Here is a 226,462-nt window from a genome sequence, read left to right as displayed (position 1 = left end):
GGTATCGCTCGCACTCTTCTTGACGCGGCCGATGGAGATCTTCTGCGTACTCGTCGGGAGCTTCGCGCCGTTGTGGACCCGGCCGCCTGCCGCCGTGACGTCCAGGTCCACGGCGGCGCTCCAGTTGGAGCCGTCGTGCCAGTTCACCTTGATCCGTGCATCCGCCCAGGCGGAGGCGAAGCTGATCCACATATCGCCTGACCAGCCGGCCTGGTTGGCTGCCGGGACGGCCAGGACGATGCCGTACTTGTAGTGGATGAGCCCGCCGCTCTCGGTGAACGCGAAGCCGGGGGGAACCTCGCCGGTCTGGAAGTTCGCCATCAGCGCTCCTTGTCTCTCGCTGCTGCGGTGCCGAGGTAAGACACCGTGCCGCAGGCCACGGCGCGGCTCACGCTAGGGGCGCTGTCGCACCTCTTCGCCACCTTCCGGGACAAACCATCAATACGGGGACAGCGGCAGCTCGGCCGGTCTGTCCGCTCCGCTCCAGCACCCCCGGGGCGCCCCCTGCTGTGGCCCGAGGGTTTCGATGACACAGGACAGCCGGCACGCTCACCGAACGTGACGAGCCGAGCTGTCACGCACCCCGGCCGCGCTGCCACACCCGCCGGCCGCGCTGCCACGCCCGCCGGCCGGAGTGTGACAGCAGCCGCGAGAATGCCCGCCGATGTCCGTTTCTTGACGCAGGATCAGTGACCTGCGGCAGCGGACCTTGAGCGATCGACACCGAAGTGCGACCGGAGTCGAAGCGCCTGGCGATGGAGCCGGGCGGTCACCGCGGCGCGGTCAAGTGTCCAGCGCGATGCCTGGTGAGCGTCTGGCGTCGGACACGCCGGGCCCACCGACGTCTTCCGGTCCTGTCGCCTCTGTCGCCTGCACAGGCCGGGGTCTCATGTCCATCCCCCAGAGGCGGGACTGCGTTTTCGGTCGCCCGGCTCGCCGCCAAGCTCCTCGCCGCCCGCCGCACCTCACGCGAGCCGGGATGAAACGTTGATTTACGGACTCTTTTTCTTATTAGTACAGGTATGGACCCGTTTGGCTTACTCATCCGCTGCCGAGGATGCGGGCAGATACGCAACGAAAGAAGGCGGTTTCAGCATGGCGGATTGGGTGAAGATCGCGGGCAGTCTCACCGCGATCTCGGCGGGGTCCAGGACGACGGTGTGGGGGGTGAACGCGGCCGACGCCATCTACCGGTACACCAACCACGACGCCAACCCCTGGATCAACATCCCCGGAGGACTCGGCGACATCGGCGCGGCGGCGGACGGCACCGTGTGGGGCGTCAACAGCGGCAACCACGTCTTCCGGTACACCGGGGACCAGGACAGTGCGAACCCGTGGAAGAACGTCAACGGCAGCCTGAGACGGATCGCGGTGGGCTCCCGGACCAACGTGTGGGGCGTCGACCCGGCCGGCGCCATCTACCGGTACACCAACAACGACGCCGGCGGCGGCAACCCCTGGGTCAGGATCCCCGGCGCCGCCACGGACATCGCCGCGGGTGCCGACGGCACCGTGTGGCACGTCAACAGCGGCGGCGAGATCTACCGGTACGTCGGCGACCAGCCGAGCTGACCCCTGCCCGCACCACCCGCGCGCAGTCTGCGGCCGGGTGACCCCGCCCCCCTGCCGGACCTGCCCAGCAGCCACCGGACGCGAGCGTCGGTGTCCTCTTCACTCCGGACTGCGTGGCGCCGATCCGGTCCGGTCCGGTCCGGCGCCACGTGACGAGGTCACCAGATGAATACTTCGTTCAAGTGGGCACTGGCACCGAACGTCAGGGTATGGTCCTGCCACTTTTCCAGGGTGAGGGCGTTCGCGTAGCCCGACCCTTCTATGGTGTAGAAGAAGGTGACCTTATTGTTGCCCGAATGGAATTGCGAGACATTGACAATACTCACCGCCATCCCGCCAGCATTGGCGAAACACGTGGGCAAACCGCGTGATTCCACTCGTGCGTACTCGTCGATCACCGCAGGGAAATGACAATCGACGCGGCTGACGGCAGCGGCGGGAGTCGCCGGAATCGCAACCGCCAGTCCCGCAGTGGCTGCCGCCACGACAGCACTCCTCTTGAGCAATCCCTGGGACCTGAACAGGCTATTTTTCTTCACGCCGGGCATGCTACTTGACTCCTCCGGGGGATCCAAATATTCCCCATTCGAGATCGGGGATTTTGCCCGAATTCTCGAGAATTGATCCGGCGGCGGCCCGGCGAGTCATCGAATCGCACCGGATTCGACAGCAGGGCGGTCGCACGCTCCGGTGACGTGCGGTTGGACGGGAAGTGACCCCTTGGGGTGCGGCGTTCCACAACTGGGCCGCTCAAACGGAGGGAGCACTGCGCAGCGGGTGAGTCTGGTCGGAGAACCGACCCCCGGCCGCCTTCGGCCTTCTTCGGCCTTCTTCGGCCTTCTTCGGCCTTCTTCGGTTCGAGACCGGTTCCCACCCGGCCTCCGAAGCGTTCACGGGAAGAGGTACCTTTCGGCACGAATTCGCCGCCTTGCGCCCATGTCCTGCTCGCTGACGTACGGCTGGAGCTCCGGTTCCGATTTCACCGAGTCCGGCGGAATCCGACCGCTGGATACCCAATTGAACGACGTGGGGGGCTGCTCGCCGCACGCGGGTGAGTCCGTCGGCCGACGATGAATTCTCCGAACTGCGTCATCCCGCCACGCTGTGATCCGGAGCCCCGTCACCCCGTCGAAGGCGTCCGTCCAGTCGGCGCCTTATTGGACCGCGGTGCGGATCGCCTCGGCCCCGCATCGGCCGCCGGATGCCGGGCGGCATAAGCGCCGCTTCAGGGCGGCATTCTTCACTGCGTCCCGGCGACCCCACGGCGCCCGCGCTGTCGGAGATTTCGCCGGTGGGAATTTCGCCGGTGGGAATTTCCCCGTCGGTTTCGGCAGCCTCCTGGCGACGTCACCACGTTGTCGTCGCCCGTGGTGGCCGCCATGCCGAGCCTGCCGTCCGGCGTGAGGTTCGCGGCGATGCCCGCACGCCGGCGCTCGCACAAACCCGTGCCCGAGAGCAACCCGGCGGGGACGCTCCTGCGGCGGTCCGTGGTGCGCGTGCCGAGCTCCCCGTGCGCCGAGTGTCCGCGGGGGACTCCTCGGATCGCCCTCCGCGTGACGTCCAGGTCACCCTTCTGTCAGCGAGCCGTCCGGGAAACCCGGTACGGCTCAGGGCCGGACCACGGCGACGGAGCGTCTGCACGAGCAGGCCGACAGCCCCGGCACCGATGCGGCCGCCTGCCCGGAGGCTCCGCCCATCGCGCCGCGTCCACGCGGACACCCGCGGTTCGTTCTCCCGCGAGCCGCCACCGTGCCGAGGCGGCCGGTCCTCGGCCTCCCGGATTCACCGCGCTTACGAAGCCGGATGCGGGGCAACCGGACCCTGGGAAGGTCACCGCACGGGCTTCGGACCTTGTGTCCGGAGCCCGTGCCCCGCCCCGTTCCGTGGGTCCCCGGGGCGCCAAGAGCGCGCGGGACCCACGCCTCAGAATTTGATGCTGCCGATCATCCCCGCGATGTTCGTCGTCAGGTCGTTGATCGTCGGGGCGATCGTCGAGGAGGCGAGGTAGAAACCGAGGAGCACGCAGACCACCGCGTGTCCGCCCTTCAGGCCTGACTTCCTGATCAGCAGAACGACGATGATCGCCAGCAGCACCACCGCCGAAATCGAGAGTGCCACGGCGGTTCACCTCCAAAGATCCCAGGGACGCGGGGGGTCGGACTATGGGGGCAGATAGATCCGTACAACAGCCAGCGGGTTCATACCCACTATGCGCTTGTGATCATAACTATCCGGACGCGCGCATCGTCCCGCGCACGGCCGCACAAGGGGGCGCATGGCCAATATGGTCGGGGCATGACGACCGAGCCACTTTCCTTCCCCCGTCGGCACGCGCGCACCCAACGCTTCACCCTCGGCGCGCCCCGCGCGTTCACGGTCGCGCCGGACGGTTCGCGGGTCGTGTTCCTGCGGTCCGCGTCCGGGACCGACCGGGTGCAGCAACTGTGGGTTCTCGACCCGGAGGAGAGCACCGAGCGCCTCGCGGCGGACCCCGCGGCCCTGCTCTCCGGGGCCGGCGAGGAGCTGCCACCGGAGGAGCGCGCACGACGGGAACGCAGCCGCGAAGGGGGCGCGGGCATCGTCGGATACGCCACCGACGCCGCCGTCGAGTGGGCGTCTTTCGCCTTGTCGGGGCGGCTTTTCACGGCCGAGCTGCGGGCCGGTACGGCGCGGGAGCTGCCCGCCGCGGGGCCGGTGATCGACCCCCGCCCCTCCCCCGACGGCAGGCATGTCGCCTATGTCGCCCGGGGTGCGCTGCGGGTCGTGGGCTCGGAGGGCGAGGACGACCGGGCGCTGATCGAACCGGAGTCGGAGGGCGTTTCGTACGGTCTCGCGGAGTTCGTCGCGGCCGAGGAAATGTCCCGTTCTCGCGGGTTCTGGTGGGCGCCGGAGTCGGACCGGTTGCTGGTCGCGCGGGTGGACGACACCCCCGTGCAGCGGTGGTGGATCGCCGATCCGGCACACCCGGGCCGGGCGCCGCAGCCCGTGGCGTACCCGGCGGCGGGGACGGACAACGCGGACGTACGCCTGTTCGTCCTGGGCCTGGACGGGGCGCGCACGGAGGTGGTGTGGGACCGCGCCGCCTACCCCTATCTGGCGCGAGTGCACTGGTCAGCGGCGGGAGTCCCGCTGATCTTGGTGCAGGCCCGCGACCAGCGCAGTCAGCTCATTCTGGCGGTGGATCCGAACGCCGGAGCGACCCGGATGGTGCACGCCGACGAAGATCCAATTTGGCTGGATCTTTTCCCCGGCGTGCCGTGCTGGAGCCCCTCCGGACAGCTCGTGCGGATCGCCGACGAGGGCGGCGCGCGGGTCCTCGCGGTCGGCGAACGGCCGCTGACCGGACCGCAGTTGCATGTGCGGGCGGTACTTGACGTCACCGCCGACGACGTTCTTGTCACCGCGTCGGCCGGGGCGCGCGCGGCCGAGCCGGAGATCGGCGAGGTGCACGTCTACCGGGTGAACGAGCTCGGGGTGGAGCGCGTTTCGCAAGGGCCCGGCGTGCACTCGGCGGTGCGCGCCGGGGGCGTGACCGTGCTGGTCAGCGCGGTACTGGACCGGCCGGGCGCCCGTGCGCAGGTGCTTCGCGACGGCAAGCCGGCGGCGACCGTGGCCTCGTACGCGGAAAGTCCGAATTTCTCCCCGCGCGTGAGCCTCGTAGAGGGGGGCGCACGGAAAATCCCATGCGCCGTGCTTATGCCTACGGACTACCCCAGTGAGACCGACGGTCCCCGTTTGCCCGTCCTCGTGGACCCCTACGGCGGCCCGCACGGCCAACGGGTGCTCGCCGCGCACAACCCGCACCTCACCTCGCAGTGGTTCGCGGACCAGGGCTTCGCGGTGGTCGTCGCCGACGGGCGGGGCACTCCGGGCCGCTCCCCCGCGTGGGAGAAGGCCGTACGGGACGACCTCGCGGAGGTGGTCCTCCAGGACCAGGTCGACGCGCTGCACGCGCTCGCCGAGCAGTTCCCGCTCGACCTGGACCGGGTCGCGATCCGGGGCTGGTCCTTCGGCGGCTATCTGGCCGCGCTCGGCGCGCTGCGCCGCCCCGACGTCTTCCACGCGGCGGTGGTCGGGGCCCCGGTCACCGATCTGCGGCTGTACGACACCCACTACCAGGAGCGGTACCTGGGCCTGCCCGGCGAGCAGCCGGAGGTCTACCGGCGCAACTCGCTGATCGACGACGCGGGGCTGGTGGACGCGGCGGAGGGCCCGCACCGGCCGATGATGATCATTCACGGGCTCGCGGACGACAACGTGGTCGTCGCGCACTCGCTGCGGCTGTCGTCGGCCCTGCTGGCCGCCGGACGGCCGCACGAGGTGCTGCCGCTGTCGGGCGTCACACACATGACCCCGCAGGAGACCGTCGCGGAGAATCTGCTGCGGCTGCAACTGGACTTCCTGCGGCGTTCGTTGCGGCTGACCTGACGAGCCGCGCACGACGACGGGCCGGACGGTGTGCGGCCGGGCCACGACGGGCCGGAGCACCTCGGCGCTCCGGCCCGTCCACGGCACCCGCACGGCCGTACGCCGTCCAGCGTGACGGAGACGTGTGGCAGGACCGGGTCGGCGGTGTTGCGGAGGTGTGAACCGGGCTCGCGCGCCCAGGCGCGCTACCCGCGCAGTACCTTCGTCGCGATCTCCAGGAAGTCCAGCAGGCGTTCGTCCCGGCTGTCCTCCGGGGCCGCCAGGCATGTCTCGTAGGGCTCGGCGTCCGTGACCGGCACGGGGACGAGGTCGGGGCGGTGGTAGGCGCGCGCCACGCTCAGCGGGCCGAGTCCGATGCCGTAGCCGGCGGCGATGAGTTCGAACTTCTCCTCGAGGGAGGCCGCGCGGCGCTGCTGGGCATTGAGCAACTTCTCGCCCTCCAGGTCCACCGAGGTCAGCGAGGGGCGGGTGGCCAGGGGGTGGGCCGCGGGCAGGATGGCGGCCCTGGACTCCAGGCCGACGGGGATCGTGCGCAGCCCCGTGTCGTCGAAGGGCCGGCGCAGGAAGCCGACGTGCGCGCGGCCGTCCCGCAGTGGGGTGTGCTGGTCGTACCAGCGCAGCGGGACGAGATCGATCTCGACGCCGGGATGGACCGCCGTGAAGGCACGCACCGCCTCCGAGACGTGCAGCCCGGGGGCGAAGGCGACGGCGAGGCGCGCGACGCCCCGGTCGGCCTCGTGCACCCGGCGGACCGCGCCGTCGACGGTCGCGAGGACCCGGCGCGCCTCCTCGTGGAGCCGCTCCCCGGCCGCCGTCAGCTCCACGCTGCGGGTGGTGCGGGTGAGCAGGGCACAGCCCAGCTCACGCTCGAAGGCCCGGATCTGCCGGCTGAGGACGGGCTGTGCGATGTACAGCTGCTCGGCCGCGCGGCCGAAGTGCCGGTGCTCGGCGACCGCGACGAAATAGCGCAACTTACGCAGATCGAGGTCCATACCTCAAGGGTATCAATGACGCCCGCAGCGAGCGGCGGCAAACCGGTCCGAGCCGGCTTCCAGGTCCGGCGGAGCTGTTCGGAGTCGGTGACCGGACAACCGAAAAGGCCGATGCGTCCCGCCGCCGAGTCCGCCGTCCGGGCCTCTCGTCCCCTGCTGTCGGGCATGCACGATTGTGGTCAGGAGGTGCGGTGCTGCTGCCACGTGCCGCTTTCGTGGTCCCAGTCGCCGGTGACGGTGCCGTCCAGGAGCGGGTCGAGGAACTCCTTGGCCGCTCGGGCGGCTTCGGGGAAGGTACGGCAGCCCCGCAGGCCGAGTACCAGGGCAGCGGCGCCGGGATATTTGTCGTGCCAGTCGGGGCCCGGGGCTTCGAAGGACCGGGGCATGGTGACGTCGGTGCCGCGCCGGCGGCGCTGGTCTGCTTCGTGGTGGATGGCCCGGTGGGCGGCGGGACCGTCGATCCTCTCCTGTTGGCTGATCAGGAGGAGGTCGGCCAGGTCGCGGTAGCGGCTCGAAACCTCCGCGCCGTGACGCTCGTAGAGGGCGCAGACCTTGTCGGCGATGTGGTCGACGAGCGGGTAGAGCCGTACGGTGGGCCAGTCGACGGGCCAGGGAAGGTCGACGGCGGAGGCCAGGGGGCTGGTTTCCGGGGTGCCCGTGAGCGTGCGCCGGACGGCGATGTCCACCTTGACGCCGTCGACGCGGGTGGGACCGAGGAAGACCTGGAAGTACTGGGAGCCACCGCGGTCGGGATCGGCGGAGAGGGTGTACTTGCCGGGGGCGAAACGCAGGAAGTCGCCCAGATCGTGGGCCGCGGCCCGCAGGACGCGGGCGCGTGCTTCCTCGGGGGTCAGACCCGGCTGCGCGGTCTGCAGGTCTATGTCGCCGCTGAGGCGGGCGGCGCCGCGGTAGCGGACCAGGAGAGCCTGGCCGCCCTTGATGAGCCAGCCGTCGGGGTCCAGGGTGAAGACCCGGGCGGCGAGCCGGTTGAAGTAGAAGATCCGCATCAGGTCGGAGACGTTCATGCCCGTCTCCTTGGACATCTTCTTCGCGGAGAGGTTAAGAGCGGTTCTGAACGCCCTCGGAGTCGCGTACGTCTTGCCCATGGATCGCCCCCTGGCGTGCCGGCTCGAATCTGCGGACTGTCACGCCCGAGTTGATCACCCTCGGGCTCCGGTTCGGTGGGTCAGCCGGTCTCCTCCGCCGCCGGCCGGCTGTCGTCCCGACCGCTGCCCGTGCCGCTGTTGCGCGGGGCCGGAGGCGGAACGGGCTGCTGCTGGAACTTCGCGACGGCTTCCATGGCCTTGCGGGTGCTCGGCGACAAGGCGTCGGCGTTGGTGTGGCGGAGGACTTGCAGGACGGCCTGATTCGGTTGCGTGAACTTCGCCAACGCCGCCCTCATCGCAGGGTCGGAATCCAGCACCCTCCGCATCGCCGCGGCCGCCGCAGCATTGTGCCCCAGGTTCCCCAGGGCTCGGCCGATGTCGTTCATGCCGCCACTGCGCGCGAGATACGACGCGACGGCTGGATGACCGGCGAAGAGACGGACCGCGGCATCGAAGCCCTCTTGGCCGGCCCGGTCGACTTCCTGGCGGCGCAGGCTCTCGCCGGCCTGGGCGACGAGGTGGTCGATCAGATCGCGTCCGGTGGCGGTGGCTTTGAGTCCGTACTTGCGGGCGTAGGGCCACACGCGCTCGGCAAGGTCGTCCACCGTGATCAGCCCACGGCGTTCGGCCTCGGCGATGACCCCGCCGATGTGTCCGCCGTCGGCCTTGGCCTGCAGCAGGTCGATGACAGTGCGGGCGGCGGTGGTGACAGGCAGGCCGTCGGCCACCGTGATGTCGGCGGGCTCCAGCGACGCGGTGCGCAGACGGACGAACGGCTCGTTCGTCGTCCGCCTGCGGGGCACAGTGATCTCCACGTCGGGGGCGGGGATGTCTCCCAGCTCATGAAGCCGGCAGGCGGAGGCGTGGGAGACGACACCGGAGTCGGGGTGACCGAGAGGGCGGTTCCAGGCGAACTCTCGCGGCTGCAGGCGCAACCATGCGGCCTTGATGTCCACGTGCTGGGGCATGGCGCCGGTGGCGAGGAAGTAGACCCCCCGGCTGACGTTCTCCAGCAACCCGGCCTCGGTCAGGCGCAGCAGCTGCACGGCGTTCAGGCCGAGCTCCTTGGCCTGCGCGGTGGTGACCAGGCCCCACTGGTCGGCCGCGGCCCCGGAGAGCACGACAAGCTGGTCAGCGCGATCCATGCAGATATGGTTACACATTTCCACAGAGATAGTTACGACTACATGTAACCATCTCTGCGTTAATCGATCGGAGATGTAATTTACCCTGCATCTCCGAGGGAAAGAAATTGATACCCATCGGACATCAATCAGGGCTGAAGAGTATTGGACGCGCGCGTCGGGACGCGCGAAGACTTGACCGCATGATCCTCATCACCACGCCCACAGGCACCATCGGCAGCCAGGTGCTGCGCAATCTGCTCGACGAGGCCCCCGCGCGGGGCGAGGAGCTGCGGGTGGTCGTGCGCGACCCCGCGAAGCTCTCGGACGAGGTCCGCGACCGGGTCGACGTCGTCGTCGGCTCGCACGGTGACGCGGCGGTCGTCGACCGCGCGCTCGACGGCGTCGACGCCGTCTTCTGGGTCGTGCCGCCGAACCCGCTCGCGGCCGACCTGGAGGAGGCGTACTCCGGCTTCACGCAGGCCGCCGCGAAGGCGTTCACCGCGCACGGGGTCCAGCGGGTGGTCGCCGTCTCCTCGGTCGGGCGGGGCACACCGGTCGCCGACCGCGCCGGACTCGTCACCGCCTCGCTGGCCATGGACGACCTGATCGCCGGCTCGGGGGTCGCCTACCGGGCGCTCGCCTGCGCCACGTTCATCGACAACCTGCTGCGGCAGGCGGGCCCGATCCGCGACCGGGGCGTCTTCACCGACACGGTCCCCGCCGACCGCCCCGAACCGCCGGTCGCCACGGCCGACATCGCGGCGGCGGCCGTACGGCTGCTGCTCGACCGGTCGTGGACGGGCACGGGCGAGGTGCCGGTGCTCGGCCCCGAGGACCTTTCGGCGGCCGACCGCGCGCGGATCGTCTCCGGGGTGCTCGGCCGGTCCGTGGAGTACCAGCAGGTGTCCCTGGACGACTACGCGGCGGTCTTCGCCTCCCGCGGGGTGCCCGAGGCGTTCACCGCGGGGATGGTGGACATGATGCGGGCGCGGAACGAGGGGCTCGACGAGGCTGTCTCCCGCGCGGACGCGAACACCGTCGTCGGGACCACGACGTTCCGCACCTGGTGCGAGGAGGTCCTGCGGCCGGCGGTCCTGGGCGGCTGAGCCCGACGGCCCGGGGGCCGGTCGTGCGCCGGGGGCGGGCCCGCGGCGCGGCAGGCAGGGGCCGGTCGTTCGGCAGGGACAGGCCCGTCGTGCGACATGCGCGGGCCGGTCGCGGCCGGTCGGCGGTCGGTCATCGGCACTGACACGGACACGGACACGGGGCACGGGCACGGACACCGGCGCGGACGCGGACGAGCGGTGGAACGCGGGGCCCGCGTTCCACCGCCGGTCACGTCGGTCAGCCCGTCCCGCCGACCCAGAGCAGGTACTGGCCACCGCTCAGCGGGTCACAGCGCCAGGAGAGCCAACGGCCCTGGGGAACGCCGGCGTAGCCCGCGTCCATACAGGCCTGGTACGACGGGTAGACGCCGGCGGCCGTGTCCGGGAAGTCGCCGGCGAAGGCCGTACCGGCGCCGAGGCCTATGCCGGCCACGGCGGTGGCGGTGAGTGCCGCCGACACGAAGAGCTTCTTGAGCAAGGGAACGCTCCTGAACGCACGTCACGCCAGCACCGAACCGGCGTGACTGGGGAGTTGGTTGCCCGGCCGATACTAGTCAGGCGCGAGGCTCCGCGAGCAGTGCGGGAGATCTTGGGCCGGATGTCTCGCACACTTGGCCCGGATCCCGGGGGTGACGTGCAGCGGAGGTGAACGGCAGTCGACCGCGGGCCACTTGACGGTCGAACACCGCGTTGCCGAACCGGCGCCCTACGGCACGCCCACCGTGCGCTCCCCCGCGAAGTGACAGGCCGAGGGGTGGGGGGACGGGATGTCGCCGTGGATCTCCAGGCGGGGGGACTCCCGGGCGCAGCGGTCCTCCGCCTTGAAGCACCGGGTGCGGAAGCGGCAGCCCGTGGGGATGTTCGCCGGGGAGGGGACGTCGCCCGTGAGGATGATGCGGTCGCGGCGGGCGCGGGCCGTCGGGTCGGGCACCGGGACCGCGGAGAGCAGGGCCTGGGTGTAGGGGTGCGTGGGGTGCTCGTAGATCTGCTCGTCGGTGCCGGTCTCCACGATGCGGCCCAGGTACATCACCCCGACCCGGTCCGAGATGTGCCGTACCACCGACAGGTCGTGCGCGATGAAGACGTAGGCCAGACCGAACTCCCGTTGCAGGCGGGCCAGGAGGTTGATCACCTGGGCCTGCACCGAGACGTCCAGCGCGGAGACGGGTTCGTCGGCGACGACGATCTCCGGGCGCAGCGCGAGTGCCCGCGCGATCCCGATGCGCTGGCGCTGGCCGCCGGAGAACTGGTGCGGGTAGCGGTTGATGTGTTCGGGGTTGAGGCCGACGACGTCCAGCAACTCCCTCACCTTGCGGCGCCGTTCGCCCTTCGGGGCCGCCTCCGGATGGATCTCGAACGGCTCTCCGACGATGTCGCCCACCGTCATGCGCGGGTTGAGCGAGGTGTACGGGTCCTGGAACACCATTTGGACGTTGCGGCGCACCGCCTTCAGCGCGCGGCCGGACAGGCCGGTGACGTCCTCGCCGCGGTACCGGATGCGGCCGGCGGTGGGGCGCTCCAGGTGGACGAGGAGCCGGGCGAGCGTGGACTTGCCGCAGCCGGACTCGCCGACGATGCCCAGGGTCTCGCCCGCGCGGAGGGTGAGGTCGACGCCGTCGACGGCCCGTGCCGCGCCGGCCGCCCGGCGCCGCAGGACGCCCCGGGTGAGCGGGTAGTGCTTGGCCAGTCCGGTCACCTCGAGGATCGGTTCACGGTCACGGTCACGATCGCGGGAGGCTTCAGGCTGTGGCGTCATGCAGGCACTCCCTCCAGAAGTGGCAGGCGCTGCCCCGGTCCTCGCCCGCCGCGTACAGCGGCGGCACGTCGGTGAGGCACTCGTCCCGGGCCCGCGGGCAGCGCGGGTGGAACGCGCAGCCCGGCGGGATGTCGGTGAGGCTCGGCGGCAGGCCCCGGATGGCGTCGAGCGCGGACCCCTTGCGGTCCAGGCGGGGGATGGAGTCGAGCAGGCCCCTGGTGTACGGGTGGGCGGGGGCCTTGTAGAGGTCGTGGACCGGCGCCTCCTCGACGATCCGGCCCGCGTACATCACGGCGATCCGGTCGGCCACGTCGGCGACGACGCCGAGGTCGTGGGTGATGAGGACGAGCCCCATCGCGTACTCCCGCCGCAGCTCGGCGAGCAGGTCCATGACCTGCGCCTGCACGGTGACGTCGAGCGCGGTGGTCGGTTCGTCCGCGATGATCAGCGCGGGTTCCAGCGCGAGCGCCATCGCGATCATGACGCGTTGGCGCATGCCGCCGGAGAACTGGTGCGGATAGTCCCGTACGCGCTGGGCGGCGGCCGGGATGCGCACCCTGTCCATGAGTTCGACGGCCCGCGCACGGGCGTCCCGCCGGGACATGCCGCGGTGGACGGTGAACATCTCGGCGAGCTGGTCGCCCACGGTGAGGACGGGGTTGAGGGCGGAGAGCGCGTCCTGGAAGATCATCGCCATCTCGGCCCCGCGCAGCCGGCGGCGCCGCTCCTCGGGGAGGGTCAGCAGATCGCGGCCCCGGAAGCGGACCTCGCCGCCGGTGATGCGGCCGGGCGGGGTGTCGAGGATGCCCATGACCGCCTGCGCGGTGACGGACTTGCCGGAGCCGGACTCGCCGAGCACGGCGAGCGTCTCCCCCGCCGCCACGCGCAGATCGACACCGTTGACGGCGCGGGCGACGCCGTCGCGGGTGCGGAACTCGACGTGCAGATCGCGCACGTCGAGCAACGGGGCGGCCTCGTCCGCCGTCCCTGGCGCGGACGTCGGGCCACGTCGCACCGTCGGATCCGTCGGATCACGTCGCGCCGTCGGTTCACGTCGCACGGGCGGTTCACGTCGCACGGGCGGCTCACCTCAGCTTCGGGTCGAGGGCGTCGCGCACCGCGTCGCCGAGCATGATGAACGCCAGCACGGTGAGCGCCAGCGCTCCGGCGGGCCACAGCAGCATGTGCGGGGCCTGGCGGATGTACGGGGAGGCGGCCGAGATGTCGATGCCCCAGCTCACCGTGGGCGGACGCAGCCCGACGCCGACGTAGGACAGGGTCGCCTCCAGCGCGATGTACGTGCCGAGCGCGATGGTGGCCACGACGATCACGGGGGCGACGGCGTTGGGCGCGATGTGCCGCAGCAGCAGCCGGGGGTGGGAGGCGCCGAGCGCGCGGGCGGCCTGGATGTAGTCCTGCCGCCCCACCGCGAGGACGGAACCCCGGGCGATGCGGGAGATCTGCGGCCAGCCGAGCAGCACGATGAAGCCGACGACGGGCCAGATGGTGTCGCTGGTGACGACGGAGAGCAGGACGAGTCCGCCGAGGACGACGGGGATCGCGAAGAAGACGTCGGTGAGGCGGGACAGGACCGCGTCCCCCGCCCCGCCGAAGTACCCGGCGAGCCCGCCGAGCACCGAGCCGAGCAGCGCGACCCCGGCCGTGGCGAGCACCCCGACGCCGATGGAGACGCGGGTGCCGTACACGGTGCGGGTGTAGACGTCGCAGCCCTGGCCGTCGAAGCCGAAGGGGTGGCCCGGGCGGGAGCCTTCCTGGGCGTGGGCGAGGTCGCAGGAGAGGGGGTCGCCGGAGGCGATGAGCGAGGGGCGCACGGAGACGACGAGGAGGAAGAGGATGACGAGCGCGGAGAGCAGGAAGACGGGGTTGCGCCGCAGGTCGTGCCAGGCGTCGGACCACAGGGAACGGGGCTTCGCCGCTCCGTGCCGGCCGTCCTCGGCCGGCGCCTCGGGACCGGTGCCGGGGGCCGGCGGGCGCCGCAGCGTCGTCGCCTCGCCCGCCGCGAGGTCCATCGTGCCGCCGGTGCCGGTGGGGGCGACGGCGCCGTCCGCCGGGGCCGGCTCGAAGGCCTCGTACGGCTGCTCGTACGGCTCGTAAGGTCGCTCAGGCATAGCGGATCCTCGGGTCGAGTACGGCGTACAGCAGGTCCACGAGCAGGTTGGCGGCGAGGAAGACCAGCACCAGGACCGTCACGAAGCCGACGACGGTCTGCGTGTTCTGGCGCAGGATGCCCTGGTAGAGCTGGAAGCCGACGCCGTGGATGTTGAAGATCCGCTCGGTGACGATCGCCCCGCCCATCAGCGCCCCGATGTCGGAGCCGATGAAGGTGACCACGGGGATCAGTGAGGTCCGCAGCAGGTGCCGGACGATCACCCGGCGGCGCGGCAGCCCCTTGGCGACGGCGGTGCGGACGTGGTCGGCCCGCAGGTTCTCCGCGATCGAGGTGCGGGTGAGGCGGGTGACGTAGGCGAGGGAGACGGAGGCGAGGACGAGACCGGGCACGATCAGCTCGTCGTAGCTCGCCGCCAGGGAGACGGACGGGGTGATCCAGTGCCACCGGACTCCGAACAGCAGTTGCAGCAGCAGTCCGGTGACGAAGGTGGGCACGGAGATCACGACCAGGCTGAGCATGAGCACCCCGGTGTCGACGGGCCGGCCGCGCCGCAGTCCGGTGAGGACGCCCAGGGTGACGCCGAGGACGACCTCGAAGACGATCGCCACGAGCGTGAGCCGCGCGGTGACCGGGAAGGACGCCGCCATCAGCGCGGTGACCTCCTGTCCGTTGAACGCGGTGCCGAAGTCGCCGGTGAAGACGTTGCCCATGTAGGTCAGGTACTGCTGCCACACGGGGCGGTCGAGGCCGAACTCCGCCTTGAGCCGGGCGGCGGTGGCGGCGTCGCACGCCTTGTCGCCGCAGAGTCCGGCGACGGGGTCCCCCATGACGTTGACCATGAGGAAGATCAGCAGGGTGGCGCCGGCGAAGACGGGGATCATCTGCAGCAGGCGCCGCATCACGTACTGGCCCATGTCCGCTCACGCCACCTTGATCCGGTCGTACACCGGCACGCTGAAGGGATTGAGCTCCACGCCGGAGAGTCGTTTCGAGTAGCCCGCGCTCCCGTTCTGGTACCAGAGCGGGATGGCCGCCATCTGGTCCCGGACGACCTCCTCGGCCCGCTGGAACAGCTTCACCGAGGCGGCCCGGTCGGTGGCGGCGTTGGCCCGGTCGACGAGGCCGTCGAACTCCTGGCTGGACCACCTGCCGTCGTTGGAGGAGGCGTCGGTGTAGTAGAGCGGCTGGAGGAAGTTCTGGATGAGCGGGTAGTCCATCTGCCAGCCCGCCCGGAACGGCCCGGCGATCTTCTTCTGGCTGATCTGGTTCCGGTAGTCGGCGAAGGTGCCGACCGGGTCGGCGACGCAGGCCCGGTCGTCGTCCAGCGCGTTGTTGATGGAGTGGCAGACGGCGTCGACCCACGCCTTGTGGGAGCCGGTGTCCGCGTTGTACGTCAGTCTCAGCCTCCCGCCGGGCAGTCCGCCGCCCTCCTCGACCAGCGCCTTCGCCCGCTTCGGGTCGTAGCGGCAGGCGTCGCCGCACAGCCCCGCGCGGTAGCCGCCCGCCGCGCCGAGCACGGGGGAGGTCCAGTCGGTGGCGGGGGTGCGGGTGCCGCGGAAGATGGTGCGGGAGATCTGGTCGCGGTCGATCGCCATGGACAGGCCGGTGCGGACCTTCTCCATGCCGGGCTTGTCCCACTTGCCGTCGTAGAAGGGGAAGGCGAGGGTCTGCAGGATGCCGGCCGGGACGTTGATGTACCGGCCCTCCAGATCGCTGCGGACGTTCGTCAGCTGCCCGGCGGGGATGTCGTCGGCGAGATCGAGGTTGCCGGACATCAGGTCGGTGTAGGCGGTGTTGCTGTCGGTGTACACCTTGAGGTCGACGCCGCGGTTGCGGGCCTTGTCGGGGCCGGGGTAGGCGTCCCAGGTGCGCAGGGACATCTGCGCACCCCTGACGTACGACGTCACGCGGTACGGGCCGTTGCCGACGGGCTTCTTCAGCCAGGCGGCGTGGTCGGTGAAGAACGCGCGGGGCAGCGGGGCGAAGGCGGCGTAGCCGAGGGTGTCGGGGAAGCCGGAGAAGCTCTGGTCGAGGCGGACGGTGAAGGTACGCGGGCCGGTCACCCGCAGCCCGGAGAGGGTGTCGGCGGTCTGCTCACCGGACTCGGGGTGGACCTGGTCGTAGCCGTCGATGTAACCGAAGAAGTACGCGCACTTCTGGTTGTTGCGCAGGCTCGCGCCGTAGTTCCAGGCGTCCACGAAGGAGCGGGCGGTGACCTTCTCGCCGTTGCTGAAGGTCCAGCCGTCCTTGACGGTGACGGCGTAGGTGCGGGAGTCCTCCGTCTCGATCCGCTCCGCGAGCATGTCCTTCGCGGCGCCGGTCCTCGGGTCGTACCGCTTCAGCCCCCGGAAGACCATGTCGAGGACCTTGCCGCCCTGCACCTCGTTGGTGTTCGCCGGCTCCAGCGGGTTCTGCGGGTCGCCCCAGGAGGAGCTGAGCACCCCGGGGCCGCCGTCGGCCGCGGCGCCGGAACCGCAGCCGGTCGCGGTGAGCGCGAGAAGGGAGGCAACGGCGAGCGCGGCGGTCCGGCGGGGGGGTGCGGCTCCTCGCATGGTGCCTCCTCGGGTACGCGCCGTGCGCCGACGCCGGTGTGCGGCGCTTCCTCCGCCACCTTTTCCCCATATCGGAAAAAGCGCACATTCAGCCCACCTGAGCGAGCGACATGTCCCCCGTCCGGCCCTCTGCGCGGCCGGGCGGGTGGCACGGGAACGGCCGCGGCAAGACACCTCGCGCACCACCCGTCACGGCTTCACCAGGGACACTTCACCGGTCTGCACCAATGACCGCGGCGATAACGTCAACTCCCCGTTTCCGCAGGCCACATGGGGCATCCACGCACCGTTGACGGGCGCCGAGCGGCGCTGATAGACACACACATCGCCCCAGCCGCCGCCACCCTCCCGACGGAGCCCGATCACCGTTCCCACCAGCCGTCCCTGTGCGAGTGATGACATGAGGTCACAACCATGAGCGCGAGAGTCCGACTCGGCCGACGGCACCCGGAACCACCGGGCAGACAGGATGGGCGCACCGGACGGGACCGTCGCAGCGCCCGGTCGTCGGTGCTGCGGCTCGCCGCCCTCACCGGCGCGAGCGCCCTGGCCCTCTCCGCCACGCTCGCCACCCCCCTGAACCCGACGCCCCAGCAGGCCGAGGCGAAGGAGGGCAAGAAGGTCCTCACGGTCGCGGTGGCGCAGAGCGTCGACTCGCTGAGCCCGTTCCTGGCGATCCGCCTGTCCAGCACCGGCGTCAACCGGCTGATGTACGAATACCTGACCGACTACGACCCGGGGGACAACCACGCGATCCCGGGCCTCGCCACCAAGTGGAAGCCGTCCGCCGACAAGCTGACCTGGACGTACACCATCCGCTCCGGGGCCACGTGGTCGGACGGGCGACGCGTCACCGCGAAGGACGCGGCCTGGACGTTCAACAAGATGATGACCGACGAGGCGGCGGCCACCGCGAACGGCAGCTTCGTCGCCAACTTCCGCGAGGTGACGGCGCCGAGCCCCACCGAACTCGTCATCGAGCTGAAGAAGCCGCAGGCCACGATGGCCGCGCTGGACGTGCCGATCGTGCCGGAGCACGTCTGGTCCAAGGTGAAGGACCTCGGCAAGTTCAACAACGACAAGAAGTTCCCGGTCGTGGGCGACGGCCCCTACGTCCTGACCGACTACAAGCCCGACAGCTATGTGCGCATGGAGGCCAACAAGACCTTCTGGCGCGGCGCCCCCCGGTTCGACGAGCTGGTCTTCAAGTACTACAAGGACGGTGACGCGGCCGTCGCGGCGCTGCGCAAGGGCGAGGTGTCGTTCGTCAGCGGGCTGACCCCCGCGCAGTCCGCCTCCCTCGGGCACCAGTCGGACATCAAGGTCAACGACGCGCCGGGGCGCCGCTTCTACGCCCTCGCCGTCAACCCGGGCGCACGGACCAGGAACGGCACCCCCATGGGTGACGGGGACCCCTCACTGCGCGACCCCCGGGTGCGGGAGGCGCTGTTCCGGGCGGTCGACCGCAAGGCGCTCATCGACAAGGTGTTCCAGGGCCACGCGGTCGAGGGAGCGGGGTACATACCGCCGCGCTTCTCCACGTACTTCTGGAAGCCGTCGGCGGACCAGGCGCGCGGGTACGACCCGGCGCGGGCGGCCCGGCTCCTCGACGAGGCCGGCTACAAGAAGAACGGAGCGGGCAAGCGGCTCGGCAAGGACGGCAAACCGCTCGACTACCGGCTCCTGTGCCACGCCACCGACCCGAACGACAAGGCGGCCGGGCAGTACCTCAAGGAGTGGTGGGGCAAGCTCGGCATCGGCGTGACGCTCGACTGCCTCGACAACGTGTCCGACCCGTGGCTGGCCGGCACGTACGACCTCGCCTTCGACGGCTGGTCCGTCAACCCCGACCCGGACTACGTCCTGTCCATCCACACCTGCGCCGCCCTGCCCGCCACCCCCAAGGAGACGGCCTCGACCGACAACTTCATCTGCGACAAGCAGTACGACGAGCTCTACGCCCGCCAGCTCGCCGAGTACGACCCCGCGCGCCGGGCCGGCCTCGTCAAGCGGATGGAGTCGCGGCTGTACGACCTCGGGTACATGAACGTCATGGCGTACCCGAACGCCGTGGAGGCCTACCGGACCGACCAGATCGCGAAGATCCGGACGATGCCGGCGAAGGCGGGCAACATCTACGGCCAGGACGGCTACTGGAGCTGGTGGTCGGCGAAGCCGGCGGCGTCCGACGGTTCGTCGGACGGATCCGGTTCGACGGGGGTCGTCATCGGCGTCGTCGCCGGAGTCGTGGTCCTGGCAGCCCTCGGCACGGTCCTCGCCCTACGCCGCAGGGCCACGGCGGGGGACCGTGAGTAACCCGATGACCGTGGCCACGAGGGGTTGTGCGGCACGCGCGGGTGCGTCGTGGTCGCCCGCGGGGGGTCCGGGGGCGGGAAGGGCAAGGGCGGCGGGGGCGAGGAAAGCCGGAGCGGCACACGCACAGGCCCCCCGCCCCACAACCCCCGGGAGACGACCGTGAGCACCGGCACGGACCCCGTACCGCTCCGCGAGACGCTCCCCGCCCCCGCGGCGAAGGACACGACGAAGGAGACGCGGGCGCACACCACCACCGCCTACCTCCGCTACGTCGCCGGCAAGCTCGCCGGCGCCGCCGTCTCCCTCCTCGCCGTCCTCGTCACCGGTTTCTTCCTCTTCCGCCTCATCCCCGGCGACCCGGTACGGACGATGACCGGCGGCCGCCCGGTGTCGGCACGGCAACTGGCCGCCTACCGCCGCGAGTTCGGCCTCGACCTTCCCCTCTGGCACCAGTTCACGGACTACTGCGGCAAGGCACTCACCGGCGACCTCGGCACCTCCTACCAGTTCCGCACCCCGGTGCTCGACAAGATCACCGAGGCACTGCCGAACACCCTCCTCCTCACCGGCACCGCGTTCGTCCTCTACACCGCCCTCGGCATCACCCTCGGCACCCGCTCGGCCTGGCGCCACGGCCGCCTCGGCGACCGGCTGAACACCGGCCTGGCGCTCACCCTGTACTCGGTGCCGTCGTTCTGGCTGGGGCTGCTGCTCATCATCGTGTTCTCCGTCGGCGCGGGCCCCGTCCCGGGGCTGTTCCCGACCGGCGGCATGGAGTCGGCCGGCACGTCGGGCTTCGCCCACGTCACGGACGTCGCCCATCACCTTGTCCTGCCGGTCCTCACCCTGGTCGCCGTCGAGTACGGGCAGACCCTGCTGGTCACCCGCTCGGCGCTGCTCGACGAGATGGGCAGCGACTATCTGACCACCGCGCGCGCCAAGGGGCTGCGGGACGACCAGGTGCGGCGCCGGCACGCGGTGCCGAACGCCCTGCTGCCGACCGTGACCCTGGTCTTCGTCAACCTCGGGCGGACGGTCGCGGGGGTCATCCTCGTCGAGACGGTGTTCTCCTGGCCGGGGCTCGGCGGCCTCTTCTACCAGGCACTCAGCGTGCCCGACCTGCCGCTGGTCCAGGGCCTGTTCCTCTTCTTCGCCTCGGCGGTGATCGTCATGAACACGCTGGCCGACCTGGTGTATCCGCTCCTCGATCCCCGGGTGGGCCGATGAGAGCCGAAGCCACTCCCCCGGCCGCCGGACGCGGGTCCGAGCCCGAGCCGGCCGCCGAGCCCGGCACCGGTCCCGCCACCGAACCCCCGGGTCCCGCCACCGAACCCCCGGGTCCCGCCACCGAACCCCCGGGTCCCGCCACCGAACCCCTGGGTCCCGGCACCGATGCCGCCCCCGTCCCCGGCCCCCGCGCGCTCGCCCGGCAGCGCCGGCGCCGGGCCGCCGCTCGGTTCTGGCGCGCCTACCGCGCCCACCGCTCCGGACTCGTGGGCCTCGCCGTGCTCGTGCTGTTCGCGCTGGTCGCCCTCACCGCGCCGCTGACGGTCGGCTCCGGCGTGTCGAGCGTGACCGACGCCCCGGGCCGCCCCCTCCAGGGACCCAGCGGCGCCTTCCCGCTGGGCGCCGACCGGTACGGGCGCAACCTGCTCGGCCTGGTCGTGTGGGGGTCGCGTGTCTCGCTGCTCGTGGGGCTGCTCGCCGCCGTGCTGTCGGTGGCGATCGGCGCCCTGGTGGGGATCACCGCCGGACACTTCCGCGGAGCCTGGGCGACCGTACTGATGCGCGTCACCGACTGGTTCCTGGTGATGCCCACCCTGGTGCTGGCCATCGCGCTCGCCACCGTCCTGTCCCGCTCGCTCGGCACGGTGGTGCTCGCCATCGGCGTCACGTCGTGGCCGACGACGGCACGGCTGGTCCGCGCCCAGACCCTGGCGGTGGAGTCGCGGCCGTACATCGAGCGTGCCAGGGCGCTCGGCGGCGGGCACTGGCACGTCATGTCCCGGCACGTGCTGCCCAACGTGATGCCCCTGGTGCTCGCCCAGACCACCCTGATGGTGTCCACCTCCATCCTCTCCGAGGCGACGCTGGCCTTCCTCGGGCTCGGCGACCCCTCGGTGGTGTCCTGGGGCGGGCTCCTCCAGGACGCGCGCGAGGCGGGCGCGGTCAGTTCCGGCGACTGGTGGTACCTGGTGCCGCCGGGCGTCGCCGTCGCCGTGGTGGCGCTGGCCTTCACCCTGTGCGGGCGCGCGGTGGAGTCCGTCCTCAACCCCAGGCTGGGAGTGACGAGTTGACGCTGCTGGACGTGCGGGATCTGCGGGTGACGTATCCGGGCGGGGCCGCCGCGGTGCGGGGCGTCGACCTGGCTCTGGAGGCCGGGCAGAAGCTCGGTGTCGCCGGTGAGTCGGGCTCCGGGAAGTCCACGCTGGCGCTCGCCCTGCTGCGGCTGCTCCCTGCCGGGACCCGCGTCACCGGGGAGGTCCTGCTGGACGGCGAGGACGTGCTGACGATGCGGTGGGGGCGGGTGCGGGCGGTGCGCTGGGCCGGTGCCTCGATCGTCTTCCAGGGGGCGATGCACTCCCTCAATCCCGTGCACCGCATCGGCGACCAGATCGCCGAACCGATCCTGCTGCACCGCAAGGAGAGCGGGGCCGCGGCCCGCCGCCGGACCGGCGAGCTGCTCGAACACGTGGGGCTGCCGGCCGCGCGGGCGGCGGCCTACCCGCACGAACTGTCCGGCGGGCAGCGGCAACGCGTGATGATCGCCATGGCGCTGGCCTGCGATCCGCGGCTGATCGTCGCGGACGAGCCGACCACCGCGCTGGACGTGATGATCCAGGCGCAGGTGCTGCGGCTGATCGAACGGCTGGTCGCCGAGCAGGACGTGGGTCTGATCATGATCAGCCACGATCTGTCGGTGCTCGCCGACACCTGCGACCGGCTGGCGGTGATGTACGCGGGCCGGGTGGTCGAGGAGGGGCCCGCACGGACCGTCCACGAGCATGCCCGGCACCCGTACGGCCAGGCGCTGTCGGCGGCCTTCCCGCGCATCGGCGACCCTGCCTCCCGGTACGCCCCGCGCGGCCTGCCCGGTGACCCGCCCGACCCTGCCGCGCTGCCCGGCGGGTGCGCGTTCCACCCGCGCTGCCCGGTGGCGCTGGCGGGGTGCGCCGAGGAGGACCCGGCGCACCGGGAGGCGGCGCCCGGGCACCGGGCCGCGTGCGTCCATGTACGGCCGGCGGAGGCGCCGGGACCGGCGGCACCGGCCGCCGGGGACACGAGGAGCGGCACATGACGACCACGGCCCCCACCTCACCCGCCGCCCCCGCCGCCCCGCCCCTGCTCGCCGCGCGGGACCTGCGCGTGGCCTTCCCCGGCCGGCGCGGCGCCGATCCGGCCCGCGCGGTCGACGGCGTCCAACTGGACATCGGGGCCGGGGAGATCGTCGCTCTCGTCGGCGAGTCCGGCTGCGGCAAGACGACGCTGGCGCGCGCGCTGCTCGGACTGGTCCGGCCGACGTCCGGGCAGGTCACGTTCGCCGGGACACCGCTCACGTACTCCTCACGGGCGCTGAAGGCGTACCGCAGGCGGGTCCAGCTCGTGCTCCAGGACCCCGCCGGCTCCCTCAACCCGCGGCACACGGTGTACGACGCGGTCGCCGAGGGGCTGCGCATCCACGGGTACGCCGGGGACGAGCGGGCTGCGGTCACCGGGGCGCTGTCCCGGGCGGGGCTGCGGCCGCCCGAGCGGTTCCTGCTGCGGCATCCGCACGAGCTGTCCGGGGGGCAGCGGCAGCGGGTGGTGATCGCCGGCGCGCTGGTCCTCGAGCCCGAACTGCTCGTCGCCGACGAGCCGGTGGCCTCGCTGGACGCGTCGGTGCGCGGGGAGATCCTCGCGCTGCTGCTGCGGCTGCGCTCCGAACTGGGGCTGTCCGCGCTGGTGGTGACGCACGATCTGGGGCTGGCGTGGAACATCGCGGACCGGGTGGCGGTGATGTATCTGGGGCGGATCGTGGAGACGGGGGAGGTGGAGCAGGTGCTGTCCGCGCCTCGGCATCCGTACACGCGGGCGTTGCTGTCGGTGCTGCCGGATGCACCGGGCGAGCCCGTGGTTCTTTCCGGGGAGCCCCCGGACCCCTCGCAGATCCCGGGCGGGTGCCGGTTCCACGCACGGTGTCCGGTGTTGGCGAGTGGGGAGGCGGGGCGGGTGGGGGTGGAGGACGCGTGCCGGACGCGGGATCCGGGGGTGTTGGGGGGTGGCCGCGAGGCGGAGGCGGCGTGTCATTGGGCGCGGGCGCGCGCGGAGGTGTGACACGGGGTGCGCCCCACGCGCCCGGCGCCGGGCGCCCGGGAGCTCGGGGGCTCGGGTCGTGGGGCGCGTGCGGCGGCGTCGTGGCCGGTCGCGCGGTTCCCCGCGCCCCTTGGGTGGGCGCGGGGAACCGGGAGTTGCACGCGAGACGTCAGGCCGCGCCCACTACGTCCTTTTCCTCGGCGAAGTGGCAGGCGGACTCGTGGTTGGCCGGGGTGGCCGTGCCCTTGAAGCGTTCGGGGACGGCCAGCAGGGGTTCCTGCTCGGCGCACTTGTCCTGGGCCTTCCAGCAGCGGGTGCGGAAGCGGCAGCCCGAGGGCGGGTTGGCCGGGGAGGGCACGTCGCCGGAGAGGATGATGCGCTCGCGGTGGTCCCTGGCGTCGGGGTCCGGTACCGGGACCGCGGACAGCAGCGCCTGGGTGTAGGGGTGCGTCGGGTGCTCGTAGATCTGCTCGTCCGTGCCGATCTCGGCCATCCGGCCGAGGTACATCACGCCCACCCGGTCCGAGATGTGCCGGACGATCGACAGGTCGTGCGCGATGAAGATGTAGGACAGGTTGAACTCGTCCTGCAGCGCCTCCATCAGGTTGATGACCTGCGCCTGGACGGACACGTCGAGCGCGGAGACCGGCTCGTCGCAGATGATGATCTCCGGGTTGAGCGCGAGGCCGCGGGCGATGCCGATGCGCTGGCGCTGGCCGCCGGAGAACTGGTGCGGGTAGCGGTTGATGTACTCCGGGTTGAGGCCGACGACGTCGAGGAGCTCGCGCACCCGGCGGCGCCGGTCGCCCTTGGGCGCCGACTCCGGGTGGATGTCGAAGGGCTCGCCGATGATGTCGCCCACCGTCATACGGGGGTTGAGCGAGGTGTACGGGTCCTGGAACACCATCTGGATGTTGCGGCGCACGGCGGTCAGCGCGCGCCCCGACAGCTTGGTGATGTCCTGGCCCTTGTAGAAGACCTCGCCGGCCGTCGCCCGCTCCAGGTTCATCAGGAGCTTGGCGACCGTGGACTTGCCGCAGCCGGACTCGCCCACGATGCCCAGCGTCTCGCCCTGGTAGAGGTCGAAGGAGATGCCGTCGACGGCCTTGACCGCGCCGACCTGCCGCTTGAACAGGACGCCCTGGGTCAGCGGGAAGTGCTTCTTCAGGTCCCGCACCTGAAGGATCGGCTCTCCGCGTCCGACGGGCGCTTCGACGGCCGCGACCGCCTCCGCCTCGGTGTGCGCCTCCGCGTGCTCGACCTCGGAGACGTTCGGGGTGGCCTCCGCCCGCGCGTCGTTCTTGCTGAGCTCAGCCATGGATCGTCTCCTTCCAGAAGTGGCACGCCGAGGCGCGGCCCGGGAGCCCGGTGCCGTCCTGCTCGGTGACCGGGAACAGGCGCGGGACCTCGGTGGTGCAGATGTCCTGTGCCTTGGGGCAGCGCGGGTTGAAGGCGCAGCCGGTCGGGACGTGCAGCAGGTTGGGCGGCAGTCCCTTGATCGCGTAGAGCTCCTGGCCCTTCTGGTCCAGGCGCGGGATGGAGTCCAGCAGACCGCGGGTGTACGGGTGCGCCGGGCGCTTGTACAGCTCGTGCACGGGCGCCTGCTCCACGATCCGGCCCGCGTACATCACCGCGATCTTGTCCGCGACGTCGGCGACGACGCCGAGGTCGTGGGTGATCAGGATGAGGCCCATGTGGAACTCGCGCTGGAGCTCCGCGAGCAGGTCCATGACCTGGGCCTGGACCGTCACGTCGAGGGCCGTGGTCGGCTCGTCGGCGATGATCAGTTCGGGCTCCAGGGCGAGCGCCATGGCGATCATGATGCGCTGGCGCATGCCGCCGGAGAACTGGTGCGGGTAGTCGTTGACCCGGGCCGCGGCGGCCGGGATCTTCACCCGGTCCATCAGCTCGATCGCCTTGGCCTTGGCGTCCTTCTTGGACATGCCCTGGTGGACGCGGAACATCTCGCCGAGCTGGTAGCCGACGGTCAGTACCGGGTTGAGCGAGGACAGCGCGTCCTGGAAGATCATCGCGATCCGGCTGCCGCGGATCTTGCGGCGCTCCTCGGCGGACATGGTCAGCATGTCCTGCCCGCGGAAGCGGATCTCGCCCTGGGGAATCTTCCCGGGCGGCATGTCCAGGATGCCCATGATGGCCTGCGCGGTCACGGACTTGCCGGAACCGGACTCACCCAGCACGGCCAGGGTCTCGCCCGCGGCCACGCTGTAGTTCACCCCGTTGACGGCCTTGACGACGCCCTCACGGGTGTGGAACTCGACGTGCAGGTCGCGCACGTCGAGCAACGGCCCGCCGTCCGCCCCGGCGTCGCGGGGCGACGGCACGGGCGTGGTTTCCTCGATGGTGGTCACGTACGCCTCCCTCAGCGTGTCTTCGGGTCGAGGGCGTTGCGTACGGCCTCACCGAGCATGATGAACGCCAGCACCGTGATGCTGAGCATGATCGACGGGTAGAGCATGATGAACTGCGCCACCCGGATCGAGTTGCCGCCGTCGGAGATGTCGTTGCCCCACGAGACACCGTTCAGGCCGAGGCCCAGGAACGACAGCGTGGCCTCGGCGCCGATGTAGATGCCGAGCGAGATCGTGGCGACGACGATGACCGGCGCCACCGCGTTGGGCAGCACATGGCGGAAGAGGATGCGTCTGGTCCCCGCGCCGAGCGCCTTCGCGGCCTGCACGTAGTCCGTCGACTTGACGGTGATGACGGAACCGCGCATGACGCGGGCCGTCTGTGTCCAGCCGAGGAAGGCCAGGGCGCCGATGACGACCGGGATGGAGCGCTCCGTGAAGGAGTTCAGCGCCACCATCGCGCCGAGCAGGAACGGGATGCCCATGAACATGTCCGTCACGCGGGACAGCACGGCGTCGATCCAGCCGCCGAAGTACCCGGCGAGCATGCCGACCAGTCCGCCGAAGAGGACCACCACCACGGTGGTGCCGGCGCCGACGAGCAGCGAGGCACGGGTGCCGTAGATGGCGCGGGCGTACACGCTGCGGCCCTGGGCGTCGTAGCCGAGCCAGTCGGCCTTGAACACGTGGCCGTAGTCCGGGTGTTGGAGGTAGTGGTTGGCCAGGTCCTTGTCGTTCGGGTCGGCGCCCGTGAACAGGCCGGGCCAGGCCGCCATCACCAGCAGCAGCAGGATGAGCACCGCGGAGAGGACGAAGACCCAGTTGGTCCGCAGATCCTGCCAGGCGTCTCCCCACAGACTGCGGGTCTTCTCCGGCTTGGGTTCGGGCAGTCGGGCGCCGGCGGCGGCCCCCGCCGCGGCCTTGGTGGCCTGGTCGGCGGATGTGGTGAGCTCAGGCATAACGGATCCTCGGGTCCAGAACCGCGTAGAGGAGGTCGACGATCAGGCTGCAGAAGAGGTACACGAGGACCAGGATGGTGACCAGCCCGACCAGCGTGGTGCCCTCACGGCGGATGATCGCCTGGTAGATCGTGCCTCCGACGCCGTGGATGTTGAAGATGCCCTCGGTCACGATCGCGCCGCCCATCAGGGCGCCGAGGTCGGTGCCGAGGAAGGTGACGACCGGGATGAGCGAGTTGCGCATCAGGTGCACCCCGACCACCCGGCGGCGCGGCAGCCCCTTGGCGACGGCCGTGCGCATGTAGTCGGCCCGCATGTTCTCCGCCACCGAGGTGCGGGTCAGCCGGGCGACATAGGCGAGCGAGACGCTCGCCAGCACGATGGCGGGCATCAGGAGTTGGCTGTAGTCGGTGGCATCACTCACCGAGGGATCCAGCAGGTTCAGCTTGAAGGCGAACACCGTCTGGAAGATGTAGCCGAGCACGAAGATCGGGATCGAGATCAGCAGCAGGGTCACGACGAGGATGACGGTGTCGACCGCCTTGCCCGCGCGCAGGCCGGAGACGACACCCAGCGCGATGCCCAGGACCGCCTCGAAGGCGAAGGCCATGCCGGCCAGCCGCAGCGTCACCGGGAAGGCCTCGCCGAGGATGTCGGTGACCGGGCGGCCACTGGCGACCTGCGTCCCGAAGTCGAGATGCAGGATCATGCCCTTCATGTAGTCGTAGTACTGGACCAGGACGGGCTTGTCGAGGCCGTACTCGTGCCGCAGCGATCTGAGCACCGCAGGGCTCGCGCCCTTGTCACCGAAGAGCCCGCGCACGGGGTCGCCGGGGAGGGCGTAGACCATCAGGAAGATCAGCAGGGTCGTCCCGATGAACACCGGGATCATCTGGAGCAGTCGCCTCGCGACGTAGCGCCCCATGGTTCCTCCATGTCAGTTACAGCGGCAGGCCCCTTTCGCCCCATACGGACGGCTTCCCCTACGGATTCCGTTCGTACGCGGCGAAAAGGGCCCCCCGGCCTTCCGGCCGACGCCGTGCCGCACCCCGCGCGGGTGCGGCACGGCTCACACTGTCGTCGTCAGCGGTTACTTCTTGACCTGCACGCCGGTCAGGATCGGGTCGCCGTCCTGCGCGTACTTCACGCCGGAGACCTTCTCCGAGAAGCCCGCGTTGACCTTGTAGTACCAGAGCGGGATGCTCGGCATGTAGTTGACCAGCTCCTTCTCGGTCTGCTGGTACAGCTTCTCCGACTCGTCCAGCGTCTTGGCGGCGTCCGCGTCGGCGATCAGCTGGTCGACCTTCTTGTTGGAGAAGCCGCCCTGGTTGCCGTCGGACTTGGAGCCGAACAGGTCACGGATGAAGTTCGAGATGAAGGGGTAGTCGAGCACCCAGCCGGAGCGGTACAGCGACTTGACCTGCTTGTTGTCACGGGCGTTCAGGTCCGACTGGAAGTCGGGCTTGGAGTCGCCGTCGCACTTCACGCCGGTGGCCTTGGTGATGGAGCCGCAGACGGCCTCCACCCACTCCTTGTGACCGCCGTCCGCGTTGAACTGGATGGAGATCTTGTTGCCCGGGACGCCGCCGCCGTCCTTGATGAGCTGCTTCGCCTTGGCGGGGTCGAACTTGGTGACGTCGCCGGCGGCGTTCGGCTGGTAGCCGAGGACGCCCTTGGCGACCCAGCCGGTGGCGGGCTCACGCGTGCCCTGGAGGACGGTCTTGGTGATGGTGTCGCGGTCGATCGCCATCGACAGGCCCTGCAGGACCTTGGGGTCGATGTCCTTCCACTGCTTGGTGTAGAAGGCGACGCCCAGCGTCTGGATCGCCGAGTACGACTGGTCCACGGCGCGGTCGCCGAGGTCCTGCTTGTACACGGGCAGGTCACGCGGGGCGACCTGGCGCATCACGTCGAGGTTGCCGGACTTGAGGTCCTGGTAGGCCGTCTCGAGCTTGGAGTAGTTCTTGAAGGTCACCCCGCCGTTCTTCGCGGCGTTCGGGCCCTTGTAGTCGGCGTACTTGGTGACTTCGATCTGCTTGTTGTGCTGCCAGCTGACGAACTTGTACGGGCCGTTGCCGACCGGGTGCTGGCCCGCGGCCTTCGGGTCCTTGTAGAAGGACTCCGGCAGCGGGTCGAAGACCTCGTAGCCGAGCTTGTACACGAAGTACGGGATCGGCTTGCTCAGCTTGATGGTGAAGGTGTTGTCGTCGACGACCTTCAGACCGGACATCTCGGTCGCCGAGGGCTTCCCCTTCTCGGGGGCGACCTTGTCGTAGCCCTCGATGTCGGAGAACCAGAAGCTGTTGGTCTGCTTGTTGTCCGGGTTGGCGGCCCAGTTCCACGCCTTGACGTAGGACGTGGCGGTCACCGGGGTGCCGTCGTGGAACTTCCAGCCGGGCTTCAGCTTGACCGTGAAGGTCTTGTTGTCGCTGGTGTCGATCGACTGCGCGTTGACATTGACGATCTTGCCGCTGCTGTCGTAGTCGACGAGCCCGGAGAAGAGCGACTTGATAACGATGCTGCCGTTGGACTCCATGGTGTTCGCGGGCTGCAGGGGGTTCTGCGGCTCCCCCACCTCGACCGAGAACTTGCCGTTCGGGTCGGCCGCGGCCTTGCTGTCGCCGTCGTCGTCGTTGCCACCGCCACAGGCAGTGGCACCCAGTGCCACTACCGCGGCTATCGCGACCCACTTGGCGCTCTTGGCACCGCGCATGGGTTCCTCCTCATGAGTCCAATGGTTCACCGCATGGTGGGGCACAGGCCATGGCACCGTCACCGGTGCCTGCAATGGTCAGGTGCCCCCACCGCTCGCGAGTCGCCGCCGGCCTACCGACGAGTGACCCTTCGCTCCGAGCGTCTACGCGCCTAACTATCTGCCATCGGCCGGAACCGAACCACACCTCAAAGGTCTCGGTTCGATCACACCTACTACCCAGTTCTTCCGAAATTCGGACAAAGGGTTTGGTGAAAGATCACCCCGAAACAGACTTGTTACACATCTATCGGCGCAGAGTGTCCGTATTCCGGACAGCCGGAAGGAAATCAGGGGCGAAAATAGGTTGCGGCGCCCTTACCCACTGTGCTGGGCCGCCACTCACGGAAACCCTCGCCGCGTTCAGGCCACGGCCTCGCCGCGACACGCGCCGGACGGACCCGCCGGGCAGACACCGGAAAGGCTACGGGCGAACGGGGCGCCCCGGTCCGCCCCGGGCACCTCACAGAGGGTTTTCCCTATGTTCCCCTCGTCTCACACCAGGGTGGACCGACCGCGCCCCCGGGCACCGGCTCGGCCGTCCCGCGGCCGCCCCCGGCGTCCCGGGCCGCGGAAACGGAACGCCGGGCACTCCGTGTCGCGGAGTGCCCGGCGTCGCCGGTGAGGGGCGGATATCAGCCGTGCTTGGCCCGGCTCGCCGCCCGCGCGCGGTTGCGCTGGTCCAGCACGACCTTGCGGATGCGGACCGACTCCGGGGTGACCTCGACGCACTCGTCGTCGCGGCAGAACTCCAGGGACTGCTCGAGCGACAGCTTGCGCGGCGGCACGATCGCCTCGAACGAGTCGGCCGAGGACGACCGCATGTTGGTGAGCTTCTTCTCCTTGGTGATGTTGACGTCCATGTCGTCGGAGCGCGAGTTCTCCCCGACGATCATGCCCTCGTACACCTCGGTGCCCGGGTCCACGAACAGCACGCCGCGCTCCTGGAGGTTCGTCATCGCGAACGCCGTGACGGCACCGGCGCGGTCGGCGACCAGCGAGCCGTTGTTGCGCGTGGTGAGCGTGCCGAACCAGGGCTCGTGGCCCTCGTGGATGGAGTGGCCGATGCCCGTGCCGCGGGTCTGCGTCAGGAACTCGGTGCGGAAGCCGATCAGACCACGGGAGGGCACCACGAACTCCATGCGCACCCAGCCGGAGCCGTGGTTGGACATGTTGTCCATGCGGCCCTTGCGGACGCCCATGAGCTGGGTGACCGCGCCCATGTGCTCCTCGGGCACGTCGATCGTCATGCGCTCGACCGGCTCGTGCACCTTGCCGTCGATCTCCTTGGTGACGACCTGGGGCTTGCCGACGGTCAGCTCGTAGCCCTCGCGGCGCATCTGCTCGACCAGGATGGCCAGCGCCAGCTCGCCGCGGCCCTGCACCTCCCAGGTGTCCGGCCGCTCGGTGTCCAGCACCCGGAGCGAGACGTTGCCGACGAGCTCGCGGTCGAGACGGTCCTTGACCTGGCGGGCGGTGACCTTGCGGTCCTTGACGGCGGCCTTCGCCTCGGCGCCCTTGCCGGTGCCGCCGCGGCCGACCAGCGGCGAGGTGTTGGTACCGATGGTCATGGAGATGGCCGGCTCGTCGACCGTGATCAGCGGCAGCGCGATCGGATTCTCGGGGTCGGCCAGGGTCTCGCCGATCATGATGTCCGGGATGCCGGCGACGGCGCAGATGTCACCCGGGCCGGCCTTCTCGGCGGGCTTGCGGGTGAGCGCCTCGGTCATCATCAGCTCGCTGATGCGGACGTTGGACACGGTGCCGTCGCGCTTGATCCAGGCGACCGTCTGCCCCTTGCGCAGCTCGCCCTGCTCGACGCGGAGCAGCGCGATACGGCCGAGGAAGTTGTCGGCGTCCAGGTTGGTGACGTGGGCCTGCAGCGGCAGGCTCTCGTCGTACGTGGGGGCCGGGACGTGCGAGAGCAGCGTGGTGAAGAACGGCTCCAGGCTGTCGCTGTCCTGCGGGACCGTGCCGTCCTCGGGCTTGGTGAGGGAGGCGACGCCGTCGCGGGCGCAGGCGTAGACGATCGGGAACTCGATCTGCTCCTCGTCGGCGTCCAGGTCGAGGAAGAGGTCGTACGCCTCGTTCACGACCTCGTCGATGCGCGAGTCGGGGCGGTCCGTCTTGTTGATGCAGAGGATGACGGGCAGCCGGGCCTGGAGGGCCTTGCGCAGCACGAACCGGGTCTGCGGCAGGGGGCCCTCGGAGGCGTCGACGAGAAGGACGACCGCGTCCACCATCGACAGACCGCGCTCGACCTCGCCACCGAAGTCGGCGTGGCCGGGGGTGTCGATGATGTTGATGGTGATGGGATCCCCGCCGGCCTTCGGGTGATACTTCACCGCGGTGTTCTTGGCGAGGATCGTGATGCCCTTCTCACGCTCCAGGTCGTTCGAGTCCATCATGCGGTCGTCGAGCGACTCGGCGGCGTGCGCGGCGAAGGCGCCCGCCTGCTTCAGCATGGCGTCGACGAGGGTGGTCTTGCCGTGGTCGACGTGGGCGACGATGGCAACGTTGCGGATGTCGTGACGCGTAGCAGTCACAGCCATGGTGAGGCGCTTCTCCCGGGATTGAGGACGGCCAGCGCGTTCCTTCGATGTCGCGCGGGCCATGCCGGGCATTGCACGCCTCGGCCGTACACCATGGTACGTGCCGCAGCGGGCCCGGGCTGTCCGGGCCCGGGGTGCCCGGTGCCCTCCGGGCGGGGGGGGGCTCCGTGGCGGGGTGTCCTTCGGGCGGGGCGCGTGAGAGTTCGGGGGCCCGGATCGTGGACGTCTGCGGGCCGCCGTGGCCCGCCGCGCAGTTCCCCCGCGCCGCTGGAAGCAGGGGCGCCCCCTGTTGCCGAGGGGCGCGAACGGCCGTGCCCCGAAAGGAGCGGCTTCGCCGCTCTTCAGGGGAGCGGGGAACCGCGCGAACGGCCCCCCACCGACCCGCGCTCCCGAACGCACCTCGTCCCCGCCCGGGTTCCGGGATCGGAGGGGCGGAACCCCTTGAAGGGAGGGGACGGGCAGGGGCGGCGGGGGCGAAGACCCCCCGCTACGCGCACCCCCGGGGCGCGATCACCCGCCCGATCAGCGTCTCCCACGCATCCCCCAGGAACGCCCTCACCTCCACGTCCTCCTCCGACTCGGACTCCGGCTGCGACAGATACAACAGCAACGGCGCCTCCAACGCCGCCGTCAACTGAATCGCCACTCCGTTCAGATTCGGCATCGACGGCACCGCCTTCCGCAACAGCACCCCGACATGCAACTGAGTCATCGACGGATCCCCCATCAGCACGGGCCGGCTGCGCTCGAACGAGGCCCGCGCGATGGCGTGATGGTCCATGAGGAAGTCGATACGCGCCCGCCCGTACGCGACAAGCCGCTCGACGGGCCCGGCCCCCGGCCCGAGCGGCGGCGGACCGCTCAACGCGGCCTCCTGAAAGGCCCGCTCGTCCGCGTCGAGCAACGCGCGGAAGATCCCCGCCCGCGTCCCGAAGCGGCGGAACACGGTGCCCTTGCCCAGGCAGGCCCGCTCGGCGAGGCCGTCCATCGTGACCTTGTCCACGCCCTGCTCCGCGATCATCCGGCGCACGGTGTTCAGCAGGTGCTCACGATTGCGCACCGCGTCGGCGCGCTCGGCCCGCGGTTTGCCGAAGTGCACTACAGAGCCTTCCACGGCGTCCAACTTACGGCAGGAATAGAAAACGGGGTGAAGTCCGCTTATGCTGCGTGAGGCGGAACGGAACCGGACCACGGTCCGGCTTTCTTCCTCCGTCATGCCCGCCACCGGCGGCCACCGCCCGTGGGCTCACCTTCCCGAGAGGACGTATCCCCATGAACCTGTTCCGGCTGGACGCCAGCATCATGCCCGGCAACTCCGCCAGCGCGGAGATCGCCGACCTCGCCGAGGCCGAGTGGCTCGCCGCCCACCCCGGCGCCCAGGTGACCCGCCGCCACCTCGGCACCGAACCCCTGCCCGCCGACGCCTGGGTGCTCGCCACCACCGCCGGCTTCACCCCCGAGGCGGACCGCACCCCGGCCCAGCAGGAGGCGCTCGCCCTCGGCGCGGCCCTGGCCGAGGAGGTGCAGGGCGCGGACGCCGCGATCGTGGCCGTGCCGTTGTACAACTGGGGCGTCTCCCAGCACTTCAAGTCCTGGGTGGACCTCGTCATCGCCGCCGCCGGTCCCACCACTCCCCTGCTGAAGGGCACCCCCACCGTGCTGGCCACCACCCTGGGCGGCGGCTACGCCCCCGGCACCCCGCGCGAGGGCTGGGACCACTCCACCCCGTACCTGGAGCGGATCCTCGGTGACCTGTGGGAGGGCGAGCTGACCGTCGTCAGGCGGGAGCTGACCCTCGCCGCCACCACCCCCGGCATGGAGGGCCTGCGCGACCTCGCGGAGCAGCAGCACAAGGAGGCGCTCGCCACCGCCCGCGAGGCCGGCCGGGCACTCGCCGGGAACTGACCGCTACCGAAGCCGTCCCCTTCCCCGTCTTCCCCGTCTTCCCTGTCTTCCCCGTCCCCCCTGTCAGGACGACGTGGGGGACGGAGCAGGGGTCTTCGCCGCGTACCCCATGTCCTCGTACACCGGGGTCCGGAACCCGAAGGCTCCCACGTTGACCAGGCGGGGGCGCGCGGCGGTGAGCTGGGGGCGCTGGTAGAGGGGGATGGAGGCCGCACCGGCCCAGATGCGGGAGTCCGCCTTGCGCATGAGCTCCCGCCTCTTCCCGTCGTCCAGCGTCACCAGCGCCTCGTCGAAGAGCTGGTCGATCTGGTCCGTCCCCACCCGCGTGTAGTTCTGCTCGACCTTCAGCTCCCCGTCCGCCCCCGGTACCGGCTTCGCGTAGACCGGCCGCGCGTCGGTCGCCGGAAAGGCCGTCGCGGGCCACGAGTACAGCGCGAGGTCGTACTCGCCGGACGCGATGTGGTCCTCGAAGTAGCTGCCGTCCGACACCTTGGTGATCGTCGTGCGGATGCCGATCTTCCGCAGCATCCGCGCGATGCGGTCGCCCACCGCCCGGAGCGAGGCCGACCCCGGCCCTGCCGGCAGGACGAACCGCAGCGACAGCGCCTTGCCGTCCTTCGCCCTCACCGTGTCCGCCGCGCGGGCCGGGGCAGCGGTGCCCTTCGGGGCGTACGCGCCCGGGGCCCCGCCGTGCCGTGCCGTGCCGGGTTCGCCCAGATACTGCTTGCCGTCCGCGGACCGGGCCGCGCGCTCGTCGGAGCGCCGGGAGTTCTCGCCGTCCCCGGAGCCCTCCGCCTCGCCGGGCTTGTCGTCCTCGCCGACGACGTACGTGCCGTCGTCGCCCTCACCGGACTTCTCGCCCTTGGCCCCGGCCGTGTCCACCCCGTCGGCCTCCTCCTTCTCCTTCTTCTTGGCCTTCGCGCTCTCCTCCTTGTTCTCCTTCTCGACCGGGCCGCCCAGTACCCAGCCCGCGTCGGCGAGCAGGGCCCGGGCCCCCTTGGTGTCCTGACCGCCGATCGCGCCGCTGTTGTCCTCGTACGCCGGCTGCCCGGCCAGAGCGAGATGGCTGCCGACGGGCACGGCGGGCAGCCCCAGCGGCTTCAGCACCAGCTCCGCCAGCTCCGTACGGTCCAGGGCGCGGGCCACGGCCCGGCGGACCCGTTCGTCGGCGAGGGGGCCGTCGGAACCGTTGAGGGCGAGCTGGGTGTACGTGGGTTCGAGCGAGCTGCGGACGACGTAGCGGCGCAGCGCCTTCCGCCGTGCGGCGCCCTCGTCGGTGGCCTTGTCCCCCTTCTCCCCGTCCTTGTCGTCCTTCTGCTTGTCCTTCTTTTCCTTCTGCTCCGCCTTCGCCCCTGCTGCCGCCGCCCGTGAGGGTGCCGTGTTCCTCGTGCCGTGGGCGGCGGCGATCTTCGCGGCGTCGTCGGGGTCCACCTCCGCGAGGTCGACCTTGTCCTCGGCGAGGGCGTCGAGGCGCTCGTCGCGCGGGACCGCGCGCAGCACGATCCTGTCGAGCTTGGCCGGGGCACCCCACCAGCGCGTATTGCGGACGAGGGTGACCTCGTCGTCCTCGCGGTCGACCTTCTTCAGCGTGAACGGTCCCGCCGTCACCTTCAGCCTGCTGCGGGCGCTGTCGTTGAAGCTGTCCGGCGTGCCCATGACCTCTTTCGGGTACAGCGGCGTGAACAGCGACTTCCAGTCGGCATAGGGGCGGGCGAAGGTGACCTTCACCTCGAGGTCGTCGTGCCCGCGCTCGATCTTCGCGATCCGGTCGTAGCCGGCGTTGCGGGCGGTCCAGTAGGCGTTGTCCTTGCCGGACAGGGCACGCCACTGGGCGGCGAAGTCGGCGGCGCCGATCTCTCGGCCGTCGCTCCAGACGGCCTGCTGGTCGAGCCGGTACAGAACCACCTGCCTCGGCTCGGTGTCGACCACCTTCGCCGACTCCAGGTAGGCGGGGTTCGGCTGCGGACGGCCCCGCGCGTCGAGCCGGAACAGTGACGGCAGGACGGCGCCGGCGACCCGGCTCGTGGCGGCGTCGGCGTCGGCCTGGAAGGCGTTGAGGGTGGCCGGCACGGCGTCGACCGCCCAGCGCAGGGTGCCGCCGTCGGCGACGAGGGCGCGGCCGGCGGGGGCGATGTCCTGGCCGGCGAGCGGCCGGTTCGCCTTCTCGTCGGAGCTGCAGGCGGAGAGCGCGGACACCGTGAGGGCGCCCGCGAGGAGGAACGCGGCCGCGCGCCGTGGCACGCCAGGGCCGCCGTCGTGGGACATCACTGCCACCTCCGGTGGTCCGTCGAAGTCATCACTTTCATCACTCTTGTCGTTCTTGTCGGTTCCTCCGATCAGATGGCCGGGGCCGCGCCCGCGGAAGCGACACGGCGACCACCCCGTCGAACCCCACCCGTTCGGCCCACCCCGCTCCCCGCCCCGTACGCGCGCCCCACCTCCGCACGCCCCCCTCCTCCGCCCCGCGCGCCATGCACCCCCGCACGCGCCGTCAATCCGTGCACACGGGTTCCCAGGGCGCACTGTGACGCGCGACACTCGCAGGCGCGTGTACGTACCGCCTCCAGGCCCAGCCCCCTCACGGCCCGCGGAAATGAGGTCACGCCCATGTCCGTACAGGACGAATTAACGACCGTTCAGCGCTGTGTCGACGACCTGGTCAGGTCGCTGCGACGGCTGGAACAGCAGCTCGGTGGCTCCGGCGGCCTCGAGATGCGCCGGGTCCGGGCCGACGCCGAGCATCTGCGCGAGAGCGTCGCCCTGCTGCGCGAGTCCGCCCCCGGACCCGAACGGCCGCGCCGTACACCGCTGTTGTCGATCCCCGACACCCCGTACGACACCACCCTGTGGACGGACTCCGACGACGAGGGGCTCAGGTGACCACCGGCACCGAGGAACCCCCCGCCACCGAACCCCGTCCCAGCGGCGGCGGCGTACGCGGCGGTACGCGTGCCGCGATCGGCGCCCGCCATCTGCGCACCGACCGCTGGTGGCTGGCGCCCGCCGGCACCGCCGCCGGACTGCTGGCCTTCATCGTCTACTCGACCTGGCGGGCCTTCGCCGACACGGACTACTACGCCGCCCCGTACGTCTCGCCGTTCTACTCGCCGTGCCTGGCCGAGCGGTGCCGCCCAATGCACGCGGGGCCCAACTGGGAGTTGTTCGGGAGCTGGTGGGCCCTCTCCCCCGCGATCATCATCCTGATCTTCCCGCTGGGCTTCCGGCTGACCTGCTACTACTACCGCAAGGCCTACTACCGCGGCTTCTGGGCCTCCCCGCCCGCCTGCGCCGTCGCCGAGCCGCACGCCGCGTACACCGGTGAGACCCGCTTCCCGCTGATCCTGCAGAACCTCCACCGGTACTTCTTCTACGCGGCGCTCCTCGTCGCGGGCATCCTCACCTACGACACGGTCCTCGCCTTCCGCGACGAGCACTACGCGTGGGGCCACATGGGGCTCGGCACCCTCGTCCATCTGGCCAACATCGCGCTGATCTGGGCGTACACCCTGTCCTGCCACTCCTGCCGGCACATCGTCGGCGGCAAGCTGCGGCACTTCTCGAAGCATCCGGTGCGCTACCGGGCGTGGCGGCTGGTCGGACGGCTCAACGCCCGGCACATGCAGCTCGCCTGGGCGTCCCTGGTGAGCGTGGCGCTCGCGGACTTCTACGTGTACCTCGTGGCGTCGGGCGTGTTCGACGACCCACGCTTCTTCTGAGACTTCCGGGCTCACTTCCAGGCCCCTTCCGGGCCCGTTTCCGAGCTCCCGGCGACTGAACAGGACCTTTTATGACGGTGGTGGAGCGGCAGCAGTGGGACGTCGTGGTCGTCGGTGCCGGGGGCGCCGGGCTGCGCGCCGCGATCGAGGCGCGCGAGCGGGGCGCGCGGACGGCGGTGATCTGCAAGTCCCTGTTCGGCAAGGCGCACACGGTGATGGCCGAGGGCGGCATCGCCGCCGCGATGGGCAACGTCAACTCCGGCGACAACTGGCAGGTGCACTTCCGCGACACCATGCGCGGCGGCAAGTTCCTCAACCAGTGGCGGATGGCCGAGCTGCACGCCCGCGAGGCCCCGGACCGGGTGTGGGAACTGGAGACCTGGGGCGCGCTGTTCGACCGCACGCGGGACGGCCGGATCTCGCAGCGCAACTTCGGCGGGCACGAGTACCCACGCCTGGCGCACGTCGGCGACCGCACGGGCCTGGAACTGATCCGCACGCTCCAGCAGAAGGTGGTCTCGCTCCAGCAGGAGGACAAGAAGGAGACCGGCGGCTACGAGACCCGGCTGAAGGTCTTCCAGGAGTGCACGGTCACCCGCGTCCTCAAGGACGAGCAGGGCAGGGTGGCCGGCGTCTTCGCCTACGAACGCGAGTCGGGCCGCTTCTTCGTGCTCGAGGCCCCGGCCGTCGTCCTCGCCACGGGCGGCATCGGCAAATCCTTCAAGGTGACGTCCAACTCGTGGGAGTACACGGGCGACGGGCACGCGCTGGCGCTGCTGGCCGGGGCGCCGCTGGTCAACATGGAGTTCGTGCAGTTCCACCCGACGGGCATGGTCTGGCCGCCGTCGGTCAAGGGCATCCTCGTCACCGAGTCGGTGCGCGGTGACGGCGGGGTGCTGCGCAACTCCGAGGGCAAGCGGTTCATGTTCGACTACGTGCCCGACGTCTTCAAGGAGAAGTACGCCGAGTCGGAGGCGGAGGGCGACCGCTGGTACGACGACCCGGACCACAACCGGCGGCCCCCCGAACTCCTCCCGCGCGACGAGGTGGCGCGGGCCATCAACGCCGAGGTGAAGGCGGGGCGCGGCTCCCCGCACGGCGGGGTCTTCCTCGACGTGTCGACGCGGATGCCGGCCGAGGTGATCCGGCGGCGGCTGCCGTCGATGTACCACCAGTTCAAGGAGCTGGCGGACGTGGACATCACGGCCGAGCCGATGGAGGTCGGGCCCACCTGCCACTACGTGATGGGCGGCGTCGCGGTCGACTCCGACACGGCGGCGGCGCGCGGGGTGCCGGGGCTGTTCGCGGCCGGTGAGGTGGCCGGCGGCATGCACGGCTCCAACCGGCTCGGCGGCAACTCACTGTCCGACCTGCTGGTCTTCGGGCGTCGGGCCGGATGGCACGCCGCCGAGCACGCGGCCGCGCTCGCCGGCGCGCGCCCCGTGGCGGACGACGCCCAGCTCGACGCGGCCGCGGCGGAGGCGCTGCGGCCGTTCTCGGCGGAGGGGCCGGCCCCCGGAAGCGGGGAGGGCCCGATCCCCGGGAGCGGGGAGGGCCCGATCCCCGGGAGCGGGGAGGGCCCGATCCCCGGGAGCGGGGAGGCGACCGGGCAGGCCGCGGCCGGCCGGCCGCCGGAGAACCCGTACGGCGTCCACCAGGAGTTGCAGCAGACCATGAACGACCTGGTGGGGATCATCCGACGCGAGCCCGAGATGGAGCGCGCCCTGGAGAAGCTGGCCGAGCTGCGGGTACGGGCCCGGCGGGCCGGTGTCGAGGGGCACCGGCAGTTCAACCCGGGCTGGCACCTCGCCCTGGACCTGCGGAACATGCTGCTGGTCAGCGAGTGCGTGGCACGCGCGGCCCTGGAGCGCACCGAGTCGCGCGGCGGCCACACCCGCGAGGACCACCCGTCGATGGACAACGCCTGGCGCCCGGTCAACCTGCTGTGCCGGCCCGCCGACCCCACCGACGGGCTCGCGGCCACCGACCCGGTGCGCGGCCAGATCGAGCTCGTACGGGAGACCACCCCACCCATCCGTCCGGACCTGCTTGCCCTGTTCGAGAAGGAAGAGCTGGTCAAGTACCTGGCCGAGGAGGAGCTGTACGAATGAGCGGCTACGAGGCCCGGTTCCGGGTGTGGCGGGGCGACGTGCGCGGAGGCGGTCTCGCCGACTTCACGGTGGAGGTGAACGACGGCGAGGTGGTCCTCGACATCATCCACCGCATCCAGGCCACCCAGGCGCCCGACCTGGCGGTGCGGTGGAACTGCAAGGCGGGCAAGTGCGGTTCGTGCTCGGCGGAGATCAACGGGCGGCCCCGGCTGATGTGCATGACCCGCATGTCGGTCTTCGACCGCGCCGAGACGATCACCGTGACGCCGCTGCGCGCCTTCCCCGTGGTACGGGACCTGGTGACGGACGTCGGCTTCAACTACGCCAAGGCGCGGGAGGTCCCGGCGTTCGTGCCGCCTGCGGGGCCGGCTCCGGGCGAGTACCGGATGATGCAGGAGGACGTGGACCGCCCGCAGGAGTTCCGCAAGTGCATCGAGTGCTTCCTGTGCCAGGACACGTGCCACGTCGTCCGCGACCACGAGGAGAACAAGCCCGCGTTCGCCGGCCCGCGTTTCCTGATGCGGGTCGCGGAGCTGGACATGCACCCGCTGGACGCCGCCGAGGAGACCGGCCTGGACCGCAAGCGCACCGCGCAGGACGAGCACGGCCTGGGCTACTGCAACATCACCAAGTGCTGCACGGAGGTGTGCCCGGAGGGCATCCACATCACGGACAACGCGCTCATCCCGCTGAAGGAGCGGGCGGCGGACCGCAAGTACGACCCACTGGTGTGGCTGGGGTCGAAGATCCGCCGCCGGACGTCAGGAACCTGAGGCCCGGTGACGGGCTCCCGCCACCCAGTCCTTCTCGTACGCCGTCCAGTCCGCCTCCGTCGCCGCGAAATCGACGTACAGGGCGACGCCGAAGTGCGCGCGGTCGGCGTCGGTGCGCGACAGCCCGAGGCGGACGCCCCGGACGGCGGCCGGGACGGTCTCGGCGTGCGCCCAGTGGCCGAACCGGTTCTCGTGGTAGAAGGGCAGGCCCATCAGCAGGTCGGTGCCGGGCGGGGTGACCTCCAGGGCGAGCGAGGTCTGCTGGGCGACGTAACCGCCGTACGTGCTCTCCAACGGCTGCATGGTGTCGTACGACATCACGGCGATCTGGTCGACCCGGCGTGCGACCTGCCCGAAGTAGCCTTGCGACCACCACTTGGGGTGCCCGGCGACCGTGCCCCAGAAGGAGTGGAAGCCGGGGAGCGGGTCGATCTGGTGGGCGGCGACGGAGAGCAGGGCGTCGTGGGCGGCGGTGACGCGGTGCAGCCGGTCGAGGAGGTGCAGGTAGTCCTGGTCGCCGGAGTGCAGGGGTTCCAGGTCGAAGTGGGCGCCCTGGAAGCCGGCGTCGAGGACCTGGCGGGCGGACGTGACGACATGGTCGCGGGTGGCGGCGTCGGTCAGCCGCATCCCGGTCGGCCCCTCGGTGGCGAGCACGTCGCCGAGCCAGGCCTGCACCCGGACCTGCGGCAGCTCGCGGTGCACCGTCCTGACCAGCCAACCGGCGCGCGGGTACAGCGACTCGGGCAGGGTGCCGTCATGCCGCAACGGCCCGGTGTGGACGTACAGATCGCGGACGCCGGTGTCCTTGAGGCGGTCGGCGAGCGCGGCGACGTCGGCGTCGGTCCTCCGCCCGTCCACCCAGGCGTGGCCGAGCCAGAGGGCGTCGCGGTCTCGGGTGTACGTCCCGTCGGCGGTGTCACCCGCGTAGTTGACGCGGAGTGTGACCTGCGTGGCGAGGAGCGGGAGGAGGAGCAGGAGCGCGAGGGCGAGAAGCGTGCGCCGGGTCCAGCGGACCCAGGGTCTGCGGCGGGGTCTCTTGCCGGGGCCGTCGATGTCCGGGGTGCCGGGCACGCCGGCGACCTCCGGGCGCCGCTCCGCACTCTCCGCCTGCTCCGCCTGTCCCGCACTTGCCGCCTGCTCCGCACTTGCCGCCTGCTCCGACTGCTCCGCCTGGCCCACGCGAACCGCCCCTTCCTACCGTCCCGACCAGGGGATTTTCGTGGCCGGCGTTGCGAGGGAGGACGACGGGCGGCGGTGTTCCGGTTGCGCCGGCCGGAGGCGGCCACCGTCGGCCGCATGGTCCCGGACGCCAAGTCCCGCGCTCATCAAGAGATTTGTGGCACATCGGTGACAACCCTGAGGCACCATCCGCACGTCTTAGTAGAATGATCTGAACTTGACGCGAGTTTGTCCGGCGGGTGGACCACGGACACACGGGGGTGAAAACGCGTGATCAAGCCCGAGCAGATTCCGCAGTACACGGGTGACCTGGCCGCACTGGAGCTGGCCGAACAAGGGTTGAAGACGGATGCGGGCAGTATCCGGACGACCGGTAGTGATGTGCATGCGCAGTTCCAGGGGCTGTCGGCGTACTACAAGGCTCCGGAGGCGGAGCAGTTGTTCGCGTCGACGAAGCCGGTGAAGGACCGTGCGGACGATTTCGCGACGGATCTGGAGACGGTGTCCTCGGCCCTGTCGTCCTACGCCACGGAGATCCGCCCGCTGGTGACCAAGCTGGCGGAGCTGAAGACGAAGGCGACGACGTTCGTCAACTCGGTCAAGGACGACGACGACTGGGAGTACGACGGGGACAAGGTCGAGGAGCACAACGGGATCCGGGACGACATCACGGCGACGGTCGCGGCGTTCTGGGCGGCGGAGCGCACCTGCCACAACAAGATCACGGCGGTCTTCGGCGGCACGCAGATGGTCGCGGGGGACGGCTCCGACCGCAAGGACCAGTACGGGTACAACGCGGAGGACCTGAAGAACGCGAAGCTGCCGTGGGGCGACCCGGTGGAGGAGAAGCACCACTGGTACGAGGTGGGCCACTGGGTGAAGTCGTTCGTGTGGGACGGCCTGATCGTGGACGGTGTGTGGGGCACGATCAAGGGCCTGGGCACGCTGGTCGGCTTCGGCGGCTGGGACGCGATGGGCCAGGCGTGGAAGGGCCTCGCGCAGCTCGCCACCGGCCTGGTCATCGCCTCGATCCCCGGTGTGGGCACCGCGTTCTGGTTGCTGCCCGACGACAAACTGCCCTCCTGGATCCGCGATTCGCGTACGGCGATGAAGGAGACGGGCAAGGCGCTGGTCGCGTGGGACGAGTGGGGCAAGAACCCCGCGCGTGCGGCCGGCGCGGTCACGTTCAACGTGCTGACCACCGTCTTCACGGGCGGCGCGGGCACGGCCGCCTCGGGCGCGGGCAAGGCCGGCGCGGTCGCCAAGGCCCTGTCCGTGGCCGGCAAGGCGGGCAAGATCATCGACCCGATGACGTACGTCATGAAGGGCGCGGGCGCGGGCCTGTCCAAGATCGGCGACATCAGCAAGGCGCTCAAGGGCGTCGGCAACATCGAGATCCCCAAGCTCCCGGACAACGCCTTCACCCTGCCCGAGGGCGCGACGAAACTCCCCGACGGCAGCTTCCACCTGCCCGAGGGCACGGTGGTCCCCGAGGGCACGGTCAAACTCCCCGACGGCAGCTACCAGCTCCCCGAGCACACGGTCGCCCTGCCCGAGGGCACGACCAAGCTGCCGACGGAGGCGGGCGCCCCGGCGCAGTACCTGGACCCGCACGGCAACGTGCTGGACGGCCAGGGCAACGTCGTCCACGCGGCGGACGACGCCCCGACCGACATCGTCGACAAGCCCGGCCCGGGCGAGAACGGCCCGGCGTCCGGCGCGGGCACCCCGCACACCCCGACCCCGGTCAAGCAACCCGCCCTCGTCGGCGCCGGCGCCCACACCGCGGAACACGCCGGGGAGCACATCAAGCTGGGCAGCGGCCTGGACGACAACCTCGGCGACGTCGGCCGCGTCGGCGACGACGCCACGCACACACCCGTGATCCACGCCGGCGGCGACCACCCGGTCGTCCACGCCGGTGGCGACCTCCCGGGCACCAAGGTCGGCGACCACCTGCCGGGCGGCAAGGTCGGCGACCATCTCCCCACCAACGAGCTGGACAACCCCGTCCACACCGGCCACGGCGACACCACCACCCCGGGCACCCACCACCCGGACACCCCGGGCCACGCCGACGACGTCACGACCCCGCACCACGACGGCCCGGGCGACACGACCACGCCCCACCACGGGGGCGAACCGCCGGTGGGCGGGCACGGGTTGGACGACGCGGGGAACGCGGCGGACGACGCGGCAGCCGGGTCCGGAGGCAACGGTCCCCACGTCCCGGACGCGGAGACACCTGCCCGGCCGGAGTTCATGCGCGACGGGGACAACCCCTACGGTCCCGAGGGCTCGCTCACGCCGGAGCAGATCCACGAGATCCAGGTCTACCGCGCCAACCACGAGCCCGGGTACTTCGAGCAGTTCTACAAGTCCAACGGCAACCGGAAGAACCTCGACTTCATCGACGAGAGCGGGAAGACGCCGCCCCAGTTGACGAGGCAATCGCCGAGCGACCCGTGGACAACGGTGGACAAGGCGCCGGAACCTCTGAAGCCGAACTACCTCGACGACTGGGTGAAGCAGGGCCCGGACACCGCGAGTCCGGAGGCCCTGTCCCACCTCAACGAGGCCGCCGAGACGCGCCACTACGCCATCCATCACGACAAGGCGATGGAGCACTGGAAGCACGAGGCCAACAAGGCGCACGAGGACCAGCCGACGTGGGAGACGGACGCCGATCGGGTCGAGGCGCAGGGAGCCTACCGGGAGTCGCACGTCCACATGCGGGACTCCTCCGAGGCATACGGCGAGGCCGTGGCGGAGCACCATGTCATTCCGGAGAGGTATCCCGGTGCCACCAGGGAGCCGCTGGACGGCCCCGCCAACGGCAACGACCAGTTCGACCAGGTCTACAAGCGCACGGACGGCGGCTATGTCGTCGTCGAAGCGAAGAGCAGTGTCGACACGGAGCTCGGCGCGCGTAACCTGCCGAGTGGAAAGCGGGTGTCGCAGGGAACGCGGGAATACTTCCTCGACATCATCGAGCAGATGGAAAAGCGAGGTAAGAAGAATCCCGCCGAAGCGGATCTCGCACAGAACCTGAGAGACGCCCTGGATGAGGGCAAGTTGGACTACATAGTCGTCAAGGGAGAACGTAACGCCGGCGAGTACGCTGGCTATCGGACGAGGCAGTTCGACATCACTGACAGGAGCGCTCCGTGACCACCACCATCCAACGCCACAGTTCACCAGGGCCCGACGATGAGGGTTACGCGGAGCGGCTGGGCCGGAACATGGCAAGGAACACGGCGAAGCTGGAGCGCTCACCCGCCTCGATCGACTCCATGCTCGGCACGGCCGTCCTGCACATGCAGGCCAGGTCCGCCGTCGATCCCCGCGGGGCCAGGATCGAGACGTGGGAAGCGGTCGTCACCGCGATGCAGGTCTATTCCGCACTGTTCGCGGTGACGGGTGCGGCAGAGGGGACCGTCCAATGCCGTATCGACCACGAGGTGCGCACGATTCCCGCCATCGGCCCGCGTCCCTACGCGGATGCGGGGAATTGGCTTACCGCCTTCTGGCTCGCAGTCGTCTGCCGCGATCAGAAAAGGCTGACGCAATTGTGCCAGATCCCGCTCGATCGACTGCGGTCCGAAGAAGGCGCTTATGACGAGTACGTCTACCACTGGGTCGCCGCATTGCAGGCGTACTGGCTGCAGGGCCCTGCCCTGGTGGAAGAACTGACGGCCACGATGCAGGGGTCGCATCCAGAGGTCGCGACGGGCGCCCCGCGTGATCTGCTGCAGAACATCCTGTATCCGCCGATCAACCTCTTCTACCGCTTCCTGCGCCAGGACGGCCCCGGCTTCAATCAGGCACTCGTCGAGGCCCTGGAGCTGCACAAGGCGTACTGGACCGCCGACGAGGACCGGACGGACGACCCTTCGGGCATGCTGGCCCTCGCTCCTCTCGCCGTCGCCTGCCTCGCCCACGACGGCGGCATCCCCATCGAGGTCGAGTCGGACTACCTGCCCAAGCACCTGTTGGAGCGCGGCTGGCTCGGCGAGTTCGAGATCTGAGCCGCCCCTCCTCACGGAAGGACCGCACCGTCGACCGCATCGCACGCCATGAGATCCGCCCCGGCGAGGACGCGACGGACCTCATGGCGCCCGTCATCAGAAGCGCCGAGGACGTCCTCACCCACATCGAGACTTCGGAGGACGACCGCTACGACGCTCTGCCGACCGCTCTCGCCGTCGCGAAGTGGCGCTCCGCGACGGATCCCAGGGCCGCCGAGTTCCCGAGCTGGGAGGCGTGGGTCACGGCGACGCAGGTCGGCAGCGCGCTGTTCGCCGCGGGGACGGCGGACGAAGGTCCCGTCTCGTGCCGGATCGGCAGCAGCGGCGAGGTCAAGCAGCTCCCCGTGACCGGCCCGCAGGACTATCTCCACGCCGGGAACTGGCTGACTTCCTTCTACCTGGCGGTGATCTGCCGGGAGAACGACCGGGTCAACCGGCTCGCACAGGTACCGGTCGCCTTCCTGCGTGCGTCCGGCGCCGAGTTCGACGAGTACATCTATCCCTGGGTGGAGACACTCCAGCATCTGTGGTTCGGTCGGCAGGCGGTCTGGGACACCCTCGTCACCGCCGTCGACGGCACGGACCCGCAGCGCGCCCCGATCGCCGGCCCCGAACTCATGCTGAAGATCCTCTACCCGGCCCTCGACCTCTTCCAGCGCTATCTGCGCCGCGAGCCCGAGCAGTTCAACGCGTCCCTCGTCGAGGCGCTCACCTGGCACAAGGAGTACTGGACGGCGAACGAGGCCCGCTCCCGAAGTGCTGAAGGCCTCGTCGCCCTGGGACCGCTCGCCATCGCGTGCATGGCGTACGACGCCGACATGCCGATCGACGTCGAGTCGGAGTACCTGCCGAAGGCGCTTCTGAAGCGGTCTTGGGTGGGCGAGTACGACACGTGAGGCGGCCCCCTCGGTGCCACGTCGGTGGCAGCGTGCCGACCGTGTACCCCCTCGAGATGTCGCCGCTCCCGGACGGGCCAACGAGCAAGGAAGGTGCCCGTGGCCACCACCGTCGAACGCCACGGTTCCCGTGCCTCGATGACGAGGGGTACGGACAAGAGTGTGGCGGGTGACGTACGGCGTCTCCCGACGTCCGAGCGTCTACGCGGCACCCAACTCGCACCACACGACCTTCCCCCGATTGCCCTCCGCCGACAGCGGCTGCCAGCCCCACAGGTCGGCGCAGGCCATGACCAGCGCCAGCCCGCGCCCGTCCTCCTCCAGTTCAGCCACCCGCTCCAGCGGCACGGGCGGCTCGGGCGGCGCCGGGTCGGCGTCCCACGCGCCGATCCGCAGCACCCCCTCCGAGAAGCGCAGTCGCAGCGCGGCAGGCCCCTTCGTGTGCCGTACGGCGTTGGAGATCAGCTCGGTGGCGAGGAGTTCGGCCACGTCGACGAGACGGATGAGGCCGTGCATCGTGAGGATCAGGCGGAGGGTACGGCGGCTGACGGTCACGGCACGGGGGTCGTTGGGCACGTACAGGCAGTACTCCCAGGGCTCGGGGTCCGTGCGAGGGTCGGTTTCGGGCATGCGTCGGCTCCTGTCTGCGTGGTGAAGCGGTGGAGGGGGTGTGGTCGTCGGACGGCGGTGGCCTGCCGCAGCCGTCATGGCAGGACGGTGCGGTGCGCTTCCTACGTCCCGGAATACCGTGGGTGTCCGTCGCGTCACCGACGGTAAATCTAAATGTATAGATGCGGCAAGCCACTCCCGTAACCTGTCCCCCGAAGGAGTCGCGCCTGTCGGCGCGTTGAGCCCAGGAGCGGACGAAGACATTGAGGCGCGAACCAACGGCACGCCAGTTGCGCCTGGCGACTGAGCTGCGCAGACTCCGCGAAGCCGCAGGACTGACCGCGCGGGAGGCGGCGGCACTGCTCGGGGTGAGCCCCGCCCAGATCACCCACATCGAGTCGGGACTCGCGGGTGTGAGCGAGAAGCGGCTCCGCCGCCTCGCCTCCCACTACGCCTGCACGGACGAGGAGTTCATCAGCGCCCTGGCCACGATGGCCACCGACCGGACTCACGGCTGGTGGGAGGAGTACCGCGGACTGCTACCCACGCCGTTCCTGGACCTGTCGGAGCTGGAACACCACAGCACGTTCCTGCGCGAGGTGTCCGTCGTCTTCGTTCCGGGGCTACTGCAGACCGAGGTTTACGCCCGTGCCCTCTTCTCGTCCCGGGTACCGGAACTGACCGCCGAGGAGATGGAGATGCGCGTACGGCACCGGATGGCTCGGCAGAGGTCCACCATCCCGTACACGGCTCTGATTCACGAGGCGGCACTGCGCATCAGGGTCAGCGACCGTGCGGCCTGGCGTGCCCAACTGCGCCATCTCCTGGAGCTGTCCCAGACGGAGCACATCACCCTGGGTGTCATTCCCTTCGACCTGGACGGCTTCTCCAGAGCCTCAACCACCATGACGTACGCCGGAGGCCCCGTGCCCAAGCTCGACACAGTGGTACGGGACGCGCCCCACGGCTCCGTGTTCATCGATTCGGAAGCTCAGTTGAGCGCCTACCAAACACGCTTCCGTAAGGTGGAGGCCGTATCGCTGGACCCCGTTCGCTCGAACGACTTCATCCACAAGCTGACCAAGGAGCTGTGAGGCATCCATGTCCACTCCCGGCAACTGGCGGAAGTCCTCCTACTCCGGCGAGGGAGACGGCAACGCCTGCCTCGAGATTTCGGGCTCCCCCGCCCGCACAGCCGTCCGTGACTCCAAGGCCCCGGCTCGCGCCATCCTCACGTTCCCCACTGCCGCCTTCACCGCCTTCGTCGACGCACTCAAGGGCACCGGTCAGGGTCTCGCTCGGGTGTCGGGCGAGGGCTGAGCGGTTGTGGGAGCAATCGGGGGACGCCGAGGCGTCGTTGTCGCGCTGTGGTGCGGGCTCGCCGCGCTGTTGCTCGGGGCGTGCGGGACGCAGCGGGCGGGGGGTTCGGTGGCGTCGCCGTCGGCGGAGCCGATTCCGTGGACGACGATGCAGCCCTCCGGCGTCACCGGGGTCCGTCTCGGTACCGATGGGCGCACGCTGCTCGTGGACACGCGGGTGCCCAGCGGTGCGGACGCGTGCGTGCGGGGGCTGAAGGCCGTGCTCACCGATCCGATGACGGATCTCGCACGGGTGCAGCTCACGTTCGTCTCCCCGTCCGGGGACCGGGCCTCCGGGTGCACGAAGGAGCGTGAGGCGACGGCGAAGGTCAAGCTGCCCGAGCCACTGGGCGACCGGGACGTCGTCGTCGACAACTACACCCGCTTCACTCTCGACGGCGCCCGTCCGCCCGCCCTGCGGCTGTGCGGCGAGCTGGGCTGCACGCCGCCGGCGACCGGCTGTACCGCCGCCTCCTACGAGCAGGCGCTGCGGGCGGTCGACGCGCCCGAGCACACGTACCGGGACTCCGAGCAGTGCGACGGCAAGTGGCTGGTGCTGGACTTCTCCTGGCGCACGGGACCGGCCTGTGCCGGTTCGACGGAGCCGGGCTGCTCCTCCCGGCTGGGCGACCGCTGGTTCTACCGCGCGAAGAAGTCGGGCTGGGATCCCTTCTTCCGGACCGCGTCCGGAGGCTGCCGGGCCGTGCGGCGCGCGGAGCCGGATTTCCCGGCCCGGCTGTGCGCGTCGCTCGCTCCCCTGCCCTCCCGGTGAGCGCAGGGGTCAGCCGGCCGGCGCTTCGGACCGCGCCGGGCGCAGGACGACGTCGTAGGTGAGGGAGCGGTAGGGGCGGTCGAGGCCGTGGGCGCGGTAGTCGTCGGGGGCGTCGTGGACGACCGTCGTCCTGACGGTGGAGGCGGGGACGGGACCTTCGAGGGTGCCCTCGGCGAGCGGGTCGCCGTCGAAGTAGATCTGCGTGGTCAGCGGCAGGCAGCCCTCGGCGGTGACGATCGCGTGGATGTGCACGGGGCGCACGCCGGGCAGTCGCAGGGCCTCCGCCAGTTCGGTCAGCGGGCTGTCCGGCGCGAAGCCGAAGGTCTCGACACCGGGCATCACGGTGCGGAACTCGTAGTGTCCGCCCGCGTCGGTGACCACCCTGGCCCGGAGGTTGTGGGCGGGGATGCCGGAAGAATCGTTGGGGATGTTCAGTGGAAGGAAGTCGCGGGTGTCGACCCCCGAATAGAGGTTGTCCGCGTCGATCTGCCAGACGTCGAGGACCGCGCCGGACAGCGGGGCGCCGGTGGTGGTGCGGACGGTGCCGGAGACGAGGAGGGGTTCGCCCGGTTCGTCGGGGCGCATGGGAAGCACGGCGGGGCTGGGCAGTTCGGGGGAGCCGGGGAGGTGGGCGGGGCCCTCCATCTCCCAGGGGCTCGCGCCGTCCGTCTCCGGGTGGGCGTAGCCGGCGCCCTCGGTGGCCTGGAGGGCGCTCTTGAGGAACAGGACGCTGGTGAAGGGCAGTTCACCGGCGTCGGCGACGCGCCGCAGCCAGTCGACGGCGGCGAACAGTTCCTCGGGGGTGACCCGGTGCCGCAGGATGACGTCGTCGACGGCGCGGCGCAGGTCGGCGAGGACGACCTGTAAGCGGCTCTCGGGGGGCTTGTTCATGTGCGGGCACTCCTTCGCTTCGGACTTCGGCGGATACGGCGGTCCCGGAGCGGCACGCGCTTCGGCGGGCCGTCAGCGGCGGATGCCGGCGACGAGTTCCTCCCAGTTGCGGAAGGCGATGCGCTCCCGGTCGGCGTCGCTCACCGGCGCGGTGTCGAGGAAGCGCCGGGCGGAGCCGTCGCGCTCCCGGTTGAACGGGTAGTCGGTGGCGTACATGATCCGTTCGGCGCCCACCGTCTCCAGGCTCCAGCGCAGGTACCGGTGGCTGGAGATGCCGCCGGGTGTGATGAAGACGTTGGTGCGGAAGTACTCGGCGACCGGCCGCTGGAGATGCGCGACCTGGTCCAGGACGGCGATGCGGTCGAGGTAGAACAGGACGACCTCGCCCCAGTGTCCGAGGATGACCTGGAGGTCGGGGAAGCGGTCGAACAGCCCGGAGACGATCATCCGCAGGAGCGTCAGTCCGGCGTCGTAGTGCCAGCCCACCGCCCCGGTCGCCAGCAGGCTGTCCACGGGCTCGGTGAACCCGCTGTAGTAGGCCTGTTCGACGGCGGGGAGCGGGGCCCGGGGGTGGAGGTAGAGGGGGGCGCGCAGCTCCGCGGCCGCCTCGTACACGTCCCAGAACTCGGTCGCGTCGACGCCCCGGTCGCCCGAGCGGGCGTTGACCATGGCGCCGTCGAAGCCGAGTCCGGTCACCGCGCGGCGCAGTTCGGCGGCGGCGGCCGCGGGGGCGGGGGTGGCGAGCGTCGCGAAGGCCGCGAAGCGCCCGGGGTGGCGGGCCACGGCGGCCGCGAGGGCGTCGTTGGTGGGGCCCTGCAGGGCGACGGCCTCGGCGGCGGGCAGGTTCTGCAGACCCGGCGTCGTCATGGACAGGACGGCGGTGTCGATGCCGGCGTCGTCCATGGCGGCCAGCCGGCCGTCGTCGAGGTCGAGCAGCGCCGGCGTGATGCCGCCGGACACGGCCCATTTCATCATCGGTTCCGCGAGCCGCGGATCCTGCCGCCGCCATGCCTCGATCACGGCGGCGGTGGCCATGTGCTCTTCCAGTGCGTAGACCCTCATCGACGGGGTTTCCTCGGCTGTGGGGGGCGTGACGGGGCAGGCCCCGCGGGAGTGGGCCGCCGGCGGCCGGGCGGGTACGCGCGGGCTCCGGCGGTCCACCGGGGTGGTGGGCGGGGCCGCGTCAGTTCCGGACGGTCTTCAGGGCGCCGGCCCAGGACTCCAGCTGCTCGAACATGACCTCGGCCACGCCGTCGTGGTGCGCGGCCGGGGTGAACACGGAGTAGTTCTCGAAGTCGGTGAGCAGCGAGAACGACAGCTGCTGGCGCACGTGGGCGAGCTGCACCTCGCTCGCGATGCCCCGCAGGTGCTCGATCGCCCGCGCCCCGCCGAGCCCGCCGTAGGCGACGAAGGCGGCGGCCTTGTTGTTCCACTCGCCGTACAGGTAGTCGATCGCGTTCTTCAGCACGCCCGTGATGGAGTGGTTGTACTCGGGGGTGATGAAGACGTACCCGTCGAAGCGGTCGATCAGGGCCGCCCAGGCCTTGGTGTGCTCGCCCGCGTAGGCGCCCCGGGCCGCGGGGATCGCCTCGTCGAGGTGGGGCAGCGGGTGGTCGGCCAGGTCGATCAGTTCGTACTCGGCGCCCTTGCGCTCCTTCGCCTTGGCCATCACCCAGTCCGCGACGGCCTTGCCGTTACGGCCGGGGCGGGTGCTGCCCAGGATGACGCCGATCTTCAAGTCACTGCTCATGGGTGCTTCCTCCGGCATTGCCTCATCGAATCACTTGAATTTTCATGTGTGACCCTAGCCCCTTCTCGCGTGAATATTCAAGTGCTTCTGGCGGGTGCTTGACCCTAGACTGTGCGCATGCCTGCTGCAGGGGAGGACGAAAAAGCCGAAACCCGGTGGCTCACCACCGACCAGCTCGCGGCGTGGCGTGCGTTCATGCACATGGCCCAGCAGCTCCCCACCGCTCTCGAGTGCCGGCTCCAGCGGGACTCACGGCTCAGTTTCCTCGAGTACTACGTCCTGGCGATCCTGTCCGAGCAGCCCGCGCACCGGATGCGCATGAGCGCGCTCGCATCCCAGGCCAACGCGGAGCTCTCCCGGCTGTCGCACCTGGTCAGCCGGCTCGAGAAGCGCGGCATTCTGCGCCGCGCGCCCGATCCGGACGACGGGCGCTACACGCATGTCGTCCTCACCGACGCCGGTCACGAGCACCTGGTCGCGGCGGCACCAGGGCATGTGGCCTGGGTGCGCGAGCTGTTCGTCGAGGCGCTGGACCCGGAGGAACTGCGGGTGTTGCGCCGGTGCGCCGAGAAGGTCGTCGCCCGGATCGGGGACGCCCCGGAGCCGGGCGGGAAGGCCGCCGGCGGGAGGACCGTCGCGGACCGGTGCTGACCCCGGTCGGGGCAGTCGGCCAGGACGGCTCGGCGCGGCCGCCGGTCGGGGCAGGCGAGCGGGGGACCGCTCGGAACAGCGGTTCAGGGCAGGTGGCCGTAGACGGCCCGGACGTACGCGGTGCCGCGTCGGAGCCGAGGACGCCGGGGGCCGACATCCGGTTCAACAGGCTCGACGGCACCTAGAACAGGCTCAGCAGTGCCTCCGCCGGGTCGGTGAGGGTCGCGTCACCGCCGGGGAGCGGGAGTTCGAACCAGACGGTCTTGCCGCGGGGGGTGCGGCGGGAGCCCCAGGCCGCGCTGAGCAGGCCGACCAGTTGCAGGCCACGGCCGCCCTCGTCCGTGTCGCGGGCGCGGCGACGGCGCGGCTGGACCAGGCCCGCGTCCCAGACCTCGCAGACCATCGTGCGGTCGAGCAGCAGGCGCAGGCGGATCTCGCCCTCGCCGTAGCGCAGCGCGTTGGTGACCAACTCGCTGACGAGCAGTTCGGCGGTGTCCACCAGCGGTTCCAGGCCCCAGGACTGGAGCTGGGCACGGGCGTACTCGCGGGCGCGGCCGACGCTGCGCGGTTCGCGCGGCAGCGTCCAGTCGCCGACGGAGTCCGCCGGCAGACCTTGCACACGCGCCATCAGCAGCGCGATGTCGTCCTCGCCGTGGTGGGTGTCCAGGGTGCTGAGGACGTGGTCGCAGACGTCCTCCAGCGGCTGCGAGGGGTCGGTGAGGGCGCCGACGAACGCCTGCAGGCCCTCGTCCAGGGGATGGTCGCGGGATTCGACGAGGCCGTCCGTGTAGAGGGCGAGGAGGGAGCCCTCGGGCAGTTCGACCTCCACCTCCTCGAACGGCTCGCCGCCCACGCCGAGCGGCATGCCCGGCGGCACGTCGAGCATCAGCGCGCTCTCACCGGGCTCCACGAGGACGGGCGGGAGGTGGCCGGCGTTGGCGAAGGTGCAGCGCCGGGTCACCGAGTCGTAGACGGCGTACACGCACGTCGCCAGGTACACCTCGGACAGGTCGGCGTCGCGCGGCTTGCGGGCGGCGGTGCGGGTGGCCTGCGTGACACCGCCGGGCGCGCCGAGGCCGCGGGCGATCTCGTCCAGCTGGCTGAGCACCTCGGCCGGTTCGATGTCGAGCTGGGCCAGCGTGCGGACCGCGGTACGGAGTTCGCCCATCGCGACGGCGGCGCGCAGTCCGCGACCCATGACGTCACCGACGACCAACGCGGTGCGGTGGCCCGGAAGTTCGATGACGTCGAACCAGTCGCCGCCCACCTCGGTGGCCGCGTTGCCCGGCAGGTAGCGGCAGGCGATGTCCAGGCCGGAGGCCTCCGGGTCGCCCGGGGGCAGCAGCGAGCGCTGGAGGATCAGGGCGCGTTCGTGCTCGCGGCGGTAGAGGCGGGCGTTGTCGATACAGACGGCGGCGCGCGCGGCGAGTTCGACGGCGAGCGCGCTGTCGCGTTCGCCGAACGGCTCGCTGCCCTTCGTACGGGAGAACTGGGCGAGCCCCACGACGGTGTCGTGCGCGACCATCGGCACGGCGAGCGTGGACTGTATCGGGCTGCCCTCCTGCGGGGCCACGCTCTTGGGGCGGCCGGTGCGCAGGGCGTCGGCGCAGGGCGAGTTGAACGGGTAGTGGTGGACGCCGCCGACGGCGACGGGGGCCGGACCGCCGGTGAACGGGGCGCCGGCGACCGCGCTGGCGGAGGCGACGCGGCGCAGTTCGGCACTGCCGTCGGCGAGGCCGGGCGGGGTCTCGTCGCCGGCGAGCAGCCCCTGGTAGAGGTCGACGACGGCGAGGTCGCAGAAGCCGGGGACCACCACGTCGAGCAGTTCGCGCGCGGTGGTCTCCAGGTCCAGGGAGTTGCCGATGCGGGCGCCCGCCTCGTTCAGCAGGGCGAGGTTGCGGCGGGCGGCGGCGGCCTCGCGGGCGGCGGCGCGGCGGGCGGTGATGTCGAGGGCCAGCCAGGCGACGCCGATGGGACGGCCGCTGCCGCTGTGCACGCGGTAGAGGTTGACGGACCAGTGCCGGCGCTGGTCGGAGCCGGGGACGTAGCCGGTGATGTGCATGTCCGTGATGGACTCGCCGGTGTCCAGCACGCGGCGCAGCGTCGCCCGGACCCGGTCGGCCTCCGGGCCGAGCAGGTAGTCGTGGACCGTACGGCCGCGGTGGTCCTCGGTGGTGCCGCCGAACGTGGAGGCGAACCGCTTGTTGGCGCGGCGGATCCGCAGGTCGGGGTCGATCAGCAGGAAACCGAAGGGGGATTGGCCGAAAATCGACTGCGAGGCGGCGAGGTCGGTCTCGATGCTGCGCAGGGTGTGGACGTCCACGACGATGCAGACGGCGGCCCGGCGGCCGTTCTCCGTCGTGGTGGGCATCACATAGACCTCGGCCAGGCCGTCGGCGACGTCTTCGGTGCGCTCCGGACCGCCCTGGCGGCCGGTGCCTTCGGTGGCGCGGGTGGTGCCGTCGGGGTGCTCGGCGCGTTCGGTGGCTGCTGCGCTTGCGGTGTTTCCGGTGCGCCCGGTGCTCCTGGCGCGGAAGGGGATGAGCCCCGTCCACTCCCGCCCGTCGAGGATTTCGGCCATCTTGCGACGGCCGCGCTCGCGCAGATCGGGGTCGACGAAGGCCTCGATGGGGTCCATGCCGATGGCCCGCTCGGCGGGGATTCCGAAGATCTGCTCGGCACGCAGACTCCACTGCTCCACGAGCCCGTCGGGGCCGACGGAGAAGGACGCGACCTTGATGTAGTCGTAGAGGGACCCGGGCGGATTGCTCTGCCAGTGCCCGGGATCGGTGGGAGCCACGGCGAGCGCGCGCCGGTCCAGGGGGGCGTCGGTGCGGCGGTCGTCGCGGGGGACCCCGGTACGGCGGTCGCCCCGGGAGGCCCCGGCGCGGGGGTGGTCGTCGCGGGAGGCCCCGGCGCGGGGGTGGTCGTCGCGGGAGGCCCCGGCACGGCGGTCGTCGCGGGAGGCCCCGGCACGGCGGTCGTCGCGAGGGGCGTCGGAGTCACCGCCGGGGCGCGGCGCACCGGCGTCGCGCGCGTGACGCTCGTCACGGTCGTCGCGCTCGTTCCAGGCGCCCCGGGCGTCACGCTCGCTCCGGGCGTCCCCGGAGTTCCCGTGACCGCTCGTCGCCTCGCGCGTCGTGCGGGCGTCCTCGGCGGGAGCCGCGGCGGCGCGCCGGGACGCGTCGGCCGCGACCCGCGCCCACGCCCGCGCGTCGTCCGACGGGCCCTCGGGGCCCGTGGCCCTCGCTGGTATCTCGCTCACGCGAACCGTCCCCTCCAGCTCACCGCGTCCGGCACCGGTCACCGGGGGCGGCTGCCCGCAGTATCCAGCACTACGGCGCCGCACAACACGGTGTTCACGATCACAGCACGGTCCCGATGGTTTTTGGACCGGCCGCGACATACTCCCAGTCTTCTAACCAGGTGGCGCCCCGTCGAACCCCGTAGTTCCTGTGCGCCGACGGACATGAACCGGCCGTGACCCGTGCGCCCCGGAGCCGCCCCCCGGGTGGAACGCGTCCCGGCCGGGGGCGTCGGCCGGGCGCACACCGCGATACGAGCCGGCCTGCGCGCCGGTCCTTCGGCCGGGATGTGCGTCGGCACGGCGGCCGGGACGCACGCCGATATCCCTTCAGGGAATCGCGAGTTCGAACCAGACGGTCTTGCCCGAGACCCCCGGGCGGGTGCCCCAGCGCCGGGCGGAGGAGGCGACCAGTCGGAGGCCGCGGCCGCTCTCCTCGTCGAGTCCCGCAGTGCGCTCCCGGGGCAGGTCGGGCAGCGGGTCCGAGACCTCGACCAGGAGCCCGGGGGCCGTCCCGGAGGACCGTACGAGCCGTACGCCGATGGGTCCGCTGGCGTGCCGCAGGGAATTGGTGACCAGTTCGCTCACGAGGAGCGCGGCGACGTCGACGAGATCGTCGAGACCCCAGGCGCGCAACTGCCCCCGCACGACGGCACGGGCATCGCGGACCGAGCCGGGGTCCGCGGGGAACGTCCACTCGGCGCAGTCGCCTCCGGTCTCGAGCACGCCGATCACTTCCCAGGCCAGGAGCCCACCCATGTCCGGTTTCGTGGGGTTACTGGGCACATACCCGATATCAGGGAGGCCGTACCGCGCACGCGGGCGCACTGTGGCACGAACGGCGTACCCGGCGCCGGCCTCTGACGCCCCCCGATTCCCACGCGCCTCCGGTGACACGTACGCCCGGCCACGCCACGCGCGCGCCCACCGGTGCGCCGGGCGAGGGCCCCCGCCCGTCCGCTCATTCCCCCCGGACGGGCGCCTTGTTGACGTCGTCCCGCGCGGGGCGGGCGGCATGCACGGCCGGGACGTCCTGGTCGAGCCAGTGGACGTCCCAGATCTCGTCGGGACCGAGCCAGCGCAGCCGGTCGTGATCCTCCAGCGGTTCGGGGGTGCCGGACACGAGACGGGCGGTCCACACGCGCAGGACGTAACCGGGCTTCAGCGGCCACTCCCCCGGCACGCGCGACACCGGTTCGGCGTCGACGCCGAGTTCCTCGCGGAGTTCACGGACGAGGGCGCGCTCGGGCGACTCACCCGGTTCGACCTTGCCGCCGGGGAGTTCCCAGCGACCGGCGAGATCGGGGGGTGCGCTGCGGCGGGCGGCGAGGAGGCGACCGGCGTCGTCCACGAGGGCGGCCGCGACCACGAGGATGGGTGGGGTCATGGGCCGGAGCCTACGGTCGGCGCACGTGAGCGCACCACGACCGGCCGGGACCACCCGGGGTCGACGCGGTCAGGACGTGTTGGCGGCGTCCTCGTCCAGGCATTCGACCCAGTAGAGCTGCTCGTGACCGGGGCTGCCGAGGCTGTCGGCGATCTTCTGGGCCTCGGCCCGGGTCGCATAGCGGCCGACGCCGTAGCGATTGCCGTTGTCGTCCCGGCGCACGACGAGCCAGGGGAGCGTCACCGTGCTCTCGTTCATCCCGCCCCCTCCCGACGAAACCGCACTCCGCATATGCCCGAGCGTACGCCCAACCTTTACTCAGCGAATACGGTTTCTCACGACGAGGCAGGCCGGGACCCGTGCCAATTGGCCATGACGAAGCCATGGCGGAGGGGACGAGGGAGGCTGAATGCGCCGTTGAGTGCGCCCCCAGCAGCACGAAGCGAGCGGGAGCGCTCCGTGCGAGAACGTCCGGTTTCTTGTGCCCGTACGGGCGCGCCGCCCCGGCGCGCCCGTACGTCGTGGCCCGTCCGTCGTGGCCCGTCCGTCGTGGCCCGTCCGTCGTGGCCCGCACGGCGCACCCGTCCGGTGCCCGTGCGCGGCACCGCCACCGCGGGGGGCGGCTGCGGACTGCGGGCCGCAGGCTCCGGGCCGCAGGCCGACGGCCGCGGGTTGGCGGGCTGCGGGCTGCGGGCTGCGGGCTGCGGGCCAACAGCCGCGGGCTTCGACCCAACGGCCGCGGGTTGCGGGCCGACGGCCGCGGGCGCACATGGTGGCGCGGCGCGTCAGGGACTCGCGGGTGCCGTGCCGGGGCCGGCTACCGCACCGGCAGGTGGTACGACGCCCGGTAGCGGTCCGCGGGGATGATCAAATCGGCCGTCTCCACCGGCCGGCCCGACGCGTAGAACGTGCGCTGGATGACCAGCACCACATGCCCCGGCACTCCCCCCAGCGCCTGCAGTTCCTCGGCCTGCCCCGGGCGTGCCCCCACTTCCTCCGTGACGTTGTCCACGACGACGTCGATCGCGGCCATCCGCTCCACGACCCCCATCCCACCGAGCGGCCCCTCCTCCGGCAGCATCACCGGCGTACGCCCGGTCAGTTCGAGCGGCTCCCAGGACGTGGAGAGCATCATCGCCTCGCCCGCCTCCCGGAACACGTACGCCGTACGCATCACCCGGTCCCCCGTCCGCAGGCCGAGCCGCTCGGCGATCGCCGCGCCCGCCTCCGCCTGCTCGCTGCGCGACTCCCAGGTGCCGTGCGCCGCCGCGTCGGCCTGTTCCTGGCGGAAGGGCGTGGCCCCGTCCCCCGGGCGGTAGCCGGAGCGCGCGACGCGGCGCGGGACCGGCCGCTCCCGTACGTAGGTGCCGGACCCGGAGCGGCCCTCGACCAGCCCCTCGGCCATGAGCACCTTGCGCGCCTCCAGCGCGACCGTGTCCGAGACCCGGTACTCCTCGCGGATGCGGGCCTGGGAGGGGAGGCGGGTGTGCGGTGGCAGCGAGCCGTCGACGATCTTCTTGCGGAGATCACCCGCAACGCGCAGATACGCGGGCTGCTCACCGAATGTCACTGGCCACTCCCCTCAGGTTGTACAGACAGCGACAGAGTGGCAACCGCGAGTTGCGCCGCGCAAGTAAAGGCCAAAGAATCACTCGATGTGATGACTTATCCCTTACGGGGCCTTTACCCAGGTACTCCCTCCCCGTTATAAGCAGCGCCGACACCGCTCGAACTGTTACTACGGCGCCGCATGACCAGGCCGTTCATCCGGGGGTCCGGCCGGCTCGAATCAACTCGGGCACATGGTCGAATTTTCGACATCCACTCGGATCCACCGTGCCACCTGCCGCCCCGGCCGAGCAGTGACGATCGCGTTCACCATGGCCACCGGCACCGAGTACGACCTGGTGCGGTTCAACCGTGAGCGCGCCTGGCTGCCGCTGCGCGGCCCACCCCGGAGGCCTTCGCGTACGGGGTGCCGGTGGCCAGTACGACGATCGGCGCGGAGGGCCTCGACGTCGTCGCAGGGAGGCACCTCGCCCTCGCCGACGGCGCGGAGGAGCCGGCGCGGGCCTGCGCGGAACTGCTCACCGACCGGTCCCGCCGCACGGCGCTCGCGACCACCGGCGGCCGGCTGCACGCCGAGCGCCATCTGCCCGAGCGCCATCTGCCCGAGCACGCGGCGGCCCGGGTCCGGGAGGCGGCGCGACGGGCGGTCGCGAGGTAGACACCGCGACCGCCGCCCCCCGCGGCGCGGCGGGGGCGTCTCCCGGGGAACGTACGCCCCACGACATCACTCTTCGTGGGTAAGTAGCATGTTCGAACTCACAGCGCGCACAAATGACCGACTTATGCACAGGTATCTGTGCACTCCTGCCAACAGGCGCTCCAAATCCCCACTTTCCCCCGTTCCCGGACAAACAGGTCAACCACGTGAACCGCATATCAATACGAATAGGTCGGCGAAGAAGCGACGCCCCGTCGTCGGCCGACCGGCACAGGCTACGAGTGATCCTGTGGACCGTGGCGGGAGCGGGGACCCTGGGCTTTCTCGTCGCGCTGGAATGCGCCGCGCGCCACTACGGCTTCCGGGGGCCGCTCACGAACCAGAGCCGCGAGCTGATCTTCGCGCCGCGGTCGGGACCGCTGCTGTACGCCGGTCTCGCGCTGACGATGGTGGTGCTCACCTGGCGCCAACGGCTTATCGCGGTGAGCTGTGCGGTCGGCATCGACGTCGTCTTCTTCCTGGTGCGGTTGATGACCGGCGGCGACCTGCAGTTCGGCAACGGAGCGCTGTGGGTGATGCTGGGCTGCGCGGCCGTCGGTCTCGTCCGCCGCACCGGCCGGGAGCGCGCGCTGCTGCTGAAGGGGACCGGACTCGGTCTGCTGCTGGTGAACGGACACCTCACGGGCGACACCTGGCTGCTCATCACCTCCAAGACCCGTCCGACGGTCCTCGACCCGTACGTGGCGACCGCCGACCACGCGCTGGGCAACCCCTCCTGGGTGGTCGGCCGCGTCGTCGACGCCAGCGGACCGGTGGGCGAGCTGCTGCTGCACCTCGTCTACGGCCAACTCCCGCTGGCCGCCGCGCTCATGGCGCTGTACCAGTTGCGGAACGTGGCGGTCGAGCGTCGGTTTCCGCGCCACCACCTGGTGCCCACCTTCCTGGTCATCGGCCTGCTCGGACCGGCCGTGTACATGCTCTTTCCGGTCGTCGGCCCGGTCTTCGCCTACGGGACCGACGGCGGGGCGTGGGCGACGGCCCACCTGTGGCCGCACACCGCGCCGCCCCTCGGCACGCCGCATCCCATCCCGTTCGACGGGATCACCCCGCGCAACTGCATGCCCAGCCTGCACACCGCGTGGGCGACCACGCTCTTCGTGCACACCCGCGAGGGCTCCCGGCTCATGCGGTCCGTCGGCGCCTTCTGGCTGGTCGCCACCCTCACGGCGACCCTGGGCTTCGGCTACCACTACGGCGCGGACCTCGTCGCCGGTGTCGTCTTCGCGCTCACCATCGAGGCGGGGATGCGCGCGCTCGGCCGCGGCTGGGACCGCTCCGCCACCCTGCTCGTCACCCACGGCGCGGTGGTCTTCGCGGCGCTCCTGACGGCGTACCGCTACCTCCCGACTCAGCTCGCGGGGCACCCGTGGCTGGGCGGCCCCCTGCTGCTCCTCGCCATGGCCTCGGTCGTGCACCACTACGTGCGGACGGCCAAGGGGTGGAAGGCGACCCCGCCCACCGCGCGGACGCGGATCGCGGCCCGCGAAGCCCCCGGGGACGCGGAGCCGCGCCTGCCGGGCCCACGTTCCGGCGAACCCCAGACCGAGCCCGCGTGAGCGGCACCGGGAGGGGCGCCCGTGGTGGTCCCCCTCCCGGAATCCGCGCCCACACTCGCACCCGCGCCCGCGCTCACCCCGGTGTCGCGGGACTCGCGTCGGCGAAGCCCAGGCGGGCCTGCTCCTCCTCGACGATCCGCCGGGTCGGCTCCGTGTCGGACACGTCGACCGCGTCCGGCGTGGCCTCGGCCATGGCACTGCGGCGGGCGTGGGCGTCGAACAGCAGGGTCTTGCGCTCCAGCATCCGCACCAGGCGCTCGTCCACTCCCCCGGTGGTCAGCAGCCGGTGCACACCCGGCAGCACGGCGGGACCGGGCGTCGCGGCGAAGTCGTCGTCGACCACCTGCCGCGCCCGCTGACGAGCCGGATCGGAGACCGGCCCCTTGCGGCTCTCGCAGTCCGCCACGTACTCGTCCAGGACCTGCCCACACAGCTCACGCTCGACCGCCTCGGCGATGAACGCGGAGAACTCCCGCTTGCCCACCCGCGCCCGAATCGCCTCCACGGTCCCCTCGGGCAGCGACAAGCTCACCCGCGTCGCCGGCCCCTCCCCGATGCCGTACGTCGCCTCAGCCCTACTCCAAGTGTCGAACGAGTAGGAAAACGCCACGCCCGCAGCACCTTCGCACTCCGCCGGCGCCCCGCCCGCACACATTCCGGCACGGGAAAGGACGAAGGGCCCGACTCCGAGGAGCCGGACCCTCTTCGACCCGCGCGTGGGCCGGATCATCGACGTGTTGATGCGTTGATGCGTCAGCCGCTACACGTTGAACCTGAACTCCACCACGTCGCCGTCCTGCATGACGTAGTCCTTGCCCTCCATGCGGGCCTTGCCCTTCGCGCGGGCCTCGGTGACCGAGCCGGTTTCGACCAGGTCCTCGAAGGAGATGACCTCGGCCTTGATGAAGCCCTTCTGGAAGTCGGTGTGGATGACACCGGCGGCCTCGGGGGCGGTGGCGCCCTTCTTGATGGTCCAGGCGCGGGACTCCTTGGGGCCCGCCGTCAGGTACGTCTGCAGGCCGAGGGTGCGGAAGCCGACGTGGGCGAGGGTGGCGAGGCCGGGCTCCTCCTGGCCGACGGACTGGAGGAGTTCGAGCGCCTCGTCCTCGTCCAGCTCTGCGAGGTCCGCCTCCAGCTTGGCGTTGAGGAAGATCGCCTCGGCGGGGGCGACCAGGGCACGCTGCTCGTTCTTGAAGTCGTCGTCCGTCAGCTCGTCCTCGTCGACGTTGAAGACGTAGAGGAACGGCTTGGTGGTGAGCAGGTGCAGGTCGTGCAGGAGTTCGTTGCGCTCGGTGCCCTGGACGATGCCGTGGGCGAAGAGCGTGTCGCCCTTCTCCAGGATCTCCTTGGCCTCCTCGACCGCCTTCACCTTGGGGCCGACGTCCTTCTTGATCCGCGACTCCTTCTGCAGGCGCGGCAGGACCTTCTCGACGGTCTGCAGGTCGGCGAGGATCAGCTCGGTGTTGATCGTCTCGATGTCGTCCTTGGGCGAGACCTTGCCGTCGACGTGCACGACGTTCTCGTCCTTGAAGGCGCGGATGACCTGGCAGATGGCGTCGGACTCACGGATGTTCGCGAGGAACTTGTTGCCCAGTCCCTCGCCCTCGCTCGCGCCGCGCACGATTCCGGCGATGTCGACGAAGTCCACGGTCGCCGGAAGCATGCGCTGGGACGAGAAGATCTCGGCCAACTTCTTCAGGCGGGGGTCGGGGACGCCGACCACGCCGACGTTGGGCTCGATCGTGGCGAACGGGTAGTTGGCCGCGAGCACGTCGTTCTTGGTCAGGGCGTTGAAAAGGGTCGACTTGCCGACATTGGGCAGACCGACGATTCCGATCGTGAGCGACACGTTGCGACTTCCCGTACGTGAGGAGGGGGTGGTGGGGCGATGGGGCGGTGGCCCGCTCCCGGCCGCAGGCCCGGGCCCGCCGGGCGGGGCCGGGCGGGGGTGCGGTGCGGGCCGATCCACCAGTCTACGGCGTGCGGCCGGCCGCCTTCGGCGACGTCCGGAACACAGCATTCCCCACGCCGAGGACACGGCGACGGCGTGTCTGTGGGGTGATTCGGCACATTGTCAGACCTAAGTTGGTCCGGTGGAGCAACACAGGACGCCGCCTGCCCGGTACGGACCGCGCCGCGGTGCGCCGCTGCCCCCGCAGGGCGGACGGCGCCCCGCGTCCGCCCCAGGCATGCGTGGGGCGGGCGCACGGCCGGTGGCCGCGCGGCGGCCCGGCCCCGGCGCGGGGGCCCCGGCCCGGCCGCAGGTCCGGCGGCTGCCCAACCCCCGGCTCACCGGGCTCGGCGGCGGGCTGTTCGCGGGGGCGGCGATGCTGGTGCTGGGATTCCTGGACCGGGTGCTGTTCGACGGGTCCCTGACCGCGTACGGGGTGCTGTTCCTGCCGGTGTGCGTGCTCACGGCGCTCTGGATCCGGCCGGGCGACCTGCTGACGGCACCCGTCGTGGCGCCGATCGCGTTCACGGTCGGCCTGCTCCCGGCCGTTCCCGGGGACGGCGGGCTCGGCGGCAGGTTCATGGCCCTCGTCACCGCCCTCGCCACCCGGGCGGGCTGGCTGTACGGGGGGACGGCGGTGGCCGCGGTACTGGTGGGAGTACGGGCCGCCGCCCGCCGGCGGGCGGGCACGGCAGCCCGGGCCGGCGGGACGGCGAAGCCGGGCGCTGCCGGGGGTGCGGGCGCGGGAGGGTCCGGCGGCGCCCGGGGATCCGGTGCGCCCCGGAGACCGGGGCGGCCGACCGCACGCTGACCGGGGGCCGGCCCGCCCCGGGGACGTGCCCGGAGCGCCGTGCTCTCAGGCGCGCTGTGCCGCGCGCATCGCCGCGCCCACGATCCCGGCGTTGTTCTGCAGTTCCGCCGGGACGATCGGTGCCCTGATGCCCTCGATGTGCGGCAGGAACTTGTGGGCCTTGCGGCTCACCCCGCCGCCGATGACGAACAGTCCGGGCGAGAACAGCATCTCCACGTGCGCCAGGTACTTCTGGACGCGGCGCGCCCAGCGCTCCCAGGAGAGGTCCTCGTCCTCCTTCGCCTTGCTGGAGGCCCGTGTCTCCGCGTCGTGGCCGTTCAGTTCCAGGTGCCCGAGCTCCGTGTTCGGCACCAGCGCACCGTCGGTGAAGACCGCGCTCCCGATCCCCGTACCGAACGTCAGCAGCACGACCGTCCCCTGCCGCCCGCGCCCCGCGCCGAACTCCATCTCGGCGACGCCCGCCGCGTCCGCGTCGTTCAGGACCGTCACCGGCAGGCCGCCCAGCCGCTCGCTCAGCAGCGCACGCGCGTCGGTGTCGACCCAGGCCTTGTCCACGTTCGCCGCCGTGCGCACCATGCTGCCGCCGGTCACGACGCCGGGGAAGGTGACGCCCACCGGGCCGGTCCAGCCGAAATGGTCGACGACCTGCTTCACCCCGTCCGCCACCGTGTCCGGCGTGGCCGGGTGGGGGGTGAGTACCTTGTGGCGCTCCTGCGCGAGGTCGCCCTTGTCCAGGTCCACGGGGGCGCCCTTGATTCCGGAGCCGCCGATGTCCACACCGAAGATCTGCATGGGCTTACGGTACGTGGCGCCCCGTCAGCCCGTCGTCCCCCCGCGCTCCGCGACCAGCGCCGCGGCCTCCTCGCGCAGGTCCCGGCGCAGCTCCTTGGGCAGCGAGAAGGCGATGGACTCCTCGGCCGCCTTGACGATCTCGACGTCCTCGAAGCCGTGCCCCGTGAGCCGTTCGAGCACCTGCTCGACGAGCACCTCCGGCACCGACGCCCCCGATGTCACGCCGACCGTCGAGACGCCGTCCAGCCAGGCCTCGTCGATCTCGTCGGCGAAGTCGACCAGGTACGCGGCGCGCGCGCCGGCGAGCTTGGCGACCTCGACCAGCCGCTTGGAGTTCGAGGAGTTCCGCGAGCCGACCACGATGACCAGGTCCGCCTCGGCGCCCATCTGCTTCACCGCGAGCTGGCGGTTCTGCGTGGCGTAGCAGATGTCGTCGCTCGGCGGTGAGAGGAGCTGGGGGAACTTGCCCTTGAGGGCGTCGACGGTCTCCATGGTCTCGTCCACGGAGAGGGTGGTCTGGGAGAGCCAGACGACCTTCGAGGGGTCGCGCACCTCGACATTCGCGACGTCGTCCGGGCCGTCGACGAGCTGGATGTGCTCGGGCGCCTCGCCGGACGTGCCGATGACCTCCTCGTGGCCCTCGTGCCCGATCAGGAGGATGTCGTAGTCGTCCTTGGCGAACCGGACGGCCTCCTTGTGCACCTTGGTCACCAGGGGGCAGGTCGCGTCGATGGTGGCGAGGCGACCGCGCTCGGCCTCCTCGTGGACGACCGGGGCGACGCCGTGCGCGGAGAACATCACGATGTTGCCCGGCGGCACCTCCTCCGTCCGCTCGACGAAGATCGCACCCTTCTTCTCCAGGGTCTGCACGACGTACTTGTTGTGCACGATCTCGTGGCGGACGTAGACGGGGGCCCCGTACTGCTCCAGGGCCTTCTCCACGGCGATCACCGCGCGGTCGACGCCCGCGCAGTAGCCACGGGGGGCGGCGAGCAGGACACGGCGGCGGGCAGGCGAAGCGCTCATGTTCCCCATCGTAGGGCGTCACGGCGGACGTCACGCCGGGCGTCGCGACCGCCGTCGCCGGGGACGTCACACCGGGCATCGCCCCCGGGGCTCCCGAGCGACGTCGGCGGCGTTGTCGTACCCGCCCGTTACGCTCGGCGCATGGCTGTCAACACGTCCGCCGACGCCCCCCTGCCCGTGGGACAGGTGTCGCGGCTCATCGGGGGGTGGATCGACCGGCTCGGCGCGGTCTGGGTGGAGGGTCAGATCACCCAGCTCTCGCGCCGGCCGGGCGCCGGAGTCGTGTTCCTGACCCTGCGCGACCCGTCGCACGACATCTCGGTCGGCGTCACCTGCTACCGACAGGTGTTCGACGCCGTGGCCGACGTGGTGAGCGAGGGCGCCCGTGTCGTCGTGCACGCGAAACCGGAGTGGTACGCGCCGCGCGGGCAGCTCTCGCTGCGGGCCGCCGAGATACGGCCGGTCGGAGTGGGCGAACTGCTGGCGCGGCTCGAGCAGCTCAAGAAGTCCCTCGCCGCCGAGGGGCTGTTCGCGGCCGACCGCAAGAAGCCGCTGCCCTTCCTGCCCCGGCTCGTCGGGCTGGTGTGCGGCAGGGCGTCGGCCGCCGAGCGGGACGTCCTGGAGAACGCCCGGCACCGCTGGCCCGCCGTCCGCTTCGAGGTGCGGAACGTGCCGGTGCAGGGGGTGCACGCGGTGCCCCAGGTCGTCCAGGCCGTCAAGGAGCTCGACGCGCACGAGGAGGTGGACGTGATCGTCGTGGCGCGCGGCGGCGGCAGCGTGGAGGACCTGCTGCCGTTCTCCGACGAACAACTCGTGCGGACGGTCGCGGACTGCCGTACGCCGGTGGTCTCGGCCATCGGGCACGAACCGGACACCCCGCTCCTGGACTACGTGGCCGATCTGCGCGCGTCCACCCCGACCGACGCCGCGAAGAAGGTCGTACCGGACGTCGGTGAGGAGCTGGAGAAAGTGCGCGGGCTGCGCGACCGGGCGCGGCGGTGCGCACACGCGTTCGTCGAGCGGGAGGAGCGGGGGCTCGCGCACGCGCTGGCGCGCCCCTGCATGGAGGACCCGCACCGGATGGTGGACGAGCGGGCGGACCACGTCGCCGCGCTGACCGACCGCTCCCGGCGCACTCTCGGGCATCTGCTGGACCGCGCGGACTCGGAGCTGTCGCACACCCATGCGCGCGTGGTCGCGCTGTCCCCGGCGGCGACGTTGCGGCGTGGGTACGCGGTGCTGCAGAAGGCCGACGGGCACGTGGTGCGCTCACCGGCGGAGGTCGGCGCGGAGGAGCCGCTGCGGGCGCGGGTGGCGGAGGGCGACTTCGCGGTACGGGTCGTGCGGGCCGCACCGGCCGGGGATCCGGCCGACGAGCAGCGGGACGAGCGGGACACACAGCAGGAAGTGGGCGCATGACCAGCACGGACACCGGCATGAACACGGACACGGACACCGGCGATGGCGCCGGCGAGGCCGGGAACGGCACGAAGAAGGGCGAGGCGCTCGGCTACGAGCAGGCGCGGGACGAGCTGATCGAGGTCGTCCGGCGACTGGAGGCGGGGGGTACGACCCTGGAGCAGTCCCTGGCGCTGTGGGAGCGCGGGGAGGAACTGGCGAAGGTGTGCCGCAGATGGCTGGAGGGCGCCCGCGCCCGCCTGGACGCGGCCCTCGCCGAGGAGGAGGGGGAGACCGAGGGGGAGGAATAGCCCCCTGGCTCCCCCCTCCCCCTCGGCCGCCGGCTCAGGCCAGGCCGGGGCCCCGCACCGGGATGCTCGTGAACGTGGGCGGCTCGGCGGGGGCCTGGAAGAAGTCGTTGCCCTTGTCGTCCACCACGATGAACGCCGGGAAGTCCTCGACCTCGATCCGCCAGACCGCCTCCATGCCGAGCTCCTCGTACTCGACGACCTCGACCTTCTTGATGCAGTCCTGGGCGAGCCGGGCGGCGGGGCCGCCGATGGAGCCGAGGTAGAAGCCGCCGTGCGCGTCGCACGCGTCGGTGACCTGCTTGCTGCGGTTGCCCTTGGCGAGCATCACCTTCGAGCCGCCCGCCGCCTGGAACTGCTCCACGTAGGAGTCCATGCGGCCGGCCGTGGTCGGGCCGAAGGAACCGGAGGCGTAGCCCTCGGGGGTCTTGGCCGGGCCGGCGTAGTAGACCGGGTGGTCCTTGAGGTACTGCGGCATCTCCTCGCCCGCGTCCAGCCGCTCCTTGATCTTGGCGTGGGCGATGTCGCGGGCCACGACCAGCGGGCCGGACAGCGAGAGCCGGGTCTTGACCGGGTATTTGGTCAGCTCGGCGAGGATCGCGTCCATCGGCTGGTTGAGGTCGATCTTCACGACGTCACCGGCCTCCTCCAGGTGCACGTCGGTGGTGTCCGGCAGGAAGCGCGCCGGGTCGGTCTCCAGCTGCTCCAGGAAGACGCCCTCGGCGGTGATCTTCGCGACGGCCTGGCGGTCGGCGGAGCAGGAGACGGCGATGGCGACGGGGCAGGAGGCGCCGTGCCGGGGCAGGCGGACCACGCGGACGTCGTGGCAGAAGTACTTGCCGCCGAACTGCGCGCCGATGCCGATCTTCTGCGTCAGCTCGAAGACCTTCTCCTCCAGCTCCTTGTCGCGGAAGCCGTGGCCGAGCGGGGAGCCCTCGGCCGGGATCTCGTCGAGGTAGTGCGCGGAGGCGTACTTGGCGGTCTTCAGAGCGTACTCGGCGCTCGTGCCGCCGACGACGATCGCCAGGTGGTACGGCGGGCAGGCGGCCGTGCCGAGCGAACGGATCTTCTCCTCCAGGAACTTCATCATGGAGCCCTCGTTGAGGACCGCCTTGGTCTCCTGGTAGAGGAAGGACTTGTTGGCGCTGCCGCCGCCCTTGGCCATGAAGAGGAACTTGTAGGCGCCGCCGTCGGTCGCGTACAGCTCGATCTGGGCGGGGAGGTTGGAGCCGGTGTTCTTCTCCTCCCACATGGTGAGCGGAGCCATCTGCGAGTAGCGCAGGTTGAGGTTGTGGTAGGCGTCGTAGATGCCCCGGGACAGGGCCTCCTCGTCGCCGCCCTCGGTGAGCACGTGCTGGCCTCGCTTGCCCATGACGATCGCGGTGCCGGTGTCCTGGCACATGGGGAGCACGCCCGCGGCGGCGATGTTGGCGTTCTTCAGCAGGTCCAGGGCGACGAACTTGTCGTTGGCGGACGCCTCGGGGTCGTCGATGATCCGGCGGAGCTGGGCGAGGTGGGCCGGGCGCAGGTAGTGCTGGATGTCGTGGATGGCCGTCTCCGCGAGCTTGCGCAGGGCCTCGGGCTCGACCTTGAGGAAGGTTCGCCCGTCGGCGTCGAAGGTGGAGACACCCTCGGAGGTCACCAGCCGGTAGGGGGTGGTGTCCTCTCCCATGGGGAGCAGATCGGTGTACGCGAACTCAGGCATTCTCGCCCATTCCTCACTCGACATGACGCGTCGCGGGCTTTCTCGGCGACGGCGGCCAGCCTCTCGTCGGCAGCGTCCACCAGCGTAGGACCTGCCGGTGGGAGCGTGAGGGTGAGGTAGGGCTCACTTCCGGGCGGACGGTCTCCGCGGACGGTCTCCGCGGACGGTCTCCGCGGACGGTTTTCCACAGACTTCGACAAGGGGTAGTCGCGATCTATCGCGTTTCGGTACTCTGCTGCCGTGGACCTGAAGAAGAGCCCCGCCCCGACCGACGCCCGGCCCGACTCCCCCGCCGGCGACCGGCCCCTGCCGCCGACCGAGCTGCGCTGCTCGGACGCCGACCGGGACCGCATCGCCGACATGCTCCGCGACGCCCTGTCCGAGGGGCGGCTCACCGCGGACGAGCACGCCGAGCGCGTCGAGGGGGTGCTCCGCGCCAAGACGGTCGGCGAACTCGACGCCTTCGTACGGGACCTGCCCGCCGCGCACGGCTCCCGCCCGTCCGGCTCGCAGGCCGCCCCGCCGCCGAACCGCCCCTCCGCCGCGATACCGGCGGAGGCCGACGAGAACGTGGTCGCGGTGTTCAGCACCGCGGTGCGCAGGGGCCGTTGGCGGGCCGGGCGGCGCATCCACGCGTACGCGATCTTCGGCAGCGTCGAGATCGACCTGAGCGAGGCGCTGTTCGAGTACCAGCAGATCGTGGTGAAGGCGATATCCGTCTTCGGCGACGTGCAGGTGCGCGTCCCGGAGAACGTGTCGATGCGCGGTACGGGCGGCGGTGTACTGGGCAACTTCGAGGTCAGCCCGCTGGACTCGGGCGACCCCCGGGCGCCGATGGTCTTCGTGGACGGCTGGGCGGTGCTGGGCAACGTCGAGGCGACGCCCCGGAAGGGACGGCTGGTCGCGGACATCCTGGAGCGGGTGTCGGAGCGGGTCTCACGGAGCATGGACCGCAAGTCGGCAGGCGAGTGGGAACGCAAGGTGAACCACAAACTGGAGCAGGTCGACCGGAAGATGCGGCGGCGCATGGGGCTGTGAACCGGAAGGCGGCCGGGAAGCGCCACGGAAGGCTGCCCGGGAGTCGGTACGCCACGCTTAGGGCCCCGCACAGCGGGTAAGGCTTGCTGCATCGTCTCTCGCTCGCGAAGCCGTCGTCAGGAGTAGACCGTGCCGCAATCGCCGCATTCGTCTCTGCAGGTCGCCGCAGTTCCGTCCCAGCGCGGGCCCGGGCGGGACCGGGACCAGGACGCCCCGTGGCACACGGAGGCCGTGTGCCGGCGCGACGAGGCGGGACTGTTCTTCGCACCGTCCAAGGAGCCGACCGCGGCACGACTGTCGCGCGAGGAGGCGGCGAAGCGGGTCTGCGCGCGATGCCCGGTGATGGTGGAGTGTCGGGAGCACGCGCTGATGCAGCCGGAGCCGTACGGGGTGTGGGGCGGGCTGACCGCCGCGGAACGGCGCGTGGTGCTGGCGCGACGGCGGCGCCGGGACGTGGAGCTGAAGAAGGCGGCGGGCGCGCCGATAGCGGCGGCGGGATAGGTCCGGTCGACCGGACCGACGGGACACCCCCGCGCGGCCGCCCGCGCAGGGGAGCAGTGAAAGCGCGCCCCGCCTCCGCCCCTACATCCCGCGGTCGAAGTCGACCGTGGAGTACGCCCGGAGCTTGCTGAGGCGGTGGACCGAGTCGATCCGCCGCACCGTCCCGGACTTCGACCGCATCACGATGGAGTCCGTCGTCGCCGTCTCCGAGCGGTAGCGCACCCCGCGCAGGAGTTCGCCGTCGGTGATTCCCGTGGCGACGAAGAAGACGTTCTCGCCGGAGACCAGGTCGTCGGTGGTCAGGACCCGGTCCAGGTCGTGCCCGGCGTCCAGGGCCCGCTGCCGTTCGGCGTCGTCCTTGGGCCAGAGCTTGCCCTGGATGGTGCCGCCCAGGCACTTCACCGCGCACGCGGAGATGATGCCCTCTGGGGTGCCGCCCACGCCCAGCAGCAGGTCGATGCCGGTGCCCTCGCGCAGCGCGAGGATGGAGCCGGCCACGTCGCCGTCGGAGATCAGCTTGATGCGGGCGCCGGTGGCCCGCACCTCCCGGATCAGGTCCGTGTGGCGCGGCCGGTCCAGGATGACGACGGTGACGTCTTCGGGGGTGGAGTTCTTCGCCTTGGCGACGCGGCGGATGTTGACGTGCACGGGCGCGTCGATGTCGACGTAGTCGGCGGCCTCGGGGCCGGTGACCAGTTTGTCCATGTAGAAGACGGCGGACGGGTCGAACATCGTGCCGCGGTCGGCGGCGGCGAGCACCGCGATGGCGTTGGGCATGCCCCCGGCGGTGAGCGTGGTGCCGTCGATGGGGTCGACGGCGATGTCGCACTCGGGGCCGGTCCCGTCGCCGACGTGCTCCCCGTTGAAGAGCATCGGGGCCTCGTCCTTCTCGCCTTCACCGATGACGACGACGCCGTTCATCGAGACGGTCGAGACGAGGGTGCGCATCGCGCGCACGGCCGCCCCGTCGGCTCCGTTCTTCTCGCCGCGGCCGACCCAGCGGCCCGCGGCCATGGCGGCGGCCTCGGTGACCCGGACCAGTTCCAGGGCGAGGTTGCGGTCGGGGGCCTCGGAGGGGACCTCGAGCTCGGACGGCAGATGGTGGTGGTTCTCGGTCATCGGAGCGCACCTTTCTGATACGGCGACGGCCGGATGAGGGTATGAGCCCGACTGTATCCCCGAGTGGGCAGAATGAGCAGGGGGCCCCACGGATGAGCGGTCCCGGGTACCTGCGACGATAGGGGCGTGGCTGGTACGAACGGCAAGCAGAAGACGGTCCGGGACATGATCCTCTCCCTGGCCCTCATCGGGCTGATGGCAGGAGTCATCTACCTCTTCCTCCCGCACGACGACTCGGCCCCCGACGTCAAGCGGGTGAGCTACGACGTGGAGCTCGTCACAGCCCGGCGCGCGGCCGCCTATCCCGTCGCCGCGCCCGACGGGCTGCCCGACAGCTGGAAGGCCACCTCGGTCCGTTTCGACGGCGCCTCCTTCGACCACTGGCATCTGGGTTTCCAGGATCCGAAGGGTCAATACGTGGCGATCGAGCAGTCGACCCAGAAGGCGGCCACGTTCATCGACGAGGCGAGCCAGGGCTCCGGGCCCACGAAGACCACCCAGGAGATCGGCGGCCGCACCTGGCGGCACTACACCGGCGGCCGCTACGACGCGCTCGTGTCCAAGGACAAGGGTTCGACGACGCTGGTGACGGGCACCGCCTCGTTCACCCGGCTGGCCGAGATGGCGAAGTCGCTGAAGTCGTCGTAGCCGCCGCGCCCGGGAAGACGGAAAGCGCACGGCGGACGGCGCGGCGCGGGAATACCGCCGCGTCCCTCGCACGCTCACGCTCCCGGAGGTACGACGACGATGACGACGACGCACATCACTGACGACGACACCCAGGACTACCGCATCGAGCACGACTCCATGGGGGAGGTCCGCGTGCCCGCCCGGGCGAAGTGGCGGGCGCAGACCCAGCGGGCCGTGGAGAACTTCCCCGTCTCCGGGCAGCGCATCGAGCGCGCCCACATCGAGGCGCTGGCCCGCATCAAGGGCGCCGCGGCCAAGGTGAACGCGGACCTCGGGGTGATCGACAGGCCCGTCGCGGAGGCGATCGCGGACGCGGCCGCCGAGGTCGCCGAGGGGCGCTGGGACGACCACTTCCCGGTCGACGTGTTCCAGACCGGTTCCGGCACCTCGTCGAACATGAACACCAACGAGGTCATCGCCACCCTCGCCACCGAGCGGCTGGGCCGGGACGTCCACCCCAACGACCACGTGAACGCCTCGCAGTCGTCCAACGACGTCTTCCCCTCCTCCCTGCACATCGCGGCCACCGCCGCCGTGACCCGGGACCTGATCCCCGCCCTCGAACACCTGGCCGCCTCGCTGGAACGCAAGGCGGAGGAGTTCGCGGACGTGGTGAAGTCCGGGCGTACGCATCTGATGGACGCCACGCCGGTCACGCTCGGCCAGGAGTTCGGCGGCTACGCGGCGCAGGTGCGGTACGGGGTGGAGCGGCTGACCGCCTCGCTCCCCCGGCTCGCCGAGCTGCCGCTGGGCGGCACGGCGGTCGGCACCGGCATCAACACCCCGCCCGGCTTCTCGGCCGCCGTGATCGCCGAGGTCGCCCGGGCCACCGGTCTGCCGCTGACCGAGGCGCGCAACCACTTCGAGGCACAGGGCGCGCGGGACGGCGTCGTGGAGACCAGCGGGCAGCTGCGGACCGTCGCGGTGGGCCTGACGAAGATCGCCAACGATCTGCGGTGGATGTCCTCCGGGCCGCGCACCGGGCTGGCCGAGATCAGCCTGCCGGATCTGCAGCCGGGCTCGTCGATCATGCCGGGGAAGGTGAACCCCGTCATCCCCGAGGCCGTGCTGATGGTGGCGGCGCAGGTGACGGGCAACGACGCGACGGTGGCGGCGGCCGGCGCCGCCGGCAACTTCGAGCTGAACGTGATGCTGCCGGTCATCGCGAAGAACGTGCTGGAGTCGGTGCGGCTGCTGGCGAACGTGTCCCGGCTGCTGGCGGACCGCACGGTGGACGGGATCGTCGCGCACCGCGAACGGGCGCGGGAGTACGCGGAGTCGTCCCCGTCGGTGGTGACGCCGCTGAACAAGTACCTCGGGTACGAGGAGGCGGCGAAGGTGGCGAAGAAGTCCCTGGCCGAGCGGAGGACGATCCGGGAGGTCGTGGAGCAGGGCGGCTATGTGGAGCGGGGGCTGCTGACCGCGGAGCAACTGGACGAGGCACTCGACGTCCTCCGCATGACCCGCCCCTGAGGCTGCGCGCGGCGCCCGCCCCCTGAAAGCGTGCACCCGCCTCGCGAGCGCCCGCCACCCGACTCGCGAGCGCGCTCGTCGCCCGTCCTTTCGGCGCGCTGCGCGGTGCCCCGTCCCCCCCTCTCCCACCCCCGCCCCTACTATTTCCGCATGGCGAAGGACATGGGAGCCGTGAGGCCGAAGGAACGGGGCGCCCGGGCGCCCCACTGGGAACCCGGCACCCCCATCCTGTGGCGGTACCGCGAGAACGCCGGCCCGCGCATTCACATCGCCCGCCCCGTCACCGTCGTCCGGGACGACGAGGAACTGCTCGCCGTCTGGCTGGCGCCCGGCACCGAATGCGTCAGGCCGGCCCTCGCCGACGGCAGCCCCGTCCACCGGGAGCCCCTGGCCACCCGGTACACCACGCCCCGCACCACGCACCGCGACCGCTGGTTCGGCACCGGCGTCCTCAAGCTGGCCCGCCCGGGCGAGCCCTGGTCGGTGTGGCTGTTCTGGGAGCCGGGCTGGCGGTTCAAGAACTGGTACGTCAACCTGGAGGAGCCGCTGACCCGCTGGTCCGGCGGTGTGGACTCCGAGGACCACTTCCTGGACCTCTGCGTCTACCCGGACCCGCACCTGGGGCTGGCGCGACGAGGACGAGTTCGAACAGGCCCGACGCGACGGCCTGCTCGACGCGGCGGGCGCCGCCCGGGTGCGGGAGGCCGGCCGGGCGGCGCTGGAGGTGGTGCGGGCGTGGGGCACACCGTTCGCGGACGGGTGGGAGAACTGGCGCCCGGACCCCGACCACCCCGTGCCGGCACTGCCGGACGACTGGGACGGCACGCCCGCCCCGGCGGCCCGGTGAGGGCGGCTCTCGCGGGCGCGGCGCGTGTGGGCGCCTGCACCGGCCCGCACACCTGCCCGCACCTCGTGCCCGGCATCGTATGTCCGTACACACGGTCGCATGAGACCCTTGTGGCGCCCCCTGGGGCCAACCGTAGGATCGTCCTCCGCAAGGGCGCGCCACGGCAACACCCGCGGCGGGCGCCGGGCCTGACACAACGTCACCGAGGGGCGGCAGACCGTGAGCGAGGGGTACGAGGAACGGACCGGCCGCGGCGCCGCCAGGCCGCGCGGCGGTGTGGCGAGAACGGCCCCTGAGCACGCGGGAGCCCTGTTCCGCGACCCGGTGTCGCGGGTATCCGGAATGGCGCGGCACGAACTGCACGCGCGGCGCCCAGCCCCCGACGGACGGATTCGACACGCGTGACGGAGCAGCCCACATCCCATGAACGGCCCCAGCCGGGTGCCGTCCCCGCGCCCCAGCCGGGCGTCGGCCCCGCGGACCCCCGAGGGGCGCTTCCTCGTGTCCCCGCGTCCCCCGCCTCCCCGGCCGTTTCCGCCGTGCCGGGTCCGCTCGTGGAGGGCGATCCCCTCGCCGCGGCGCCCGAGGTGCCCGCGGCTCCGGTGCCGCAGGCCTCGGCCGGTGGGCAGAGCGGCCGGTCCACTCCGTCCGGCACGCCGCTGCCGGTGGGCGACGGCGACGGGGCCGAGCACTCCCAGCCGGCCGCCGAGGAGCCCGGCCCGCACCGCCCGCGCCCCGCGCCGGACTCCATGCCGGTGCAGCCGGCCGGCGGCGCGCAGGAGTGGACCCCCGCCCCGTCCGCCGGCCTGGAGCGCCGCACCGGGCGGTCCGCGCCGCCGCACGGCCCGATGCCGATGCGCCGGGACGGTGACCGGCTGCGCTTCGTCGGCGCCGCGACCCGCCGGATCGCCCGCGGCATCGACCTCGACGAGATCGTCATGGGACTGTGCCGGGCCACCGTGCCGACGTTCTCCGACGCGATCCTCGTCTATCTGCGCGACCCCCTGCCGGTCGGCGACGAGCGGCCCACCGGCCCGCTGCTGCTGCGGCTGCGCCGTACCGACCGCATCCCGCAGCAGCGGGACGTGGAGGACGGCATCCTGCCGGTGCCCGCGCCGGAGAGCGCGGGGCTGACCGCGCGCACCAACGACCTGTGCGAGGTGCGGCCGGGCGGTGCGCTGGCCGAGGTGCTGCGCGGGGTGCGCCCGGTGTTCGCCGACGCCCCCGGCGCCGCGGACGCGCTGCCCGAACTCCTCGGCGAGGACCTCCCCGTCCCGCCCGGGCAGCACGCGATCCTCGCCCCACTGCGCGGCCGCCGCCGGGTGATCGGCGCGGCACTGTTCCTGCGCCGGCCCGAGCGCCCCGCGTTCGAGGCGGACGACCTGCTGGTCGCCGCGCAGCTCGCCACGCACAGCGCGCTCGGCATCGACAAGGCCGTCCTCTACGGCCGCGAGGCCTACATCGCGGACGAGCTGCAGCGCACGATGCTCCCCGAGCACCTGCCGCGCTGCACCGGCGTCCGGCTGGCCTCGCGCTACCTGCCGGCGGCGGAGACCGCGCGGGTCGGCGGCGACTGGTACGACGCGATCCCGCTGCCCGGCAGCCGGGTCGCCCTCGTCGTCGGCGACGTCATGGGCCACTCCATGACCTCCGCCGCGATCATGGGCCAGCTCCGCACCACCGCGCAGACCCTCGCCGGACTCGACCTGCCGCCGCAGGAGGTGCTGCACCACCTCGACGAGCAGGCCCAGCGGCTCGGCACCGACCGCATGGCGACCTGCCTGTACGCGGTCTACGACCCGGTCGCGCACCGCATCACCGTCGCCAACGCCGGCCATCCGCCGCCGGTGCTGCTGCACCTGGGCGGCCGGGCGGAGGTCCTGCGGGTGCCCGCGGGTGCCCCGATCGGCGTGGGCGGCGTGGACTTCGAGGCCGTCGAGCTGGACGCGCCCGCCGGCGCCACCCTGCTGCTCTACACCGACGGGCTGGTGGAGTCGCGGCTGCGGGACGTGTGGACCGGCATCGAGCAGCTCCGCGAGAAGCTCGCCTCCACCGCGCAGCTCACCGGCGTCGACCACCCGCCGCCGCTGGAGGCGCTGTGCGACGAGGTGCTCGACATGCTCGGCCCGGGCGACCGGGACGACGACATCGCGCTGCTCGCCGCCCGCTTCGACGGGATCGCGCCGAGCGACGTCGCGTACTGGTTCCTGGAGCCCGAGGACTCCGCCCCGGGCCGCGCCCGCCGGCTGGCCCGGCGCGCCCTGTCCCGGTGGGGCCTCGAGGAAATGACCGACTCGGTGGAGCTGCTGGTCAGCGAGGTCGTCACCAACGCCGTGCGGTACGCGTCGCGGCCGATCACCCTGCGCCTGCTGCGCACGGACGTGCTGCGGTGCGAGGTGGGCGACGACGTGCCGCAGCTCCCCCGACTGCGGCAGGCGCGCGCCACGGACGAGGGCGGCCGCGGGCTGTACCTCGTCAACCGGCTGGCGCGGAGGTGGGGAGCGACGCGGCTCAGCACGGGGAAGGTCGTCTGGTTCGAACTGAACCGGGGGTGACCGCGAACCGGGGCTGACCGGACGGGGCGGCGGCCGCGGGGCGGCGCCGCCGCCCTGGACTGTCAACACGCGTTGGCCTAAGTTGGTCGGCATGACCGGCACCACGGAGAACCAGCAGGCCGCACGGCGTTCCGACGCCACCCGGGCCACGATCCTCGCCGCGGCCCGCGAGCGGTTCGCCGCGGACGGCTACGAGAAGGCGACCATCCGGGCCATCGCGCGCGACGCGCGGATCGACCCGTCGATGGTGATGCGCTACTACGGCAACAAGGCCGGCCTGTTCGCGGCGGCCGTCGCGATCGACCCCGGGCTGCCCGGTCTGACCCTCGACTCGCGCGAGGACATGGGCCGCACGCTGGTACGCCACTTCCTCACCCTGTGGGAGGAGAACGGGGAGTTCACCGCGCTGATGCGGGTCGGCGCCACCGACGCGGCCGCCGCCGAGCGCATGCAGGTCGTGCTGCGCGACCAGTTGATCCCGCTGGCCCGCCGGGTGGGCCCGGAGCCGGAACAGGCGGCCACCCGGGCGGCCCTGTGCGCCTCGACCGTGCTGGGGCTCGCGCTGACGCGCTATGTGCTGCGGTTCCCGGCGAGCGTGGCGCTCGGCCGCGAGGAGATCGTGGACTGGCTCGGACCCACGATCCAGCGGTACCTCACCGCGCCCACCCCCTGAGGCACGCGCCACCGCCACCCGCGGGGTCCGCCCGCCGGTTTCCCACACCCCCGACGGAGGTGCGGGGAACCGGCGGGCGCCGGCTCGGCCGCCGTCGTTCACTCCCCGAACAGATCGCCCTCGTCCTCCTCGCCGCCGTCCTCGCCCGACGCCGTGTTGCTGGGGCTGGCGGGGGGCGAGCTCGTGACGGGCGGCTTGGAGGTCTCCTCGTCGCCCTTGGCCGGGGAGCTCGTGGTCGCGTCCGGGGACTTCGACTCCGGCGGCTTGCTCGACGCCGTCTTCGACGGGGTGTGGGACGGCGTGTCGCTCATCGTCGGCGAGTTGGACTTCTGGACCGCCGCGCCCTCCTTGGTGTCCAGGTCGAACTTGGTGACCTTGCCGATCGCGTCGAACATGTATGTGGCCCAGATCTGCGCCGGGTAGCCGCCGCCGTTGACGCGCGGCAGGCCGCCCGCCCCGTACATCGCCACCTGGCTGTGGTTCTTGGCGCTCTCGCCGAACAGTCCGACCGAGGTGACCAGGCCGGGCGTGTAGCCGGTGAACCAGGCCGACTTGTTGTTGTCGGAGGTACCCGTCTTGCCGGCCACCTGCTGGCCGTCGCGCTTGGGGTTGTCGCGCACGGAGGTGCGGGCCGTGCCGTCGTCGACCACGCCGGTCAGCACCGAGGTGACCGTGTCGGCCGCCACCTTGCTGACGACCTGGCCGCCGATCGGGTCCGGCAGGTCGACCACCTGGTCCTTGTGATCGACGGACTTGAGGATCGAGGGGGTGACCTTCTTGCCGTGGTTGTCGAGGGTCGCGTAGACGCCTGCCATCTCCAGCGGGCTCGCGCCCATCGAGCCCAGGGTCTGCGCGGGCACCGCCTTCAGCCCCTCGGTGTCCATGCCCAGGTCGCCCGCCGTCTTCAGCACGTTGTCCATGCCGACGTCGACACCCATCTGCGCGAAGACCGAGTTGACGGACTGGTTCATCGCCGTCTGCACGGTGATGTCGCCGTAGTCGTGGTCGTCCTCGTTCTCCGGGGCGAAGCCGATGTCGCTGCCCACGACCGGACGTTTGCTGGTGCCGTCGTAGATCGTGTTGGAGTTGATGTCCTTGCCGTCCTGGGTCTTCGCGCCCTGGTCCAGGGCGGCGGCCAGGATGACCGGCTTGAAGGTGGAGGCGGGCTGGTAGTCCGTGCGCGTCGCGTTGTCGGTGAAGTGCTTGACGTAGTCGATGCCGCCGTACAGGGCGAGGACCTTGCCGGTCTTCGGGTCGACGGATACCGCGCCGGCCTGCACGTCGGCGTCGACCTTGCGCTTCTTCCTGTCCAGCTTGCTGGTGAGCTGGGACTTGACCGACTTCTCCAGCTCGGCCTGCTTCTTCTTGTCGATGTTCAGGGTGATGGTCCAGCCCTGGTTCTCGACCTTCGCCGCCGCCTCGGACTGGGTGAGGTTCTGCTCCTTCATGATCTGCTTCTCGAGCTGCGCGTTGGCGAGGTTCACCAGGTAGCCGGTCTGCCCCTCCATGCCGGGGGCGGCCTTGGGGTCCTTGGGCGTCGGGAACGTCAGGCCGGCGCGCTCGGACTTGTCCAGCCAGCCCTGCTCGACCATGTTGTCCAGGACGTAGTTCCAGCGGGCCTTGACCAGCTTCTTCCCGGTGTCCGTCGCGACCGCCCAGTCGTACTGGCTCGGCGCCTGGAGCAGTGCGGCGAGATAGGCGCCCTGCTGGACGTTCAGGTCCTTGGCGTCGACGTTGTAGTACGCCTGCGCGGCGGCCTGGATGCCGTACGCGCCGCGGCCGTAGTAACTGGTGTTGATATAGCCGGCGAGGATGTAGTCCTTGGACTTCTCCCGGTCCAGCTTCAGGGAGATGACCAGTTCCTTGAACTTGCGGGTGACCGTCTGCTGCTGCGTCAGGTAGTAGTTCTTGACGTACTGCTGGGTGATGGTCGAACCACCCTGCGCGCCCTTGCCGGAGACGGTGTTGAGCAGACCGCGGGCGGTGCCCTTGAGATCGACGCCGGAGTCGTTGTAGAAGGTCTTGTTCTCGGCGGCGACGAACGTCTTCTGGACCTGCTTCGGGACCTCGGAGAGGTCCACCTCCTCGCGGTTGATCTCTCCCTTGCGGGTGAGTATCGAGCCGTCGCTGTACTTGTAGATGTTGCTCTGGAGCTTGGCGGCGGCGTTCCCCTCGGGGATCTGGATCATCATGTACATCACGACGAAGGCGCCGATGCCGAGCAGGCACACCCCGAGGAACGTGCCGAGCACCTTCTTCCAGGTGAACAGGCGGCGTATGCGGCCCTTCCCGGCGTTCTTGGCGGCCCCGCCGCGCTTGCCCCGGCCCTTGGCGGCGCGGCGGGCCGCCGCACGGCCCGCTCCCGCCGTCGAGTCGGCGCCGGCGTCCGCCGTGGACGGCGACACGGCCTCACGGACCTGCTCCGAGCGGTTGGGGGGAGCCGCGCGGCGGCCGCCGCGCTGCCGCGCTCGTCTCTCTTCCGCTCGTCCCATGAGTAGATCCGCTCCGCTTCGCTCTCGTCGGTCACGCAGGTCGTCGCACAAGTCAGCTTTGAAAGCTAACACCGCACGATGTGACGCCAGGGCGGCAAAAGCCGCCCTACCGTGCCTAAACGGACGTGACAATCAGCACCCGTCCGAAGAAATCGACGGCGCGCACGGCCGAAGGGTTGCCCAGACGGCTAAAGTGTTATCACTTAGATAGCACCGAGGAGGGCGGCATCGCCCTCCTCGCACTTCGAACAACGGGGGCCCACTCATGTCCGCACACGAACCGTCAGGGTCCGGACCGACCACACCCGGACCGACCTCTCCCGCGACCGGCGCCGTCGGCGCGCCCGACGTCCCCGAGATGCCCGCACCCGCCGTGCGCGAGTCCCCCGCCCACAGCATCGGCGGCGGCCTCGCGCTGCTGCTCGGCCTGGTGGGGCTGCTGATCGCCGTCGGCCTGCTCGCGACCGCCGCCGCCCTCACCTCGGCCGGGGCCAAGGCGGTACTCATCGTCCTCGGCCTCCTGATCGGCCTCTCGGCGGTCGTCGCCATGCGCGGGCTCAACATGGTCGCGCCGGGCGAGGCGCGGGTGGTCCAGCTGTTCGGCCGGTACCGGGGAACCATCCGGGACGACGGCCTGCGCTGGGTCAACCCCCTCACCACGCGGCGCAGGATCTCCACCCGGGTGCGCAACCACGAGACGGCCGTCCTGAAGGTCAACGACGCCTACGGCAACCCGATCGAACTGGCCGCGGTCGTGGTCTGGAAGGTCCGCGACACCGCCCAGGCCTCCTTCGAGGTGGACAACTACGTGGACTTCGTCGCCACGCAGACCGAGGCGGCCGTCCGCCACATCGCCATCGAGTACCCCTACGACGCCCACGACGAGGGCGGCCTCTCGCTGCGCGGCAACGCCGAGGAGATCACCGAGAAGCTCGCCGTCGAGCTGCACGCGCGCGTGGCGGCGGCCGGGGTGCGGATCGTCGAGTCCCGCTTCACCCACCTCGCGTACGCTCCCGAGATCGCCTCCGCGATGCTGCAACGGCAGCAGGCGGGCGCGGTCGTGGCGGCCCGGCGGCAGATCGTGGACGGGGCGGTCGGCATGGTCGAGGCGGCGCTCGCCCGGATCGCCGAACAGGGCATCGTCGAGCTGGACGAGGAGCGGAAGGCGGCGATGGTGTCGAACCTGATGGTGGTGCTGTGCGGTGACCGGGCGCCGCAGCCGGTGCTGAACACGGGGTCGCTGTACCAGTGACCGAGTCCTCGAAGGACGCCGAGCGTCCTGCGGAACATCCCGCGGAGCGCCCGCGGGGGGCGCCGCGGGAGTCGCGGCGGCAGGAACCGGCCGCCGCGACGCCGGCGTCCGGCTCCACGCCCGCGTCTGCGCCCGCGTCTGCGCCCGCGTCCGCGTCCCCCAAGCCGCGCAAGCAGGTGCTGCTGCGGCTCGACCCGCTCGTCTACGAGGCGCTCGCGCGGTGGGCGGGGGACGAACTGCGCTCCACCAACGCGCAGATCGAGTTCCTGCTGCGCAGGGCGCTGGGTGAGGCGGGGCGGCTGCCGCGGGGGGCGGCCCCCATCCGCCGCCGGGGGCGCCCCACGAGCAGGGGCTCCGGGGAACCCGAGGGGGCCGGGGAACCCGGCGGTTCCGAGAAGTAGACCGGCGCGGAAACCGGCCCCGCCGGTGGACGCCCGGCCTCGGAGGCGCCGTCACGAGACTGTGACAATCCCGCCCCACCTGCGCCCTCGCACCCCCCGCCACGCACTCCGCACTCCGCGTATACACCGTAGGTATACGTCGTGTGTACAGTGCTCCGCATGTCCATCGGTCACACGCTGCTCGGACTCCTGGAGTCCGGCCCCCGCCACGGTTACGACCTCAAGCGGGCCTTTGACGAGAAGTTCGGTCACGACCGGCCGCTGCACTACGGCCAGGTCTACTCGACGATGTCCCGACTGCTGAAGAACGGGCTCGTCGAAATCGACGGCATCGAGGCGGGCGGCGGTCCCGACCGCAAGCGGTACGCCATCACCGAGGCGGGCGTCACCGACGTACAGCAGTGGCTCGCCACCCCGGAGAAGCCCGAGCCGTACCTGCAGTCGGTGCTGTACACCAAGGTCGTCCTGGCGCTGCTCACGCACCGCGACGCCGCCGACATCCTGGACACCCAGCGCTCCGAGCACCTGCGGATGATGCGCATCCTCACCGACCGCAAGCGCCACGGCGACCTGGCCGACCAGCTCATCTGCGACCACGCCCTCTTCCATCTCGAGGCCGATCTGCGGTGGCTGGAACTGACCGCCGCGCGCCTCGACAAACTCGCCCAGGCGGTGACCCGATGACCCCTCCCCCCGGCTCCCTGCTCGCGGCCGAGGAGCTGCGCAAGGCGTACGGCCCCACGATGGCCCTCGACGGCGCGCACTTCTCGATCCATCCCGGCGAGGTCGTCGCCGTCATGGGCCCCTCCGGCTCCGGCAAGTCGACGCTGCTGCACTGCCTGGCCGGCATCGTGCCGCCCGACTCCGGTTCGATCACCTACAACGGGCGCGAGCTCGCCACGATGAGCGACGCCCAGCGCAGCGCGCTGCGCCGCTCGGAGTTCGGTTTCGTCTTCCAGTTCGGCCAGTTGGTGCCGGAGCTGACCTGCGTGGAGAACGTCGCGCTGCCACTGCGGCTGAACGGCACCTCCCGCAAGGAGGCCGAGCGGGCCGCGCTCGGCTGGATGGAGCGGCTGGAGGTCGACGACCTGCGCAAGAAGCGCCCCGGCGAGGTCTCCGGCGGTCAGGGCCAACGGGTCGCGGTGGCCCGTTCGCTGGTCACCGGACCGCGCGTGCTGTTCGCCGACGAGCCGACCGGCGCCCTGGACTCGCTCAACGGCGAGCGGGTGATGGAGCTGCTCACCGAGGCGGCCCGGTCCACCAACGCCGCCGTGGTGCTGGTGACCCACGAGGCACGGGTGGCCGCCTACTCCGACCGCGAGATCGTCGTACGGGACGGCAAGTCACGGGACATGGAGCGCGTCGTATGAGCGCCCGCACCTGGGTCCGTGACCTCTCGCTGGGCGCCCGGTTCGCCGTCACCGGCGGCCGCGAGGGCTGGACGCGGACCCTGCTCACGGCGGTCGGTGTGGGGCTCGGAGTGGGGCTGCTGCTGCTCACCACCGCGCTGCCCAGCGTCATCGGCCGACGGCACGACCGCGACGACGCCCGGCGGGACTTCTCGTTCGCGGCGGCGAAGGCCATTCCCCGCGCCGACGACACCGTGGTCGCGGCGCACGTCGACACCTCGTTCCACCACGACGACGTCCGCGGCCGGCTGTTGCAGCCCGAGGGCCCCGAGGCGCCGGTGCCGCCGGGCGTGCGGGCGCTGCCGGGGGCGGGCGAGATGGTGGTCTCCCCCGCGCTGAAGAAGCTGCTGGACTCCGACGACGGCGCGCTGCTGCGCGAGCGGCTGCCCTACCGCACGGTCGGCACGATCGGCGAGTCCGGACTCATGGGCCCGGGCGAACTCGCCTACTACGCCTACTCCGGCAAGCTCGCGCCGCGCGTCGGCAAGGACGCGAGCGTGGGCCGCGTCGACCACTTCGGCTCCGCCGGGGACCCGCAGAACGACGACGGCATGCCCCCGGTCCTGATCCTGCTGATCCTTGTCATCTTCGTGGTGCTGCTGATGCCGGTCGCCGTGTTCATCGCGGCGGCGGTGCGGTTCGGCGGCGAGCGCCGCGACCGGCGGCTCGCGGCGCTGCGCCTGGTCGGCTCCGACGGCGGCATGACGCGCCGCATCGCGGCCGGCGAGGCGCTGGCCGGGGCCGCGTTCGGGCTGCTGTTCGGCGCCGGGTTCTTCCTGCTCGGCCGGGAACTCGTGGGCTCGGTCGATCTGTTCGGCATCAGCGTGTACCCGAGCTACCTGACGCCCTCGCCGCTGCTCGCCGTGCTGGTCGCCCTCGCGGTCCCGGCGGCCGCGGTCCTGGTCACGCTGTTCGCACTGCGCGGCGTCGTCATCGAACCGCTCGGCGTGGTGCGCACGGCGAAGCCGGCCCGGCGCCGGCTGTGGTGGCGGCTTCTGCTGCCGGTGGCCGGTCTGGCGATGCTCTACCCGATGATCGGCAAGGGCAACGACGACGGGAACTTCAACCAGTACCTGGTCATCGGCGGCGTCCTGCTGCTGCTGATCGGCGTGACCGCGCTGCTGCCGTGGGTCGTGGAGTCCGTCGTCGGACGGCTCGACTCGGGCGGCGTGTCCTGGCAACTCGCCGTGCGGCGACTTCAGTTGAGCAGCGGCACGGCGGCCCGCATGGTCAACGGGATCGCGGTCGCGGTGGCCGGGGCGATCGCCCTGCAGATGCTGTTCGCGGGCGTCGAGGACGACTTCACCAAGAGCACCGGCCGGGACCCGCTGCGCGCGCAGATGGAGATCGACGTCAACAGCACGAGCAGGGTCGACACCGTCGGCGGCAAGGTGGAAACGGAGTTCAAGCACACCAAGGGCGTGGCCTCGGCCGTGGCGCTGTCCGCCGTCAGCTACGGCGAGCGGCGCAAGGACCCCGAGCTCTCCGCCGACCTCACCGTCGGCACCTGCGCCTCCCTGCGCGAGATCGCGGTGCTCCCCTCCTGCCACGACGGCGACGTCTTCGCCCTCCCGGAACCCGCCGACGACTCCGGCCAGGGCCCCGTGTACAGCCCCGAGGACGGCTCCGCGGACAACTCCGTGGAGGAGCTGCTGAAGCCCGGCCGCAAGGTGTTCCTCAACCCCTCCTTCAGCGATTCGGAGCGGGGCGCCGAGGTGGCCTGGACGGTGCCGGAGGGAACGCGGACGGTGGAGCGGCGCCCCGACGCGCTGCAGAACAGCATCTACGGCCTGCTGGTGACCCCCTCGGCCGCGCCTGCGAAGGCCCGGCCGGTGATGTACGGGCGGGTGTACGTCCGCCTCGACCACTCGGTGCCGGACGCCGAGGAGCACGTACGGAACACGGCGGCGCGGGTGGACCCGTTCGCCGACGCGTGGACCTGGTCCTCACAGGAGACGTCCGAACAGTACGCGGCTGTCCGCACCGGCCTGTTCATCGGCGCGACCTGTGTCCTGGCGCTGATCGGGGCGAGCCTGCTGGTGTCACAGCTCGAACAGCTCCGGGAGCGCAAGCGGCTGCTGTCGGCGCTGGTCGCCTTCGGCACCCGGCGCCGGACACTGAGCCTGTCGGTGCTGTGGCAGTCGGCGATCCCCATCGCGCTGGGCCTGGTGCTCGCCTCGGTGGTCGGGCTGACCCTGGGCGCGGTGCTGCAGAAGATGTCCCAGGTACCGGTGCGGGTGTACTGGGGGAGCGTGCTGTCCATGACGGGGGTCGGGGCGGGCGTCGTCCTCGCGGTGACGGTCCTGAGCCTGCCGGCGCTGCTGAGGCTGATGCGCCCGGAGGGCCTGCGGACGGAATAGCGGCACGGCAGAGCAACGGAGCAACGGAACAGGGCACGTTCAGTCGACGACCCGTACCGGCAGTGGCCGCAGCGCTTCCCTGAGCGCTGCGGCCAGTTCCGTGTACTCGGCCGATCGCGCCGTCCCCGCCCGCATCGCCAGCGCCACCCGCCGCGTCGGCGCCGGATCGGCGAAGTACCCGGTGAGCAGGCTCCCGTTGCGGCTCGTCTCGACCGTGAGCGCGGTGCGCGGCAGCAGCGTCACGCCCAGTCCCCCGGCGACGAGCTGGACGAGCGTCGCCAGCCCCGCGGCCGTCGTCGTGACCGGGGCGTCCGCGCGGCCCGCCTCCCGGCAGATGTCGAGCGCCTGGTCGCGCAGGCAGTGCCCCTCGTCCAGGAGCAGCAGGTTGAGCTCGCGCAGCGCCGCGCGGGGGATGCCCGCGCGGCCGCCCAGGGGGTGGTCCAGCGGGGTGACCAGCACGAAGTCCTCGTCGTAGAGCGGGAGTTCGGTGACGCCGTGGACGCCGAGGGGCACCGCGAGCAGCAGCAGGTCGAGGCGGCCGGTGGCCAGGCCGTCGAGCAGGCCGGCGGTCTGCTCCTCGTGCACCTGGAGGTCGAGAGCGGGATGGCGCTCGTGCACCAGACCGAGCACCGTGGGCAGCAGATAGGGGGCGACGGTCGGGATCACGCCCAGCCGGAGCACTCCGGTGAACGGCGCCCGCACCGCCTCGGCCTCCTCCAGGAGCGCACCGACCTCTGCCAGTACCGCCTTGGCCCGTACGGCGAGACGTTCACCGGCGGGTGAGAGCAGCACCTTGCGCGTCGTACGCTCGACCAGCGTCAGGCCGAGGATCTCCTCCAGCGCGGAGACGGCACCGGAGAGCGCCGGCTGGCTCGTGCCGATCGCGGCGGCGGCGTCCCGGAAGTGCAGGTGTTCGGCCACGGCGGCGAACGCGCGGAGTTGGGACAGGCTCGGCTGCCGACGCCCGCGGGGCCCGGTTCCTCCGGTCACGCCCGCGATTCCCGCCTTGGCCACGCATCTCACCCTTGGTCACTGATAGAGAACACCGATCAACGCGACCGAGTGTAGCTATTTCCCGAATCAATGCACTGTGTGCCACGATCGCCGACGTCCCATCCAAGAGCGGCGCCTTACGAGCGGGGCGTCCCTCGCGTACAAGGAGAGTCTGTGCTCACTGTCGGTGACAAGTTCCCCGAGTTCGAACTGACTGCCTGCGTCTCCCTGGAGAAGGGCAAGGAGTTCGACACGATCAACCACAAGACCTACGAGGGCAAGTGGAAGATCGTCTTCGCTTGGCCCAAGGACTTCACCTTCGTGTGCCCGACCGAGATCGCCGCGTTCGGCAAGCTGAACGACGAGTTCGCCGACCGTGACGCGCAGATCCTCGGCTTCTCCGGCGACTCCGAGTTCGTCCACCACGCCTGGCGCAAGGACCACCCGGACCTGACCGACCTGCCCTTCCCGATGATGGCCGACTCCAGGCACGAGCTGATGCGCGCGCTCGGCATCGAGGGCGAGGACGGCTTCGCGCAGCGCGCGGTGTTCGTCGTGGACCAGAACAACGAGATCCAGTTCACGATGGTGACCGCCGGGTCCGTCGGCCGTAACCCCAAGGAGGTCCTGCGAGTCCTCGACGCGCTGCAGACCGACGAGCTGTGCCCGTGCAACTGGAAGCAGGGCGACGAGACGCTCGACCCGGTCGCGCTGCTGGCGGGTGAGTGACCCGATGTCCCTGGACGCGCTCAAGTCCGCACTGCCGGACTACGCCAAGGACCTGAAGCTGAACCTCGGTTCGGTGATCGGCAACTCCGACCTGCCGGCGCAGGCCCTCTGGGGCACGGTGCTGGTGACCGCGATCGCCTCACGGTCCCCGATCGTGCTGCGGGAACTGGAGCCGGAGGCGAAGGCCAACCTGTCGCCGGAGGCGTACACCGCGGCGAAGTCCGCGGCGGCCGTCATGGCGATGAACAACGTGTTCTACCGCACGCGGCACCTGCTGTCCGACCACGAGTACGGCACGCTGCGGGCCGGACTGCGGATGAACGTCATCGGCAACCCCGGGGTCGACAAGGTCGACTTCGAGCTGTGGTCGTTCGCGGTGTCGGCGATCAACGGGTGCGGGATGTGCCTCGACTCGCACGAGCAGGTGCTCCGCAGGGCGGGCGTCGAGCGTGAGGTGATCCAGGAGGCGTTCAAGATCGCGGCGGTCGTGGAGGCGGTCGGCGTGACGCTGGACGCGGAGGCGGTACTGGCGGGGTGACGTGCGCGGCTCACGCCGCGCGTGCACTCGGGCCCCGTCCACCTCGCGGTGGGCGGGGCCCGGGCGTTTTTCGCCCCCGCCGCCCCTGCCCTTCCCCTCCCGTCCCTGACTACTGCTCGGCCGGGCGCTCCGCCGGGTCGCCCTCGGGCGCGTCGTCCCCCACGTACGCCCGCAGGTAACCCACCACCGTATTGGTCACCGCGACCAGCGGAACCGCGACCACCGCTCCCCCGATCCCGGCCACCATCCCCCCCGCCGCCACCGACAGCACCACGGCCAGCGGATGCACCCGCACCGCCCGCCCCAGAATGAACGGCTGCAGGATGTGCCCCTCGATCTGCTGCACCGCCAGCACGACCGCCAGCGTCATCACCGCCGCGAACACCCCCTGCGTCACCAGCGCCACGACCACCGCCAGCGCCCCCGACACGACCGCGCCCACCAGCGGGATGAACGCGAACAGGAAGATGAACACGGCCAGCGGCACCGCCATCGGCACGTCGAGGAAGTAGATCCCGAGCCCGATGAAGATGGCGTCGATCAGCGCCACGACCACCGTGCCGCGCACGTACGCCGTCAGCGTGCGCCACGCCTGCGGCCCCGCCCCGGCGACCCCCGGCCGCGCCGCCGCCGGGACCAGCTTGAGCGTCCACTCCCAGATGCGCCGGCCGTCGTAGAGCAGGAACAGCGTGGAGAAGATGGTCAGCAGGATGCCCGTCAGGCCCTCCACGATGACCGTGACACCCTCCAGGCCGGCCGAGGTGATCTGGTCGGTGTTGGCCCCGATCGCCTCTCGCAGGTTCTTGGCGATGGCGTTGATCTGTTTGTCCGTCACATGGAACGGGCTGTTCAGCAGCCACCGGCGCAGATCGTCGATGCCGTCCTGGACCTGGTCGGAGAGGTTGTCGATGTTCTCCATCACCTGCCAGGTGACGAACCATCCGATGAGCCCCATGACGACGAAGCCGAGGACCGCGGTGAGCGCCGTCGCCAGTCCGCGCGGTACGCCGTGGCGGCGCAGACGGGCCACTGTCGGCTGCAGTATCGCCGTGATGAGCAGTGCGGCGACGAACGCCAGCACCACGAGCCGTACGGCGCTGATGACCGTCATCAGCACCCACACCGTGCCGGCGAGCACGAGCAGCCGCCAGCCGGCCTCCGCCGCGACCCGCACGCCCCAGGGCACGGCCTGGGCGGGGTCGGGCCGCCGCGGTCGTACGACGACGGGGGCGAGCCCGGCGGAGGCGGTGGCCCCCGCGGGTGCGCGGACGGTGTCGCGGCCCGGGCCCCCGGCCACCGCCGTGCCGGGCGGGGGTTCCCCGGCCTCGGCCTCCGCGTCCCACTGGGTGTCCGCCGGCCCGGCGCCGACGGGGCCCGACGGGTCGGCGCCCCCGGCCGGTCCGGCCGGACCGGTGGTCCCGGCGGCACCGGTGGGCTTGACGAACTTGGCAGGCTTGGCGGACTTGGCGGACTTGGACGTATCGGCGGGCGGGGCCGACTCCGCGGCTCCGCCCGTACCCGCTCCGCCGGCTGGATCGATTCCCCCGGCCGTACCGGCGGTCTCGGCCGAACCGGCCGCACCCGCGGCCGTACCGTCGGTACCGCCGGGCCGTCGGGGCGGTCGTTCCGGCGCCCCCGGTGCGTTCCGCCCGCCCTCGACCTCCGCGCGACGCGCGTCGAGCCGCTCACCCAGCTCGGTCAGTCGGGCACCGGCCCGGCCGAGCCATTCCGGCACACGTGACATGGTCCGTCCTCTTCCCCCGCTTTTCCCCACCACTCCCCCCTGGAGCTGCCGGATCAGACGCTACAGGGCAACAGCCCCTCCCCGTAGGACGGAGAGGGGCTGTGCGAGGTTGAGCGGGGGCACCGGCGGACCGGCGGGGACCACGGATCAGTAGTTCCCGTTCGCCTGCCAGTACGACCAGGCGTCGCACGGGCTGCCGTAACGCTGGTTCATGTAGTTCAGGCCCCACTTGATCTGGGTGGCCGGGTTGGTCCGCCAGTCGGCACCGGCCGAGGCCATCTTGCCGGCGGGCAGGGCCTGGACGAGGCCGTACGCACCCGAGGAGGGGTTGGTCGCCTGGTAGTTCCAGGTCGACTCGTGGTTCACGATGTTGCTGAAGCACTGGAACTGGCCGCTCGGCACGATCTGCCGGGCGATCGCCTGGACCTGAGCGACGGTGTAGGAGCTCTGGACGGTGAAGGTCGAGGCGTCGCGCGTGGCGCTGCGGCTGGCGGCGTCGTCCTTCTTCTCCTTCGCCCGCTCCTTGGCATCGTCCGCCGCCTTCTGGGCCGCCGCCTTCTTGGCGACGGCGCTCTGGGCGGCGGCCTTGCGCGCGGCTGCCTCGGCGTCCTTGCGGGCGCTGGTGTCCGCGGCGATGGCCTGTGCGTCGGCCTGCTGCGCGAGGGACGCGGTCTGGACCTGGGCCTGCGTGCCCACGGGGATGTCCGACAGGAGCGTCGCGTCGGCGACGGGCGCCTCGGCGTCGTTGTTCTGGGCAACACTGCCCGAGGCAACGCCTACAACGCTACCGACGGCGGTGACCGCGGTGGCAGAGGCCACTGCGAATCCCCGGACCGAGATCCGGCTCACACGGTTTCCTTCCAGCATCGCCCGCTGAGGTGACCCTGGCGGACGCGATCGTGCCCCTTGACGCTGGCCTCCCACCTACGGGGTCACGGGAGGCACGGGCCCGGTGGACAACTCCCGTGACGGGAGTGCCGCGTGTTGCTCGGGCGGCATACGACGGCTCTATGGAGTTGGTGCTGTTCTCGATGCGCCGAACCGCTGGGGGTACGGCTGTGTCGTATGCGGGGCCTGACAGAACCGAGACTCTGCCGTAACCCGATGCCGGGAATCAATTCAGTGCCGCGTGTGAAAGCTCACACCCCGCCGACCCCGGAATATTCACGGGAAACCCCACACAGCGGGGCGCCGCCCGGCTAGGCTCCTTCGCCTTGTTGCCGGACGGCGCCAACTGCCGCGCGAATGCGATGAGTTGAGGCGGTCTGCAGCCGTCTGGGACGGACTGCGGTGTGCCGCGGTGAGCGGCTAGATGTGTCCCTCTTCCAACATTTCGGTCACCAGTGCGGCGATCTGGGAGCGTTCGGACCGGTTCAGCGTCACGTGGGCGAAGAGCGGGTGCCCCTTCAGCCTCTCCACGACCGCCACCACGCCGTCGTAACGGCCCACCCGCAGATTGTCCCGCTGCGCGACGTCGTGGGTGAGGACCACCCGCGAGTTGGCGCCGATCCGGGAGAGGACCGTCAGCAGGACGTTCCGCTCCAGGGACTGGGCCTCGTCGACGATCACGAACGCGTCGTGCAGGGACCGGCCGCGGATGTGCGTCAGCGGCAGCACCTCCAGCATGCCGCGGGCGGTGACCTCCTCGATGACCTCGCGGGACGTCACAGCCGACAGGGTGTCGAAGACCGCCTGCGCCCAGGGGCTCATCTTCTCGGCCTCGCTGCCCGGCAGATAGCCGAGCTCCTGCCCGCCCACCGCGTACAGCGGCCGGAAGACCATCACCTTCTGGTGCTGACGGCGCTCCAGCACCGCCTCCAGACCAGCGCACAGCGCCAGCGCCGACTTGCCGGTGCCGGCCCGGCCGCCCATCGACACGATCCCGACGTCCGGGTCGAGCAACAGGTCGAGCGCGACGCGCTGCTCGGCGCTGCGGCCCTTGATGCCGAACGCCTCCCGGTCGCCGCGCACCAGCCGGACGGTGCCCTCGGCGGTGACCCGGCCGAGCGCCCTGCCCCGTTCCGACTGGATCGTCAGCCCCGTGTGCACGGGCAGGTCGGCCGCCTCCGGCACGTACACGTGTCCTTCCTCGAAGAGGATGTCCACCTGTTCGCCCGGCAGTGTCAGTTCCGACATCCCGGTCCACCCGGAGGCGTCCGTGATGGCCAGCTCCGCCCGGTACTCCTCGGCGAGCAGGCCCACCGAGGACGCCTTGATGCGCAGCGGGAGGTCCTTCGACACGACGGTGACGTCGAACCCCTCGGCCTGCAGGTTGCGGGCGACCGCGAGGATGCGGGAGTCGTTGTCCCCCAGGCGGTAGCCGCTGGGCAGGACGCTGGGGTCCGAGTGGTTGAGCTCGACCCGCATCGTGCCGCCCAGCTCGCCGATCGGGATGGGGGCGTCGAGGCGTCCGTACCGCACCCGGAAGTCGTCCAGCAGCCGCAGGGCCTGCCGGGCGAAGTAGCCGAGCTCGGGATGGTGCCGCTTGGCCTCCAGTTCCGTGACCACCACGATGGGGAGCACGACCTCGTGTTCCTCGAAGCGGGTCAGGGCGTTCGGGTCGGCCAGCAGGACGCTGGTGTCGAGAACGTAGGTGCGCCGGTCGGACTTGCGGCGCTGTGTGCTGGTCACCACGGAAGGACGTACCCCCTCGGAAGAGGTCGGGGAGCGACGGAGAGGAGCTGGACCGGTCGACGGCCGCGATGCACGCATCGCGGAAGCCGGCGACCGGCCCTCCGCGTCTGCGCCCGTGCTGAGACCGCACGGTCGGGCTGGTGCAAAGGGCCTCCCGGGCGGACGGCCCCGTGCCGCCCGCTGAGATACGACACCCGTGGTTCGGGTGTCGACCTGTCTGGCTTATGCCCTGTTCGACCGAAGGCCATGCAACGGGTTGCCGGGGCGGCCAGGTGAACTCCTGGTGACCCGGGGCCCACGGCACCGTGATGCGCGGTCAGCGCGCCCGCGCGCGGGGGGGCTCGGAGGGCTTGCGTGGGGGCTTGCGTGGGGGCTTGCGTGCCCGCGATTTCCCGCGCCCCTGGTAAGCAGGGGGCGGCCCCCGCTTGTCAGGGGCGCGGGGAACTGCGCGAGCAACCATCCACGACCCGTACCCGCCGGACGGCCCGGACCCCGGACCCCCCGAGCCGCATGGCGTGGGGGTCGAGGGGCGGAGCCCCTCGGAAGGACGGGAACGGCAGGCGACGGGGGCGGCGTCAGCCGCCGAAGCGCCGGTGGCGGGCCGCGTAGTCGCGCAGGGCGCGCAGGAAGTCGACCTTGCGGAAGGCCGGCCAGAACACGTCGCAGAAGTAGTACTCCGAGTGGGCCGTCTGCCAGAGCATGAAGCCGGACAGCCGCTGCTCGCCGCTGGTGCGGATGACGAGGTCGGGGTCGGGCTGGTCACTGGTGTAGAGGTGCCGGCCGATCATGTCGATGTCGACGGACTCGGCGAGCTGCTCCATCGTGATGCCCTTGTCCTGGGCGTCGTGGAGCATGGACCGGACGGCGTCGGCGATCTCCTGGCGGCCGCCGTAACCGATGGCGACGTTGACCACTATCCCCTTGACCTGCGCGGTGGCCTCCTCGGCCTCCTTCAGCACGGTCTGCATCCCCGACGGCAGCAGGTCGAGCGCGCCGACGTGGTGCACGCGCCAGCGGCCGTCGGCGGCGAGGGAGCGGGCGACGTCCTCGATGATCCCGAAGAGCGGGACCAGCTCCTCCTGCGGGCGGTCGAAGTTGTCCGTGGAGAACAGCCAGAGCGTGACGACCTCGACGTCCGTCTCGCTGCACCAGCCGAGGAACTCCTCGATCTTGTCGGCGCCCGCCCGGTGGCCCTGCGCGGTGGTGGATCCGGCCGCCTTCGCCCAGCGCCGGTTGCCGTCCATGATCACGCCGATGTGCTTGGGCACCTGGTCGTGGTCGAGGTGGCCCTCCACCCTGCGTGCGTAGACCCTGACCAGCAGGCGGCGCAGGTTGTCGCGCAGGTTCACGAGATTGTCAGCCCCTCCGTGTGGATCGGGATCCGTGCGGCCGTGGCGGCCCTCTCCGTGCGGCCGTCGCGGCGGCCGTGCCGTCCGAATGGCGATCCCCGGGGGCGAAGCCTACCGCTGCGGACGGGGTGCGCCCGGCCCAGGGGAGGGCCGGGGGCGGGGCGGACCGGGGGTGGTTGGGGGCAGTTGGGAGTCAATGTGGTGGATGAGGATGCCGGGACGCCACGCCCGCCCGTTCACCCGCGCGGAGTACGCCGGAACACGCCGATGACTCGACACCCACCCTCCGACATGCGTACGTAAAACCTCTGAATGTGTCTACCGAGAGCTCGGCGCACCTTCGAATCCAGCGGGAGTCGGCCGATCCGCCTGCTTGACCGAGTGTCCCGACGGTCAGCTCGTCGCGGTCGGGCGACTGCGGAGAGTAGTTGTTTCGTGCTTGTGCACGCAGCACCCCTCACGAAGGGTTATGGTGGAACTCCCCCCCTCGGGCCGGTCCGTTTCCCCCCCACGGACCGGCCCGTTCTCTTTTTCCGGGATCCGGGAGCCGGGCCGCCGGTGGCTGTGCCGCCCGCGGCCCGCGTTACGTTGCGGGGATGCGCGAGTGGATGCGTGAGGGGACGGGTTCGGCGTCGTTCGTGGTGCGTGGCGGTGGTGCGGTGGATTCCGTGCGGGTGCCGCTCGAGATCGCGACGTCGCGGCGGGAGCGGCAGCGGGGGCTGCTCGGACGGGACGGGGTCGAGGGGGCGCTGCTGCTCAGTCCGGCCGGCGCGGTGCACACGGTGGGGATGCGGTTCGCCGTGGACGTGGCGTACCTGGACCGGAGGATGCGGGTACGCGCGGTGCGGACCATGCGGCCGGGGCGGGTGGGGTTGCCGCGGCCGTGGGTGCGGCATGTGCTGGAGGCGGAGGCCGGGGCGCTGGGGCGGTGGGGGGTGCGGCCGGGGGTGACGATCGTGGTGATGCGAAGGGCGTGAGCGGGGCCCGGGGCCGGGTCGCCGGGCGGAGTCCCGCGCAGCCCCCTCCGCTGCGCGGAACCACCCGCGCACAATGGTCACTTTGCTTGCGCGAATCACCTTGGTCCGAACCTACGGGACGGGGCGTGCGGGGGCGAGGGCGGGGCGGTAACGATGTGGACAACGGTGCGGCGGGGTGCGGGCCGGCCGGGGCGCCTCGGGTTGTCGTAGGGGGCGGGGCCGGGCCGGTGCATCCGCCCGTTGCCGGTGGGCATGGCCGTATCCCCCAGAGGGTGGGGTTTCGCGGATCGGGCGTACGCAACGGGCTTGTGATGCACCGGCCCGGCCCCTTCCGTACGTTTGCGGCTTCCCCGCCGTGTCACGTCTCTTTCCGTCAGAGGTTCGGCTTGCGCGCCTCGATGAGGAAGCGGGTGCTGTGCGCCACGAAGGAACCCTGGGCGGTGATGCGGTCGTGCAGGGTGCGGAGGCGGGGCAGGTGGGCGGCCGTGGTGAAGCCGGGGACGATCCAGACGACCTTGCGGAGGAAGTGGACGACGGCGGCGATGTCGTGGAACTCCACGCGCAGGCGCGCGGTACGGAGGTCGACGACGTCGAGTCCGGCCGCGTGGGCGGCGGTGCGGGCCTGGTCGGGATCGCGAGCGCGGCGAGCCTCGTCGGGCAGGGGGCCGAGGAAGTGTCCGGCCAGTTCGAAGACGCTTTCCGGGCCGACCTGCTGGGAGTAGTACGTGCCGCCGGGGCGCAGTACCCGGGCGATCTCCTCCCAGTGCGTGCGCACCGGATGCCTGCTGGTGACGAGGTCGAAGGTGCCGTCCGCGAAGGGCAGCGGCGCGTCCTGGGGCGAGGCGACCACCGCGACGCCCCGGGGGCCGAGGAGGGCGGTGGCCTTGGAGACGTTGGGCGGCCACCCCTCGGTGGCGACGGTGAGGGGCGGCAGCACGGGGGCGGAGTGGAGGACTTCGCCGCCTCCGGTCTGGATGTCGAGGGCGGCTGTCGCTCGGGCCAGGCGGCGGGCCAGGCCCCGCGCGTACCCCCAGGAGGGCCGCGCCTCGGTGGCCCGTCCCTCGAACCAGGAGAAGTCCCAGCCGTCGACGGGCACGGCGTCGCCCTCGGCGATCAGCTCATCGAAGGTCGGGGCGTCCATGGGCGCCGATGCTGTCAGAGGGCCCGTCGGCGGGCGAGTGGTTTTCCCCCTTGCTCGGTCACGAGGTCGCGCCGCTCCCGTCCGGCGTCGTCCCGCTCCTCGGGAACGACACCTCCACGCGGCGGTTCTTGCGGCGGCCCTGTTCGGACGTGTTGTCGGCGATCGGGTAGTCCTCGCTGTAGCCGCGGACCTCGAAGGTGACGTCGCCGTCGAGGTGGGAGGCCAGTTCGTCGTGCACGGCCTCCGCGCGGCGTTTGGAGAGGACCAGACCGTGCGCGTACGAGCCGAGATTGTCGGTGAAGCCGAAGACGCGGACGGCCTGTGCGTTCTGCTTCTTGATCTCGGTGGCGATCGCGTCGATCCGGGAGCGGGCCTCGGGGTTCAGCTTGCCGCTGTCCTTGGGGAACAGCACCTCGGCCTGGAGCGCGAAGGTGACGTTCTCGTTGGTGTCCTCACGGCGCTCCTCGCCGCCGAGGTCCTCCACGACCGACTTGATGTCCAGCACCTTCGCGGCAGCGAGCGTGGCCCCGTCGGCGAGCTTCAGACCCGGGCTGTTCGGGTCGACGGTGGGGGGCGGTGAGGTGTTCACGGTTCCGGGCGGCCGGCTCGGATCACCGCCGTCCGCGAAGACGGGGGACGGTGCGGAGAGGGCCAGCACGGTGAGGAGGGCGACGGTGGTGGTGGTCAGGGCGGGGGCGGTGGCCACGGGTCACCCCTCGGAGATCTCGATGGAGGCGGGCGGCATGGCGCCCACCTGGAAGTCGACCTTGGTGGTGTCTTCGGGTGGGGCGGGGAACTGGGCGAACCAGTCGGTCGACTTTCCGGCGTCGACGCCGCCTCCCTCGAACTTGGTGCAGAGGCAGCGCCCCCGGGTGTCGCGCAGAACGAGATACTTCTTCTTCCCCCTGCTGTCCACGAGTGAGGCGCCGGACATGGAGGCGCCGTTCGCTCCCAGCTCGCGTTCGTCGCTGCGCCAGTTGGACGCCACCCAGAACTCACCACCATTGTTGATCACCTGGCCGTCGACGGTGACGAAGCCGCCGTCGTCGCGGACGACCGAAGTGATGGTCAGCGTCACGTCACCGCTCTTGACCTCCGCGAGCGGGGCGTCGTCGCTGTCCGACGACTGCGACGAGTCCTTGGCCCCGGAGCCGCCGCCGTCCTTCGTCGCCGACGCCGAGGAGGCCGATCCGTCTCTGTCCGACTTCCCGCCGCCTCCCCCGCCGCAGCCGGCCACCGTGAGGAGCAGCCCAGCCGTGACCGCCACCGCGCTCAGCGCCCTGCGGCCCTTCCTGGTGTGCCGGTATGTCATCGGTACGGGTTCCTTTCACTCGGCCAGATGCACGGAGAACAACACGGACGCGTCGGGGAGGTCGTCCGGTTCGAAATCGGTTGGATCGATGTTCACCGTCTGGCCGTCACAGTCCAGTTCCACGGGTTTCTCGGGATCGGCGTCGAGGTCGACGTCGCACCGTGGCTGGATGACCGCCACGGCGTGAGCGCGGGCGTGCCGGCCCTCGGTACCCGGGATGATCGAGTCGCCCACCGTGTAGTTCGTCTGTACGGCCACCTCGAAACCGGGATAGCCGTCACGCACGACCAGTTGGGCTCCGCCCTGGACGGTCGAGTCGTTCTGGGCGGCCAGTTCCCGCGCGGCGGCGCCGGCGCCCGTGTCGTTCGGGAGATCGCCGTCCAGCCAGTCCAGCCAGTTCTCGTCCATGCCGATGTCGGTGCCCAGCCGGTCCATCAGTTCGTCGCGGGCGTCCTGCGCGGCTGCCAGCGCGGCGGCGTCCGCCGCGGACTGGGCTCCGTTACGGGCGGACGCAGCCTGGGCGAAGACGAAGAAGGCGAGCGCGGCGAACAACAGGATCGCCGTGAGCCAGATGTAGAGCGGAAGGATCTGCCCCCGGTCCGCACGGAGCCGGGGTGTCAGCCACCGCCGCCGGTGACCTGGGTGACAGCGTTCCGGATGGCGCCGGAGATCAGGCCGTCCAGCCCCAACTGGTCGATCATCACGAAGATCCCCGCAATGATGATCATCAGGCCCGCGTACTCCACGAACCCCGCCCCCGCGTCCCGCCCCGTTCCGCGCATGCGGGAGGCGACGGTCTTCCTCCACCTGGTGAAGCGGCTCATCTCGTCTGCCCTCCCGTACCGTCACACAGCCGACGTCGACACCGTAGGTGAGAGGACGTCTGCTTTGCGTGGGCCCGGGGGCCCAACTTCCGTCCTGGCACGGGGTCATGCCGGCCGCCCCTGGTGGGCGGTGCCGAGCCAGTGGGCGATCGCCTCGCTGCGGGAGGCGCTGTGGAGCTTCGCGAAGATGCGGTTGATGTGGTTCTTGACCGTCTTCTCGCTGATGAAGCAGGTGGCGGCGATCTGGCGGTTGTTCATGCCGGACGCGATGAGATCCATGACCTCCACCTCCCGTGAGCTCAGCCCGAAGTCCCGGTGGTCGGGCGGGCGGCGGCCGAAAGCGGTCGCGCGGGCGAAGCGTGCCTTCGACGACTGTGCCATGCGCGGTTGCATGTGCGAAGGGAATTCGTAGGGTTCGGGGGGAGGCAGGGGCGAAGAATGGACAGGGGCTGGCGGGGGCATTTCCGTCGCCGCCGTCGCCCGTACCGCGTCGATCAGTTCGGCGGTCGTGAAGCTGCCGTGGACCAGGTAGCCCGTGGCGCCGCGTCGGGCGGCCTCCGTCATGACCTCGGGTTCCGTGCTGTACGTGACCATGAGGACCGGGGCCAGGCGGGCCAGGCGCGGCAGGGCGGTGAGGCCGTCGGTGCCCGGCATGCGGGCGTCGAGGAGGATCACGTCGGGGCGGTGGCGGGCCGCCAGCACGAGGGCGCGGCCACCGTCGGGGGCCTCGGCGACGACCCGGATGCCGGGGTGGGCGCCGAGCAGTGCGGTCAGGCCCGCGCGGACGACCGGGTTGTCGTCGGCCACCAGTACCCGGAGGGATGGTGCCTGGTCAGGCATGTACGGCCGCCTTCCGGGGGGCGAGGGACGCGGGGGCGCGGACCTCGATCGCCGTGCCGCCCCCTGGTGTACGGGCGATGTCGAGGCCGCCGCCCAGCGCTCGGGCGCGTTCCGCCATGCCCAGGAGGCCGAAGTGGCCGGATCGCGTCAGGTCGGCGAGGGGCGGGACCGGGTGCGGGACGCCGGTGCCGTCGTCCTCGACGCGCAGGAGGAGCGCGTCGGGCGGCGTCGTTTCGAGGGTCAGCCGTACGTGGGTGGCGCGGGCGTGGCGGCGGATGTTCTCCAGGGCCTCGGACGTGATGGCCAGGAGGTGGTGGACCGTGTCCGGGGGGAGATGCGGGTGTGCGGTGACGTCCGTGGTCACGTCCAGCGTGGTCGGGATCGAGGTGCGGGCCGTGAAGTCCGTGGCGTAGGACCTCAGTTCCCTGGCCAGGTCCGTCGGGGCCGGGGAGTCGTCCGTCCGGGCGCGCAGGTGGGTCAGGACGTGGCGGGACTCCGTGGCGGCGCGGCGGGCGGCGGCCGCCACCGTGGTGGCCTGGTGCTTCAGGGTGCCGGGGTCGGCGTGGTCCGCGGAGGCGGCCAGGGCCTCGGCCGTGAGAGCGAGGCCGTGCAGGGTCTTGGCCACCGAGTCGTGCATCTCACGGGCCAGCCGGGCGCGTTCGGAGGCGACGGCCTCCGCGACGGCGAGGCGGGCGTTGACCTCCGCCAGGGCCTGGCCCGCCGCGCCGAAGCGGAACACCAGGTTGCGCAGGGTCACGCCGATGATCCCGGCGGCGACGCAGAAACCGGCGAGGAGCACGGTGTTGGCGCCGGCGCCGGGATGGTGGGACCAGGCGCGGAACACCGTGACGAGGACGACGAGTTGCAGGCCCGTGAAGACGCCGGTGCCGCGCCAGCCGTAGAGGAGGCCGGAGAGCAGGGGGGTGCAGACGGTGGCGTAGGCCAGGGGGGAGGCCGGGGAGGCGGTGAACAGGAGGGTCGCCACGAAGAGGAGGTCCAGGGCCATGAGGCTCGGGTGGGCCAGGACGCGGGGGCCGAAGCGGTGCCAGTCGCGGAGCATCGCGTACGAGGCGGTGCTGCCGAGGACCCCGGCGGCGAGGGCCGCGTAGCGGGGGGTGCCGGTGGTGGTGTTCGCCAGGGCGAAGGGGGTACCGACGAGCAGGGCGGCCAGGCGTACGGCGAAGGTCTGGCGGCACAGGGTCTGCAGGGCGCCGAGCTGGAGGCGGAGGGTGGGCGGGGCGGGGGCGTCGTCCGCCAGATAGCCCCAGGTGTGCGGCGTGGTCGTCCCGTCGTTCCGGGTGTGCGGCGTGGTCATCTCAGCGCCCCAGGATCGAGCCGAAGTTCGTGCCGGAGCCGAGGAACATGCCGGTGGCGATGAGGATCATCGTGGCCGGGAGCATGAAGACCAGGGTGACCATGGTGGCCTTGGGGATGGTCTTGGCCGCCCGGCGGCGGGCGTTCTGCGCGTCGGTGCGGCGCATGTCCGTGGCGAGCTGGATGAGCGTCTCGGCGATCGGGGAGCCGAGTTCCTCGCCCTGCTGGAGCGCCGAGACGAACTGGGCGACCTGTTCGGAGGTGTTGCGGCGGCGGAGCTCGTCGAAGGCCTGGCGGCGGCTGACGCCCATGTCCATCTGGCGCAGGGTGATGCGCAGTTCGTCGGCCCACGGGCCCGCGTACTTCTCGGCGACACGGTCCAGGGCCTGGCGGAAGCCGAGGCCGGCGGAGACGACGACGGCGAGCACGTCGAGGAAGTCGGGCAGGGTGCGGTCGATGACGTCCTTGCGGTCGCGGATCGCCTGCCAGATGAGGGCGTCGGCGGCGAGCAGGCCGAAGGCGAGGGTGGCCAGGGCGATCAGCGGGTGGCCGGTGGTGAGGAAGACCAGTGCCATGAACGCGCCGAAGAAGCCGTAGACGGCGCGGCGGGCGGCGTAGCGGTCGAGGGTGAGGCCGCCGGGGTTGCCCGCCATGTCGATGCGGCGGCGTTTGGCGTCGGTGCGCCGGGGGCCCATCAGGCGCAGGACGAGGGGGACGAACCGTATGCCGAGGCGGTCGACGGCCGAGCCGGCGGTGGAGACGCGGGTGGCGCCGATCTCCAGGGCGAGGGCGAGGTCGGTGGGGAGCTTGGCCTCGGCGCGGATCATGCGGATGCCGAGCAGGACACCGGCGACGGACGCGGCCGTGAGGAGCGCGAGGAGCAGGGGCAGCATGGCCTGTTCGGTCCCTTCCCTCAGACTTCGATCCGGCCGAGGCGGCGGATGACGAAGAAGCCGACGGTGTAGAGGGCGAGGGAGATCAGCACCAGGGCCTGGCCGATCGGGGAGCCGGTGACCCGGGCGAGGGCGCCGTCGTCGGAGGAGTTCACCAGGACGAGGGAACCGAGACCCAGCATGGGGACGGTGAAGGCGGTGGCGTTGACCTCGGAGAGCATGGTGCGCACCTCGCGGCGGGTCTCCTTGCGGTCCTCCAGGGTCTGGGTGAGGTTGCGCAGCGAGCTGACGACGGAGCCGCCCGCCTTGTTGGACAGGACGAGGGTGGTGACGAGGACGATCAGCTCGCGCGAGGGCAGCCGTTCGGCGAGTTCGTCCAGGGCGTCGTCGACCGAGCGGCCCAGGCTCAACTGGTCGGCGACCCTGGCCAGTTCCTCGCCCGCCGGGGCCTCCAGCTCCTCGGCGGCCATGGCGAGCGCGGTACGCAGGGCGAGTCCGGCGGCGGTGGCGTTGGCGAGGAGGCGGGCGACGTCGGGGAGCTGGTTGATGAACGCCTCGATGCGTTTCTGGCGCTGCCAGTTGAGGAAGACGACCGCGCTCCACACGCCGATCAGGGCGGCGATGGGGCCGAAGAAGGGCGCCAGGGCGGCGGCCGCGATCAGCCAGAGGGCGACGACGACGAAGGTCACGTAGGTGAGGAACTCGCCGGCCGTGAGGTCCAGGCCGGTGGTGGTCAGCCGCAGGTGGACGGCGCGGCCGAGGCGGGTGCGGCGTACCCGTCGGTCGACGCCGGTGAAGTGGCGCACCCGGCCGGAGGCGGCCCGCGGCGGGCCCGTGCCGGGGCCGGCGAGCCGGTCCTCCAGGGCCCGGCGCCGGTCGCGCCCGGAGGCGTAGGCGTGGACGCCGGCGACGGCGAGCGTGCCGCCGAGGACGGTGGCGCCGAGGGCGAGGAGCGCCTGGTTGTTCATGGCCGGCACCTCCGGGACGGGGACGAGGGCGGGGACGGGCGCGGGGGCGCGGCGGTGGTCATCCGAGGGCCTGCCTGATGTTGCGTACGTCGAGCGCGTCCGCGACCCCGTACGCCGGGGGCAGCGGCTCGCCCGCGACGTACAGCTTCTCGGCGGCCGACCGGGGCAGCGGCAGGTGTTCGTAGCGGCCGCGGACGACGCGGTCCCCGGTGAGGGGGGCGGCGGCGAAGCGGGAGACCGTGGCGATGCGGAACTGTTCGCGGCCGTGGCTGACGACGAGGGCGATCTCGACGATCTTGCGGGAGCCGTCGGCGTGCCGGGCGAGCTGGACGACGACGTCCACCGCGGAGTTGATCTGGTCCTTGAGCGCCTCGAAGGGGATCATCACCTCGGACATGGAGCCGAGGGTCTGGAGCCGCATCAGCGCGTCCTCGGCGGAGTTGGCGTGGACGGTGGCGAGCGAACCGTCGTGGCCGGTGGACATCGCCTGGAGCATGTCGAGGGTCTCGCCGCCGCGGACCTCGCCGACGATGATGCGGTCGGGGCGCATGCGCAGCGAGTTGCGGACGAGGTCGCGGATGGTGATGCGGCCCTTGCCCTCGACGTTGGGCGGCCGGGACTCCAGGCGGATCACGTGCTCCTGCTGGAGCTGGAGTTCGGCGGAGTCCTCGATGGTGATGATGCGCTCGCGGTCGGGGATCAGCTCGGAGAGGGCGTTGAGCAGGGTCGTCTTCCCGGTGCCCGTGCCGCCGCTGACGATGATGTTGAAGCGGGCGCGGACGAACGCGGCGAGCAGCATCAGCATCTGCTCGTCGAGCGAGCCGAGGCCGATCAGTTCGGGAAGCGTGTACGCGCGGGGGAAGCGGCGGATGGTGAGGGTGGGGCCGGTCAGGGAGAGCGGCGGGATGACGACGTTGACGCGCTCGCCGGTGGGCAGGCGGGCGTCGACCATGGGTGTGGACTCGTCGACGCGGCGGTTGACGGTGGAGACGATGCGTTCGATCGTCTGCATGAGCTGCTCGGCGGAGGCGAAGCGGAGCGGGAGCTGTTCGACGCGGCCGGCCCGTTCGACGAAGATCGAGTCGGGGCCGTTGACCATGATCTCGGTGATGGACGCGTCGGCGAGCAGCGGTTCGAGGACGCCGAGGCCGAGTGCCTCGTCGACGACGCGGCGGATGAGCTGGGAGCGTTCGGCGGAGGAGAGGACCGGGCCCTCACGGCTGATGAGGTGGCCGAGTACGCGTTCGAGGCGGGTGCGGCGTTCGGCGGCGGCGAGCCCGGACATCTCCGCGAGGTCGATCTCCTCGAGGAGCTTGGCGCGGTAGACGGCGACGAGGTGGCCGTCCTCGCGGGCGGTCCTGCCGTCGTCGGGGGCGGCGATGCGGGAGCGGAGGCTCATGGGGGTCAGCTCCTCTCTGATGACGGTGACGAGGCGGTGGCGGTGAGGGCGGGCGGGCTCAGTCGTCGGTGGGCATGGTGGCGGTGCGGGTGAGGTCGAAGTCGTCGAAGAGCGGGATGACGGCGGGCACGTGGACGGTGACCGAGGCGGTGGTCGTGTCGGCGCCGCGCTGTACGGAGGGGGCGGGGTCGAGCCAGCCGCTGACGGCGGCGATGCCCGCTCCGGTGCCGTCGCCGCCCTGCTGGGAGGCGACGCGGGCGGCGGCGCGGGCTGCCGTGCCCGCCTGGTTGACGCCGTAGCCGATGAGGCCGAGCTGGATGGCGGCCAGGCCGATGACGAGGAGGACGGGGAGGTAGCCGGCGAACTCGATCATGGAGACGCCGGCGTCGCTCCTGTTCCGGAGGTGTCCACGGCGGTTCGCATTCCGGCCGTTCGCACCTCGTTCGGGACGTGCCCGTGCGGGGCGTACGGGCAGCGTGCGTGTCGTCATCCGTCGCTCCCCTCCGGCCCTTCCAGCGCCGCTCCCGCCGTGCCGTCGACGCTCCAGCCGAGGTCGACGCCGGGGAAGAACAGCGGTACGTCGGCGTGGACGGTCGCGCGCATCAGGGGGCCGGCGGGGCTGCACTCGATGTCGGCGCCCTGCCAGGAGTCCGGCAGGTGCTCCGCGCCCGCCGACTGGCAGGCACCGGTGTAGTCGCCGCGCACCGCGTAGGCGGCCGTCGCCGCGCGGGCCGCCTCGTCGGCGGCGTTGCCGGCCAGGGAGTACGTGTAGCCGTAGAGCACGCACTCCCACAGGATCGCCATGACGACCAGGACGATCGGGAACATGCCGGCGAATTCGAGGGTGACCGCGCCCCGGTCGGAGGAGGCGCGGCGGCGCAGCGAGAGGGCGCCCCGGTCGGAGGTGGTCCGGCGTCGCCGCCCGCCGCCGCCCTCGGCCACGGCGACCAGGCCGAGTTCACCCGCCCAGCGCCCACAGGGCCTGTTTGACGGTGGAGCGGGTGTCGAGGTCCTGGAGGCGGCCGGCGTCCACGACGGACTGCAGTTCCTTGAAGGCGGCGGGCACGGTGGCGCGCGCGACCCGCGTGCCGGTGACGCGTTCCACGATGCCGGGCTGGATCTCCGTGCCGCGCGAGTGCCGGTTGACGACGGTGAGGGTCTCCTCGGCCTTGCGGATCTGCAGCCGGTCCCACATCCGCACCATGCGCTTGGCGGCACGGACGGCGACCACGTCCGGGGTGACGAGCAGCAGGGCCTGGTCGGCGAGTTCGACGGCGGCGGCGGTGGCGGCGGTCATCTGGGAGCCGCAGTCGACGATCACCACGTCGTGCCGGGAGCGCAGCGCGCCGAGCACCTGGCGGGCGACCCGGTCGGTGACCTCCTCGCCGCGCTCCCCCTCGGCGGGCGCGAGCAGCAGCGACACCCCGCTGTCGTGGGCGTAGACGGCGTCCTGCAGGACCCGGGGGTTGATGTCGGTGATGGCGGCGAGATCGGCGACGGAGCGGCGGAACTGCACGTCGAGGTAGGAGGCGACGTCCCCGGACTGCAGGTCGAGGTCGGCCAGCGCCACCGTACGGCCCGAGGCGCGGGCGGCGAGGGCGAGCTGGACGGCGGTGACGGTGGCGCCGACGCCGCCCTTGGCCCCGGTGACGGTGATGAGCGTGCCGCCGGAACCGGCGTACAGCTCGGGGGTGTTGCTGCCGAGGTGGCGGCGCATCCCGGCGGACCAGCTCGCGGCGGCCTGGACGCGTTCGGCCAGCGCGTCGTAGCCGAGCGGCAGGCCGATGATGCCCCGGGCGCCGGAGTCCATCGCGGCGGTGAGGACGGCGGCGCCGGCGTCGGAGGTGATGAGGACGACGCCGACGGCCGGGAAGCGCAGCACCAGGTCGCGGATGAGTTCGAGGGCGGGGACGGGGCCGATCCGCTCGTGGACGAGGACGACCTCGGGCAGTTCGTCGAGCGACTCGGCGGCAAGCCGGGCGAGGGTGTCGAGGAGGGCGGTGGAGTCGGGGACGGGCGGGGCGGGTTCGGCGTCGGCGAGCTGGCTGAGCAGGGTGGTCAGACCGCGCGCCGCGTCGGCGTCGCCCACGGCCGGGAGGATGCGGATGGTCATGCGCGGCCTCCTACTTGTCCTCGTCGAGGGTGTACGTGCGGTCGCCCGGCGGGACCTGCTGCCGGGAACCGCCCGCGACCAGGGCGAGCCGTACGTGCTCCGCGAACGACTCGGCGTAGGCGAGGCGTTGGGCGTCGGCGGTGTCGAGCGCGAAGGTGATGGGGACGGCCTGGGTGGCGCTGCGCCGGCGTTCGTCGCTGCTCTGGTCGGGGTCCAGCGCGGTGATCTTCCCGACGTCCAGGACGCGGGCGTTCTCGACGATGACCTTGGACTGGTCCCTGCCCTTGTCGTTCTCGGCCTTGAAGGTGGCGTAGATGTTGACCCGGGAGCCGGGGTCGATCTTGCCCGCGACGCCGGTGGCCGCGTCGATCATGATGGCGATCTCCTGCTGCCCCGGTCCGAGGGCGGGCCGGGCGACGATCATGTCGCTCTGCAACAGCGAGCCCTTCTCCAGCCGGGTGACGGCGATCTTGCCGCGGATCCGGGCGAGGTCGATGACGGCGGTCTTCGGCAGCCAGCGCTCCGGCATCGAGACGCGCTGGAACTGGCCGGCGGTGAGTTCTTTGTAGGGAGCGATGTCGTCCTTGAGCCGGTACGCGGTCACCTCGGGGCCGACCTTGGAGTTCACGTCGCGGATCACCGACAGCACCCCGGCGAAGGCGCCGAGGGCGCACAGGGCCGAGAGGACCAGCAGGATGACGCCGCGGCGCTGGCGGGAGTTCATGACTCGGGCAACCTCGATCGGGGCGGGGACGACGGTTCCGTGCGGGGTGGTGCGGGAGCCTTACGGGTGCGTTCGGGGCGGGGGCCTTTCGAGGCGGGTGCCCTTCCGGGCGGGGCGACGGTGGCGGGGCGGGGCCGGCGGTGACTAGGTCATGCCCGGTGGCAGGGCCCGTACGGCGCCGGCGTGGGCCCGGGCCGGGGCGAGTCGGGGCGGTGGTGGCTGCGGTGGCGCCGGTGGCTGCGGGGGCGGCGCGGTGAGGGGCGCCGCGCAGAACCCGCAGCGGTCGCCGATGAGTTCGAGTCCGCACCAGCGGCACAGCTCACGGCGTACGGAGGAGACGAGTTGGTAGAGCACGGAGACGTCGTGCAGTCCGGCGGCGAACTCGACGAGCCGGGTCGTGCCCCACCAGGTGCCGGACGGTTCGGGCAGCGGCACCGTCGCCACGCCCTGCACGCGCCACGTGGGGGCGAGCGTGGCGGTGACCCAGTCGGAGGGCGGCTGTCCGGCGGCGACGAGCATCCGGGTGCCGAACTCCGGGCCGGGTAACTCCTCCTGGCCGGTGCGGACGAGCCGGGGGCGCGGGGTGGCCAGGACGGCGAACTGGGCGCCGGGCACCCAGGACTTGGCGTGCGCGGTGAGCGTGACGGGCAGCCGGTCGAGCCGGGCGACGGAGCCGAGCAGGGCGCCGGCGTAGATGTAGTGGGCGAGCAGCCGGGCGGCGCAGGCGAGCACGCCGGGGCTGAAGTCGCACACCGAGAGCTGCCGCAACTGCTGGGCGAGCAGGGCGAGTCCGAGCGGCGGAAGGTCGACGGGGAGCAGCGCGACCCGGTCGGTCTCCAGCACGGAGCGCGCGGTGCGCAGCCGCTGGACGGCCGGGTCCGGGGCGCCGGCGCCGGAGTCGGCGGGGTACAGGGCGATGACGTAGCCGTGCTGCTCGACGAGCGTGTGCAGGGCCACGACGGACTGTTCGAGAGTGGGACCCGGCTGGACGACCGCGGGCGGGGTCCCCCGGTCGAGCGGCGGAAGCGCCAGACCGGGACTGGTGACGGCTATCGCGGTCGGCACGCTGTACACCACCCCGTTGTTCGCGGCGGACGGTCGCCCCCGCCTCGGATCACCCCTGTGACGTCCCTCTCGCACGTCCTCTTGCATCAGCACCATATCCACGGCGTGCGCCGCTCAACACACAAACTTGAAGATCATCTCACCGAAGGTCGGTACGTGATCAACACAGCGTGAGACGGGGCGCGGTGGCCGGGTGCCAACTGAGCGTGCGCGGGCGGCTGTTGAGCTCTCGGGAGGCCACTCCCCCACAGGCGAGGGGTTGTCAGGCTCTTGACAGCCCGATTGGTCTGGACCATGTTGAACACACAACGGTGGCCACCGTCTTCACCCCCCGATCTCCCTGATCTACCCGATCTTCGGGATCTTCGGGATCTCCGATCTCCCCGATCTTCGGAATCTCCCCGATCGACCCGACTCCCCACACCGGAGGCCCCAGTGCACCGCCTCTCAGCCCCACTCGGGACCAGACCCCGCACACGCCACGTCCGGCGCCTCGCCGGAACCGTCGCCGCCGCGCTCGCCCTCGCCCTGGCGGGCGCGGGCCAGGCCTCGGCGGCGGACGTCAACAACACGAAGAACGCCGGCTTCGAGGCGGGCCTGGGCAACTGGACCTGTTCGGCCGGCAGCGGGACGACGGTGTCCTCCCCCGTGCACGGCGGCGCCTCCGCGCTGAAGGCGACCCCGGCCGGCCAGGACAACGCCCAGTGCACCCAGACGGCCGCCGTGAAACCCAACTCCACCTACACGCTGAGCGCGTGGGTGCAGGGTGGCTACGCCTACCTCGGGGCGACCGGCACCGGCACGACCGACGTGTCCACCTGGACCCCGGACACCTCGTCCTGGAAGCAGCTCAGCACCCGCTTCACCACGGGCTCCGCCACCACCTCCGTGACGGTGTACCTGCACGGCTGGTACGGGCAGGCGGCGTACTACGCGGACGACGTGTCGGTGTTCGGCCCCGACGGGGGCGGCGGCACGGACACCCCTACGGTCCCCTCGGCCCCCGCCGGCCTGAAGGTCTCGGGCACGACGGCCTCCTCCGTCTCCCTCGCCTGGAACCCGGTGTCCGACGCGACCGGCTACAACGTCTACCGCGGCGGCACGAAGGTGCTCTCGGCGTCGGGCACCTCGGCGACGGTGACGGGTCTCGCGGCCACCACCTCGTACAACTTCCAGGTGACGGCGACCAACGCGGCGGGCGAGTCGGCGAAGTCCGCGACGGTGTCGGCGACGACGTCCGCGTCGGACGGCGGTGACCACGGCGGTGCCCTGCCAGGCCACGCCGTGACCGGCTACTGGCAGAACTTCAACAACGGCGCACAGGTGCAGAGACTGTCCGACGTGCCCTCGCAGTACGACATCGTCGCCGTCGCCTTCGCCGACGCGACGACCACTCCGGGCGCCGTCTCCTTCACCCTGGACTCGGCCGGCCTGAACGGCTACACCGTCGACCAGTTCAAGGCGGACATCGCGGCGAAGCACGCGGCCGGCAAGAAGGTCGTGATCTCGGTCGGCGGCCAGAACGGCACGGTCTCGGTGAGCGACCCGACGTCGGCGGCGAACTTCGCCAACTCCGTGTACTCCCTCATGCGGACGTATGGCTTCGACGGCGTCGACATCGACCTGGAGAACGGCATCAACGCCACGTACATGACGCAGGCACTGCGGTCGCTGTCGCAGCAGGCGGGGTCGTCGCTGATCATCACGATGGCACCGCAGACGATCGACATGCAGTCCACGTCGGCCGGTTACTTCCAGACCGCGCTGAACATCAAGGACATCCTGACGGTCGTCAACACCCAGTTCTACAACAGCGGCACGATGCTGGGCTGCGACGGCAAGGTGTACGCGCAGGGCTCGGTGGACTTCCTGACCGCGCTGGCCTGCATCCAGCTGGAGAACGGCCTCTCGCCCAACCAGGTCGGCCTCGGCGTCCCCGCGTCCACCCGCGCCGCGGGCAGTGGCTATGTGTCCCCCTCGGTGGTGGACAACGCCCTGGACTGCCTGGCGAAGGGCACGAACTGCGGCTCGTTCAAGCCGTCGAAGACGTACCCGGCCCTGCGGGGCGCGATGACGTGGTCCACGAACTGGGACGCGACGGCGGGCAACGGCTGGATCAACACGGTGGGCCCGCACGTGCACGGGCTGCCGTAGGGCGACGGTGCCAGGTGGGTGGGGGCGCGCGCCTCCACCCACCTGGCTCCGAGAGTTCACGTGTAGTGGTAGCGGGCCTGGAGGACGATCACCTCGTTCTCCAGGGGCAGGTACACCAACCGGTGCTCGTCGGTGATCCGGCGCGACCAGGCGCCGGTCAGCGCATGCTTGAGCGGCTCGGGTTTGCCGATGCCCTCGTACGGGTCACGCACCACGTCGTCGATGAGCCGGTTCAGCCGCTTGAGGACCTTGCGGTCTGCGGTCTGCCAGTGAACGTAGTCGTCCCACCCTTGCGCCGTGAAGGCCAGCTTCACGAGGACTCCGTGCTCTCGTCGTCCTCGTCGTTCCTGATGAGCTCGCGGTGCTCGTACTCGCCGTCCAGAGCGCTCTGGTACGAACGCAGCAGGCGCCGGGCGTTGGCGGGCGAACGCAAGAGGTGCGCGGTCTCCTCCAGCGCCTCGTACTCCGCCGCCGAGACGAGGTAGGCGCTGCCGTTCTTGGACACGATCTCTATGGCGGTTCGGTCGCTGTTGACCTCGTCGATCAGCGGGAACAGGCGACGGCGGGCTTCGCTGGCGGTGATGGACACGAGACGACACCTTTCACCAATGGTACGGGAAACGGTACCACTCTCCCGTTCGTCGCGCCTCCGGAGCGAGGCTCGCCCGGTCCGCCCGGCCTTCCTGCCCGAGCAGCCGGAGGCGGAGGCGGCGGGCCCCTGCCCCGGCCCCTGGGCGCGGTCAGCCGATCGGCTCGACCGTGTCGGACCGGACCTGCCGGGTGAGCTCGGCGTAGGACGCGAGGTCTATGTCGGAGGCGCTCCGCGTCGTGGACTTCTCGTCCGTGACGCCGATGGCGGCACCCGTGTTGCCGTCGCCCCACGCGCACACCGGGTAGACGATGCGGGCCCCCAGCTTCTCCTGCTTGAGCACCTCGCAGCCGATGGTGGGCTCACCGTCCTTCGGGAAGTCCTTCGGCTCCCTGAGCAGAGTGACGCCGTCGGCCTGCGTGGCACCGTGCAGCATGTGGACGCGCATCTGGTGGGTGTTCTTGAACCGCCCGTACATGCCGCTGAGCAGCAGCACGCCCGTGCTGTTGTCGCCGCCGATGTTGTACTGGCCGACGACGGCCCGCAGGTCCTTGGCGTCCCAGGCCCCGTCGGCCTCGTCCTCGATCTGCCGGCCCTGGGTGTCGGAGAGGTCCTGGGCGAGCGCGAACCGGCCGTCGGCCAGGGTCCTGGGCAGGGTGAGCCGGTACTCGGCTTCCGGGAACCCGCCCACGGCCGCCTTCCCGATGAGCACGAGTACGACCACGAGCGCCACGACGGCGCCGACGGCCCCGCCGACGATCCCGAGCACGAGCCCGACCCGCCGTTTCCTCGGCGGCGGCGGCCCGGCCCAGCCGTACGGCGACGGCGGATACGGGCCGTAGGGCCCCGGCGGCCCGTAGGGCGCCTGCTGCGGCACCGACTGCGGAGGATACGGACCGTACGGCCCGGGCGGCGGCCCCTGCTGCGGAGGGTACGGCCCCGGCGGCGGCCCGGGCTGCCCGCCGTACGGCCCCTGCGGGGGCGGCGGTTCGGACGCGTAGGGGTTGGGCGGCGGCGGAGGCGTGGACACGTCGGAAGGCTACTTCACGTACATGACACCCTCACCTTCGGTGCCGACGTCGCCCACGCCTCCGGCACGAGCCGACGCCCATCCACCGCCTTCACCGCTGACGGACCCTCCCTATGATCCACGCATGTGGGCCAAATGGGTGGGGGCCGCCGTGGCGGCGGGGATGGTGTGCTGGTTCGGGTGGGGGCTGGCGGGGGCCGTGGGCATGGGATGCGAGGCGACGCCCAAGGGGGGATGCGGCGTGCCGGACGGCGGCGGGAAGTACTTCGCCGCCGTCATGATCGCGCCCGTGCCGCTCGCGGTCCTGTTCAAGACCGGGTTGTACCGCGGGGACTGGCGGCCGGCCCTGGGCTACCCGGCCGGAGCGGTCGCGGGCGCGGCGGTCGCGTTGCGCGAGAGCACGTCCGTCGGCCACTGGATCGTGGCCCTCGTCCTGCTCTCGGTCGGCGCACTGGTCGTGTGGGCCGTGCGGTTCAGCACGGAAGGGGCGCGCGAAGCACGGCGGTTGGAGCGGGCGCGCCGGCTGCGCGAGGAGCGGCGGGAGCGGGCCCGGGTGCGCCGGACCGAGCGACGGCGTGAGCGGCGCGGACGGCGGCGGAACCTCGGTGCGTGACGCGGAGGCCGCGAGCCGGACCGACCGGCCCCCCGGTCACTTCCCGGCGGCGGCCGCGCGGCGTTGACGCTTGCCCAGGGGGGCCTGGGAGAGGTCCTCGGCGGTGGAGCGGAGGTTCTTGTGGCCGTAGCCGTGCTCGGTGAGCCATGCCGTCGCCGCGGTCTCGGCGCGTTCCGTCGCCTCCAGGATGTCCTCCTCGGCCTCCCCCTCGTCCAGGAAACGGAAGGTGAAGGCGGGCCGGGCGGTGATGTCGTAGCTGAGGTGTCCCTCACGGGTGAAGGACGCGCGCAGTACGTCGTGCTCGGCGGCGTGGGACAGCAGTTCGGCGCGCTGGGTGTCGTCGAGGCCGTCGAAGACGCCGCGGACGGTGACGCGGAAGGTGCGGGTACTCATCGGGGCAGCGTAGGCGGGGGCGGGGGCGGGGCTCCAGCGGATTTCGGAGCCCGGGTCAACGGCCGTCCGGCGCGGGCTCGGCGGCGTACTCGTCGAGGCGGCGCCCCAACGACCGTACGAGAGCGCGCAGTTCCGCGGGCCGTTCGATGACGAACGGGCGGTCCAGGGCGGCCAGTACGGCGGGGATCCAGTCCAGCCGCTCCGCCCGGAACCGTACGTCGGTCCAGTCCGGGCCGTCGTCGGACGGGAGTGGGGAGAGCGTGGCGACGGTCGCCGGGAGGTGGCGGCGGAGGTGCCGCTCGTCGGCCCGCACGCGCACGCGCACCTCGTGGGCCCACGGCGTCCCGGCCAGGCCGTCCCGGACCGCGGCCACCGGGTCGAAGTCCGCCGGGGTCTCGAAGGAGCCGGGGAGCGCGGTCACGCCGTCGACGCGGTCCAGCCGGAAGGTGCGCACCTCCGCCTCCCCGGCGGCCGGGTCCGCGCCGGTCAGGTACCAGCGGCCGCCGTGCGCGACCAGGCCGTACGGCCACACGGTGCGGTCGCTGCGGCGGCCCCTGCGGTCGGTGTAGGCGAGCGCCACGGGGTGCCGGTCGCGCGCGGCCTCGGCGAGGGCGAGGAGCAGTCCGGCCTCGCGGGCCTCGGCGGTGCGGGGCTCCGCGGTGAACCCGGCGGTCTCCAGCAGCGCCTCCAGCCGCCGGCCCAGTGCCTTCGGCAGAACCCGGCGCAGTTTGGCCGCCGCGCTCTCGCTCGCCGCGCCCGACGCGGTGACCGGCCCGGTCCGCTGGGCCACCAGCAGCCCGAGGAGTACGGCGAGGGCCTCCTCGTCCGTGAGCATCAGCGGCGGCATCCGGTGACCCGGCGCGAGCCGGTAGCCGCCGTACCGCCCGCGCACCGACTCGACCGGCACGCCCAGCTCCAGCAGATGTCCGGCGTACCGGCGGACGGTGCGCTCGTCCACGCCGAGGCGGTCGGCGAGGTCGGCGAGGGTGCGGGTGCCGCCGCTCTGGAGGATCTCCAGGAGGGCGAGGACGCGGGTGGTGGAGGTCGCGGTGGTCACGTGAGAAGTCTGCCGCCGATACCGGGCGGAGGCTGTCCGGTATCCGTCCTAGCGTGGCACACGTCCCCCACCGGCACACCCTTACATACGACTGGACACCGCATGAACCTCGTCTCCCTCCGCGTGATCAGCGACGACGTCACCCGCCTCGTCACCTTCTACGAGCAGGTCACCGGCGTCTCCGCCACCTGGTGGACCCCCGACTTCGCCGAGCTGGCCACCCCGTCGGGCACGCTGGCCCTCGCGAGCGACCGCACCCTGGCGCTCTTCGGCGGCGGCGCGGACCTCGCGGCCCCGGCCGCCAACCGCTCGGTGATCATCGAGTTCCGCGTCGCCGACGTCGACGCGGAGCACGAGCGCCTCGCGTCCCTCGGCCACGAGTTCGTCCAGCCCCCGACGACGATGCCCTGGGGCAACCGCTCCGTCCTCCTCCGCGACCCGGACGGCAGTCTGGTCAACCTCTTCACCCCGGTCACGGCCGAGGCGGTGGCGAGGCAGGAGCACCAGAAGGCCTGAACGGGCGGCCCGGCCCCCGCTGGCGGAGCGCGGCGTCAGGTACGCAGATGGGACGCGCCGTTGAGGTCGACGATGGTTCCCGAGGCCCAGGCCGCGGCCGGGGACGCGAGGAAGTACACCGTGGCGGCGATCTCCTCAGGTGTCCCGACTCGCCCGAACGGGCTCTCCGCGCGCAGCCGTTCGCCCTCCGGCCCGGACAGCTTCGCCGCCTGCCGCTCGGTGGCGACGAACCCGGGCGCGACGGAGGTGACGGTGATGCCGTGCGGCGCCAGCGCCACGGCCAGCGACTGGCCGAGGGCGTGCAGCGCCGCCTTGGTCGCCCCGTAGGCGGGGAAGTCCGGCTCGCCGCGGAAGGCGCCCCGGGAGCCGACGTTCACGATCGCGCCGTCCGCGCCGCGGTCGACCAGATGACGGGCCACGGCCCAGCACAGGTCGGCCGCGCCCAGCAGGTTGACGTCCACCATCCGCCGCCAGACCTGCTGCCAGTGCGCCAGCGGGGTCTCCGCGACCGGATGCCGGGTCTCGGCACTGGGCGCCACGGCCGCGTTGTTCACCAGTACGTCCACCGTGCCGAGCGCGGCCACCGCCTCGGCCGCCAGCCGCTCGGCCGCGCCGGCCTCGCCCAGGTCGGCCTGGAGCAGCGCGTGCCCGGTGCCGGGCAGCTCCCGCAGCGTCCGTTCGGCGTCGGCGCGGCGGCCGGCGTACTGCACCGCGACCCGGTCGCCACCGGCCGCGAAGGCCCTCGCGACCGCACGGCCGATGCCCCGCGAGCCACCGGTGACCAGCACGCCCCTCATCGGCCGGACCCGGCGGGCCGGCGGGCGGCGTGCGGCCACCCGGCGAACGGACGGTGAGACATCGGGATCCCCTCCAGCGGGCTCGGTGACCCGACCAGCGTGACCGACGGGGCACGGCGGCGCCACACGCGCGCTCGTCCCGTGCGCTCACCGCCCCGGCAACGTCGCCCACATACGCGTGCCGCCGCCCGGTTCACGGGACCCCTCGAATCCGCAGGCTCCCCCGCAGGTGCGGCAGAGGCGGGTCAGGAGGCGGAGGGCGGCCCGGCGGCGGGTCTCGCAGGCGGCGGCCAGCCGGGGGTGGGCGTGGTGCGGGTGGTTGTCGTACACCGTCAGGCGGAGGGTGTCGGCGCGGTAGCGGAGCGAGAGGTGGAAGTCGGCGGACTGCGTGAACCGGGCGGCGGTCGCGGTCAGTTCGCTGACCGCGAGGACGGCGGGGTCCAGCATCCCGCCCAGCCCGTGCGCGGTCAGCAGCGCGCGCGTCACCTGCCGCGCCAGTGCGGGGCTCGTCAGGGCGGCGGGAAGGGTGAGGCCGTACGCCAGCGTCTCCGGCCGGGGGGCGGCCGCATCGACCGGATGCGGCAACCCCACCGGGCAGCGGGGGAGGGAGGGGGTGGGGATCGTTTCGGACATGGGGCAGCTCCTTCGGTCACGAGTGACGCCGGTCGCCGTGGGTGGCTCGGCGCCTACGCAACGTAAGGGTGAAGATGGTTACATTGCCACTGGGTTGCAGAAATTAACCCGTCCGTGGTCGCGTTGCCGTTCCACGCGGCAGACTGCTGACGATCAGTACGGGAGGAGCGCCATGCCACCGAGGACGGCACCCACGGAACGCCAGAAGAGGCTCGGCAACGAGCTGCGCAAAATGCGGACGGCTGCGGGTATAACGGCGGACCAGGCCGCCGGGCTGCTCGGGGTGGACCGGGCGAAGATCTCCAACATCGAGACGGGCATCCGGACGATCAGCCCCGCACGTCTGCGTACGCTCGCCTGCAATTGCGACTGTTCGGACCAGGCCTACGTGGACGCGCTCGCGGCCATGGCCCGTCCTGCCGGACGTGGCTGGTGGGAGCGTTACCGGGGTGCCCTCTCGCCGGGACTGCTGGACATCGCGGAGCTGGAGTCGTACGCCGTCCGGATGCGCAACGCGCACACCGCCCACGTCCCCGGGCTGTTGCAGACCAGCGATCACGCGCTGGAACTCTTCCGGGCGGTACTCCCGCCTCTGCCGGAGCACGAGGTCGCTCTGCGGCTCGCCTACCGGATCGAACGGCAGCAGGTGCTGGAGGGCGAGAACGCACCTGAATACGTGGCCCTCGTCCACGAGGCGGCGCTGCGCATGCAGTTCGGTGGCCGCAAGGTGGCCCGGGCCCAACTGGAGCATCTGCTTAAGGTGTCCGAGCAGCCGCCCGTACGGTTGCTGGTCGTTCCGTTCGCCGCGGGTACGTTCCCCGGCGCCGGGCAGACCGTCAACTACCTGGAGGCTTCGGTGCCGCGGCTGGACACGGTGCAGGTCGACAGCTCGCACGGGCCGGCCTTCCTCGGCGAGGAGGCGCAACTGGCCAAGTACCGCGGGCACCTGGACTGGATGGAGCGCATCGCCCTCCCGCCCCGGGAGTCGCGCGACTTCGTCCGTGACATCGCCAACGACCTGTGAGGAGAGAACCGGTGGACGAGATCACCTGGGAAGAGCCGTTCTGCGGGGAAGGAGCCAGCTGTTTCCGCCTCGGTACCGACCGGGACGGAAACGCCTACATCGCCATAGCCGGTGAGGAGGCACACCCCCTCACCGACAGCCGCGACGCACTGCGCACGATGATCCTGGACATCAAGGCCGGCAAGGCAGACCACCTGCTCTGAGCGGAAGCCCATGGACCACTGGAAGGTCGACTGGCTACACGACTGCCCGTCGGACCCGGTCACGCTCTACAGCGAGATCGGGCCGGACGGGTACGAGGTCCGCAAGGTCGAACGCTACGCGGACGGCCGCAGCGTGCGGGCCGATGCGCTGCACGAGTCGGACGAGATCGGCCTCGGCCAAGTGCCTGTCGGCTCGCTCGCCGACGTCAACGCACAGCCCGAGTTCCGTGGCGTGGCGATCAGCCGCGAGGAGTTCGAGAAGCAGTGGCGCACCGCTCGCTGGCCCCTCGGCCCTAACGGTCCAGCGTGCGCAGGACGCAGAACTCGTTGTCCTCGGGGTCCGTCATGACGACCCAGCTCGCGCCCTCGGTCTGGTGCTCGGAGCGCTTCGCGCCGAGGGCGAGCAGGCGGGTGACCTCGTCCTCCGTCGTGCCCTCGACGGGGCTGACGTCGAGATGGAGGCGGTTCTTCACCGTCTTGTCCTCGGGTACCGGGATGAAGATCAGGGTCGGCGGCATCTGCCGGGACCGGAACTCCTCGGCCGTCGGCTCCCAACAGCCGATCTCGACCGTGCCGCCGTCCCGGTCGATCACCTTCCAGCCCAGCACCTCGCACCAGAAGGCCGCGAGCCGCTCGGGGTCGTGGCAGTCGACGACCAGTTCGATGAGCCTGCTGGGCATGGGTCCCCCGGATGGTGTGGACGGACGGACTGACGGAAGCGACGGTGATGGTACGTCAGTGCGGTGGGTGGGGCACGGGGTTTTCGCGTGACGGAGCGCCGTACGGTCAGGTGGCCCTGGCCGTACGGCGCTCCGCCGGTGTGCGTGCCGCGACGCGGTTACGCGTCCTCGTCCTTCGCCCCGCCCTTCGGCACCGCGTCCTCCGGGGACTCGGCCGGCTCGGTGGACTCGGTGGACTCGGTGGACTCGGCCTTCTCCGAGGACGCCGGCTCCCCGGCGTCCTCCTCGAAGTACGCGTCCAGGACGTCGTCCAACTGCTTCTCCCACTCCGCGAAGCGGGAGCGGGAGGACGCCTCGATCTCGATGAAGTACCAGCGCGACTGCGGCGTGTGCACGGTGACCGTGAACCGCCTGCCGAAGCGCGGGGACGCCGTCTCCACCGCGGCGATCTCGTCCCAGCGGAACTCGCACTCCTGGTCGTCGAGGTGGAGCCGGACGCCCGCGGCGTTCGCCAGGATCGAGGCCCGGCGGTCGGAGGCCTCGAACACCGGGCCGTCGGCGGCCACTTCGGCTTCGACGGCGGTGTCCTCGGCTTCGGCCTCGGCGTCGACGGCGGTGTCCTCGGCGGCCTCGGCGGTCTTCACGTCCGCCTCGGCCTCCGTCTCACCCGCCGTCTCCGCCTCCGCGTCGGCATCCGCTTCCCGCGCGGCCCCGGCCGGCTTCGCCGGTGCCGTCGGCTCGTCCGCGTCCGTCGTGTTCTCCGGCTCGCGGGACCCGGGCACCGTCAGGCCGGGGACGTACGCCGGGTCCAACCCGGCGCCCTCCAGGGGCTGCTTGCTCGAACCTATGCGCTGCTCCACAGCGGGCAGTATGGTGCACCATCCTGTGTCCGGTGCAAGCCGCCTCCGCATCGTTATACGAATCCGGCCGCCGCCCGCCGGCGCCCGGTCAGACGAAGAGGCTCACCACCGCCGCCATCGCGAACCCGGCCACGGACAGCACCGATTCCAGGACCGTCCACGTCTTCAGCGTGTCGCGCTCGCTGATGCCGAAGTACTTCGCGACCATCCAGAATCCGCCGTCGTTGACGTGCGAGGCGAAGATCGAACCTGCCGAGATGGCCATGATGACCAGCGCGACGAACGCCTGCGAGTGGTCGCCCTCGGACAGCAGCGGCGCCACGATGCCCGCCGTGGTGACGATCGCGACCGTCGCCGAACCCTGCGCCACCCGCAGCACCAGCGAGATCAGGTACGCCAGCACGATCACCGGCAGGCCGACGTCGTGGAAGGTGTCGGAGAGGGCCTGGGCCACGCCGCTGCCCTTGAGGACCGCGCCGAAGATGCCGCCCGCGCCGACCACCAGCAGGATGTTGCCGATCGGCTTCAGGGAGGCCGTGGACACCGTCTCCAGGGACTTGCGGGACCAGCCGCGCCGGATGCCGAGCAGGTAGTACGCCAGCAGCAGCGCGATCGTCAGGGCGACGAAGGGGTGGCCGAAGAACTCCACCACCGAGCGGCCCGTGGAGGGGTCGAAGGCGATCGAGGAGAAGGTGGAGAGCAGGATGAGGACCAGCGGCGTGCCGATGATCGTGAACACGACGGAGAGCGCCACCGGCTTCTCCGACGGCGTCACGCCCGCCGCCCGCTGCTCGGCCGCGAGGGCCGCCTTGGACTCGTCCGCCGCCTCGACCATGTCCTGCGGCACGGGGACGAAGATGCGCCGGCCGATCCAGGCCGCCCACGCCCACGCGGCGAGCACGGCCGGGATGCCGCAGATGACGCCCATCATGATGACCCAGCCGAGGTCGACCTTGAGCAGTCCGGCCGCGGCCACCGGGCCGGGGTGCGGCGGCAGGAAGGCGTGGGTCATCGACAGGCCGGCCAGCAGCGGCATGGCGTACAGGACGATGGACTTGCCGCCGCGCTTGGTGGCCGCGTAGACGATCGGCGCGAGGACGAAGATGCCGACGTCGAAGAAGACCGGGATGCCGAAGATGAGGCCGGTCAGACCCATCGCGAGCGGGGCGCGCTTCTCGCCGAACAGCCGCAGCAGCCGGGAGGCCAGCACCTCCGCACCGCCGGAGACCTCCAGGATCGCGCCGAGCATGGTGCCCAGGCCGATGATGATCGCGATGTGGCCGAGCGTGCCGCCCATGCCGGACTCGATGAGCGAGACGGCGTCGGAGCGCTGGACCGTGCCGAAGAGTTCGGTGACCGACAGTCCGGCGGCCAGGCCGACGGCGATGGAGACCGTGAGCAGGGCGAGGAACGGCTGCAGCCGGATCTTGATGATCAGGAAGAGCAGCAGCGCGATGCCGAGGGCTGCGACCGTGAGCAGGCCGGCGGTGCCGTGGATCAGGGCGATCAGACCACCGGTGTGGGGTGGGGCCGCGGGTGCGGGGGCCGCCGCGAGGGCGACCGCCTCTCTGGATATGATCATGGGCATGACATTGAGCATTGGGGTGGTCCTCGTGCTTCTCGTGTGACGGGGGGTGCCATGAGGCTTTCGGGCAGGGAGTGGGGGGTCCACGCGGTGCCCCGGCGGGGCGGGGCACCGCGTCACGCGTGCGCGTGTACGGGACGGATTCCGGCGGGTCGCGCCGGTCAGCCCAGTACGGCGAGCGCGTCGATCTCGATGAGCAGGCCCGGGGGCAGACCGACGTACACCGTGGTGCGGGCGGCCGGGGGCGCGGTGAGCCCCTGCTCCTCGAAGTAGGTGTTGTACAGGTCGTTCATCTCGGCGAAGTGGTCCACGTCCGTGAGGTAGACGCGGAGCATCATCACGTCGTCCCAGCCCGCGCCGCCCTCCTCCAGGATCGCCTTGACGTTGGCAAGGGTCTGGAGGGTCTGCTCGCGCAGGGTCGGCCCGGCGGGGGTGGGCGCCTTGCCCTCCTCGGCGGGCAGGAAGCCGACCTGGCCGGCGACCTGGAGGATGTTCCCCTTGCGCACGCCGTGCGAGAACTTCGCGGGCGGGGTGGTGTGCGTCTTCGGGGTGAGCGCGATCTTGTCGGTCATGGGTTCTTTTCCTTTCCTGGCGGACCGGCGGCCGCCGCGGTTCCTGGGGTTCGGCCCGAGTGCTCGCCGGCGCCCGGCGTACGGCCCGCGTACTCGCCGCTCCCCGGCGTACGGCCGGAGTACTCGCCGCTGATCGCGTCCGCCGTGCGGCGCACCCGCGGGAGGAGTGCGAGGAGTTCCTCGGCGGTGACGACGACGTTGGGCGCCGAGACCGACATCGCGGCGACGACCCGGCCGTCGGCGCCGCGCACCGGGGCGGCGATGCAGTTGATGGACTCCTCGTGGCCGCCGAGGTCGGTGGCCCAGCCCTGCTCGCGCACCTTCTCCAGCTCGCGCAGGAACGCGGCCGCGTGCGGGGTCGAACGCGCGGTGTACGGCGGGTACTCGAGCTGTTCGGCGACGGCACGCCGCTCGGCCTCGGGCAGGTCGGCGAGAAGCAGCTTGGCCACCGCCGCGACGGTGATGGCGACCGGCTTGCCGATCCGCGAGTACATGCGCACCGGGTAGCGGCTGTCGACCTTGTCGATGTAGAGGACCTCGTTCTCCTCGTGCACCGCGAGGTGCACGGTGTGCCCGCACTCCTCGTTGAGGGCGACGAGGTGCGGGTGCGCGATCTCGCGTATGTCGAGGTTCTCCATCGCCTCCTGGGCGAGCGCGAACAGCCGGGCGCCGAGGCGGTAGCGCTGGTCGGACTGGCGGTAGACCAGGCCGTGTTCGTGCAGGGTGCGCAGCAGCCGCAGCGCGGTGGACTTGTGCACGCCGAGCCGCTCGGCGACGCCCGCGAGGTCGGCGGGGCCCTCGGCGAGCAGCGGCAGGATGGACAGCGCCCGGTCGACGGTCTGGCTCATGGTCTGCGTACCTCCTCCTCGGCCCGGCCGGCGTCGTCGCGCGTCCCGTCGGTCCGGTCGGCGTCGTCGCGCGTCCCCTCGGTCCGGTCGTCGGCGTCGTCGTCCCGCGTCCCGTCGGTCCGCTGTGTCCAGCCGGGGCCGAGTCGCAGTCTCCCCCACACCGTGTCGTCCAGGGCGGCCAGCCGGTCGGCGTGGTCGCGGGCCGGGGGCGCGGCGAGGTCGCCGTGGACGGTGAGGGCGGCGGCGGCCGTGAGGTGGCCGTGGCGGAGCCGGTCGCGGACGGGCAGTTCGCGCAGGGTGGCGGAGAGGAACCCGGCGGCGAAGGCGTCACCGGCGCCGACGTGCGCGACGACGTCCACGACCGGGGCGCCGACGGAGACCTCGGAGCCGTCCCTGCCGTACGCCGTCGCCCCGTCCGCGCCCCGCTTGACGACGACGGTCTCCGGTTCCGGCAGCGCCTCGCGGATCGCCCCGGCGCCGTCCAGCCCCCACGCGGCCCGCGCCTCGTCGTCGCCGACGAAGACGAGGTCGGCCCCGCGCGCCAGTTCGAGGAGCGCCCGGGGGCCGTCGGCGTCGGCCCACAGCTCCGGGCGGTGGTTGACGTCGAAGGAGACGAGCGGGCGGCCGGGCCGGCGGGCCGTCAGTTCCCGCACCAGCTCCAGGCAGTCGGCGGAGAGCGCGGGCGTGATCCCGGAGAGGTGCAGGACGCGGCAGTCCTGTACGGCGTCCAGGTCCAGGGTGGCCGCGGACATCGCGGAGGCCGCCGAGCCGGCCCGGTAGTAGGCCACCTCGTGGGTGTCGCCGGAGCGGTCCCCGGCGGTGCGGAAGTAGATGCCCGTCGGGCGTGCCGGGTCCCGGCGCACCGCGCTCACGTCGACCCCGTACCCGCCGATCGCCTCCAGGAGGTGGTCGCCGAAGCCGTCCGCGCCGACCCTGCTCACCCAGCGCACGGTGTGCCCGGCGGCGGCCAGCGCGCACGCCACGTTGGACTCGGCGCCGCCGATCCCGCGCTCGAACGCCGGCACGTCGGCGAGCCGTCCCGGCCGCGTGGGCAGGAAGGTCACCATGGACTCCCCCAGCGCGACGACGTCGACGGCGGGCGGTGCGCTGTGCGGGCCGGTGGCGGTCACGGCGGTGGGTACTCCTCGCTCGTCGGGGGCGTGCTGGGGCGGTGGGTGCTGCCGGGTCCGCCGGCGCTGCCGGCGATGCCGGTGCTGGTGGATCTGCGGGTGCCGCGGGGACTGCCGTGGGGCACGGTCGCTGCCGTTGACCCGCGTCGGCCGAGATGTTAGACAGCAGTGAGCGACATACGCAATGGACGTTGCAGAGAATGCAACGCACCTGATCAGGGAGGCTGCATGGCCGTCGACCGCATCCCCGGCATCTCCGGCACCCCCGGTTCCGCCCTCGACAAAGGGATGGACGACGCCGTCGCCCGGCTCGCCGACGAGCCCGTCGGCCACCGTTTCAAGGGCCTCCCGCCGGACGCCGCCCACCTCACCGTCGGCGCGCTCGCGGCCGAGCGGCGCAATCTGTTCACCGACGGCTTCACCACCCCCGTCCTCGCCCTGTCCGCCGAGCGCCTGGAGCACAACCTCGCGCTGATGGAGCGGTACGCCGAGCGGCACGGCCTCGCCTTCGCCCCGCACGGCAAGACCTCCATGGCCCCGCAGCTCTTCCGCCGGCAGATCGAGCGAGGCGCCTGGGGCATCACGCTCGCGCTGCCCCACCAGGTGCGCGTGGCACGGGAGTTCGGCATCGGGCGGATCTTCGTGGCCAACGAGATCGTCGACCCGGCGGCCCTGCGCTGGATCGCCGCGGAACTCGCCGCCGACCCGGAGTTCCGGTTCCTCTGCTACGTCGACTCCGTGCGCGGGGTCGAGCTGATGGACGCCGCGCTCTCCCCGCTGCCCGAGGGGGGCCGCCCGCTCGACGTCGTCGTCGAACTCGGTGCCGGAGAAGGGGCGCGCACGGGGGCGCGTACGGAGGCGGAGTGCGCGGCGGTCGCCGACGCCGTCGCGGCCACCACCACCCTGCGGCTGGCCGGCGTGGCGGGCTACGAGGGTGAGGTCCCGGACGCCGACCCCGACCGCGTACGGGCCTGGCTGCGCCGGCTGACCGCGCTGGCGGCCGAGTTCGACGCGGCGGGCCGGTTCACCGGCACCGGCCTGACGGAGATCGTCGTCAGCGCGGGCGGCAGCGCCTGGTTCGACGCGGTCGCCGACGTCCTCGCCGAGCTGCCCGCGCTCTCGCTCCCCGCACTGAAGCTGCTGCGCTCCGGCGCCTACGTCTCGCACGACGACGGGCACTACCGCCACGTCACCCCCTTCAACCGCGTCCCGGAGGAGGGCGGTCTGGAGCCCGCGTTCCGGCTGTGGACGCAGGTCGTCTCCCGCCCCTCCCCCGAGCAGGCGTTCGCCAACGCGGGCAAGCGCGACGCCGCCTACGACCTGGACCTGCCGTTCGCGCAGGTGGTACGACGGGACGGCGACGAGCGTCCGGCCACCGGCGTCACCGTGACCGCGCTCTCCGACCAGCACATGTGGCTGCGCACGGCGGACGGGACGGACCTGGAGGTGGGCGACTGGATCGGCGTCGGCCTCTCCCACCCCTGCACGTCCTTCGACAAGTGGCAGCTCATCCCCCTCGTGGAGGCGGACGGCACGGTCACCGACTACGTCCGCACGTTCTTCTAGGCACCTCTTCTCCCGGGAGCAGTCCGGGAGCAGTCACGTCCCACGCATCAGGAAGGCCGGTACTCGCCATGGATCCCGTCGACCTCACCGACCGGGCCGACCTCGTCCTGCGCGACGCGGAGGTCGTGGACGGCAGCGGTGCGCCGTCCTACCGCGCCGACGTGGCGATCGAGGACGGCAGGATCGTCTCGATCGTCAAGGAGGCGTGGGCGGCCGGCTGCCAGCGCCCGCGCGCCCGGCGGGAGTTGGACGCCGAGGGGCTGGTCCTGGCCCCCGGCTTCATCGACATGCACGCGCACAGCGACCTCGCCCTGCTGCGCGACCCCGACCACGGCGCCAAGGCCGCGCAGGGCGTGACCCTCGAGGTCATCGGGCAGGACGGGCTGTCGTACGCGCCGGTCGACGACCGCACGCTCGCCGAGGTCCGCCGGGCCATCTCCGGCTGGAACGGGTACGGCGACGACATCGACTTCTCCTGGCGCTCGGTCGGCGAGTTCCTGGACCGGCTCGACCACGGCTTCGACGGCCGGGGCATCGCCGTCAACGCCGCGTATCTGATCCCGCAGGGCACGGTGCGTGCCCTCGCCGTCGGCTGGGAGGACCGCCCGGCCACGCCCGCCGAGCTGGACCGGATGCGGCGACTGGTCGCGGAGGGCCTGGAACAGGGCGCCGTCGGCCTCTCCTCCGGGCTCACCTACACCCCCGGCATGTACGCCGACGGCGCCGAACTGGCCGAACTGTGCCGGGTGGTGGCGTCGTACGGCGGCTACTACTGCCCGCACCACCGGTCCTACGGGGCGGGGGCGCTTCAGGCGTACGAGGAGATGGTCGCGCTCACCCGCGAGGCGGGCTGTCCGCTGCACCTCACCCACGCCACCATGAACTTCGGCGTCAACCGGGACCGGGCGCCCGAACTGCTCGCGCTGCTGGACGAGGCGCTGGCCGACGGTGCCGACATCACCCTGGACACCTATCCGTACACCCCCGGCTGCACCACCCTGGCCGCGCAGCTCCCCAGTTGGGCGGGCGAGGGCGGCCCCGAGGCGCTGCTGAAGCGGCTCGCGGACGACGACACCGCCGAGCGGATCCGCCACCACCTGGAGGTGACCGGCTCCGACGGCTGCCACGGGGTGCCGATGGAGTGGGAGACCATCGAGATCTCCGGCGTGAGCAACCCCGAGCTCGCCGAGTACGTCGGACGCACGGTCCTGGAGGCCGCGCGGGCGCGCGGCGAGACACCCTGGACGACCGCGCGCCGGCTGCTGACCGAGGACAGGCTCGGCACGACGATCCTCCAGCATGTGGGCAACGAGGAGAACGTCCGTACGATCATGCGCCACCCGGCGCACACCGGCGGTTCGGACGGCATCCTCCAGGGCACCAAGCCGCACCCGCGCGCGTACGGCACCTTCCCCCAGTATCTCGGCCGCTACGTCCGGGAGTTGGGGGTGCTGTCCCTGGAGGAGTGCGTGGCCCACCTCACCGGGCGCGCGGCGGCCCGGCTGCGGCTGCCGGACCGTGGCCTTGTGCGCGAGGGGTACCGGGCCGACCTGGTGCTCTTCGACCCGGCGACGGTCGCGCCCGGCGCCACGTTCGCGGACCCGCGCCGGCTGCCGACGGGGATCCCGCACGTGCTGATCGACGGGCGCTTCGTGATCGAGGACGGGCGGCGCACGGACGTACTGGCGGGGCGGGCGGTGCGCCGCACTCCGGCGTGAGCGCTGCCGCCCGCCCCGGTTCCGGTGGGGCCGGGGGGTCAGGGCCTGGGCAGGGTGCAGCCGCTCGCGTTCAGGTTCAGCCTGTTGCCGGCGCCGAAGCAGGCCGGGATGCCGTACGTCTCCTCGGCGTAGTTGATGCCCTCGCGGACGGTGACCGTGCCGTTCTCGTCGACCTCGCAGGGGTTGTTCTCCGTGCAGCGCTCCCCGTCCTCGTTGCCGGTGTTGTTGACGGCGACGACCTTGCCGGTGGCGGTGTCGACGACGGGCGAGCCGGAGGTGCCGCCGATCGTGTCGCAGGCGGAGGTGTAACGGACGGAGTCCTTCCAGGTCCAGTCGCCCTCCTTGAGCCGGTAGGCGAAGCCGTCGATCGCGCAGGTGTAGATGCGCTTCCAGTACCCGGAGACGACCTTGATGGCGGTGCCGACGGCGGGGTGGGTGTCGTTCAGGGTGAGCGCGCCGATGCCGTACGAGCTCTTGATCTGCGCGTAGGTGCGGGTGAGCTGGTACAGCGTGATGTCGGTGTCGGTCATCGTCGAGTAGGCGACCTTGCTCGCCCGCAGGGTGGCGACGCCGCTCCCGGCCGAGTTGAGCAGGGTGAACGAGCGGCTGGACGCCTGGTCGACGATGACCTCGCCGGGCTCGGGGAACCCGGTCTCCAGGCAGTGGCCGTTGGTGAGCACGAGCGCCGGGTCGGAGTCGGTGGAGGCGGGGAGCCGGACGACGGAGCCGGAGCAGTTGCTGAGCGCGACGGTGCCGGCGTAGTCGACGGCTTGGAGGGCGGGGGCCGCCGCGGGCGCGGTGACCGCTTCGGGTGCGGGCGCGGAGGCCGGGGTGGCCGCCGCCGTGGGGGCCGCGCCGGCCCCGGCGATGGCCAGGGCGAGCAGCACGGTGACGAGAGGCTTTCTCATGTGGGGTCCCCTCTGAGACATGACGGGGCGGCCGAAGGTCGTCCGGCCGCCCGTGGAGTTGTCATGCGCATTGTCAGAGGGGCGGTGCGTGGGCGGCAAGGGACGGTTTTCGGCCGTCCCCCCGGCCCGCCGTCCCCGGCATCCGACACAGGACGTCAGTGGCGCCCCCAGCCGCCGCCCCAGCCACCTCCGCCCCAGCCGCCTCCGCCGTGCCCGCCGTGCCCGCCGCCGTACGGGTTCGACACGGTCGGACTCGGGGCGACGGGGAACGAGGGGAAGGCGGTGCGGGTGGTGGGCGCGGGCGCGGCGGACCGGGTCCCGGAGCCGCCCGGTTCCGCGCCACCGCCCGCGCCCGCCCGGCTCGGCGTCGGGGAGGCGGCCCGCGTGCTCCCGGCGGACTCGGAGGGACCGCCGTCGCCGGCCGGCGCGGTCGAGCCGGAACGGGAGGCCGACGGGGTGGAGGAGTCCGCGGCGGCGTCGGGGTCGGCCGCCTCGGCGGACGTCGTCGGCCGCGCGGACCCCCCGGTGCCGCCCGGCGTCCCGGCGGACCCCGCGCCGAAGCCCCCGGTCAGCAGGACGGCGACACCGGCCGCGCCGAGCGCCCCGGCCGCGAGGACCGCGCGCCGGGCCGCGCGCGGGCGACGGCCCGGGGCGGCAGGAACGGCGCCGGGCCCGGGGACGGCGGGGGCCGCCGCGGGAACGATCCGGGGCAGCTCGCGGGTCTCGTCGTAGGCGTTCTGCCACCCGTGGGCGGCGGCCGGGTCCGCGTACCGGTCGTACTCGGGCACAGCCGCCTCGGCGTACGGGTGGTACACGATCGGGTGACCCTCGTGTGCGTCGCCGTGAGGCCGCACCCCACCCGCGGGGCGGGCTTCCGCCGCCCGGTCCGCTGTGTTCTCGACGTATCCGCCGTGCGCCCCGACCTCAGGCTGTTGCTGCCATGACACGAGGGCGCATTCTAGGGGCGGGTGGGGCGCGAGGGGCAGGGGTGGGCGGCAAAGGCCGCGAAAACGGCCGGGGCCGTACGGGTTCCCTGTGGTGGGAAACACGACGCGCACCCGGCAACGCGGCCGTAAGCTCACGGACATGCAGGTGATCCAGTCCACGAAGCTCGCCAATGTCGGCTACGAGATCCGGGGCCCGGTTCTCGAGGAGGCGATGCGGCTGGAAGCGGCCGGTCACCGCATCCTCAAGCTGAACACCGGCAACCCGGCCGCCTTCGGCTTCGAGTGCCCGCCGGAGATCCTCGAGGACATACTGCGCAACGTCTCCACCGCGCACGGCTACGGCGACGCGAAGGGCCTGCTGGCCGCGCGCCGGGCGGTCGTCATGCACAACCAGACCCTCGGCATCGAGACGGACGTCGAGCACGTCTTCATCGGCAACGGCGTCTCCGAGCTGATCGTCATGGCGATGCAGGCGCTGCTGGACGACGGCGACGAGGTCCTCGTCCCCGCGCCCGACTACCCGCTGTGGACGGCGGCGGTGTCGCTGTCCGGCGGCACGGCGGTGCACTACCGCTGCGACGAGCAGTCCGACTGGATGCCGGACCTCGCCGACGTGGAGCGCAAGGTCACCGACCGCACCAAGGCGATCGTCATCATCAACCCCAACAACCCGACGGGGGCCGTCTACGACCCGTCGATGCTGAAGGGGCTCACCGACATCGCACGCCGGCACAACCTGCTGGTCTGCTCGGACGAGATCTACGACAAGATCCTCTACGACGGTGCCACGCACACGCCGACCGCCTCGGTCGCGCCGGACCTGCTGACGCTGACGTTCAACGGCATGTCGAAGGCGTACCGGGTGGCCGGATACCGGGTGGGCTGGATGGCGATCTCCGGGCCGCGCGCCCACGCCGACTCCTACATCGAGGGCCTGACGATCCTGGCGAACATGCGGCTGTGTGCGAACATGCCGGGCCAGCACGGGGTGGTCGCGGCGCTGAGCGGACGGCAGACGATCCAGGACCTGGTGCTGCCGGGCGGGCGCCTGAAGGAGCAACGGGACGTCGCGCACGAGTTGTTGACGCGGATCCCCGGGGTGACGTGCGTCAAGCCGAAGGGGGCGCTGTATCTGTTCCCCCGCCTCGACCCCAAGGTCTTCAAGATCAAGGACGACCGGCGGATGGTCCTCGAACTGCTGCGCCGCGAGAAGATCATGGTGGTGCACGGCACGGGCTTCAACTGGCCGGAACCGGACCACTTCCGCGTGGTCACCCTCCCCACCATCGCCGACCTGACATCCGCGATCACCCGCATCGGCCACTTCCTGGACGGCTACAGCCAGGTGTGACCCGGGGGTGCCCGCAGGGTTTTCTTCGCCCTCGCCACCAGCCACTTCCCCCGTCCGCTCAACTTTAGACCGATTCCAAGCTAGGATGGCATCTCGCAGCACAGGAGGCCATCCCCCATGTACGAACCGATCCGCACCAAGTCGGTCCACACGATGGCCGGCACCCGCGACTCCGACTTTCCGCATCGGTCCCGGGAGGAGGAGCTGGACATCCAGCTCGCCGGCCACCTCGCCGCGCTGCTCGCGGTGACCGACGAACTCCGCGCCCTCGACCCCTCGGCCCAGCTCGACGAGTCCGCCGAGCGGCTCGCCGCGCAGGTCGGGCGGTTGCGCGGGGGTCACCCGCCGGTCCGCGCCACGGTGCCGGCCCCGTCCGGCACCGTCCAGGACAGGCACGTTCTCACGCACGCCCTGCGCCGCCGCGCCCACGCGCTCGCCGGTCGCGCGCTGGTCGTCGCCGCGTCCCGCGCGGACACGGCCGCGGCGATCCTCTCCGCCCAGCAGATGGACGTCCACGCGGAGGCGGCCGGAACGGCTGCGACGGCCACCACCACCGGACCCCGGCAGCTCGCGACCCACTGACGCGCCCGCCCGCCGGAGAGAACGGCCCCGGTCCGCGCGCCCCCGCAGCGGTGCGCGGGCCGGGTGCCTCGCAGTCGCGGCCCGCGCCGCGTACACCGTCCGAGCCGCCGGCGCCGCCCGTACCGCGCCGAAGTCCGCGGCCCCGCACGCCGTTGTGCGGGGCCGGTCCGCCGCGGCGGGCCGGCCGACGAGGAGCGCGGCCGGCCCGCCGCGGACGTGTCTCCGCCCGGTCAGCCCAGGCGCCGCACCAGCTCCCGGTACTGGTCCCACAGCTCCCGCGGGGTGTGATCGCCGAACGTGTTCAAGTGGTCCGGCACCAGCGCCGCCTCCTCGCGCCACGCCTCCTTGTCGACCGTGAGCAGCAACTCCAGGTCGGCGTCGGGCAGATCGAGCCCGGCGGTGTCCAGCGACTCCTTCGTCGGCAGGATCCCGATCGGGGTCTCGACGCCGTCGGCCTTCCCCTCCAGCCGCTCGACGATCCACTTGAGCACGCGCGCGTTCTCGCCGAACCCCGGCCAGACGAACGTGCCCTCGTCGTTCTTGCGGAACCAGTTGACGTAGTAGATCTTCGGGAGCTTCGACTGGTCCTTGTCGGCCCCGACCTCGATCCAGTGCCCCATGTAGTCGCCCATGTTGTAGCCGCAGAACGGCAGCATGGCGAACGGGTCGCGGCGCAGCTCACCGACCTTGCCCTCGGCGGCGGCGGTCTTCTCGGAGGCCACGTTGGCGCCGAGGAAGACGCCGTGGTTCCAGTCGAAGGACTCCGTCACCAGCGGCACGGCGGTGGCCCGGCGGCCGCCGAAGAGGATCGCCGAGATCGGCACGCCCCGGGGGTCCTCCCACTCGGGGGCGATGATCGGGCACTGGGCGGCGGGGGTGGTGAAACGGGCGTTGGGGTGGGCGGCGGGCTCGTCCGAGTCCGGCGTCCAGTCCCGGCCCTTCCAGTCCGTCAGGTGGGCCGGGGTCTCCTCCGTCATGCCCTCCCACCACACGTCGCCGTCGTCCGTGAGCGCCACGTTGGTGAAGACGGAGTTGCCCCACAGCGTCTTCATCGCGTTGGCGTTGGTGTGCTCGCCGGTGCCGGGCGCGACGCCGAAGAAGCCGGCCTCCGGGTTGATGGCGTACAGCCGGCCGTCCTCGCCGAACCGCATCCAGGCGATGTCGTCGCCGATGGTCTCCACAGTCCAGCCGGGGACCGTCGGCTCCAGCATGGCCAGGTTGGTCTTGCCGCAGGCCGAGGGGAAGGCGGCGGCGACGTACTTGGGCTCCCCGGTGGGCGGGGTCAGCTTCAGCACCAGCATGTGCTCGGCCAGCCAGCCCTCGTCGCGGGCCATGACGGAGGCGATGCGCAGGGCGTAGCACTTCTTGCCGAGCAGCGCGTTGCCGCCGTAGCCCGAGCCGTAGGACCAGATCTCGCGGTCCTCGGGGAAGTGCGAGATGTACTTGGTGCTGTTGCAGGGCCAGGGGACGTCCTGCTCGCCCTCGGCCAGCGGGGCACCGACGCTGTGCACGGCCTTGACGAAGAAGCCGTCCTCGCCGAGCTCGTCCAGGACCGGCCTGCCCATGCGGGTCATGGTGCGCATGGAGACGGCGACGTACGCGGAGTCCGTGATCTCGACGCCGATCGCGGAGAGCGGGGAGCCGAGCGGGCCCATGCAGAACGGGACGACGTACATCGTGCGCCCGCGCATCGAGCCACGGAAGACACCGCCCCGGCCGTCCCGCCCCCGGAAGATCTCCCGCATCTCGGCCGGGGCCTTCCAGTGGTTGGTCGGACCCGCGTCCTCCTCCTTCGCGGAGCAGATGAACGTACGGTCCTCGACCCGCGCCACGTCCGAGGGGTCGGAGGCGGCGTAGTAGGAGTTGGGCCGCAGGATCGGGTCGAGCTCGGTGAACGTGCCCTTGGCCACGAGCTCCCCGCACAGGCGCTCGTACTCGGCCTCGGAGCCGTCGCACCAGACCACGGCGTCCGGCTGCGTCAGTTCGGCGATCTCGTCCACCCACGAGAGGAGTTCCTGATGGCGGGTGGGGGCGGTGGAGGGAACGGTGGTGGGAGCCGCGATGTCGCGCGCCACGATTGCTCCTAGATGAGGGGTTTTGTGTTGGAGGCCCCGTGGGGGCTGCGACCCGGATGCGTTCACGGCGTCGATCCCTCGGCGCTCATCCGGTGCCGACCGCACTCATTTGATCATCCGACCCTGCTGCCCATATGTCCAGAGGGCCGCACAACTGAGCGGCGTGAGCAATGCCACTCGAGAGCGGGTTTCCTTTCGCGCGAAGCGGGTTCCCCGGGAAGGTTTCCCGGAACATGCCGGGTGCACGGGGAGTGGGCGGGGCACGAAGGGCCCCGCCCGTAGCCGTCGGAGGCGGTCGGAGACGGTCGGAGACGGTCGGAGAGGGTCGGAGACGGTCGGAGACGGGTCGTCCGCGGCCCGGTCCGTCTGCCCGGTCCGCCTGCCCGACCCGTCCGTCGTCCGGATTTCGCCCGGCCGGAAACCCGACTGAGGTTTGGCTCACGGCGCCGTAGGTACCATGCCAGTCATGACTGCGTCCGTCCCCGACGCGCCCACGGACACCACTGCCGCCGCCGGCGGCGGTCCCGCGGCGCTCTCCCTTCCCCACCCCGTGAAGCCCAAGCTGCGTGGCTGGCTGCACCTGGGCATGTTCCCCACCGTGCTCGTCGCCGGTCTGGTCCTCACCGCGCTCGCCGACTCCACGCGCGGCCGGATCGCCTGCGGGATCTACGTACTGACCGCCTGCCTGCTGTTCGGCGTGAGCGCGCTGTACCACCGGGGCACCTGGAGCCCACGGATGGACGGCGTCCTGCGCCGCCTGGACCACGCCAACATCTTCCTGATCATCGCGGGCACCTACACCCCGCTGACGATGCTGCTCCTGCCGGGGGCGCAGGGGCAGTGGCTCCTCTGGGGCATCTGGGCGGCGGCCGCCGCGGGCATCGTCTTCCGGGTGTTCTGGGTCGGCGCCCCGCGCTGGCTGTACACCCCGTGCTACCTGGCCATGGGCTGGGCGGCGGTCTTCTACCTGCCGGACTTCCTGCACGCCGGAGGCGTCGCCGTCCTGGTGCTCGTCGTCGTGGGCGGTGTCCTCTACAGCGCGGGCGGCGTGGTGTACGGCATAAAGCGCCCCAACCCGTCACCGCGCTGGTTCGGCTTCCACGAGGTCTTCCACGCCCTCACACTGGCGGCGTTCGCCGTGCACTACGTGGGGATCTCCATGGTGGCGTACCAGCACACCTAGAACCGGTCCGGGCTCAGGCGGACCCGGGTCCGCATCCGCATCCGCACGACAGGGCCATGGCTTCGCGCCATGGCCCTTGGCCGATGCGGGAGAGCACGTCGGTCACCGGCCGCGCGCTCTGCCGAGGCGCTCGCCGTGCGCCCCGGGTCCCGGCACCCCGGCGCCGTTCTCCGGCTCCCCGCTCTCCCGCTCTCCCGCTCCCCGACCTCCTCTCCCATGCCATCCTGGCCGGGTGAACGGACCCGCGATCCACATCGAGTTCGCCCCCGAACTGCACCTGTTCGTACCGGCCGCCCGGCGCGACGGGGCGAGTACGGCCGCCACCGACGGCGTCTCCACGCTGGGCCACGTCGTCGAATCGCTCGGCGTGCCCCTCACCGAGGTCGGCGCGCTGATGGTGAACGGCCACGAGGTCCCGGTCTCACACGTACCCGCCGCCGGCGAGTCGGTCGCCGTACGGCCCGTAGCGCGCCCCCAGCGCGTCCCGGGCGCCCCCTTGCGCTTCCTGCTCGACGTCCACCTCGGCACCCTCGCGCGCCGGCTGCGGCTGCTCGGCGTCGACACGGCGTACGAGTCCCTCGACATCGGCGACCCCGCGCTCGCCGCCCGTTCGGCCGCCGAACAGCGTGTGCTGCTCAGCCGCGACCGGGGGCTGCTGCGCCGCAGGGAGCTGTGGGCGGGCGCGTTCGTCTACAGCACCCACCCCGACGAACAGCTCCGGGAAGTGCTCGACCGGTTCGCACCCGAACCGCACCCGTGGACCCGGTGCACCGCCTGCAACGGACTGCTCCGCGAGACCACCAAGGAGGAGGTCGCCGCGCAGCTCGAGGACGGCACGCGACGCACGTACGACGTGTTCGCGCAGTGCCGGGAATGCGGGCGGGCCTACTGGAAGGGCGCGCACCACGACCGACTGGAGGCCATCGTGGAACGCGCACTGGCCCGCGCCCACCCGGCGGACCGGACCCGTTAGGCCCGGCCCCTCGCCCCCTCTCCCGCGATCAGCCGCCCTCAGCCGCCCAGGGTCGTGCGCAGGTGGTCCGGGTCGGTGGTCGGGGCGTCGCAGACGAAGCCTCGGCAGACGTAGGCGGTCGGAGCGCCCTGCCGGAGCGGGCGGTCGGCGAGGAGGGGAAACTCGTCGCCGCCCTCGGGGCCTGCCGCGACGACCGCGCCCGGGGCCGTGCCCAGCAGTGCCGTGCGGTGCAGGGCGGCGGTGGCCGGGTCGTCGAGGGAAGGGCCGACGACGGCCACCTCGCGGGGTCCGTCGAGGAGCGCCTCGGCGACCGCCAGGCCCCAGCCGACGAAGCGGGGGGCGCGCGGGGCGAGCGTGCGCACCACGCCGAGCGCCTGCTCCGCGGCGGTGCGGTGGTCGTCGGAGCCGGTGTGCGCGGCGTACGAGAGCAGGGCGCCCGCGGCGGCGGTCCACCCGGAGGGGGTGGCGTTGTCCGTGGGGTCCTGCGGCCTGCGGATCAGCCGCTCGGCGTCGGCCGCCGTGTCGTACAGCGTGCCCTCCTCGCCGGTGAACCGGGTGCGTACATGACCGAGGAGCAGCCCGGCGAACTCCAGCCACACACCCTCGCCGGTGACCCCGGCCAGCGCGAGGAAGCCCTCGGCGACGTCCGCGTAGTCCTCCAGTACGCCCGCGTGCGCACCGGCGCGTCCGTCCTTGGAGGTACGGGCGAGCCGGCCGTGCTCGTCCAGGTGCAGCCGTACGAGGAGGTCGGCGGCGCGGAGCGCGGCGTCGACCAGGTCGGGACGGTCGAAGTAGGCGCCGGTCTCGGCGAGCGCGGCGATCGCGAGCCCGTTCCAGGCGGCGACCACCTTGTCGTCGCGGCCGGGCGCCGGGCGCGCGGACCGCGCGTCGAGCAGCCGCGACCGGACCGTGGCGATCCGCTCCGCGTCGAACACCCCGTCGGACTGCGGAAGTTGCAGCACGGACCGCCCGTGCTCGAACGTGCCCTCCTCGGTCACGCCGAAGTACCGCGCGGCGAGCTCGGCGTCGTCCTCACCGAGGACCTCGGCGAGCTCGGCCGGCGTCCACACGTAGTACGCGCCCTCGACGTGCCTGCCGGTGCCGTCGTCGCTGTCGGCGTCGAGCGCGGAGGCGAACCCGCCCTCGGCGGTGCCCAGTTCGCGCACCATGAAGTCGGCGGTCTCCAGCGCCACCCGCCGGGCGAGGCCGGAGCCGGTGGCCCGCCACAGATGCGCGTACACACGGCACAGCAGCGCGTTGTCGTAGAGCATCTTCTCGAAGTGGGGCATCAAAGACCCACCACTCCTCAGCGTGAGTACGTACCGATGGAAGCCGCCTCCCACCTGGTCGTACAGGCTCGAACGAGCCATCGCACCGCACAGCCCCTCTGCCATCTCCAGCGCCGCCACGGAACCGGCACGCGCGTGGTGGCGCAACAGGAACTCGACCACCATCGACGGCGGGAACTTGGTGTCTCCCTTGAACCAGCCGCTCGCGGGGTCGATGTCCCGGGTCAGCTGGAGGAGCGCCAGGGCCTGAGTCTCCTCGCTGGGCACCCCTGCGGACGCGATGCTCAACTCCCGCTCGGCAAGGTCCCTGGTGATCTTCGCGGCGACTTCGCCTACCTCGTCGCGTCGACTCGTCCACGCGCTGTGGACGCCTTCGAGTACCTGCCGGAAGGACGGCATCCCATGGCGGGGCTCCGGCGGGAAGTACGTGCCGAAGTAGAACGGCTCCCCGTCCGGCGTCATGAAGACGGACATGGGCCAGCCACCCTGTCCCGTGGCGGCCTGCACCGCCTCCATGTAGACGGCGTCCACGTCGGGCCGCTCTTCACGGTCCACCTTGACGGACACGAAGTGCTCGTTCATGTATACAGCGGCGTCGTCGTCCTCGAAGGACTCGTGCGCCATCACGTGGCACCAATGACACGCGCTGTAGCCGACGCTCAGGAACACGGGGACGTTGCGCCGCCGGGCTTCTTCGAACGCGCCTGCCTCCCACGGCCACCAGTCGACGGGGTTGTCCGCGTGCTGGAGGAGGTACGGGGACGTGGCCTGCGCAAGTCGGTTGGGCATGCCCCCCATCCTCGCGCACGTGCCCCCCGGTCCGCCCCACGCCACAGGGGTGGCGTCGCGCGGACGGGCGGACGCGCGACACCCCGCGACCACACCCGCGCCACGCGCCATGAGCCCGGCACGCCCGACTCCGCCGCGTCCGATCGACATCGCCCCCTGTCGCAGCCGCCGTCCGCCAAGGACACTGGGGACGGAGTCGGTTGCCACCGAAGGGGGAGCGTGGCATGCGGGACACGCATCGCGCGGATGCTGAGCGGTTGTTGGCGCGGGCCGTGGAGGAGGAGGTGCGCCGCTCCGGCGGGCGCACGGACGGCGGTGTGCTGCTGTCCCGTGCCCGGACCGCCCTGGACGCGATGGCGCAGACGGCCGCCGAGGAATACGCGGCCTACACCCGCGCCCTGGACGAGGCCGAGCAGGACCGGCAGACGTTCGCCCAGCGGTACGCGAAGGCGGGCGCCGGCACCGCCCTGACGGTCGCGGGCGTGGCCGCGCTCACCGCCGTCGTCTTCGACGCCGCCCTCGGCACCGGCGCCGGCACCGCGCTCGGCGCGGGCGTCGCCGTGGGGGTCGTCGGGGCCGCCGCCACCGTCGTGAAGGTGGGCGCCACGCATGTGCCCGCCGCCCACCACCGGGCGGGCGCGCTCGGCCAGCCGGGCGGCCCCGAGCAGCTCCGGCTGCAGTGGCTGACCGCGCTCGACGTGCGCGGCATCCGCCCGTTCCTGGACCAGCAGCGCGTGCTCGCCGCCTCCACCGGGCCGGCCAAGAGGACCGCACCCCGGCTGCGCGGCAGCGACAAGAGCGCCGCCGCCCGCAGTCGCAACGTACTGGCCCAGTCGTTCGGACAACTGCCCGCGCCCGTCGACCGGTTCGCGGGCCGGCGCACGGAACTGTCGCGGATCGCGCAGTGGGTGCACGCGGCCCGCGCGAGCACCGGGACCAGACCGACCGTGGTCGTGCTGCACGGCGCCCCCGGCTCGGGCCGCACCTCGCTGGCGCTGCGCGCCGCGCACGACCTGCGCGACCAGTTCCGCGGCGCGTGCGTCGTCGATCTGCGCGGCGACAGTCCCGAGGAGCCGCCGCTGTCCACCCGGGAGGCGCTGCTGCACATGCTGAACCGGCTCGGCGCGCCCCGCGAGCAGTTGCTGTTCCGGGAGCGGTCGGCGCCGGACCAGCAGGTCAGGCGGCTGGGCGAGCTGTACGACCGGCATCTGACGGATCTGCCGGTGACGATCGTCCTCGACGACGCGCACGACGTGGCGCAGGTCCGCGCGCTGGTGCCGGAGCACTCCGAGAGCCTGATCCTGGTCACCGCGCGGGAGCCGCTGGAGCTGCCGCCGGACCTGTCCGCGTGGGTGCACGAGCTGCCGGTCCGCCCGCTGGACGCGGCCGGTGCGGAGGAGCTGCTGAAGGCCTGCGCGCAGGACGCCTCGGGACCGTACGACGCGGAGTCGGCGGAGCGGGTCCGGGAGCTGTGCGGCGGGCTGCCGCTGGCACTGCGCCTGGTCGGTTCCTCGCTGGGGCCGCGCACCCCCCAGCGGCTCGCCGCGGACCTGGGCGCGTACGGGCCGGTGGAGCCGGTGGAGCGGGCGCTGTGGCTGCGCTACACCGACCAGTCGGAGGCGGCGCGGCGGCTGCTGCGCCGGCTCGCGCTCGCGGGCCGGGCCTCGCTGGGCGCGGCCGCGGCGGCCTCGCTGCTGGCGACGGACGAGGCGGAGGCGGCCCGGCACCTCACCGCGCTGGCCCGGGCGGGCCTGATCGACCACGTCCGCGGCGACCGCTACCGGCTGCACGACCTCGTACGGACGTTCGCGGCGGCCCGGCTGGCCGACGAGGAGGAGCCCGCCGAGCGGACGGCCGCGCAGGAGCGGTTGATCGCGAACTACGCGGAGCTCGCCGACGCGGTGCTGCGGATGGTCGACGGCAAGATGTCGACCCGTTCCGACCGTTTCGGCTCGCACGGCTTCGTCTCGCTCGACGCGGCCCTGCGCTGGCTGGACGACGAGTCGAGCTTCATCACCGCGGCCCTGCGGCACGCGGAGGGCGTCGACCAGGCGGCGGTGCTCAACCTGCTGGGCGCGCTGTGCGACTACTGCCTGCTGCGCGGCGACCTGTACCGGCTGGGCGAGATCAGCGAACTGGCGCAGTCGGTGGACCAGGGGCTGCTGGTGCGGTCCGTGCAGTGGCGCACGGGCATCGCCGCACGTCAGCTCGGTGAACTGGACCGGGCCCGGACGACCCTGACGTCCGTGGTGGACCTCTACCTGGAGGCGCACCACGACGCGGGCGCGGCGCGGGCGCTGTGCTCGCTCGGTATCACCCTGCACCACCAGGGGCAGCTCGCGCAGGCGGCGGCGAAACTGCGGGAGGCGATGGACCTCCAGGCGGCGCCGGAGCTGGCGGCGGACCGGGCGTGGACGATGCACGCGCTGGCGGCGGTGGAACGCGACCGCTCCCGGCTGGCCGAGGCGCTGGAACTCCTCGACGAGGCGCTGGAACTGCACCGGCGCAACGACTCCGTGCACGGCGAGGCATGGACCCACTACCAGCTCGGGCAGCTCGCCCTGCGGATGGGCGACCCGCACCGTGCCGAGGCCGAGCTGCGGGCCGCCCTCGACCTGTACGGCCGCACGCGCGACGGCCGCGGCGAGGCCTGGGCACTGACCCAGCTGGCGCGGACGCTGCTGGTCGGCGGGGAGGCCGCGCAGGCGGTGGAGGCGTTGGGCCGGGCGGCCGCGCGGCACCGGGAGAACGAGGACGCGCGCGGCGAGGCGTGGACGGTGTACTACCTGGGGCAGGCGCTGGAGGAGACCGGCGACCTGGACCGGGCGGTGCGGGAGCTGGAGCGCTCGCGCACGATGTTCTCCCGGATGCGGGACGTGTACGGGCTGGCGTGCGCGCGGCACCACTCGGCGCGGGTCACCCGCGACCAGCGGGCCGCGCAGACCGGTTCACTGCGCAACTCCGGCTTCGCCCGCCAGCTCCTGGTGGACGCGCGGGCCGACTTCCAGCGCATCGGGGTCGTGCACGGCGAGGCGTGGACGTGCCTGGAGCTGGCGGTGGTCGACGCGGGCAACGCCCGGACGCAGGCCGCGCTCCGGCTGTGCGACGAGGCGCTCGGGCTGTTCACGTCGTACGGGGACCGGCGGGGCGAGGACTGGGCCCGCTTCCTGCGCTGCACGCTGCTGCCGTACGCCGCGCCGGGCGGGGTGGAGGTGGGGACGGCGGTGGCCCAGGAGGAACTGGCCCAGCTCGCCCGCGCCGGCCATCCGTTGCGGGACCCGAAGCTGGACGACTACGTGTCGGCGTACCGGCTGCTGCTGGAGCGGGGCGTCAGCCTGGAGGTGCCCTGGCAGGCCTGGCCCCTGGGCATGGTCCCCGACCGCCACGCGAGGGAAGTCATGGGCGTCCCGGTCCCGGCCGGTAGGCGCCCCTGAAAGGGGCACCAGGAACTGCGCGGCGTACCCCCACCGGCCGGCGGCCGGCAACGCACCCGCGGGGGTCCGGGGGCTTGCCCCCGGGTTGGGACGGGAAGAGGCGGCGGGGGCGAGAAAAAACCGCCCGCGGCCCCAGACCGTCACCCCTTCGCCGGCGACACCCCGTCCCCCGAGGACTTCCCCTTCGCGGGGGCGGACGGCGCGGACTCCTCGAAGTCCACCTTCCGCATGTGCTTGCTCATGGACTTCATCAGCCCCCACACCGCCAGGGCCATCACCGCGAAAACGATGAAGCCCAGAACACCGGGGGTGACCTTGTTCTCGTCCAGGTCCGCCAGGGGCACGAGATGCGACACGGCCAGGCTCACGCTTGCGCTCATGCCCCCCATTGTCCCCCAGGCCCGGCGATCACCGGCCCCAGGGTTACCGCACGCCCGCGGCCAGAGCCACCGCACGCCCCCCCCCAGCGGCTACCGCACGCCCGCGAACAGGTCGTCCTCCGGCAGCGACGTGTCCACGAGCGACTTCGCCAGCTCGTACTCCTCCGTCGGCCAGACCTCCTTCTGGAGGTCCAGCGGCACCCGGAACCAGCCCCCGTCCGGGTCGATCTGCGTGGCGTGGGCGATCAGCGCCTTGTCCCGGATCTCGAAGAACTCCGCGCACGGCACGTGCGTGGTCAGCGTCCGCTCCGGGCGCGCGTTCTCCGCCCACCGCTTCAGCCAGTCCCCGTAGGGCGACTCCATGCCCCGGTCGAGCAGCGCCTGGTGCAGCGCCTCGGTGCGCTGCCGGTTGAAGCCCTGGTTGTAGTACAGCTTCTGCGGCTGGTACGCCGGGCCGTACTCGGCCTCCGGGTACTTCTCGGTGTCCGCCGCGCCCTCGAAGGCCACCATCGTGATCTTGTGGGTCATGATGTGGTCGGGGTGCGGGTAGCCGCCGTTCTCGTCGTAGGTGGTGATCACCTGGGGGCGGAACGACCTGATCTGCCGCACCAGCTCGCCGGCCGCCTTGTCGACGTCCTCCAGGGCGAAGCAGCCCTCGGGGAGCGGCGGAAGCGGGTCGCCCCCGGGCAGGCCGGAGTCGACGAAGCCGAGCCACTCCTGCTTGACGCCGAGGATCTCGCGGGCCTCGTCCATCTCCTTCTTGCGCACCTCGTGGATGTGTTCCTCGATGTACGCGTCCCCCTGGAGCTTGGGGTTGAGGATGGAGCCGCGCTCGCCGCCCGTGCAGGTCACGACCAGCACGTCCACCCCCTCGGACACATACTTCGCCATGGTGGCCGCACCCTTGCTCGACTCGTCGTCGGGGTGGGCGTGCACGGCCATCAGTCGCAGCTGGTCAGTCAAGGCTCAATCCTCGTAAGTCGGCGCCCGGTGTGCGCGAGCGCAGTCCGTTCTCTCGCCCCCGGGAGCCGTCCCCCCGGGGCGGCGGCAGGCTTGCGGGCGAAGGCTTCTATAGTGACCGAATCGGGGGGCGAATAATTCCGGGTCCGGCGGGGAACGGTGTTCCGCGGCCCTGGCCCCCGGTACGGCCGAAAGGACGATCATGAGTACGGCGAGCACGCGGCTCCCCGAGGGCCGTTACGGCCGCGCCGCGGACGAACGCGCCGATCACACGCTCAGGATCGTCGGCATCGCGCTGGGTGCGGCCCTGCTCGTCCTGGTCGGCTGGCTCGGTTACCACTACGTCGGGCAGAGCGAGATCAGCGGCCAGGTGATCACCTTCCAGGCCGTCTCGGACGAGAGGGTGCAGGCGCATCTGGAGGTGCGCAAGGACGCGGACGCGAGCGGTTACTGCACGCTGCGCTCCCAGTCCGCGAACGGCACGGAGGTCGGCCGCGCCGACTTCCGCTTCGACGGCCGGCAGACCCGCATCGACCGCGTCGTCACGCTCCGGACCACGGCCAAGGGGTCCACCGCGGAACTCCTCGGCTGCCACGCCGGCTGACGCCCCTCCCGGACGGCCCGTCCCGGGCGGTCCCGGTCCCGGGCCCGCACAGGCGGTCCGGAAACGGCCGGAGGACTCCCCCGTCGCCCGCACTGACCTGGCCGGACGACATTCTCGCGTCTTATGTCCTCCCCCTTCGGCCGGGGAATTGTTAGGCTCGTGGTTTCGCCCACCAGAAGGGGAACATTCTTCTGGGAAGGGCGATGCTTTGTATTCCCAGTACCGACGAGGAGCACCCGTGACCGAGACCAGCGAGAACGTCACCTGGCTGACCCAGGAGGCGTACAACAAGCTCAAGGACGAGCTTGAGTACCTTACTGGTCCTGCGCGCACCGAGATCGCCGCGAAGATCGCGGCCGCGCGCGAGGAGGGGGACCTGCGGGAGAACGGCGGGTACCACGCGGCCAAGGAGGAGCAGGGCAAGCAGGAGCTCCGTGTGCGCCAGCTCACGCAGCTCCTGGAGCACGCGCAGGTCGGCGAGGCCCAGACCTCCGCGGACGGCGCCGTCGGGCCCGGCATGGTCGTGACCATCGCCTTCGACGGCGACGAGGACGACACCCTGTCCTTCCTGCTCGCCTCCCGCGAGTACGCCAGCGCGGACATCGAGACCTACTCCCCCCAGTCCCCGCTGGGCTCCGCCGTGATCGGCAACAAGGTCGGCGAGGAAGCGCAGTACGAACTTCCGAACGGCAAGAAGGCCTCCGTGAAGATCCTCAAGGCCGAGCCGTACCAGGGCTGAGCCCCACCCGGGGTTCGACCCTGCCGGGGCCGGGCCCCGCCGGACCGAGCCCGCACCGCCTTCCCGGAACCGCCCCCGACGCCCCACGGCGCCGGGGGCGGTTCCCTGTCCGCCCTGTGCCGCCGCCCGTCCTACGCCGTCGCCGAGCGGTACTTGCGGACGGCGAGGGTGCGGAAGGCGACGATGATGAGGACGGACCACATCAGCGAGGCCCACACGGGGTGCTGCATCGGCCAGGCGTCGGACGCCTGGAAGCCCGGCGGCAGGTTGCCGAACAGCTCGCGGCAGGCCTGCACATTGGCGCTGAACGGGTTCCACTCGGCGACGTGCCGCAGGAACGTCGGCATCTGGTTGGCGTCGACGAAGGCGTTGGAGATGAACGTCAGCGGGAACAGCCAGATCAGACCGCCCGACGTCGCCGCCTCCGGGGTGCGCACGGACAGGCCGATGAGCGCGCCGATCCAGGAGAACGCGTAGCCGAGCAGGAGCAGCAGACCGAACGCGGCGAGCACCTTGCCGAGGTTCTCGTGCGTGCGCCAGCCGACGAGGACGGCGACGACCGCGAGGACTATCAGGGTGAGGGCCGACTGCACCAGGTCGGCGAGCGTACGGCCGGTCAGCACCGCGCCGCGCGCCATGGGCAGTGAGCGGAAGCGGTCGATGAGGCCCTTGTGCATGTCGTCGGCGATGCCCGCGCCGGCGCCCGCGGTCGCGAACGTCACCGTCTGGGCGAAGATCCCCGCCATCAGGAACTCGCGGTAGGCCTGGGTGGACGTGGACGAGCCGACCTGGATCGAGCCGCCGAACACGTAGGTGAACAGCACCACGAACATGATGGGCTGGATGAGCCCGAAGATGAGCATCTCGGGGATCCGGGCCATGCGGATCAGATTTCTCTTCGCGACGACCAGCGAGTCCCGGACGGACTGGCCGATCGCGCTGCCGGGACGGAGCGTGACCTGGGTCCCCGCGGTGTCGGTGACGGCGCTCACTTGGTGGCTTCCTTCCTGCGGGAACTGCGGGAACTGCCGGAACTGCCGGAGCGCGTGCCGTCGGCGCCGTCCTGGTCGCCGGAACCGTCGGCGGCCTCGTCCGTGTCCTCCTCGGCCACGTGGCCGGTCAGGGAGAGGAAGACGTCGTCCAGGGTGGGCCGGCGCAGTCCGATGTCGTCGATCTCGATGCCGCGGGCGTCCAGCTCGCGGATGACCTCGGCGAGCAGCTTGGCGCCGCCGGTGACCGGGACGGTGAGCCTGCGGATGTGGTCGTCGGTGGTGACCTCGCCCTTGCCGAAGCCGTGCAGCACCCGGGAGGCGGTGGTCAGGTGGTCGCGTTCGTGCACGACGACCTCGACGCGCTCGCCGCCGGTGCGGGCCTTGAGCTGGTCGGAGGTGCCGCGGGCGATGACCCTGCCGTGGTCGACGACCGCGATGTCGTGGGCGAGGTGGTCGGCCTCCTCCAGGTACTGGGTGGTCAGCAGCAGCGTCGTGCCGCCGGAGACGAGCTGTTTGATGACCTCCCACAACTGCTGGCGGTTGCGCGGGTCGAGTCCGGTGGTGGGCTCGTCCATGAACATCACGGGCGGGGAGACGACCAGCGCGGCGGCCAGGTCGAGCCGACGGCGCATGCCGCCCGAGTACGTCTTGGCGGGGCGGTCACCGGCCTCGGCGAGGTGGAACTGCTCCAGCAGCTCCCCCGCCCGGACCTTGGCCGCCTTGGCCTTCATCTGGTAGAGCCGGCCGACCATCTGGAGGTTCTCCCGGCCGGTCAGGTACTCGTCGACCGCGGCGAACTGTCCGGACAGGCCGACCGAACGGCGGACCGCGTCGGGGTTCTTGACCACGTCGATGCCCGCGACGACCGCCCTGCCGCTGTCGGGGCGCAGCAGTGTCGTCAGGCAGCGGACCGCGGTGGTCTTGCCCGCGCCGTTCGGTCCGAGCAGGCCGAGCACCGTGCCTTCGGGGACATCGAGGTCGACGCCGTCCAGAGCCCTTACGTCACCGAAGGTCTTGACCAGCCCTTCGGCATAGATGGCGCCTGGCATATGAGTTCTCCACGTCGTCGGGGATTGTCGTCGGCCTTGCCGGCTACCGCTTTACGTTCACTTTGCCTGACGTCGAACGCGAGCGGTACTGCTTTTCGTGCGGGCGCGAGGGCGAGCGCCGGCGGGCGGCGTCACTCCCACAACACACACAGTAACGCGATGTATCGCGTCTCACAACGGGTATCAGCCCTTCCGTTTCCGTGTCCGGCGGAACGGACATGCCCCGCCCCCGACCTGCGCGGACGCTCAGCCGACGACCGTGTACCCCGCCTCGCGCAGCGCCGACTCGACCTCGGCACAGTGCTCCGGTCCCTTGGTCTCCAGATGCAGTTCCACCTCCGCCTCCGTGAGCCCGAGCCGGGGATCGGTCCGTACGTGGCTCACGTCGAGCACATTGGCATCCGCCACCGACAACACCCCCAAAAGCGTGGCCAGGGCGCCGGGCCGGTCGGTCAGCCGCACCCGCACCTGCAGATAGCGGCCGCCCGCCACCATGCCGTGCCGCAGCACCCGCTGCATCAGCAGCGGATCGACGTTCCCGCCGGACAGCACGGCCACCACCGGCCCCTCGAAGGAGCCCGGGTCCGCGAGCAGAGCCGCGACCGGGCTGGCCCCGGCCGGCTCCACGACCAGCTTCGCCCGTTCCAGGCACAGCAGCAGCGCCTTGGCCAGGTCGTCCTCGGTGACCGTACGGACCTCGTCGACCAGGTCCTCGATGATCCGGAACGGCACCTCGCCGGGCCGGCCCACCTTGATCCCGTCGGCCATCGTGACCGGGTTGTCCACCGACACGGGGTGTCCCGCCGCCAGCGACACCGGGTACGCGGCGGCTCCCTCCGCCTGCACGCCCACCACCCGCACGTCCGGCCGCAGCGCCTTCACCGCGACCGCGATCCCGGCCGCGAGACCGCCCCCGCCGATCCCGACGACGATCGTCCGCACCTCCGGGCACTGATCCAGGATCTCCAGACCGAGCGTGCCCTGACCTGCGCAGACGTCAGGGTGGTCGAACGGGTGGATGAGCACCGCGCCGGTCCGTTCGGCGTACTCCTGGGCGGCGGCCAGCGTCTCGTCGACCACCTGGCCCTCCAGGCGCACCTCGGCGCCGTACTCCCGGGTCGCGCTGATCTTCGGCAGCGGTGCGCCCTTCGGCATGAACACCGTCGAGCGCACACCGAGCAGCGAGGAGGCCAGCGCCACCCCCTGCGCGTGGTTCCCCGCGCTCGCCGCGACGACCCCGGCGGCGCGCTCCTCGGGCAGCAGCCCCGCGATGCGCACGTAGGCGCCGCGCAGCTTGAACGAGCCGGTGCGCTGGAGGTTCTCGCACTTCAGCCGCACCGGCGCGCCAACCAGCCGGGACAGGTACCGGCTCCCCTCCAGGGCGGTCACGCGCGCGATGCCGGAGAGCATCTTCTGCGCGCCGCGTACGTCGTCCAGCGTCACCGTGGTCAGGGCTCGGGCCGTGCTGTACCTCATGCCCCCAGTCTCGCAGCCCCGGGCCCGCCGCACCGGGCGCGACCACGGGCCGAGACCGGAACGCGAACCCGGCCACGGGCCGGGACGGGGCCGCGCCCGCGGGCCGGGACCGCACCGAACCCGGTCACGGGCCGCGACCGGGGCCGGGACCGCACCGGTTTGCGCCGCGCCGGTACGGGCCACGCCCCGGCCGCGTACCCTTGTCGACCAACACAGCCGCCCCCTGTACGAAGTGAGCCCCCGCCATGCCCACACCAGAAATGTCGATGGACATGACGACCGTCGGTGACACCGGTCTCCTGGACACGCTGCAGCACGAGGTCGCGGTGTTCGCACGCCGCGCCGAGCAGACCCGGCTCGGTGGGGTGGGACAGGTGCGCAACTCCATGGACCGCGCCGCGTACCTCCTCCTCAACCGGCTCGACAGCGAGGGCCCCATGGGCGTCAAGGCGCTCGCCGCGAGCATGGGGATCGACTCCTCCACCGTGACCCGCCAGGTGGCTCCCCTGGTGGACACCGGACTGGTCAAGCGGACCTCGCACCCGGAGGACGGCCGCGCGGTGGTGCTTCAGCTCTCCCCGCGCGGGCAGGCCCGGCTGGGCGAGGTCCGCGCGTCGCGGCGGCAGTTGATGGCCGAACTGACGCACGACTGGGCTCCCGAGGAGCGCGACACGTTCACCGCCCTCCTCACCCGCTTCAACGGCGCGCTGTCGGCGCGGCAGGCGGTACAGGGCGGTACGGCGGAGCAGCCGCCCGCGTCCTGAGCTCCTGAGCTCCTGAGCTCCTTAACGACAGGGCCCCCGCGACCGCTCCCGGGCGGGCCCGCCGCTTCGTGCCGGTGCCCGTCGCACTCTTGACCGCGGGGCGCTTTCTGGCCTCATATGAGACCGGGTGCCGGTCGCCTGCGGCCGGGGCCCCTCATCCGGGATCGCTTGAGGGCGGGCGGGAGGCGCGGTGCGCAGACGGGAGGCGTCGCACAGTGCCCGCCGGGCGCGGGAGTTCGAGGCGTTCGTCGCCGGCGCGGCCGGCCGGCTGCTGCACACCGCCACGCTGCTCACCGCCGAGGTGCCCGACGCCAATCCGCGCGCCCGGCGGCTGCTCACCCTCGCCCTGGCGCACACGTACGCCGCCTGGGACCGGCTGCGCGGCGAGGACCCCTACGACCGCGCCCGCCGGCAGCTCGCCGCCCGCTTCGCGCGTACGGCGTGGCACACGTACGGCACGTTCGGCCGGCACCGCCCCGACGCGGCCGGGTCGTCCGGCCCGCACCGCCCCGGTCCGGCCGGGGCGCTCGCCCGGCTCACGCCGCAGGAGCGGCTGATCGTCGTCCTGCTGCTGCACGAGGGCGTCGCGGAGGAGCAGACCGCCGCGCTGCTGGGGCTGTCGGTGGAGCGCGTGCGCGCCCTCCACGCGCGGGCGGTGGCCGCGCTGCTGCACCCGCCGCGCGGCCCGGCACCGGCGAGGGTAGAGGTGGCCCCCTCGTGAACCAGACCCAGCGGGAGGCGGCCGTGCGGCGGCTGCTGGAGAGCGCTCCCCCCGTGGTGCCGCCGGAGCTGTACGCGCAGGCGGTGCGGCGCGGCGGGCGGATGCTGCGTCGCCGCAGGGCCCTGCTGCGGCTGCTGTGGCTCCTGCTGTGCGCGGCGGCCGTCGCCTTCGCGGTGTGGGCGGCGACCGTACACCCCTGGGTGGAGCCGCCCTCGGACACGACTCCGCCGCTCACCGGGTGGTGAGCGGCGGAGGTCGTCGGACCGGCGGTGCGGACGCGGCCGACGGGCGCCGTCCGCGGGCCGAGGACGGTTCCTAGCCGAGGGCCTGCCGCAGGTCCGCCAGCAGGTCGTCGACGTTCTCGATGCCGACGGACAGGCGGACGAGGTCGGCCGGGACCTCCAGCGCCGAACCGGCCGCCGACGCGTGCGTCATGCGCCCCGGGTGCTCGATCAGGGACTCGACGCCGCCGAGGGACTCGCCGAGCGTGAACACCTCGGCGCGGTTGCAGACCTCGACCGCCGCCTCCTCACCGCCCTCGACCCGGAAGGAGACCATGCCGCCGAAGGCCCGCATCTGCTTCGCGGCGACCTCGTGACCGGGGTGGTCGGGCAGCCCGGGGTACAGCACGTGGCTCACGCGCGGGTGCCGGGTGAGCATCTCGGCGACCCGGCCGGCGTTCTCGCTGTGCCGGTCCATGCGCACCGACAGCGTCTTGGTGCCGCGCAGCACCAGCCAGGAGTCGAACGGCCCGGCGACCGCGCCCATCGCGTTCTGGTGGTACGCGAGTTCCTCGCCCAGCGCCTCGTCCGCCGTGATCAGCGCGCCGCCGACGACGTCGGAGTGGCCACCCATGTACTTGGTCAGCGAGTGGACGACGACGTCCGCGCCCAGCGCCAGCGGCTGCTGGAGGTACGGCGTGGCGAACGTGTTGTCGACGACGAGCCGGGCGCCGGCGTCCCTCGCGACCTGGGCGACGGCGGCGACGTCGGTGATGCCGAGGAGCGGGTTGGAGGGCGTCTCCACCCAGATGACCTTGGTGTTCTCGGTGACGGCGGCGCGGACGGCCGCCGGGTCGCTGGTGTCGGCGACCGACCACCGCACGCCCCAGCGGGAGACGACCTTCGCGAAGAGGCGGAACGTGCCGCCGTAGGCGTCGTTCGGGATCACCACGTGGTCGCCGGGCTGGAGCAGCGTGCGCAACAGGCAGTCCTCGGCCGCCAGTCCGGACGCGAACGCGAGCCCGCGGCGGCCGCCCTCCAGGGCGGCGAGGTTCTCCTCCAGGGCGGTACGGGTCGGGTTGGCGCTGCGGCTGTACTCGTAGCCGCCGCGCAGCCCGCCGACGCCGTCCTGTTTGTAGGTCGAGACCTGGTAGATCGGCGGGACGACCGCGCCGGTGAGGGGATCCGCGGTGTTGCCCGCGTGGATCGCGAGTGTCTCGAAGTGCTGACTGATGTGCCTGTCGCTCATGTGTCCCGAGCGTAGTGCGCCGAGCGGGCACACGCCGTCCCGGCGGGTCCCGGCCGCTGGCCTGGAGGTCGCCCCCGAAAGTCGCCCCGGAAGTCGCCGCCCCGGGTACGGACGCACGGCGCGTCGAACCGTCGTTCGGTCGGGTTGGCCAATTGTCGGACCCGTCTGGAACCCTTGGGGCATGGAGATTCTCTGGGTTCTGCTGGCGATGGCCATGCTCGGCATGGTCGCTCTGCCGTTCCTGCGGCGCAGGAGTGGCGGGCTGGAGCTGGTCCCGCCCGGCCATCCGGACGCCGCCGACCCGGCGAACTACGGCTTCCTGCCGGAGGAGGAGCTCGACCTCCGGCTGCCGGGACCCGACCAGGACCTGCTGGACGTCCTGGAGGTCGTCCAGCGGACGCAGGACTACCGGGCCGCCGCGCAGTTGCTCGCGGGCACGGAGAAGGAGGGCGAGCTGCGCTGGCAGCGCGTGCAGGCCTTCGCCGGTGCCGCGTCGCTGGAGCTGAGCCGGCGGCCGGGCGGCGTCGGCGAGATACCGGGCGGGCAGTGGCTGCGGGTGTGGCGCGCGGAGCAGCCCAAGGACGCGGGCGGGGCCGCGGTGCACGCCGAGTTCCTGGCGCAGCAGGCGTGGCGGACGGCGACACCGGGGACGGACGAGTTCCGGATCATCATGGAGGAGGCGAGGGCGGCCTGCGGCGAGGCGGCGCTGCTGGCGCCGGGTGACCCGGTGCCGTACATCGTCGAACTGTCCGTCGCGCGCGGGCTGGGGTATCCGCGGGCGGAGTTCGAGCAGCTCTGGCTGAAGATCCTTGACCGCGCGCCCGCGCACATGGGGGCGCACATGGCGGCCCTGCGGTACTGGTGCGAGAAGTGGCACGGCTCGCGGCAGCTCGCGTCCGCCTTCGCCGAGGCCGCGGCGGCGCGCGCACCGCGGGGCTCACTGCTGTCGGCGCTGCCGCTGTTCGCGGTGTTCGAGCACCTGCCCGAGGTCAACCTGGTGCGCGGCCTGTACCAGAGCGAGGTCGTCACCACGGCGGTGCACGGCGCGCTGCACGCGGTGCACTCGGCCCGCCCGGACGACCCGACGCTGCCGCACGTGCGGCACATGCTGGTGTACTTCCTGGTCGCCGGCGAGCGCTGGGCGGAGGCGATGAGCCAGCTCGTCCACGTGGACGGCCACGTGGGCGCCCTCCCCTGGGTCCTGTCCAGCGACCCGGCCGCCGGCTACGCGGTCTGCCGCGCCCTCGCGGTCGGCGGCTTCGAGGCGAACGGCGGCAACCCGATGACGGTGCCGAGCTAGGGTCTGTTGGCACGGCGGTCGGTCCCCGCTGCGCGGGGCCGACCGCCGTGCCCGTACGTCAGCCCTGGGTGCGCGCGGGCAGGCGCCAGTTCGGGCGCGGGAAGTGGCACGTGTAGCCGCTCGGATACCGCTGGAGGTAGTCCTGGTGCTCGGGCTCGGCCTCCCAGAAGGGGCCGACCGGCTCCACCTCGGTGACGACCTTGCCCGGCCACAGACCGGAGGCGTCCACGTCGGCGATCGTGTCCTCGGCGACCCGCTTCTGTTCGTCGTCCACGTAGTAGATCGCCGAGCGGTAGCTCATGCCGATGTCGTTGCCCTGGCGGTTCCTGGTGCTCGGGTCGTGGATCTGGAAGAAGAACTCCAGGAGCGCGCGGTAGTCGGTCAGCTCCGGGTCGAAGAGGATCTCGAGGGCCTCCGCGTGCGTGCCGTGGTTGCGGTACGTCGCGTTCGGCACGTCGCCCCCGGTGTAGCCGACGCGGGTCGAGACCACGCCCGGCTGCCGGCGGACGAGCTCCTCCATGCCCCAGAAACATCCGCCCGCCAGCACGGCCCTCTGCGTCTGCCCAGCCATCGCGGCTCCTCCAGTCGGTGAAAGTCTTCGGCCGAAGCTCTTCGGCGTGGTCACTCGGGCCGCCCGGCTCGCACACCGCCGGGGTTCACGGCCCACCCTCGTCAACCCGGGGCGGGTCCCCGCCATTCCACCGGGGTCTGCGGAGCGTGCGGCCCTCCCGGACGCCCGGGCCCGGGAGGGCCGGACGCCCGGGCCCGCTCACTTCGACAACGACGAGGTCACCGCGTCCGTCCCCCAGCTCGCCAGCAGCCGCAGGGCCTCCGCCGACGGGGAGCCCGGCTCGGCGTGATACGTCATGAAGCTCTGGTCCGGGTCGTCGGCCAGGTGGAACGTCTCGAAGGACAGGGTCAGCTCACCGACCAGCGGATGCCGTATCCGCTTCGCCCCGTAGCTCTTCTCCTTCACGTCGTGCGTGGCCCACAGCCGCCGGAACTCCTCGCTCTTCACGGACAGCTCGCCCACCAGCGCCGACAGCCGGGGGTCGTCGGGGTGCCGGCCCGCGTCCATGCGCAGGTAGCTGACCATGTCCGACGCCTTCTGGTCCCAGTCGACGAACAGGTCCCGCTGGTCCGGGTGCAGGAACACCAGGCGCGCCCAGTTCCGCTCCGACGCCGGGAGCCGGCCCCAGTCGCCGAACAGCGCGGCGGCCATCCTGTTCCAGGCGAGAATGTCCGAGCGCCGCCCGTAGACGTACGCGGGCACCGTCTCCACCGACTCCAGAAGCTGCAGCAGCGCCACCCGCACCTGCTGCGTCGGCGCCACGGCCTTCTTCTTGTGCCGCTTCGGCTTCGCGAGGTCCAGCAGGTGGGCGTGCTCGGCGTCGGAGAGCCGCAGCGCGCAGGCGATCGCGTCCAGGACCTCCGCCGAGACGTTGCGCCCGTTGCCCTGTTCGAGCCGGGTGTAGTACGCCACGGACATCCCGGCGAGCTGCGCCAGCTCCTCCCGCCGCAGCCCCGGCACCCGGCGGTGCCGGCCGAACGAGGGCAGCCCCACCTCCTCCGGCTTGAGCCGGGCCCGCCGGGTACGCAGGAACTCGCTCAGTTCGGCACGCCGGTCCAGCTGTCCATCCATGCCTTCCAGTATTCACGGTCGTACGCCCGTGAACCTGACCCCGCCAGTAGTAGGCACGGCGGACGTACGCAAAGCCGTGGCCTGGGTGGATGTCCGCGAGCCAGGCACCGTGGAGGTCATACCGAGCACCACCGGGCATCACCGATGCCCCACGTCACGAGATGCGGAGATCCCGAGACCATGACCACCACTGTCGCCGCGTACGCCACGCCCGCCGCCAAGGCTCCGCTGGAGCGCACCACGATCGAGCGACGCGCGGTCCGTGAGCACGACGTCCTCATCGACATCCAGTTCGCCGGCATCTGCCACTCCGACATCCACCAGGTCAGGGAGGGCTGGGGCGAGGCCATCTTCCCGATGGTCCCCGGCCACGAGATCGCGGGTGTCGTCTCCGAGGTCGGCCCCGGCGTGACGAAGTTCGCGGTCGGCGACCGCGTGGGCGTCGGCTGCATGGTCGACTCCTGCCGCGAGTGCGACAACTGCAAGGCCGGCTTGGAGCAGTACTGCACGGGCGGCAACGTGATGACGTACAACGGCGTCGGCAAGGACGGGGAGGTCACCTACGGCGGCTACTCCCAGAAGGTCGTCGTCGACGAGGACTTCGTCGTCCGCATCCCCGACGCCCTCTCCCTGGACGTCGCCGCGCCGCTGCTGTGCGCCGGCATCACCACGTACTCCCCGCTGCGGCACTGGAACGCCGGGCCCGGCAAGAAGGTCGCCGTCCTCGGCATGGGCGGCCTCGGCCACATGGCCGTCAAGCTCGCGCACGCGATGGGCGCCGAGGTGACCGTGCTGTCGCAGTCCCTGCGCAAGAAGGACGACGGCCTGAAGCTGGGCGCCGACCACTACCACGCCACCAGCGACCCGAAGACCTTCGAGGACCTGCGCGGCACGTTCGACGTCATCCTCTCGACGGTGTCGGCCCCGCTCGACTTCGCCGCGTACCTCTCCCTGCTGCGCACGGACGGCGTTCTGGTGAACGTCGGCGCCCCCGAGGAACCGGTCTCCCTCAACCTCTGGTCCCTCTTCCACGGCCGCTACTCCCTGGCCGGCTCCGGCATCGGCGGCATCCGCGAGACCCAGGAGATGCTCGACTTCTGCGCCGAGCACGGCCTGGGCGCGGAGATCGAGCTGATCACCGCCTCCGAGATCAACGAGGCGTACGAGCGCATCCTCGCCGGCGACGTCCGCTACCGGTTCGTCATCGACGTCTCGACGATCTGACCGATCAGGTCCTCGGGGAGGCCCACGGACAAGCGTCCGTGGGCCTCCCGCGTACCGAGAGTGAGAGACGGGCGCTACAGCGCATCGAACGGGGGCACGATGCGCACGATGACGATCAGAGGGTCCCGTGGTGCCACAAGGGAAGGAGAACCAGCCCCCGGCGGCGTCCATGCGCCGCAGGCCGCCCGGCCGCGGACCGTTGCCGACCCCCTGCGACGAGGCGGCGGACGACCGGCCGTGCGGATCCGTCATCAGCGCAGAGGGGCGAGAAGCGTGTGCCCTGCCGGGTAGGGGCGTTCCCGGGGCAGCAGCCGGGCGGCGGAGTCGACGTCCACGCACGGCGCAGCGCCCACTCGAAACCGTCACGGCCACCAACGAGTCGGGGCCCCGCCGTCATGTGTCCGCCAGACCTCCGACAGACCGGCTCAGCCCTGCCGGGCAGCCACCCGAGTCCACAGCGAGATGTCACTGCTCGTCGCGACGGCGATCGTCTGCCCGGAAGGCGAGAAACCGGCCGCCCGGATCTCGGAGCGGGAGGAGTGGAAGATGTGCCACCACCGCTCCCCGTGCGGACCGGCGTGAGGCAGACCCCCGTCGCGGGACAGGAGAACCCGGTCGTTGGGCCAGGCCGGGGTGACGATCTCCAATGTCCAACTGTCCTCGGTGGTGCGGTGGACCAACGGCGGTGCGTCGGGGAACGTCATGACCTTGGCAGAGGCGGCCATCAGGGGATACGCGCCACACCTCCGCGGGACGATCTGCGGAACGATCCGGTACCGCTCGGTCAGCTTCACGACGGGGTCCAGTTGCTCGGCCATCTCGATCGGCGGCAGAAGCGCGTCGGTCAGGACCGACTCGTGCAGGACCACCCAGTACTCCGGAGTGGAGTGGTCGTCCTCGAAGAGGCGGGCGCGGGCGAGACGGGCCGGTACCTTTTCCTCGACCCTCTCGTCAGAGGCCGTGGGGCGAGCTGACCGGACGAGTACCCGCGCGTACGGCGCGGTCTGTAGCAGCCCGGGGAAGACGCCGGGGCACCACTCCTCGATGGATTCCGCGTGCCGCTCGGCCTCCAGGACCTTCTCGAAGTACGCCGCGTGCGGTCCCGCCGCGCCCTCCGCACGTCCTCGCACCGGCGCTCGAAGAAGCCGTGGCGGTGAGCGCGGAGCTGCGGCTGCTCGCCACCTCGGAGGCCGTGCCCGAGGTGCGCCGGCAGCTCCGTCACCACGGCTTCGACGTCGGGCTGTGCGTCAGCGAGTTGTTGACGAACGTCATCGATCACGTCGGCGAGGGCACCCCCGTGACCGTCCGGGTTCTCGGTACGCCGTACGGCAGTACGCGGGTCGAGGTGACCGATCCCGACCCGCGGGCGCTGCCCGTCCTGCTGCGGGCCTCCCCCGCGGACGAGTCCGGGCGGGGGCTCGCCCTCCTGGACGCGCTCGCTCCGCGGTGGGGTGTGGAGCAGGGAGCGGGTCACAAGACCGTGTGGTGCGAGGTGGAGGGGAGGTCGCAGAGGCCGCCGGGCACGGTGGTTCGGCCGTGCCCGGCCCCTCCGCCGTGGCTAAGCCTTCGCGTTCTCCTTCGGCTTGTTCTCCTTCACCGTGATCCTGCCCTTGCGGATCGTCACCAGGCGGGGGGCCTTCTGCGCCAGGGTCGAGTCGTGGGTGACCATCACGAAGGTCAGGCCGTGTTCCTTCCAGAGGGTTTCCAGGACCTCCATGATCTCGTCGCGCATGGACTCGTCGAGGTTGCCCGTGGGCTCGTCGGCCAGGAGCACCTTCGGCTTCTTGACCAGGGCGCGGGCGATGGCGACGCGCTGCTGCTGGCCGCCGGACATCTCGCCGGGCAGATGGCCGAGCCGTTCGCCGAGGCCGACCGAGGCCAGTGCCTCGGCGGCCCGTTCGCGGCGTTCCCTGCCCTTCACGCCGAGTGGGACGAGCGCCGTCTCGACGTTCTCCTGCGCGGTGAGCGTGGGGATGAGGTTGAAGCTCTGGAAGACGAAGCCGATGTTCTCGCCGCGCACCTCGGTGAGCTTGGCCTCGGAGAGCCGGGCGAGGTCGGTGCCGTCGAGTTCGATACTGCCGGAGGTCGGCTTGTCGAGGCCGCCGATCATCTGCAGCAGCGTCGACTTGCCGCCGCCGGTGGGGCCCTGGATGACGAGCCGGTCGCCGTCGCCGATGGTGAGGTCGACGCCGTCGAGGGCGTTGACGACGTCCTTGCCCCGTGTGTAGCGCTTGGTGACGCCACTGAGTACGTACATGGTGGTCAGCTCCTGGAGTCCGAGTCAGTACAGGGGGATCTACTCGACGCGGCGCAGCGCGTCCGCGGGGCGCAGACGGGAGGCGCGCCAGCCGCCGAACGCGCCGGCGATGAGCCCGCCGGCCACGGCCAGGCCGACCGCGACCGCGATGGTGGTGAGGCTGACCGGCGCGGTGAGCGCGACCTCCAGGGACGTCGCGGCCTGCCGCCGCCCCGCGCCGCCGAAGCCGCCGCCGGGACCGCCGCCGACGCCGCCGCCCCCGGCCGAGCCGCCGCCGAGCTGTGCCTGGAGGGTGGGGCTGATCGCGGTGACGACGTACGCGCCGGCGAGGCCGAGCGCGATGCCGAGGGCGCCGCCGACCAGTCCGTTGACCATGGCCTCGCCGACCACCTGTCGGGTGACGCGGCCGGACCTCCAGCCGAGCGCCTTGAGCGTGCCGAACTCGCGCACGCGCCGGGAGACCGCCGAGGAGGTGAGCAGTCCGGCCACCAGGAACGCGGCCACGAGCACCGCGATCGACAGCCACTTGCCGACGCTGGTCGCCAGGTCGGAGGCGGTGGACAGGGAGCCGGAGACGGTGTCGGCGAGGTCGGCGGAGGTGGTGACGGTGGTCCCCGGGATGTTCTTCTGGATCGCCGACTTGACCGAGTCGATCTTCTGCGAGTCGGTCGCCTTGACGTAGATCGTGGTGACCTTGTCCTTCGAGTCGCTGAGCGTCTGGGCCTGCTTCAGCGGGACGTAGAGGTTGGCCGCCGCGTCCCCGCTGTCGGGGGTGGCGATGCCGATGACCTTGAACTTGACGCTCTTGATGGTGACGGTGTCACCGAGGGCCAGCTTCTTCTCCTTGGCGTACGACTCGTCGGCGACGACGACCTTGGCGTCGGTCTCCGAGGTCTTGAACGTACGGCCACTGGTGATCTTGGAGGAGGTGAGCGGGCCGAGGGCCGGTTCGGCGACGTCGGTGCCGTAGACCGAGTAGCTGTTGACGTCGAAGTCGGCGCCGCCGCCCTCGATCGTGCCCTGCGGCCGGCTCATGCCCCCGCTGTCGCCGCCGCGCTGGTCCTGCTTGAACTGGCCCTGCCGGAACTGGCCGCTGACCTTGAAGACCTGGAGGCTCAGGCCCCCGACCGCGTCGGACACGCCGCTCTGCGCGTCGACCTTGCCCACCGTGGAACTCGCCAGGGTCTGGAAGCCCTGCACCATGACGCGGTCGCTGCTCTGCTCCTCGTCGGAGTCGCCGCCCTTGGCGTCGAAGTTGAAGCGGGGCCGCTGCGCGCCGTCCGAACTCTGCGCGGCGGCCTTGGTGACGGTCATGTCGGTGCCCAGGCCGTACAGCGACTGCAGGACCTTGTCCTGGGCCTTGCCCATGCCGGACGAGACGGAGCTGACGACGATGACCAGGGCTATGCCCAGTGCGAGCCCAGAGGCGACGACCAGGGCCGCTTTTCTGCGGCGGCGCAGTTCGCGCCTCAGGTAGGTGAAGAACATGGTCGCACGGTAGGAACGCCCCGTGACGAAGCCGTAAGCCCGGCATAAGAGAAAGATGAGAAGAGCTCGCCCGTGGGTCTGTCGGGCCGTGCGCGAGTCCAAGTGGGCCGTACCTGTGCCCTGTTGGGTCCTGCGCATGCCCTATTGGGTTCTGTGCGTGCCCTCTTGGGTCCTGTGCGTGCCCCGTTCGGCCCTGCGTGTCCCCGGTCGGTCGCCGGACGCAGAACGGCGGTGGAACGCGGTGTGCGCGCTCCACCGCCGGTGGACGTGTCAGTACGTCGGCTGGACCCAGAGCAGGTACTGGCCGCCGCCCAGCGACTCGCAGCGCCAGCCGACCCAGCGGCCCTGCGGGAAGCCCGCGTTGCCCGCGTCGGCGCAGGCGTTGCTCGACGGGTAGACGCCGGCGGGGACGAAGGTGGCGGCCGAGGCCGAACCGGTGCCGACGGCCATGGCCGCAACGGCGGTGGCGGCCACGGCCGCGGACACGAACATCTTCTTGAGCATGACAAACACTCCTGAACGCGCGTCACGGATCAACTGGTGGGGCAGGAGGAACGATTGCGGGATGATGGTATGGAGAAACAGAGCGCAGTGATCCGCCCGGTTGATCTTGGGCCGAAAATCTCCCACGTCTGGCGCGTATCCGTGGGCGACGTGGCGCGAGGGTGAACGGCACTCGGTCGCCCGCCCCCGGGCGCATGAATCACGCGTTGCCTCCGCCCGCCCACATCTGTCCGTGCACCCGTTCGCCCGTCTGTCCGTACGCCCGCACGCCCGCACGCCCGCACCACGACGACGGCGCCGCCGCCCCCGTGCGGTGCGGGGGGCGGCGGCGCCGTCGTTCGTGCTGTGCGGGTGTGCCGACCGGGCGGGTCGGGCCAAAAACCGGCCGGTCGTGCGTCAGACGGCCGAACCGGCCTTCCAGTCGGCCCAGTTCAGGTTCCACCCGTTGAGGCCGTTGTCCGGGGCGACGGTCTTGTCGCCGGTGTTCTGGACGACGACCACGTCACCGAGGAGGGAGTTGTTGTAGAACCAGGCGGCCGGCGTGCTGGAGTCGTTGGCGCCCTTGGTGTCGGACAGACCGACGCAGCCGTGGCTGGTGTTCACGGCACCGAAGATGGACTTGGCGCCCCAGTAGTTGCCGTGGATGAACGTGCCGGAGCTGCTCAGCCGCATGGCGTGCGGCACGTCCTTGATGTCGTACTCGCCCTTGCCGTCGTCGTCCGTGAAGCCGACCGTGGCACCGTTCATCCGGGTCTCCTTGAACTTCTCGGAGATCACCATCTGACCCTCGTAGGTCTTGTTCTCGGGCGAACCGGCGGAGATCGGGATGGTCTTGATCGTCTTGCCGTCCTGCGTGACCTTCATCTGCTTGGTCTGCGCGTCGACGTAGGAGACCTGGTTGCGGCCGACCTTGAACGTCACCGTCTTCTGCTGGACGCCGTAGACGCCGTTCGCGCCCTGGACCCCGTCCAGCGCGAGCTTGAGGGTGACCGTGGAGTTCTCCGTCCAGTACTTCTCGGGGCGGAAGTCGATGCGGTTGGCGTTGAACCAGTGTCCGACGACCTCCTGCCCGGAGCTGGAGGAGACGGTGATGCCCTTCTGTACGGCCGTCTTGTTGGTGATGGCCTTGTCGAAGTTGATCGACACGGGCATTCCGACGCCGACCGTCTGGCCGTTGTCCGGCGTGAAGTTGCCGATGAAGGAGTGCGCCTGCGAGACGGTGGTGAACGAGGCGTTCTCGTGGGCGGCGCGGCCCTTGGCGTCCTCGGCGGTCACGGCCACCTTGTAGGTGGTCGCCCGCTCCAGCTGGCCGGTGGGCGCCCAGCTCTTCTTGTCGGCCGATATCCGGCCGGAGACGGCGGTGCCGGAGGCCGTGGTCATGGTCACGTCGCTCAGCGTGCCCTTGGCGACCACGACCTTCGCGGCGTTGTTGATGGACGCGTTGTCGGACCCGTCCTTCGGCGTGATCGTGATGTCCGCCTCGGATGCCTTCTGCGCGGCCGCCTTGTCGGCCTTCGCCTGCGAGGTGGAGTCGCCGTCGCCGCCCTTGGCGTCCGAGTCGCCGCCGCTGCACCCGGTGAGCACCAGCACGCCGCCCAGCAGTGCGGACGCGGCCACGAGACCCTTGCGCCGCTTACCGTCCGTCATCACACGCTTCTCCATCGTTGCCGAATCCCCGAAATACCCCGAGATCCCCGTCAGAACCTTCAACGCTACGACCGGTCCGCCCCCATCCACAGGGCTCGGGTGTGTTACCCACACCACCCCGGACGGCGGGCGCGCGGAGACCACCGCGCCCGGAGGGACACCAGGGAGCAATCAGTCAGACGCCCGCGTCCCCGTTCCGGTTCCCGATCCCGTAGGTCAATCATCCCCGTGCCGCCGCGGGAACAGTGCACCGGGGGTGCCCCCGGGGGGTGGCGCACTGTGGCGCGCGGTGGCGTGCGAGGGTGGCGCGAAACCACCTCGCTCCGATCGTTCGGAGACCGTGACTTTCCCGCGACCCACGCCTTTCACTAGCATCTGCCCACACGGCCAATTCGCAAGCGCCACAAGGGGATCGATAATTCGTGTCCGCCGCACGCCGATCGTCGTCCACCGCACGCCGATCGTTGCTGACCGCCACCGCCGCGGGGACCATGCTCGCGGCCCTGTGGTTCGTCCCGTCCGCGAACGCCTCGCAGGGCGCGTCGCAGGAGTCGTCGACCGTGACCGGCACCTCGGCGGTCACGAGAACCTCCACGGGCACGGCCGCGAGAACGAGCACGGACACAACGAGCACGGGCACGACGACGAACACGGGCACGGCGACGGACACGGCCGCGCGGACCGCGCACGCGGCCCAGGTCCCGGCGTCGGAGTCGACGGGCGGGGGCGGGTCGAGCGGGGAGACGGGGACGGGCACGGCCACTGAGCCCCTCGGCGGCCTGGACGGCCCGGCCGACACCCGGCTCGCCGACACCGGAAGCATCGACACCACCCCGTACGTCATCGGGGGCACCCTCCTCCTCGGCCTGGGGGCGGGTTTCGTGGCGTTCTCCGTACGGCGGGAGCGCACGACGGCGTACTGAGCCGCCGCGCGCCGCCGCGCGCTCCTGTGCGCCTCCCCGATCGGGAACCTGGGGTCTTTCGTCTGGATCGGGCCGGCTGGGAGGCGCGGTGCGTCTTCGACCGACCCGAGCGGGGTCCGGTGCGTGCGGCTGCAAGGCGGAGGAGGGCGCCAGGGCGGAGCCCCGGCAACCGACGACAACGCCGCACAGGCGCGTGCCGGACCCCGCGACGCCGGAATGATCCGAACGAGAGGCCCTAGGCGAGCGGTCCGGTGACGGTCTCCACCGCCGCGACCAGGCCGCCGGCCCGGACGAAGGCGTCCGCCGCCGCCAGGTCGGGGGCGAGGTGGCGGTCGGGGCCCGGACCGCCGACGCCGGCCGCGCGGGTCGCGTCGATCGCGGCGCGGCTCGCCGGGGCGGGGGTCAGGCCCTCGCGCAGCTCGATCGCGCGGGTGGCCGCGTACAGCTCGACCGCCAGGACGCGGGCGAGGTTGCCGACCGCCGTACGGAGCTTGCGCGCCGCCGACCAGCCCATCGAGACGTGGTCCTCCTGCATCGCGGAGGACGGGATGGAGTCCGCGGAGGCGGGCACGGCGAGCCGCTTCAGCTCGCTGACCAGGGCGGCCTGCGTGTACTGGGCGATCATCAGCCCGGAGTCGACGCCGGGGTCGTCGGCGAGGAACGGCGGGAGCCCGTGGCTGCGGTTCTTGTCGAGCAGCCGGTCGGTGCGCCGCTCGGCGATGGAGGCGAGGTCGGCGACGGCGATCGCGAGGAAGTCCAGCACGTACCCCACCGGGGCGCCGTGGAAGTTCCCGTTGGACTCCACCCGTCCGTCGGGCAGCACCACGGGGTTGTCCACGGCGGCGGCCAGCTCGCGCTCGGCGACCAGCCGGGCGTGCGCGAGGGTGTCCCGGCCGGCACCGGCGACCTGGGGCGCGCAGCGCACGGAGTACGCGTCCTGCACGCGGGGCGCGTCGTCCTGGTGGTGCCCGGTGAGCTCGGAGTCGCGCAGCACGGCGAGCATGTTGGCGGCGCTGGCGGCCTGCCCGGGGTGCGGGCGGATGGCGTGCAGCTCGGGGGCGAGCACCCGGTCGGTGCCGAGCAGGGCCTCCAGGCTGAGGGCGGCGGTGATGTCGGCGCTCTTGTAGAGGGTGTCGAGGTCGGCGAGGGCCATGAGCAGCATGCCGAGCATGCCGTCGGTGCCGTTGAGGAGGGCGAGCCCCTCCTTCTCGCGCAGTTCGACGGGGGCGATGCCGTGCGCGTCGAGGAGCTCGGCGGCGGGACGCACGACGCCGTCGGGGCCCTCCGCCTCGCCCTCCCCCATGAGGGTGAGCGCGCAGTGGGAGAGCGGCGCGAGGTCGCCGGAGCAGCCGAGGGAGCCGTACTCGTGGACGACCGGGGTGATGCCGGCGTTCAGCAGGTCCGCCATGGTCTGCGCGACCTCGGGGCGGACGCCGGTGTGCCCGGAGCAGACGGTCTTCAGCCGCAGGAACATCAGCGCGCGGACGACCTCGCGCTCCACGTGGGGGCCCATGCCGGCGGCGTGCGAGCGGACGATGTTGCGCTGGAGCTGGGTGCGCAGGTCCTCGCTGATGTGCCGGGTGGCGAGGGCGCCGAAGCCGGTGCTGACGCCGTAGACGGGCTCGGGCTTGGCGGCGAGCGCCTCGACGGTGCGGCGGGCGGCGGCGAGGGCCGCGCGGGCGGCGTCGGAGAGCTCGACGCGGGCGCCGTCGCGGGCGACGGCGAGCACGTCGGAGGCGGTGACGTGGGTGGTCCCCACCACCACGGTGTGCATATCCATATTCAGGAGCGTACGCAGTGAATTCCGCGCTGTCACGGGTGGGGGCGCGGGTGAGGGCGGGGGCGAGGGCGGCGGAGGGTGGTAAGTGGTGGGTGTTGCGGGTTTTCTCGCCCCCGCCGCCCCTTCCCGCGCCGACCCCGGGGGGCTCCGCCCCCCGGACCCCCTGGAAGATCGCACAGTTCCCCGCGCCCCTCGAATCGCGCCTCCCGCAGCGTCACGGGACCCTGCGGCCGCGGAACGCGCGTCGTTCGGCCGCGCCCGGTGGGGGTGCGTCCGCCAGGCGGACGACCGGGTCGTCGGCGCCCTCGCGGCCTGCCACCACCGGCTTGCCCGCCCGGAGGGCCTTCGCCCGGTACTGCGCCGCGTCGGCCAGACGGAACAGCCGTCGCGCCGAGCGCACCGGCCCGATCGGGTCGTCCGTGGAGGCGACCCCGCACGCCACCCCGTCCCCCAGTTCCAGCTCGGCCGCCCGTCGGCACAGCTCGTCGGCCGCGCGGACCACCTCGTCGCCGGGCGGCCCCACCGCGAGCAGGCAGAACTCGTCGCCGCCGAGCCGCGCGGCGAGCGTGCCCGGGAGCATCGCGCCGCACAGGGAGAGGACGGAACCGAAACGTTCCAGCAGCCGGTCGCCGACCGCGTGGCCGCGAGTGTCGTTGACCCGCTTCAGCCCGTTGAGGTCGCACACGACGAGGCTCACGACGGCGCCCTCGGCGCGGTGCCGGTCCAGCGCCTCGTCGAGCCGCATGTCGACGGCGCGGCGGTTGGCGAGGCCGGTGAGGGCGTCCGTGAAGGCCAGCCGGCGGGCCTCCTCCAGCCGCTCGGTCTGCGCGATCCCGGCGGCGACGACGGAGGCCAGCACCGTCGCGAAGTCGGTGTCCTCCCGGTCGAACACCGCCGCGCCCACCCGCCGCGCCACGTACAGCTCGCCCCAGGCGCGGCCGTGCAGCACCACCGGGGCGACGACGCAGCAGCCCCGGCCGCGCCGGCGGAGCGCGGCGACGCGCTGGTGGCAGTAGCCGGCGCGGGCGGCCGACGCGCCCTCCGGGCCGCCGGCGGTCTCCACCCAGGCGCTGGGGCCGACGCCGCCGGCCCAGCGCTCGTGCAGGAACTCGGTGATCTCCGGGAACTCGTGCACGGGGTACGTCTCGTCCTCCGGGAACTCCTCCTCGTCCTCGGCGCGGGCGCCGACGTTCACGAGAACGCGCAGGCAGCCCCGGCCGCGCTCCCAGACGGAGAGCGCGGCGAAGCTGCCGGCGAGCGCGTCGCGGGCACCGAGGGCGGCGGCGCGGTAGGCGTCACGAGAGGCGGGCGCGGCGGCCATGCCCTGCGCCAGCGCGACCACGGTCCGCAACCGTCTGTCCTCACCCACCACTCCAGGTTAGGGACGATCCCGGCGAAAGGGGAGATCGGGGACGGCGAACGGGGGTGAGGGTGAATGGGGCGAGCGGGCGTCAGTCCGCCCAGCGTGGCGCCCTGCGCTCGTTGAACGCCGCCACCCCCTCCGCACGGTCCGGCGAGAACGCGACCGTGCGCCAGGCCGCGTCCTCCACCTCCAGGCCGGCCCGGAACTCCAGCCCCCAGCCGACCCGCAGCGCCCGCTTGGCCGCCCGCAGGCCGACCGGTGAGTTCGCGGCGAACCGCGCACCCATCGCGAGCGCGGCCTCGCGGTCACCGCCCGCTTCCACCAGCTCGTCCACCAGGCCGAGCTCCCGGGCCTCGGCGGCCTCCACCCGGCGGGCCGAGAAGATCAGCTCCGCCGCGCGGGCCGCGCCCACCCGGCGGGGCAGCAGTTGCGTGCCGCCGCCGCCCGGGACGACGCCCACGGACACCTCCGGCAGGCCCACCACCGCCGTGCGGTCGGCGACGATCACGTCGCAGGCGAGGGCGAGTTCGAAGCCGCCGCCGAGCGCGTAGCCGTGCACCGCGGCGATCGTCGGCATCGGCAGGTCCAGGACGCCGGTGTACGCGGCGCGGGCGAGGGGGCGCTGGGCGAGGAGGTCGGCGTCGGTGAGGGAGTTGCGCTCCTTAAGGTCGGCGCCGACGCAGAAGGCACGCTCGTGGGAGGAGGTGAGGACGACCGCCCGTACGGTGCGGTCCGCGGCCAGGGCGGCGCAGGCGGCGGCGAGAGAGCGGGCCATGTCCGTGGAGACGGCGTTCATGGCCCTGGGCCGGTCGAGTACGAGTTCCGCGACGTGGGTGTGGCGCCTGACGACGACGTGGTCGCCGTAGCGCCGGCCGTCGTCCGTGTGTTCCGCCTTGTCGGCCATGCCGCCCTCCCGGTTAACGTGGGTTAACTCCCGTCGGGGTCGATCATCGCAGGGAGGCGGGGTGCGGGGGAAGGGCCGCCGCCGCTCACGCGTCCTCGGTGGTCCTGCGGGTGAGGAGCCAGGGTTCGACCACGCCCAGACCGCGGACCGGGCGTTGCCACATGGGCTGGAGGGCGAACCGGTAGGCGGGGGGGTCCACGCCCTCCTTCTCCGCCGTCCTGGCGGCTTCGGCGGCCTCCGCCTCCGAGGCGGGGGCCTCGCCGGAGCGGATGAGTTCCTCGGCGAACGCCTGGTCCACCAGGACGGCGTCCTTGGGGGCTATCGACGTCAGGCGGCTCGCGAGGTTCACCGTCGTGCCGAAGACATCGCCCATTCGGGTGGTGACCGTGCCGAAGGCTATGCCGACGCGCAGCTCCGGCATGGTCTCGTCGTTCGCCATGGTCTCGATGAGCCGCAGGGCGGTCTCGGCGGCGACACCGGCGTCGTCGGCCGCGTAGAGGACCTCGTCGCCGAGGGTCTTGATGAGCCGGCCGCCGTTCGCGGCGACGAGGTCGGCGGCCGTCGTCTCGAAGGCCTCGACCAGTTCACCGAGCTCCTCCTCCTCCATGCGACGGGTCAGCCGCGTGAAGCCGACGAGGTCGGCGAAGCCGACGGCGAGGCGGCGGTCGACCATCTCCTCGTCGTCCGTGGCCTGGATGACCCGCCCGGTGGCGGCCGCGAGCTGGCGCCGCCAGACGTAGACGAGGAACTCCTCCAGCTCCGGCAGGAGCAGCTCCACCAGCGGGTACGTCACCTCGGTGCGGGTCATGCCCGGCTCGGGCGGCTCGGTGAGGTCCTCCAGGAAGGAGTCGATCTGCCATTCGGCCAGCCGGGCGGTGGTCTGGCCGGTGGACCGGGCGACCTGCACCGCCATCGCCTCGCTGAGCAGCCCCGCCTCGACGAGGCCGGCGAGCCGCCGCAGGGCCAGCACGTCGGCCTCGGTGAGCGCCTTGGCCTGGCCGATGTCGGCGAAGCCCATGGCCCGCCAGAAGCGGGAGGCCAGTTCCATGGAGACGCCCGCGCTGCGGGCCGCCTGGAAGGGGGTGTACCGGCGCTCGGCGCCGAGGATCAGGCCCTCCAGCCGGAGCGCGAGCGGATCCTCCTCCGCACCGGCCTCCTCCGGACCGCCGCCCTCCGGGGGCTCGGCGTCGACGGAGATCGGCCGGTCGGCACCCGGCCGCTCGGCATCCGGCCGGTCGGCATCCGGCCGGTCGGCATCCGGCCGGTCGGGACCGGGCTCGTCGGAACCGGCTTCGCCGGGGCCGGCCTCGTCGTCCCGCGCCGGTTCACCGTCGGGGGCGGGATGTGCGCCCGTACCCGAGCCCGAATCGTCGACGGTCACGCCTGCTGCCCTTCCGATCTGTCGCGGTCAGGTATCGACCGCGCTCAACTCTACGGCAGGTGTGCGGTAGCTCACTCCCCGACGGAGACGGCCGGTCGTCGACGGTCACGCCCCGGCGGGCCGCAGGTGGATCACGTCGCCCGCGCCCACCGGCTCCTGTACCCCTTCCTCCGTGGCGATCACCAACCGTCCGTCCCCGTCGACCGCCACCGCCTCTCCGGTGACCGACCGGTCGCCCGGCAGGTCGGCCCGCACGGTACGGCCCAGCGTGGCGCATCCGGCGGCGTACGTCTCCTGGAGACCGCTCGCCGCGGCGTCCCCGCCCGCCTCCCGCCAGCGGCCGTACCACTGCTCCAGGGAGCGCAGCACCGCCCGCAGCAGCGGGTCCCGGTCCGTGCCGGAGGCGCCCGCGAGGACCAGCGACCCGGCGGTGGGCACGGGCAGCTCGTCCGCGCGCAGGCTCACGTTGACGCCGATGCCGACGACGACGCCCCGGTCCCCGGCCCGCTCGGCGAGGATGCCGCCGGTCTTGCGCTCGGCACCGCCGACGGTGACCAGCAGGTCGTTGGGCCACTTCAGGGCGGTGTCGACGCCCGCGGCGCGGGACAGCCCGGTGGCCACCGCGACACCGGTGAGCAGCGGCAGCCAGCCCCAGCGGGCGAGCGGGACCTCGGCCGGGTCGAGCAGGACGGAGAAGAAGAGACCGGAGCGGGCGGGGGCCGTCCACCTGCGGTCGAGGCGGCCGCGTCCCGCGCTCTGCTCCTCGGCGACCAGCACCGCGCCCTCGGCCGCCGTGCCCTTCACCGCACGGTCGACGAGGTCGCTGTTGGTGGACCCGGTGTGCTGAGCCACCTCCACCGCCGACCACAGGCTCCCCGGCCGCACCAGCGCCCGGCGCAGCGCACCGGCGTTCAGCGGCGGCCGGTCCAGGTCGGACCAGCGGCTGGGCGGCGGCTCAGAGGCGTCTCGCGGCGTCATACGGGTCAGCCTAGGGCGTGTTCCGAACGGAGCGCCGTCCGCCCGGAGGGCGGGTCCGGCGGCGTCCGGTGCGTGCGACCGCAAGGCGGAGGGCCGCCCCGACACCGGATGCAACGGGGCGATCCCGACAACACCGGGAGCGTGCGTGACGGACACCGCCGAACAGACGGGACTTCCGAAACACGCCCCGGAACGCGCCCGGTGTGGCCAACGCCGCACTGCCGATCGGTAGGCGCACCACTACGCTACGGATGAGTAGCCGACCCTTCTTCTGAGCGTCCCCCCTCGTATGAATCCCCGACCGAGTCTCCCCGGTCCCCGCCGGGCCTTCCCGATCACCCGAGAACCGCAAGCCTCCGAGCACATCGCATCCCTCACGTCCCCACTTGAGCAGGCAGGGAGCCGCATCCCCGATGTCCGAGCCGGAAGAGCGCCAGGCGCGCGAAGAGATCGACATCCACACCACCGCGGGCAAGCTCGCGGATCTGCAGCGCCGTATCGAGGAAGCCACGCACGCCGGTTCGGCACGCGCCGTGGAGAAGCAGCACGCCAAGGGCAAGCTGACGGCCCGTGAGCGGATCGAACTGCTCCTGGACGAGGGCTCGTTCGTCGAGCTGGACGAGTTCGCCCGGCACCGCTCGACCGACTTCGGGCTCGCGGCCAACCGCCCCTACGGCGACGGCGTGGTCACCGGCTACGGCACCGTGGACGGCCGTCCGGTCGCCGTCTTCTCCCAGGACTTCACGGTCTTCGGCGGCGCGCTCGGCGAGGTCTACGGGCAGAAGATCGTCAAGGTGATGGACTTCGCGCTCAAGACCGGCTGCCCGGTGATCGGCATCAACGACTCCGGCGGCGCCCGTATCCAGGAGGGCGTGGCCTCGCTCGGCGCGTACGGGGAGATCTTCCGCCGCAACACCCACGCCTCCGGCGTGATCCCGCAGATCAGCCTGGTCGTCGGACCCTGCGCGGGCGGCGCGGTCTACTCCCCCGCGATCACCGACTTCACGGTCATGGTCGACCAGACCTCGCACATGTTCATCACCGGCCCGGACGTCATCAAGACCGTCACCGGCGAGGACGTCGGCTTCGAGGAGCTCGGCGGCGCCCGCACCCACAACACGGCCTCCGGCGTGGCCCACCACATGGCGGGCGACGAGAAGGACGCGATCGAGTACGTCAAGCAGCTCCTGTCCTACCTGCCCTCCAACAACCTTTCCGAGCCGCCCGCCTTCCCCGAGGAGGCGGACCTCGCGGTCACCGACGAGGACCGCGAACTCGACACCCTCGTCCCGGACTCCGCGAACCAGCCGTACGACATCCACACGGTGATCGAACACGTCCTGGACGACGCGGAGTTCTTCGAGACGCAGCCGCTGTACGCGCCGAACATCGTCACCGGCTACGGCCGCGTCGAGGGCCGGCCCGTCGGCATCGTCGCCAACCAGCCGATGCAGTACGCGGGTTGCCTGGACATCAGGGCCTCCGAGAAGGCGGCCCGCTTCGTGCGCACCTGCGACGCCTTCAACATCCCCGTGCTGACCTTCGTCGACGTCCCCGGCTTCCTGCCCGGTGTCGACCAGGAGCACGACGGCATCATCCGCCGCGGCGCCAAGCTGATCTTCGCCTACGCCGAGGCGACCGTCCCCCTCATCACGGTCATCACCCGCAAGGCCTTCGGCGGCGCCTACGACGTCATGGGCTCCAAGCACCTCGGCGCCGACCTCAACCTGGCCTGGCCGACCGCGCAGATCGCCGTCATGGGCGCCCAGGGCGCCGTCAACATCCTGCACCGCCGCACGATCGCCGCCGCGGACGACGCCGAGGCGACCCGGGCCCGGCTGCTCCAGGAGTACGAGGACACCCTCCTCAACCCCTACGTCGCCGCCGAACGCGGCTACGTCGACGCCGTGATCATGCCGTCCGACACCCGCGCCCACCTCGTCCGCGGCCTGCGGCAGCTGCGGACCAAACGCGAGTCCCTGCCCCCGAAGAAGCACGGCAACATTCCCCTGTAGCCCGTGCAGCCCCTGGAAGGAGCCGCTGTGACGATCAAGGTCGTACGGGGCAACCCGACCCCGGAGGAACTCGCCGCCGCCCTCGCGGTGGTCCGTGCCCGCGCCGCGGCGGCCACGGCCGCGGCGCCGGACGAGCCGGCCCCGCGCCCCGCCCGTCCTTCCTGGTCCGACCCCTCCCGCATCGCCGCCCACCGGCTGCCGCAGCCGGGCCCGGCGGCCTGGAGCCGCACGTACTGGCCGGGCTGACGGGCCGCCTCCCGGGGCCGGGCCGGCGGCATGCCCCGGAGCCGGGCCGGCGGCCCGGCTCCGCGCGGTGGCGGTGGCCGCCCGGGAAGTTGAGTACCCGTACTCAGGCGCGGACCGACCGGCCGGTCGCAAGCTCGAGGGCATGTTGTGGTCCGACCCCGACGACGAGCCGCCCGAGGAACTGCGCGACACGCAGGACATGCTGCGCCGCCTCGGCATCCTGATGGCGCTGGCCATGGTCGTGTCGATGCTCGTCCTGGGCATCATGTGAGACCGCGAGCCCCCACCCGCCGGCAGGCCGTACCAGGCAATACGCTGACCGCATGACCGATCAGTCGTCGCCCCGAAGGCTCGTGCTCGCCTCCCAGTCCCCCGCCCGCCTCGGCCTGCTGCGCCAGGCGGGGCTCGCTCCCGAGGTCGTCGTCAGCGGAGTGGACGAGGACCCCTTCGACGCCCCGACCCCCGCCGAACTGGCCCTCGCCCTCGCCGAGGCGAAGGCGTCCGTCGTGGCCGCCCGGCCGGACGTACGCGGCGCCCTGGTGATCGGCTGCGACTCGGTGCTGGACCTGGACGGCGAGGCGCTCGGCAAGCCCGCAGACGCCGAGGAGGCCACGGCCCGCTGGAAGGCGATGCGCGGCCGGACCGGCACGCTGCAGACGGGTCACTGCGTGTGGGACACGGAGACCGGCCGTCACGTCTCGGCGATCGCGTCCACCGTGGTCCGCTTCGGGGAGCCCACGGACGACGAGATCGCTGCCTACGTCGCCTCCGGGGAGCCGCTCCACGTCGCGGGCGCGTTCACGCTGGACGGCCGCTCGGCGCCGTTCATCGACGGCATCGACGGCGACCACGGCAACGTCATCGGTCTCAGCCTGCCGCTGGTCCGCCGCCTGCTGGCGGAACTCGGCGTCGGCATCACGGAGTTGTGGGCGCGCCCCGCGCACTGACGGACCCGTTCCCGGCGGGCGGCGCGTCCGCCGGGGAGTCCGGGGCGGCCGGAGAATCCGGGAACTCCGGGGCGGCCGGGGACTCCGGAGCGTCCGAAGGTACCGGATCGGCACCCCGCGTCCCGTCCTCGCGGTCGTACGTCATCAGCGTGAGCACGATCAGCGCCAGTACGACCATCATGTAGGCGAACGCCCGCCAGCCGATCAGCCCCACGGCGAACGCCCCCAGCACCGCGTGCACCACCGCCGCGCTGATCAGCAGCACCCGCCCGAGTCCGGCGGACGGCCGGTTGCGCAGGCAGACCGCCAGCGCGGCGATGCCGCAGAGCACGAAGTAGAGGCCGAAGACCAGGCCGCCGATCTTCGAGGACGCCGACATGTCCTTCGGGTCGAGCCCGGCAAGGGACATGTGCTGGCGGTCGACGAGCGTGCCCAGGGACCAGTTGAGCACCGCGATGCCCACCGCCTCGCAGAAGAGCACGACCGCCGCCACCAGGGCCACCGGTCTTCGCAGCATCCCGCCCCACCCCCGCCTTCCCGCGCGTTACCCCGAGTACGTACGGAGCAACGGGAACGCTACTCACGGGTAAAGGCGAGGACAAGGGGTGCGGCGACGGCAAAGAATCATTGGGCCATTAGTAGGGACTCCACAAAGAAACACGACCGCCCGCAGCACGGCCGCACAGAGACCTCGACCGCACCGGAGGGTTAGGGTTTCCGGGAGGGCCCCCGCGTACTCCGGTGCGACAAGGGGTTTCGCCGCTCGAGTGAGCCCCGACTCACGCTCCGTGTGGGGAAGCTCACCATTGGGCACGGGTCGAAACGTCGTGTCGGCAGTCCCTAAACTCGGCTTGTTTCAAGGAGAGGGAGCCAACGTGCGCAAGGTGTTGATCGCCAACCGTGGCGAAATCGCGGTCCGTGTCGCCCGGGCCTGCCGCGACGCCGGCATCGCGAGCGTGGCCGTGTACGCGGAACCGGACCGGGACGCGGTGCACGTGCGGGTCGCGGACGAGGCGTTCGCCCTGGGCGGGGACACCCCGGCCACCAGCTACCTGGACATCTCCAAGGTGCTCCAGGCCGCCGCCGACTCCGGCGCGGACGCCGTCCATCCCGGCTACGGCTTCCTCTCCGAGAACGCGGAGTTCGCGCAGGCGGTCCTGGACGCGGGCCTGATCTGGATCGGCCCGCCCCCGCACGCCATCCGCGACCTCGGCGACAAGGTGGCCGCCCGGCACATCGCGCAGCGCGCCGGCGCGCCGCTGGTGGCCGGCACCCCGGACCCGGTGTCCGGCGCGGAGGAGGTCGTGGCCTTCGCGAAGGAGCACGGCCTGCCCATCGCGATCAAGGCCGCGTTCGGCGGTGGCGGGCGCGGTCTGAAGGTGGCCCGCACCCTCGAAGAGGTGCCCGAGCTGTACGACTCGGCGGTGCGCGAGGCCGTGGCCGCGTTCGGGCGGGGCGAGTGCTTCGTCGAGCGTTACCTGGACAAGCCCCGGCACGTGGAGACGCAGTGCCTGGCCGACTCCCACGGCAACGTGGTCGTCGTCTCCACGCGTGACTGCTCGCTGCAGCGCCGGCACCAGAAGCTCGTCGAGGAGGCCCCGGCGCCGTTCCTCTCCGACGACCAGCTCGCCCAGCTCTACTCCTCCTCCAAGGCGATCCTGAAGGAGGCCGGGTACGTCGGCGCGGGCACGGTGGAGTTCCTCGTCGGGGCGGACGGCACGATCTCCTTCCTGGAGGTCAACACGCGGCTCCAGGTCGAGCACCCGGTCACCGAGGAGGTCTCCGGGATCGACCTCGTGCGCGAGATGTTCCGCATCGCCGACGGCGAGAAGCTCGGCTACGACGACCCGCCGCTGCGCGGTCACTCCTTCGAGTTCCGCATCAACGGTGAGGACCCGGGCCGGGGCTTCCTGCCCGCGCCCGGCACGGTCACGCGCTTCGAGGCGCCGTCGGGACCCGGTGTCCGCCTCGACGCGGGCGTCGAGACCGGGTCGGTCATCGGCCCGGCGTGGGACTCGCTGCTGGCCAAGCTGATCGTCACCGGCCGCACGCGGGCGGAGGCGCTGCAGCGGGCCGCCCGTGCGCTGGACGAGTTCCAGGTGGAGGGCATGGCGACCGCGATCCCGTTCCACCGCGCGGTGGTCCGCGACCCGGCCTTCGCCCCCGAGCTGACCGGCTCCGCCGACCCGTTCACCGTGCACACCCGGTGGATCGAGACGGAGTTCGTCAACGAGATCAAGCCGTTCTCCGCGGCCGCGGAGGCCGACGGTGACGAGGAGACGGGCCGCGAGACGGTCGTCGTCGAGGTCGGCGGCAAGCGCCTCGAGGTGTCGCTGCCGGCGTCGCTGGGGATGACGCTCGCCCGTACGGGGCTGGCGGCGGGCGCCAAGCCGAAGCGGCGGGCCGCGAAGAAGTCGGGCCCCGTCGCCTCCGGCGACACGCTGGCCTCTCCCATGCAGGGGACGATCGTCAAGGTCGCGGTCGAGGAGGGCCAGGAGGTCAAGGAAGGCGACCTCATCGTCGTCCTCGAGGCCATGAAGATGGAGCAGCCGCTCAACGCGCACCGGGCGGGGACGGTGAAGGGGCTCGCGGCGGAGGTCGGCGCGAGCGTGACGTCCGGCGCGCCGATCTGCGAGATCAAGGACTGACGGTTCCCTCCGGGGGCGGGCAGCGGCGGTAGGGACGGCCGGGGCGTTTCTCGCTCCCGCCGCCCCTGTCCGTCCCCTCCCCCCTCCGTGGCTCGCGCCTCCGGCCCCCCAGGGGCGCGGGGAACCGCGCGAGCAGCCACCCACCACCCCGCACCGAACCGCGAGCCCCACCCCCCGAGAGGCGAGCCGCAGGCTACCGGCGGCGGAGGTCGGCCACTCTGGCCGGGCGGTCGCCGCCCGGGGACTCGCCCAGGACAGGGGCGCTGCGCAGTTGCGGCCCCGACGGCCCCTGCCGTCGGGGTCCCGGCAGCCCGACGTCCCGACGCGCCTGCCGGCCGCCGGGTCCCGTCTCACCGCCCCCCGCCCCGGCCAGCGCGATCTGCACGCCCTGGTCGGCCAGCGCCTGCAGTTCCCCGCCCGCACGGTCGTCGTGCGCGGGCGGCTCGTCGGTGACGAGTCGGGTGATGAGATCCGTCGGCACGGTCTGGAACATCGTGTCCGTCCCGAGCTTCGTGTGGTCCGCGAGGACCACGACCTCCGCCGCCGCCTGCACCAGCGCCCGGTCGACCGACGCGGAGAGCATGTTGGACGTGGAGAGCCCCCGTTCGGCGGTGAGTCCGGCGCCGGAGAGGAACGCCCGGGAGACCCGCAGCCCCTGGAGGGACTGTTCCGCCCCCGACCCGACCAGCGCGTAGTTGGAGCCGCGCAGGGTGCCGCCGGTCATCACGACCTCCACCCGGTTGGCGTGGGCGAGGGCCTGCGCCACCAGCAACGAGTTGGTGACGACCGTCAGCCCCGGCACCCGGGCGAGCCGGCGGGCCAGTTCCTGCGTGGTGGTGCCCGCACCGACCACGATCGCCTCGCCCTCTTCGACGAGGCTCGCGGCGAGATCGGCGATGGCCGTCTTCTCGGCGGTCGCGAGATGTGATTTCTGCGGAAAGCCGGACTCCCGCGTGAACCCGCCCGGCAGTACCGCACCGCCGTGCCGGCGGTCGAGGAGTCCTTCTGCCTCCAGTGCGCGCACGTCCCGCCGTACGGTCACTTCGGAGGTCTGGACGACGCGGGCGAGCTCACGGAGCGACACGGCCCCGTTCGCGCGCACCATTTCGAGGATCAATTGGCGACGTTCTGCAGCGAACACGAAACTGACAGTAACCCCAAGGACCGCCTGCTTTCAGCAGTATGCGCCGAATAACAGAAGTTGTTCGCACAGGTTGGTCACAAGTGGTATACGCACTCCCCACTCGTCGCACCCCCCGTCCGTCCGTCCGGCGACTCCCCGTGACCGCGCCGAACCGTCGTGCGCCGAGGGGCCGTTGGCCGGCCGTCGCTCAGGCGCCGCCCGTCGCCTTGCGGGTGTGGAGCTGACGGGCGACCTCGGCGATCGATCCCGACAGGGACGGGTACACGGTGAACGCGTTCGCGATCTGTTCGACCGTCAGGTTGTTGTCGACCGCGATCGAGATGGGGTGGATGAGTTCCGAGGCGCGCGGGGCCACCACGACACCGCCGACCACGATCTCGGTGCCCGGACGGCAGAGGATCTTGACGAAGCCGTCCCGGATGCCCTGCATCTTGGCGCGCGGGTTGCGCAGCAGCGGCAGCTTGACGACGCGGGCGTCGATCCTTCCGGCGTCGACGTCGGCCTGCGAGTAGCCGACGGTGGCGATCTCGGGGTCGGTGAAGACGTTGGAGGAGACGGTCTTCAGGTCGAGGGGGGCGACCGCGTCGCCGAGGAAGTGGTACATCGCGATGCGGCCCTGCATGGCCGCCACGGAGGCGAGCGCGAAGACGCCGGTGACGTCGCCGGCCGCGTACACGCCCGGCGCCGTCGTACGGGAGACCCGGTCGGTGCGGATGTGCCCGGACTCGCGGAGCTGGACGCCGGCCTCCTCCAGACCCATGCCCGCGCTGTTCGGAACGGCGCCGACGGCCATCAGGCAGTGCGAGCCGGTGATGACCCGGCCGTCCGCGAGGGTGACCTCGACCCGGCCGCCGACCCGCTTGGCGGACTCGGCGCGGGAGCGGGCCATGACGTTCATGCCGCGGCGGCGGAAGACGTCCTCCAGGACGGCGGCGGCGTCCGGGTCCTCGCCGGGCAGTACCCGGTCGCGCGAGGAGACGAGGGTGACCTTGGAGCCGAGCGCCTGGTAGGCGCCCGCGAACTCGGCGCCGGTGACACCGGAGCCGACCACGATGAGCTCCTCGGGCAGCTCGTCGAGGTCGTAGACCTGGGTCCAGTTCAGGATGCGCTCGCCGTCGGGCTGCGCGTCGGGCAGCTCGCGCGGGTGACCGCCGGTGGCGATGAGCACGGCGTCGGCGGTGAGCCGCTCCTCGCTGCCGTCGGCGGCCCGTACGACGACCGTGCGCGAGCCGTCGACGGCCTGCATGCCCTCCAGCCGGCCGCGCCCGCGCACGACACGGGCACCGGCGCGCGTCACGGAGGCGGTGATGTCGTGCGACTGGGCCAGCGCGAGCCGCTTGACCCGGCGGTTGACCTTGCCCAGGTCGACCCCGACCACCCGGGCCGCCTGCTCCAGCGGCGGGGTGTCGTCGGCGACGATGATGCCGAGCTCCTCGTAGGAGGAGTCGAACGTGGTCATCACCTCCGCGGTCGCGATGAGGGTCTTGGACGGCACGCAGTCGGTCAGTACCGACGCGCCGCCCAGGCCGTCGCAGTCGACGACGGTCACCTCCGCGCCGAGCTGCGCGGCCACCAGCGCCGCTTCGTATCCGCCGGGTCCGCCGCCAATGATCACGATCCGAGTCACGTATCCCATTGTCCCGCACGCTTCAACATGCTTCCCGCCGGGGCCGACGGCGGGGCGGCGAGGGGGCGCCCGCGGCGGGCGCCGCCCCCGCGGCGCCGCCCGGGTGACCCGTGCGGAACTGCCGTACGCTGCGCTCATGTCGCTCTACGCCGCGTACGCCGGCAACCTCGACGCGCGGCTCATGACCCGCCGCGCCCCGCACTCGCCGCTGCGCGCCACGGGCTGGCTGAACGACTGGCGGCTCACATTCGGGGGCGAGCAGATGAGCTGGGAGGGCGCGCTGGCGACGATCGTGGAGGCGCCCGGCTCCCAGGTGTTCGTCGCGCTGTACGACATCACCCCCATGGACGAGGACTCCCTGGACCGCTGGGAGGGTGTCGGCATGGACATATACCGCCGCGTGAAGGTGCGGGTGCACACGCTGGACGGCGAGGAGTCCGCCTGGGCGTACGTCCTCAACGCGTACGAGGGCGGGCTGCCGTCCGCCCGCTATCTGGGCGAGGTGGCCGACGCGGCGGAGTCGGCGGGCGCCCCGCACGACTACGTCATGGAGCTGCGCAAGCGCCCCTGCTGACGGCCGGCCCCGGGCCACCCGCCGGTGGCGGCCGGCCACCACCGGCGGGCCGGCACCGCACCCACCCCGTCAGATCTGGTTCTCGCCGCCGTCGACGTACACGTTCGCGCCGAGGAAGAAGCTGCTCTCGTCGGACGCGAGGAACGCCACCAGCGACGCGACCTCCTCCGGCCGCCCCATCCGCCCGATCGCCGCCGTCGTCGCGAGGTGCGCCTTCGTCTCCTCCGCCCGCTCCTCCCCGACCAGCCCCGTGATCGCGGGCGTGTCGATCGGCCCGGGCGAGATCGCGTTCACCCGGATCCCGCGGTCCTTGAGCGTGTTCGCCCACGTCCGCGCGAACGACCGCACCGCCGCCTTGGACGCCGCGTACAGCGTGAACGTGTCCTGGCCGTTGTCCGCGGCGGTGGACGCGTTGAGGATGACCGAGGCGCCGTCGTTGAGCAGCGGCACCGCCTTCTGCACGGTGTACAGCGTGCCGCGCACGTTCACGTCGAAGGTGCGATCGTATTCCTCGTCGGTGACCTGCTCCAGGGTCACGAGCGAGGCGGTCGCCGCGTTGGCGAAGACGATGTCCAGCCCCCGTCCCCGGGCCCGGACGGCGTCGTAGAGCCGGTCCAGGTCGGCCGGGTTCGCGATGTCCCCCGGCACGGCGGTGGCCCGGTCCGGGCCGATGGCCTCGACGGCGGCGTCCAGTTCGGTCTTGCGCCGCCCGGTGACGAACACATGCGCCCCCTCAGCCGCCAGCCGTACGGCGCTGGCCAGGCCGATCCCCGTACCGCCGCCGGTGACCACGGCCGTCCTGCCCTCGAGCTGCCCCATGTCAATGACCTTCCCAACAGGATATTTTTCAGTACCGATCGGTACTGAATGAGCGACGTCGACGACCGTAGCACCTCCAAACCGATCGGTACAGAAGGAGTAGGGTGGGCCTCATGGAGAAACGGGAGCAGCCGGTGGCGCGACAGAAGGCACCGATCGGCCGGCCGAGGGGCTTCGACGCCGACGAGGCGCTCGAACGCGCCATGCGGGTCTTCTGGGAGCAGGGTTACGAGGGCGCCGGCCTCACCGACCTCACCGCCGCCATGGGCATCACCCGCACCAGCATGTACGCGGCCTTCGGCAACAAGGAGGCCCTGTTCCGCAAGGCCCTGGAGCGCTACGGCGAGGGTCCCGCCTCCTACGTGGGCCGGGCCCTGACGGAACCGACCGCCCGCCGGGTGGTCACCGCCTTCCTCGACGGCGCCGTCCGCGCCACCACCCTGCCCGGCTGCCCCACCGGATGCCTCGGCGTCCAGGCCTCGCTCGCCGCCGGCAGCGCCGGACAGCCCGTCCGGGAGGCCCTCGCCGACTGGCGCAACGAGGGCACCGCACGCCTGCGCGACCGGTTCCACCGGGCCGTCGACGAGGGCGACCTGCCCCCGGACGCCGACCCCGCCGCGCTCGCCCGCTACGTCATGACCGTCGGCAACGGCATCGCCGTCCAGGCGGCGAGCGGGGCCACCCGCGAGGAGCTCCGGCAGGTCGCCGAGACCGCCCTGCTCAACTGGCCGTCGGCCTAGGGTCTCTCGTTCGGATCATTCCGGCGTCGCGGGGTCCGGCACGGGTCGGTCGAAGACGCACCGCGCCTCCCAGCCGGCCTGATCCAAACGAAAGACCCTGAGGGCCGCCCGCCGCCCGAAGTGGCCCGTCGGAAACGACACGACAACGATCGCACTCCCGTGACCTCCGTCATCTACGCGCGTAGGCGGTAAGCGGCTACTCTCTTGCGCGTGAACGCTTCTCTTCTTCCGGACGACCGCCAGGGCGACCCGTACGCCGCCGCCGACACCGCCGGCGCACGGCTGCGCGAGCTGACGGGCGCCGAGACCCACGACGTCGCCCTCGTGATGGGCTCCGGCTGGGCACCCGCCGTCGACGCCCTCGGCGAGCCCGACGCCGAACTGCTGGTCACCGACCTGCCCGGGTTCGCCCCGCCGGCCGTCGAGGGCCACGGCGGGCGGCTGCGCTCGTACCGCGTCGGCGGCAAGCGCGCCCTGGTGTTCCTCGGCCGCACCCACTACTACGAGGGTCACGGGGTCGCCTCGGTCGCCCACGGCGTGCGCACGGCCGTCGCCGCCGGCGCGAAGACGGTCGTCCTGACCAACGGCTGCGGGGGTCTGCGCGAGACGATGCGTCCCGGGCAGCCGGTGCTGATCAGCGACCACATCAACCTGACCGCGACCTCACCGATCGTGGGCGCGAACTTCGTCGACCTCACCGACCTGTACTCGCCGCGGCTGCGCGCACTGTGCAAGGAGATCGAGCCCCGCCTGGAGGAGGGCGTCTACGCCCAGTTCCCCGGGCCGCACTACGAGACCCCGGCGGAGATCCGGATGGCCCGGACGATCGGCGCGGACCTGGTCGGCATGTCGACGGTGCTGGAGGCGATCGCCGCACGCGAGGCGGGCGCGGAGGTGCTGGGCATCTCCCTGGTCACCAACCTGGCGGCCGGCATGACCGGCGAACCCCTCAACCACGAGGAGGTCCTCCAGGCCGGCCGCGACAGCGCCACACGCATGGGCGCACTCCTGACGAAGGTGTTGGACCGCATCTAGGGGCTGCAGGACACCCCGCAAGGGGCCGCGGCCCGTAAGAGACACGGGGAACGGCGCGGGAACTCCCACCGGCCGCCGCCCGACAACGCGCCCGCGGGGGTCCGGGGCGCAGCCCCCGGGGACGGGAAGGGCACGGGCGGCGGGGGCGGGAACCCCACCGCACCCGGCACCCCGCACACACCCCGCACGACAACGAGAGAGGCTGACCCGTGCACGACGACGATCTCCTCGCCAGGGCCGAGGCCTGGCTCGCAGAGGACCCCGATCCGGACACCCGCGAGGAACTCGCCGCCCTCCTCGACGCCCACGACCTCCCCGCACTCACCGACCGCTTCTCCGGCACCCTGGAGTTCGGCACCGCCGGCCTGCGTGGCGAACTCGGCGCCGGTCCCCGCCGCATGAACCGCGCCGTCGTCATCCGCGCCGCCGCGGGCCTCGCCGCGTACCTGAAGAAGAACGGCACCCCGCACGGCGGCACGCACGGCGACGCACCGGCCGCCGGCCTCGTCGTCATCGGCTACGACGCCCGCCACAAGTCCGCCGACTTCGCCCGCGACACCGCCGCCGTGATGACCGGCGCGGGTCTGCGCGCGGCGGTCCTGCCCCGCCCGCTGCCCACCCCCGTCCTCGCCTTCGCGATCCGGCACCTCGGCGCGGTCGCCGGCGTGGAGGTCACCGCGAGCCACAACCCGCCCCGGGACAACGGCTACAAGGTGTATCTGGGCGACGGCTCGCAGATCGTGCCGCCCGCCGACGCGGAGATCGCCGCCGAGATCGACGCGATCACCGCCCTGGCCGACGTCCCCCGCCCGGACTCCGGCTGGGAGGTCCTCGACGACTCCGTCCTCGACGCCTATCTCGCCCGCACGGACGCCGTCCTCGCCCCCGGCTCGCCGCGCACCGCGCGCACCGTCTACACGGCGATGCACGGCGTCGGCAAGGAGACGCTGCTGGCCGCGTTCGCCCGGGCCGGCTTCCCCGCGCCCGTGCTGGTGGCCGAGCAGGCGGAACCCGACTCGGACTTCCCGACCGTCGCCTTCCCCAACCCGGAGGAGCCGGGCGCCATGGACCTGGCGTTCGCGACCGCCCGTGAGGCCGACCCCGACCTGGTCGTCGCCAACGACCCGGACGCCGACCGGTGCGCCGCCGCCGTGAAGGACGGCGGCGAATGGCGCATGCTGCGCGGCGACGAGGTCGGCGCGCTGCTCGCCGCGCACCTGGTCCGGCGCGGGGCGACCGGCACGTTCGCCGAGTCGATCGTCTCCTCCTCGCTCCTCGGCCGGATCGCCGGGTCGGCGGGGCTGGGGTACGAGGAGACCCTCACCGGATTCAAGTGGATCGCCCGCGTCGAGGGCCTGCGGTACGGCTACGAGGAGGCGCTCGGTTACTGCGTCGACCCGGACGGGGTGCGCGACAAGGACGGCATCACGGCGGCCCTGCTGCTGACGGAACTGGCGTCCGGGCTGAAGTCCGAGGGACGCACGCTGCTCGACCTCCTCGACGATCTCGCCGTCGAGCACGGTCTGCACGCCACGGACCAGTTGTCGGTGCGGGTGGAGGACCTGTCCGTCATCGGCGACGCGATGCGGCGACTGCGCGAGCGGCCGCCCGCACGGCTGGCCGGGCTCGCCGTGACCGGGGCGGAGGACCTGACCCGGGGGACGGACCGGCTGCCGCCGACGGACGGGCTGCGCTACACGATGGACGGCGCCCGGGTGATCGTCCGCCCGAGCGGCACGGAGCCGAAGCTGAAGTGCTACCTGGAGGTGGTCGTCCCCGTCGCCGGACGGGACGGCCTGGGAGCGGCCCGGGAGCGCGCGGCGGCGCTGCTGGCGGCGCTGAAGAAGGACGTGGCCGAGGCCGCGGGGCTCTGAACGGCAGCGGGGGTGCGGGGTGGGAACCGGTGCGACCGGTTCCCACCCCGCACCCCCGCACCCCCGCACCCCCGCACCCCCGCACCCTCCCGTCACGACCAGCGGCGCAGTGCCGCCCGTCCCGGCAGCGTGACCGCGAGCAGTGCCAGGCCGCCGGTGGCGGCGACGAGGGAGCCGAACATCAACGGGGGCACGTACGGCGCGTCCCCCGTCACCCCGTTGATCATCGGAATCAGCGTGGCCGCGGCGATGGCGGAGCCGAGGACCAGGCCCACCACGGCCACCAGCAGCCCCTCCCAGCGGAGCATCGCCATGACCTGGCGCCGGGTCGAGCCGACCAGGCGCAGCGTGCCCAGTTCGCGGCGGCGGTCGAGCACCGTCATCACCAGGGTGTTGACGGCGGCGACGGCCGCGAAGCCGCCGAGGACCCCGGCCATGGTGTTGTTCATCCAGGCGCCCAGTTTCGCGTCGAGGCTCTGCTCGGTGGCGTAGCCGGAGACGTCGGTGACCTCGCCCAGGGCGGCGAGCGCCTTCTCCGAGCCGCCCCGCACCAGCAGCGTGCTGTCGAAGGGCGAGGTGACGTGCCCCTCCAGGGACGCCCGGTCCATGGTGAGCGTGGACAGGCCCAGGCCGCGGCCGTAGACGGCGACGATCTCCGGGCTGACCTTCGTGCCGTCGGGGAGGTAGAGCGGGAGCCGGTCGCCGACACCGGCGTCGGCCGACTCGGCGAGGGTCCGGTCGACGGCGATGCGGCCGGTGCCGAGCCGGTCGAGGCTGCCGTCGCGCACGTCGAGATCCTCGACCTTCGCAAGGTCTGCGCCGGAGGCGGAGACGCCCTGCGTCGACGCGCCCAGCAGTGACGCGAACTCGCCGGACCCGGTCGGCACCAGCACCTGCGTGTGCAGCAGTCCGACGGCCGTGTCCACACCCGGGACGCGGGCGGCACGGGCGGCCGCGTCCACCGGAAGGCCGGCCGGGTCCGTCACCACGTGGTCCGCGGTGACCCCCGCGCGCAGCTGCTTGTCGGCGGCGTGCTGCTCGCTGGTGTGCATGAACACGAGGGTGGAGGAGAAGGCCACGGCGAGCGCGATCGGGGTGATCGCGGAGGCGATGCGGCGGGCGTTGGCGCGGGAGTTGGCGGCGGCGAGACCGGCGGCGGGGCCCGCCTTCCGCAGCGGCAGACCGAACAGGCCCGCGCACAGCCGGGCCACCAGGGGGCCGAGCAGCCCGACGGACAGCATGAAGCACATGACGACGCCGAGGGCGGCGCCGGCCGCGTCGTCCCCGCTGGACTGCGCGGACACGCCGGTGAGGATCGAGCCCCCGACGAGGGCGACGACACCGAGGAGGGTACGGACCACGCCGGGCCGCAGCCGCTCCACCGACGCCTCCGACAGGGCCTGCCCCGGCTTGATCTTCGCGGGCCGGCGCCCGGCGGTCCAGCCGGCGCCGAGCGCGGTGAGCAGCCCCATGACGACGGCGGCGAGCATCGGGAGCACCGAGACGTGCAGCTCGGCGGCGTGCGGGACGGCACCCCGGTCCTGGAGCTGCCCGAACCACCAGTGCGCGAGCCCGATGCCGGGCAGGCAGCCCACGACGCCGGCGAGCGGGGCAACCAGCAGCGCCTCGCAGGCGACCGCGCGGCGGATCTGCCGCGGGGTGGCTCCGATGGCGCGCAGCAGCGCGAACTCACGGGCCCGCTGACCGACCGAGAGGGCGACGGTGCCGGCGGCGGTGAAGACCGCCACGAGGGCGGCGATGCCGCCGAAGGAGCCGCCGATCGCGAACAGTGTCACCTTGGCGTAGCCGAGGCCGGGGTCCTCGACGGCACCGCGGCCGTCGCCGGTGTGGATCTGGGCGCCGGAGCCGGCCAGGGCGTGCGTGACGGCGTCGGCGAGGGCGTCGGTGTCGGCGCCGTGCTCCGCCAGTACGACCACGGCGTCGGCCTTGCCGGGGTGCCCGGCGAGTGCGGCGGCCCTGCTGTCGGCGAACCAGACCAGGTCGGGTGCGGCGTCGCCACCCTCGGCCGCGGCGCCGCGGGGGACGTCCGCCGTGCCGACCTCGGCGATGCCGCGGACGCGGAAGTCCTGTCGTCCGGCTGCGGTCTCCAGCGCGACGGTGTCGCCCACGGCGGCGTGTGCCGCGCGGGCCGTTCCGGCGGCGAGCACCACGTCACCACTCGCGCGGGGTGCCGAGCCGCTGGTCAACGCGGTGCCGGTGAAGGCGTGCGAGCCCCATCCGTGCGCGGTGAGCACACCACCGGGAACCGGCAGCTCCCGCGCGCCGGAGCCCCCGTGCGCCGTGCGCACCGGGAAGGTGAAGTCCGCGACGGCGGAGGCCGCGCCCGGCACCCCGGCGGCCTTCGCCGCCAGCCCGGCGTCCAGCCGTGCCGTGTCCGGCAGCGGGGTCGCCTCCCTCTCCTCGTCCTCGCCACTGCCGGTGACGACGTACTCGTTCTGGTCGGCCGCGGCCACCACCGCCGCGTGCGTATAGCGTTGGGGCGGCACCGAGGCGCGCAGTCCAGTCTCGAGCAGGATGCCGCAGGTGGAGACGATCAGCGCGGACATCAGCAGGGCGAGGAAGGTACCCGCGAACGACGCGGGCTTGAAGCGGACGGCCTCACGGGCGAGTCCGTTGGGGCGCTTCATACGGTCACGTCCACTCGGAAGTCACTGGGGACACGGGAGCCGCCGGAGACGCCGGAGACGCGGGAGGTGAGCTCGGTCATCCGGGCCGCGATCTGCTCCGCCGAACCGCGTTCGAGACGGTCGGCGAAGGCACCGTCGGCGAGGAACAGCACCTGGTCGGACCAGGCGGCCGCGGCCGGGTCGTGGGTGACCATGACGACCGTGGCGCCGAGGGTGTCCACCGCGTCGCGCAGGAGGCCGAGGACCTCGGCGGCGGTGCCGGTGTCGAGGGCGCCGGTGGGCTCGTCCGCGAAGATCACGTCGGGTTCGCCGACCAGGGCGCGGGCGACGGCCACGCGCTGCTGCTGGCCGCCGGAGAGTTCACCGGGCCGGCGCCGCGCCTTGTCGGCGAGCCCGACCCGGGCGAGCGCCTCGGCGGCCCGGCGCCGGTCCTGGCGCTGCCCGGCCAGGCGCATCGGGAGCAGCACGTTCTGCTCCGCGGTGAGCGACGGCAGCAGGTTGAACGCCTGGAAGACGAAGCCGAGGCGGCTGCGGCGCAGCTCGGTGAGCTCGTTTTCGCTCATGCCGGTGATCTCCGTGCCGCCGAGACGTACGGAGCCCGCCGTCGGCCGGTCGAGCCCGGCGGCGCACTGTAGGAAGGTGGACTTGCCGGACCCGGACGGCCCCATGACGGCGGTGAACGTGCCGCGCGGCAGGGCGAGGTCGACACCGGCGAGGGCGTGCACGGTGCCCGCCCCCCGGCCGTACTGCCGCCGGACGCCCCGCAGTTCGACGGCGAGGCCGGGCGTACCGGCCGCTGTCTCCGACCGGCCGTCCGCCACCGACGCCTCGGCCGCCTCCAGTCGGCCCTCCGCCGCCTTCTGCCGCCGCTTGCTCCTGCGTAGCCCCATGCCCGTCTCCCTGTCGCACGCACTTCTTCCGTGACGGACTGAAGAGTGCTGCAGCGGGCACGTCCGGGGCGTCGTACCCGGGAACCGATCTGGAAGTGCTACCCCGGTAGGGGGTGCACCAGGCGAGCCCCCGCGGCAGCGCACACGGACTACTCCCCCGGGGCCACCAGGCCCGATTCGTAGGCGAAGACCACCGCCTGGGCGCGGTCGCGCAGACCGAGCTTGGTGAGGACACGGCTGACGTGCGTCTTCACCGTCTGCTCGGCCAGTACCAGCGTCTCGGCGATCTCGGTGTTCGAGCGGCCGCGGGCCACCAGGGTGAGGACCTCCGTCTCGCGCTGCGTCAGGCCCTTCAGCCGTTGCGCGGGCTTGCCCCGGGCGGCGGGGCGCGTCTTGGCGAAGTCGGCGATGAGGCGGCGCGTCACGGAGGGGGCGAGCAGGGCGTCGCCGGAGGCCACGACGCGGACCGCCGCGATGAGGTCGGCGGGCGGGGCGTCCTTCAGCAGGAAGCCGCTCGCGCCGGCCCGCAGCGCCTCGTACACGTAGTCGTCGACGTCGAAGGTGGTGAGCATCAGGACGCGCGGCACATGGGTCACCCCCGGCGCGGGCGTGAGCAGTCGCCGCGCGGCCTCCAGCCCGTCCATCTCGGGCATCCGCACGTCCATCAGTACGACGTCGGGGTGCGTGCGCCGGCTCAGCTCGACGCCCCGCGCCCCGTCGGGGGCCTCACCCACCACGTCGATGTCGCTCTGGGCGGCCAACAGCGCGGCGAAACCGGCCCGCACCATGGCCTGGTCGTCGACGATGATGACGCGTGTCGTCACATGAGGTCCTTGTCGCTCAGAGGGAGCCCGGCCGCCACCCGGAAACCGCCGTCCGCCAGCGGCCCCACATCAAGGGTGCCGCCGACGAGCCGCACCCGTTCCCGCATGCCGACCAGGCCGTGCCCGGTGCCGCTCGCCTCCAGCGGCCCGTCCGGCCGCACCGGCGGCGGGCCGTTGACGACGAGGACGGTGAGCCATGCGCCCTGCCGGTCATCGTGCTCCGACACCGACAGCGACACCTGGGTACGGGCACCCGGCGCGTGCCGCACGACGTTCGAGAGGGCCTCCTGGACGATCCGGTACGCGGACAGGCCCACCGCCTCGGGCACGTCGACGTCGCAGGGGGTGAACTCCACCGGCCCGCGGACCCTCGCCGTCGCCTCCACCAACTGCCCGATGTGCGCCAGCCCCGGCTGCGGCGCGAGCTCGCCCTGCGCCTCCTCGTTGCGCAGCACGCCGAGCAGCCGGCGCATCTCCCCGAGCGACTCCCGCGCGGTGGCCGCGATGGACGTGAACTCGTCGCGCACCACCGGGGAGAGCCGCTCGATGCGGTACTCGGCGCTGTTCGCCTGCACCGTGATGACGGACATGTGGTGGGCCACCACGTCGTGCAGCTCCCGGGCGATCCGGGCCCGCTCCTCCAGCAGGGTGCGCCGGCCGCGCTCGGCCTCGCTGATCGTCTCCTGCTCGGCCAGCCTGCGCTGCGCCTCGGACCGCTCCTTGAGCACACCGCCGAGCAGGAGCGCGACGCCCCCGAGGATGGTGAGCAGCAGGCCTCTGGCGCCGTCGTCGTGGGGTGCGAAGATGTCGAGGGTCACGTTGGCGACCGCCGTGGCCAGCCACACCAGCAGCAGCGTCCGGCGGCGTTCGCGCAGGCCCAGGGCGAGGCAGAGGCCGACGTACCCGACGATCCCCATGGGCGGGAACGGCCACAGCAGCCGCTCCGGGAAGTCGACGGCGAGCAGCGCCACCGCCCCGGCCACGTCCGCCGCGAAGACCACGTACCAGGCCTGCAGCGGGCGTACGACGGCGAGCAGCAACGGGGCGGCCTGCGCGACGGCCAGCCCGGCGGCCACCCCTCCGTTCAGGCCGTAGTCGTTGCCGAGGACCACGATGGCGGTGGGCAGCAGCGCGACACACAGCACGAACGCGACGCCCCACGGCAGCAGCCGCACCCACGCGCGCGAATTCTCCGCGAAAAGGGCGCGCGGGTGTTCTCTCCGCGCCGACTGCGCTGGGGTCATGACCACCAGCCTAGGTGCTGCGGGCCGGTACCAGGAGGGACGGGCGGGGCGTCGGGAGGTGCAGCGAGGAGGGTCCCCGAAGGCAGGGGGCAGGTGCGGCGAGTCGACGGGGACAGGTGCGACGGGAGCGGAGACGGCCGAAAACGAAGGCCGCCGGGCCCGGGGGGTCAGCCCGTCGCCAGGAGGATCGCGAAGACGATCAGACCGGCGGCCACGGGGCCGAGGACCTCGTACGCCCACCGCACGCGCCGGCTCCCCCTGGGCCGCCTCCGCGCCGCCCCGCCGCTCGGCGAAGTCCTTCAGGTCGTCCATGATCTGGTCGGCCTGTGCCCGTACGGGCCTCTCGGTGGCGGCGGTGTTCCCCTGCCCGCCCCCCTGCCCGCCGCCGAGGCCGCCGAGCAGCCCGCCGCGCCGGACGGAACCGCCCCGACCCGAGCCGCCCCGGCCGATGCCCTCCGCCGTCTGCCGCGCCTCGTTACGCGCCGCCCGCTTCCGCCCTCGCAGCGACACCGGTACCGCCCAGAGCTGGTACGTGGTGCCACTGGTCGCGACCACCTCGTTCGAGTAGCCGGAGCGCAGCGAGGCCACCGAGCCCCACGGCAGCACGATCACCCGGAAGGGGTTGCGGACGCGCAGCCGGTCCTCGCCCACGAAGACGGCGGGCCGCAGCGTGAACGCGATCACCAGCGGCACGATCACGATCATCGCCGCCAGCGCCAGCCACGGCGTACGGCCCTTGCCGACGACCAGCGCGTCGATGCCGAGCCACGCCACCAGGGCGAGCAGCAGCACCCCGCCGGCGATACCGGCCGAGGAGCGGTGGACCCGGTCGGGTTCCGCGGACGCCGCCGCCCCCTCGGAGACATCCGTGGAGCCCTCGGCGTCCTCGGAGTCCGCGGACCCCGAGGGCGCGTGGGTCTCCGAGGGCTCCGAGGGCTCGGGGGTGGGCGGCTGGGACTCGGGGGAGGTCATGCCGTCGATTCTGCCCGACGCTCCCGCCGGCCCCGTACACGGAGGTCGCCCTATCGGCCGCCGTCCGCGCAGAGCTGCTCGTCGATCACGGCGTTCGCCGCGGGCGTGGTGTCGTCGTCGCCGTCCCCCGTCGCCGCCACGACGACCACGTGGCGCCCGTCGGCGCTGAACCCGTTGCGGGTGGTGTAGCCGGAGAGGTCCCCGCCGTGGCTGTAGTAGCTCCCGCCGCAGCTCAGCGGGACCTTCATCAGGCCGAGGCCGTAGCGCGCCCCGGGCCAGGCGGGGTCCAGTTCCTTCGCCCGTACGGTCGTCTCCATCTCGGCGAGCTGGGCCGGCTTCAGCAGCCGGCCCTTCATGAGCGCCGAGTAGAACGCCGTCAGGTCGGCGGTGTCACTGATCATGGCGCCGGCGGAACCGGCACCGCTCGGGTTCATCACGCTGACGTCGATCGGCGTCCGGCCCTCGGCGCCGAAGGCGGAGTACCCCTTGAGGTGCGGGCCCTTCATGTAGGGGTCCGTGTAGGGGGCGGTCGTGCGGTGCAGTCCCAGGGGCCGGACGATGCGGCCGGTCACCTCGTGCTGCCAGCTCCGGCCGGTCACCTTCTCGATGATCATCCCGGCGAGGACGTAGTTGGTGTTGGAGTAGCTCCAGTCCTTCCCCGGGGCGAATACCGGGGGGTGCTTCATCGCTGTCGCGACGAGCTGGTCGTCCGTCCAGCTCCGCAGGTGCCCCTGCTGGAAGGCGTCGATGTCGGTGAGGACCGGGAAGTCCTGCGTGAAGTCGAAGAGGCCGCTGGTGTGGTTGAGCAGTTGCCGGACGGTGATGTCGCGGCCGTCGTTGCCGTTGCCGGTGACCACGCCCGGAAGCAGCTCCTCGACGGTGTCGTCGAGCGAGAGGCGCCCCTCGCCGACCAGTTGCAGGACGACCGTGGACACGAAGGTCTTGGTGGAGCTGGCTATGCGGAAGGTGTCACCGGGCCGGGCCGGGCGGCCGGTCTCCTGGTCGGCGACCCCGGCGGTGGCGGTGCGGGAGCCGTGCGGGCCGGTCGAGCGGACGACCACGCCCACGGTGCCGGTGTCGTGGACCGCGTCCGCCCCGTGCCGGAGGGAGGGCGCGGGCGTGTGCGTCGCCGCCGCCGCGGGCGTGACCAGCCCTGCGCCGACCAGGACGGCGGTGGCGGTGGTGGCGAGTGCGGTGATGACCGTACGGGAGGTGGCGCCGGTACGGGAGGCGTTGCCGGTGCGGGGGTCGAGGGGGGTGGTGCGGGTGTTGAGGAAGGTGCGCTGGGTGGTGGTCTCGGTCGCCATGGTCTGGCAGCTCCTCGGAGTGGGAGGACCCGGCTCGGTCCGACGTGCCCTTCAACCTAGGAGCCGGGGCCGCCCGCCACGATGAGGGCTGCATGACAAACCGAGGTACAGCCTGCACCACCGTCTCCGCGCACCCGCACACCACCGTCTCCGCGCACCGCACATCGGGGCTGTACAGCCGCTACGCGCGTAGATATGCTCGTCTGGTGACCATGCCCACCACTGCACCACACGCTCTCAGCGACGTCACCGCGTCCGACGGGACGCTGCGTCGCTTCCTGCACGGGCTGCCCGGGGTCGACACGGTCGGCCTGGAGGCGCGCGCCGCGTCGCTCGGCACCCGGTCCATCAAGACGACCGCGAAGGCGTACGCCATCGACCTCGCCATCTCGATGGTCGACCTGACGACGCTGGAAGGCGCGGACACCCCGGGCAAGGTCCGGGCGCTCGGCGCCAAGGCGGTCCGCCCCGACCCGACCGACCGTACGGCCCCCGCGACCGCCGCCGTCTGCGTCTACCCCGACATGGTGGCCACCGCGAAGCAGGCCGTCGCCGGTTCCGGCGTCAAGGTCGCCTCCGTCGCCACCGCCTTCCCGGCCGGCCGCGCCGCGCTCTCCGTCAAGCTGGCGGACGTCCGCGAGGCCGTCGCCGCCGGGGCGGACGAGATCGACATGGTCATCGACCGGGGCGCGTTCCTCGCCGGGAACTACAGGAAGGTGTACGACGAGATCACCGCCGTGAAGGAGGCCTGCGGGACGAGCGCCCGCCTGAAGGTCATCTTCGAGACGGGCGAGCTGTCGACGTACGACAACATCCGGCGCGCGAGCTGGCTCGGCATGCTGGCCGGGGCGGACTTCATCAAGACGTCCACCGGCAAGGTCGCGGTCAACGCCACGCCCGCCAACACGCTGCTGATGCTGGAGGCCGTCCGCGACTTCCGCGCGCAGACGGGCGTCCAGGTGGGCGTCAAGCCGGCCGGCGGCATCCGCACCAGCAAGGACGCGATCAAGTTCCTGGTGCTGGTCAACGAGACCGCGGGCGAGGACTGGCTGGACAACCACTGGTTCCGCTTCGGCGCCTCCTCGCTGCTGAACGATCTGCTGATGCAGCGCCAGAAGCTGGCCACCGGCCGCTACTCCGGCCCCGACTACGTGACGGTGGACTGAATCCCATGGCTCCTGTTTTCGAGTACGCCCCGGCGCCCGAGTCGCGCGCGGTCGTCGACATCGCCCCGTCCTACGGACTGTTCATCGACGGCGAGTTCACCGAGGCGGCCGACGGCAAGGTCTTCAAGACCGTCTCCCCCGCCACCGAGGAGGTCCTCTCCGAGGTCGCGGAGGCCACCGAACGGGACGTCGACCGCGCGGTCGGCGCCGCCCGCAAGGCGTTCGAGAAGTGGTCGGCGCTGCCCGGCTCCGAGCGCGCCAAGTACCTGTTCCGCATCGCGCGGATCATCCAGGAGCGCAGCCGCGAGCTGGCCGTCCTGGAGACCCTGGACAACGGCAAGCCGATCCGTGAGACCCGCGACGCGGACCTCCCCCTCGTCGCCGCGCACTTCTTCTACTACGCGGGCTGGGCCGACAAGCTGGACCACGCCGGCTTCGGCGCGAACCCGCGTCCGCTCGGTGTCGCGGGCCAGGTCATCCCCTGGAACTTCCCGCTCCTGATGCTGGCCTGGAAGATCGCCCCGGCCCTCGCGACCGGCAACACGGTGGTCCTGAAGCCCGCCGAGACGACTCCGCTGTCCGCCCTGTTCTTCGCGGACATCTGCCGCCAGGCGGGCCTGCCCCGCGGCGTCGTCAACATCGTCACCGGTGACGGCCGCGCCGGAGCCGCGCTGGTCGCCCACCCGGACGTGAACAAGGTGGCGTTCACCGGTTCCACGGCCGTCGGCAAGCAGATCGCCCGCACGGTCGCGGGCACCGCCAAGAAGCTCACGCTGGAACTGGGCGGCAAGGGCGCCAACATCGTCTTCGACGACGCACCCGTGGACCAGGCGGTGGAGGGGATCGTCTCCGGCATCTTCTTCAACCAGGGCCAGGTCTGCTGCGCGGGCAGCCGTCTGCTGGTCCAGGAGTCGATCCACGACGAACTCCTCGACTCCCTCAAGCGCCGTCTGGCCACCCTGCGCCTGGGCGACCCGCTGGACAAGAACACCGACATCGGCGCGATCAACTCCGCCGAGCAGCTCGCGCGGATCACCTCCCTCGCCGACCAGGGCGAGGCGGAGGGCGCCGAGCGCTGGTCCCCGGCCTGCGAACTCCCCTCCGCCGGCTACTGGTTCGCCCCGACGCTCTTCACGAACGTCACCCAGGCGCACACCATCGCCCGCGACGAGATCTTCGGCCCGGTGCTGTCGGTCCTCACCTTCCGCACCCCCGACGAGGCCGTCGCCAAGGCCAACAACACCCCCTACGGCCTGTCGGCGGGCATCTGGACGGAGAAGGGTTCGCGCATCCTGGCGGTCGCGAACAAGCTCCGCGCGGGCGTCGTCTGGTCCAACACGTTCAACAAGTTCGACCCGACCTCGCCGTTCGGCGGCTACAAGGAGTCGGGCTTCGGCCGCGAGGGCGGCCGCCACGGCCTGGAGGCGTACCTCGATGTCTGACCGACTCAACGTGCTGAAGACCTACAAGCTGTACGTCGGGGGCAAGTTCCCGCGTTCCGAGAGCGGCCGGGTGTACGAGGTGACGGACTCGAAGAACAGGTGGCTGGCCAACGCCCCGATGGCCTCCCGCAAGGACGCCCGGGACGCGGTGGTCGCCGCGCGCAAGGCGTTCGGCGGCTGGTCGGGCGCGACGGCGTACAACAGGGGCCAGGTCCTCTACCGCGTCGCGGAGATGCTTCAGGGCCGCCGCGAGCAGTACGTCCGTGAGGTCGCCGAGGCGGAGGGCGCGCCGAAGTCGAAGGCCGCCGAGCAGGTGGACGCGGCGATCGACCGCTGGGTCTGGTACGCGGGCTGGACCGACAAGATCGCCCAGGTCGTGGGCGGCGGCAACCCGGTCGCGGGCCCGTACTTCAACCTGTCCTCCCCGGAGCCGACCGGCGTGGTCGCGGTCCTCGCACCGCGGGACTCCTCCCTCCTGGGCCTGGTCTCGGTGCTCGCCCCGGTGATCGCCACGGGCAACACGGCGGTCGTGGTGGCGTCCGAGAAGGCCCCCCTCCCCGCCCTCTCCCTCGGCGAGGTACTGGCCACCTCCGACGTTCCCGGCGGCGTCGTCAACATTCTCTCCGGCCGCACGGCGGAGCTCGCCGCCCCGCTCGCCGCCCACCAGGACGTCAACGCGATCGACCTGGCCGGCGCGGACGAGCCCCTGGCGAAGGACCTCGAGATCGCCGCAGCCGACAACCTCAAGCGCGTCCTGCGTCCACACCCTGTGGAGAACTGGACGGCAACCCCGGGAACCGACCGCATGACGGCCTTCCTGGAGACGAAGACGGTCTGGCACCCGACGGGCGCCCTGGGCGCGTCGGGCTCGTCGTACTGAGTAGGTCACGCCCCACACCGCACGTCTCGAACCCCACACCCGCCGTCCTGACGGACACCTCACCGCGGAACAACCACGGTCACGCCCCCGCCCTCGTACCTTCCCGAGGACGGGGGCTCCCGCGTTCCCGGGGACCGGCGTGGACCTGCCCCCCGGGGGCGGCTCCCTGACGGGCCGGGACCCGGCGGGCGCGCCGGGTGCGCCGCTCACTCACCCGAGCACGGCCTCAACTCCGGTCTGCTCGGCGCCGTCTTCCGCCCGGTCAGCGGGGACAGGTCCTTCATGTACGTGTCCGACCACTCGTCTCCGGTCAGGACCTTCCGGAGCTCCGAGCACACCTTGGCGTGCAGGACGGGGTCGTCCTTGCGCATCGCCACCCCGTAGGGCTCCGTACCCACGCCGCTGGGGAGCAGTTTCAGCTCCGCGGGATCGTTCTCGGCGTACCCGGCCAGAAGGACGTCGTCCGAGGCGACCGCGTACACGCTGGAGCTCTTGTCCAGCAGCCTTTCCACACACTCCTTGTAGCTGTCGGGCTGCCACTTTCCCGTGGCGTAGCCCTCCTTTTCCAGTCTGTCCGCGTACGTGGAATCCCGCGCCGTGCACACATCGACGTGATTTTTCTTCACGTCGGCGGCCGAATCGAGCTCGTACCTCGCGGATTTTTTGCGCACGAGAAGGCTGGTGCCCGCGTTGTAGTAAGGGCCGACGAATCTGATGCCGTCCCGCTTCTCGCGTTCGGACGTCATGCTGTACGAGGCGATGACCAGGTCCACCTCCCCGTTCTTCAGCTTGCTCGCCCGGTTCGCCGTGGTGACCGGGTAGAAATCCACCTGCCCCCTGCCGTAGCCCAGTTCACGCGCGAGGGAATAGGCGATGTCGACGTCGAATCCGCTCCAGGTGTCCGTTTTCTCGTTGTGGAGGCTCAGTCCGGGCTGATCCTCCTTGGCGCCGATCGTCAGCCTTTTCGTGGCGGTCTTCCAGTGCTCCCACGCCTTCTCCGTGTCACTCCCGGCGGATCCCACTTCCCGTTGCCCGGAGGAGTCGTCCTTCTGCTCCCCGAAGCCGCCACGTGAAATGACCCAGCCTCCCCCGGCCAGCAGGACGACGCACACCGCGGCCGCCGTCACCCTCCAGGCCCGGAACCGGCCGCGGTCCCCGCGCGGCGCCGTCGGCGCCGGCGACTCGGGAGGGACAGCTGCGGAGGAGACGGCGGATTCCGGTGCCGCCACGGCCGGTGTGGGTCGTGAGGCGGACGGTGTGTGCGGGGCCGTGGGCGGGGGTGCTTGGGTGACGGGTCCGGCAGGAGTGGCAGCCGAGGCGGGAGTGGCGGCCCTGGCGGGGTGCGGCATGCCCGGGTCCGCGAGGACCTCACGGAGCATCTCCTCCGTCGCGGCCGCGTCCGGACGCCGGTGCGGGTCCGTGGCCAACAACCCCCGGATGACGGGGGCGAGGGGGCCCGCGTACCGGAGAACGGGGTCGGGATGCTGCTGGATGTCGGCCTGCACCTCCCAGACCTCGCTCCCGGCGAAGGGCAGGCGTCCCTCGACCATCTCGTACAGGGTGACACCCAGCGCCCACAGGTCGGAGGCAGGTGTGGGACCGGGGGTGCCGGGGGCGAAGAGTTCGGGCGCCAGGTAGGGAGGCGTGCCGATGATCCCGCCGTACCGGGTGACCCGGTCCGCACCCTCGAAGGTGGCGATGCCGAAGTCCACCAGCACCACCTGACCGCCGTCCCGGACCAGGACGTTGCCCGGCTTGACGTCGCGGTGCAGGACCGACGCCTCGTGAACCGCCCGCAGACCCTGGGCCATCTGGAGACCGATGGCCGCGGCCCTGGGCACGCCGAGCACCCCGTCACGGGTCAACAGGTCTGCCAGCGAACGCCCTTCCAGCAGCTTCATCACGATCCAGACCTGGTCGGCGGTCTCGATCTGGTCGTGGACCGTCACCACGTTCTGGTGCTCGATCTTGGCGAGGGCCTCCGCCTCGCGACGGGCCCGGTGTATCGCGGCCCTCTGCGTGTCCGGGGGCATGGCTCTGCGGTCGAGGAGTCTCTTCACGGCGACGAACCGGCGCAGCCGCCTGTCGTAGGCCTTCCAGACCTCGCCCATGCCCCCGCTGCCGATGGGCTCCAGCAGCTCGTAGCGGCCCTCGATCACGGTGCGGGGGGTGGAGAGAGGATCCTCGGGATGCCCGTCGGCGCCGCCGTCGACCCCGTTGATTCCGTCGTCGTTGTGCACGTGGCCCCCTTGCACCCCTTGGCACCTCTTGTGCCAAACCTGGATCGCCCCACATTAGACGGCCCTCAGGTGGCCTCGGGGAGTCCGCGCGACGTACAACGGCGGCTCAGCCTGCGCGTCATGGACCCGGCCCCGGCGGACCGCCCGCACCGGCCGCACCGGCCGGCCGGAGGGCCGGAAGGCCGGAGGGCCGCCACCTCCCCCGCGGAGATCGCGGCCCTCCGTGCGGCCCCGCGTCAGCGCGCTGCGCCCACCACCTGCCCGGCGACCGGGACCGAGCCGACCGACGGGGCCTGGGCGACCGGGCCCGTGACCATCTGCGAGGTCAGCGGCCGGAAGTCGGCGAGCTGCGTGCCCACCCCGTTGTCCAGCGGGTCCACACCGGTGCCCGCGAGGGGGTTGGGCTTGAGACCCGCGACCGGGCCGGTGACGTAGCCGACCGTGCCGGTGGTCGCCTGGAGGCCGGCCTGCGGGTCCACCTTGCCGAGGGAGCCGGCATGGTGCGTCCCGTCGACGACGGGGAGGGTCCCCGCCGCGGCCGTGGTCGCCCCCGCGCCCACGGCGACGCCCGCGGTCGCGAGGGCGACGAGGACGCGCCGGGTGGCCGGAGTACGGGGAGTGTGTCGTGTCATGAGGTGCCGCCGCCTTCTTGATCTCTGGTGCGTGTACCGGCGTTCGCCGTCGGTAACAGATTCAACACGTAGGGTAGTTGACGTGTGATGTGCGCTCCAACGCCGACCCGCGGGGTCGGCAGGGGGCGGGTGATGCGTCAAACTGGTGTCCCGTGAGCCCCCATCCCCCGTCACCCGCCCGCGTCGTGCTGCTCTGCGGCCCCTCCGGCTCGGGCAAGTCCCTCGTCGCCGCCCGCTCCGGGCTTCCCGTCCTGCGTCTGGACGACTTCTACAAGGACGGTGACGACCCCACGCTGCCACTGGTGCCGGGGAGTGCGGACATCGACTGGGACGCCCCCGGTTCCTGGGACGAGGACGCCGCCGTCACCGCCGTCGCCGAGCTGTGCGCGCACGGCCGCACGACCGTGCCGGTGTACGACCTCTCGCTCAGCGCCCGTACCGGCACGGAGGAACTGAGCATCGGGCGGACCCCGCTGTTCGTCGCGGAGGGTGTCTTCGCCGCCGAGATCGTGGCCCGCTGCCGGGAGCTGGGGTTGCTGGCGGAGGCGCTGTGCCTGACCCGGGGACCGGTGAAGACGTTCCGCCGACGCTTCCTGCGCGATCTGCGCGAGGGCCGCAAATCGGTGCCGTTCCTGTTGCGGCGCGGCTGGCGGCTGATGCGCGCCGAGCGTTCGATCGTCGCCCGCCAGACGGGCCTGGGGGCCCGCCCCTGCGACCGCGACGAGGCGCTGAGCCGGATGGCGGCCGCGGCGGTGGGACGGTCCACGGGGCCGGCGGCGACGCGGACGGTGGCGTAGGCCGGCTGGGCCGCCCGTACGTACACGCGGGAGCCGGGCCCGTACACGCAGGAGCGGGGCCGGGAGACCCCCCCGGCCCCGGCCCCGCTCCTGTGTTTCCCCCGTGGTCCCCCGTTCCCCCGTTGTCCCCCTCCCCGGCACCGCTCCCCCGTCTCCCCGTTTCCCCCGTGGAGCCCTCTCGGTACCGTCCCCGTGATCCCCCGTGATCCCCCGTATTTCCCCCGTTGACCTCCGGCCGACGCGCCGCGCTCAGGCGACGAGTTCGCCGAAGGACTCCTCCTCGTCACGGCCGAAGCTGAGGTCCTCGTCCTCGCGCAGCCGGCGGAGCGACCGCCAGATGCTGGACTTCACCGTGCCGACACTGATGCCGAGGATGTCCGCGATCTCCGGGTCCGTGCGGCCCTCGTAGTAGCGCAGGACCAGCATGGTGCGCTGGAGTTCGGGCAGCCGGGCGAGCGCCTGCCACAGCACGGCGCGCAGCTCGGTGCCGCGCATCGCGTCCGTGTCACCGGCGGTCTCCGGCAGTTCCTCGGTCGGGTACTCGTTCAGCTTGCGGCGGCGCCACGCGCTGATGTGCAGGTTGGTCATCGTGCGGCGGAGGTAGCCCCCGACCGCCGCCTTGTCCGTGATCCGGTCCCAGGCCCGGTACGTCGAGAACAACGCGCTCTGCAGCAGGTCCTCGGCCTCGAAGCGGTCACCGGTGAGGTGGTAGGCGGTCGCGTACAGGGAGGCGCGGCGCTCCTCGACGTAGGCGGTGAACTCCGCCTCCGCCGCGGACCGGCGCTCCCCCGGGGCCTCCCCGTACGCGGTCTCCTCCGCCCCCGTGCTGCCGCCGCCCCCCGTGCGGGCGTCGACCACCGCCATGTAGGCGGCGGCGTGCTGGCGCCCCCGGCCGCGGACCGTGGCCCGGTTGACGTCGTGGAGCCGCGTGACAACCGCGCTCGTCATGGTGCCGTGCAGCGTGTTCATCTCGCGCCCCCCGTCGTGGAGTCCCGGACCTGCGTCGTGCTCTTTCGATGTCGAGAAGCTTGCCCGGGCCACTTCATCGCCGTGTCCGTCGACTGTCACAGAGCTGTCACAGGGGTCGTCCGGTGGGCACCGGCGGACGGTTTCGCGTAGGGGGGAGATGTGTGGGAGCGCCCCAACAGTCGAAACCTGCCGGTGCCATGGGCCAGAATGGCCATCGTGCCTTCCCTGTTGCTGATCGAGGACGACGACGCCATCCGGACGGCCCTGGAGCTCTCTTTGACGCGCCAGGGTCATCGGGTGGCCACTGCTGCCACCGGTGAGGACGGTCTGAAACTGCTGCGTGAACAGCGGCCCGACCTGATCGTGCTGGACGTGATGCTGCCCGGCATCGACGGTTTCGAGGTGTGCCGGCGCGTGCGGCGCACCGACCAGCTGCCGATCATCCTGCTCACCGCGCGCAACGACGACATCGACGTCGTCGTCGGGCTGGAGTCCGGCGCCGACGACTACGTGGTCAAACCCGTGCAGGGCAGGGTGCTCGACGCCCGCATCCGCGCGGTGCTGCGCCGCGGCGAACGCGAGTCCAGCGACTCGGCGACGTTCGGCTCGGTGGTCATCGACCGCTCGGCGATGACGGTCACCAAGAACGGCGAGGACCTGCAGCTGACGCCGACGGAGCTGCGGTTGCTGCTGGAGCTGAGCCGGCGGCCCGGACAGGCGCTGTCCCGGCAGCAGTTGCTGCGGCTGGTGTGGGAGCACGACTACCTGGGCGACTCCCGGCTCGTGGACGCCTGCGTGCAGCGGCTGCGCGCCAAGGTCGAGGACGTGCCGTCGTCCCCGACGCTCATCCGTACCGTGCGGGGCGTGGGCTACCGGCTGGACACGCCTCAGTGACGGAAAGCGACGGAAGTGGCCCAGGTGACTCCGAAGTCCACAGCGCAGCAAGGAGCCGGGGAAATCAAGGGGGCTGAGGGAACGGCCGGTCCGGAGGGGACCGGCGACGTTTCGGAGACCGGGGCGATTCCGGAGACCGGCGGTGTTTCGCAGACCGGCGGTGTTTCGGAGACCGGAACAGCCTCGGGGACCAAAACCGAGGGATCTCCGGCAGCCCCAGGCGCCTCCGGCGGCAGCTCGGGGGTCTCCTCGGACGCCTCCCCGGCGTCCGACTCGGCAGCCGAGGAGGCGCAGGGCGGCCTCCGCGGCTGGTCCGCGGGGCGCCGCCGCAGCGTGTGGTCGCGGATCCGGCTGACCAGCCTCCGGCTGCGCCTGGTCGTGGTGTTCGGCCTGGTCGCGCTGACGGCCGCCGTCTCCGCGTCCGGCATCGCCTACTGGCTCAACCGCGAGGCCGTGCTCACCCGCGCCCAGGACGCCGTACTGCGCGACTTCCAGCAGGAGATGCGGAACAGGGCGAGCGCCCTGCCCACGCACCCCACGCAGGAGCAACTGCAGCGCACCGCAGGGCAGATGGCGAACAGCAGTCAGCGCTTCAGCGTGCTGCTCGTCGCCGAGGACTCCGGCGGCCGGACCGTCACCGGCAACTCGGACCTCGGTACCTTCACCCTCGAGGACGTGCCGGCCTCACTGCGCACAGCGGTCGACCGGCGGCAGTCCGGCTCCTCGGGCAAGAAGCCCACCTATCACCTGTACTGGCAGCGGATCGAGGAGGACGGCCGGCCGTACCTCGTCGGCGGCGCCCGGGTGGTCGACGGCGGCCCGACCGGCTACATGCTCAAGTCCCTGGAGCCGGAGGCCAAGGACCTCAACTCGCTGGCCTGGTCGCTGGGGATCGCCACCGCGCTGGCGTTGGTCGGCGCCGCGCTCCTGGCGCAGGCGGCCGCGACGACCGTACTGAAGCCGGTGCACCGGCTCGGCATCGCCGCCCGCCGGCTCGGCGAGGGCAAACTCGACACCCGGCTGCGGGTCTCCGGCACCGACGAACTGGCCGAGCTGTCAAGGACGTTCAACCGGACGGCGGAGGCGCTGGAGAAGAAGGTCGCGGACATGAGCTCCCGCGAGGAGGCCTCCCGCCGGTTCGTCGCCGACATGTCGCACGAACTGCGCACCCCGCTGACCGCGATCACCGCGGTGACGGAGGTGCTGGAGGAGGAGCTGGACGCGGAGACCGGCAGTGTCGACCCGATGATCGAACCGGCGGTACGACTCGTCGTCAGCGAGACCCGTCGGCTGAACAACCTGGTGGAGAACCTGATGGAGGTCACCCGCTTCGACGCGGGCACCGCCCGGCTGGTCCTGGACCACGTGGACCTCGCCGACCAGATCACCGCGTGCATCGACGCCCGCGCCTGGCTCGACGCCGTCGAACTGGACGCCCCCCGCGGCATGATGGCCAACCTGGACCCGCGCCGCCTCGACGTCATCCTCGCCAACCTGATCGGCAACGCGCTCAAGCACGGCGGTTCGCCGGTACGGGTCGCGGTCCGCGAGGACGGCGACGACCTGGTGATCCGGGTGCGGGACCACGGGCCCGGCATCCCCGAGGACGTCCTGCCGCACGTGTTCGACCGCTTCTACAAGGCGAGCGCCTCCCGCCCCCGCTCCGAGGGCAGCGGGCTCGGTCTGTCCATCGCCATGGAGAACGCGCACATCCACGGCGGCCAGATCACCGCCGCCAACTCGCCCGAGGGCGGCGCGGTGTTCACGCTGCGACTGCCCCGGGACGCGTCCTCGCTCATCGACGGCGACGAGGACCGCACGGACGGCGGGCGCGAGGGCGGCGACGCGGCCACCGGCGGCAGGGGGGACGACCGATGAGGCGGCAGAGGCCGGGCGTGCCCCGGCGGACGAGAACCGCGGGACTGCTCCTCCTGCCCCTGCTGGCGGCGGTGCTGGCGGGATGCGGCATCCGGCCCACCCAGGTGCCCACGGACTTCGGCCCGGCGCCTTCACGGCTGCCGTGCTCGCTGCCGGCGGCGGAGAGCACCGCGGTGGCCGACCCCGGCATACCCGTGCAGGTCTTCCTCGTGTGCGCGGCGCAGTTGGTGGCGGTGGACCGCTCGGTGCGAATACCCGACGGCACGGCGGAGGCGGAACGACGGGTCCTGGTGGCCCAGAACCTCCTCGACGAACTGTCGGCGAAGCCCACGGCGCCGGAGACGGCGGCCGGCTACTCGACGGACGTGCGCGACGGCCTGCGGGTGGTCGGTCCGGGCGGCCACGACCCGGAGAACACGTTCCGTCTGAGCGTGTCCCCGAGCCGTCTGAAGCCGGCCGAACTGGCGGAGATCATCTGTACGTTCGCCACCTCCGAGGCGACGGCGGCGGACGACGGCACGGTTCTTCTCGGCGGCCCCGCCGCCACCCCCCTGAACCGCTACACCTGCACCACCGGGCTGCGCACCCACCCGGCGACACAGGACCCCGAGCCGAAACCGATCAGCACCACGTGAGCGCCCCGCGTCCCTGCGAGGCACGGGAAAGTCTCTGAGGGGCGCGGGGAAGTCCCTGGGGAGAGGAACCCGAGGGGCGCGGGGAAGCGCTGCGAGGAAGTCCCCGAGGGGCGCGGGGGACCGCGCGACCAGCCACGCCCCACCCGCACGCGTCCCTCCACCCGATCCCCCTCCCCCGGAGGGGGCCGACAGAGGCGGCAGAGGCGAGGCGAACCTCCGGAACCGATCCCCCCACACCCCGCGTCTACGCAGTCGTGCAGCGACAAGGTCCCGCCCGCGACGACATCACGTCTCGCGGCAACCCCGCCCCCCGGCTCCGTGCGACAGGCATCGCCCTCCTCGTCGCCCACCTCGCCCTCGTCGCCTGGCTCACGCTGCGCCCTCTCGACGTCCCCTGGGTGAGTCCTGCCAACCTCCGCCCCTTCGCCGGCATCAGGGCCGACCTGGCCCTGCCCGCCGCGGAGGCGACCCGCAGGATCGTGGCGGGGCTCGCCCTGCTGGCCCCGCTCGGCGTCCTCCTCCCGGCCGTGCACGCCCGGCTGGACGCCTCGCCCCTCGCCTCCCTGGTCCGCACCGTCACCGCCGGCGCCCTCCTCTCCCTCGGCATCGCGCTCGCCCAGACCAGCGTTCCCGGCCGGGTCGTCGACATCGACTGCCTGCTGCTCAACACGGCCGGAGTGGCCCTGGTCCACCTCGCGGTGGTCCCCGCGGTACGCGCCCGGCTCCGCCGCAGGGCCGAGGGGCGAGGCCGTGCCGCCCTCCTCGGGGAGGAGCCCGTTCTCGAACCCTCTCAGGGTCGGACCCCGACGATTCCCAGGGTCGAAGTGGCTCCTTAGAGTGACGACGGCGCCCGCTTCGTCCGCGTAGCGTGGATTTCACGACGGCGTACCGCTCACCGGTTGTGACAGTGGTCCGCCCCACCCACGCTCGCGTGAAGGAGCCTTCCCATGAGCACTCTGGCCCGCCCCACGAACGGACGCATGATCGGCGGAGTGTGCGCGGCCCTGGCCCGCCGCTTCGGTACGTCCGCGACGACGATGCGCGTGATCTTCCTGGTCTCCTGCCTGCTTCCGGGACCGCAGTTCCTGCTCTACATAGCCCTGTGGATCCTGCTGCCCTCGGAGCACAAAACCGCCTCGGCCTGGTGACCGCACCCCTACCCCGGGCATACGGAGACGCCGGTGGGCGCCCTCCGGCCGAAGGGCGCCCACCGGCGTCGTACCGCGTGCGGCGCGGTGCCCGTGTCCGTATCAGTTCAGCGGGATGCCGTTCACCGGAAGACCCTGGGTCGACAGGCCCTGGGTCGACAGGCCCTGGGTCGACAGGCCCTGAGGCGGCAGGCCCTGGATCGGCAGACCGCCCAGCAGTCCGCCCAGCGACCCGGTGGTGTCCTGCCCGCCGGGCAGCGTGTGCTGCACGGCCGGCTCGGCGGTTTCCAGGGTGCGGCCGACCGCCCCCTGCCCCTGACCGAGCACGTGCCCCGCGCCGGGCAGCGTCTTGGCGACGCCGTCCGCCGGCAGCGCGTGGGTGGCGGTGTCCAGGCCCGGGGTGACGTCCGGAAGGGCCGGGGCGGCGTTCGCGGCGCCCGCGCCCGCGGCGGCGAAGGCGGCGCCGAGGGCGGCGACACCGAGGGTCTTGGCAGCAGACTGCTTCATGGTGAATGCGTCCTTGAATGCGTTGTCGGGGATGAGCGGTTCCCGACCGTAAACACGCGGGACCGCCCGCCGCAAACATCCCTTCACATGAAAAGGGTGAAGAATTCATGGAGGCGCATTGCGTCGAAACCCGTTCCGATTCCTCCGGCGCCGACATCAGCGCTGGTCACACCGGCCCTACTGGAACAGCCATTCGGATTTCAGCTCGGCATACCGGGGCTTGATCACGTCATTGATCATCGCCAACCGTTCATCGAAAGGAATGAATGCCGACTTCATGGCATTGACCGAGAACCACTGCATGTCATCGAGCGTATAACCGAACCCCTCGACAAGGTGCTCGAATTCACGACTCATACTGGTCCCGGACATCAGCCGGTTGTCGGTGTTGACCGTCGCGCGGAACTGCAGCCGTCGCAGCAGCCCGATGGGGTGCTCGGCGTACGAGGTGGCGGCTCCGGTCTGCAGGTTGGAACTGGGGCACAGCTCCAGCGGTACGCGCTTGTCGCGGACGTAGGCGGCCAGGCGGCCGAGGGTCACCGAGCCGTCGTCGTGCACCTCGATGTCGTCGATGATGCGCACGCCGTGCCCGAGGCGGTCGGCGCCGCACCACTGCAGCGCCTGCCAGATCGAGGGCAGCCCGAAGGCCTCACCGGCGTGGATCGTGAAGTGGTTGTTCTCCCGCTTCAGGTACTCGAAGGCGTCCAGGTGCCGGGTGGGCGGGTGCCCGGCCTCCGCGCCCGCGATGTCGAAGCCGACGACGCCCAGGTCGCGGTAGCGGTTGGCGAGTTCCGCGATCTCCAGCGAGCGGGCCGCGTGCCGCATGGCGGTCAGCAGGGCGCCGACGCGGATGCGGCGGCCGCTCTCCCGGGCCCGCCGCTCGCCCTCGCGGAAACCCTCGTTGACGGCCTCGACGACCTCCTCCAGGGTGAGCCCGCCCTCCAGGTGCTGCTCGGGGGCGTACCGCACCTCGGCGTAGACGACGCCGTCCTCGGCGAGGTCCTCCGCGCACTCCGCGGCGACCCGTACCAGCGCCTCGCGGGTCTGCATCACGCCGACGGTGTGCGAGAAGGTCTCCAGGTACCGCTCCAGGGACCCGGAGTCGGCGGCCTCGCGGAACCAGAGGCCGAGCTTGCCGGCGTCGGTCTCCGGCAGGCCCGAGTAGCCGGTGGCGCGGGCGAGTTCGGCGACGGTGCCGGGGCGCAGCCCGCCGTCGAGGTGGTCGTGCAGCAGGACCTTGGGCGCGCGGCGGATCTGATCGGAGCTGGGGGTGTGCTCGTGCTGGCTCGTCATTGGCGCACCATAGCCCCTACGCGCGTAGACAAGAGGGGTGGCGAACCGTCGATACGTAACAGTGATCGCCCGGGAGGATGGCGTACACCACGACTTCTGACACTGTTCTGCCATGGCACAGCAGACGACGCCGGTTCGCCGGGCCCGGCTGGGAAGGGCGCTCGGTCCGGAGGTGACGGCGGTGAGCGGCGTGGTGCTGCTGCTCCCGGACGGCCGGGAGGACTCCGGGCGCAGGCCGTCCGCGCTGAGGTCGACCGCGTCGGTGCGCGCGCTCGCCCGCCGGCTGACCCGCGCGAGCCGCGCCGAGGGCCTGGTGGCGCACACGGTGCACTACCGCCACCGCGGCTGGAACGGCGGCGAGGCGCATCTGTCCCAGGACGCCTCCTGGGCGGTGGACGAGACGTTACGGCGGTACGGGGACGTCTCCGTCTGCCTCGTGGGCCTCGGCATGGGCGGCAGGGCGGCGCTGCGCGCGGGCGGTCACGAGGCCGTCGACGCGGTCGTCGCCATCGCCCCCTGGCTCCCGGAGGAGGACGCGGCGGCGCCACCCGAACCGGTGAAGCAACTCGTCGGGCGCCGGGTGCTGCTCGTGCACGGCACCAGCGACCGGCGCATCGACCCGGAGCTGTCCTTCCGGCTCGCCGCGCGGGCGAAGAAGGCCAACCGGGACGTGTGCCGCTTCGAGGTGCACTCCGACGGCCACGGGCTGCGCCAGTACCGGTCCGAGGTGCACGCGCTCGCCGCGGACTTCGTCCGGGGCGCGCTGTTCGGCCGGCCGTACTCGCGCCCGGTGCAGGACGCACTGGCGGCACCCCCGCCACTGGGCCTGCGGATGCCGCTGGCGGCGGGGTTCGGCCAGACCCGCCGCAAGTGACGGGGGTTGCCGCAAGGGCGCCCGGTCGCGCAGGTCGGTGGCCGCACGTGACAGCACCCGACCGGCGACCCGACCCACCGCAATCCCCCCGCTCCCGGACCGGCGGGGACGGTGGACGGCAGTAGACCGCCGGTGAGCCGGGCTTCCGGATCCCCCGCTCCCGGATCGGCGGGCACGCGGACAGCGGGTGTCCGGCGGACCGGGCGGACAGCGGGCGTCCGGCGCCCCGGGCCGCCGCCGGAACCGTCGGCTACTGGTCGGCCGGGGCGGTGGACAGCAGGCGGCCCCGGCGGGAGAGCAGGAACTGTTTGAACGCGGCGACCGGCGGCGTGTCCGGGTGTCCCTCCAGCCAGGCCACGCCGATCTCCCGCACCGCCCGCGGCGCGGTGACGGTCAGTTCGACGACTCCCGGGCGCGGCACGGCCGGCGGCGGCAGCAGCGCGACGCCCAGCCCTGCCGCCACCAGCCCGCGCAGGGTCTCCGCTTCCTCCCCCTCGAAGGCGACCCGCGGCACGAACCCGGCCTCGCGGCAGGCGTCGTCGGTGATGCGACGCAGCCCGTAGCCGGCCTCCAGGGTCACGAACGCCTCGTCGGCGGCCTCGGCGAGCCGCACCCGGCGGCGCCCGGCGAGGCGGTGGTCGGCCGGGACGACGAGCCGCAGCTTCTGCTCGTCGAGCCGCCGCCCGACGAGGTCGGGCGCGTCCGGCACCGGCGAGGTCAGGCACAGGTCCAGCTCGCCCGCGCGCAGGCCCTCCAGCATGGCCTCGCCGTAGTTCTGCACCAGGCTGAAGCGCACGCGGGGATGGTCGGCGCGGAAGGCGCGGATCAGTCCCGGGACGGTTTCGGAACCCATGGTGTGCAGGAAGCCGAAGGCGACCTTGCCGACAGCCGGGTCGGCGTCCACGCGCACCTCCTCGGCGGCCCGGCCGATCTCGGCGAGCGCGCGTTCGACGGAGCGCAGGAAGCTCCGGCCCGCGGGGGTGAGGGAGACCGTGCGGCCGCGGCGGGCGAACAGGTCGACGCCAAGGTCCTGTTCGAGCCGGACCATCGTCCGGGACAGCGTCGACTGCGGCACCCGCAGCTCGCGCGCGGCACGCGTGACGTGCTCGGTACGGGCGACACCGGCGAAATAGGCGAGGCGCGGGACGAGCGCCGCGACGATGTCTTCCATGTCACTTGTGTCACCGGACGGTGACAGGCGTGGCCGTGGCCTCTGCTCATGCATCACAGGAACGATTATGAGGGTTTCGTGCATTGGACGGATCAGTGGCGGCGTCCTTAGGTTCGTGGCATGTCTCCCGCCGATACCGGGGCGCTCACCAGGGTGAGCGCCGACGCCCCCGCCGACACCCAGGCCCCCTCCCCCACCGCATCCGCCGACGCCCAGGCCCCCTCCCCCGCCCCCGCCCCCGACTCCCGGCTGACCCCGGGCGGTCCCGGTTACCGGCGGATGAGCCTCGCCCTCTTCCTCGCCGGGGTGGCCACCTTCGCCCTCCTGTACTCCACGCAGGCGCTGCTCCCGCTGATCTCCGACGACCTGTCGGTGACCGCGGGCGCGGCGAGCTGGACGGTGGCGGCCGCGACCGGCGGTCTGGCCCTGTTCGTGCTGCCGATGAGCGCGCTGTCGGAGCGGTTCGGGCGGCGCACGGTCATGACGGCCTCGCTCGCCGTCGCGGTCGCCGTGGGTCTGCTGGTGCCGTTCGCGCCGTCGATCGGGTGGCTGGTGGCGCTGCGCGCGGTGCAGGGCGCGGCCCTGGCCGGGCTGCCCGCGTCGGCGACGGCCTATCTGGCCGAGGAGGTGCGGCCCAAGGCGCTGGTGACGGCGATCGGGCTGTTCGTGGCGGGCAACAGCATCGGCGGGATGAGCGGCCGGCTGCTCACCGGCTGGATCGCGCAGCTGTTCGGCTGGCGGGTGGCCGTCGGCACGATCGGCGTCGTCGCGGTCGGATGCGCGGTGGCGTTCCGGCTGCTGCTGCCGGCGCCGCGGCACTTCACGGCGGGCTCGCTGCGGCCGCGTGTGCTGCTCGGCGCGCTCCGCGACCACCTCGGCAACCCGCTGCTGCGCCGGCTGTACGCGATCGGCGCACTGTTCATGACGGTCTTCGGCGGCGTCTACACGGTGATCGGCTACCGGCTGACCGACGCCCCGTTCTCGCTCCCGCAGGGCGTCATCGGCTCGATCTTCCTGGTGTACCTGGTCGGCACGGTCTCGGCGTCGACGGCGGGCCGGCTGGTGGGGCGTCTGGGCCGGCGCGGCGCGCTGTACCTGGCCGGCGGCACGACGGCGGCGGGCCTGCTGCTCTCCCTGGCGGACTCGCTGCCCCTGGTGCTGGCGGGCCTGGTGCTGATCACCGCGGGCTTCTTCGCGGGGCACGCGGTGGCGTCCTCGGCGGTGAGCCGGACGGCGACGCACGGCCGGGCGCAGGCGCAGGCGCTGTACCAGTCGGCGTACTACATCGGCTCCAGCGTGGGGTCCACGCTGGGCGCGACGGCGTACCACGCGACGGGGTGGCCGGGGACGGTCGCCATCGGCCTGCTCGCCCTGGCCGGCGTCACGGCCATCACCCTCCTGGGCACACGGGCGGCCCGCCGGACGGCCGTGGCCCGAACGGCGTAGGCGCCGGGTGGTGGCGAGTGTTTCTTTCACTCCCGTCGCCCCTGCTCTTCCCCTCTCCTGAGGCAAGCCCCCGGGCTCCGGATCGGATCCCGGCCACGTGGCGGAGCCGCAGAACCGCACAGCCCCGCGTCCCTGGTGAGGGGCGCGGGAAGCGCGCTTTCAGCCACGGCACACCCGCACCCGCCGACGCACACGCACCCCCGAACTGCCGGGCGCCGAAGTGCCCGTCCGACGGCACAGCTCGGTAACGGAGCGGACAGAAGGGTTTTTCCGGCTCGTCTACGCGCGTTACGCTGCGGCGGAACCAGCGCCTGGTAGGGGCGCGTGCACAAAGGAGTCTCGTTCCATGCGCCGGGTGTCCCGTATCGCCGTCGCGTCTGTCGCGACCGCAACCCTCGCCGTCACGGCGTCCGCCTGCGGCAGTTCGTCCAGCGAGTCCGCCGGCAGCGGCGACAAGAGCAAGGGCGTCGCCCTCGCGTACGACGTCGGCGGCAAGGGCGACCAGTCCTTCAACGACGCCGCCACCTCCGGCATGGAGAAGGCCGCCACGGACTTCAGCACCGGCTCCAAGGCCATCGAGCCCCAGGACGGCGAGTCCGACGCGGACAAGGTCCAGCGTCTGGAGCAGCTCGCCAAGGAGGGCTACAACCCGGTGATCGGCGTCGGCTTCGCCTACGCCCCCGCCGTCAAGGAAGCCGCCAAGAAGTACCCCAAGGTGACGTTCGGCATCGTCGACGACAACACCATCAAGGCGGACAACGTCGCCGACCTGGTCTTCCACGAGGAGCAGTCCTCCTACCTCGCCGGTGTCACCGCCGCGAAGACCACCAAGTCGAACGTGGTCGGTTTCATCGGTGGTGTGGACGTGCCGCTCATCCACAAGTTCGAGGCCGGCTTCGAGCAGGGCGTCAAGGACACCAACCCCAAGGTCAAGGTCAAGTCGCAGTACCTGACGGAGACCGCGGCCGAGGGCGGCTTCTCCAGCCCCGACAAGGGGCAGAGCGCCGCCGAGGGGCAGATCGACGCCGGTGCGGACGTCGTCTACCACGCGGCCGGCCTCTCCGGCCAGGGCGTCATCAAGGCCGCCGCCGCGCACAAGGTGTGGGCGATCGGTGTCGACTCCGACCAGTACAACCAGTCGGCGCTGGCGAAGTACAAGAAGTACATCCTCACCTCGGCGCTGAAGAACGTGCAGGGTGCGGTCTACGACCTCGCCAAGTCGGTCATCAAGGACAAGAAGCCGCAGAAGGGCGAGATCCGCGGCAGCCTGGACAACGGTGGCGTGGGTCTGGCCGACTCCAACCCGGTCTTCAAGAACGACAAGGACCTGCAGGCCGCCCTCGACAAGGCCGAGAAGGGCATCAAGGACGGTTCGATCAAGGTCAACGAGTCCTGAACGAGTCCTGACGGACGGACGTGAGCGACGGTGGGTCCGCCGGTGCGCCGCCGGACCCACCCGATCCGTCGGACGCACCGGGCCCGCCCGGACCTCCGGACCCACCGGGTCTGCCGGACCCACCGGGTCTGCCTGACCTGCCGACCCACCGACCCACCGGCCCGCCGCCGGTCCGCCGGGTCCCGCGCCGGCCCCGTCGGCGCGCGGCGGCACCGTCCCCCGGCCGGGGGTCACGACGCGACGACATCCCGGCCACGACGTCATCACGCGGTCCGCGAGGACCATGGTCAGCGCGACGCCGCAGTGGCAGCGTTACGGCCGCACGACGAGGTGCGGGGAGGACCGCCGACCCGCACCCCCGTCCGGCACAATGCTCGGGAACGGTCGGGAACGCTCCGGAACGAACCCCAAGGGACCCACAGGGAACCCGAAGGATTCCGAAGCGAAACCGACATGCACCCGAGCACTATTTAAGGCAGGGGCGCTACGCGCGTAGATCGGCCCCTTTTCCAAGGAGAGTGCGCCATCGACGCGTCCAGCAGCCCTCCGCTCACCGCGCGGTCGACCGCGGTCGAGCTGGCCGGCATCACCAAGCGGTTCCCGGGGGTGGTCGCCAACCACGACATCCACCTCACCGTCCGCAAGGGCACCGTGCACGCCCTCGTCGGCGAGAACGGCGCCGGCAAGTCGACGCTGATGAAGATCCTCTACGGCATGCAGAAGCCGGACGAGGGCACCATCGCGGTCGACGGCGAGCAGGTGGCCTTCGGCAGCCCCGCCGACGCCATCGCCCGCGGCATCGGCATGGTCCACCAGCACTTCATGCTCGCGGACAACCTCACCGTCCTGGAGAACACCGTCCTGGGCAGCGAGAAGCTCCACGGCATCGGCGGCGGCGCCCGCCGGAAGATCAAGGAGATCTCCGAGCGGTACGGGCTGGGCGTGCGCCCCGACGTCCTGGTGGAGAGCCTCGGTGTCGCCGACCGCCAGCGCGTGGAGATCCTCAAGGTCCTCTACCGCGGCGCCCGCACCCTGATCCTGGACGAGCCGACCGCGGTCCTCGTGCCGCAGGAGGTCGACGCGCTCTTCGCCAACCTGCGCGAACTGAAGTCCGAGGGCCTGGCCGTCATCTTCATCTCGCACAAACTGGGCGAGGTCCTCTCCGTCGCCGACGAGATCACCGTGATCAGGCGCGGCACCACCGTCGGCACCGCCGTCCCCGCGAAGACCACCCCCCGCCAGCTCGCCGAGATGATGGTCGGCAGCGAACTGCCCACCCCCGAGACCGCCGAGTCCACGGTCACCGACCGCCCGGTGATCGAGGTCGAGGGCCTTACCGTCTACGCCGCCGGCGCCTCGCTCGGCGAGGTGGGCGAGGCGAGCGACACCACCGCGCCCGCGGCCAGCGGCGGCACCGGCGCCCTGCTCACCGACACGCCCCCCGGGGCCGACGTGCGGCGGGTGCTGGACGACGTGACGTTCACCATCCACGCCGGCGAGGTCATGGGCATCGCCGGGGTCGAGGGCAACGGACAGACCGAGCTGATCGACGCGCTGATCGGCACCAAGGGCGCCGACTCCGGCACCCTGCGCTTCCTGGGCGAGGACATCACCCCCTGGCCCACCCGCAGGCGCCGCGAGCACGGCGTCGGCTACATCCCCGAGGACCGCCACCGCCAGGGCCTGCTCCTGGAGGCCCCCCTCTGGGAGAACCGCATCCTCGGCCACGTCACCGAGAAGCCCAACGCCAAGGGCTTCTGGCTGGACCCCAAGGGTGCCCAGGCCGACACCCGGCGGATCGTCGAGGAGTACGACGTCCGCACCCCCGGCATCGACGTCACCGCCGCCTCGCTCTCCGGCGGCAACCAGCAGAAGCTGATCGTCGGCCGCGAGATGAGCCACTCCCCCAAGTTCCTGATCGCCGCGCATCCCACCCGCGGTGTGGACGTCGGCGCGCAGGCGCAGATCTGGGACCGCATCCGCGAGGCCCGCCGCGAGGGCCTGGCCGTGCTGCTGATCTCCGCCGACCTGGACGAGCTGATCGGTCTGTCGGACACCCTGCGGGTGATCTACAACGGCCGTCTGGTCGCCGACGCCGACCCGGCCACCGTCACCCCCGAAGAACTCGGCTCCGCCATGACCGGCGCGGCCGCCGGGCACCTGGAGCACGACGAATCAGGCGCCGCCGAAGGCGCCACCGAGGCCGCCCCGGAGGACGAGGCCCGATGAAGAAGTTCGACAAGGAGCGGGTGCTCCTGGCAGTGGCCGGACCGGTCATCGCGCTCGTCCTGGCGATCGCGCTGACCTCCGTCGTCCTGCTCGCCTCGGACCGCAATCCGTTCGAGCCCTACAGGCTGATGCTCCAGCAGGCGTCGTACTCCGACGTGCAGGTGCTGATCGTCAACCAGGCGTCGATGTACTACATCGCCGCGATCGCGGTCGCCCTCGGCTTCCGCATGAACCTGTTCAACATCGGCGTCGACGGCCAGTACCGCCTCGCGGTCGTGATGACCGCCGTGGTCGGCGCCAACGTCGCGCTGCCGAACTTCCTGCAGATCCCCCTGCTGCTGCTGGTCGCCATGGGCACCGGCGCGCTGTGGGCGGGCATCGCGGGAGCGCTGAAGGTGACCCGGGGGGTCAGCGAGGTCGTCGCGACGATCATGCTGAACTCCATCGCCACCGCCGTCATCGGCTACGTCACCCTCGCGCACGTCTGGGGCGTCCAGCTCGGCAACAACATGACGACCGGCGTGATGCGCAAGTCCGGCTGGATCCCGGGCATCGACCTCGGCGCGGACGTCGGCGAGATCTACGGCCTGGTCTTCCTCGCCATCCTGCTGGGCGTCGCCTACTGGCTCGTCCTCAACCGCACCCGCTTCGGTTTCGACCTGCGCGCCACCGGCGAGTCCGAGACCGCCGCCGCGGCCTCCGGCGTCAACGCCAAGCGCATGGTGTTCGTCTCCATGGTGATCTCCGGCGCGGTGGCGGGCCTGGCCGGGCTGCCGCTGCTGCTCGGCGACACCCACACCTACAGCCTCAGCTTCCCCGCCGGTCTCGGCTTCACCGCCATCGGCATCGCCCTGCTGGGCCGCAACCACCCCGGCGGCATCGCGCTCGCCGCGCTGCTGTGGGCCCTGCTGGACAAGGCCTCGCCCGCCCTCGACTACGCGACCCCGGTGGCGTACGAGAAGGAGATCGCGACGATCATGCAGGGCCTGATCGTCTTCGCGGTCGTCATCTCCTACGAGGCCGTACGGCAGTGGGGGCTGCGCCGCCAGCAGAAGCGGGTCGGCGCGGAACTCGCCGCGGCCGCACTGAAGACTTCCGACCAGAAGGAGGCGGCGGCCCGATGAGCACCGCGACCCTCACCAAGCCGCAGGCGAAGCGGCCCGGCCGGAGCGGCCGCCGGCTCTCGCTGCCGGTGCTCCTGCTGGTCATCGCCGGCGTGCTGGTCCTCACCTCCGCCGTCCGGCTGATCACCGGTGCGGACGGCATCACCTCCACCGGACAGATGTCCACCGCGCTGCGGCTCGCCGTCCCGATCGGGCTCGCCGGCCTCGGCGGCCTGTGGGCGGAGCGCGCGGGCGTGGTCAACATCGGCCTCGAGGGCATGCTGATCCTCGGCACCTGGTTCGGCGCCTGGGCCGGCTACCAGTGGGGCCCCTGGACCGGCGTCGCCTTCGGCATCATCGGCGGCGTCCTCGGCGGCATCCTGCACGCCGTCGCCACCGTCACCTTCAACGTGAACCACATCGTCTCCGGTGTGGCGATCAACATCCTGGCGCTGGGCACCACCCGCTATCTGTCGAAGTTCACCTTCGAGGGCGTCCCGCAGGGCTCCTCCAAGCAGTCCCCGCCGATCGACTCGCTGGGCACCTTCGACATCCCCGGGCTCTCCAGCGGCCTGAACACGCTCAACGGCAAGCACTGGTTCCTGGTCTCCGACCTCGCCGGTCTCGTCGGCGGTCTGATCACCGACCTGTCGCCGCTCACCGTGATCGCCGTCGCCCTCGTCCCGCTGTCCTGGTGGGTGCTGTGGCGGACCGCCTTCGGGCTGCGGCTGCGCTCCTGCGGCGAGAACCCGGTGGCCGCCGAGTCCCTCGGCGTCAACGTCTACAAGTACAAGTACCTCGCCGTGCTGATCTCCGGCGGCTTCGCCGGCCTCGGCGGCGCGTTCCTGTCGATCGTGGCGTCCAACGTGTACCTGGACGGCCAGACCGCCGGGCGCGGCTACATCGGTCTCGCCGCGATGATCTTCGGCAACTGGATGCCGGGCGGCCTCGCCCTCGGCGCGGGCCTGTTCGGCTACACCGACAGCCTCAACCTGCGCGGCGGCACCACCAACGTGCACGCGCTGATCCTGCTCCTCGCCATCCTGCTGGTGTTCGGGGCGGCGTACCTGGTGTGGCGCAAGCGGCACGTGCCGGCCGCGGCCACCGCGGTCGTCGCCGTACTGATGTTCCTCTGGTACGTCTCCACGGACGACGTCCCGCGCCAGGTCGTCACCGCCACCCCGTACGTCGTCACGCTGCTCGTCCTCTCGTTCTCCGCGCAGCACCTGCGGATGCCGAAGGCGGACGGTCTGCCCTACCGCAAGGGGCAGGGCAAGTGACGGCCACCGGTCCCGGTCCCCAGGTGTCCGACGTCGACTGGGAGGCCCTGCGGGAGGCGGCGCGCGCGGCGATGTCGCGCGCCTACGCCCCCTACTCGGGCTACCCGGTCGGCGTCGCCGCCCTGGTGGACGACGGGCGCACGGTCACCGGCTGCAACGTGGAGAACGCCTCCTACGGGATCGGGCTGTGCGCGGAGTGCGGGCTCGTCTCCGAGCTGCGCAACAGCGGGGGCGGGCGGCTGACGCACTTCGTGTGCGTGGACGGACACGGCGAGAGCCTGGTGCCGTGCGGCCGCTGCCGGCAGCTCCTGTACGAGTTCGGCGGGCCGGACATGCTCCTGGAGACCCCGGCGGGCATCCTGCCGCTGTCCGAGATGCTGCCGCAGGCCTTCGGCCCGGGCCACCTGGTCGGCTGAGCCTCCCTTTTCCTCTGCCCCACCCCTCCCGGAAGGAACTCCATGACGTCCATGTCGATGGATGCCGTCTCCGTCATCCGCGCCAAGCGGGACGGCGGTGAGCTCAGCACCGCGCAGATCGACTGGGTGATCGACGCGTACACGCGCGGCGAGGTCGCCGACTACCAGATGGCCGCCCTCAACATGGCGATCCTGCTCAACGGCATGGAACGGCACGAGATCGCCCGCTGGACCGCCGCGATGATCGCCTCCGGCGAGCGCATGGACTTCTCCTCGCTCTCCCGCCCCACCGCTGACAAGCACTCCACGGGCGGCGTCGGCGACAAGATCACGCTGCCGCTGGCCCCCCTGGTGGCCGCGTGCGGGGCGGCCGTGCCGCAGCTCTCCGGGCGGGGCCTCGGCCACACCGGCGGCACGCTGGACAAGCTGGAGTCGATCCCCGGCTGGCGGGCGCAGCTCTCCAACGAGGAGGTGCTGTCGGTACTCGACCGCGTCGGCGCGGTGATCTGCGCGGCCGGTGACGGGCTCGCCCCCGCCGACAAGAAGCTGTACGCGCTGCGGGACGTGACCGGCACGGTCGAGTCGATCCCGCTGATCGCCTCCTCGATCATGTCGAAGAAGATCGCCGAGGGGACGGACTCGCTGGTGCTGGATGTGAAGGCGGGCAGCGGCGCCTTCATGAAGACGGTGGACGACGCGCGCGAACTGGCCCGCACGATGGTGGGCCTGGGCGCGGACCACGGCGTGAAGACGGTGGCCCTCCTCACGGACATGTCCACCCCGCTCGGCCTGACCGCCGGCAACGCGCTGGAGGTCCGCGAGTCGGTGGAGGTCCTCGCGGGCGGCGGCCCGGCTGACGTCGTCGAACTGACGCTCGCCCTGGCCCGGGAGATGCTCGACGCGGCCGGACTGCCCGACGCCGACCCGGCCAAGGCGCTGGCCGACGGCTCCGCGATGGACGTCTGGCGCCGCATGATCAGCGCGCAGGGCGGCGATCCCGACGCGCCCCTTCCGACGTCCCGGGAGCAGCACGTGGTCACGGCCGCGTCCTCGGGCGTGCTCGCCCGCCTCGACGCGTACGACATCGGCGTCGCCGCATGGCGGCTCGGCGCGGGCCGCGCCCGCAAGGAGGACCCGGTGCAGGCGGCGGCCGGCGTGGAACTCCACGCCAAGCCCGGAGACCGCGTGACCGAGGGCCAGCCCCTCCTCACCCTCCACACCGACACCCCCGAACGCTTCGAGTACGCCCTGGAGTCCCTCGCCCACGCCTGCGACATCGCCACCCAGGGCGCGGAGTTCAACCCGACGCCGGTGGTACTGGAGCGCATCGCCTGACCAGTGGTTTCCCCTTTCGGGTGAACGGGATCGGTGGACCACCGCCGGTCCCGTTCGGCATGCTTGAGTCGGTGACGCGCCGACAGGAGACCGCCGTGGGCGCACTCACCGTCAGCCACGACCCCGAGCAGAGCTGGGACGACCTCGTCCGGTTCTGGGAGGAGATGGAGTGGCCCGAGGGCAGCAAGGTGGAGATCCTCGAGGGGATCATCACCGTGTCACCTGCTCCCGCGTACCGCCATGACGTGATCGCGGCACGCATCCAGCGTCGCCTCCACTCCGTGGTCCCCGAGGACTGGGGAGTGTTCCGGACGCCGGCCATCGCCGTTCCGTCCCGGCTGGGCATGCTCATCCCCGACCTCGTGGTGGCTCCGGTGCGGGAGGACTCGGAGTCGGACAGCCACGTTCCGGCCGCCCTGGCCTAACTCGTCGTCGAGGTCACCTCCAAGTCGAACGCCCGTCACGACCGCATCACCGAGCCCGCCGCCTACGCCGCCGCGGGCAGTCCGCCGTACCTGGTCATCGACCGGTGGGGCCCCGACGGGCCCACCGCGACCCTTCACGGTGAGCCGGAGGGGGATGTCTACCGGCCGTTGAGCTCCGCCGAATTCGGTGAACCCCTCAAGCTTCCGGCACCCTTCGACCGGGTCACCGACACCGGGTCATCGACACCGGAGAGTTCCCGGCAGAGCAGGTCCGGCCGGTCCCCGGGCGAGGGTGCCGCCGGGACCGATGAGTTGCGCGGGCGCGCGGCGTCTACCGTCCGTGGACGCCGTGACACCGCCTGTGCTGGTGCTGCCTCCGTTCGTCGGCCGGGACGACGTGGGGCGGCTCGGCCGTGACGTCCGGGCCCGGGTGACCGCCGCCGGGGGCGGTGCCGTCGTCTGCGACGTCGGCCGGGTGGTCACCCCCGGGCTCGCCCTCGTCGACGTCCTCGCCCGGCTCCAGCTCGCCGCCGGCCGGGCCGGCGGACACGTCCGCGTCCGCGGGCCGTCACCGGAGCTACGGGCGCTGCTCGCCCTTCTCCGGCTTCCCCTCGAGGTGGAGGGGGAGCCCGAACAGCGGGAACCACCGCTGCGTGTCGAGGAAGCAGTGGAACCCGGTGATCCGCCCGCCCGACGCCCCCGGCCCTGAGTCCGCCGGGGATATCTCCAGCGCCTGTACCGCCCACGCCGTGAACCCGCCCGCCTCCGGGTCCGGCTTGTACTGGGCGAACCCGGGCAGCCCGTTGACCTCGACCGGGACCAGGTGCGAGCCGGCGCAGGCCGCGCCGAGCGTCGTCATGAAGCCGGTGATGTCCGCCGGGCCGCGCAGCCACAGGTCGAACGGCGGCATCGTCATGGTCGCGTCCTCCGCCAGCAGGGCGGTCAGCGCGGTCATGTCGTAGCCCTCGAACGCGGCGACGTACCGCTCGAGGAGCCCCCGCTGCTCCTCGTCCAGCGGGTCGGAGACGGCGGCATCGGCGCCCTCACCCGCCGGCCGCTCGGCGAGCGTGGCCCGGGCCCGCTGGAGCGCGCTGTTCACCGACGCGACCGACGTGCCGAGGAGTTCGGCGACCTCGCTCGCCCGCCAGGCGAGCACCTCACGCAGGATCAGCACCGCCCGCTGCTTGGGCGGCAGTTGCTGCAGCGCGGCCATGAAGGCGAGCCGTACGGATTCCTTGGCCACGGCCGCCTCCGCCGGGTCGCTGACGGCAGGCAGAACCCGGGCGTCCGGCACCGGCTCCAGCCACGTGTGGTCCGGGCGGGGCGCCAGGGCGGCGCGGGCGAGCGGGGTGGACTCGGTGAGGTCCATCGGGCGGGCCCGTTTGTTGCCGGCGTTCAGCATGTCCAGGCAGACGTTGGTCGCGATGCGGTAGAGCCAGGAGCGGAGGCTGGAGCGGCCCTCGAATCGGTCGTGGCTGCGCCAGGCGCGGACCATGGTGTCCTGGACGGCGTCCTCCGCCTCGAAGGAGGAGCCGAGCATGCGGTAGCAGTAGCCGGTGAGCTCGACGCGGTGGCGTTCGAGCTGCGCGTCCAGCGGTTCCGGCGGTGGCTGTGCCGGGTCCTGTGCGATTGCCGTGCCGTCGTTCATTCCACCCACCCCTGTGGCCGTGTGCGTGTACGGGCGCTGTGGCCCCCCGCACTTCGGAAGCTACCGGAGGGGACTGACAATCGCGTCCCGGACGTGGGAAAGGGCTGGTCAGGGCTTGATCGCCCGCGCCGCCCCCGCCCTTCCCGTCGAGAGGCTCCGGGGATGGGGCGGAGCCCCTCAAGCCCCGCAGGGGCGGGGGCGCCTCGGAACTCGGGGCAGGGGGATCGTCGGCGGGTGCGGGTGCGTCGTGGTCGCCCGCGCGGCTCCCCGCGTCCCTTCAGGGGCGGCCCTGGCCGCCGTCATGCTCGACAGAACCGCGAACCACTCGTGCCCACGCGGCGGAGCCGCATGTCCAGTACGGACCCGCGCCCCTCACCGGGTGGGGCCTACTTCGTCGCCACCGTGACCTTGCCGGCGATGACGTCCTGCTTCGCCTTCTCGACCGCCGCGACGACGTCCTTCATCGCACGGTACTTCGGGTTGGAGTCCGCGAAGCCGACGCCGCCGGACTTGAGGTCGCCGACGACGACACCGCTCAGCGGCTTGCCCGCGTGCACCGACTTGACCAGCTCGTAGACCGCGCCGCCGACGTTCTTCAGCGCGGAGCCGAGGATGAAGTCCTTGTCCTTCGCCAGCGCCGACTGCTTGTACTGGTCGGAGTCGACGCCGATCGCCCACGCCTTGTGCGCGGCCGCGGACTTGATCACGCCCTGCCCGGAGAGGCCGGCCGCGTGGTAGATCACGTCCGCGCCCGCGTCGAGCTGGCCGTCCGCCGCGCTCTGGCCCTTGTCGGGGCTGGAGAAGCCGCCCTCGGCCGCGGTCTCCGTCAGATACTGCGACTCGATCCTGATCTTCGGGTCGACGGACTTGGCGCCCTGGTCGAAGCCTGCCTCGAACGAGTGGATGAGCGGGATGTCGACGCCGCCGATGAAACCGATGTGGTCCTTCTTGCTGGCCTTGGCCGCCGCGACACCGGCGAGGTAGGAGGACTGCTCGGCGCTGAAGACCAGGTCGACGACGTTCTTCGCCTTGATCGTCTCGTCGTCGATCATTCCGAAGGTGACCTTCGGGTACTTCGCGGCGACCTCCTTGACCGCGGGGGCGTAGGAGTAGCCGACGCCGATGATCGGGTTGTAGCCGGCCTTCGCGAGCGTGGTCAGGCGCTGGATCTTGTCGGCGTCGGACTCGCCGTCCTGCGGCTCGATGTCCCGCCCGCCGATCTTGAACTCCTTCTCCGCCTTGGCGAAACCGGCGTACGCGGCGTCGTTGAAGGACTGGTCGCCCTTGCCGCCGATGTCGTACGCGAGGCCGATGCCCTTGCCGGAGTAGCCGCCGGAGGAGCCCTTGTCCGAGCCGTTGTCGGCGCTGTCGGCCTCGCTGCTGGACTTGCCGCACCCGGCGGCCGCGAGGGCGACGACGGCGACGGCCACCGCGGCGCGGGAGAACCTGGTTCTGGGGGAGATCGAACGCACGACAAGCACCCTTCGTTCCCGGCACCCGTGGCCGGTCGGCTCCGTCGAACGCGCCGCTGCTGCGGCGGCGATTCGCGCGCACAGTAACGCGCGTAGAAGTAGGGGGGAACGGGGTACTGCGCGGCCGTTACCGATTCGTGCCGCCGTTCGACGGCGCGGGCCCGGCCGGACGGGAGGACGTCCGGCCGGAACCGTCGGTCGTGTCGGAACCGCCGATCGGGTCGGAACCGCCGGTCGGGTCGGAACCGCCGGTCGGGTCGGAACCGCCGATCGAGTAGGAACCGTCGATGGTCCCGGGACGTCAGTGGTCCGGGTGCAGCAGCGCCGCCGCGGTGAACATCTCCACGCCGACGGTGATGGCGTGCTCGTCCGCGTCGAAGTCGCCCTGGTGCAGGTCGCGGGCGGTCAGGTCACCGGGCCGGCGCACGCCGAGGCGGGCCATCGCGCCCGGCACGTGCTCCAGGTACCAGGAGAAGTCCTCGCCGCCGAGGCTCTGCGAGGTGTCCTCGACGGAGTCGGCGCCGCGCCGGGCGGTCATCGCGTCGCGCAGCAGTTCGGCGACGACGGGGTCGTTGACGACCGGCGGGACGCCCCGGATGTAGTTGATCTCGGACTTGGCACGGTACATGTTCGCGATCTCGTCGACCGCGGCGTGCACGACGTCGGGCGCGATCCGCCAGGCGTCGAGGTCCAGGCACCGTACGGTTCCGGAGAGCTCGGCGTGCTGGGGGATGACGTTGGGGGCGTGGCCGGACTCGATGCGGCCCCAGGTGACGGAGAGCCCGCTGCGGGCGTCGACCCGGTTGCGCACCAGCGCGGGCACGTCGAGGGCGACGCGGGCGACGGCGGTGACGAGGTCGGTGGTCTGGTGCGGGCGCGCGGTGTGGCCGCCGGGGCCGTCGAGGGCGATCTCGACGCGGTCGCAGGCGGAGGTGATGGCCCCGTAGCGCAGGCCGATGCGGCCGGCGTCGACCTTCGGGTCGCAGTGCACGGCGATGATGCGGCCGACGCCGTCGAGGGCACCGGAGGCGATGACGTCGGAGGCGCCGCCGGGCAGCACCTCCTCCGCGGGCTGGAAGATCATCCGTACGCCGCGCGGCAGCCGGCCCTCGCGGTGCATCCCGGCGAGCACGAGCGCGGTGCCGAGGACGACGGTGGTGTGCACGTCGTGGCCGCAGGCGTGGGCGCGGTCGGGGACGGTGGAGCGGTAGGCGCAGTCGGCCTTGGTGTCCGGGATGGGCAGCGCGTCGATGTCGGCGCGCAGGGCGAGGATCGGGCCGCCGGCCCGTTCCCCGGTCTCACCGATGTCGCAGACGAGCCCGGTCCCGCTGTCGAGGACACGTGGCGCGAGCCCCGCCTTCTCGAGCCGGGCCTTGATCGCGGCGGTCGTACGGAACTCCTGGTTGCCGAGCTCGGGGTGCATGTGCAGATCGCGGCGGAAGGCCACGAGTTCGGCGTGCAGGGCGGCGGGCAGCGCGCCGGGGAGCACAGCGTTCCCCGGGATGTCGGCCTCGGACTCTGGGGACATCACATGGTTCACCCTTTGAAGGGTAGGCCGATCGGGGGCACGACTAACCCGTGATCAACAAAGTTCAGGCCGTCGGGCGAAAAAATGCCGCGGACACGCCGCATGACGACCTTCATGGCTGGGTAAACTGCCCGGACTTGTCGGCCGAGTCGGGGCATGCACCCGCCCTTGTGATGTCGGCCACACCGCCGTCCGCACGAATGCCACGGCCCGACGCCGCTCTCACGCACCGCCTCACACCTCGAACCACAGCAGCTCGCCCGACGGACAGTCCTCCGACCGCGCGGTCGGTCCCGTTCCGCAGCTCGACACGGTCCGGTCGGACACCCACCACGGCCGCGGTTCGGCGGTGTCCGGGCGTCCTGGCGGGTGACCGGTGGGGCGGCGATCGAGCTCGTGTGGTGGAACAGCGTCCAGGGCCGTGCCGCGCGATCGTGCGGTGACCGCGTGGCTCGCCCTGGCCCGCGCCGACGACCTGCGTGTGGTCACGTCCGCGGCGACCCTCGTGGAGGTGGTCCACCCCCGGATCAACCGTCCGGCACTGGAGTGGACCCTCTCCCGCATCGTCGTCGGACCGGTCACCGAGCAGATCGCCCGGCACGCCGGCGCGCTCCTGGCCGACGCCGGTCCGCACGGCCACGAGTACGCCGTCGACGCCATGCTCGGCGCGACCGCGCTCGCCGCCCCCGGGCCGGTCACCGTGCTCACCCCGGATCCCGGGGACCGCACCGCTCTGTGCGGTGACCGCGTCACCGTCATCGAGGTCCGACCGACCCGCGCCTCCCTCTACCCCGCCACCGCCGCCGACGCCCCCGGCAGCCGGTGGATGCCCCTCGCCGTGTTCGTGACGCCGGTCAGGAAGTTCTGGGCGCGGGGGGAGGCCCTGGTGGTGAGCCAGTCGGGGTCGATGTCGCAGACCGCGACGCGGACCTCCGTGCCGGCCAGGGCCAGGGGGAGGGTGTGGACGACCGTCGAGGGGAAGCTGAGGATGGTGCGGCCGATGGGGCCGCGGCGGGCTATGAGTTCCAGGGGGAGGTCGGGGCGGACGATCTCCAGGCCGGTCTCCACCGCCAGGCGGTGGAGTTTCTCCGTGCTCTCGCGGCGGTGGGCGAAGTAGCGGGTCGCGCCGTGGGTCCTGGCCAGGGTGCGGACCGCTTCCAGGTAGTGGTCGGCGTCGACCACGCCCGTCTCCACCAGCGAGGTGCCGACCAGGTCCGCCCCCCTGGAGACGCGCGGGGGGCCGAAGCGGGCGCGCGTCCAGGTGAAGTCGTTCGCGGTGACCGTGACGCCGTCGGGGATCTCCTCGATCGGCATGGAGGAGAAGATCTCGACCGTGCGGTCGGGCGTCGGGGTCAGCCGGCGGCGGGCCGAGGAGGACACCGGGGCGAACAGCAGGTCCCGCGGGCCCGGCCGGCCGCCCTTGCGGTGCCAGCGCACCAGGCGTTCGCCCTGGGCGAGTTGGGTGACGAACTCCATCGTGGCCGTGCCGTCGTCCACCACGACCAGCTCGCGCGCCTTCGTCAGGGACAGCAGGAGCTGGACGTAGCGGGAGAACGGGTCGCCCATGACCACCCGTCGCGCCCGGCGCAGCAGGGAGGTCAGGCCGCCGACCGTCCGGAAGGGGGCGAGGGTGCCGCCGCGTGCCTCCTCCCAGCGGACGTCGTGGCCCTCCTCGCGGGCCAGTTCGGCCATGCGGCGCAGCTGACCGCGGGTCATCGGGTCCGTGGGGGACAGGACGACGAGGGTGAGGCCCGCGCCGGGCGGCCGCCGCGCGTCCGGGTCGAGCGCGTACGCCCACTCCAGGACGTTCAGCAGCTGCACCGGGCTCTCGACGAAGGCGAGGGTGCCGGGGTCGAGTTCGGGTCCGGGGCCGGGTGATCCGGCGCGGGGTCTCATCGGCGTACGACCGTCCCGTCCCGGGTCAGACCGCGACCGGCTCGCCCGCCGCCGCGGCGATCTCCGCCTCCGCGACGACACCGGGGACGCGGCGCAGCTTCTTCATCGGGCCGAGCTCGGAGTCGTAGACCTTCTTCACGCCGTCGCCGAGGGAGGCCTCGATGGTGCGGATGTCGCGGACCAGCCGCTGCAGGCCCTGCGGCTCGACGGAGGCGGCCTGGTCGGAGCCCCACATCGCGCGGTCGAGGGTGATGTGCCGCTCGACGAACGCGGCGCCGAGCGCGACCGCGGCCAGCGTGGTCTGCAGGCCCGTCTCGTGGCCGGAGTAGCCGATCGGGACGTTCGGGTACTCGGCCTGGAGGGTGTTGATGACGCGCAGGTTGAGCTCCTCGGCCTTGGCCGGGTAGGTCGAGGTGGCGTGGCAGAGCAGGATGTTGTCGCTGCCCAGGACCTCGACCGCGTGCCGGATCTGCTTCGGCGTCGACATGCCGGTGGAGAGGATGATCGTGCGGCCGGTGGCGCGCAGTTCGCGCAGCAGCTCGTCGTCGGTCAGGGAGGCGGAGGCCACCTTGTGGGCGGGGACGTCGAACTTCTCCAGGAAGGCGACGGCCTCGGGGTCCCACGGGGAGGCGAACCAGGCGATCCCCTTCTCCTTGCAGTACGCGTCGATCTGCCCGTACTCGTCCTCGCCGAACTCGACGCGGTGGCGGTAGTCGATGTACGTCATCCGGCCCCAGGGGGTGTCGCGCTCGATGTCCCACTGGTCGCGCGGGGTGCAGATCTCGGGGGTGCGCTTCTGGAACTTGACCGCGTCGCAGCCGGCCTCGGCGGCCGCGTCGATCAGCTTGAAGGCGTTGTCGAGCTCGCCGTTGTGGTTGATGCCGATCTCGCCGGTGATGTAGACGGGGCGGCCGGGGCCGGCCTCGCGGTCACCGAACGTGCGGATGCGGGAGTGCGTGCTCATGAGGGGGTTTCCTTACTTGGTGAGGGGGGCGGGGGAATCGAGGGAGGGGCCGAGGATCCAGCCGGCGATCTCCCGGATCGCGCCGTCGCCGCCGGGGACGGTGGTGACCGCGCGTGCGGCGCCGCGCACGACGTCGTGGGCGCTCGCGACCGCCACGGGCCAGCCCACGAGGGCGAAGCACGGGAGGTCGTTGACGTCGTTGCCGACGTAGAGCACGCGCTCGGGCGCGATGCCCTGCTCCTCGCACCACTGCTTCAGCGCGAGGTCCTTCCGGTCGATGCCGTGCAGCACCGGGAGCTTGAGCTTCCGGGCCCGGGCGGCGACGACCGGGTTCTGTTCCGTGGACAGGATCAGCAGCCTCAGGCCGCTGCGGCGCAGGGCCGCGATGCCGAGGCCGTCCCCGCGGTGCACGGAGACGAACTCCCGTCCGTCGGAGTCGATCAGCACGTGGTCGTCGGTCTGGGTGCCGTCGAAGTCGAGTACGACCGCGTCGATGTCGGCGGCGGTCGGGAGGGCGCCGGGCCTGTCCGCGTCGAAGAGGGGCGCGAGGGCGCGGGCGCGGGCGAGGTCGTGCGGGTCGTCGATCTCCAGGACCCGGGCCGGGTCGGTGCGCACGAGGTCCGTGCGGCCGAAGAAGCGGTGCCCGTGGACGCGGAAGCCGGCCGCGTCCATCGCGTAGGCGGCGCCGGTCTCCAGCAGGTCCTGGGGACGGTCCTGGCGGCGCGGGCGGTAGGACTTGTCGTGGTTGACGCCGTGGCCGCCGCCCGCCTCGGGGGCGTCGGGGCCGGCGGGTGCGGCGGGATCGCCGTCCCGCCAGACGAAGCCGTGGAAGGGGGCCACGGTCACCGCCGTGTCGGCGCCCTTCCCGACGACCGCGCCGGCCACCCCGTCGATGTCCTCGCGGACGAGGAAGGGGCTGGTGCACTGCACGAGCAGGACGACGTCGACGGGCGCCCCGTGCAGGGCCTCGTGCGCGTCCATCGCGTGTCGCACGGCGGCCTCGGAGGTGGCGGTGTCGCCGGCGATCGCGGCGGGCCGCAGCACGACCTCGGCGCCGGCCTCGCGGGCGACGGCGGCGATCGCGTGGTCGTCGGTGGAGACGACGACGTCGGTCACCAGGCGGCTGGCACGGCACTCGCGCACCGCGCGGGCCACCAGCGGTACCCCGCCGACCGGGGCGAGGTTCTTCGCGGGCACCCCCTTGGAGCCGCCGCGCGCGGGGATCACGGCGAGCACCCGGCGCATCGCGCCGGTGTCCGGGTGGGTCATGGGTTCTGCTCCTTGGCGTGCGTCGATCGGGGCGGCGTCGCTCACAGCTCCCCCATCCGGCGGATCACCGGGGCGACCCGCTGCACCCCGTGCCGGTAGGCACCGCGCGCCGCGCGGCGCACGATCTCCCGGACCGGGCCCGGCTCGCGGTCGGCGGCGGGCGCGCCCGGCAGCGGGCTGCCGTCCGGGCCGAGGTGGTGGCGGGCGAGGATGCCGGGCAGATAGCCGGGCGCCGTCACGGGCGTGTAGTACGGGGTCAGCGGGGGCAGCCCGCCGGGCCGGCCCAGCAGCTTCGCGATCCGCTCCCGGGCGGCGTCGAAGGCGGTGGCGTACGAGCCGTCGGCCGCGACGCCCTGCCGGGCGACCCAGGCCGCGTCGGGCTCCGGACGGTGCCCGGCGTCGAGCTGGTCCCAGGAGGCGAGGCAGCCGGAGCCGGTGAAGTGGTGGTTTCCGAGCACCTCGCGCACCCCGAGGTCGGTGAGGACCACGGTCGGGATGCGGCGGTGCAGCGATTCGAGCGCGGCCGTCGAGCTGACCGTGACCAGCAGGTCGGTGCGGTCCAGGACCTCCCCCATGTGTCCGTAGACGAGGCGGAGGTTGGGCGGCAGGTCGATCCGCTGGGCGAGCTTCTGGTAGGGCAGTTCCTCGATGTGCGTGGTGTGCTCGCCGGGCCGGGAGCGCAGCTTGAGCAGCACCTCGCGCTCGGGGTGCTGCCGGGCGTGCCGCACCAGGCGGTCGAGCAGGTACGTGCGCTCCCTGCGGCCGGCCGGCACGGAGGGCTGGGCGGCGAAGACGACCGTGTAGGGCCTGCCCCCCTGCTCCGCGGACGGCTCGGGCGCGCCGGTGTAGGCCGCGCCGCCGAGGAACGGCAGCGCCACCTCCGTGACCGCCGAGGCGTCGGCGCCGACCCCCTCGTACACCGCGCGGAAACGTTCCGCGTCCTGGCGGGAGTTGGCGAGGACGAGGTCCGCGCCGTGCCGCAGCAGCAGGCCGTCGGCGAGCTTCTCGTAGACGACGCCGACGTAGCCGGTGACGACCACGGGGCGGCGGCCGCGGCCCTCCCAGACCCTCTTGAGGCCGTGCAGCATCGCCTGCACCCCACCGCCGACGAGGGCGAGCACGACGATGTCGTACTCCTCGCGCGCCATGGCACGCAGGAACTCGACGGCGGTGACTTCGCGCAGGGAGTCGGCGTGGACGCCGACCTCGGCGAGCTGGCGCGGTGTGGGCGTGGCCCGGCCGCGCAGCAGGAAACCGTCGAGCGCGGGGGCGGTCCCCTCCGGCGCCGACTCGCGCGTCCCGTCCGACGCCGCCCCGAGCGGCCCGGCTTGCACGGTCCCGCGCGGCCCCGCTTCCATGGAGGCGCCCGGCGCGATCCGTCCGGCGGTCAGCGCACCCCATTTCCAGCGGGTGTCGGAGTCCGCCAGAACGGCGATGCGCGGGGGCTTGGATTCGCTTGCTGGCACGTCGTAGACGCTAGGAAGCGATTCCCAGGAATGGCCCAACCAGGAATCAACGCGAAGTTAACAACAGTCCACCGGGAACCGAACCGGCCCGCCGAAAGCCCCGACGTACACGTGGTGCACCGTTCCGACACACGGAGTTCACGCTCCGTACGCCCACCGGTTGGCTGTCCTGCCGGGGCGGCTCCTAGCGTTTCGCGGGTGCCCAAGCTCTCCGTGATCGTGCCGTTCTACAACGTGCAGAAATACGCGCCGGACATGCTCAGAAGTCTGCGGCTGAATTCCCGCGAGGATTTCGAGTTCGTCCTGGTGGACGACCATTCCAAGGACGCGACACCCGCCCTGCTCGAACGGGCGGTCGAGGAACTCTCGGCCGTCGCCCGGGTGCGGTACGTCCGCCACGAGAAGAACGGAGGGCTCGCCACCGCACGCAACACCGGTCTGGACGCGGCGGGCGGCGAGTACCTGACCTTCCTCGACGGCGACGACTGGCTCGCCCCCGGATACCTCGCCGAGCTGCTCTCCGCCATCGAGGACCTCGGCTGCGACTTCGTGCGCACCGACCACGTGCAGGCCACCGCCCGCGCCCGCGCCGTGTTCCGGGTGCCGGTCGGCCGGCGCGGCGAGGTGCTGAACCCGCGCGAGTCGATCCTGCCCGCCGAGCGGAGCACCTCCGTGGACTACGCCTACGCGTGGGCCGGCATCTACCACCGGCGGCTGCTGGACCGGGGTCTGCTGCACTTCACCGACGGGCTGCGGACTGCCGAGGACCGGCCGTGGATCTGGAAGCTGCACCGCGAGGCGGAGTCGTTCGCCGTGGTCGGGCTGCTCGGCGTGTTCTACCGGCGCGGGGTCGCCTCCTCCCTCACCCAGATCGGTGACGTCCGTCAACTGGACTTCATCCGCGCCTTCGACCAGGTGCTCGAGGAGACGGCGCGGGACGAGGACGCCGCCCGGCTGCTGCCGAAGGCGGTCCGCACCTACTGCGCGATCATCGCCCACCACCTCGCCGACGAGGGCAAGTTCGAACCCGCCGTGGCCAAGCGGCTGCGGGCGATGAGCGCGGGCGCGATCCGGCGCATGCCGCAGGACGCGCTCGACGACGTACTCGACACCATGGACCCGCACCGCGCGGCGAGGCTGCGGCGGCTGCGGCGCCGGATCACCACAGCGAAGGCGGCCGCGTGATGCCCCGTAACGACCGCGCCCGGCGCACCACGACACAAATCTTCTGCGCCTCCACCCTCTACGGTGCCGCCACCCTGGCCGCCGCCCTGGAGTCCGGCCTGTTCGGCGAGGCGGACCGGCGGCTGCTGCTGGTCTGCAACAACGCGACGACACCGGAGATCAGCCCGGCCCTGGACGAGATGCCGGGCTTCGCCCCGCTGCGCGCCCACTTCGACGGCGTCCTGTCCTGGAACGAGGCGATCCGCCCCTTCCACCCCGGCGCCTGGGCGCCGCGCCCCGACGACGTACCGCTGTTCGAGCGGTATCTGCGGATGCTGTGGGGGCTGGGGACGGACCGGGTGGAGCTGGTCCTGGAGTCCCTGCAGGTCGCACCCGCGCTCTCGATCGCCACGCTGTTCACCGACGCGCCGATCGACGTCTACGCCGACGGGCTGATGAGCTACGGCCCCACGCGCAACAAGCTGGACCCGCTGGTCGGCACCCGGGTGCGCCGGCTGCTCCACCTCGACCTGGTGCCGGGGCTCAGGCCCCTGCTGCTGACCGAGTTCGGCGTCCCCGCGGAACTGGTGCCGACGCCGGCCTTCCTGAAGGTGATGGGCGAGCTGGGCGCGGCCGTGCCGCCGCCGGAGCTGCCCGAGGGGGCGGCGCTGCTGCTCGGCCAGTACCTGTCCGCGCTGGACATCCTCTCCCCCGAGGAGGAGGAGAATCTGCACCTGTCGATGGCACGCGGGGCGGTCGAGCGCGGCCACCGCACCCTGGTCTTCAAGCCCCATCCGACCGCGCCGGCCCGGTACAGCCGTGCCCTGGAGGCGGAGGCGGCGAAGCTGGGCGTGGAGCTGACCGTCCTGGACACGCCCGTCCTCGCCGAGGTGCTCTACGAACGGGTCCGTCCCGCGCTGGTCGTCGGCTGCTTCTCGACCGCGCTGTTCACCGCCTCGGGGCTCTACGACCTGCCCGTGGCCAGGGTCGGCACCGAACTGCTGCTGGAACGCCTGACGCCGTACCAGAACAGCAACCGCGTCCCGGTCGTCCTGGCCGACGCGCTGCTGCCGGACCTCGGGGAGAAGGCGGGCGAGGAGCCGGTGCCGGCGGACCGGCTGAACGAGCTGGTCACCGCGGTCGGCTTCGTGATGCAGCCGCAACTGCACCGCTCACTGCGCCCGGCCGCGACCCGCTACCTCTCCGCGCACTTCGGCCCGCGCACCCGCCGCTACTTCCGCCGCAAGCGCCTCACCTCCCTCGGGCTGCCCGGCGGCATCCCCGAACGCCTGGCCTTCCTGCCGAACAACTCGGCGGCGCGACGGGTGGTGCGACGGGCGCGGGCGATGCGGAAGGCGGTCCGCCGCTGAGCTGCTCCCGCAGGGCGGCCGGGCCGCCGCGGCACCGAACCGCTGCGGCGCCGGGCCGTCGGGCCGTCGGGCCGCCAGGCCGTCGGGCCGCCGCGACGTCACCGTGGGTGCGGCACGGGGGGCTGCGCCCCCAGGGGCACGAGGGAGGAGCGGCACCCGGGGGCGCCGACGCACACATCGGCGCCGCCCCCGGTCAGTTGCTCCTGCCGAGCACGCGGATCCGGTTCAGCGCCGTGGTGACGGCCCGCGCCACTTCATCGCGGAGGTGCTCCTGTGTCATGGCGGCCCCGAGGAGCGTCCGGTACTCCTCGGGGCCGTTCGCCGTGGCGGCGTCCACCGGGGGGAGCGCGGTGGCGAGCCAGCGGTCCATGCACTCCACGACGTC

Annotated in this window: 200 protein-coding genes and 8 pseudogenes (2 of these 208 cut by a window edge); 93 read left to right on the top strand and 115 right to left on the bottom strand. The window is 72.1% G+C overall.

Annotated features, from left to right (window positions below):
• Positions 1 to 321, bottom strand: the 5' portion of a protein-coding gene (locus QFZ64_RS22570; RefSeq protein ID WP_307068510.1) for a hypothetical protein. 48 nt of this gene lie to the left of the window's left edge; 321 of the gene's 369 nt are visible here — the first part of the coding sequence; the start codon lies at positions 319 to 321; its stop codon lies beyond the left edge, outside the window.
• Between the two features lie 774 nt (positions 322 to 1,095).
• On the opposite strand from QFZ64_RS22570, the gene QFZ64_RS22565 reads away from it, so the two are divergent.
• Positions 1,096 to 1,575: a tectonin domain-containing protein gene (locus QFZ64_RS22565; protein ID WP_307068509.1), complete on the top strand. Its 480-nt coding sequence runs from the start codon at positions 1,096 to 1,098 to the stop codon at positions 1,573 to 1,575.
• 158 nt (positions 1,576 to 1,733) lie between these two features.
• Here the strand turns inward: QFZ64_RS22565 and QFZ64_RS22560 are convergent, their stop codons facing one another.
• Entirely contained in the window at positions 1,734 to 2,123 is a 390-nt protein-coding gene (locus QFZ64_RS22560) for a beta/gamma crystallin domain-containing protein (RefSeq protein ID WP_307068506.1), read from the bottom strand.
• Positions 2,124 to 3,498: 1,375 nt separating this feature from the next.
• Positions 3,499 to 3,693 (bottom strand): hypothetical protein, encoded by a 195-nt coding sequence (locus QFZ64_RS22555; RefSeq protein WP_006142165.1) that lies wholly within the window; start codon positions 3,691 to 3,693, stop codon positions 3,499 to 3,501.
• A 177-nt stretch (positions 3,694 to 3,870) separates the two neighbouring features.
• Between QFZ64_RS22555 and QFZ64_RS22550 the strand changes: the two genes are divergently transcribed.
• The gene (locus QFZ64_RS22550; protein ID WP_307068503.1) at positions 3,871 to 6,003 is read left to right on the top strand and encodes a S9 family peptidase; all 2,133 of its coding nucleotides are present in this window, start codon (positions 3,871 to 3,873) and stop codon (positions 6,001 to 6,003) included.
• 185 nt (positions 6,004 to 6,188) lie between these two features.
• On the opposite strand, the gene QFZ64_RS22545 is transcribed toward QFZ64_RS22550, so the two are convergent.
• The 3 genes from QFZ64_RS22545 to QFZ64_RS22535 form a co-directional block, all read right to left on the bottom strand.
• Positions 6,189 to 6,995 (bottom strand): LysR family transcriptional regulator, encoded by an 807-nt coding sequence (locus QFZ64_RS22545; RefSeq protein WP_307068500.1) that lies wholly within the window; start codon positions 6,993 to 6,995, stop codon positions 6,189 to 6,191.
• A gap of 179 nt (positions 6,996 to 7,174) precedes the next feature.
• Positions 7,175 to 8,020, bottom strand: a complete 846-nt coding sequence (locus tag QFZ64_RS22540) for a nucleotidyl transferase AbiEii/AbiGii toxin family protein (protein ID WP_307068498.1) — start codon at positions 8,018 to 8,020, stop codon at positions 7,175 to 7,177.
• Between the two features lie 161 nt (positions 8,021 to 8,181).
• Positions 8,182 to 9,246 (bottom strand): type IV toxin-antitoxin system AbiEi family antitoxin domain-containing protein, encoded by a 1,065-nt coding sequence (locus tag QFZ64_RS22535; protein WP_307068496.1) that lies wholly within the window; start codon positions 9,244 to 9,246, stop codon positions 8,182 to 8,184.
• Between the two features lie 182 nt (positions 9,247 to 9,428).
• Here QFZ64_RS22535 and QFZ64_RS22530 point away from each other — a divergent pair, with 182 nt between their 5' ends.
• Entirely contained in the window at positions 9,429 to 10,334 is a 906-nt protein-coding gene (locus QFZ64_RS22530; protein ID WP_307068494.1) for an NAD(P)H-binding protein, read from the top strand.
• Between the two features lie 238 nt (positions 10,335 to 10,572).
• Here QFZ64_RS22530 and QFZ64_RS22525 read toward each other — a convergent pair whose 3' ends face one another.
• From QFZ64_RS22525 to QFZ64_RS22500, 6 genes are all read right to left on the bottom strand, one after another.
• Positions 10,573 to 10,812, bottom strand: coding sequence for a hypothetical protein (locus QFZ64_RS22525; RefSeq protein ID WP_307068493.1), 240 nt, complete (start codon positions 10,810 to 10,812; stop codon positions 10,573 to 10,575).
• 228 nt (positions 10,813 to 11,040) lie between these two features.
• Positions 11,041 to 12,090, bottom strand: coding sequence for an ABC transporter ATP-binding protein (locus QFZ64_RS22520; protein WP_307068491.1), 1,050 nt, complete (start codon positions 12,088 to 12,090; stop codon positions 11,041 to 11,043).
• Positions 12,074 to 13,105, bottom strand: coding sequence for an ABC transporter ATP-binding protein (locus QFZ64_RS22515; protein WP_307068489.1), 1,032 nt, complete (start codon positions 13,103 to 13,105; stop codon positions 12,074 to 12,076). The genes QFZ64_RS22520 and QFZ64_RS22515 overlap by 17 nt, the downstream gene beginning before the upstream one ends.
• Positions 13,106 to 13,175: 70 nt before the next feature.
• On the bottom strand, positions 13,176 to 14,219 hold the full coding sequence (locus QFZ64_RS22510; protein ID WP_373430647.1) for an ABC transporter permease: 1,044 nt from the start codon (positions 14,217 to 14,219) through the stop codon (positions 13,176 to 13,178).
• The gene (locus QFZ64_RS22505; protein ID WP_307068487.1) at positions 14,212 to 15,135 is read right to left on the bottom strand and encodes an ABC transporter permease; all 924 of its coding nucleotides are present in this window, start codon (positions 15,133 to 15,135) and stop codon (positions 14,212 to 14,214) included. The genes QFZ64_RS22510 and QFZ64_RS22505 overlap by 8 nt, the downstream gene beginning before the upstream one ends.
• Positions 15,136 to 15,141: 6 nt before the next feature.
• Complete coding sequence (locus QFZ64_RS22500) at positions 15,142 to 16,773, bottom strand: ABC transporter substrate-binding protein (RefSeq protein ID WP_307068485.1); 1,632 nt, start codon at positions 16,771 to 16,773, stop codon at positions 15,142 to 15,144.
• Between the two features lie 414 nt (positions 16,774 to 17,187).
• Between QFZ64_RS22500 and QFZ64_RS22495 the strand changes: the two genes are divergently transcribed.
• The 5 genes from QFZ64_RS22495 (at position 17,188) to QFZ64_RS22475 (ending at position 23,403) form a co-directional block, all read left to right on the top strand.
• The gene (locus QFZ64_RS22495; protein ID WP_307068483.1) at positions 17,188 to 19,089 is read left to right on the top strand and encodes an ABC transporter substrate-binding protein; all 1,902 of its coding nucleotides are present in this window, start codon (positions 17,188 to 17,190) and stop codon (positions 19,087 to 19,089) included.
• A gap of 159 nt (positions 19,090 to 19,248) precedes the next feature.
• Positions 19,249 to 20,316 (top strand): ABC transporter permease, encoded by a 1,068-nt coding sequence (locus QFZ64_RS22490; protein WP_307068481.1) that lies wholly within the window; start codon positions 19,249 to 19,251, stop codon positions 20,314 to 20,316.
• The gene (locus QFZ64_RS22485; protein ID WP_307068479.1) at positions 20,313 to 21,386 is read left to right on the top strand and encodes an ABC transporter permease; all 1,074 of its coding nucleotides are present in this window, start codon (positions 20,313 to 20,315) and stop codon (positions 21,384 to 21,386) included. The genes QFZ64_RS22490 and QFZ64_RS22485 overlap by 4 nt, the downstream gene beginning before the upstream one ends.
• Positions 21,383 to 22,387: an ABC transporter ATP-binding protein gene (locus QFZ64_RS22480; protein WP_307068477.1), complete on the top strand. Its 1,005-nt coding sequence runs from the start codon at positions 21,383 to 21,385 to the stop codon at positions 22,385 to 22,387. The genes QFZ64_RS22485 and QFZ64_RS22480 overlap by 4 nt, the downstream gene beginning before the upstream one ends.
• Positions 22,384 to 23,403 (top strand): ABC transporter ATP-binding protein, encoded by a 1,020-nt coding sequence (locus QFZ64_RS22475; RefSeq protein ID WP_307068475.1) that lies wholly within the window; start codon positions 22,384 to 22,386, stop codon positions 23,401 to 23,403. The genes QFZ64_RS22480 and QFZ64_RS22475 overlap by 4 nt, the downstream gene beginning before the upstream one ends.
• Before the next feature lie 148 nt (positions 23,404 to 23,551).
• Here the strand turns inward: QFZ64_RS22475 and QFZ64_RS22470 are convergent, their stop codons facing one another.
• The 7 genes from QFZ64_RS22470 to QFZ64_RS22440 form a co-directional block, all read right to left on the bottom strand.
• Positions 23,552 to 24,700 (bottom strand): ABC transporter ATP-binding protein, encoded by a 1,149-nt coding sequence (locus QFZ64_RS22470; RefSeq protein ID WP_307068473.1) that lies wholly within the window; start codon positions 24,698 to 24,700, stop codon positions 23,552 to 23,554.
• Positions 24,693 to 25,751 (bottom strand): ABC transporter ATP-binding protein, encoded by a 1,059-nt coding sequence (locus QFZ64_RS22465; RefSeq protein ID WP_307068471.1) that lies wholly within the window; start codon positions 25,749 to 25,751, stop codon positions 24,693 to 24,695. Before QFZ64_RS22465 ends, QFZ64_RS22470 begins: the two co-directional genes overlap by 8 nt.
• A gap of 11 nt (positions 25,752 to 25,762) precedes the next feature.
• On the bottom strand, positions 25,763 to 26,710 hold the full coding sequence (locus QFZ64_RS22460; protein ID WP_307068469.1) for an ABC transporter permease: 948 nt from the start codon (positions 26,708 to 26,710) through the stop codon (positions 25,763 to 25,765).
• On the bottom strand, positions 26,703 to 27,635 hold the full coding sequence (locus QFZ64_RS22455) for an ABC transporter permease (protein WP_307068467.1): 933 nt from the start codon (positions 27,633 to 27,635) through the stop codon (positions 26,703 to 26,705). Before QFZ64_RS22455 ends, QFZ64_RS22460 begins: the two co-directional genes overlap by 8 nt.
• 165 nt (positions 27,636 to 27,800) lie before the next feature.
• On the bottom strand, positions 27,801 to 29,423 hold the full coding sequence (locus QFZ64_RS22450) for an ABC transporter substrate-binding protein (protein ID WP_307068465.1): 1,623 nt from the start codon (positions 29,421 to 29,423) through the stop codon (positions 27,801 to 27,803).
• Positions 29,424 to 30,097: 674 nt separating this feature from the next.
• Positions 30,098 to 32,014: a translational GTPase TypA gene (gene typA, locus QFZ64_RS22445; protein WP_307068463.1), complete on the bottom strand. Its 1,917-nt coding sequence runs from the start codon at positions 32,012 to 32,014 to the stop codon at positions 30,098 to 30,100.
• 487 nt (positions 32,015 to 32,501) lie between these two features.
• On the bottom strand, positions 32,502 to 33,113 hold the full coding sequence (locus QFZ64_RS22440; protein ID WP_307071822.1) for a TetR/AcrR family transcriptional regulator: 612 nt from the start codon (positions 33,111 to 33,113) through the stop codon (positions 32,502 to 32,504).
• Between the two features lie 173 nt (positions 33,114 to 33,286).
• Here QFZ64_RS22440 and QFZ64_RS22435 point away from each other — a divergent pair, with 173 nt between their 5' ends.
• The gene (locus QFZ64_RS22435; protein WP_307068461.1) at positions 33,287 to 33,919 is read left to right on the top strand and encodes an FMN-dependent NADH-azoreductase; all 633 of its coding nucleotides are present in this window, start codon (positions 33,287 to 33,289) and stop codon (positions 33,917 to 33,919) included.
• 63 nt (positions 33,920 to 33,982) lie between these two features.
• Here the strand turns inward: QFZ64_RS22435 and QFZ64_RS22430 are convergent, their stop codons facing one another.
• Positions 33,983 to 36,184 (bottom strand): ABC transporter family substrate-binding protein, encoded by a 2,202-nt coding sequence (locus tag QFZ64_RS22430; protein WP_307068460.1) that lies wholly within the window; start codon positions 36,182 to 36,184, stop codon positions 33,983 to 33,985.
• Positions 36,185 to 36,526: 342 nt separating this feature from the next.
• Here QFZ64_RS22430 and QFZ64_RS22425 point away from each other — a divergent pair, with 342 nt between their 5' ends.
• The 4 genes from QFZ64_RS22425 to QFZ64_RS22410 all read left to right on the top strand — a co-directional run bounded on the left by QFZ64_RS22425 (position 36,527) and on the right by QFZ64_RS22410 (position 40,519).
• Positions 36,527 to 36,799, top strand: a complete 273-nt coding sequence (locus QFZ64_RS22425) for a hypothetical protein (protein ID WP_307068458.1) — start codon at positions 36,527 to 36,529, stop codon at positions 36,797 to 36,799.
• Entirely contained in the window at positions 36,796 to 37,635 is an 840-nt protein-coding gene (locus tag QFZ64_RS22420; RefSeq protein ID WP_307068455.1) for a hypothetical protein, read from the top strand. Before QFZ64_RS22425 ends, QFZ64_RS22420 begins: the two co-directional genes overlap by 4 nt.
• 71 nt (positions 37,636 to 37,706) lie before the next feature.
• Positions 37,707 to 39,746, top strand: coding sequence for a fumarate reductase/succinate dehydrogenase flavoprotein subunit (locus QFZ64_RS22415; protein WP_307068454.1), 2,040 nt, complete (start codon positions 37,707 to 37,709; stop codon positions 39,744 to 39,746).
• Entirely contained in the window at positions 39,743 to 40,519 is a 777-nt protein-coding gene (locus QFZ64_RS22410; RefSeq protein ID WP_307068452.1) for a succinate dehydrogenase/fumarate reductase iron-sulfur subunit, read from the top strand. The genes QFZ64_RS22415 and QFZ64_RS22410 overlap by 4 nt, the downstream gene beginning before the upstream one ends.
• Here QFZ64_RS22410 and QFZ64_RS22405 read toward each other — a convergent pair.
• Entirely contained in the window at positions 40,508 to 41,698 is a 1,191-nt protein-coding gene (locus tag QFZ64_RS22405) for a hypothetical protein (RefSeq protein ID WP_307068450.1), read from the bottom strand. The genes QFZ64_RS22410 and QFZ64_RS22405 overlap by 12 nt on opposite strands.
• Before the next feature lie 270 nt (positions 41,699 to 41,968).
• Here QFZ64_RS22405 and QFZ64_RS22400 point away from each other — a divergent pair, with 270 nt between their 5' ends.
• From QFZ64_RS22400 to QFZ64_RS22390, 3 genes are all read left to right on the top strand, one after another.
• Positions 41,969 to 44,869, top strand: a complete 2,901-nt coding sequence (locus tag QFZ64_RS22400; protein ID WP_307068447.1) for a hypothetical protein — start codon at positions 41,969 to 41,971, stop codon at positions 44,867 to 44,869.
• Positions 44,866 to 45,726: an immunity 49 family protein gene (locus QFZ64_RS22395; RefSeq protein ID WP_307068445.1), complete on the top strand. Its 861-nt coding sequence runs from the start codon at positions 44,866 to 44,868 to the stop codon at positions 45,724 to 45,726. Before QFZ64_RS22400 ends, QFZ64_RS22395 begins: the two co-directional genes overlap by 4 nt.
• Before the next feature lie 83 nt (positions 45,727 to 45,809).
• Entirely contained in the window at positions 45,810 to 46,622 is an 813-nt protein-coding gene (locus QFZ64_RS22390; protein ID WP_307068443.1) for an immunity 49 family protein, read from the top strand.
• 201 nt (positions 46,623 to 46,823) lie between these two features.
• On the opposite strand, the gene QFZ64_RS22385 is transcribed toward QFZ64_RS22390, so the two are convergent.
• Positions 46,824 to 47,252 carry an ATP-binding protein gene (locus QFZ64_RS22385; RefSeq protein ID WP_307068441.1) on the bottom strand — a complete coding sequence of 143 codons (429 nt, stop codon included), beginning with the start codon at positions 47,250 to 47,252 and terminating at the stop codon, positions 46,824 to 46,826.
• A gap of 242 nt (positions 47,253 to 47,494) precedes the next feature.
• Here QFZ64_RS22385 and QFZ64_RS22380 point away from each other — a divergent pair, with 242 nt between their 5' ends.
• The 3 genes from QFZ64_RS22380 (at position 47,495) to QFZ64_RS22370 (ending at position 49,361) form a co-directional block, all read left to right on the top strand.
• On the top strand, positions 47,495 to 48,325 hold the full coding sequence (locus tag QFZ64_RS22380) for a helix-turn-helix transcriptional regulator (protein WP_307068439.1): 831 nt from the start codon (positions 47,495 to 47,497) through the stop codon (positions 48,323 to 48,325).
• A 7-nt stretch (positions 48,326 to 48,332) separates the two neighbouring features.
• Positions 48,333 to 48,551 (top strand): DUF397 domain-containing protein, encoded by a 219-nt coding sequence (locus QFZ64_RS22375; RefSeq protein ID WP_307068436.1) that lies wholly within the window; start codon positions 48,333 to 48,335, stop codon positions 48,549 to 48,551.
• Between the two features lie 147 nt (positions 48,552 to 48,698).
• Complete coding sequence (locus tag QFZ64_RS22370) at positions 48,699 to 49,361, top strand: hypothetical protein (protein ID WP_307068434.1); 663 nt, start codon at positions 48,699 to 48,701, stop codon at positions 49,359 to 49,361.
• Between the two features lie 9 nt (positions 49,362 to 49,370).
• On the opposite strand, the gene QFZ64_RS22365 is transcribed toward QFZ64_RS22370, so the two are convergent.
• The 3 genes from QFZ64_RS22365 to QFZ64_RS22355 form a co-directional block, all read right to left on the bottom strand.
• Positions 49,371 to 50,252 (bottom strand): catechol 1,2-dioxygenase, encoded by an 882-nt coding sequence (locus QFZ64_RS22365; protein WP_307068432.1) that lies wholly within the window; start codon positions 50,250 to 50,252, stop codon positions 49,371 to 49,373.
• 72 nt (positions 50,253 to 50,324) lie between these two features.
• Complete coding sequence (locus QFZ64_RS22360; RefSeq protein WP_307068430.1) at positions 50,325 to 51,314, bottom strand: amidohydrolase family protein; 990 nt, start codon at positions 51,312 to 51,314, stop codon at positions 50,325 to 50,327.
• 121 nt (positions 51,315 to 51,435) lie between these two features.
• The gene (locus QFZ64_RS22355) at positions 51,436 to 52,002 is read right to left on the bottom strand and encodes an NADPH-dependent FMN reductase (protein ID WP_307068428.1); all 567 of its coding nucleotides are present in this window, start codon (positions 52,000 to 52,002) and stop codon (positions 51,436 to 51,438) included.
• A 117-nt stretch (positions 52,003 to 52,119) separates the two neighbouring features.
• Between QFZ64_RS22355 and QFZ64_RS22350 the strand changes: the two genes are divergently transcribed.
• Positions 52,120 to 52,653, top strand: coding sequence for a MarR family winged helix-turn-helix transcriptional regulator (locus tag QFZ64_RS22350; RefSeq protein WP_307068426.1), 534 nt, complete (start codon positions 52,120 to 52,122; stop codon positions 52,651 to 52,653).
• Positions 52,654 to 52,834: 181 nt separating this feature from the next.
• Here the strand turns inward: QFZ64_RS22350 and QFZ64_RS22345 are convergent, their stop codons facing one another.
• The 5 genes from QFZ64_RS22345 to QFZ64_RS22325 form a co-directional block, all read right to left on the bottom strand.
• On the bottom strand, positions 52,835 to 55,918 hold the full coding sequence (locus tag QFZ64_RS22345) for a SpoIIE family protein phosphatase (protein ID WP_373430646.1): 3,084 nt from the start codon (positions 55,916 to 55,918) through the stop codon (positions 52,835 to 52,837).
• 369 nt (positions 55,919 to 56,287) lie between these two features.
• Positions 56,288 to 56,716 carry an ATP-binding protein gene (locus QFZ64_RS22340; RefSeq protein ID WP_307068421.1) on the bottom strand — a complete coding sequence of 143 codons (429 nt, stop codon included), beginning with the start codon at positions 56,714 to 56,716 and terminating at the stop codon, positions 56,288 to 56,290.
• Positions 56,717 to 56,918: 202 nt separating this feature from the next.
• Positions 56,919 to 57,344, bottom strand: coding sequence for a (deoxy)nucleoside triphosphate pyrophosphohydrolase (locus tag QFZ64_RS22335; protein ID WP_307068419.1), 426 nt, complete (start codon positions 57,342 to 57,344; stop codon positions 56,919 to 56,921).
• Positions 57,345 to 57,413: 69 nt separating this feature from the next.
• On the bottom strand, positions 57,414 to 57,602 hold the full coding sequence (locus tag QFZ64_RS22330; protein WP_307068417.1) for an SPOR domain-containing protein: 189 nt from the start codon (positions 57,600 to 57,602) through the stop codon (positions 57,414 to 57,416).
• A gap of 559 nt (positions 57,603 to 58,161) precedes the next feature.
• Complete coding sequence (locus QFZ64_RS22325; RefSeq protein WP_307068415.1) at positions 58,162 to 58,914, bottom strand: GntR family transcriptional regulator; 753 nt, start codon at positions 58,912 to 58,914, stop codon at positions 58,162 to 58,164.
• 411 nt (positions 58,915 to 59,325) lie between these two features.
• Between QFZ64_RS22325 and QFZ64_RS22320 the strand changes: the two genes are divergently transcribed.
• Together QFZ64_RS22320 and QFZ64_RS22315 are read left to right on the top strand one after the other, a co-directional pair.
• Positions 59,326 to 59,571 carry a hypothetical protein gene (locus tag QFZ64_RS22320; protein WP_307068413.1) on the top strand — a complete coding sequence of 82 codons (246 nt, stop codon included), beginning with the start codon at positions 59,326 to 59,328 and terminating at the stop codon, positions 59,569 to 59,571.
• A 284-nt stretch (positions 59,572 to 59,855) separates the two neighbouring features.
• On the top strand, positions 59,856 to 61,187 hold the full coding sequence (locus QFZ64_RS22315; protein ID WP_307071821.1) for a phosphatase PAP2 family protein: 1,332 nt from the start codon (positions 59,856 to 59,858) through the stop codon (positions 61,185 to 61,187).
• 322 nt (positions 61,188 to 61,509) lie between these two features.
• Here QFZ64_RS22315 and QFZ64_RS22305 read toward each other — a convergent pair.
• Positions 61,510 to 61,842, bottom strand: a pseudogene (locus QFZ64_RS22305) (hypothetical protein); the annotation flags it as partial.
• Positions 61,843 to 61,947: 105 nt separating this feature from the next.
• The gene (gene ychF / locus QFZ64_RS22300; protein WP_307068412.1) at positions 61,948 to 63,036 is read right to left on the bottom strand and encodes a redox-regulated ATPase YchF; all 1,089 of its coding nucleotides are present in this window, start codon (positions 63,034 to 63,036) and stop codon (positions 61,948 to 61,950) included.
• 340 nt (positions 63,037 to 63,376) lie between these two features.
• Between ychF and QFZ64_RS22295 the strand changes: the two genes are divergently transcribed.
• On the top strand, positions 63,377 to 63,949 hold the full coding sequence (locus tag QFZ64_RS22295; protein WP_307068410.1) for a DUF6542 domain-containing protein: 573 nt from the start codon (positions 63,377 to 63,379) through the stop codon (positions 63,947 to 63,949).
• A 45-nt stretch (positions 63,950 to 63,994) separates the two neighbouring features.
• Here QFZ64_RS22295 and ppgK read toward each other — a convergent pair whose 3' ends face one another.
• Positions 63,995 to 64,741, bottom strand: a complete 747-nt coding sequence (gene ppgK / locus QFZ64_RS22290) for a polyphosphate--glucose phosphotransferase (RefSeq protein ID WP_307068408.1) — start codon at positions 64,739 to 64,741, stop codon at positions 63,995 to 63,997.
• 24 nt (positions 64,742 to 64,765) lie between these two features.
• Entirely contained in the window at positions 64,766 to 65,776 is a 1,011-nt protein-coding gene (locus tag QFZ64_RS22285) for a 4-hydroxy-3-methylbut-2-enyl diphosphate reductase (protein WP_307068405.1), read from the bottom strand.
• Positions 65,777 to 65,908: 132 nt separating this feature from the next.
• On the opposite strand from QFZ64_RS22285, the gene xseA reads away from it, so the two are divergent.
• Both xseA and QFZ64_RS22275 read left to right on the top strand, forming a co-directional pair.
• Positions 65,909 to 67,186, top strand: coding sequence for an exodeoxyribonuclease VII large subunit (gene xseA / locus QFZ64_RS22280; RefSeq protein ID WP_307068403.1), 1,278 nt, complete (start codon positions 65,909 to 65,911; stop codon positions 67,184 to 67,186).
• A gap of 17 nt (positions 67,187 to 67,203) precedes the next feature.
• Positions 67,204 to 67,476, top strand: coding sequence for an exodeoxyribonuclease VII small subunit (locus tag QFZ64_RS22275; protein WP_307071820.1), 273 nt, complete (start codon positions 67,204 to 67,206; stop codon positions 67,474 to 67,476).
• A gap of 34 nt (positions 67,477 to 67,510) precedes the next feature.
• Here QFZ64_RS22275 and QFZ64_RS22270 read toward each other — a convergent pair whose 3' ends face one another.
• The gene (locus tag QFZ64_RS22270) at positions 67,511 to 69,178 is read right to left on the bottom strand and encodes a fumarate hydratase (protein WP_307068401.1); all 1,668 of its coding nucleotides are present in this window, start codon (positions 69,176 to 69,178) and stop codon (positions 67,511 to 67,513) included.
• A gap of 240 nt (positions 69,179 to 69,418) precedes the next feature.
• On the opposite strand from QFZ64_RS22270, the gene QFZ64_RS22265 reads away from it, so the two are divergent.
• On the top strand, positions 69,419 to 70,216 hold the full coding sequence (locus QFZ64_RS22265; RefSeq protein WP_373430645.1) for a DUF1707 domain-containing protein: 798 nt from the start codon (positions 69,419 to 69,421) through the stop codon (positions 70,214 to 70,216).
• A 129-nt stretch (positions 70,217 to 70,345) separates the two neighbouring features.
• The gene (locus QFZ64_RS22260; protein WP_307068399.1) at positions 70,346 to 70,717 is read left to right on the top strand and encodes a WhiB family transcriptional regulator; all 372 of its coding nucleotides are present in this window, start codon (positions 70,346 to 70,348) and stop codon (positions 70,715 to 70,717) included.
• Positions 70,718 to 70,798: 81 nt separating this feature from the next.
• On the opposite strand, the gene glpX is transcribed toward QFZ64_RS22260, so the two are convergent.
• A complete protein-coding gene (gene glpX / locus QFZ64_RS22255) occupies positions 70,799 to 71,836 on the bottom strand; it encodes a class II fructose-bisphosphatase (protein WP_307068397.1) in 1,038 nt (345 codons plus the stop codon).
• Between the two features lie 126 nt (positions 71,837 to 71,962).
• On the opposite strand from glpX, the gene QFZ64_RS22250 reads away from it, so the two are divergent.
• The 5 genes and pseudogenes from QFZ64_RS22250 to QFZ64_RS22230 all read left to right on the top strand — a co-directional run bounded on the left by QFZ64_RS22250 (position 71,963) and on the right by QFZ64_RS22230 (position 78,074).
• A complete protein-coding gene (locus QFZ64_RS22250; protein ID WP_307068395.1) occupies positions 71,963 to 72,484 on the top strand; it encodes a DUF4245 domain-containing protein in 522 nt (173 codons plus the stop codon).
• 114 nt (positions 72,485 to 72,598) lie between these two features.
• Positions 72,599 to 73,999: an aspartate ammonia-lyase gene (locus tag QFZ64_RS22245; protein WP_307071818.1), complete on the top strand. Its 1,401-nt coding sequence runs from the start codon at positions 72,599 to 72,601 to the stop codon at positions 73,997 to 73,999.
• A gap of 150 nt (positions 74,000 to 74,149) precedes the next feature.
• A pseudogene (locus tag QFZ64_RS22240) lies at positions 74,150 to 74,846 on the top strand (DUF402 domain-containing protein).
• Between the two features lie 401 nt (positions 74,847 to 75,247).
• Positions 75,248 to 77,401 carry a SpoIIE family protein phosphatase gene (locus QFZ64_RS22235; protein WP_307068393.1) on the top strand — a complete coding sequence of 718 codons (2,154 nt, stop codon included), beginning with the start codon at positions 75,248 to 75,250 and terminating at the stop codon, positions 77,399 to 77,401.
• 91 nt (positions 77,402 to 77,492) lie between these two features.
• A complete protein-coding gene (locus QFZ64_RS22230) occupies positions 77,493 to 78,074 on the top strand; it encodes a TetR family transcriptional regulator (RefSeq protein WP_307068391.1) in 582 nt (193 codons plus the stop codon).
• 98 nt (positions 78,075 to 78,172) lie between these two features.
• Here QFZ64_RS22230 and QFZ64_RS22225 read toward each other — a convergent pair whose 3' ends face one another.
• Positions 78,173 to 80,566 (bottom strand): transglycosylase domain-containing protein, encoded by a 2,394-nt coding sequence (locus tag QFZ64_RS22225; RefSeq protein WP_307068389.1) that lies wholly within the window; start codon positions 80,564 to 80,566, stop codon positions 78,173 to 78,175.
• Between the two features lie 265 nt (positions 80,567 to 80,831).
• Here QFZ64_RS22225 and QFZ64_RS22220 point away from each other — a divergent pair, with 265 nt between their 5' ends.
• The 5 genes from QFZ64_RS22220 to QFZ64_RS22200 all read left to right on the top strand — a co-directional run bounded on the left by QFZ64_RS22220 (position 80,832) and on the right by QFZ64_RS22200 (position 85,988).
• Positions 80,832 to 81,818, top strand: coding sequence for an SPFH domain-containing protein (locus tag QFZ64_RS22220; protein WP_373430644.1), 987 nt, complete (start codon positions 80,832 to 80,834; stop codon positions 81,816 to 81,818).
• 176 nt (positions 81,819 to 81,994) lie between these two features.
• The gene (locus QFZ64_RS22215) at positions 81,995 to 82,219 is read left to right on the top strand and encodes a hypothetical protein (RefSeq protein WP_307071817.1); all 225 of its coding nucleotides are present in this window, start codon (positions 81,995 to 81,997) and stop codon (positions 82,217 to 82,219) included.
• A 159-nt stretch (positions 82,220 to 82,378) separates the two neighbouring features.
• Positions 82,379 to 82,903 (top strand): PadR family transcriptional regulator, encoded by a 525-nt coding sequence (locus QFZ64_RS22210; protein ID WP_307068384.1) that lies wholly within the window; start codon positions 82,379 to 82,381, stop codon positions 82,901 to 82,903.
• Positions 82,900 to 83,589 carry an ABC transporter ATP-binding protein gene (locus QFZ64_RS22205; protein ID WP_307068382.1) on the top strand — a complete coding sequence of 230 codons (690 nt, stop codon included), beginning with the start codon at positions 82,900 to 82,902 and terminating at the stop codon, positions 83,587 to 83,589. Before QFZ64_RS22210 ends, QFZ64_RS22205 begins: the two co-directional genes overlap by 4 nt.
• Complete coding sequence (locus tag QFZ64_RS22200; RefSeq protein WP_307068380.1) at positions 83,586 to 85,988, top strand: ABC transporter permease; 2,403 nt, start codon at positions 83,586 to 83,588, stop codon at positions 85,986 to 85,988. The genes QFZ64_RS22205 and QFZ64_RS22200 overlap by 4 nt, the downstream gene beginning before the upstream one ends.
• 39 nt (positions 85,989 to 86,027) lie before the next feature.
• Here the strand turns inward: QFZ64_RS22200 and QFZ64_RS22195 are convergent, their stop codons facing one another.
• A complete protein-coding gene (locus QFZ64_RS22195; RefSeq protein WP_307068379.1) occupies positions 86,028 to 87,002 on the bottom strand; it encodes a LysR substrate-binding domain-containing protein in 975 nt (324 codons plus the stop codon).
• A gap of 153 nt (positions 87,003 to 87,155) precedes the next feature.
• Here QFZ64_RS22195 and QFZ64_RS22190 point away from each other — a divergent pair, with 153 nt between their 5' ends.
• Positions 87,156 to 87,710 carry a peroxiredoxin gene (locus QFZ64_RS22190; protein ID WP_307068377.1) on the top strand — a complete coding sequence of 185 codons (555 nt, stop codon included), beginning with the start codon at positions 87,156 to 87,158 and terminating at the stop codon, positions 87,708 to 87,710.
• 4 nt (positions 87,711 to 87,714) lie between these two features.
• Positions 87,715 to 88,248 (top strand): alkyl hydroperoxide reductase, encoded by a 534-nt coding sequence (locus QFZ64_RS22185; protein ID WP_307068375.1) that lies wholly within the window; start codon positions 87,715 to 87,717, stop codon positions 88,246 to 88,248.
• Between the two features lie 109 nt (positions 88,249 to 88,357).
• Here the strand turns inward: QFZ64_RS22185 and QFZ64_RS22180 are convergent, their stop codons facing one another.
• From QFZ64_RS22180 to QFZ64_RS22165, 4 genes are all read right to left on the bottom strand, one after another.
• Entirely contained in the window at positions 88,358 to 89,992 is a 1,635-nt protein-coding gene (locus QFZ64_RS22180; RefSeq protein ID WP_307068373.1) for an AI-2E family transporter, read from the bottom strand.
• A 147-nt stretch (positions 89,993 to 90,139) separates the two neighbouring features.
• The gene (locus QFZ64_RS22175) at positions 90,140 to 90,859 is read right to left on the bottom strand and encodes a transglycosylase SLT domain-containing protein (protein ID WP_307068371.1); all 720 of its coding nucleotides are present in this window, start codon (positions 90,857 to 90,859) and stop codon (positions 90,140 to 90,142) included.
• Between the two features lie 441 nt (positions 90,860 to 91,300).
• A complete protein-coding gene (locus QFZ64_RS22170) occupies positions 91,301 to 92,626 on the bottom strand; it encodes a PhoH family protein (protein ID WP_307068369.1) in 1,326 nt (441 codons plus the stop codon).
• 575 nt (positions 92,627 to 93,201) lie between these two features.
• A complete protein-coding gene (locus QFZ64_RS22165; RefSeq protein WP_307068367.1) occupies positions 93,202 to 93,975 on the bottom strand; it encodes an isoprenyl transferase in 774 nt (257 codons plus the stop codon).
• A 596-nt stretch (positions 93,976 to 94,571) separates the two neighbouring features.
• Here QFZ64_RS22165 and QFZ64_RS22160 point away from each other — a divergent pair.
• On the top strand, positions 94,572 to 94,952 hold the full coding sequence (locus QFZ64_RS22160; protein WP_307068366.1) for a DUF192 domain-containing protein: 381 nt from the start codon (positions 94,572 to 94,574) through the stop codon (positions 94,950 to 94,952).
• Positions 94,953 to 95,325: 373 nt separating this feature from the next.
• Here QFZ64_RS22160 and QFZ64_RS22155 read toward each other — a convergent pair whose 3' ends face one another.
• The 14 genes and pseudogenes from QFZ64_RS22155 to QFZ64_RS22090 form a co-directional block, all read right to left on the bottom strand.
• A complete protein-coding gene (locus QFZ64_RS22155) occupies positions 95,326 to 96,093 on the bottom strand; it encodes a class I SAM-dependent methyltransferase (RefSeq protein ID WP_307068364.1) in 768 nt (255 codons plus the stop codon).
• A gap of 58 nt (positions 96,094 to 96,151) precedes the next feature.
• Positions 96,152 to 96,799 carry an OmpA family protein gene (locus QFZ64_RS22150; protein WP_307068362.1) on the bottom strand — a complete coding sequence of 216 codons (648 nt, stop codon included), beginning with the start codon at positions 96,797 to 96,799 and terminating at the stop codon, positions 96,152 to 96,154.
• Between the two features lie 3 nt (positions 96,800 to 96,802).
• The gene (locus tag QFZ64_RS22145) at positions 96,803 to 97,405 is read right to left on the bottom strand and encodes a hypothetical protein (RefSeq protein WP_307068359.1); all 603 of its coding nucleotides are present in this window, start codon (positions 97,403 to 97,405) and stop codon (positions 96,803 to 96,805) included.
• 15 nt (positions 97,406 to 97,420) lie between these two features.
• Complete coding sequence (locus QFZ64_RS22140) at positions 97,421 to 97,993, bottom strand: pilus assembly protein TadG-related protein (protein ID WP_307071816.1); 573 nt, start codon at positions 97,991 to 97,993, stop codon at positions 97,421 to 97,423.
• 29 nt (positions 97,994 to 98,022) lie between these two features.
• Positions 98,023 to 98,229 (bottom strand): hypothetical protein, encoded by a 207-nt coding sequence (locus QFZ64_RS22135; RefSeq protein WP_307068357.1) that lies wholly within the window; start codon positions 98,227 to 98,229, stop codon positions 98,023 to 98,025.
• A gap of 105 nt (positions 98,230 to 98,334) precedes the next feature.
• Entirely contained in the window at positions 98,335 to 99,069 is a 735-nt protein-coding gene (locus tag QFZ64_RS22130) for a response regulator transcription factor (protein ID WP_307068355.1), read from the bottom strand.
• A complete protein-coding gene (locus tag QFZ64_RS22125) occupies positions 99,062 to 100,384 on the bottom strand; it encodes a sensor histidine kinase (protein WP_307068353.1) in 1,323 nt (440 codons plus the stop codon). The genes QFZ64_RS22130 and QFZ64_RS22125 overlap by 8 nt, the downstream gene beginning before the upstream one ends.
• Position 100,385: 1 nt before the next feature.
• Positions 100,386 to 101,276 carry a DUF5936 domain-containing protein gene (locus QFZ64_RS22120; RefSeq protein WP_307068351.1) on the bottom strand — a complete coding sequence of 297 codons (891 nt, stop codon included), beginning with the start codon at positions 101,274 to 101,276 and terminating at the stop codon, positions 100,386 to 100,388.
• Between the two features lie 20 nt (positions 101,277 to 101,296).
• Positions 101,297 to 102,244 carry a type II secretion system F family protein gene (locus QFZ64_RS22115; protein ID WP_307068348.1) on the bottom strand — a complete coding sequence of 316 codons (948 nt, stop codon included), beginning with the start codon at positions 102,242 to 102,244 and terminating at the stop codon, positions 101,297 to 101,299.
• Positions 102,245 to 102,302: 58 nt separating this feature from the next.
• Entirely contained in the window at positions 102,303 to 103,643 is a 1,341-nt protein-coding gene (locus QFZ64_RS22110) for a CpaF family protein (protein WP_307068346.1), read from the bottom strand.
• 58 nt (positions 103,644 to 103,701) lie between these two features.
• On the bottom strand, positions 103,702 to 104,016 hold the full coding sequence (locus tag QFZ64_RS22105; RefSeq protein ID WP_307068344.1) for a TadE/TadG family type IV pilus assembly protein: 315 nt from the start codon (positions 104,014 to 104,016) through the stop codon (positions 103,702 to 103,704).
• A gap of 113 nt (positions 104,017 to 104,129) precedes the next feature.
• Positions 104,130 to 105,756 (bottom strand): annotated as a pseudogene (locus QFZ64_RS22100) (CpaE family protein).
• A 10-nt stretch (positions 105,757 to 105,766) separates the two neighbouring features.
• Positions 105,767 to 106,480 (bottom strand): Flp pilus assembly protein CpaB, encoded by a 714-nt coding sequence (gene cpaB / locus QFZ64_RS22095; RefSeq protein ID WP_307068342.1) that lies wholly within the window; start codon positions 106,478 to 106,480, stop codon positions 105,767 to 105,769.
• Positions 106,481 to 106,624: 144 nt separating this feature from the next.
• Positions 106,625 to 107,557, bottom strand: a complete 933-nt coding sequence (locus QFZ64_RS22090) for a hypothetical protein (RefSeq protein ID WP_307068340.1) — start codon at positions 107,555 to 107,557, stop codon at positions 106,625 to 106,627.
• A gap of 423 nt (positions 107,558 to 107,980) precedes the next feature.
• On the opposite strand from QFZ64_RS22090, the gene QFZ64_RS22085 reads away from it, so the two are divergent.
• On the top strand, positions 107,981 to 109,699 hold the full coding sequence (locus tag QFZ64_RS22085) for a chitinase (protein WP_307068338.1): 1,719 nt from the start codon (positions 107,981 to 107,983) through the stop codon (positions 109,697 to 109,699).
• A 56-nt stretch (positions 109,700 to 109,755) separates the two neighbouring features.
• On the opposite strand, the gene QFZ64_RS22080 is transcribed toward QFZ64_RS22085, so the two are convergent.
• The 3 genes from QFZ64_RS22080 to QFZ64_RS22070 form a co-directional block, all read right to left on the bottom strand.
• Positions 109,756 to 110,013, bottom strand: coding sequence for a Txe/YoeB family addiction module toxin (locus QFZ64_RS22080; protein ID WP_307068336.1), 258 nt, complete (start codon positions 110,011 to 110,013; stop codon positions 109,756 to 109,758).
• On the bottom strand, positions 110,010 to 110,288 hold the full coding sequence (locus tag QFZ64_RS22075; RefSeq protein ID WP_307068334.1) for a type II toxin-antitoxin system Phd/YefM family antitoxin: 279 nt from the start codon (positions 110,286 to 110,288) through the stop codon (positions 110,010 to 110,012). Before QFZ64_RS22075 ends, QFZ64_RS22080 begins: the two co-directional genes overlap by 4 nt.
• 151 nt (positions 110,289 to 110,439) lie before the next feature.
• Positions 110,440 to 111,165 carry a hypothetical protein gene (locus QFZ64_RS22070; RefSeq protein ID WP_307068332.1) on the bottom strand — a complete coding sequence of 242 codons (726 nt, stop codon included), beginning with the start codon at positions 111,163 to 111,165 and terminating at the stop codon, positions 110,440 to 110,442.
• Positions 111,166 to 111,442: 277 nt separating this feature from the next.
• Between QFZ64_RS22070 and QFZ64_RS22065 the strand changes: the two genes are divergently transcribed.
• Positions 111,443 to 111,931 carry a hypothetical protein gene (locus tag QFZ64_RS22065; protein ID WP_307068330.1) on the top strand — a complete coding sequence of 163 codons (489 nt, stop codon included), beginning with the start codon at positions 111,443 to 111,445 and terminating at the stop codon, positions 111,929 to 111,931.
• Between the two features lie 36 nt (positions 111,932 to 111,967).
• Here the strand turns inward: QFZ64_RS22065 and QFZ64_RS22060 are convergent, their stop codons facing one another.
• Both QFZ64_RS22060 and QFZ64_RS22055 read right to left on the bottom strand, forming a co-directional pair.
• Positions 111,968 to 112,324, bottom strand: coding sequence for a DUF6204 family protein (locus tag QFZ64_RS22060; RefSeq protein ID WP_307068328.1), 357 nt, complete (start codon positions 112,322 to 112,324; stop codon positions 111,968 to 111,970).
• 55 nt (positions 112,325 to 112,379) lie between these two features.
• Positions 112,380 to 113,381, bottom strand: a complete 1,002-nt coding sequence (locus QFZ64_RS22055; RefSeq protein WP_307068325.1) for a YafY family protein — start codon at positions 113,379 to 113,381, stop codon at positions 112,380 to 112,382.
• Positions 113,382 to 113,483: 102 nt separating this feature from the next.
• Here QFZ64_RS22055 and QFZ64_RS22050 point away from each other — a divergent pair, with 102 nt between their 5' ends.
• Complete coding sequence (locus QFZ64_RS22050) at positions 113,484 to 113,897, top strand: VOC family protein (protein WP_307068323.1); 414 nt, start codon at positions 113,484 to 113,486, stop codon at positions 113,895 to 113,897.
• Between the two features lie 35 nt (positions 113,898 to 113,932).
• On the opposite strand, the gene QFZ64_RS22045 is transcribed toward QFZ64_RS22050, so the two are convergent.
• A complete protein-coding gene (locus tag QFZ64_RS22045; RefSeq protein ID WP_307071815.1) occupies positions 113,933 to 114,694 on the bottom strand; it encodes an SDR family NAD(P)-dependent oxidoreductase in 762 nt (253 codons plus the stop codon).
• 147 nt (positions 114,695 to 114,841) lie between these two features.
• Complete coding sequence (locus QFZ64_RS22040; RefSeq protein WP_307068321.1) at positions 114,842 to 115,327, bottom strand: ATP-binding protein; 486 nt, start codon at positions 115,325 to 115,327, stop codon at positions 114,842 to 114,844.
• Between the two features lie 172 nt (positions 115,328 to 115,499).
• Between QFZ64_RS22040 and QFZ64_RS22035 the strand changes: the two genes are divergently transcribed.
• The 3 genes from QFZ64_RS22035 to QFZ64_RS22025 are packed head-to-tail and all read left to right on the top strand — an operon-like array spanning position 115,500 to position 116,903.
• Positions 115,500 to 116,351: a helix-turn-helix transcriptional regulator gene (locus QFZ64_RS22035; RefSeq protein WP_307068318.1), complete on the top strand. Its 852-nt coding sequence runs from the start codon at positions 115,500 to 115,502 to the stop codon at positions 116,349 to 116,351.
• Positions 116,352 to 116,362: 11 nt separating this feature from the next.
• Positions 116,363 to 116,554: a hypothetical protein gene (locus tag QFZ64_RS22030; protein WP_307068316.1), complete on the top strand. Its 192-nt coding sequence runs from the start codon at positions 116,363 to 116,365 to the stop codon at positions 116,552 to 116,554.
• A gap of 10 nt (positions 116,555 to 116,564) precedes the next feature.
• Positions 116,565 to 116,903 (top strand): hypothetical protein, encoded by a 339-nt coding sequence (locus QFZ64_RS22025; protein ID WP_307068315.1) that lies wholly within the window; start codon positions 116,565 to 116,567, stop codon positions 116,901 to 116,903.
• Here QFZ64_RS22025 and QFZ64_RS22020 read toward each other — a convergent pair.
• From QFZ64_RS22020 to QFZ64_RS21995, 6 genes are all read right to left on the bottom strand, one after another.
• Positions 116,848 to 117,234 (bottom strand): VOC family protein, encoded by a 387-nt coding sequence (locus QFZ64_RS22020; RefSeq protein WP_307068313.1) that lies wholly within the window; start codon positions 117,232 to 117,234, stop codon positions 116,848 to 116,850. The genes QFZ64_RS22025 and QFZ64_RS22020 overlap by 56 nt on opposite strands.
• 158 nt (positions 117,235 to 117,392) lie before the next feature.
• Positions 117,393 to 118,094: a hypothetical protein gene (locus QFZ64_RS22015; RefSeq protein WP_307068311.1), complete on the bottom strand. Its 702-nt coding sequence runs from the start codon at positions 118,092 to 118,094 to the stop codon at positions 117,393 to 117,395.
• An 88-nt stretch (positions 118,095 to 118,182) separates the two neighbouring features.
• Complete coding sequence (locus tag QFZ64_RS22010) at positions 118,183 to 119,676, bottom strand: GntP family permease (RefSeq protein ID WP_307068309.1); 1,494 nt, start codon at positions 119,674 to 119,676, stop codon at positions 118,183 to 118,185.
• A 164-nt stretch (positions 119,677 to 119,840) separates the two neighbouring features.
• Positions 119,841 to 120,251: a RidA family protein gene (locus QFZ64_RS22005; RefSeq protein WP_307068307.1), complete on the bottom strand. Its 411-nt coding sequence runs from the start codon at positions 120,249 to 120,251 to the stop codon at positions 119,841 to 119,843.
• The gene (locus QFZ64_RS22000) at positions 120,248 to 121,099 is read right to left on the bottom strand and encodes an IclR family transcriptional regulator (protein ID WP_307068305.1); all 852 of its coding nucleotides are present in this window, start codon (positions 121,097 to 121,099) and stop codon (positions 120,248 to 120,250) included. Before QFZ64_RS22000 ends, QFZ64_RS22005 begins: the two co-directional genes overlap by 4 nt.
• A complete protein-coding gene (locus tag QFZ64_RS21995) occupies positions 121,096 to 122,229 on the bottom strand; it encodes a sugar kinase (protein ID WP_307068303.1) in 1,134 nt (377 codons plus the stop codon). The genes QFZ64_RS22000 and QFZ64_RS21995 overlap by 4 nt, the downstream gene beginning before the upstream one ends.
• Before the next feature lie 288 nt (positions 122,230 to 122,517).
• Between QFZ64_RS21995 and QFZ64_RS21990 the strand changes: the two genes are divergently transcribed.
• Entirely contained in the window at positions 122,518 to 123,795 is a 1,278-nt protein-coding gene (locus QFZ64_RS21990; protein WP_307071814.1) for an amino acid deaminase, read from the top strand.
• Positions 123,796 to 123,863: 68 nt separating this feature from the next.
• Positions 123,864 to 125,513, top strand: coding sequence for an amidohydrolase family protein (locus tag QFZ64_RS21985; protein ID WP_307068301.1), 1,650 nt, complete (start codon positions 123,864 to 123,866; stop codon positions 125,511 to 125,513).
• A 38-nt stretch (positions 125,514 to 125,551) separates the two neighbouring features.
• Here QFZ64_RS21985 and QFZ64_RS21980 read toward each other — a convergent pair whose 3' ends face one another.
• Together QFZ64_RS21980 and QFZ64_RS21975 are read right to left on the bottom strand one after the other, a co-directional pair.
• Positions 125,552 to 126,421, bottom strand: a complete 870-nt coding sequence (locus QFZ64_RS21980; RefSeq protein WP_307068299.1) for a serine protease — start codon at positions 126,419 to 126,421, stop codon at positions 125,552 to 125,554.
• Positions 126,422 to 126,576: 155 nt separating this feature from the next.
• On the bottom strand, positions 126,577 to 127,368 hold the full coding sequence (locus tag QFZ64_RS21975; protein WP_307068298.1) for a hypothetical protein: 792 nt from the start codon (positions 127,366 to 127,368) through the stop codon (positions 126,577 to 126,579).
• 139 nt (positions 127,369 to 127,507) lie between these two features.
• Here QFZ64_RS21975 and QFZ64_RS21970 point away from each other — a divergent pair, with 139 nt between their 5' ends.
• On the top strand, positions 127,508 to 128,719 hold the full coding sequence (locus QFZ64_RS21970; protein WP_307068296.1) for a pyridoxal phosphate-dependent aminotransferase: 1,212 nt from the start codon (positions 127,508 to 127,510) through the stop codon (positions 128,717 to 128,719).
• A 117-nt stretch (positions 128,720 to 128,836) separates the two neighbouring features.
• Complete coding sequence (locus tag QFZ64_RS21965) at positions 128,837 to 129,301, top strand: hypothetical protein (protein ID WP_307068294.1); 465 nt, start codon at positions 128,837 to 128,839, stop codon at positions 129,299 to 129,301.
• Between the two features lie 230 nt (positions 129,302 to 129,531).
• Here QFZ64_RS21965 and QFZ64_RS21960 read toward each other — a convergent pair whose 3' ends face one another.
• Positions 129,532 to 131,376, bottom strand: coding sequence for a phosphoenolpyruvate carboxykinase (GTP) (locus tag QFZ64_RS21960; protein ID WP_307068293.1), 1,845 nt, complete (start codon positions 131,374 to 131,376; stop codon positions 129,532 to 129,534).
• A gap of 466 nt (positions 131,377 to 131,842) precedes the next feature.
• On the opposite strand from QFZ64_RS21960, the gene QFZ64_RS21955 reads away from it, so the two are divergent.
• Positions 131,843 to 132,559 carry a hemolysin III family protein gene (locus QFZ64_RS21955; RefSeq protein WP_307068292.1) on the top strand — a complete coding sequence of 239 codons (717 nt, stop codon included), beginning with the start codon at positions 131,843 to 131,845 and terminating at the stop codon, positions 132,557 to 132,559.
• A gap of 232 nt (positions 132,560 to 132,791) precedes the next feature.
• On the top strand, positions 132,792 to 133,532 hold the full coding sequence (locus QFZ64_RS21950; protein ID WP_307068290.1) for a Mut7-C RNAse domain-containing protein: 741 nt from the start codon (positions 132,792 to 132,794) through the stop codon (positions 133,530 to 133,532).
• 38 nt (positions 133,533 to 133,570) lie between these two features.
• On the opposite strand, the gene QFZ64_RS21945 is transcribed toward QFZ64_RS21950, so the two are convergent.
• A complete protein-coding gene (locus QFZ64_RS21945; protein WP_307068288.1) occupies positions 133,571 to 135,610 on the bottom strand; it encodes a thioredoxin domain-containing protein in 2,040 nt (679 codons plus the stop codon).
• Positions 135,611 to 135,834: 224 nt separating this feature from the next.
• Between QFZ64_RS21945 and QFZ64_RS21940 the strand changes: the two genes are divergently transcribed.
• On the top strand, positions 135,835 to 139,044 hold the full coding sequence (locus QFZ64_RS21940) for a tetratricopeptide repeat protein (RefSeq protein ID WP_307068286.1): 3,210 nt from the start codon (positions 135,835 to 135,837) through the stop codon (positions 139,042 to 139,044).
• 140 nt (positions 139,045 to 139,184) lie between these two features.
• Here QFZ64_RS21940 and QFZ64_RS21935 read toward each other — a convergent pair whose 3' ends face one another.
• Both QFZ64_RS21935 and mca read right to left on the bottom strand, forming a co-directional pair.
• Entirely contained in the window at positions 139,185 to 139,433 is a 249-nt protein-coding gene (locus QFZ64_RS21935) for a hypothetical protein (protein WP_307068284.1), read from the bottom strand.
• Positions 139,434 to 139,514: 81 nt separating this feature from the next.
• A complete protein-coding gene (gene mca / locus QFZ64_RS21930) occupies positions 139,515 to 140,366 on the bottom strand; it encodes a mycothiol conjugate amidase Mca (RefSeq protein WP_307071813.1) in 852 nt (283 codons plus the stop codon).
• Between the two features lie 220 nt (positions 140,367 to 140,586).
• Here mca and QFZ64_RS21925 point away from each other — a divergent pair, with 220 nt between their 5' ends.
• On the top strand, positions 140,587 to 140,988 hold the full coding sequence (locus QFZ64_RS21925; protein WP_307068282.1) for a DUF4307 domain-containing protein: 402 nt from the start codon (positions 140,587 to 140,589) through the stop codon (positions 140,986 to 140,988).
• A gap of 238 nt (positions 140,989 to 141,226) precedes the next feature.
• Positions 141,227 to 141,727 (top strand): transcription elongation factor GreA, encoded by a 501-nt coding sequence (greA, locus tag QFZ64_RS21920; RefSeq protein WP_307068280.1) that lies wholly within the window; start codon positions 141,227 to 141,229, stop codon positions 141,725 to 141,727.
• 131 nt (positions 141,728 to 141,858) lie between these two features.
• Here the strand turns inward: greA and QFZ64_RS21915 are convergent, their stop codons facing one another.
• The 3 genes from QFZ64_RS21915 to ilvA all read right to left on the bottom strand — a co-directional run bounded on the left by QFZ64_RS21915 (position 141,859) and on the right by ilvA (position 145,244).
• A complete protein-coding gene (locus tag QFZ64_RS21915) occupies positions 141,859 to 142,719 on the bottom strand; it encodes an ABC transporter permease (RefSeq protein WP_307068278.1) in 861 nt (286 codons plus the stop codon).
• Positions 142,716 to 143,768, bottom strand: coding sequence for an ATP-binding cassette domain-containing protein (locus tag QFZ64_RS21910; protein ID WP_307068275.1), 1,053 nt, complete (start codon positions 143,766 to 143,768; stop codon positions 142,716 to 142,718). Before QFZ64_RS21910 ends, QFZ64_RS21915 begins: the two co-directional genes overlap by 4 nt.
• 246 nt (positions 143,769 to 144,014) lie before the next feature.
• Positions 144,015 to 145,244, bottom strand: coding sequence for a threonine ammonia-lyase (gene ilvA / locus QFZ64_RS21905; protein ID WP_307068273.1), 1,230 nt, complete (start codon positions 145,242 to 145,244; stop codon positions 144,015 to 144,017).
• A gap of 260 nt (positions 145,245 to 145,504) precedes the next feature.
• On the opposite strand from ilvA, the gene QFZ64_RS21900 reads away from it, so the two are divergent.
• The 3 genes from QFZ64_RS21900 to QFZ64_RS21890 all read left to right on the top strand — a co-directional run bounded on the left by QFZ64_RS21900 (position 145,505) and on the right by QFZ64_RS21890 (position 146,974).
• Positions 145,505 to 146,008, top strand: coding sequence for a MarR family winged helix-turn-helix transcriptional regulator (locus QFZ64_RS21900; RefSeq protein WP_307071812.1), 504 nt, complete (start codon positions 145,505 to 145,507; stop codon positions 146,006 to 146,008).
• A gap of 190 nt (positions 146,009 to 146,198) precedes the next feature.
• Positions 146,199 to 146,729, top strand: a complete 531-nt coding sequence (locus QFZ64_RS21895) for a sigma factor-like helix-turn-helix DNA-binding protein (RefSeq protein WP_307068271.1) — start codon at positions 146,199 to 146,201, stop codon at positions 146,727 to 146,729.
• Complete coding sequence (locus QFZ64_RS21890; RefSeq protein ID WP_307068269.1) at positions 146,726 to 146,974, top strand: hypothetical protein; 249 nt, start codon at positions 146,726 to 146,728, stop codon at positions 146,972 to 146,974. The genes QFZ64_RS21895 and QFZ64_RS21890 overlap by 4 nt, the downstream gene beginning before the upstream one ends.
• Before the next feature lie 70 nt (positions 146,975 to 147,044).
• Here the strand turns inward: QFZ64_RS21890 and QFZ64_RS21885 are convergent, their stop codons facing one another.
• A complete protein-coding gene (locus QFZ64_RS21885) occupies positions 147,045 to 148,199 on the bottom strand; it encodes a cystathionine gamma-synthase (protein WP_307068267.1) in 1,155 nt (384 codons plus the stop codon).
• Positions 148,200 to 148,380: 181 nt separating this feature from the next.
• Between QFZ64_RS21885 and QFZ64_RS21880 the strand changes: the two genes are divergently transcribed.
• Positions 148,381 to 149,499: a hypothetical protein gene (locus QFZ64_RS21880; RefSeq protein ID WP_307068265.1), complete on the top strand. Its 1,119-nt coding sequence runs from the start codon at positions 148,381 to 148,383 to the stop codon at positions 149,497 to 149,499.
• Positions 149,500 to 149,557: 58 nt separating this feature from the next.
• Here QFZ64_RS21880 and msrA read toward each other — a convergent pair whose 3' ends face one another.
• Entirely contained in the window at positions 149,558 to 150,070 is a 513-nt protein-coding gene (gene msrA, locus QFZ64_RS21875) for a peptide-methionine (S)-S-oxide reductase MsrA (RefSeq protein ID WP_307068263.1), read from the bottom strand.
• A gap of 198 nt (positions 150,071 to 150,268) precedes the next feature.
• Positions 150,269 to 151,141, bottom strand: a complete 873-nt coding sequence (locus tag QFZ64_RS21870; protein WP_307068261.1) for a helix-turn-helix domain-containing protein — start codon at positions 151,139 to 151,141, stop codon at positions 150,269 to 150,271.
• 180 nt (positions 151,142 to 151,321) lie between these two features.
• Here QFZ64_RS21870 and QFZ64_RS21865 point away from each other — a divergent pair, with 180 nt between their 5' ends.
• Entirely contained in the window at positions 151,322 to 152,365 is a 1,044-nt protein-coding gene (locus QFZ64_RS21865) for an NAD(P)-dependent alcohol dehydrogenase (protein WP_307068259.1), read from the top strand.
• 425 nt (positions 152,366 to 152,790) lie between these two features.
• Here the strand turns inward: QFZ64_RS21865 and QFZ64_RS21860 are convergent, their stop codons facing one another.
• Complete coding sequence (locus QFZ64_RS21860; RefSeq protein ID WP_307068257.1) at positions 152,791 to 153,495, bottom strand: DUF5753 domain-containing protein; 705 nt, start codon at positions 153,493 to 153,495, stop codon at positions 152,791 to 152,793.
• A gap of 23 nt (positions 153,496 to 153,518) precedes the next feature.
• Here QFZ64_RS21860 and QFZ64_RS21855 point away from each other — a divergent pair.
• Positions 153,519 to 153,866, top strand: a pseudogene (locus tag QFZ64_RS21855) (ATP-binding protein); the annotation flags it as partial.
• 57 nt (positions 153,867 to 153,923) lie between these two features.
• Here QFZ64_RS21855 and QFZ64_RS21850 read toward each other — a convergent pair.
• From QFZ64_RS21850 to QFZ64_RS21835, 4 genes are all read right to left on the bottom strand, one after another.
• Positions 153,924 to 154,622, bottom strand: a complete 699-nt coding sequence (locus tag QFZ64_RS21850) for an ABC transporter ATP-binding protein (RefSeq protein WP_307068255.1) — start codon at positions 154,620 to 154,622, stop codon at positions 153,924 to 153,926.
• A gap of 39 nt (positions 154,623 to 154,661) precedes the next feature.
• Entirely contained in the window at positions 154,662 to 156,110 is a 1,449-nt protein-coding gene (locus QFZ64_RS21845) for an ABC transporter permease (protein ID WP_307068253.1), read from the bottom strand.
• A gap of 270 nt (positions 156,111 to 156,380) precedes the next feature.
• On the bottom strand, positions 156,381 to 156,614 hold the full coding sequence (locus QFZ64_RS21840; protein ID WP_307068250.1) for a hypothetical protein: 234 nt from the start codon (positions 156,612 to 156,614) through the stop codon (positions 156,381 to 156,383).
• Positions 156,615 to 157,010: 396 nt separating this feature from the next.
• Positions 157,011 to 158,261 (bottom strand): Ig-like domain-containing protein, encoded by a 1,251-nt coding sequence (locus QFZ64_RS21835; protein WP_307068248.1) that lies wholly within the window; start codon positions 158,259 to 158,261, stop codon positions 157,011 to 157,013.
• A gap of 422 nt (positions 158,262 to 158,683) precedes the next feature.
• On the opposite strand from QFZ64_RS21835, the gene QFZ64_RS21830 reads away from it, so the two are divergent.
• Positions 158,684 to 159,184 carry an LPXTG cell wall anchor domain-containing protein gene (locus QFZ64_RS21830; protein WP_307068245.1) on the top strand — a complete coding sequence of 167 codons (501 nt, stop codon included), beginning with the start codon at positions 158,684 to 158,686 and terminating at the stop codon, positions 159,182 to 159,184.
• A gap of 235 nt (positions 159,185 to 159,419) precedes the next feature.
• Here QFZ64_RS21830 and hutH read toward each other — a convergent pair whose 3' ends face one another.
• The 5 genes from hutH to QFZ64_RS21805 all read right to left on the bottom strand — a co-directional run bounded on the left by hutH (position 159,420) and on the right by QFZ64_RS21805 (position 165,590).
• Entirely contained in the window at positions 159,420 to 160,958 is a 1,539-nt protein-coding gene (hutH, locus tag QFZ64_RS21825) for a histidine ammonia-lyase (RefSeq protein ID WP_307071811.1), read from the bottom strand.
• A gap of 220 nt (positions 160,959 to 161,178) precedes the next feature.
• Entirely contained in the window at positions 161,179 to 162,333 is a 1,155-nt protein-coding gene (locus QFZ64_RS21820; protein WP_307068243.1) for a diguanylate cyclase domain-containing protein, read from the bottom strand.
• An 82-nt stretch (positions 162,334 to 162,415) separates the two neighbouring features.
• On the bottom strand, positions 162,416 to 163,231 hold the full coding sequence (locus tag QFZ64_RS21815) for an enoyl-CoA hydratase/isomerase family protein (protein WP_307068242.1): 816 nt from the start codon (positions 163,229 to 163,231) through the stop codon (positions 162,416 to 162,418).
• A gap of 85 nt (positions 163,232 to 163,316) precedes the next feature.
• The gene (locus QFZ64_RS21810) at positions 163,317 to 164,612 is read right to left on the bottom strand and encodes an adenylate/guanylate cyclase domain-containing protein (protein ID WP_373430643.1); all 1,296 of its coding nucleotides are present in this window, start codon (positions 164,610 to 164,612) and stop codon (positions 163,317 to 163,319) included.
• 105 nt (positions 164,613 to 164,717) lie between these two features.
• The gene (locus QFZ64_RS21805; RefSeq protein WP_307068239.1) at positions 164,718 to 165,590 is read right to left on the bottom strand and encodes a biotin--[acetyl-CoA-carboxylase] ligase; all 873 of its coding nucleotides are present in this window, start codon (positions 165,588 to 165,590) and stop codon (positions 164,718 to 164,720) included.
• A 413-nt stretch (positions 165,591 to 166,003) separates the two neighbouring features.
• Between QFZ64_RS21805 and QFZ64_RS21800 the strand changes: the two genes are divergently transcribed.
• The 4 genes from QFZ64_RS21800 to QFZ64_RS21785 all read left to right on the top strand — a co-directional run bounded on the left by QFZ64_RS21800 (position 166,004) and on the right by QFZ64_RS21785 (position 168,798).
• A complete protein-coding gene (locus tag QFZ64_RS21800) occupies positions 166,004 to 167,605 on the top strand; it encodes an acyl-CoA carboxylase subunit beta (protein WP_307068237.1) in 1,602 nt (533 codons plus the stop codon).
• A 27-nt stretch (positions 167,606 to 167,632) separates the two neighbouring features.
• Positions 167,633 to 167,851 carry an acyl-CoA carboxylase epsilon subunit gene (locus QFZ64_RS21795; protein WP_307068235.1) on the top strand — a complete coding sequence of 73 codons (219 nt, stop codon included), beginning with the start codon at positions 167,633 to 167,635 and terminating at the stop codon, positions 167,849 to 167,851.
• 142 nt (positions 167,852 to 167,993) lie between these two features.
• Positions 167,994 to 168,122, top strand: a complete 129-nt coding sequence (gene mmpB / locus QFZ64_RS21790) for a morphogenic membrane protein MmpB (RefSeq protein WP_307068233.1) — start codon at positions 167,994 to 167,996, stop codon at positions 168,120 to 168,122.
• Between the two features lie 52 nt (positions 168,123 to 168,174).
• Positions 168,175 to 168,798 (top strand): nucleoside triphosphate pyrophosphatase, encoded by a 624-nt coding sequence (locus QFZ64_RS21785; RefSeq protein WP_307068231.1) that lies wholly within the window; start codon positions 168,175 to 168,177, stop codon positions 168,796 to 168,798.
• Here the strand turns inward: QFZ64_RS21785 and QFZ64_RS21780 are convergent.
• On the bottom strand, positions 168,767 to 169,315 hold the full coding sequence (locus QFZ64_RS21780; protein WP_307068228.1) for a hypothetical protein: 549 nt from the start codon (positions 169,313 to 169,315) through the stop codon (positions 168,767 to 168,769). The two genes, QFZ64_RS21785 and QFZ64_RS21780, sit on opposite strands and share 32 nt — an antisense overlap.
• 358 nt (positions 169,316 to 169,673) lie before the next feature.
• Here QFZ64_RS21780 and QFZ64_RS21775 point away from each other — a divergent pair, with 358 nt between their 5' ends.
• Entirely contained in the window at positions 169,674 to 171,446 is a 1,773-nt protein-coding gene (locus QFZ64_RS21775) for a biotin carboxylase N-terminal domain-containing protein (RefSeq protein WP_307068226.1), read from the top strand.
• Positions 171,447 to 171,639: 193 nt separating this feature from the next.
• Here QFZ64_RS21775 and QFZ64_RS21770 read toward each other — a convergent pair whose 3' ends face one another.
• Both QFZ64_RS21770 and QFZ64_RS21765 read right to left on the bottom strand, forming a co-directional pair.
• The gene (locus QFZ64_RS21770) at positions 171,640 to 172,587 is read right to left on the bottom strand and encodes a DeoR/GlpR family DNA-binding transcription regulator (protein ID WP_307068224.1); all 948 of its coding nucleotides are present in this window, start codon (positions 172,585 to 172,587) and stop codon (positions 171,640 to 171,642) included.
• 190 nt (positions 172,588 to 172,777) lie between these two features.
• A complete protein-coding gene (locus tag QFZ64_RS21765) occupies positions 172,778 to 174,226 on the bottom strand; it encodes an NAD(P)H-quinone dehydrogenase (protein WP_307068222.1) in 1,449 nt (482 codons plus the stop codon).
• Between the two features lie 127 nt (positions 174,227 to 174,353).
• On the opposite strand from QFZ64_RS21765, the gene QFZ64_RS21760 reads away from it, so the two are divergent.
• Positions 174,354 to 174,791, top strand: coding sequence for a gamma-glutamylcyclotransferase (locus QFZ64_RS21760; RefSeq protein ID WP_307068219.1), 438 nt, complete (start codon positions 174,354 to 174,356; stop codon positions 174,789 to 174,791).
• Between the two features lie 69 nt (positions 174,792 to 174,860).
• On the opposite strand, the gene QFZ64_RS21755 is transcribed toward QFZ64_RS21760, so the two are convergent.
• The gene (locus tag QFZ64_RS21755) at positions 174,861 to 175,610 is read right to left on the bottom strand and encodes an SDR family NAD(P)-dependent oxidoreductase (protein ID WP_307068217.1); all 750 of its coding nucleotides are present in this window, start codon (positions 175,608 to 175,610) and stop codon (positions 174,861 to 174,863) included.
• Positions 175,611 to 175,723: 113 nt separating this feature from the next.
• Here QFZ64_RS21755 and QFZ64_RS21750 point away from each other — a divergent pair, with 113 nt between their 5' ends.
• The 3 genes from QFZ64_RS21750 to QFZ64_RS21740 all read left to right on the top strand — a co-directional run bounded on the left by QFZ64_RS21750 (position 175,724) and on the right by QFZ64_RS21740 (position 179,259).
• Positions 175,724 to 176,350: a TetR/AcrR family transcriptional regulator gene (locus QFZ64_RS21750; RefSeq protein ID WP_307068215.1), complete on the top strand. Its 627-nt coding sequence runs from the start codon at positions 175,724 to 175,726 to the stop codon at positions 176,348 to 176,350.
• 210 nt (positions 176,351 to 176,560) lie between these two features.
• Positions 176,561 to 177,385 (top strand): purine-nucleoside phosphorylase, encoded by an 825-nt coding sequence (locus QFZ64_RS21745; RefSeq protein ID WP_307068213.1) that lies wholly within the window; start codon positions 176,561 to 176,563, stop codon positions 177,383 to 177,385.
• 209 nt (positions 177,386 to 177,594) lie between these two features.
• Positions 177,595 to 179,259: a phospho-sugar mutase gene (locus QFZ64_RS21740; protein WP_307068210.1), complete on the top strand. Its 1,665-nt coding sequence runs from the start codon at positions 177,595 to 177,597 to the stop codon at positions 179,257 to 179,259.
• Between the two features lie 92 nt (positions 179,260 to 179,351).
• On the opposite strand, the gene QFZ64_RS21735 is transcribed toward QFZ64_RS21740, so the two are convergent.
• The 6 genes and pseudogenes from QFZ64_RS21735 to QFZ64_RS21710 all read right to left on the bottom strand — a co-directional run bounded on the left by QFZ64_RS21735 (position 179,352) and on the right by QFZ64_RS21710 (position 187,144).
• Entirely contained in the window at positions 179,352 to 181,907 is a 2,556-nt protein-coding gene (locus tag QFZ64_RS21735; protein WP_307068208.1) for an ABC transporter permease, read from the bottom strand.
• Positions 181,904 to 182,797, bottom strand: a complete 894-nt coding sequence (locus QFZ64_RS21730) for an ABC transporter ATP-binding protein (protein WP_307068206.1) — start codon at positions 182,795 to 182,797, stop codon at positions 181,904 to 181,906. The genes QFZ64_RS21735 and QFZ64_RS21730 overlap by 4 nt, the downstream gene beginning before the upstream one ends.
• Before the next feature lie 149 nt (positions 182,798 to 182,946).
• Complete coding sequence (locus tag QFZ64_RS21725; RefSeq protein ID WP_307068204.1) at positions 182,947 to 183,621, bottom strand: response regulator transcription factor; 675 nt, start codon at positions 183,619 to 183,621, stop codon at positions 182,947 to 182,949.
• On the bottom strand, positions 183,618 to 184,865 hold the full coding sequence (locus QFZ64_RS21720; RefSeq protein WP_307071808.1) for a sensor histidine kinase: 1,248 nt from the start codon (positions 184,863 to 184,865) through the stop codon (positions 183,618 to 183,620). The genes QFZ64_RS21725 and QFZ64_RS21720 overlap by 4 nt, the downstream gene beginning before the upstream one ends.
• Before the next feature lie 525 nt (positions 184,866 to 185,390).
• Positions 185,391 to 185,570: pseudogene (locus tag QFZ64_RS21715) on the bottom strand (PH domain-containing protein); the annotation flags it as partial.
• A 317-nt stretch (positions 185,571 to 185,887) separates the two neighbouring features.
• The gene (locus tag QFZ64_RS21710; RefSeq protein ID WP_307068202.1) at positions 185,888 to 187,144 is read right to left on the bottom strand and encodes a serine hydrolase; all 1,257 of its coding nucleotides are present in this window, start codon (positions 187,142 to 187,144) and stop codon (positions 185,888 to 185,890) included.
• A gap of 212 nt (positions 187,145 to 187,356) precedes the next feature.
• Here QFZ64_RS21710 and deoC point away from each other — a divergent pair, with 212 nt between their 5' ends.
• From deoC to QFZ64_RS21695, 3 genes are read left to right on the top strand one after another with little or no spacing between them, the layout of a single operon-like run.
• A complete protein-coding gene (gene deoC / locus QFZ64_RS21705) occupies positions 187,357 to 188,310 on the top strand; it encodes a deoxyribose-phosphate aldolase (protein WP_307071807.1) in 954 nt (317 codons plus the stop codon).
• A gap of 5 nt (positions 188,311 to 188,315) precedes the next feature.
• Entirely contained in the window at positions 188,316 to 189,752 is a 1,437-nt protein-coding gene (locus QFZ64_RS21700; RefSeq protein WP_307068200.1) for an aldehyde dehydrogenase family protein, read from the top strand.
• Positions 189,745 to 190,632, top strand: coding sequence for an aldehyde dehydrogenase family protein (locus QFZ64_RS21695; RefSeq protein WP_307068198.1), 888 nt, complete (start codon positions 189,745 to 189,747; stop codon positions 190,630 to 190,632). The genes QFZ64_RS21700 and QFZ64_RS21695 overlap by 8 nt, the downstream gene beginning before the upstream one ends.
• 206 nt (positions 190,633 to 190,838) lie before the next feature.
• On the opposite strand, the gene QFZ64_RS21690 is transcribed toward QFZ64_RS21695, so the two are convergent.
• Both QFZ64_RS21690 and QFZ64_RS21685 read right to left on the bottom strand, forming a co-directional pair.
• Positions 190,839 to 192,872, bottom strand: coding sequence for a bifunctional serine/threonine-protein kinase/glutamate ABC transporter substrate-binding protein (locus QFZ64_RS21690; RefSeq protein ID WP_307068196.1), 2,034 nt, complete (start codon positions 192,870 to 192,872; stop codon positions 190,839 to 190,841).
• Between the two features lie 236 nt (positions 192,873 to 193,108).
• Entirely contained in the window at positions 193,109 to 193,504 is a 396-nt protein-coding gene (locus QFZ64_RS21685) for a hypothetical protein (RefSeq protein ID WP_307068194.1), read from the bottom strand.
• A gap of 152 nt (positions 193,505 to 193,656) precedes the next feature.
• Here QFZ64_RS21685 and QFZ64_RS21680 point away from each other — a divergent pair, with 152 nt between their 5' ends.
• Positions 193,657 to 194,301 (top strand): uridine kinase, encoded by a 645-nt coding sequence (locus QFZ64_RS21680; protein ID WP_307068192.1) that lies wholly within the window; start codon positions 193,657 to 193,659, stop codon positions 194,299 to 194,301.
• Between the two features lie 249 nt (positions 194,302 to 194,550).
• On the opposite strand, the gene QFZ64_RS21675 is transcribed toward QFZ64_RS21680, so the two are convergent.
• Positions 194,551 to 195,270 carry a SigE family RNA polymerase sigma factor gene (locus tag QFZ64_RS21675; RefSeq protein WP_307068190.1) on the bottom strand — a complete coding sequence of 240 codons (720 nt, stop codon included), beginning with the start codon at positions 195,268 to 195,270 and terminating at the stop codon, positions 194,551 to 194,553.
• A gap of 216 nt (positions 195,271 to 195,486) precedes the next feature.
• On the opposite strand from QFZ64_RS21675, the gene afsQ1 reads away from it, so the two are divergent.
• The 5 genes from afsQ1 to QFZ64_RS21650 all read left to right on the top strand — a co-directional run bounded on the left by afsQ1 (position 195,487) and on the right by QFZ64_RS21650 (position 199,825).
• Positions 195,487 to 196,164, top strand: a complete 678-nt coding sequence (gene afsQ1, locus QFZ64_RS21670; RefSeq protein ID WP_176945138.1) for a two-component system response regulator AfsQ1 — start codon at positions 195,487 to 195,489, stop codon at positions 196,162 to 196,164.
• A 333-nt stretch (positions 196,165 to 196,497) separates the two neighbouring features.
• Positions 196,498 to 198,042: a HAMP domain-containing sensor histidine kinase gene (locus tag QFZ64_RS21665; RefSeq protein ID WP_307068188.1), complete on the top strand. Its 1,545-nt coding sequence runs from the start codon at positions 196,498 to 196,500 to the stop codon at positions 198,040 to 198,042.
• The gene (locus QFZ64_RS21660) at positions 198,039 to 198,677 is read left to right on the top strand and encodes a hypothetical protein (RefSeq protein WP_307068185.1); all 639 of its coding nucleotides are present in this window, start codon (positions 198,039 to 198,041) and stop codon (positions 198,675 to 198,677) included. The genes QFZ64_RS21665 and QFZ64_RS21660 overlap by 4 nt, the downstream gene beginning before the upstream one ends.
• A gap of 254 nt (positions 198,678 to 198,931) precedes the next feature.
• The gene (locus QFZ64_RS21655) at positions 198,932 to 199,513 is read left to right on the top strand and encodes a VanZ family protein (protein ID WP_307068183.1); all 582 of its coding nucleotides are present in this window, start codon (positions 198,932 to 198,934) and stop codon (positions 199,511 to 199,513) included.
• Positions 199,514 to 199,624: 111 nt separating this feature from the next.
• Positions 199,625 to 199,825 carry a PspC domain-containing protein gene (locus tag QFZ64_RS21650; RefSeq protein WP_307068181.1) on the top strand — a complete coding sequence of 67 codons (201 nt, stop codon included), beginning with the start codon at positions 199,625 to 199,627 and terminating at the stop codon, positions 199,823 to 199,825.
• A gap of 102 nt (positions 199,826 to 199,927) precedes the next feature.
• Here QFZ64_RS21650 and QFZ64_RS21645 read toward each other — a convergent pair whose 3' ends face one another.
• Positions 199,928 to 200,332, bottom strand: a complete 405-nt coding sequence (locus QFZ64_RS21645) for an ATP-binding protein (RefSeq protein WP_307068179.1) — start codon at positions 200,330 to 200,332, stop codon at positions 199,928 to 199,930.
• A 177-nt stretch (positions 200,333 to 200,509) separates the two neighbouring features.
• On the bottom strand, positions 200,510 to 201,625 hold the full coding sequence (locus QFZ64_RS21640; protein ID WP_307068177.1) for an adenosine deaminase: 1,116 nt from the start codon (positions 201,623 to 201,625) through the stop codon (positions 200,510 to 200,512).
• A gap of 112 nt (positions 201,626 to 201,737) precedes the next feature.
• Between QFZ64_RS21640 and QFZ64_RS21635 the strand changes: the two genes are divergently transcribed.
• A complete protein-coding gene (locus QFZ64_RS21635; protein ID WP_307068175.1) occupies positions 201,738 to 202,499 on the top strand; it encodes a prolyl oligopeptidase family serine peptidase in 762 nt (253 codons plus the stop codon).
• Between the two features lie 250 nt (positions 202,500 to 202,749).
• Here QFZ64_RS21635 and QFZ64_RS21630 read toward each other — a convergent pair whose 3' ends face one another.
• Positions 202,750 to 203,724 (bottom strand): LysR family transcriptional regulator, encoded by a 975-nt coding sequence (locus QFZ64_RS21630; RefSeq protein WP_307068174.1) that lies wholly within the window; start codon positions 203,722 to 203,724, stop codon positions 202,750 to 202,752.
• 66 nt (positions 203,725 to 203,790) lie between these two features.
• On the opposite strand from QFZ64_RS21630, the gene QFZ64_RS21625 reads away from it, so the two are divergent.
• The 9 genes and pseudogenes from QFZ64_RS21625 to QFZ64_RS21585 all read left to right on the top strand — a co-directional run.
• On the top strand, positions 203,791 to 205,116 hold the full coding sequence (locus QFZ64_RS21625) for an MFS transporter (RefSeq protein ID WP_307068172.1): 1,326 nt from the start codon (positions 203,791 to 203,793) through the stop codon (positions 205,114 to 205,116).
• A gap of 346 nt (positions 205,117 to 205,462) precedes the next feature.
• A complete protein-coding gene (locus QFZ64_RS21620) occupies positions 205,463 to 206,512 on the top strand; it encodes a BMP family protein (protein WP_307068168.1) in 1,050 nt (349 codons plus the stop codon).
• A gap of 606 nt (positions 206,513 to 207,118) precedes the next feature.
• Entirely contained in the window at positions 207,119 to 208,741 is a 1,623-nt protein-coding gene (locus QFZ64_RS21615; protein WP_373430642.1) for an ABC transporter ATP-binding protein, read from the top strand.
• Positions 208,738 to 209,865, top strand: a complete 1,128-nt coding sequence (locus QFZ64_RS21610; protein ID WP_307068166.1) for an ABC transporter permease — start codon at positions 208,738 to 208,740, stop codon at positions 209,863 to 209,865. The genes QFZ64_RS21615 and QFZ64_RS21610 overlap by 4 nt, the downstream gene beginning before the upstream one ends.
• On the top strand, positions 209,862 to 211,124 hold the full coding sequence (locus QFZ64_RS21605) for an ABC transporter permease (RefSeq protein ID WP_307068164.1): 1,263 nt from the start codon (positions 209,862 to 209,864) through the stop codon (positions 211,122 to 211,124). The genes QFZ64_RS21610 and QFZ64_RS21605 overlap by 4 nt, the downstream gene beginning before the upstream one ends.
• 23 nt (positions 211,125 to 211,147) lie before the next feature.
• Entirely contained in the window at positions 211,148 to 211,540 is a 393-nt protein-coding gene (locus QFZ64_RS21600) for a cytidine deaminase (protein ID WP_307071805.1), read from the top strand.
• A 51-nt stretch (positions 211,541 to 211,591) separates the two neighbouring features.
• The gene (locus tag QFZ64_RS21595; RefSeq protein WP_307071804.1) at positions 211,592 to 212,875 is read left to right on the top strand and encodes a thymidine phosphorylase; all 1,284 of its coding nucleotides are present in this window, start codon (positions 211,592 to 211,594) and stop codon (positions 212,873 to 212,875) included.
• 95 nt (positions 212,876 to 212,970) lie between these two features.
• A pseudogene (locus tag QFZ64_RS21590) lies at positions 212,971 to 213,537 on the top strand (Uma2 family endonuclease); the annotation flags it as partial.
• A 70-nt stretch (positions 213,538 to 213,607) separates the two neighbouring features.
• A pseudogene (locus tag QFZ64_RS21585) lies at positions 213,608 to 213,847 on the top strand (hypothetical protein); the annotation flags it as partial.
• 30 nt (positions 213,848 to 213,877) lie between these two features.
• Here the strand turns inward: QFZ64_RS21585 and QFZ64_RS21580 are convergent.
• The 3 genes from QFZ64_RS21580 to QFZ64_RS21570 all read right to left on the bottom strand — a co-directional run bounded on the left by QFZ64_RS21580 (position 213,878) and on the right by QFZ64_RS21570 (position 217,948).
• Positions 213,878 to 214,948, bottom strand: coding sequence for a sigma-70 family RNA polymerase sigma factor (locus tag QFZ64_RS21580; protein ID WP_307068162.1), 1,071 nt, complete (start codon positions 214,946 to 214,948; stop codon positions 213,878 to 213,880).
• Positions 214,949 to 215,334: 386 nt separating this feature from the next.
• A complete protein-coding gene (locus QFZ64_RS21575) occupies positions 215,335 to 216,378 on the bottom strand; it encodes a BMP family protein (RefSeq protein ID WP_373430764.1) in 1,044 nt (347 codons plus the stop codon).
• A 343-nt stretch (positions 216,379 to 216,721) separates the two neighbouring features.
• Positions 216,722 to 217,948 (bottom strand): amidohydrolase, encoded by a 1,227-nt coding sequence (locus QFZ64_RS21570; protein ID WP_307068158.1) that lies wholly within the window; start codon positions 217,946 to 217,948, stop codon positions 216,722 to 216,724.
• 376 nt (positions 217,949 to 218,324) lie between these two features.
• Here QFZ64_RS21570 and QFZ64_RS21565 point away from each other — a divergent pair.
• Positions 218,325 to 218,714: pseudogene (locus QFZ64_RS21565) on the top strand (type II toxin-antitoxin system VapC family toxin); the annotation flags it as partial.
• 20 nt (positions 218,715 to 218,734) lie between these two features.
• Here the strand turns inward: QFZ64_RS21565 and QFZ64_RS21560 are convergent.
• Genes QFZ64_RS21560 through QFZ64_RS21545 form a run of 4 tightly spaced genes read right to left on the bottom strand, consistent with a single transcriptional unit; the run spans position 218,735 to position 223,543 of the window.
• Positions 218,735 to 219,844, bottom strand: coding sequence for a hypothetical protein (locus QFZ64_RS21560; RefSeq protein WP_307068156.1), 1,110 nt, complete (start codon positions 219,842 to 219,844; stop codon positions 218,735 to 218,737).
• Between the two features lie 25 nt (positions 219,845 to 219,869).
• Positions 219,870 to 220,808 carry an N-acetylneuraminate synthase family protein gene (locus QFZ64_RS21555; RefSeq protein WP_307068155.1) on the bottom strand — a complete coding sequence of 313 codons (939 nt, stop codon included), beginning with the start codon at positions 220,806 to 220,808 and terminating at the stop codon, positions 219,870 to 219,872.
• Between the two features lie 12 nt (positions 220,809 to 220,820).
• On the bottom strand, positions 220,821 to 222,077 hold the full coding sequence (locus QFZ64_RS21550; RefSeq protein ID WP_307068153.1) for an N-acylneuraminate cytidylyltransferase: 1,257 nt from the start codon (positions 222,075 to 222,077) through the stop codon (positions 220,821 to 220,823).
• A gap of 41 nt (positions 222,078 to 222,118) precedes the next feature.
• Positions 222,119 to 223,543, bottom strand: coding sequence for a DUF6716 putative glycosyltransferase (locus QFZ64_RS21545; protein WP_307068150.1), 1,425 nt, complete (start codon positions 223,541 to 223,543; stop codon positions 222,119 to 222,121).
• Positions 223,544 to 223,741: 198 nt separating this feature from the next.
• On the opposite strand from QFZ64_RS21545, the gene QFZ64_RS21540 reads away from it, so the two are divergent.
• Together QFZ64_RS21540 and QFZ64_RS21535 are read left to right on the top strand one after the other, a co-directional pair.
• Positions 223,742 to 224,728 carry a glycosyltransferase family 2 protein gene (locus QFZ64_RS21540; protein ID WP_307068148.1) on the top strand — a complete coding sequence of 329 codons (987 nt, stop codon included), beginning with the start codon at positions 223,742 to 223,744 and terminating at the stop codon, positions 224,726 to 224,728.
• Positions 224,728 to 226,077 (top strand): alpha-2,8-polysialyltransferase family protein, encoded by a 1,350-nt coding sequence (locus QFZ64_RS21535; RefSeq protein ID WP_307068146.1) that lies wholly within the window; start codon positions 224,728 to 224,730, stop codon positions 226,075 to 226,077. Before QFZ64_RS21540 ends, QFZ64_RS21535 begins: the two co-directional genes overlap by 1 nt.
• Positions 226,078 to 226,270: 193 nt before the next feature.
• On the opposite strand, the gene QFZ64_RS21530 is transcribed toward QFZ64_RS21535, so the two are convergent.
• Positions 226,271 to 226,462, bottom strand: partial view of a hypothetical protein gene (locus QFZ64_RS21530; protein WP_307068144.1) — the 3' end only. 324 nt of this gene lie beyond the right edge of the window; the window shows 192 of its 516 coding nt (coding positions 325–516); the start codon falls outside the window, past its right edge; it ends in the stop codon at positions 226,271 to 226,273.

The organism is Streptomyces sp. B3I8, from assembly GCF_030816915.1.
In the GTDB taxonomy this organism is placed as follows: Bacteria; Actinomycetota; Actinomycetes; order Streptomycetales; family Streptomycetaceae; genus Streptomyces.
The sequence above is the reverse complement of the archived record's forward strand: the minus strand, read 5'-3'. Positions and strand labels throughout refer to the sequence as shown.

Excerpts from the sequence above, each read along its gene's own strand:
- QFZ64_RS22110 (WP_307068346.1), bottom strand. The coding sequence starts at position 103,643 with ATGAGCCTCCGCTCCCGCATCGCCGCCCCCGACGACGGCAGGACCGCC.
- QFZ64_RS21695 (WP_307068198.1), top strand. The coding sequence starts at position 189,745 with ATGTCTGACCGACTCAACGTGCTGAAGACCTACAAGCTGTACGTCGGG.
- QFZ64_RS22205 (WP_307068382.1), top strand. The coding sequence starts at position 82,900 with ATGACCCCTCCCCCCGGCTCCCTGCTCGCGGCCGAGGAGCTGCGCAAG.
- QFZ64_RS22470 (WP_307068473.1), bottom strand. The coding sequence starts at position 24,700 with ATGGCTGAGCTCAGCAAGAACGACGCGCGGGCGGAGGCCACCCCGAAC.
- QFZ64_RS22285 (WP_307068405.1), bottom strand. The coding sequence starts at position 65,776 with ATGGGGAACATGAGCGCTTCGCCTGCCCGCCGCCGTGTCCTGCTCGCC.
- QFZ64_RS21685 (WP_307068194.1), bottom strand. The coding sequence starts at position 193,504 with ATGACACGACACACTCCCCGTACTCCGGCCACCCGGCGCGTCCTCGTC.
- QFZ64_RS21625 (WP_307068172.1), top strand. The coding sequence starts at position 203,791 with ATGTCTCCCGCCGATACCGGGGCGCTCACCAGGGTGAGCGCCGACGCC.
- QFZ64_RS22065 (WP_307068330.1), top strand. The coding sequence starts at position 111,443 with ATGTGGGCCAAATGGGTGGGGGCCGCCGTGGCGGCGGGGATGGTGTGC.
- mca (WP_307071813.1), bottom strand. The coding sequence starts at position 140,366 with ATGGCCGTGCACGCCCACCCCGACGACGAGTCGAGCAAGGGTGCGGCC.
- QFZ64_RS22545 (WP_307068500.1), bottom strand. The coding sequence starts at position 6,995 with ATGGACCTCGATCTGCGTAAGTTGCGCTATTTCGTCGCGGTCGCCGAG.
- QFZ64_RS22500 (WP_307068485.1), bottom strand. The coding sequence starts at position 16,773 with ATGCGAGGAGCCGCACCCCCCCGCCGGACCGCCGCGCTCGCCGTTGCC.
- QFZ64_RS22130 (WP_307068355.1), bottom strand. The coding sequence starts at position 99,069 with ATGCCTGACCAGGCACCATCCCTCCGGGTACTGGTGGCCGACGACAAC.
- QFZ64_RS21560 (WP_307068156.1), bottom strand. The coding sequence starts at position 219,844 with ATGAGACCCCGCGCCGGATCACCCGGCCCCGGACCCGAACTCGACCCC.
- QFZ64_RS21550 (WP_307068153.1), bottom strand. The coding sequence starts at position 222,077 with ATGACCCACCCGGACACCGGCGCGATGCGCCGGGTGCTCGCCGTGATC.
- QFZ64_RS21850 (WP_307068255.1), bottom strand. The coding sequence starts at position 154,622 with ATGTACGTACTCAGTGGCGTCACCAAGCGCTACACACGGGGCAAGGAC.
- QFZ64_RS21595 (WP_307071804.1), top strand. The coding sequence starts at position 211,592 with ATGTCGATGGATGCCGTCTCCGTCATCCGCGCCAAGCGGGACGGCGGT.
- QFZ64_RS21650 (WP_307068181.1), top strand. The coding sequence starts at position 199,625 with ATGAGCACTCTGGCCCGCCCCACGAACGGACGCATGATCGGCGGAGTG.
- QFZ64_RS21835 (WP_307068248.1), bottom strand. The coding sequence starts at position 158,261 with ATGACGGACGGTAAGCGGCGCAAGGGTCTCGTGGCCGCGTCCGCACTG.
- QFZ64_RS22295 (WP_307068410.1), top strand. The coding sequence starts at position 63,377 with ATGCGTGGGGCGGGCGCACGGCCGGTGGCCGCGCGGCGGCCCGGCCCC.
- QFZ64_RS22390 (WP_307068443.1), top strand. The coding sequence starts at position 45,810 with ATGGCGCCCGTCATCAGAAGCGCCGAGGACGTCCTCACCCACATCGAG.
- QFZ64_RS21610 (WP_307068166.1), top strand. The coding sequence starts at position 208,738 with ATGAAGAAGTTCGACAAGGAGCGGGTGCTCCTGGCAGTGGCCGGACCG.
- QFZ64_RS21910 (WP_307068275.1), bottom strand. The coding sequence starts at position 143,768 with ATGCCAGGCGCCATCTATGCCGAAGGGCTGGTCAAGACCTTCGGTGAC.
- QFZ64_RS22060 (WP_307068328.1), bottom strand. The coding sequence starts at position 112,324 with ATGAGTACCCGCACCTTCCGCGTCACCGTCCGCGGCGTCTTCGACGGC.
- QFZ64_RS21635 (WP_307068175.1), top strand. The coding sequence starts at position 201,738 with ATGGCACAGCAGACGACGCCGGTTCGCCGGGCCCGGCTGGGAAGGGCG.
- ilvA (WP_307068273.1), bottom strand. The coding sequence starts at position 145,244 with ATGAGGTACAGCACGGCCCGAGCCCTGACCACGGTGACGCTGGACGAC.
- QFZ64_RS22510 (WP_373430647.1), bottom strand. The coding sequence starts at position 14,219 with ATGCCTGAGCGACCTTACGAGCCGTACGAGCAGCCGTACGAGGCCTTC.
- QFZ64_RS22330 (WP_307068417.1), bottom strand. The coding sequence starts at position 57,602 with ATGAACGAGAGCACGGTGACGCTCCCCTGGCTCGTCGTGCGCCGGGAC.
- QFZ64_RS22560 (WP_307068506.1), bottom strand. The coding sequence starts at position 2,123 with ATGCCCGGCGTGAAGAAAAATAGCCTGTTCAGGTCCCAGGGATTGCTC.
- QFZ64_RS22230 (WP_307068391.1), top strand. The coding sequence starts at position 77,493 with ATGACCGGCACCACGGAGAACCAGCAGGCCGCACGGCGTTCCGACGCC.
- QFZ64_RS21840 (WP_307068250.1), bottom strand. The coding sequence starts at position 156,614 with ATGCTCAAGAAGATGTTCGTGTCCGCGGCCGTGGCCGCCACCGCCGTT.
- typA (WP_307068463.1), bottom strand. The coding sequence starts at position 32,014 with ATGGCTGTGACTGCTACGCGTCACGACATCCGCAACGTTGCCATCGTC.
- QFZ64_RS22385 (WP_307068441.1), bottom strand. The coding sequence starts at position 47,252 with ATGCCCGAAACCGACCCTCGCACGGACCCCGAGCCCTGGGAGTACTGC.
- QFZ64_RS21815 (WP_307068242.1), bottom strand. The coding sequence starts at position 163,231 with ATGGCCGACAAGGCGGAACACACGGACGACGGCCGGCGCTACGGCGAC.
- QFZ64_RS22425 (WP_307068458.1), top strand. The coding sequence starts at position 36,527 with ATGTCCGTACAGGACGAATTAACGACCGTTCAGCGCTGTGTCGACGAC.
- QFZ64_RS22530 (WP_307068494.1), top strand. The coding sequence starts at position 9,429 with ATGATCCTCATCACCACGCCCACAGGCACCATCGGCAGCCAGGTGCTG.
- deoC (WP_307071807.1), top strand. The coding sequence starts at position 187,357 with ATGCCCACCACTGCACCACACGCTCTCAGCGACGTCACCGCGTCCGAC.
- QFZ64_RS22155 (WP_307068364.1), bottom strand. The coding sequence starts at position 96,093 with ATGGACGCCCCGACCTTCGATGAGCTGATCGCCGAGGGCGACGCCGTG.
- QFZ64_RS21870 (WP_307068261.1), bottom strand. The coding sequence starts at position 151,141 with ATGGATGGACAGCTGGACCGGCGTGCCGAACTGAGCGAGTTCCTGCGT.
- QFZ64_RS22340 (WP_307068421.1), bottom strand. The coding sequence starts at position 56,716 with ATGGGTGGGCTCCTGGCCTGGGAAGTGATCGGCGTGCTCGAGACCGGA.
- QFZ64_RS22450 (WP_307068465.1), bottom strand. The coding sequence starts at position 29,423 with ATGCGCGGTGCCAAGAGCGCCAAGTGGGTCGCGATAGCCGCGGTAGTG.
- QFZ64_RS22365 (WP_307068432.1), bottom strand. The coding sequence starts at position 50,252 with ATGAACAAGCCCCCCGAGAGCCGCTTACAGGTCGTCCTCGCCGACCTG.
- QFZ64_RS22105 (WP_307068344.1), bottom strand. The coding sequence starts at position 104,016 with ATGATCGAGTTCGCCGGCTACCTCCCCGTCCTCCTCGTCATCGGCCTG.
- QFZ64_RS22350 (WP_307068426.1), top strand. The coding sequence starts at position 52,120 with ATGCCTGCTGCAGGGGAGGACGAAAAAGCCGAAACCCGGTGGCTCACC.
- QFZ64_RS21965 (WP_307068294.1), top strand. The coding sequence starts at position 128,837 with ATGTACGAACCGATCCGCACCAAGTCGGTCCACACGATGGCCGGCACC.
- QFZ64_RS22435 (WP_307068461.1), top strand. The coding sequence starts at position 33,287 with ATGAACCTGTTCCGGCTGGACGCCAGCATCATGCCCGGCAACTCCGCC.
- QFZ64_RS21925 (WP_307068282.1), top strand. The coding sequence starts at position 140,587 with ATGAGTACGGCGAGCACGCGGCTCCCCGAGGGCCGTTACGGCCGCGCC.
- QFZ64_RS22355 (WP_307068428.1), bottom strand. The coding sequence starts at position 52,002 with ATGAGCAGTGACTTGAAGATCGGCGTCATCCTGGGCAGCACCCGCCCC.
- QFZ64_RS22010 (WP_307068309.1), bottom strand. The coding sequence starts at position 119,676 with ATGATCATATCCAGAGAGGCGGTCGCCCTCGCGGCGGCCCCCGCACCC.
- QFZ64_RS22125 (WP_307068353.1), bottom strand. The coding sequence starts at position 100,384 with ATGACCACGCCGCACACCCGGAACGACGGGACGACCACGCCGCACACC.
- QFZ64_RS21675 (WP_307068190.1), bottom strand. The coding sequence starts at position 195,270 with ATGAACACGCTGCACGGCACCATGACGAGCGCGGTTGTCACGCGGCTC.
- QFZ64_RS22415 (WP_307068454.1), top strand. The coding sequence starts at position 37,707 with ATGACGGTGGTGGAGCGGCAGCAGTGGGACGTCGTGGTCGTCGGTGCC.
- QFZ64_RS22145 (WP_307068359.1), bottom strand. The coding sequence starts at position 97,405 with ATGACATACCGGCACACCAGGAAGGGCCGCAGGGCGCTGAGCGCGGTG.
- QFZ64_RS21940 (WP_307068286.1), top strand. The coding sequence starts at position 135,835 with ATGCGGGACACGCATCGCGCGGATGCTGAGCGGTTGTTGGCGCGGGCC.
- QFZ64_RS21760 (WP_307068219.1), top strand. The coding sequence starts at position 174,354 with ATGTCGCTCTACGCCGCGTACGCCGGCAACCTCGACGCGCGGCTCATG.
- QFZ64_RS21885 (WP_307068267.1), bottom strand. The coding sequence starts at position 148,199 with ATGAGCGACAGGCACATCAGTCAGCACTTCGAGACACTCGCGATCCAC.
- QFZ64_RS21945 (WP_307068288.1), bottom strand. The coding sequence starts at position 135,610 with ATGCCCAACCGACTTGCGCAGGCCACGTCCCCGTACCTCCTCCAGCAC.
- QFZ64_RS22495 (WP_307068483.1), top strand. The coding sequence starts at position 17,188 with ATGAGCGCGAGAGTCCGACTCGGCCGACGGCACCCGGAACCACCGGGC.
- QFZ64_RS21580 (WP_307068162.1), bottom strand. The coding sequence starts at position 214,948 with ATGAACGACGGCACGGCAATCGCACAGGACCCGGCACAGCCACCGCCG.
- QFZ64_RS21935 (WP_307068284.1), bottom strand. The coding sequence starts at position 139,433 with ATGGGGGGCATGAGCGCAAGCGTGAGCCTGGCCGTGTCGCATCTCGTG.
- QFZ64_RS21645 (WP_307068179.1), bottom strand. The coding sequence starts at position 200,332 with ATGAAGCAGTCTGCTGCCAAGACCCTCGGTGTCGCCGCCCTCGGCGCC.
- QFZ64_RS21710 (WP_307068202.1), bottom strand. The coding sequence starts at position 187,144 with ATGGCGACCGAGACCACCACCCAGCGCACCTTCCTCAACACCCGCACC.
- QFZ64_RS22020 (WP_307068313.1), bottom strand. The coding sequence starts at position 117,234 with ATGCCCAGCAGGCTCATCGAACTGGTCGTCGACTGCCACGACCCCGAG.
- hutH (WP_307071811.1), bottom strand. The coding sequence starts at position 160,958 with ATGCACACCGTGGTGGTGGGGACCACCCACGTCACCGCCTCCGACGTG.
- QFZ64_RS22175 (WP_307068371.1), bottom strand. The coding sequence starts at position 90,859 with ATGCTGGAAGGAAACCGTGTGAGCCGGATCTCGGTCCGGGGATTCGCA.
- glpX (WP_307068397.1), bottom strand. The coding sequence starts at position 71,836 with ATGACCGAGAACCACCACCATCTGCCGTCCGAGCTCGAGGTCCCCTCC.
- QFZ64_RS22550 (WP_307068503.1), top strand. The coding sequence starts at position 3,871 with ATGACGACCGAGCCACTTTCCTTCCCCCGTCGGCACGCGCGCACCCAA.
- QFZ64_RS21535 (WP_307068146.1), top strand. The coding sequence starts at position 224,728 with ATGCCCCGTAACGACCGCGCCCGGCGCACCACGACACAAATCTTCTGC.
- QFZ64_RS22160 (WP_307068366.1), top strand. The coding sequence starts at position 94,572 with ATGCGCGAGTGGATGCGTGAGGGGACGGGTTCGGCGTCGTTCGTGGTG.
- QFZ64_RS21805 (WP_307068239.1), bottom strand. The coding sequence starts at position 165,590 with ATGACGCCGCGAGACGCCTCTGAGCCGCCGCCCAGCCGCTGGTCCGAC.
- QFZ64_RS21570 (WP_307068158.1), bottom strand. The coding sequence starts at position 217,948 with ATGTCCCCAGAGTCCGAGGCCGACATCCCGGGGAACGCTGTGCTCCCC.
- QFZ64_RS22185 (WP_307068375.1), top strand. The coding sequence starts at position 87,715 with ATGTCCCTGGACGCGCTCAAGTCCGCACTGCCGGACTACGCCAAGGAC.
- QFZ64_RS22360 (WP_307068430.1), bottom strand. The coding sequence starts at position 51,314 with ATGAGGGTCTACGCACTGGAAGAGCACATGGCCACCGCCGCCGTGATC.
- QFZ64_RS22005 (WP_307068307.1), bottom strand. The coding sequence starts at position 120,251 with ATGACCGACAAGATCGCGCTCACCCCGAAGACGCACACCACCCCGCCC.
- QFZ64_RS22270 (WP_307068401.1), bottom strand. The coding sequence starts at position 69,178 with ATGCCTGAGTTCGCGTACACCGATCTGCTCCCCATGGGAGAGGACACC.
- QFZ64_RS22430 (WP_307068460.1), bottom strand. The coding sequence starts at position 36,184 with ATGTCCCACGACGGCGGCCCTGGCGTGCCACGGCGCGCGGCCGCGTTC.
- QFZ64_RS21750 (WP_307068215.1), top strand. The coding sequence starts at position 175,724 with ATGGAGAAACGGGAGCAGCCGGTGGCGCGACAGAAGGCACCGATCGGC.
- QFZ64_RS21765 (WP_307068222.1), bottom strand. The coding sequence starts at position 174,226 with ATGGGATACGTGACTCGGATCGTGATCATTGGCGGCGGACCCGGCGGA.
- QFZ64_RS22035 (WP_307068318.1), top strand. The coding sequence starts at position 115,500 with ATGCCACCGAGGACGGCACCCACGGAACGCCAGAAGAGGCTCGGCAAC.
- cpaB (WP_307068342.1), bottom strand. The coding sequence starts at position 106,480 with ATGAACTCCCGCCAGCGCCGCGGCGTCATCCTGCTGGTCCTCTCGGCC.
- QFZ64_RS22475 (WP_307068475.1), top strand. The coding sequence starts at position 22,384 with ATGACGACCACGGCCCCCACCTCACCCGCCGCCCCCGCCGCCCCGCCC.
- mmpB (WP_307068233.1), top strand. The coding sequence starts at position 167,994 with ATGTTGTGGTCCGACCCCGACGACGAGCCGCCCGAGGAACTGCGCGAC.
- ppgK (WP_307068408.1), bottom strand. The coding sequence starts at position 64,741 with ATGCAGATCTTCGGTGTGGACATCGGCGGCTCCGGAATCAAGGGCGCC.
- QFZ64_RS22485 (WP_307068479.1), top strand. The coding sequence starts at position 20,313 with ATGAGAGCCGAAGCCACTCCCCCGGCCGCCGGACGCGGGTCCGAGCCC.
- QFZ64_RS21985 (WP_307068301.1), top strand. The coding sequence starts at position 123,864 with ATGGATCCCGTCGACCTCACCGACCGGGCCGACCTCGTCCTGCGCGAC.
- QFZ64_RS22210 (WP_307068384.1), top strand. The coding sequence starts at position 82,379 with ATGTCCATCGGTCACACGCTGCTCGGACTCCTGGAGTCCGGCCCCCGC.
- QFZ64_RS21880 (WP_307068265.1), top strand. The coding sequence starts at position 148,381 with ATGGAGATTCTCTGGGTTCTGCTGGCGATGGCCATGCTCGGCATGGTC.
- QFZ64_RS22180 (WP_307068373.1), bottom strand. The coding sequence starts at position 89,992 with ATGTCACGTGTGCCGGAATGGCTCGGCCGGGCCGGTGCCCGACTGACC.
- QFZ64_RS22520 (WP_307068491.1), bottom strand. The coding sequence starts at position 12,090 with ATGACGCCACAGCCTGAAGCCTCCCGCGATCGTGACCGTGACCGTGAA.
- QFZ64_RS22135 (WP_307068357.1), bottom strand. The coding sequence starts at position 98,229 with ATGAGCCGCTTCACCAGGTGGAGGAAGACCGTCGCCTCCCGCATGCGC.
- QFZ64_RS21845 (WP_307068253.1), bottom strand. The coding sequence starts at position 156,110 with ATGTTCTTCACCTACCTGAGGCGCGAACTGCGCCGCCGCAGAAAAGCG.
- QFZ64_RS21955 (WP_307068292.1), top strand. The coding sequence starts at position 131,843 with ATGACTGCGTCCGTCCCCGACGCGCCCACGGACACCACTGCCGCCGCC.
- QFZ64_RS21865 (WP_307068259.1), top strand. The coding sequence starts at position 151,322 with ATGACCACCACTGTCGCCGCGTACGCCACGCCCGCCGCCAAGGCTCCG.
- QFZ64_RS21605 (WP_307068164.1), top strand. The coding sequence starts at position 209,862 with ATGAGCACCGCGACCCTCACCAAGCCGCAGGCGAAGCGGCCCGGCCGG.
- QFZ64_RS22000 (WP_307068305.1), bottom strand. The coding sequence starts at position 121,099 with ATGAGCCAGACCGTCGACCGGGCGCTGTCCATCCTGCCGCTGCTCGCC.
- QFZ64_RS21900 (WP_307071812.1), top strand. The coding sequence starts at position 145,505 with ATGTCGATGGACATGACGACCGTCGGTGACACCGGTCTCCTGGACACG.
- QFZ64_RS21735 (WP_307068208.1), bottom strand. The coding sequence starts at position 181,907 with ATGAAGCGCCCCAACGGACTCGCCCGTGAGGCCGTCCGCTTCAAGCCC.
- QFZ64_RS22200 (WP_307068380.1), top strand. The coding sequence starts at position 83,586 with ATGAGCGCCCGCACCTGGGTCCGTGACCTCTCGCTGGGCGCCCGGTTC.
- QFZ64_RS21630 (WP_307068174.1), bottom strand. The coding sequence starts at position 203,724 with ATGCATGAGCAGAGGCCACGGCCACGCCTGTCACCGTCCGGTGACACA.
- QFZ64_RS22460 (WP_307068469.1), bottom strand. The coding sequence starts at position 26,710 with ATGCCTGAGCTCACCACATCCGCCGACCAGGCCACCAAGGCCGCGGCG.
- QFZ64_RS22375 (WP_307068436.1), top strand. The coding sequence starts at position 48,333 with ATGTCCACTCCCGGCAACTGGCGGAAGTCCTCCTACTCCGGCGAGGGA.
- QFZ64_RS22335 (WP_307068419.1), bottom strand. The coding sequence starts at position 57,344 with ATGACCCCACCCATCCTCGTGGTCGCGGCCGCCCTCGTGGACGACGCC.
- QFZ64_RS21990 (WP_307071814.1), top strand. The coding sequence starts at position 122,518 with ATGGACGACGCCGTCGCCCGGCTCGCCGACGAGCCCGTCGGCCACCGT.
- QFZ64_RS22370 (WP_307068434.1), top strand. The coding sequence starts at position 48,699 with ATGCAGCCCTCCGGCGTCACCGGGGTCCGTCTCGGTACCGATGGGCGC.
- QFZ64_RS22275 (WP_307071820.1), top strand. The coding sequence starts at position 67,204 with ATGAACACGGACACGGACACCGGCGATGGCGCCGGCGAGGCCGGGAAC.
- QFZ64_RS21700 (WP_307068200.1), top strand. The coding sequence starts at position 188,316 with ATGGCTCCTGTTTTCGAGTACGCCCCGGCGCCCGAGTCGCGCGCGGTC.
- QFZ64_RS22120 (WP_307068351.1), bottom strand. The coding sequence starts at position 101,276 with ATGCTGCCCCTGCTCCTCGCGCTCCTCACGGCCGCGTCCGTCGCCGGT.
- QFZ64_RS21970 (WP_307068296.1), top strand. The coding sequence starts at position 127,508 with ATGCAGGTGATCCAGTCCACGAAGCTCGCCAATGTCGGCTACGAGATC.
- msrA (WP_307068263.1), bottom strand. The coding sequence starts at position 150,070 with ATGGCTGGGCAGACGCAGAGGGCCGTGCTGGCGGGCGGATGTTTCTGG.
- QFZ64_RS22225 (WP_307068389.1), bottom strand. The coding sequence starts at position 80,566 with ATGGGACGAGCGGAAGAGAGACGAGCGCGGCAGCGCGGCGGCCGCCGC.
- QFZ64_RS22565 (WP_307068509.1), top strand. The coding sequence starts at position 1,096 with ATGGCGGATTGGGTGAAGATCGCGGGCAGTCTCACCGCGATCTCGGCG.
- QFZ64_RS22505 (WP_307068487.1), bottom strand. The coding sequence starts at position 15,135 with ATGGGCCAGTACGTGATGCGGCGCCTGCTGCAGATGATCCCCGTCTTC.
- QFZ64_RS22115 (WP_307068348.1), bottom strand. The coding sequence starts at position 102,244 with ATGAACAACCAGGCGCTCCTCGCCCTCGGCGCCACCGTCCTCGGCGGC.
- QFZ64_RS22455 (WP_307068467.1), bottom strand. The coding sequence starts at position 27,635 with ATGGGGCGCTACGTCGCGAGGCGACTGCTCCAGATGATCCCGGTGTTC.
- QFZ64_RS22050 (WP_307068323.1), top strand. The coding sequence starts at position 113,484 with ATGAACCTCGTCTCCCTCCGCGTGATCAGCGACGACGTCACCCGCCTC.
- QFZ64_RS22535 (WP_307068496.1), bottom strand. The coding sequence starts at position 9,246 with ATGGATCGCGCTGACCAGCTTGTCGTGCTCTCCGGGGCCGCGGCCGAC.
- QFZ64_RS21980 (WP_307068299.1), bottom strand. The coding sequence starts at position 126,421 with ATGAGAAAGCCTCTCGTCACCGTGCTGCTCGCCCTGGCCATCGCCGGG.
- QFZ64_RS22025 (WP_307068315.1), top strand. The coding sequence starts at position 116,565 with ATGGACCACTGGAAGGTCGACTGGCTACACGACTGCCCGTCGGACCCG.
- QFZ64_RS21730 (WP_307068206.1), bottom strand. The coding sequence starts at position 182,797 with ATGGGGCTACGCAGGAGCAAGCGGCGGCAGAAGGCGGCGGAGGGCCGA.
- QFZ64_RS21660 (WP_307068185.1), top strand. The coding sequence starts at position 198,039 with ATGAGGCGGCAGAGGCCGGGCGTGCCCCGGCGGACGAGAACCGCGGGA.
- QFZ64_RS22410 (WP_307068452.1), top strand. The coding sequence starts at position 39,743 with ATGAGCGGCTACGAGGCCCGGTTCCGGGTGTGGCGGGGCGACGTGCGC.
- QFZ64_RS21620 (WP_307068168.1), top strand. The coding sequence starts at position 205,463 with ATGCGCCGGGTGTCCCGTATCGCCGTCGCGTCTGTCGCGACCGCAACC.
- QFZ64_RS22540 (WP_307068498.1), bottom strand. The coding sequence starts at position 8,020 with ATGAACGTCTCCGACCTGATGCGGATCTTCTACTTCAACCGGCTCGCC.
- QFZ64_RS21640 (WP_307068177.1), bottom strand. The coding sequence starts at position 201,625 with ATGACGAGCCAGCACGAGCACACCCCCAGCTCCGATCAGATCCGCCGC.
- QFZ64_RS22220 (WP_373430644.1), top strand. The coding sequence starts at position 80,832 with ATGTCCGCACACGAACCGTCAGGGTCCGGACCGACCACACCCGGACCG.
- xseA (WP_307068403.1), top strand. The coding sequence starts at position 65,909 with ATGGCTGTCAACACGTCCGCCGACGCCCCCCTGCCCGTGGGACAGGTG.
- QFZ64_RS21555 (WP_307068155.1), bottom strand. The coding sequence starts at position 220,808 with ATGAGCACGCACTCCCGCATCCGCACGTTCGGTGACCGCGAGGCCGGC.
- QFZ64_RS22040 (WP_307068321.1), bottom strand. The coding sequence starts at position 115,327 with ATGTCCGAAACGATCCCCACCCCCTCCCTCCCCCGCTGCCCGGTGGGG.
- QFZ64_RS22045 (WP_307071815.1), bottom strand. The coding sequence starts at position 114,694 with ATGAGGGGCGTGCTGGTCACCGGTGGCTCGCGGGGCATCGGCCGTGCG.
- QFZ64_RS21720 (WP_307071808.1), bottom strand. The coding sequence starts at position 184,865 with ATGACCCCAGCGCAGTCGGCGCGGAGAGAACACCCGCGCGCCCTTTTC.
- QFZ64_RS21780 (WP_307068228.1), bottom strand. The coding sequence starts at position 169,315 with ATGCTGCGAAGACCGGTGGCCCTGGTGGCGGCGGTCGTGCTCTTCTGC.
- QFZ64_RS21800 (WP_307068237.1), top strand. The coding sequence starts at position 166,004 with ATGTCCGAGCCGGAAGAGCGCCAGGCGCGCGAAGAGATCGACATCCAC.
- QFZ64_RS21785 (WP_307068231.1), top strand. The coding sequence starts at position 168,175 with ATGACCGATCAGTCGTCGCCCCGAAGGCTCGTGCTCGCCTCCCAGTCC.
- QFZ64_RS21755 (WP_307068217.1), bottom strand. The coding sequence starts at position 175,610 with ATGGGGCAGCTCGAGGGCAGGACGGCCGTGGTCACCGGCGGCGGTACG.